The following is a 226,769-nucleotide window of genomic DNA, read 5'->3' as shown; positions in this document are numbered from 1 at the left end:
GGCATGACCACGCTTCCCGACAGGACCGAACGCAAGCTGGGGCTGGTGATCGACCTTGATACCTGCGTGGGCTGTCATGCCTGCGTGGTGTCCTGCAAGGGATGGAACACCCAGAACTACGGCGCGCCGCTGTCGGATCAGGACCCTTACGGGGCCGACCCGTCCGGCACCTTCCTGAACCGCGTGCACAGCTACGAGGTGCAGCCAGCAGCGGGCGCCGCGCAACTGGTGCATTTCCCGAAATCCTGCCTGCATTGCGACAACGCGCCCTGCGTCACCGTCTGCCCCACCGGGGCCAGCTACAAGCGGCGCGAGGACGGGATCGTCCTGGTGAACGAGGATGCCTGCATCGGCTGCGGCCTCTGCGCCTGGGCCTGCCCCTATGGCGCGCGCGAAATGGACATGGCCGCCAAGGTCATGAAGAAATGCACCCTCTGCGTGGACCGCATCTATAACGACAACCTGCCCGAGGTGGACCGCGTGCCCGCCTGCGTCCGCACCTGTCCCAGCAATGCGCGGCATTTCGGCGATCTGTCCGACCCTGACAGCGAGGTCAGCCAGCTTGTTGCGGCGCGCGGCGGCATGGACCTGATGCCCGAACAAGGCACGGCGCCCGTCAACAAATACCTGCCACCGCGCCCCAAGGACCGGTTGGACCAGGCCGGGGATATCGACGTTCTGGCGCCGTTTCTGGCGCCGGTGACGGATCAGCCCAAGGGTTTCCTGGGCTGGCTCGACAAGGCATTGGACAGGCTCTGAGATGCATCCGGCACCGTCCATCATCGCCTTCACAACGCTGTCGGGCCTTGGCTTTGGCCTGATGTTCTGGCTGGGCATCGGCATGCCCGGTTCAACCGGGCTGGTGGCCTTCGTGTTCTTCGCCATCGCCTATGCGCTGGCGGGGGGCGGATTGATCGCCTCGGCCTTCCACCTGGGCCACCCGGAACGCGGGTTGCTGGCCTTCACGCAGTGGCGCTCAAGCTGGCTGAGCCGCGAGGCCCTGTGTGCAGTAGCCACCCTTGCCGTGATGGCCGCCTATGCCATCGGGCGCGTGTTCCTTGCCGCCGACTGGGTGCCGCTGGGCTGGCTGGGTGCGATCCTGGCCCTGGGAACCGTATTCACGACCTCGATGATCTACACGCAGATGAGGACCGTGCCGCGCTGGCGCAGCCCGCTGACGCCCGCGCTGTTTGTGTCGTTGTCACTGGGTGGCGGGGCGCTGCTGGCCGGGCAGGTCACCTGGGCGCTGATCCTGCTGACGCTGGCCGGCATTCTGCAGCTGGCATGGTGGTGGCAGGGTGATCGCGCCTTTGCCGCATCCGGCACGACCATGGCCAGCGCCACGGGCCTTGGCGGGATCGGGTCGGTACGCGCCTTCGAGCCACCCCATACCGGCCCCAACTACCTGCTGCGCGAGATGGTGCATGTCGTGGGGCGCAAACATGCGGCCAAGCTGCGGGTGATTGCCTTTGTGCTGGGCTTCGCGCTGCCCATCGCGCTGCTGCTGGCGCCGTTCAGCCATATCCTGGGCCTTCTTGCGGTCTTCAGCCATATCGCAGGCATCCTTGCCTCACGCTGGCTGTTCTTCGCCGAGGCCGAGCATGTCGTCGGGCTTTATTACGGCAAACGCTGATCAGCGCGCGGGGGTCTTTCCCCGCACATTGTCCCACCAGCGCCTGACCTTGCCGCGCCGGTCAATGACATGGTCGGTTGCCGCTTCAAGACTATCGCCGATGTCTTCCAGCACCGGATCAATGCGGGCCTGCCGGAACCGCCGCCAGCGCACCCAGATCGCCCATGAGAACCCGGCCAGCAGCGTCAGGATGGTGATATTGATCCAGGGGATGATCGTCACATCGGGGCTGTCCACGCGCCAGATCTTGATCGCATTGGGATAGATCGACAGGAATTCGTTGCGCCATCCATAGTGGCGGATCACGACCCACTGGGCCTGCTGACCACTGGTCGAGCGGCTTTCCAGGTCGGCCGCCTGCGCCTGCAGGTTCGACGTGTTGAACTTGAAATAGGGCGGCCAGCCCCAGCCCGTATCCTCGTTGCGATAGATCATCGGACGATCATTGGTCCGGAAGGTCTGGATGAAGAACACGTCCCGGTTCTGTGGATTGACCGCATCCCCCGTCGGCGCATTGGCCCAGAAGATCGAGTTCTCGCCGAAGTCTATCCGCTCCAGATAGGTATCGGTGATCCGCGCCACGTCATGCTGCGGAAGGGTATAGTGCAGAAAGGACGCGACCAGCAGCCAGAAGCTTCCGATGAAGGTCCATTTCACGTAACGCATGATCCCGTTTTCCTTCGCGGTCAGTGGAAGTTTACCAGATAGATGACCACGGCGATGGTCACAACCGGCACGATGTAGACACCCCAGAGAAGTTTGCGCCGCAACGAGCGGTCATAGATCTTCAACCCCCGCCTGACGAATTCATCACGGTCGCCGCGCCGGATATCTTCGTCCCACTTGCGACCCAGCTTGCCCCGCCTGACAGATCGCGAGTAAAGCGACAGCGAGACATAGATCACCGTCAGGACGACAAATCCCACAACGATCAGTCGCGCCAATGCCAGTACCATGCACCTGTCTCCTTGCAACGGGGCCATCATGCCCCATGACGACCGGCAGTGCACCCTTCTTGTAGAACTGTGTGCGGCGCGTCCCGGTTTCAACCCTGGCGCTTGGCCCTTGCCTCTGGCGACCTGCCCGCATTAGCCTGCGGCCAGTTTTGCAAGGAAGTGACCCCATGTCAGACCTGTTCTTTCCCATCACCCCGACAGGCCCCGGCGAGGTGGAGCGCCCCGCCCCAGACCGCGTGGTCACAGGCGATCCCGTGTTCACCTCATGGACGCTCGAGGATCGGGAGGGGCTCTACTGCGGTATCTGGGAATCGACACCCGGTGCTTGGCGCGTCTCCTATGACGAATGGGAATATTGCCGGATCCTGTCGGGTGTCAGTATCCTGACCGAAGAGGGCGGCGCGCCCGTGACCCTGCGCGCAGGCGACAGTTTCGTGCTGCGGCCGGGGTTTCGCGGCACTTGGGACGTGGTGGAAACCACCCGCAAGGATTTCGTGATCCGCCTGTGATCCCTGAAGCAATGCACAGATCGGACAGACCCGCATGACCATGTCATCCCGCCCCGGCCCCCAGAACCTGATCACGGATGTGGCGGGCCTCAGGGTTGGAAACGCCACTGATCTTGCGATCAAGACCGGAGTTACAGTGCTGGTGGCCGATGCGCCATTCACAGCGGGTGTGCATGTGATGGGCGGCGCGCCCGGCACGCGCGAAACCGATCTTCTGGCACCGGACAAAACAGTCCAGCAGGTCGATGCGCTGGTGTTGTCGGGCGGGTCGGCCTTTGGCCTCGATGCCGCATCGGGTGTGGCGGACGCGCTGCGCGGCATGGGCCGGGGCTACCGTGTGGGGGCCCATACCGTGCCGATCGTGCCGGCGGCGATCCTGTTCGACCTGAACAATGGCGGCGCGAAGGATTGGGATCAGAACCCCTACCGCGTGCTGGGCCGCGACGCGCTGGCAAATGCCGCCACCAGCTTCGCGATTGGCAGTATCGGCGCGGGCACAGGCGCGATCACGGCCAACCTGCGCGGCGGGTTGGGATCGGCCTCGGTGATCCTGCCTTCGGGCCATTCTGTCGGTGCAGTGGTGGCGGTCAATGCGCTTGGATCGGCCACTGTCGGCGAGGGCGCGCATTTCTGGGCAGCCCCTTTCGAAATGGAGGCCGAGTTCGGCGGGCTGGGTGCGGCGCGGACCTATCCCGATCCGCATATCGCCGTCACCAAGATCGCCAGCCACGCCAATACGACTATCGGGATCGTGGCGACCGATGCGGATCTGACGCAGGCGCAATGCACGCGGATGGCCACAGCCGCCCATGACGGGTTTGCCAGGGCCCTGGTGCCGGCGCATACGCCGATGGACGGCGACCTGATCTTTGCCGTCGCGACCGGGGCGCGCCCCTTGGGCCATCCGGTCATCGACACGCTGGAGCTGGGTCACGCGGCGGCCACCTGCATGGCGCGTGCCATTGCGCGCGCGATGTTCGCCGCATCATCGCTACCGGGCGATGTCAAACCAAGCTGGCAGGATCTGCACGGATAGGGCGGCACAGACGCACCGCCCCTTTCATCGTTCTATAAATACTCGGACCACCAAGGCCCGATCAATCAAGCAGACGCCCGATCATCGCGCTGTCCGCATCCGCCAGCGCGTCTATCACGTCGAAATGGTGCAATCCCTCATCAACGACATGGGCGCAGCCCCAGGCCTCGGCCAACCAGCGTGCCTGATCCAGAAAGACCGGGCGCTCATCCGCGCCGACCCAGACGGTGACAGGCACGGGCAAACGCTCGACCATCAGGGCCGGGCTTTCGGCAATGGCGGCATCCTCATCCAGCTTGAAATCCGCGTTCATGCTGGTGCGGATCAAGGGCCGCAGATCGGACACGGGCGAGATCGACATGATACGGCGCAAGCGCGCGGCCACGCCATCGGGCAGAAGACCCGGTTCCAGCATCCGTGCCACAAGATGCCCCCCCGCCGAATGCCCGGCCAGCACGATCGGTCCATCGACCATCGCGGCGGCGGCTGTCACCGCCTTGGCCACCTGGCGCGTGATATCGGCGATCCGCACATGCGGGCACAGGTCATAGGACGGCATGGCCACGGCCCAGCCGCGTGACAGCGCACCCGCCGCCAGATGCGACCAGACGCTTTTGTCGAAACGCAACCAGTAGCCGCCATGGACAAAAACCATCAGCCCCACCGGATCAGGACCGGGATGGAACAGGTCGAAACGCTGGCGCGGACTGTCGCCATAGGGCTGATCAAGGTCAGCCAACCCCTGCTCCAGCAAGCCTTCACGCAACGCGGCCGCCGCACGTTCCCAGCGTGGCGGATAATCCGCAGCACCCGGGATATGGGCGGCATTGGCATAGGCATCGTCAAGCTCGGCCATTGCAATTCTCTCCTCATGCTCTGGACAAGCCTAGCGCCAGATGCTTTCCCTATGCCACTGGATAATTGGAGGATGCGCCATGCTGGACAGCAAGACAGACCTGAAATCACTGCTCAAGGACCCGTCGCTGCTGGCCGAAAAGGCCTATGTCGGTGGAAAATGGGTCGAGAGTGAAACCGGAACGACGTTCGAGGTCATCAACCCTGCACGCGGCGATGTCATCGCCAATGTCGCGGATCTGAGCCGCGCACAGGTGGCGCAGGCCATCGCGTCGGCCGAAGCGACACAGAAGGAATGGGCAAAACATACCGGCAAGGAACGCGCCGCGATCCTGCGTCGCTGGTTCGACCTGATGATCGAGAATACGGATGATCTGGCCACGATCCTGACCGCCGAACAGGGCAAGCCGCTGGCCGAAGCCAAGGGCGAGATCGCCTATGGCGCCGCCTTCATCGAGTTTTTCGCCGAAGAGGCCAAGCGCATCTACGGCGAGACGATCCCCGGCCATCAGCGCGACAAGCGCATCACGGTGATCAAGCAGCCTATCGGCGTCGCGGCGTCGATCACGCCCTGGAACTTCCCCACGGCGATGATCACACGCAAGGTGGCGCCCGCACTGGCCGCTGGCTGCGGTTTTGTCGCCCGTCCGTCCGAATTGACACCGCTTTCGGCGCTGGCGATGGGTGTGCTGGCCGAACGCGCGGGTATTCCCGCAGGTCTTCTGAACATCGTGACCACCACCAACGCGTCCGAAACCGGCAAGGAATTCTGCGAGAACGGCACCGTGCGAAAGCTCAGCTTCACGGGATCAACCAATGTGGGCCGCATCTTGTTGCGCCAGGCCGCCGATCAGGTGATGAAATGTTCGATGGAGCTGGGCGGCAATGCGCCTTTCATCGTGTTCGACGATGCTGATCTGGATGCCGCCGTCGAGGGCGCGATCATGTGCAAGTTCCGCAACAACGGTCAGACCTGCGTCTGCGCCAACCGGATCTATGTGCAGGCCGGGGTCTATGACGCCTTTGCCGCCAAGTTGAAAGAGGCCGTGGGCAAGCTGAAGGTCGGTGACGGTCTTGAGGCGGGCACCACGCTGGGGCCGCTGATCAACGCCAATGCGATCAAGAAGGTGCAGACCCATGTGGCGGATGCGACCGCCAAGGGCGGCACGGTGATCATGGGCGGCGAGCCGATGCAGGGGCCTGGCAACTTCCTGCCCCCCACCATCGTGACCGGTGCGACCCGCGACATGATCGTCGCGACCGAAGAAACCTTTGGCCCCTTCGCGCCGCTGTTCAAGTTCACGGATGTCGATGAGGTGATCGAGCTTGCCAATGACACGATCTTCGGTCTGGCAGCCTATTTCTATGCCCGCGACCTGAGCCGCGTCTACAAGGTGGCCGAGGCGTTGGAGTACGGGATCGTGGGTGTGAACACCGGCATCATCTCGACCGAGGTCGCGCCCTTCGGCGGCGTCAAGCAATCAGGCCTTGGCCGCGAGGGCAGCCACCACGGGATCGAGGATTACCTCGAGATGAAGTATATCTGCATGGCGGTATAAGTCGCCTTCTGTCACGGCGAAAGGGCGGGCCGCGCAAACGGTCCGCCCTTTTCATGTCAGACAACGATGATCCTCGCGTTATCCGTAAAGGATTGCCTTGCCACGGGGCCATGCCTATCTGCATGGCACCAGGGCTTGTCCATCAAGGGGCAGGGCCGGTCTCATAAAGGTTCTCATGACCCCGCTGTCCGCCTATGCCGCGATGTTCATCAGCGCATTCACATCGGCCACCCTGCTGCCCGGATCGTCCGAGGCCGTATTGCTGGGTTTTCTGGCGACGGGGATCGGCGACCCGGCAACACTTTTGACCATTGCGGTGATCGGCAATCTGCTGGGGTCCATGCTGAGTTATGCGATGGGCCGATACGCTGCGGAATTCAGGGAGCGGCGCTGGTTTCCCGTGTCGCCTGCCCAATATGAACGCGCGCAGGCGTGGTATGAGAAATACGGACGCTGGTCGCTGTTGATGGCGTGGGTTCCGATCGTCGGCGACCCGTTGACAGTGGTCGCGGGGGCGATGCGGACCAGAGTTGCCCTTGTGGTCGTTCTGGTCGGGCTGGGAAAGATGGCCCGCTATCTTGCCGTGGCTGGCAGCTATGCCCTCTGGGCCAGCGGATAAGAAAGGACCCGCAGGATTGCGCCTGCGGGTCCGACATCAGGGCAGAGGGCGTGCCCTTCAGTTGACGGCTTGCGCCTCGACCACGTCCTTGTCGGTCTGGTGCGTCGAGGCCGGGCTGGCAATCTGGATCCGACGGGGTTTCAGAACCTCGGGGATTTCGCGCACCAGGTCGATATGCAGCATCCCGTCGGCATGGGTGGCACCGGTCACGCGCACATGGTCGGCCAGTGTGAAACGCCGTTCAAACGCGCGGGTGGCGATGCCGCGATGCAGATAGGTCCGGCTCTCGTCCGCCTCGTCCGCTTTGCGGGCCGCGACGACAAGGGCGTTTTCCTTGACCTCAACGGTCAGGTCATCGGCGGCAAAGCCGGCCACGGCCAACGAAATGCGATACGCATTCTCGGCGGTTTTTTCGATGTTGTAGGGCGGATATGTCGGCTGCGGCAGATCGCTGGTGAACACGCGGTCCATCAGGCCTGCAATCTGGTCAAAGCCAACGGTTGCACGGTAAAGCGGTGCAAGGTCAAAGTTTCGCATGGGTCATCCTCCATCTGAGCGACAACTGAATGGGCCTTCCCGTATGGGACAGGCGTTCTGGTCGGGGCCCGCAATGGCACCCCGATGATCCTGATGTGGGAAACGGTTCGGACAGTTTCAAGAGAGGGCGCAGGCCAGATCAGGGTCTGACGAACTTGGCCCCGGTGTCGCGCTGTACGCCACCCGGCGTCACCCTGTTCTGATCGGGCGAGGCATGCAGGAAAACACCATCGCCTGCGGCAAGCTGTGCCTTCAATCGCACAAGGGGCTCTTGCAGCTGCATGCCCAGCGCAACCTTGGTTCCGCGAACTTCGGCTTTGGCGGACACGACAGAGACGATCCGCACACCATCTGGTCCGAAGGAAAAGATCGGCGCGCCGGATGATCCGAAATCGACCGAGCACGACATGATCAGCACGCCTTCCTGCTGGCCCATGACACCGCACATTTCCTGCAATGACGGCGCGTCGGCCCGGTCATAGGCATAGGACACGACACCGACCCTGTCCCCGGTACGCGGGCGCGAGTCGGTCGCAAACGGCACGACAGAGGTTGTGCGGATCGGCTGCTGCAATTCCAGCAGGGCCAAATCGTTACGCACACGCGTGGACACCACGATTTCATCGAATGTGTAGTCAGGATCGATCACCGCGCGCCGGACCCAGCGATAGGCTTCGGCACGGCCATTGCGCCAACCTGCCCGAAATTCGATCTTGCTGTGATCTATCCGCTGGCCTGTTGCGCGGTCGAAAAGACAATGCGCCGCTGTCAGAACCAGATCGGGCGCAATCAGGGCACCGGTGCAGAAACCGCGCCCGTCTATATCCAGACGGCCCACGGCCTCCCAGCCGCGGGTCTGATCGCCCGTGTCCAGGCGGGTCAGGCGGGCATCCTGTGCGGACACCGCACCGGACATCAGGAAAACGCCTGCGCATATCAGGCCCAAAGCCCGGAAAAACCTGCGGTGCATCATGGTCCCTCGGAAATCAGAACTGGGATAGGCGCAGATTAAGGCAAAAATGCGACAGAGGTCAGCGTAGAATCGGGATCTCGGGCTGTCTTTTTCCGGGTGCCGTCAGCGCTGGCGGCTGCGGCCCGCCGGTGGCCCAGTCCAGCAACTCAACCGTGTGGACGATCGGAAGCTGTGTTCCTGATCCGATCTGCATCATGCAGCCGATATTGCCGGCCGCGATCACATCGGGATTGCGCGCCTCAAGCGTGCGTACCTTTCGGTCCTTCAGCTGCTTCGAGATTTCGGGCTGCATCAGGTTGTAGGTTCCGGCGGACCCGCAGCACAGGTGGCTGTCGGCAGGTTCGACCACCGCAAAGCCCGCGCGCTTCAGCAAGTCCTTGGGATAGGTCTTGATCTTCTGCCCATGCTGCAAGGAACAGGCCGCGTGATAGGCCACGGTCATTCCCTTGTCATCGCCCTGGGGCAGATCAAGGGTCATCAGCACCTCGGATACGTCCTTGGCGATGGCAGACACCCGTGCCGCATCTTCCGCAAGGTCGGTGTTGCGGAACATATGCCCGTAATCCTTGACCGTCGTGCCGCACCCGCTGGTATTGATCACGATCGCATCCAGCCCGCCGCGATCCATCTCGGCCACCCAGGCCCGGATATTGCGTGCGGCGGTGGCGTGGCTTTCCTTTTCCTTGCCCATGTGATGGGTCAAGGCGCCACAGCACCCCTGCCCTTCGGCGATCACCACATCGCAGCCGTGGCGCTGCAACAGACGGATCGTTGCATCGTTGATATCTGTATTCAGCGCGCGCTGCGCACATCCCGTCATCAGCGCAACACGCTTGCGCCGCGTCCCCTCGGCCGCAAAGGTCTGCGGATCATCGTTGCGGCTGACCGGGGGGATCTCTTTCGGTGCCATCTCCAACATCGCGCGCAACCGGGCGTCCGGCATCAGGAAGGCGAAGGGGCGCCCGATCTTTGCCCCCAGCAGGGCGACCCGGAACCGCATCGGATAGGGAAGGATGCGCGCCAGCACCCAGCGCAGCAACCGATCCGAAAGCGGCCGCTTGTAGCGTTCTTCGATATAGGCGCGGGCATGATCGACCAGATGCATGTAATGCACGCCCGAGGGGCAGGTCGTCATGCAGGCCAGACAAGACAGGCAACGGTCGATATGCTTGACTGTTCTTTCGTCCGGCACCCGCTCGTTTTCCAGCATGTCCTTGATCAGGTAGATCCGCCCGCGCGGGCTGTCCAGCTCATCGCCCAACACCTGGTAGGTGGGGCAGGTGGCCGTGCAGAAACCGCAATGCACACAGGATCGCAGGATCTCGTTCGACCGCGCGATCGCGGGGTCTTTCATCTGTTCGGGTGTGAAAGTCGTCTGCATGTCAATTCCCTGCCAATGCGCGCAAGAGGGCCGAAAGACCGATGAGAAGAAGAACCCCCGCCACCGCATAGCCCCAGACCGGCAGGCGCGGGCCAAGAACCCGGTGGGTCAGATGCGCCAGACCGGCCAGGGCCACACCCGGCGCAGCCATCAGGGCATAGGTGCCGGCAAGACCTTCGCCCCGGTTGCCACCTGCGGCGAACCACAGCACGGCCAGAACGACGGCCACGATGCCGATCCCCACCGCGGCCTGGCGACCGGGCTGCAAAAGGCACAGCGACAGGGCCATGACCGCCGGAATCAGCAGCAGGATCATGACGCCACCGAATGCGGCGCATCCGTTTCAGCCGCAAGGATGCCGCGCGGATCGAAGCGCGCGCGAATGCCGGCTGACAGGGCCGCCAGCGCTGGCGGCTCGGGTTGCTCCATGGGAAGACGCGCGCATGTCTCAGCGCTGGCGCGGATCAGCGTTGCGTGACCGGCAAAGGCGCCAAGGCGAGCGCGCAGGTCCGTACCCGGCGCCATCCGCAACCAGACCAACCCGCCACCCCAGTCGTAAAGAACCTCATCCGCGCCTGTGCGCGCAACCAGCCCCGGCGCATCGCTTGGCTTGACCGACAGACGCCAGACATCGCCATCTGCATCATGGAATGGGGCCACATCACGAATGGCGGTCCAGCGATCCACGCTGTCCTCGATGTCGCCACCCAGCATGTCGCGCAGCTTGCCGGCGCGATAGGCCACCGACCCGGCAAATCCTTCGATCCGCATAAAGGTGCCCTGCCCCGGCCAATGCGCCGCGCCCGACACCTCATAGGGAGAGCCAAGCGCGCGGGCCATGGCCTGCACAGCAGCCGCGTCATCCAGATCCGGTAGAACCAGGGTCACGGCGACCTCGGGCATGGGAAGCACCTTGAAAGACACCTCGCTCAGCACACCCAGTCGCCCCCGCGATCCAGCCATCAGCTTGACCAGGTCATAGCCGGTGACGTTCTTCATCACCCGGCCGCCGTTCTTCAGGATACGGCCCATCCCGTCGACAAAGCGTACGCCCAGCAGGAAATCGCGCGCGGCGCCCACCTGGATGCGGCGCGGACCGCTGACATTGCCCCCCACGACGCCACCGATGGTCGGTGTGCCACTGGTCCCAAGCAATCCCCGATGATCCATCGGCTCGAAAGGCAGACGCTGACCTTCGGCGGCCAAGGTCGCCTCGATCTGCGCGACCGGGGTTCCCGCCTGCGCCACAAGTGTCAGCGAACCAGGCTCGTAGAGGGTGATGCCCGTCAGGCCCCGCGCCGTCAGCACCTCCGCGTCCTGCGCGGCCACGACACAGCGTGTGCCGCCACCGATGATCTGCAAGCGCCGGGTCGCGCCTGCGACCAATTCGGCCAGTTCGGCCTCTGTCCGGGGGGTCATCATTTTCATCTTTCCCTATATACTCCGGGGGTCCGGGGGCAGCGCCCCCGGCGGTGTCATGCTGCGCGCCGCGCCTCCGAGGCTTGCAGCGGAAACACCTTGGCCGGGTTCAGCAGCCAGAGCGGGTCGAACACATCCTTGACCGCCATCTGGATATCCAGATCGTCAGGGTCGAACTGATCCACCATGAGGTCACGCTTCTCGATGCCCACGCCATGCTCGCCGGTCAGGCAACCGCCCACCTCGACGCAGAGACGCAGGATATCGGCGCCAAAGGCTTCGCACAGCTCCAGATCGCCGGGCTTGTTGGCATCGAACAGGATCAGCGGGTGCATGTTGCCATCGCCGGCATGGAACACATTGCCCACATCCAGACCATATTGCTTGCTCATCTCGCCGATGCGGCGCAGCACGAAGGGAAGCTGGCTGACCGGGATCGTTCCATCAAGGCACATATAGTCATTGATCTGCCCCATCGCGCCGAAGGCCGATTTGCGCCCCAGCCAGATCCGCGCGCTTTCGTCAGCGGATTTGCTTTCGCGCAGCTCCACGGGATTGTGACGCCGGGCAATGGCGACGATCCGCTCCAGCTGTTCGTCGATCTCGGCATCCGATCCTTCGACCTCGACGATCAGCAGCGCCTCGCAATCGGGGTATCCCGCCTTTGCGAAGGCTTCGGTCGCGCGGATGCAGGGGCGGTCCATGAACTCGATCGCGACGGGCAGCACACCCGCCTTGATGATATCGGACACGCATTCGCCCGCCACCTCGTTGCTGTCAAAGCCCATCAGGACAGGGCGCGCGCCTTCGGGCTTGCGCAGGATACGCAGCGTCGCCTCGGTCACCACGCCAAGCTGGCCTTCCGATCCGCAGATCACGCCCAGCAGGTCCAGACCGCCGGAATCCAGATGCGCGCCGCCGATTTCGACCACGGTGCCATCCATCAGCACCATCGTCACACCCATCAGGTTGTTGGTGGTCACGCCGTATTTCAGGCAATGCGCCCCGCCGGAATTCATCGCGATATTGCCGGCAATCGCACAGGCCAGCTGGCTTGAAGGATCAGGCGCATAGAAAAAGTCATTTTCCTCGACCGCGCCGGTCACGCTCAGGTTGGTGCGGCCCGACTGCACACGCACGAAACGATTCTCGTAATCGGTTTCCAGCACGGCATTCATCCGCGCCACGCCCAGGATCACGCTATCTGCGGTGGGCAAGGCGCCACCGGCCAGCGATGTACCCGATCCGCGCGGCACCACGGGCACTCCCATCTCGTGACAGATCCGCAGCACATCCGAGACTTCCTGCGTGTTCGAGGGCAGCACCGCCACCATTGGCGGACAGCGATACGCCGTCAGCGCATCGCATTCATAGGCGCGGGTCTCGGCCTCGAGGTGAATTACAGCCTCCGCAGGCAGGACCTGCAACAGTCGCTCGACCAGGCGCGGTTTCTTCGCCAGTATCGCTGGGTTCGGGCTTGGCATGTCCATGGCTGGGCTCCTCCTCGTTATTGGTAAGAAAATATAACCAATTTATGCATCTGGCAAGTAAAGATATGTGGCATTAGGATTTTGGCATGACATGGACAGATCGCCTAGGATTGTTCGGCCCGCTGGATATCGCGGGGCTATCCCTGCTTTTTCTGGGCTGGATCGTGATCGGCTGGCGGATTGAGGCAAAGAACAGCGCGCACCCTTCGGTTTCGGTTCTGATGGCGGAATACCGGCGGGAATGGATGCGAATGATGGTGTCGCGTCAGACGCGCATGTTCGATGCACAGGTTCTCAGCGCCCTGCGGCAGGGCGCATCCTTCTTTGCTTCGGCCACGATGATTGCCATAGGCGGCGGGCTTGCCCTGATCGGCAATGCCGAGCGTCTTCAGGGTCTGGCCAGCGATCTGACCATGACGCAGGACCCGATCTTTGTCTGGGAAGTGAAATTGCTGGTCACGCTGGCCTTCCTGGCGAACGCCTTTCTGAAATTCGTATGGTCGCATCGGCTGTTTGGCTATTGTGCCGTGCTGATCGCCGCCGTGCCGAACGATCCCGAGGATGCGGCGGCAATCCCGCGCGCGGCCAAAGCCGCCGAGGTCAATATCACCGCAGCACGCAGCTTCAACCGCGGTCTGCGATCGGTCTATTTTGCCTTGGGCAGCGCCGCCTGGTTCCTGGGCACGATGCCGCTGATCGCTGCCACGCTGATCACCCTGTTCGTGCTCTGGCGGCGCGAGTTCGCGTCGCAATCGCGTGCGATCCTTGTCGCCCAGACGGATGGCATGGGCCACACGCAGACGTGAGCAGGCATCGCATCCCGGCCTGATAGGATAGACTGATGACATTCCGGCTTGCAGCATCAACCGCCATCACCCTGTGCCTGACCGGCCCGGTTGCAATGGCAGATCCGCCCCGGATCGTGGGTGCCACCGCTACCCATGCCAGCATGGGCTGGCGCTTCGATGTCAGCATCAGTCATCCTGACACGGGCTGGGATCACTATGCCAGCGGTTGGGAAGTGGTGGATGCCACGGGCAAGCGCCTGGGCTATCGCGAGTTGTTGCACCCCCATGTCGACGAACAACCCTTCACCCGCAGCCTGCGTAACGTGATGGTGCCCGACGGCACGACCGAAGTCTTCATCCGCGTCACCTGTTCCCGCGACGGGATGGGGGATGAAATGCTGCGTGTCGCGTTGCGGCGCTGACCCCTCAGCGCCGCCCCTCACGAAGCCAGGCCCCCACGATCAGACCGGACGCCAGCAACAGCACCAGCCAGGCCGGCAGAAGCGGCATCTGACGCAGGTCGCGCGTCTCAAACGCGTCCCTGGGGGTCAGACCGATCCAGCCGCGCCCAGCTGCCGGGCGGCCTGCACTAACCTCGCGGATCGCGGGCAGCCCGTCTGCAAGGGGCAGCACGCCACCGCGCAGCGCGTCGATTGCGGGCTGCATCACCTCTCCGGTGGCAATGGTCTGTTCGAATTCGCGCGGCGCTGCCGGGCCAAGGCCGATCACGGCGGACTGATCACCATCCGTCAGGCGATAGAGGCCGATGTCCGGCCCGTCATAGACGGCTTCGAACTGGCCGGGGCTGACTTCGGTCAGCGGCACTTCCACTTCTTCGCCGCTTGGCGTGGTGATCGTGACCGGGCCGGCGCTGTCTTCCAGTGTCCGGCGGATGATCCGCATCCGTTGCCCTGTGGGTTCGGCCCATATCGCCTCCTCCTCAAGCTCGGGCTCCTTCATCATCCAATGCGCCAGTCGGCGCAGCAATTCCAATTGCGGCCCGCCGCCTTCATAGCCGCGATCCCAGAGCCATGCCTGATCCGAGGCAAGCAGCGCAATCCGCCCTTCGTCCACCCGATCCAGGATCAACAGCGGGCGATCATCGACACCGGACATCACGACATTGCCGCGCTCGGTTTCAAGGTCGATCTGGCGTAGCCAGCGGCCCCAATCCTCACCCTCGGGCGGGGCAAGCCCCGCCGTGACAGGATGCCGTTGCCCGATGTCGGTGATCCGGGGCACGTACCCTTCCTCGATCACGCGCGCGGTCGGGCGCGCGGGCAGAACCGTGGACAGGGGCGAGCGGTAGAGCGATGCGGCGGTCGCGAAATCGGGCCCTGCCGCAACCAGAACGGCACCGCCCTTGCGGACATAATCGGCCACGTTCTCAAGGTAGAGCGTGGGCAGAATGCCCCGCCGCTTGTAGCGATCGAAGATGATCAGATCGAAATCCTCGATCTTTTCCATGAACAGCTCGCGCGTGGGAAAGGCGATCAGCGACAGTTCCGACACCGGCACGCCATCCTGCTTGTCAGGTGGGCGCAGGATGGTGAAATGCACCAGATCGACCGAGCTGTCGGATTTCAGCAGGTTGCGCCATGTGCGCCCCCCGGCATGGGGTTGGCCCGAGACCAGCAGCACGCGCAGACGGTCGCGCACACCGTTGATCTGCACCAGTGCGGTGTTGTTGCGATCAGTCAATTCCCCCTCGGCCTGGGGAACCGTGAACTGGATCACGTTGCGCCCGCCATGCGGCAGGGTCACGGGCAGGTCGAAGGTGCGGCCGATCTCGATCTCGTAGCGCTGCGGCTCTCCTCCATCGACCGAGATTTCAAGCGGTGCGCGCGTCGCCCCCTCGGGTGCGGCGCCCATGTCTTCGACCCGCAGCGACAGGGTCACAGGTTCACCGAGAATGGCAAAGGCCGGCGCATTTTCGACGATCAGGCGACGATCCCAGTCATCCGGCAGGCCGGTGTGCAGAAGATGCAGCGGCGCGGGCAGATCAGGCGCGCGGTCCATGTCGTGAATGCGGCCATCGCCCAGCGCCACGATCCCGGCGATCCGCCCGCGCGGCTCCTGTGCAAGGGCCTCGTTCAGGGCGGTCATCATCTGCGTGCCGCTGTCCCCTTCGCCGTCGGGCACCTCGATCCGGCGCACTTCGGTGTTGGGGCGGGCGGCCAGTTCGGCCTCAAGCTCATCCGCGGCCTCAAGGGTACGGGCGGCGCGGTCGCCCAGCGCCTGGCTGGATGAGCGGTCAACCAGCATCAGCACGATATCCGACAGCGTGGCGCGGTCTTCTTCCTGCCAGTTCGGCCCGCTGAGCGCGGCAAGCACAACAAGCCCGGCCAGCAGGCGCAACGCCCAGCCTGACAGGCCACGTATCAGCGCCAGACCAGCGGCAATCACGACAATCGCGCCCAGCACCGCCAGCACGGCCCAGGGCAGAAGCGGGTCAAAGATGATCTGTCCGGTCATTGGCCCAACCTGTCCAGAAGTGCAGGCACATGGACCTGATCGGATTTGTAGTTGCCCGTCAGCACATGCATCACAAGATTGACCCCAAAGCGGAAGGCCAGTTCGCGCTGCCGCTCGCCGCCAAAGCCGCGACCCACGGGAAACAGGGCGTTGCCCCTGTCATCCATGGCCCAGGCGGCGGCCCAGTCGTTGCCGCCGATCACAACCGGCGTCACACCATCGTTGAGGTTCCGAAACGGCATCCCCTCGATCTTTTCGGCATCTGCCGGGGCTGCCTCGACCCAGACATCGCGGGCGGTGTGACGGCCCGGGAAATCCTGCAAAAGATAGAATGTTCGGGTGATCACATGATCCTCGGGGATCGGCTCCAGCGCAGGAATATCCAGCGGCGCCGCCAGTTGCTGCAGCTTGCGGCCATTGGGGCTGGCCGTGCCGAACCCGGCCACATCGGCATCGCGCGTGTCGAACAGGATCATGCCGCCCGACCGCAGATAGCGGTTCAGCTCTTCATAAGCCTCTGCCGAGGGCGTGGGCTGATCTGGTGTGATCGGCCAGTACAGAAACGGGAACAGGCCGATCTCGTCGGTTTCAAGGTTCACCGCCATCGGCGCGCCCGGCTCGACCGAGGTTCTGAAAAACAGGGTCTCGGACAGGCCGCGCAGCCCAGCCTGCGCCGTGTCATCCAGCCGGGCATCGCCCGTGACGATATGGCCAAGCCGCAATTCGGATGTTGCCGCAATGGCAAAAGCGTCATCTGCCGCCGCATCACGCGGCAGCGCGGACAACGCCGCCAGCAGGATGACGGCGGCCCTGGCCCCCATCAACCGCCCCGACAGGGCAAGCGAGGCGATCACATCCGCCAGCAGAAGCGCGAGTGCAGCCGCCAACAGGTAGCCTGCAAGCGGTGTCTCGGCGGGACGCGACAAGCCTTCGACCGGAATGCGCGCGGGCCATGTCGCAGGCGTCAGGACCGTATCAGCGGCGATGGTATTGCGCGCGATGCGCCTGTCGTTCCCGTCATACAGACCGGGCCGCAAATCCGGCCCCAGCGCAGCGGACAGCAAGGCCGCCCCATCCACACCTGGCAGGGTTTGCGCGTCCTGCACGCGGCCGAATCCGTCCAGCACGATCACGGGTTGCCATGACGTGCCTTCCAGATCCTCGGCCATCAGGCCCTGGCCCGCGGACGATACCGCAAGCCGTTCCAGCATCCGCACGAACAGGCCCGACAGCGGCAGGCTGGACCATTCGGCGTTGGCCGTCACATGAACCAGCACGACCTGCCCCTGCCCGATGGGCTTGCGCGTGACCAGGGGCGTTCCATCCGTCAACTGCGCGATCACGCGATCTGCCAACGTCGGATCCGGCTGGGCCATGACCTGCGCCGTGACCGTCACGTCATCGGGGATCGGCAGACCAAAGAACGGGCTGTCTTCGGTAAAGGGCGCCAGCGTCTTGGGGTCGCCCCAGCTCATCGCACCGCCGACCGTCCGGCCACCGGCCCGCAGCCTGACCGGCATCAGCGGGTGTTCATCCGTCCGGCTGACCTCGCTTGCCGCCAGACGCGGCCCGGCAAAGCGCAGCAGAAGACCGCCATTCTCGGTCCACTCCAGAAGTGCCTCCTCGTCCGAGGGCGACAGCGTCGCGATATCGGCAAGGATCACGACATCGGGATTGGCGGGAAGCAGATCGACCAGTTCGCCCTCCAGCAGATCGGCATTGGGCGCAAGCGCCTGCCGCAGGTAATGCAGCGGCGACAGCAGCTCCAGCCCTTCGCGATCGTCGCGCCCGGCGATCAGCGCCACCTCGCGCCGGCTGAGACTGTCATCCGACAGGGCCACGGCGCCTGCGCTGCGGATGCCTTCGATCTCGAACCGCGTGATCCGCGCGCGCAATTCCGATGGCAGGCTTGCTTCGGTCATGGCCTCGGTTGCGCCCTGTTCGAATTGCAATGGCAGGTTCGCCAGCACACGCGGCGTTCCAGACGGGTCCAGCCCATGCGCGGCGACGGTCAGATCCAGCGCAGGCCCGGCACTGGCGCGGCGGGCGGCAAGTTGTAACACGCCGTCCTGATAGGTGGCAGGCACCATCGCGACAGGGCTGCGGCCCGATGCAAAGACGCGCACGGCACCCCGCGCCTCAAGCGCGGCAAGCAGATCGTCACGACCCTCGATCATCAGACCATCGGCGAACCAAAGCGTCTCGAATCCGCCCTGAGGCAGCGTTTCCGCGGCGCGCGCAATCATCTCTGGCGTCGGCATCCAGGGTTGCGGCACCATCCCGGCAATGCGGCTGCGCCACAGGTCAGCGGCCTGGAACGCAGCCTGCTCTGGCGCGGTCAACCGCAGGATGGCCGCCGTACGCCCCTCACGTCCGGCTTCGGCCAGCAGGCGGTCAACCAGTTCGGCGCGTCCGGTCCAATCCTGCGCCCCGGCCCAGCCCCCGTCCATCACGATGAGAACGGGGCCGTTACCCGGCTGGCGATCCGCCTGCGGGTTCAGCACAGGCCCCGCCAGACCGATGATGACGGCCGCAACGGCCAGCATCCGCAGCAGTAAAAGCCACCATGGCGTGCGATCCGTGACGCTTTCGTCATCCTTGAGGCCCAGCAACAAGGCGACGCCGGGAAACCTGCGCCGGATTGGCGCGGGCGGAACAGCGCGCAGAATGATCCACAGGATCGGCAGCGCCAGCAGACCCAGCAGCAACCAGGGGGCCGCGAAACCGATGGGGCCGATGATCATGTGCCAGCCCCCCGTTCCAGCGCACGCCAGACCCAAAGCAGTGCCGATTGTGCCGCCGCATCGGTGTGGTGGCACTGATACTGCCAGCCCGTCGCCATGCAAAGATCGGCCAGGGCGGCCTTGCGTTCGGCCAGTCGTTCCAGGTAGCGGCCGCGCAGATCACCCGCTTTCAGCGTCTCATGCGCAAGGGTGCCGCCCATGCTTTGAAAGATGGTGCGGCCCTGGAAGGGAAATGCTTCTTCGCTGGGATCAAGAATCTGGATCAGGATGCCGCGCACCCCGCGATCTGCGGCCTTGGTCAGCGCGGCCTGCACCGGTGCAAGGTCGGACAGAAAGTCAGACATGAAAATGGCGCGCGCCTGGGGGATCATCGCGCGGGCCTCGGGAATCCCGTAATCCATGGCCTCGTCGCGGCTGAACATCTCGGCCAGTCGCAGCAGTTGCGCGTTGCCCCGACGTGGCGGCAAGGCGGTGCCTGTCAGGCCCACACGCTCTCCGCCGCGGACCAGCAACACCGACACGGCAAGGGCCAAAAGACGGGCGCGATCGGCCTTTTCAGGCAGGTTAGGGTCTGATGTGAACCGCATCGACGCCGCCTGATCCACCCAGAGCATCACGCTTTGCGCGATCTGCCATTCGCGTTCACGCACGAATTGCATGTCGCCGCGCGCGGAGCGGCGCCAGTCGATCATCCTGACGGGATCGCCCTGCTGCACGGGGCGGTATTGCCAGAAATCATCCCCCTGTCCCGCACGGCGGCGGCCATGTTCGCCCAGCAGCACGGTGCCGGCCAGATGCTCGGCGCGGGCCAGCAGCGGCGGAAACCGCGCGGCTTCGGCCTCGGCCCTGGCGCGAAGGGTCAGGGGATGGGGTTGGGTCACGCCGCCGCCTCGATCCGCGTGATGCGCGCGGCGGTATCCTCGATCAGGCCGGTCAGCGTATCACCGCGCGCCCGTGCCGCGAAGTTCAGCGCCATCCGGTGCGTCAGAACGGGGCGCGCCATGGCGAAGACATCCTCGACCGAGGGGGCAAGCCGCCCCTGAAGCAGAGCGCGCGCGCGCACGGTCAGCATCAAAGCCTGCGCCGCGCGCGGGCCGGGGCCCCAAGCCACGGTCTGCCGCACCCGGTCATCTGCGCTGTCGTCCTCCGGGCGGAAGGCGCGCACCAAGTCAAGGATCGCCTCGACCACCGCATCGCCGACGGGCATCCGCCGCAGAAGGGTCTGCGCCGCAAGCAATTCGGTATCGGTAAAGACCTGATGCGCCTCATCCTCGGCCACGCCGGTCGTCGCCAGCAGAATGTCACGCTCTGTCGCGCGATCGGGATACTGGACATCGATCTGCACAAGGAAACGATCCAGCTGCGCTTCGGGCAGGGGATAGGTGCCTTCCTGCTCGATCGGGTTCTGCGTCGCCAGCACGTGGAACGGCTTGCCCAGCGGGCGATCTTTCCCGGCAACCGTCACCCGGCGTTCCTGCATCGCCTGAAGCAGCGCGGATTGGGTGCGCGGGCTGGCGCGGTTGATCTCATCAGCCATCAGCAGCTGGCAGAAAATGGGCCCTTCGACAAAGCGAAAGGCGCGGCGCCCGTCCGCATCGGTTTCCAGCACTTCCGAGCCAAGGATATCCGCCGGCATCAGGTCGGGCGTGAACTGCACCCGGTTGCCATGCAGGCCCATGACCGTGGACAGGGTTTCGACAAGCCGTGTCTTGCCAAGGCCGGGCAGGCCGATCAGCAGGCCATGGCCACCGCAAAGAAGCGCGGAGAGCGTCAGGTCGACGACCCGCTCCTGCCCGATGAAGCGGCGCGTGATCGAAGACCGCGCCTGCGCCAACTTGTCCTCAAGCGCCTCGATACCCGCAACCAGATCGGCGTGATCGGACATGGCAATCCCTCCTTTGAACCCTAGGTCATTGTGATGATAGTATCTCGGCAAAGTGAAATGGCAAAAGCAATGAGCGGACAAATGATCGTGACCCCCTCAGCAGAAGGCATTGCTGCCTCTGTCAGGGCAGCAAAGGGCAAGGGATTGCCACCGGTGCACCTGTGGAATCCGCCCTTCTGCGGCGATCTGGACATGCGGATCGCCAGGGACGGCACATGGTTCTACCAGGGCACGCCGATCGGCAGGCCGGGGCTTGTGCGGCTGTTTTCGACCATCCTGCGCAAGGACGGAGACCAGTATTTTCTTGTCACCCCGGTGGAAAAGGTGGGCATCACCGTGGATGACGCACCCTTCCTTGCCGTGGATTTCGACGCCGGGGGCGAAGGAAAGGCGCAAAAGCTGACATTTCACACGAATGTCGGCGACAGCGTGATCGCAGGGCCCGAGACACCGCTGCGATTCGTGCGTGATCCCGATACGGGCGAACCTTCGCCCTATGTCATGGTGCGCGCCGGGCTTGAGGCGCTGATCGACCGCAAAAGCTTTTACAGGCTGGTGGATCTGGGCACCGACCACGTTGTCGATGGCGTCACATGGTTTGGTGTCTGGTCGGATGGGGCGTTTTTCGGGATCATCCCTTCGGCCGAATTGCCCTGAATCAGAGACTGTTCAGGCCGATTGCGGTCTGGGTTGGATCAACAAAACCACGACCCCCGGCAAGACGCTGACAAGAAACATCAGGCCAAAGGCAAAGCTGGCTGCGAATCCTTCAGTGGCGGTGGCGCCGATCACCGGGAACAGCGCCGCGGCCGCGCCTTCCCGCAGGCCCCATCCGCTGATCGAAATCGGGATCAGCATGGTCAGCAGGATCAGGGGCACAATGATCATGATGGCCGCCAGCGGCAGGGTAGTGCCGGTCGCGCGGGCGCATATGGCAAACGCCAGCAGGTTCAACGCTGTCGTCCCCAGGCTGAGCATGATCTGGCGCGGCAATACGGCAGGGGCCAGGACAGAGGCCTCGAAGGCCGCGGACCAGTCGCGTATGTGCCGCCCCCAGCCCCGGGCGCTTCGGCTGATCACCCACAGGACCACCCCCGCAACAAACAGCGCGCCCCCGGTCAGCGCCACAAGGCGCAGCACCCAATCCGGCAAGGCCGTTCCACCGGGCCTGATCCAGACAAGAAACACGGCGGCGCCGGTCACGCCGAAAAGGGCCAGTTGACCCGCCAGACGCTCGAACACCACGGCTTGCCCTGCGCGTTTCAATCCGGCCTCATGCCTGGCGCGGACAGCCCGCCCGGCATCGCCCAGCACGCCACCGGGCAGCGACTGGTTCAAGATCTGGGACAGGTAGTATTCCCGAATGGCCCGGCCCAGGGTGATCGACTGGCCAAGACCACGCGCCGTCAATCGCCAGCGCAGGGCAGACAGGGCGGTCTGGCCGTTCAGCGCCAGAACCGCCGCAAGCAACCAGACAGGATCGGCGCCCAGCACCAGATCCAATGCGGCAGGACCATCAATGGCCCGCCACAGCAGCACCAGCAACGCCAGCGTCACCAACAGCCGCAGCGCCTTCAGGATCCATGTCTTCGGGCGCATCCCCTCAGCCCCCGTTTGCAGCGGGCGGCAAGGATGCCCCGGTGCCTGGCTGGGTGCTAAAACTGTTCAGAAGCAGATCGCGCATCGCCTCCATCGGCAGGACCGGCGCATCATCGGCGGGGATCAGACCCGGCGTCCACCCCCAGTCGGCAAGCTGCGTCAGCAGATCAGGGGGACCGATCACATGCACCGGCACATCCGGTCTTTCATCCAGCGCAATGAACCCAGCCGCCTGATGATCCCCCAGCACGATCATCAACGGCGGGTTGTCCGCATGGCGCATCGCATAGGCAAATACGGTTTCAAGCGCATATGTGATCGACTGACGGTACTGATCCCGGACCCGGTCATGATCGCGCCAGACAACTTCGGGCCGATCGCCGGAAAGGGCCATGTCGTCAAAAATCGTGCCATCCCCCAGTTCGTCCCAGGGGACCAGCCGCGGAATCGGGACCCATGGCGCATGCGACGAGATCAGGGCCACTTGTGCAAAAAGCCTGCGGTCAGAGTGTGTGTCGCGCAGCAGCCTGTCCAGCGCGGCAAGGGTAAACTGGTCCGGCATCGTGACCCAATTGAAGGGCTGGCCACGATATCCGAGGTCGGCTGCCGGCAGGACCGTTTCAAATCCCATGAAGGCCGCCTCGGGCCAGTCCAGCGTGATCGCGGGCATCACCGCTGCGGTGTGAAAGCCTGATCTGGCCGCGATGTGAAACAACGTCTCGCGCCCGCTGGCCAGTGCCGCCTGATACCGCGCCTGCCCGTCAACCCGCATTCCGTTGGCAAAGGTGGCATGGGCCAGCCAGCTTTGGCCCCCGCGCGTGGGCGAGGTCAGATAGGCCGATTGCACGGCAAGCCCCGCATCCTGCAAGTCCCGCGTCGCGCTTTCCAGCAGGGGGCGATGCTCTGTCGCGTAGAACGGCGTATCCATGCTGGTGCGCCCGTAGCTTTCGACGAAAACGACAAGCACATCCCGGTCGATCCGGTCCAGAAGCCCGCCGCGCATGGCGAAAGGATCGGCACGCGCCAGATCGTTGAAGGCCCGCAGATCGCTCAGCGTATCCCTTACCAGAAAGGCGCGTTCCAACCCGACGCGCGCGGTGAAAGCCGTGCCTGGCGCGTTGAAGGGAACCGGCCAGCGCGCCATGATCGACCCGACATCCGCAACCGCCAGACCAAGCGACGCGATCGCCGCGGTCCCGGCGACAAGCTGCACAGGTCGCGGCAGCGGAAGGCGCGCCCAGACACCCATCGCCCACCACAGGCAAGTGGCAAAGGCGACCACCAGGGCAATCAACCCGATCACGGCCGCAATCGCAGGCAGCAGCCCGATTGACCCCCAGGTCAGGCGAAAGGCCGCCGCGATCAGGGGCATATCACCGACCGGATTGAAGCCACGGGTAAAGGCGGTGAACATGCCAAAATCGGCCGCTTTGAGAACAACGATCACCGTCAAGGTCAGGGTCAGCACGGCGCGCACAACGCGCCCCGCGCGCCTGTCGCCGATCACCGGCAGGGCCAGAAGCAGAAGCGGCCATTCCAGTGCAAAGGCACCCAGCGCGGCCCAGGTCATGGCCGCAGGGTGATTGGGCTGGATCAGAACCAGATGCAGGAATGCCGCCGATACGGCAAGCGCACCATAACGGCGCCAGGGTGTCCGGGTCACGGCCGGTGCCTCCAGAGCCAGAGGGTATCACGCCCGAAGGACCACATCAGCGCCGCAACCGCAGCCCATGCAATGCCCAGCGCCAGGCCATTTCCCAGGATCGGCATCTGCAATGCGATCAGGGCCGCGATCTGGATCACGCAGACCACCTTGCGCCCGAACCTGTCCGGCAAAGGCGCCGCCATCCAGGGCAGACCCCATGAGGCCGCGACAAAGACATAGCGCATCATACCAAGGGACAGGACCAGTATGCCCGCCACGCCATCTGCCATCGCATGCAGGGCCAGCATCAGGGCGAGGGCAGCATCGACCTCCATGTCGAAGCGCGCCCCGAACGCCGAGGTCAGGCCGTGACGCCGCGCAAGCCAGCCGTCGACGCCATCCAGCGACAGGGCAAGCAGCGCCACGATGGCAACCGCCCAACCACCCAGCGCCGCCTGCCCCGCGTCAGCCGCCAGCAGCGGGGTCAGCAGGCTTGCACCAAGACCGGCCCGCAGCAACGTCACCCCGTTGCAAGCCCCGAACCGGGGATGCGGGTAGTGACCGGGCAGTTGCAGCCACAGGAACAGAACGCCCGTGCCAAAAACCAAAAGCGCCGCCAGCCCCGCTGACACAGAGGCGGCAAACACCGTCAGGGTCACCCCCTGCATCACAGCTATCGTGATCATGGCCCAGACCAATAACCCCAAGCGCGGCGGACGCACGCGTGAGCGGTCTGGCATCATGGCATCAGGCGACATGGGGATCATCCGTCAGAGATAGTGTCGAGGCAGCGCAGTCAAGAGATGCGGCCCTTCCAGATTGCCGGGGCGCGCTTGACCGGGCGCTGGTTCCGGCTACCTGTTATTGTGGTGATAAGCGAGGACGCCATGCAATCACAACAGGATCGTTACAAGGCGCCCGCACGCTGGCTGCATTGGCTGGTCGCGGTGCTTGTGCTGGCGATGGTGCCGGTCGGTTTTCTGATGGTGCAGCAAGGGATCGGCCGATCGCTTCAGAATGCCTTGTTCCTGTTTCACAAGAACATGGGCGTTGTCGTGGCGCTGCTGGTCCTGTTGCGCGTGCTTTATCGCTGGCGCAATCCGCCGCCACCGCTGCCCGCATCACTGCCCTCGTGGCAGCGGCGCGTATCTGCCGCCACCCATGGGCTGCTTTATGCGCTGATCGTGCTTATGCCGCTGTCCGGCTATGTGCGGGTCAGGGCCGGGGGCTTTCCGATCGAGGTGCTGGATAGGCTTGGCGTCGGCAGCCTTCTGCCCCGGTCCGAGGCGCTGGCCAATACCGCGAAGTCGCTGCATTACGCCGGCGCCCTTGCGCTGGTCGTGCTGCTGGCGCTGCATATCGGGGCCGCGCTGCAACACGGGCTGATCAAACGCGACGGGATCATGGGCCGGATGTGGCCGCCCCATCGCTGAACAGCCCGGATCCGAGACACCGCAACAAGGAACAGCCGCGCGCGTGACCTATCAGGCCAGACATATGGATATTCGGCGCGGGCGCACCGCGCCTGTCGCTGCAAGCCCGCGCAGAGGGGCCGATGCGGCGCGGCCTGTCTTTGTGGCGCTGACACTGGTCATCACCGCCACTTTGGCGGGCAGCGTCGCGGCCGGGATCGCGGTCTGGACAGGTTGGAGTCTTGCCGCCATGGCGCTGATGCTGCCGGGCTTCCTGTGGATTGCTGGCGGGGCCGCCACTTCCCTCACCGGGCTTGGCTATCCGGCACGGCCAGGGACCGCCCCACCGCAGGGCTGGCAGCCCGAGGGGCAAACGGCCGTCCTGATGCTGCTGTGCCGGGAGGATCCGCAAGCCGTCGCCACGCGTCTGGACAAGCTGTCGGCGCAGCTTGAGGCCGTAGGGCTGGCCCGACAGGCGCAACTGATCGTCCTGTCCGATACATTCGGGGCGGATGCCATCCTGGCAGAAGCCGCGGCGCTTGATCACCTGATCGCTGCAAACAGGATCACCTATCGCCGTCGCGTCGATAACGACGGGCGCAAGCCCGGAAATATTGCCGAATGGTTCGACCGGCAGGGGCAGGATTTCGACCATATGCTGGTACTGGATGCGGACAGCCAAATGAGCGGTCAGCGCATCCGCCGCATGATCTGGCGGATGGAAACCACCCCGGGGCTTGGCCTTTTGCAGGCCGGGATGTCGCTGGTTCCGGCACAAAGCCGCTTTGGGCAGGTGCAGCGCATCTCCTCGCGGGTTCTGGGACCACCCTATGCCGCCGGTCTTGCCGCATGGACGGGACGGACCGGCAATTACTGGGGTCACAACGCCCTGATCCGCACAGCGGCCTTTGCGGCAGCCGCGCGCCTGCCCCGGCTATCCGGTCCCGCCCCCTATGGCGGCGACATCCTCAGCCATGATTTCATCGAGGCCGCGTTGATCCGGCGGGCGGGCTGGGCCGTGGTTTTCGACCCTGATCCAGCAGGAAGTGCCGAAGACGGGCCTCAGACCCTGGCTGAATTCCACCGGCGCAACCGGCGCTGGTGCCAGGGCAACCTGCAGCATCTGCGGCTTGTCGGCATGCAGGGGTTGCACCCCCTCAGCCGTCTGCACCTGGCCTCGGGGGTTTTCGGGTTCCTGGCCGCACCGCTTTGGCTGGCGCTGGTAATCCTGATGGGAACGGGTCTTGTAACGCTGGAAAGCGGGCTTGCCTTCGCGTTGATCCTTCTGACGCTTCTGATACCGAAGCTTGCCGGCCTCTGGCGTCTGGCAGGACCCGGCGCTACGACCTGGCGGCGCCAGGTGGCATGCCGCGCCCTTGCCGCGGAACTGATGCTGTCCAGCCTGCTGGCGCCGATCGTCATGCTGCATCACACGGCGGCTGTGGTTTCGGTTCTCTGTGGTCGGGATTGCGGCTGGAAACGCCCCGGCGGAAATGGCCCCGTCCTGCCGCAAGGCCTGCTGGAAATGGCGACCGGGCTTGGCCTGACTGCGCTTGTGGTCACACTCAACCCGCAGGGCGCGGCCTGGATCGCGCCGCTGGTGGCCCCGATGATCGCGGCACCGCTGCTGATCGGCCGGATCGATGCGGTCAGGCCGGATCGTTGCCCGCCGCAGAACCCAGCGTGACACGTGCCGTGACCGGACGGTGATCAGAGGCGATGCGAATGCCGGGACCGTCCAGCGCGCGCATGTCCTCGACGCGGCCGGGCGCGGTGGTCAGGATGCGGTCCAACGGGAAGATCGGGCGCGCCACCGGAAAGCTGGCCTTTGCGGCCCCTTTCAGGGCCTGCCCCAGCAACCGCGGAGACATTGCCAAACCGCCCCAGGGGCGCCATTCGTTCAGATCACCGATCAGCAGGTTCTGCCGCAGAGTACGGCGGCGCAGGTGCTGACCGATCACCCGCATCTGCGCGATACGCAACGGCTGCCCCAATGACAGATGCGTACCGATCACGCGAAAGGCGTGCCCGTCGCGGTTCGCATCGACCACGACAGCCCCCCTGTGGCAATGCCCCGGCAGATCAACAAGCGTCACATCCTCGACCACGATATCCGGTGCAAGGAACACGATCACACCCAGAAATCCGTGACTGTCCTGGCCCCAGCGCGATGCAGGATCGCGGTGAACATGGCGCAGGCCGCCATGATCCTCGATCCGGCCGATATCCAGAAAGCCGCGATGTGGGCGGCTTTCTTCATCCGCCTCCTGCAGGACAAGAACGTCGGTTCGCGGGACAAGCACTTCGGACAGCAGCACATCCGCCGTCCGATCCGGGTCGACGCGCCCATCCTGACCGCGGCCACGGTGGATATTCCAACTGACGCATTCCAGCGCGCCGGGCGCGGGTGATCCCCCGAATCCGGCCATCAGGACAGGTAGGATGCGGTCTGGCACGGGCTGCTCTTGGCCCGGTCATGCAAGGGAAGCGCCGCGGCATTGGCCAGCGGCGTGAGGCCACAATCGAACACCACGTCCGATCCAAGCCCGAAAACGCGTGTGTCGGGACGGATGCATTCGGCAAGGGTCAGCCGTGCATTTGGCGTGGTCAGGGCCGCGCGCCCCGCGCCGATCAGCAAAGGTGCGACGGCAATCTGAAGCCGGGTCAGCAACTGTGCTTCGAGAAAGCCCGCAATGGTGATCCCGCCACCTTCGATCAACAGCGTGGACAACCCCGCCTCGTGCAGTGCGGCCAGTATCGCCTGGGGTGCAAAGAGGCCGTCGACCAGTGGCAGGCGGATCACCTCGACCCCGGCGGGGCGTTTGCGATCAACCGCCTGAATCACCAAGCGGCGGCAGCCATCGGCGCGCAGAACCAGCGCATCGTCGGGCAGACGGCCCTTTGGATCTATCACGATCCGCGCGGGGTTGGGGCCGCTGCACAGCCGCACGTCAAGGCGTGGTTTGTCGTGAAGGGCGGTGCCCACGCCGATCATCACCCCATCCACAAGCGCCCGGATCCGGTGCAGATGCGCCAGCCCGTCGGGACCGGACACATCGCGCGCATCACCCGACACGGTCGCAACGCGACCGTCCAGCGATTGTCCGATCTGTGCCACCGTGATCGGACCAAGATCGCGGCGCGCCAGCGGTCCATAAAGATCAAGTGCTGCGCTCTCGCCATCGGACCAGTTGCCGCAACAGGAACAGGCGCGGCCGGACCGGATTGCCAGGATACGCTCCCAAACTTCGGGGGTAACGGTCACATTGTGCATCGTTGTCCTCCTTTCCAGCCGATCATGGCGCATCTGGCGGCAAGGCCAAAAGATCAGTGTGCCCGATGTGGCAAAGGGCTGTCTGCGCCGCAGCAGCCCGGGTGCCACCCCATGCCTTGGCCAGTTCTTCACCCGCCTCTTCTGCTGCCGTCGCGATACCGCCCAGCAACTCAATCTGAAGCGCGGACTGCGCCGGACCCAGTTGCCACGGGCTGTCGGCGCGGCGCAGGGCATAGCCCCGGCGCTGCAGCGCTGCGGCCATGGCATCGGTGGCACCTGGCCCAAGCGCGGGACCAAAGCCCTTGTCGCCGACCTGATGGCGATTGAACGCCCTGGTGACCGCCGCGTCGGCAGGATCGGACGGGGTCCAGTGCATATCGCCATCATAGGTCAGTGCCGCGTAGAAGGGCAGACGGTGATCGGCCAATCGTGCCGCCAACCTTTCGACCCAGTCAAGCGAGCACAGGTCCAGAAGGGCCGAAGCCGTCACAAGGCTGGCCCCATCCAAGGGCAAACTCTCCAGATCGCGCAGGTCGATCCGGTGTGTCGTCACGACGCCCTGCGTTGCCGCGGCGGCGTGGCGCAGCAGTTCGGGGTCATTGTCCACCAGCCGCCATGTCGCACCGTCCGCCAGATGGCCGGCAAAAGCGCGGATCGTGGATCCCGTGCCGCAACCCAGGTCGACGATCACCGCAGGCTGGCCTGCTGCCTTCGCGGCGGCGGCCAATAGCGCCGCATCCCGTGCCGCGTGATCGGCCGGTTCACGCAGGGCAAGCCATGCGGCGCTGAATCCCATCTCTCAGATCTCCGCCTCGAACCAGCCACGCGCCATGTGGCTTTCGTGCAGGGTGATCCGCAACCGCTTGACCCGGCCTGCGTCCTTCAGCGCGCCAGACCGCACCTTGGCCGCCATCTCGCGGAAGATATGCCCCGAGAGGAATTCGGTGGTGGTGAAAATCCCCTTGAATTGCGGCACCTCATCCAGGTTCTTGTAGCGCAGGGGTTCCAGAACCGCGGCCAGTGCCTCGATCGCGAGGCCGATGTCGACGACCAGCCCGTGTTCGTCGATATCATCGGCAAAGAAGGCGGCATCGACGGTAAAGGTCGCGCCATGCACACCCTGTGCAGGGCCAAAGACCGGCGAGGGGAAGGAATGGGCGATCATGATATGGTCACGGACTTCGACGGCGTACATTTGGCCTCCTTGAGGGGTGTTCGAGCGTGGTTTCAGTAGCGGATACGGTGGCACAGTGTATCGGGTGCCGAAAGGATACGGGCATAATCTGCCGGCAGATCGGAAAAGGCGCTTTCACCCGAAATCAGAACATCCAGCCGCGGATCGCACAGCAGGTCCAGCGCCTTGCCCATCCGGCGCGCATAGGTCCAACGCGGCAGCCGTTCCGCAGGCAAATGGCCGACTTGCGAACTGACAAGACGCAGGCGGCGACTGTGAAACGCCCCGCCCAGCGGCAGCGACACCGGTGCGTCGCCGTGCCAGCTGGCCTCGACGACCGTCGCGTCCTGTGCCGCAAGGGACAGCGCCAGCGCCAGACCCGCCTCGGTCGCGCTGGTGTGAATGACCACGTCACAATCCTGCGGTGCCGCATCAGGCTGTGCAAAGGCGATCCCCAGGGCCTTGGCAAGTTGCGCGCGGTCAGGATTGATATCGACCAGTGTCACCTCTGCGCCGGGCAATCGCGCGGCCAGTGAGGCGACAAGCGCGCCGACCACACCGCCACCGATCACCGCGATCCGGTCACCCGCTCCGGCGGCGCTGTCCCACAGGATCGTCAATGCGGTTTCCATGTTCGCGGCCAGGATCGCACGTTCCGGCGGCAGCGCATCTGGCAGCGGCGTTAGCGCAGCTTCGGGCAGACGATAGGCGGTCTGATGCGGGAACAGCGCGAAAACATTGCGCCCGGCCAGCGCACCCTCGGTCACGCGCCCGACACTGCAGTAGCCGTACTTGACCGGAAAGGGAAAGGCCCCTTCCATGCCGGGTCCGCGCATCCGCTGATATTCCGACGCGGGAACGCGGCCTGCCGCGACAAGCCGTTCCGTCCCGCGACTGATGCCCGAGAACATTGCTTCGATGGCGACCCCATCTGCCGCGACATGACCGGGCCTGATCTCGGCCCGGTCCGGGGCCACGCACCAAAGGGCAAGCGCGGTCATTTGAACAGATGTCCGGATTTTGCGGCCTTGGTCGCAAGATAATCGGCGTTCTGCGGGGTCTTGCCCACGACAAGCGGCACACGCTCAGTGACTGCGACACCCTGTTTCTGCAGCATCGCCAGCTTGGCCGGGTTATTGGTCAGCAGGCGCACCCTGTCGATCCCCAGCCGCGACAGCAACGCGGCACCGATCCTGAAATCGCGTTCGTCATCCTGAAAACCCAGGTGATGATTTGCCTCGACCGTATCAAGGCCCTGATCCTGCAAGGCATAGGCCCGCATCTTGTTGGCAAGGCCGATTCCGCGCCCCTCCTGGTTGAGATAGAGCAGAAGACCGCCCCCGGCGGCGGCCATGGCCGCCGTTGCGGCGTGCAGTTGCGGACCGCAATCACATTTCAGACTGCCCAGAACATCACCCGTGAAACAGGCGGAATGCAGGCGCACAAGGACAGGCGCTGCGCGGTCGGGTGTGCCGATTTCGATCGCATAATGCTCGATGCTGCCATCATCGGGCCGAAATACATGCACGCGACCCGCGTCATGCACGGCCATCGGCAACCTGGCCGAAGATACCGGATGCTGCATCCGTTCCTTTGACAGCTCGTCCAGAATGTCCTGCGCCGCCATTGCCGACAGCCCATCTGCATCGTTACGGGTCAGCCGATCATGCATCGCGCCGGACGCAAGTGGCACGACCAGCACCGCTGGCAGCAATTGGGCGGCTTTCGCCAGCGCCACACCGGCCATATGCAACTGTGTGCCCGGCAAAGGTGCGCGCATCTGGTCTTCGCCCAAGGGCAGCGCCGCGCGCAGGGTCGTCCGCAAGGGATCGGCCATCGCCAACAGCCAGTTCAGCCCGGCCTGCCGTGGCACCGGCAGAACCAGCGTATCGGTCTGCATCGCAGGCATGGCCACTATTCCCGCGGCCGCTGCGCGTCTTGCCGTCAGCACCAGCGTTGCCTCGACGCCGCTGGCCGTCATCGCGTCATGCCGTTCCGGGCTCAGCGCCTCGACCGCGACGACCAGCCATGCTTCACCGGCATGTGTCACCACGACAGGAAGACCCATGCGCATGTCGCCCCTCAAGCGCATCACACGCTCAAGACGACTGGGCGCAAGAAATGGCAGGGCATGGTCTTGAGCGACGCGTGCAGAGGCAGGGGCCGGGCGGAGTAGGTTCATCTGACACTCAAAATTCCATTATATCACTTTCAAACTAGTATTGAACGGGCGCAGACAAGACCACGCATTCGTTTTGCGTGATGGATTGATGCACCTGGGCAATCTTCTGCCCATGCGGTCTGGATCATTGAGAAGATGCGCTATCTATCTGCTCCATGGGATTGTGCCTTGTTTCCCGAGGAGAGAGAGCTTGTCGCTGCGTGTCTGGATCGGCTTGTTGAGGTCGATCGCAATCTATCACAATCCAGTGAGAACCGTCCCGCTGCGGCGGTTCTATCGCGGTTTGCTGCGCCAGGACGATCTTGTCTTCGACGTCGGCGCGCATGTCGGGACGCGCGCGCGCGCAATGCGGGCCGCCGGGGCGCGAGTCGTGGCGCTGGAACCGCAAGCGCCCTTCACCACCTTTTTGCGAATGACCCTGCCCGATGACATCCGGCTTGTCGAAGCCGCGGCCGGGGGCGCCGAAACCCTGGCCGAGATGGCGGTATCATCGCTGCATCCCACCGTCTCGTCGTTGAAGGCCGGATTTGTCGAGGATGCGGGGGCCACGCATGGCTTCGATCATGTGCGCTGGGACCGCAAGCAGCAGGTTCAGGTCACGACCCTTGACCGGCTGATCGCCGAAGAGGGGCTGCCGCGCTATATCAAGATCGACGTGGAAGGTTTCGAGCTTGAGGTATTGTCCGGCCTCAGCCAACCCGTGGAAATGGTATCGGTGGAATATCTGCCCGGCCTGTCGGGGCTGACCCAGGCCGTGATTGACCGCCTGATGGAGCTGGGGCCCTATCGGTTCAATCCCGTGACCGGGGAAAACGGGGCGTTTCTGTGGGCCGAGTGGCGCGATGCGACAGCAACGCGGGCCTGGTTGGACAGCCTGCCCGCAACGGCCCGTTCCGGCGATCTTTACGCGCGGCTGACCGGGTCCGAACTGCCCGGCTGACCGCGCAGCAGGGCGGCGAAGGCATCGAACAGGGCCGGACATGCGGTGAGAACCGTCCCCTGGTCCTCGGGCCTCTCGGTCGGGTCGAGAGCCGCGACCACCGCACCCGCCTCACGCAGAAGTACCAGCCCGGCCGCGATATCCCAGGGGCGCAAACGACGCTCCCAGAAACCGTCCAGCCGGCCAGCGGCCACATAGGCCAGGTCAAGCGCTGCGGCCCCCATGCGACGCACACCCGCGCAACGTGGCATCAGCCGGGCAATGTCGGCCGCATGATCATCAATGTGATCCATTCCGCCGAAGGGAATGCCCGTGCCGAACAGGGCGGCGGGCATGCTTGCGGTCTCTGCCGCCTGTATCGGCGCACCGTTCAACCATGCGCCTGAACCGATGCCGGCGCAAAACGTCTCGCCCTTGACCGGGTCATGGACAACACCCACGCAGAGTTCACCATCAACCTCCAGCGCGATGGACACGGCCCAATGCGGGATGCCGCGCAGGAAATTGGTCGTGCCGTCCAGCGGGTCGACAATCCAGCGGCGCCCCTTGGCGCCCATGGCGCTGGCGCCTGTTTCCTCGCCCAACCAGCCGTCGCCCGGACAGGTGCCAAGCAATATGTCACGCAGGCAGGCCTCGGCCTCCAGATCGGCCTGGGACAGGAAGTCGCCGGCGCGCTTCTGCGTGACACGCAGGTTTTGTCTGTGCGACCAATGATCCATCAGGATTTCGCCTGCCGCGCGCGCCGCATGTTGCACAAGGACAAGATCATCTTTCAGCGGCCTGTCGCTCATGACCGGCCCGCCGCGGCGGCATCCAGCGCAAGACCGGCAATCCGCGCGGTCTCGGCCCATGAAGACAGGCGAGCCCCTGCCAGCCGCGCGGCTTCGGCCATGCGGTCGCGCCGGTCCTGATCGGTCAGCAGGCTGCGCAACGCCCCGGCAAAGGCCAGCGGATCATCCCGATCGACCAGCAGACCCGCCGCAGCGGGCACCGTATCGGGAACTGCCCCTGTTCGGCAGGATACGATCGGCAAACCATGCACCAGCGCTTCGTTGAAGACGATCCCGTAGCCTTCATAACGCGTCGCCAGCGCGAAAATCGACGCCCGTTGATAAAGCTGCGCCAGCACCCGGTCCGATACACGACCGGCCAGGGTGATCCGTTCTGACAGCCCTGCGTGCCGAATGCGGTCCTGCAGCGCGTCGGAATGACCCTTTTCCCATGGTGTGCCAACGATTTCGGCCCGCCAGTCCTGATCGGCCAGATGGGCCAGGGCATCGATCAGCACGTCATGGCCCTTGCGCGGATGCAGGATACCGACCGACAGGATCAAGGGGGGACTTTCAAGGGTCACAGGTGCAATGGGCGCGACGGGCGCAGGCCGGTCAATACCGGGCAAGGCGACATGGATGCGCTCTGCGGGAACATCGTAACGCTCTGTCAGGATTGCCCCGGTGTGCGGGCTGGGCACCAGCACCTGTGCGGCATGGCGCAGGTTTTCACGTTCAGTCCGCCAGAGGTGGTCCTGAATATCCTGCGGCAAGCCGCTTTCCAGCGCCAACGGGTGATGGACAAGCACCACGATCGGGGCCTTGATCAGCCGCACCCGCGCAGGGTCCAGCGCGCCAAAAGCCAAACCGTCGATGATCACCGGGCAGGACGCGGGGAGCGCCTGCAAGGCATTCATTGCCTGGTCCATCTCTTGCGGGGATGGAAACGGAAAACCGGAGGGCAGCGAAACAAGGCGCATGTCGCGCCCCGTAGCGCGCAACTCTTCCAGAAGCCTTCGGTCATAGATGTAGCCGCCGGTCACTGTGTCGATATCGCCGGGAACGGCCAGGGCGGCTGCAATCATGGACAATCCCTTGTCTGACAACCCGTTGCCGGGCAAACGGGAACCTTAGGTCCATCAGCGATAGAGACAAGCCCCGCAAGCGCCGCTGCTGCGGAAAAGCATGTCGTGGAAAAAAACCCCGGCCTGGAAAGGCCGGGGGCTGCCGATAGTTTCTTGTTGTCCCTTGATCGGGCGTCAAAGCGCCAGGCGGAAATATTCGGCCGTGAAGCTGTCTTCCATACCGTCTCCACAGAAGCCCATCGTCATGTTGGACGTCCCGCTGATCGTGCCACCCGCGATAATCGAGGCGCCTTCGATCCCGTTGGCATTCGCGGCAAAAGCCACATTTCCCTTGGCGATTATCTGGCCACCATACATCCGCAGGTCTGCTGCCGCATCAAGACCGCCCATGGTCAGGATCTGTGCGCCACCACCCTTGGCGCATTTGTCATTCTTGCCAAGCTGGAGCGTCGAGGGTGCCGATACCGATTTGTCGCCCGTGTTCGTCGTCGCCATCACGACGTTTTCAAGCGTCGTACCCTGGCCGAACTTGATCGGGCAATTGGTCACGATGGTCGTATCGCGGATGACCCCGCCGTTGTTGATGAACATGGTCGAATTGCCCGAGCAGGCGACATAGTAGGACTTGCCGGGCTGGAACTCGCTCCCCGTCACCTGCTTGCCATCCAGAACCTCCGGGACACCGCCGTAGGTAATGTAATCGGGCCGGGTTTCGGTGGAATTGCTGGACAGGTTCGTCACAATTTCCTGAAGGCGGTTCAGCACCATGATCTGATAACCGTTGTCACGCAGGGCTTCTTCCAGGCCGATGTTGGTTTCAAAGCCGGATCGGGGAAGTTGCAGGTGATCGGTATTCGGCATCGACACGATGGTGTTATCGCCGAAGAAGTTGTTCGAGCTGACCTTCACATGATCGTTGGAGTGAATGCAAAAGCCGTTCTGGAACGAGTTGTTGCTCTGCACATCGACCATTCCGTCGGCCACGAACCCCTCGCGGAAGCATGTGGGTTTATATGTGATGTAGACCGCCGTGCGGCGCAGATCGAACGTATCGAACCCCACTATCCCGAGCAGCAGGTTACGGATGGCGTTTTCCCGCTGAAGTATCCGGTAGGCGCTGACACGCACGGCCGACTTGGACGACGGATCCGGCGTGAAGACGCTGTTTTCCGCGTCCCAGACACCAAATTCGATATCTTCCGCAATCAGCGCATTTCCGTTTCTGGCGGCAGGCAGGTTGACGGCCGCGATTTCAAGGGCCTTGGCAATGGCCTCTTCCCTGGATTTTCGATCGCGGGTGTAAAGCGCCGCATGCGCCACGGCATCTACCGTCACCTGAAGATGCGTCCGCCGTGCCATCGCCTTGTTGAAATCAATTGCCAGACCACCGATCACGGCAGAAATCAAAAAGAAGAAAAGGGCCATCAGGGTTCCTGTGCCCTTTTCCTCTTTCAGAAAAGTCTGGATCCTGATCAGCATGTCAAAGGTTCGCATTTTCAGAACTCCACAATCTGCTGTGCGGACACAACGATGTTCGTATTCTGGAAAAACTTGTGCAGAATCGAGAATGGCATCAGTTCGGTCGCCGGTATGGACAGGTCGGTGTATATAATCCCGTCCACCAGCTGCGAGTTCACGACAGGCGTGACATCAAGATAGGCCAGGCGATCCCGCACATATTGCTCTGCGGCTTCAAGCGTATCGATGCGTCCCACGGAAAAAGACCTGTTTCCGTCTTGAACCACACGCAAAATCTGGGATTCGTTGAAGAAGACCATCGATACGTTGACCATGATTGCCAGAACGAAAACGTAGATCGGCAACCAGATGATGCTTTCGATCGTGTAGCTGCCGTCCTGATCGCTGACGAATCTGCCAAGTCTTCCAGGTTTTCTCACCCGATTCGCAGCAACGCGCGCAGCGCGCCCCGTCGCGCCGGAATACTGCTCGGTCATGCGTGTCTTGCAGGGGGTTTCCATGTTTTCCTCGTGGAGCGAATCAAAGGATTTGGAAAAAAATCACTCGCACGCGGAACTGAGGCCTGCATACACAAACGCAGGACTCGCCGTTGTTGATATGGGGTAATCTTGTCAAAGATTGGGCGCGATTGTGGAAATCGCGCCATCCCGCCCCTGTCCAGGGGCACCGTTTCCTGCCATCAGTCGGCCCGACACTGACCTCAGGCGCGCAAGCGCAGCCCTTCGGGGTCAAACGGGGGTTTCTCAAGCACGGTGGCGGGTGTGTCCTGCCCCAGGATCGACACCATGACCCTGTCACCCGGCTTGACCTGCTCCGCCTTGAGATAGGCAATGGCCAGCGATCTGCCCACAGAAAAGCCATAACCGCCCGATGACACCTGCCCAAGCGGGGTGCCGTCAGCCAGGAAAACCGGCTCTCCGCCCCAGGCGTCGGCGCCATCGGTGTGGATATCAAGCATGGTCATCACATCGCGCGGCGGCTTGGCGGCAATCGCGTCCCAGGCCGCTTTGTTCAGAAACGGCTTGTCGGCCTTCACCAGACGGTCCAGCCCTGATTCCTGGGGCCAGTATTCGGGGCTGTAATCACGCCCCCAGGAGCCATAGCCCTTTTCGATCCGCAGGCTGGCAAGGGCGCGACTGCCAACCGGACCGGCGCCAAGCTCGCGGCCGGCATCCAGAAGTGCCGCGTAAAGCTTCACCTGATCACCCTCGGCGCAATGCAACTCCCACCCCAGATCGCCGGTAAAGCTGACGCGCAGTGCGACGCAGGGCACACCCGCCACGTCGATGCGGGCCGATGACATGAAGGGAAAGGCGGCATTCGTCAGATCCGCATTTGTCAGCCGACCCAGAAGGTCGCGTGCCTTGGGGCCTGCCACGTTGAAGCCGCAGGTGCTTTCGGTCAGGCTTTCGAATGTCGTGCCTTCCGGCAGGGGGATGGCACGGAAGAAGCGCTGGTGGAACCTTTCGGCCATGCCCGATCCGATCACCCAGAACTCGTGCTCGCCCAGCCGTGTGACCGTGAAATCCCCGGCGATGCCGCCACGTGCGCCGATCAGGGGCGTCAGGCAGGACCGGCCGATACGCACCGGCATGCGGTTGGCGAACAGGGCGTTCAGCCATGCTTCGGCCCCAGGGCCGGCCACGCGGTATTTGGCGAAATTCGAGATGTCGATGATTCCGGCCCGCTCGCGCAACATCCGCGCCTCGCGGCCGACAGGGCCAAACCAGTTCTGCCGCGTGAAGCCGTAAGTTTCGGATTGCGGCTCGCCCGTCGCGGCGAACCACAGCGGATGTTCCCAGCCGTAGTTCAGGCCAAAGACCGCGCCCATGTCCTTTTGCATGGCATAGGCCGGTCGACACCGCACGGGGCGGCCCGCCGCGCGTTCTTCCGTCGGGAAATGGATCTTGAACCGATGCGCATACTGATCCTCGACCCGCGCGCGGGTGAATGCCTTGTCCGCCCAGTGACCAAAGCGGGCCATGTCCCAGTTGAACATGTCCAGCACCGGCTCGCCCTCGACGATCCATTCGGCGGCCAGCTTGCCCAGACCGCCCGACTGGGAAAAGCCGGGGATGATCCCGCAGCAGCAGAAATACCCCCGCATTTCAGGCACCGGCCCGAACAGGGCCGAACTGTCGGGCGACCAGATCATCGGGCCGTTGATGACCCGTTTGATCCCGGCCTGCCCCACGGCGGGAACGCGCGCGATGGCGCGCAGCATGTTCGGCTCGATCCGGTCAAGATCATCGGCGAAAAGCTCGTGACCGAAACCCTGCGGCGTGCCGTCCTCGGCCCAGAATCGCATGTCGCGCTCATAGGCGCCGACCAGCAGGCCCAGCCCTTCCTGACGCAGGTAATATTCACCGTCACGATCCGCGACCGATGGCAGCCGGCGGCCCAGTGCTGCCACCTCGGCGATGGTTTCGGTGACGAAATACTGATGCTCCGTCGGCACCAGCGGAAGGGTCAGCCCCGCCATCTGCGCCAACTCGCGCGCCCACAGGCCGGCCGCGTTGATCACCCAGGGCGTGCGGATATCCCCGCGTTCGGTCCGCACGATCCATGTGCCATCCGCTTGCGCCTCTGTCCCGGTCACAGGCGTGAAACGATGGATCGAAGCGCCCAGCGCCCGCGCACCGGCGGCATAGGCATGGGTGACGCCCGAGGGGTCCACGTTGCCGCCGTCGGGCTCGTACATGATGCAGCGGATGCCATCGAAATCGACCAGCGGATGCAACCGCTCGGCCTCGGTGCGCGACACCTCGTGGAAGTTCATGCCATAGCGGCGCGCGCGCGCCGCCTGGATGCGTAACTGATGTTCGCGCGCCTCGGTCTGCGCCAGATACAGCGATCCGGGCTGGAAAATGCCGCAACCCTGCCCGGTCTCGGTCTCCAGCGTCTTGTAAAGCTGCATCGTGTAATGCTGGATGCGGCTGATGTTGGTGATGTCATGCAGACCGTGGATATTGGCCGCCGCATGCCATGTCGACCCCGAGGTCAGCTCGGACCGTTCCAGCAGGACCGCATCGGTCCAGCCCTTCTGCGCCAGGTGATACAGGATCGAACAGCCGACAAGCCCGCCACCGATCACGACGGCAGGGGCATGGCTTGGCAGCGGTTTTGCCGTGGTGTTGGGCTGGGTCGTGCTCATGGTTCGTCCTGTCCGATGTCCTGCTTGCGGTTGGCGACATAGGCCTCCAGCTCTTCGCGGATGGCCGGGTCGATGGCGGGTTCTTCGTAGTCCTTCAGCGCCTGCTGCCAGATGCCCGTCGCCCGATAAAGCGCGTCATGCGATCCGGCCGCTTCCCAGGCGCCGTGGTTTGTCCAGTCCGACAGAAGCGGACGGTAGAATGCCGTCTCATAGCGTTCCATCGTGTGGGGGCTGCCAAAGAAATGCCCGCCCGTGGGAACCTCCGCGATGGCATCAAAGCCAAGCTCGGCGTCCGACGCATCGAAAGGCCGCAGGATTTCCATCATGTTCTGCAAGATCTCGACATCCAGAACCAGCTTTTCGAAACTGGCCGTCAGACCGCCCTCCAGCCAGCCGGCCGCGTGATAGATCAGGTTTGCGCCCCCCATCACCGCGCCCCATGTCGCCATCGAGGTTTCATAGGCGGCCTGCAGGTCGCAGGCGTTCGAGGCGTTGGAATTCGAACTGCGATACGGCAACCCGTAGCGCCGGGCCAATTGCCCCGCGATGATGTTGGCCCGCGTGTTTTCCGGCGTCCCAAAGGCAGGCGCGCCAGACCGCATGTCCACGTTCGAGGTGAAAGCCCCGTACATCACCGGCGCACCGGGGCGCACCAGCTGCGTGAGCGTGATGCCGAACAGCGCCTCGGCGTTCTGCTGGGCCAGTGCCGCGGCCAGGGTGACAGGTGTCATCGCCCCCATCAGCGTGAAAGGGGTGATCGTGACCGGCTGGCCGTGTGCGGCCATGGCGATCAGCCCCTCGCCCATCTCCTGATCGAACAGACGGGGCGAGTTCACGCTGATGATCGTGATGACGCCGGGATCGCTGGCGATCTGGTCCAGCGTGATCCCCCGCGATATCGCCATCATCCGAATGCCGTCCATCGCGCGGCCTCGCCCGATCGCCGTGCAGTGATAGGCCAGATCGGACAACATCAGGTTGGCCATGTAGCAATCAAGATGGCGGGTGTTCGCCGGCAACTCCTGCGGCGCGGCCACCTGGTTGCCGATCATGTGGATGGCGTTGAAATGCTGCGCGAGGCGGATGAAATCCTTGTAATCGGCCATGTTGCCCGGCCGCCGCCCCCGCAAGGCGTCATGCACATTGGGCGGCCCCGCCACCAGACCGAAGTTCAGCGCGCGCCCCCCGAATGTCAGCCGCCGGGCGGGATTGCGCGGGGTCAGCGTAAAGGCGCGCGGCACCGTGGCCAGGGCCGCCGCCACGATGCTTTCGTCGATCCGCACCATCCCGGTGTCACGATCGACCAGCGCACCCGCTTGTTCGAACAATGCGATGACCTTGTCGCCGACAACGCGAATGCCAAGCTCGGACAGGATACGGATCGAGGTTTCATGCAGCCTGTCCATCGCCTCGGGGTCGGCCATCGCGAGCGGGGCATTCGGATTTTCAACATTGCGCCATGGCAATTGGGACAGGCCGGTGCCCGTACGGGCCGCTTTTCCACGCCGCCCTCCGCTGCGCCGGTCATCGGTCATCGGGGGTCCTTTCGTTGACCTGCCATGCCCTTGAACGCGCTCATGCACCCAACAGGCAAGACCCAAGATAGACGGGGGCAGAAGGGGGCGCACATGGATGTTTCGGGGTCATGCCATAAATAAAACGTTGTCATGGGGGATATCGCGCGCGAAAGATGCGTGAACGGCCTGCAGAGCACGCGACGAGGGTTTCATGACCAGACCGCCACCGCCCCTGAACCTGATCCGCGCCTTCGAAGCCTCGGCCCGGCACCTCAGCTTCACGAAAGCCGCGGGCGAGCTGGGCTATACCCAGGCGGCCATCAGCGGTCAGGTCCGGGCGCTGGAGCAATATATCGGGCGTGATCTGTTCCTGCGCCATGCGCGCAGCCTGCAACTGACCGAGGTGGGTTCGGCCTTTCTGCCGACGCTGCGGCAATCGCTGGCCCAGATCGACGCGGCAACCGATGCCATCGCGTCTGGCGGACGGGACCGGACCGTCATGGTGGCCTGCCCCGTCAGCCTGGCTGAAAACTGGTTGCCGCAGGCCGTCGCCAGCTTCCATGCCGCGCATCCCGATATCGAAGTGACGATCCACGGCACGGTCTGGGAAACCGGCGAAGATCCGATTGCCGATCTGACCATCTCGGTCTGTCGCCATGACGAGGTGCCGCCCGGGGCACGGCGGCTATGGCCCGAAACCCTGTCCCTGGTCTGCGCGCCTGCGCTGGCCGATGGTTGCGCGCATCTGTCCGATCTTGCGGCGCTTCCGCGCATTCTGGTGTCAGGACGTCAGGAATACTGGTCCCTCATGGCCCAGGCGGGCAACGATCCGGCCTTGGGGCAGACCGATCTGGCAACGGGCGCGCAGTTCCGGTCCAACAGTTCCAACGTCGCACTTGAACTTGCGGTTCAGGGTCTGGGCGTCACCATCGCCGTGACATCGCTTGCCCGGCTCTACCTGGATCGGGGCCTTCTGGTCGAACCTTTTGCCCTGCGCCCCGAAAGCCCATGGGCTTACCATGTCGCACCGGGCAGCACGCGGCGCACAGGTGCTGTCAGCCGCATGATGGCGCATCTTCTGGAATGCGGTGCCGCCAACGTCCCCTAGGCGCGCAAGGCGGAGATCCTTGGATCAGCGGTACCCGCTGCTATCGCAATTGGGCGATGACCGCGATGGCGACCACCGCAAGCATGGACAGCGCCATGCCGATATTGATCAGGGAATGACTGCGCTCGGACAGATCAAGCCGGTGCAGCGTGACCCCCGCCATAAGCCACAGGAAATGGATGGGAATCCAGATCGCGTTCATGATCAGGAACTTGATCGCCACCTCCACGGCATAGCTGTCCGGCAGAAAGGCGAACCCGGTGAACAGGGCTGTGTTCACCGCATAGGCCTTGGGATTGACGATCTGAAGCAGAAGCCCGCCCCCGACACCCGGCGGGCGGGCGCGTTCGATGAAGGCCACGCGGTTGCCCGCAAAGGCGATGCGGAACGCAAGATAGGCCAGGTAGGAAAAGGACAGCGCGAACAGAATCGTGCGGATGCGCGGATCCGCAAGAACCAGGGCGGCAAGGCCGCTTACGACGGCGATCGCCACGAGGTTCGTGCCCAGAAACAACCCCAGGACATAACGCGACCCCGCCTTGAAGCCAAAGCCCGAGCCGACCCCGGCCGTGGACAGGACACCGGGACCGGGCGTGATGATCAGAAAGAAGACTGCGGCGACAAATGCGAACATGCCCGCACCCTAGGCCCTGTGACCGGGTATCGCAATTCAGCCGCGACCAGAAAACATGATGTCATCCGCCATCGCCTGAAAAACCGGCGCGCGCGGGGGGAATGCAGCGTGCCCCGGCAGCCGCGATCAGGGTCGCTTCAGCGCAGCGGCCACGCGGGCTTGCATGTCGTCCGGCAGCGTGTCAATCGCAAGCGCCATGGTCGCCAGATCCTGACGCGCGGCATGCAGCTGATCGAGAAGCAAGATCACGATGCCCAATGCCATCTCGTCCAGATCAAGATCGACGGACAAATCGCAAAGAAGCTCCAGCCGCGCGATATCGACCTGCCGGAAGACATGGCCACCGGCACCGGGTTGCGGCTTGACGAAATCAGCCGCGACAAAGCGTTCAAGCTGGCTGCGGGTCAGTCGTGTGACTTTTGCGACCACCTCGTCTTCGGAAAACCGGTCTGTCATCGTGCAGCCCTTTTCATCAGGTCGATCCGGGGATCAAAGGTCTGTGTCTTGCCCCATTCCGCAAGGAAATCCCGTAGTTTCCGATCCGGGTCCGCCGGAACGACGATCTTCAATTCAACGCGCTGATCGCCCTTTGACTTCTGGCCCGCGCGCGCGACCCCGCGCCCGCGCAACCGCAGAACCTGACCCGAACTTGCCCCTTTCGGAATGGTCAGCCCGACAGGGCCATCAATGGTCGGGGCCTCGACCTTGCCCCCCAGAACCGCCTCGTCGATGGTGATCGGCAGGGTCACGACGATGTCGTCGCCTTCCCGCCGGAAAACCGGATGCGGCCTGACCAGAACGGTGATCAGGGCATCACCCGCCGGCCCACCGCCATAGCCCGGCGCGCCTTTGCCGCGCAGGCGCAAGGTCTGGCCATCCTCGGTACCTTGCGGGATTCTGACGGCAAGGCTTTGACCGTCGGGCAGGGTGATGCGGGTCTCGGTGCCCCGGACCGCATCCAGAAACGGAAGATCCAGCGTATAGCGCATGTCCGGACCCGGCGCAGAGAACCCTCGCCCCGCGACATCATCCGCACCCGGCGCGCGCCTGCGGTTGCGCAGGATCTCGGCGAAAATATCCGCAGGATCGACATCCGGTCCGAATCCGCGCCCCTGATAATAGGTGTTTTCAGGCGATTCCGTGAAATCCCGGTAATACTGGCGCTGCGGGCGCTCTGCCCCCAGCCCGTCAATTTCGCCCGCATCATAACGCGCCCGGGTTTCGGGATCCTTCAGCAGGTCATAGGCCGCCGAGATCGCCTTGAAACGCGCCTCTGCCCCCGCATCGTCAGGATGCAGATCGGGATGACTGGCGCGGACCAGCCTGCGATAGGCTTTCTTTATGTCATCTGCCGTTGCTGCCTTGGTCAGGCCCAGGACTTCGTATGGATCGTCGAGCATCGGTGCCCCTTCTTGTCCGTCGTCAGCTCTTGGTGCGCGGTGAGACCGGGCAACCAGGCCATCACTGTTTGGATGTCATGGAAGGCGCGGTCGCGTCGCTGATCCAGGTCAAAGCAGCGTCTTTTCGACGGGCTGCATCATGTGCGAACCGCAGGTTCGATTGACAAGGCAGGCGCCACATGCCCACCTCAGCGCGCACCTAGGGAGGACAGCATGCAGGATTTCGACCTTGTCGTTATCGGCGCGGGGATCGTGGGGACCGCGTCAGCGCTATGGGCGCAAAAGCGCGGCTTGAAGGTTCTGCTTTGCGATCCGAATCCACCGGGATCAGGGACCAGTTTCGGCAATGCCTGCACGCTGGCTACCTATGCGGTGATGCCCGTGAACAGCCCCGCCGTGCTGCGCGCGCTGCCAAGACTGCTGTTGCGCGGTGACAGCCCGCTGTCGGTCGACCTGATGCATGCGCTACGTCATCCGCGATGGATGCTGTCTTTCCTGGCCAACTGCCGCCCGGCAAGGTCAGAATACATCGCGCGGCAACTGGCCGATCTCATGGGCCATGCGGATGCGGGCCTGAACCCGCTGATCGCCGAGGCCGGGGCCGAGGATCTGATCGTCAATCGGGGTCAGTTGACCGTCTGGTCCACAAAGGCCGGGGCAGAGGGTGACAAGCAGGGCCTGTCTTTCCGCAAGGCCCTTGGCATCCCCTTCGACGTTCTGGGGCCGCAAGAAACCCGTGCCCTGGAGCCGGGTCTGAACCTGCCGATCCACGCGGCGGTCCACTATCACGCGGCGCGATCCGTGCGTGACCCGCAAGAGCTGATCAACCGGATGCACCGCCGCTTTCTTGCGCTGGGCGGCCAGTGGCGGCAAGCGCGCGTCAGCGAAATCCGCGCCCATGCCACAGGGGTCGAGGTCGCCGTCGGCGACACCCGCATGGATGCCGGGCGGGCGGTCATCGCAGCGGGCGCCCATGCAGGATCCATCAAGGGATCCGGCGCCGAGAACCTGCCGCTGGGCACCGAAAGGGGCTATCATCTGATCTTTTCGCAGGACGGGCATCGGATCACACGCCCTGTGGGATGGGCCGAGGGCGGTTTTTATGCCGTACCGATGGCACAGGGGCTGCGGCTGGCGGGCACGGTGGAAATCGCGCGGCTGAGCGCGCCGGAAAACCAGGGCCGGCTGGACTATATCGCCCGGAAAGGTGCCGCGATGCTGGGTGCGCTGCCGGCCCCGGACAGCCACTGGCTTGGCTTTCGGCCGACCCTGCCCGACAGCATGCCCGTCATCGGATATGCCCCGCATTCCGACCGGATTATTCATGCCTTCGGGCATCAGCACGTCGGCCTGACACTTGGCGGGATCACCGGACGGATCGTGGCGGATCTGGCCGAAGGACGACTGCCCAACATGTCGATCGCGGCCTTTGCTTCGAACCGGCGCTTCGTCTGATCCCTGGCGCGTGGCCAGCGCGATGCGTTGACCAAATGGCATGCCTGGCAAGCTGTGCAGGGTCCGCATGTGCAAGGCAGTCAGCCCTTTCGGACAGAGGATACCCGTTGCGCGGGGGCGCGCATCGCGCCGCTGCGCCGCTGGCTGACACAGATCAAGGCATCCTTTCCCTTCATCACCTAGGGTCTTTTTGTCAGGCACGCACGTGTTCCCTGCTTGAAGGTCCGAAACATGCAACACCAACCAGATCCGTCAAGTATACCGGCTTCGCCCTATGGTGTCGTTCATGCAGTGCGTGGCGCGGTTGTCGATGTGGTCTTTGAAGGGACCGACCTGCCGCCGATCAATTCGGCGCTTGTGGTCGAATGGGACCGGCCTGCGCCGCTTGTTCTGGAGGTCCACAGCCATCTTGATCAGACCACGCTGCGCGCGGTCGCGTTTCAATCCACGGCCGGGCTTGCGCGTGGAGTTTCGGTTTATGCCACCGGCGCCCCTGTTACGGTGCCGGTCGGCAAGGCTGTTCTTGGCCGGCTTCTGGATGTTGTGGGCGAGCCTCAGGACAACGGAGAGGCGCTGCCCGATGACACGCCACGCCGTTCCATCCATGCGCCGCCGCCAGCCCTGCATGCCCAGACCCGCACTACGGATGTCTTTGAAACCGGGATCAAGGTGATCGACCTGCTGACACCCATGGCGCAGGGTGGCAAGGCCGCGATGTTCGGTGGCGCCGGTGTGGGCAAGACCGTTCTGGTGATGGAACTCATCCGCGCCATGGTCGAAAAATACCAGGGCATCTCGGTCTTTGCGGGGATCGGGGAAAGATCGCGCGAGGGCCACGAACTTTTGACGGAGATGCGCGGCTCTGGCGTGCTGGAGCGTACCGTTCTGGTCTATGGCCAGATGAACGAACCGCCGGGCGCACGCTGGCGCGCGGCGCTGACTGCGCTGACTGTCTCGGAATACTTCCGCGACCATCAGCATCGAAATGTCTTGTTGCTGATGGACAACGTCTTTCGCTTCGTTCAGGCCGGCGCCGAGGTTTCAAGCCTGCTGGGGCGCCTGCCGTCGCGCGTGGGCTATCAGCCGACACTCGCAACCGAAGTTGCCCGCCTGCAGGAACGCATCGCATCGGTCGCGGGGTCCGCGGTCACGGCAATTCAGGCGGTCTATGTGCCTGCGGACGATTTCACTGATCCGGCCGTCACGACGATTTCAAGCCATATGGATTGCGTGATCGTCCTCAGCCGCGCGCAGGCGGCCGAAGGGTTCTATCCGGCCATTGACCCGCTGGCCTCATCCTCGATCCTGCTGGACCCGCTGGTCGTGGGCAAGACGCATTACGAGATCGCCGAGGCGGTGCGTCAGGCCCTGGCCCGATTCCGTGAATTGACGGATATCATCTCGCTTCTCGGGGTCGAGGAGTTGAGCACGGCGGACCGGCTGCTGGTCAAACGCGCACGGCGATTGAAACGCTTTCTGACCCAGCCCTTCATGGTGACCGAAGCCTTCACTGGCACAAGGGGGGCCAGTGTTCCGCTGGCTGATACGCTGGCTGGCTGCCAGGCGATCCTGGACGGGGTGACAGACAGCTGGTCGGAAAGCGCGCTCTACATGGTTGGCACGCTTGAGGACGCAAGACGGAAGAACGCGGCCCAAGCGGCATCAAAGGCTGGAGACGCCGCATGAGGTTGAGGATCGTGACACCGCTGTCGGTCATTGTGGATAGTCAGATCGACAGTTTGCGCGCCGAAGATGCTAGCGGAAGTTTCGGTGTCCTGTCCGGCCATGCGCCATTTCTGACGGCGCTTGCCGTCTCGATCGTCAGTTGGCGGCAGGCCGACGCGGAGCGGTTCTGCGCGGTTCGTGGCGGGGTGATGACCGTAAGCCATGCGGATGACCACGCGACCATGGTCGATATTGCCACGCGCGAGGCCGTGGCCGGTGACGATCTTGCCATACTCGACCGGCAGGTGCTGGCGCGGTTCCAGTCGGACGAGGATCAGGAGCGGATGGATCATGTCGAAACCGTTCGCCTGCAACTGAATGCCATACGCCGGATGATCAGCCGCCTGAAACCTGGCGCAAACGCAGGTGAGTTCCAATGACGCAGACACCCAGGCCCAAACCGGACGAAGACCCGCTGGTGCGCGAAACCCGGCTGCGCCGTGACCGGCGCGCGCGGTGGCTGCAAGAAGGTGACATGTCCGTGGGCCGCAGGCTGGCGCAGATCGGCGTGCTGGGGTGGATCCTTGTCACACCCACGCTTGCCGGGCTTTTCCTGGGCCGATGGCTGGATGCCCGCCTGTCCAGCGGGATTTTCTGGACAGCGCCCTTGATGGTGCTGGGCCTTTGTCTTGGCGGCTGGACCGCCTGGAAATGGATGAATGCGCGATGACCATGACCCAGACACTGCCCCTTGTGCTGACCTTGCCGCTTTGCTTCGCGGGCGGGTTGCTTCTTGGGTTGGCCTATTTCCGCACCCTGCGCTGGACAACCGCGTTGATCGTCGATGGCGCAAGCCCGGTCCTGGCCCTTGCGCTGTCTCTTGCGCGGCTGGTCATGATCGGGGCCGGTTTCTACCTTGCGGTGCTGTTTGGCGGCCTTGCCCTTTTGGCGGCGCTGGCGGGCGTTCTGACGGTGAAGACCCTGATGCTGCGCCACAACAGGACGGATCGGACATGAATTCACCGCTCGATTCCACCATCCTTTTCCAGCTTGGGCCGGTTCCGATCGCGCAATCCGTTGTCACGACCTGGGTGATCATGGCGGCTCTGGTGCTGGGGGCGGGGCTGTTGACCCGCAGGCTGGCCTTGCTTCCGACAAAGCCCCAGGCGGCGCTGGAACTTTTTGTCGCCACGCTCGACACCCAGATCGTCGAGACGACCGGTGCCAGCCCCTCGCCCTATCGCGCGTTCATCGGCACACTGTTCCTGTTCATCCTAGTCGCGAACTGGTCATCCCTTGTGCCCGGGGTCGAACCCCCGACGGCGCAACTTGAAACCGATGCGGCCCTTGCGATCCTGGTCTTTCTTTCGGTGATCTGGTTCGGCGTGCGCGGCGGCGGCGTTGGCGGTTATCTCAGATCCTTTGCCTCGCCCAACCCGGTGATGATCCCGTTGAACATGCTGTCCAGCGTGACGCGGGTTTTTTCGATGTTCGTGCGCCTGTTCGGCAATGTGATGAGCGGCGTTTTCGTCATCGGAATCGTGGCTTCGCTGGCGGGGCTTCTTGTGCCGATCCCGCTGATGGCGCTCGATCTGCTGACCGGGCTGGTGCAGGCCTATATTTTCGCGGTTCTGGCGATGGTGTTCATCACGGCTGCCGTCGCGACAGGCACAGCCGGCGCGACAACCGCAGACCCGGCAACCTCTCCAAACGAAAAGGATATCTGATGGACTATCTCAGCCTTGTCAGCATTGTCTGTGCGGCCTTTACCGTGGCCTTTGGCGCGATCGGGCCCGCGCTGGCCGAAGGGCGCGCCGTCGCCGCCGCGATGGATGCCATCGCGCGTCAGCCAGAAGCGGCCAACACGATCTCGCGCACGCTTTTCGTCGGACTGGCGATGATCGAAACAACGGCGATCTACTGCCTTGTGATCGCGTTGCTGTTGCTTTTCGCCAACCCGCTGCTTGTGTGAACGCATGACGATCAACTGGTGGACCCTTGGATTGCAGGCCGTCAACGTCCTGATCCTTGTCTGGCTGCTGTCACGGGTTTTCTGGCGGCCGGTGGCAGAAGCTATCGCAAGACGACAGGGCACGGTCGAAGGCATCCTGAAAGACGCAAAGGCCGCGCAAGCCAAAGCCGATGATTTCCTGGCCGAGGTCATAGCAACCCGCGAGGGCATGGCCGCAGAGCGGAACACCCTGCTGACCGAGGCCGCCTTGCAGGCCGATGCCGCCGCCAAGGCAACCCTCAAGGACGCTGCCGCCAAGGCAGAGGCACTGCTGAGGACAGCGCAGTTGGAACGCGAGCATGTCCGCGATGCAAACCGTATGGCTGCTGCATCTGAATCGGCGCGATTGGCCGTGGATATTGCGCGGAAACTGCTTGAGAGAGCGGATGCCGGACAGCTCAAGACGCCGTTTCTGGATCAGCTGATCGAGACCATCGATGCAATGCCCCACAAGGACAAGGCCGCTTTGGCCGGCACGGTGGGCGGTATCGATCTGATCAGTGCGGTCGAACTGGATGACGAAACAACGGCGCAGATCGAAAAAGCGGTCGGGGCCGCGCTGGAGGGTCAGCCGCGTCTGAACTTCAGGACGGACCCTGCGCTGATCGCCGGTTTCGAAATACGCACGCGGCATTTCGTGCTGCACAGCAACTGGGCTGCGGACCTTGAAGCCATACTGAAGGATCTACAGGATGCAGCCTGACCCCCAGGACTGGCTGGCCGGCGCGCGCGCGGTTCTTGCGCGCGCGAAGCTTGGGCCGCGGACAGAACACAGGGGCCGGGTCGAAGAGATCGCCGACGGGGTCGCGATGATCTCGGGGTTGCGCGATGTCCGGCTGGACGAGGTTCTGCGGTTCGAAGGGGGCCAGTTCGGCTTTGCGCGGGTTCTGAACCCCGATCTGATCGGATGTGTGCTTCTGGATGCCGCAAGCAGGGTCGAAGCGGGCGACAAGGTCTTTGGCACGGGCGAGGTCGTCAGCGTCCCGGTCGGCAAGGCGCTGCTGGGCCGGATCGTCGATCCATTGGGCCGCCCGCTTGATCGCAAGGGCGCGGTGCTGTCCGACACGCGCTGGCCCATCGATCGCCCCGCCCCCGCAATCATCGAGCGTGACCTTGTAACCGAACCCGTGCAAACCGGCATCGCCGTGTTGGACACGCTGTTTCCGCTGGGCCGGGGCCAGCGCGAACTGATCGTGGGCGATCATTCGACCGGCAAGACAACACTGGCCATCGACACGCTGATCGCCCAGCGCGACAGCGACATGATCTGCATCTACGTGGCTGTCGGACAAAAGACATCCAGTGTGCGCCGGGCCGTTGACGCGTTGCAGGCCCAGGGCGCCTTTGATCGCTGTATCGTTCTGGTCGCAAGCGCGGCCTCTGCGCCGGGCCTGCAATGGATCGCCCCTTATGCCGGGATGACCATGGCCGAATACTTTCGCGATCAGGGGCAACATGCCCTTGTGGTGATCGACGATCTGTCCAAACATGCCGCCACCCATCGTGAAATCGCGCTGCTGACCCGGCAGTCTCCGGGGCGCGAGGCATATCCGGGCGATGTCTTCTACATCCATGCCCGCCTGCTGGAACGGGCGGCAAAACTGTCCCCGGCGCGCGGTGGCGGGTCCCTCACGGCCTTGCCGATTGCGGAAACCGTGGCGGGCAACCTGTCGGCCTTTATCCCGACCAACCTGATCTCGATCACCGATGGCCAGATCGTACTGGATGCGCCGTTGTTCCATCAGGGTCAGAAACCCGCCGTGGATGTGGGGCTGAGTGTCAGCCGGGTTGGCGGCAAGACCCAGACCCCGGTGCTGCGCGAGGCTGCGGGTTCTTTGCGCCTGGACTATGCCCAGTTTCTGGAACTTGAGGTCTTCAGCCGTTTTGGCGCGATGCCGGAAGCCCGCGTGCGCCAACAGCTGACGCGCGGCGAGCGGATCCGAAAGATCCTGCGCCAGCCCCAGCATCAGCCATATCGTCTGGCAGATGAGGTTGCACTGCTGCTGGCGGTGCAAACCGGCGCGCTGGATCCGCTGGCCCCCGCAGCCGTCGAGGCATTTCGGACAGGTCTGGCCGATGCCTTGGACAGGGAAGCCCCTGACATGGTTGAGGCCATCGCACAGACCGGGAGACTTGATACGAAGGCCCGCGAAACACTTGTCGCGGTGGTCACTCATCTTGCCGGCTCGTTTTCTGACAGCCCGCCGGAGCTTGATGATCCGGCCGAAGACGCGAAAGCCCCGGTGCCATGACCGCGCGGCTGGCTGAAATCAGTGCGCGGATCACCGGCATTCGCCAGCTTGGCGCGGTCGTGAACGCCATGAAGGGGATCGCTGCCGCCCGCGCACATGTGGCAAGGTCACAGGTCGAGGCGGTCGACAGCTATGCAACCACCATTGCGACAGCGATGGCGCGCGCCCTTGGGCCCGACATCACCACGTCGCAAGAGGCATCCGCGACCGGCTCCGGCAAGCTTGGGCTGCTGGTGTTTTGTGCCGAACAGGGATTTGCCGGCGCCTTCACCGAACATGTGATCGACAGTATCGGCGAGGACCTTGATCCCGATACACTGTTCCTGATCGGAACCCGTGGCATTGCCATCGCAGCCACGCGCGGTATCGTGCCCGCCTGGACCGCTGCCATACCGTCCCATAGTCCCGGCATTCCCAAGCTTGCCCACAGGATCACGAAAGCGATCTTTGACAAGGTGGGCAGTCATCAGATCGACCGGCTTGATGTCATCTTTACCGGATCAAACCTCGGGCGTCCTGCCATCGTGCGCCAGTCTCTGTTTCCTATCGACATGTCGCATCTCCCCGCAGCCAGGGGGGATCTTCCGCTGATGCAGATCCCGCTGGAGGGGCTGATCGATTCCCTTGGCCGCGAATACCTGCATGCGCTGATCTGCAAGGCGGCGCTTCATGCTTTTGCCGCCGAGAACGAGGCGCGGATGGAAGCCATGTCCGCCGCCGGCAGTCAGATCGGGCGCGAGCTTGAAACCTTTCAGGCGATGTTGCGCCAGGTGAGGCAGGAAGACATCACCGCCGAGATCATCGAGCTTGGCGCTGGCGCGAAAAATGCGCTTGATATGTGAAGGAACCACACCGCGCCGGGTGCGACCACGGGCCTGCATGATGGCCTATCCGGGGATCAGGTCATTATCCTGCGGCCATGCGTGGCACAGCAGACAGGCGTGATTCCCCACAACAGACATCACTTGCCTGCCTGGGGATGTCAGACCCCGAGGTTTCTTCAGCCAAGCAATGTTCAAGGTCATCCGCTGAAAACCCGGCGCCCGGTGCGGCCAGATGCAACCCGGCAGGATCCTGAAAAGACAAAAGGCCCGGGCATTTCTGCCCAAGCCTTTGAATGTAGTGGTGAGCCGTGCAGGATTCGAACCTGCGACCCACTGATTAAAAGTCAGTTGCTCTACCAACTGAGCTAACGGCCCACTAAGCCGCGCTTCTAGAAAGAGCGGGGCAGAGGGTCAACCCCGAAAATCGACCTTTCTTTCCAGCATACTGGAATAACCCTGCAGGCAAGAGTATATGCGCGCCATGAAAGCGGATCAGACAACGGGCTTGCCCTTCATGAAGATGCACGGGTTGGGCAACGACTTTGTTGTTCTCGACACGCGGATCGGCGCGCCTGACACAGCGCGGGTCGATGCTCATGTGATCTCGGAGGCGCTTGTTACAGCCATTGCAGATCGTCACCGCGGTATCGGTTTCGACCAACTGGCCGTGATCTCGGAAAGCGGAGCGGGCGATGCGCATCTAGTGTTCTACAATGCCGATGGATCGACTTCGGCCGCCTGCGGGAATGCCACGCGTTGCATCGCGCGCCTGCTCATGGAAGAGACCGGTCGCACGGCACTGACCCTGACCACGGATCGCGGAACGCTGCATGCAGTGGATGCGGGCGATGGCCTGACCTCGGTCAATATGGGACAGCCGCAACTTGATTGGTCCGAGATCCCTCTGGCCGGGCCGATGGATACGCTTGAATTGCCCATCACGGGGGCGCCAACGGCGACCGGAATGGGCAACCCGCATTGCACCTTCTTCGTTCCGGACGCCGAGGCCGTCGACCTCGCAACGCGCGGCGCGCAGATGGAACATCATCCGCTGTTTCCGCAACGGACAAATGTGCAGTTCGCTTCCCTGCTGGGGCCCGACCACCTGCGGATGCGGGTCTGGGAACGCGGCGTGGGGATCACACTGGCATCCGGGTCGTCGTCCTGCGCCACCGCCGTGGCCGCGGCACGGCGCGGCCTGACCGGGCGTCGCGTCAAGATCACCCTGGATGGCGGCCCGCTTCTGATAGAGTGGCGCGAAGATGGGGTCTGGATGACAGGGGCCACCATGCATGTGGCTTCCGGGCGTCTGACCCAGGCTTTCCTGGACAGCATCGGATGACCGTTCAGCCGCCGAAATTCGCCACCTTCGGGTGCCGCCTGAACGCCTATGAGACCGAGGCGATGAAGGATCTTGCCACCCAGGCCGGTCTGTCCGGCGCGGTGATCGTGAACACATGCGCCGTCACCTCCGAGGCCGTGCGCAAGGCACGTCAGGAAATCCGCCGCCTGCGCCGCGAGAACCCGGATGCCCGGCTGATCGTCACCGGATGCGCCGCCCAGACCGAGCCCGAGACCTTCGCGACCATGCCGGAGGTGGACCTGGTGATCGGGAATACCGAAAAGATGCAGCCTGAAACCTGGGCGCGTCTCTCGCCGGATTTCATCGGGCAGACCGAACGTGTGCAGGTCGACGACATCATGAGCGTGACCGAAACCGCCGGTCACCTGATCGACGGGTTCGGCACCCGTTCGCGCGCCTATGTGCAGGTTCAGAACGGGTGCGATCACCGCTGTACCTTCTGCATCATTCCCTATGGGCGCGGCAATTCCCGCTCGGTTCCTGCTGGTGTGGTCGTGGACCAGATCAAGCGTCTGGTGGATTCAGGCTATAACGAGGTGGTTCTGACAGGCGTCGATCTGACAAGCTGGGGTGCCGACCTGCCGGCCGCGCCAAAGCTGGGTGATCTGGTCATGCGGATCCTGCGCCTGGTCCCCGACCTGCCCCGCCTGCGCATCAGTTCCATCGATTCCATCGAAGTGGACGAGAACCTGATGCAGGCCATCGCGACCGAGCCGCGCCTCATGCCGCATCTGCACCTGTCCCTGCAGCATGGCGACGACCTGATTCTCAAACGGATGAAACGGCGGCATCTGCGGGACGATGCGATCCGCTTCACCGAAGAAGCCCTGTCCCTGCGCCCCGAGATGACATTCGGCGCCGATATCATCGCGGGGTTTCCCACCGAAACCGAAGCGCATTTCCGCAACTCGCTGCGTCTGGTCGAGGAATGCAGCCTGACATGGCTGCATGTCTTTCCCTATTCGCCCCGTCCCGGCACACCCGCCGCACGCATGCCGCAAGTCCGGGGTCCGGCGATCAAGGAACGCGCCGCAAGACTGCGGGCCGCCGGCGATGCACGGGTCATGGGCCATCTTCAGCGCCAGGTCGGCCTGACCCATCGCGTCCTGCTGGAAAACCCGCATATGGGCCGCACCGAACAATTCACCGAGGTCGCCTTCGACAGCCCGCAACCGGAGGGCCGGATCGTCAGCGCCATGATCACCGGGGTCCGTGACACGCAGCTTCTCGCGCGGGTCTGATCGGTTTTCTTCTTGCCTGAAATATCCTCGGGGGGAGTCCCGCAGGGACCGGGGGGCAGACAGCCCCCCGCCTGGTCCGGCTGGCCAGTTTACAGCCGTACCAAACTGGGCCTACTGTCGCGTCGAACACTCAGAAAGGACCCATCGCAATGAAACTCGTCTCTTCTCCAGCATCGCCCTTCGCGCGCAAGGTGCATGTCGTGCTGCATGAAACCGGCCAACTTGCCGATGTCGAGGTGATGGGGGTCAAGACCTCGCCCGTGGCAACAGCCGCGGAAGTCGCGGCTGCCAATCCGCTTGGCAAGATCCCGGCGCTGCTGCGCGAGGACGGCCCCGCAATCTATGACAGCCGGGTGATCACGCGTTTCCTGGATGCACGCGCCGGCGGCAAGCTTTACCCCGAGGCGCGCATCTGGGAAATCCTGACGCTTGAGGCGACAGCCGACGGGATCATGGATGCCGCCGTTTCAATGACCTACGAGCGGCGCATCCGCCCGGAAGACAAGGTATACGAGCCCTGGATCGAGGCGCAGTGGGCCAAGGTGTCACGTGCCCTCGACGCGCTGAACGAGCGCTGGATGAGCCATCTGGAAGGGCCGCTCTGCATGGGGCAACTGGCCGTCGGATGTGCGCTGGGCTATCTGGATTTCCGCCATGACGCGCGCCAGTGGCGCAAGGATCGCGGCGCTCTTGACGACTGGTACGCCGCCTTTTCGCAGCGCCCCTCGATGCAGGTGACGGCCCCCAGGGATTAAGGGATTAAGCCCGGCCCTGGAAAACCCGATGGCTTGCGCCCCATATGAAACGACCCCGCGGACGATCTGCGGGGTCGTGATCATTTCAGGGTGTTCGGGTCAGAAGCGGAACGACAATCCGACATTCAGCGCATTGCTGATCAGCCTGGTATCCAGCGTGCCGCCACCTTCCAGATCCGCCTCATTGTCCGAAATGGTGAACTGGTATTCACCAAAGGCGGCCCAGCGGGCGTTTAGCTCATAGGATGCTCCCGCCGTCAGGCGCAGCGCCGGCCCGGTATACTGATATTCGTAGGTTCGGTTTCCGTTTTCGGTGACATCGACATGCGGCACGGCAATGCCGATCCCCGCTCCCACATAGGGTGTGAACCGGTCAGCCCATTGGCCGGGCCAGCGTTTCATCACATTGGCCGTGACGATATTGTGCCCGTCCGTGAATTCCAGCCGGGAAAACCCTGCGGGCATCTCTCCGGCGGGGGCGTAGAACTTGGCATGGGTCACTTCGATACCGTAGCCGATATTGTTCGGCTGCCACCACATCGCGCGCAGACCGTAATAGGGCGGCATGGACAACGACTTTCCATCCCAGCCGATATTCTCGTCAAAGGTCGATCCATCGGCACGTTGCCCGCTGACCGAGCTGTGCGGCGCGGTCTGCCAGCCGCCGTAGACGCTGATCTCGGTTTCCGCCATCAGCGGCGTGGCCGTCAGGGCAAGGGCGGTGGCAGCGGCTGAGATCGTGTTTCGCATGGCATCATCTTTCGGGCGTCCGAGGGGATCTGTGGGGCTTACGATATTGTAACCGTCCGGCTGTTACCATAGTGGCACGCCGGCGACGCCACAATATCACAGGGTTGCGCCAAAAGTCGCAGTTTGTCACATGGGGCCATTGTCCGCTGGACGAGACGGGGTAGCCCCGCTACATACCGCGTCGGAAAGGCTGCGCTTGTCGCGGCCAGAACATGTATATGGCCTGTTCGGCCCTGGAATGGAGAAAACCTCGTGTCACACGCAGAAGATCACGAAGGCACCCGCAGAGATTTCCTTTATTATGCCACCGCTGGCGCCGGTGCCGTAACCGCAGGTGCAGCCATCTGGCCGCTGGTCAACCAGATGAACCCTTCGGCAGACGTTCAGGCCCTTTCATCGATTCGTGTCGATGTGTCCGGCGTAGAGCCCGGCACCCAGTTGACAGTGAAATGGCTGGGCAAGCCCGTGTTCATCCGTCGCCGCACGGAAGCGGAAATCGCAGAGGCCCGCGCAGTCGAGCTGAGCCAGCTTCCCGACCAGAACGCGCAGAACCGCAACGACATGTCGCTGGACGCATCCGACCAGAACCGCACGCTGGACGAAGCCGGCGAATGGCTGGTGATGATCGGCGTCTGCACGCACCTGGGCTGCGTGCCCATCGGTGACGGATCGGGCGATTTCGGCGGCTGGTTCTGCCCCTGCCACGGCTCTCACTACGATAGCGCCGGTCGAATCCGCCGCGGACCGGCACCACAGAACCTGTGGATTCCCGTTGCCGCCTTCGAAGACGAAACAACGATCAAGCTGGGTTAAAGGAAAAGCAACATGGCTGGAATTCCTCACGACCATTACGAACCCAAGACCGGTGGAGAAAAGTGGCTGCATTCGCGCCTGCCCATCGTGGGTCTTCTGTATGACACGATCATGATCCCCACGCCCAAGAACCTGAACTGGATGTGGATCTGGGGCATCGTGTTGACCTTCTGCCTTGCTATGCAGATCGTGACCGGCATCATCCTGGTGATGCACTATACCCCGCATGTCGACCTGGCATTCGCCTCGGTCGAGCACATCATGCGGAACGTGAACGGGGGCCACATGCTGCGCTACCTGCACCAGAACGGCGCATCGCTGTTCTTCGTTGCCGTTTACCTGCACATCTTCCGCGGTCTCTACTACGGCAGCTACAAGGCCCCGCGCGAGATCACCTGGATCATCGGCATGCTGATCTATCTGCTGATGATGGCGACCGCCTTCATGGGCTACGTTCTGCCCTGGGGCCAGATGTCGTTCTGGGGTGCAACTGTGATCACCGGCCTGTTCGGCGCGATTCCCTTCATCGGCGAGCCGATCCAGACCTGGCTTCTGGGCGGACCTGCCGTGGACAACGCCACGCTGAACCGCTTCTTCTCGCTGCACTATCTGCTGCCCTTCGTGATCGCGGCCCTGGTTGCCGTGCATATCTGGGCCTTCCACACGACCGGCAACAACAACCCGACCGGGGTTGAAGTGCGCCGCACCTCCAAGGAAGATGCCGCAAAAGACACGCTGCCGTTCTGGCCCTATTTCGTGATGAAGGACCTGTTCGCGCTGGCCTTCATCATGGTGGTCTTCTTCGCGATCGTCGGCTTCATGCCCAACTACCTGGGTCACCCCGACAACTACATCGAAGCAAACGCACTGGCGACGCCTGCACATATCGTTCCGGAATGGTACTTCCTGCCGTTCTACGCGATCCTGCGCGCCTTTACCGCCGATGTCTGGGTCGTGATGTTCGCGGACTGGATCACCGGTGGCATCATCGACGCCAAGTTCTTCGGCGTCCTGGCGATGTTCGGTGCAATCGCCGTGATGGCGCTGGCGCCCTGGCTGGACACCAGCCGCGTGCGTTCGGGCCGGTACCGTCCGATGTTCAAGTGGTGGTTTGCGCTGCTGTGCGTTGACTTCGTGGTGCTGACCTGGGTTGGCGCGATGCCGGCCGAGGAGCCCTATGCAACGATCTCGCTGATCGCTTCGGCCTACTGGTTCGCCTACTTCCTGGTGATCCTGCCGCTTCTGGGCGTCATCGAAAAGCCGCAGGCCGCGCCTGCGACAATCGAAGAAGACTTCAACGCGCATTACGGTGCGACGTCCGGCACCCCTGCCGAATAAGAAAGGAATAGGGATCATGATGAGAAAAATTGCGATTGCCGCAGTTGCTGCCCTGACCCTTTCGGGTGGGGCGGCGATGGCAGCCGGAGCCGCTGGCCATGTCGAAGATGTGGACTTCTCGTTTGAAGGGCCCTTCGGGTCCTTCGATCAGAACCAGCTTCAGCGCGGCCTGCAGGTCTATACCGAAGTGTGTGCAGCGTGCCACGGCCTGAAATTCGTGCCCCTGCGCACACTTGCAGACGAAGGTGGCCCCCAGCTGCCCGAAGATCAGGTGCGTGCCTATGCCGGCCAGTTCGAGATTTTCGATGCCGAACTGGACGATTTCCGTCCGCGCACCGAAACCGATCATTTCCCGGAATCGAACCTGTCGAACGCCCCTGACCTGTCTTTGATGGCGAAGGCACGCGCCGGTTTCCACGGCCCCTATGGCAGCGGTCTGAACCAGCTGTTCAAGGGCATGGGCGGCCCGGAGTATATCCATTCGCTGCTCATGGGTTACACGGGCGAGGAAAAGGTCGAGGCCGGAACCACACTCTATGAGAACACGGCATTCCCCGGTGGCTGGATCGGCATGGCGCCCCCGCTTTACGAGGATCAGCTGGAATTCGCAGATGGTCACAGCAACGCAATGGAATCGGTGGCGGAAGATGTCTCGGCTTTCCTGATGTGGACTGCGGAACCCAAGATGATGGCCCGCAAGCAGACCGGCTTCGTCGCCGTGCTGTTCCTGTCGGTGCTGACGGTCCTGCTGTATCTGACCAACAAGCGGATCTGGATGCCCGTGAAGCGCAAGGAAAAGAACACCTGATCTTTTTCGGATCGGTCGAACTGGAAAACCCCGCCTTGTGCGGGGTTTTTCTTTGGCGCGTAGCTTACTCGCCCAGATAGGCGACCAAAGCCGGAGGTGGGTTGTCCAGCAGCGCCGCGGTGGGCTGTGGCGGGAGGGCGATGCCATCCGCCACCAGAATCGTCTGGGGCGCAATCTTGCGGGCGTCGGATGGATCGTGACTGACCATCAGCAAGGTAGCGCCAGTTTCCAAGGCAAGGTGCGCCACAAGATCAAGCATCTCGGATTTCAGGGCCGGCCCCAGGGCCGCGAATGGTTCGTCCAGCAGGATCAAGGGGCGGCGCTGCACCAGTACGCGCGCAAGGGCCACGCGCCCCTGCTGCCCTCCGGACAAGGAACCGGGCTTGCGCGCGCCGTAGCCGTCAAGACCGACGCGCTGCAAGGCTTGCGACACACGCAGCTGATCCTTTTCGGACAATCGCAGGTCTGGCCGGATCCCCAAGCCGACGTTCTGCGCGACGGTCAGGTGCGGAAACAGGTTGTTGTCTTGAAACAGCATGGCCACCGGACGTTTTGCCGGCGGCAGGTTCGTGATGTCCTGCCCGTCCCACAGCACACGACCCAGCGCCGTCTGGAAGAACCCTGCGATGACATTCAAAAGCGTCGATTTTCCTGCGCCTGAAGGACCAATGATGGCCACGACCGCGCCTGCCGCAAGCGACAGATCGGCACGCAAGGCAAAGGCATCCTGCCGGATCTCAAGCCTTTCAAGTGTCAGCATCGCGGCGCCCTCCCTGGTCGAACAGCCAGAACAGCAACAAGCTGAACACCAGCAGAATCAATCCTGCCCCTGCAGCGGCGTCCATCCGGTAGGCCCCCATGAGCCGCAGGATCTGAAGTGGCAGCGTCGCGCGTTCCGGATCGGCAAAAAGCGCAATCACACCAAGATCACCCATCGAAAGTGCCGCCGCAAGCCCGGCTGAAAACCCCAGTGGGCGGCGCAGGCGGGGCAGGGTCAGACCGCGCAACCGGGAAAGACCTGTCATGCCAAGACTGTCGGCCAGCGGTCCGAAATCACGCTCGATATCCCGCAAGGCCGGCGCCATGACACGCAGGGCAAAAGGCAGCGCGGCCATCGCGTTGACCAGCACCGTCACGGCAAAGGCCCAGCGCGCCGGATCACCGAAAGGGTTGATCAGCAGAAACAGCCCCGTTCCGATCACCAATGGGGAGGCCGCAATGCCCAGCAGCCCCAATGCCTCGATCCTGCGGCGCTGCAGGGCAAGATGGGCCAGCGAAAGCGCCATGGTCACGGTCAGAAAAGTAGATGACAAGGCCATCACAAGGGACACCCCGGCAGCGCGCCAGACCTGTATCGGCAGCGCGTCCAGCCCGGACAGTCCGCGCCAGACTACAGCACCCAGAGGCAACAAGAGAAACAGCGCCGCCAGCATCAGCGCAAGGCTGTCCAGTATCCGCAACGGCCATTGCTCGGCCTCCCACCTGCGCGGGACCCGGTCCAGGCCGCGCCCGAAGCCATCCAGAAGGCTCAGGCGCAAGGCCAGACTTGCGGCCAGCATCACGATCGCCATCTGCAAGACAGACAGGACCGCCGCGCGCGCCAGATCGAAATCAAGCCGGAACGCCTGGTAGATCGCCAGTTCAACCGTTGTCGCACGCGGGCCACCGCCAAGGGTCAGAGCGACAGCAAAGCTGCTCAGACAGATTGCAAAGACAAGAAGTGCCGCACCGGGCAATGTCGCGCGCAGCATCGGCCATTCCAAAAGGCGAAACACATCCCGCGGCTGGCAGCCAAGGCTCGCCGCAAGACGGAACCTTTCTGCGGGAATGCCCTGCCAGCCCTGCAACAGGATACGGGTTGCCAATGGCAGGTTGAAGAAGACATGCGCCAGCACGACCCCGTGCAAGCCATAGATCTGTACCGGTGGCAGGCCGATCCAGGCCAGCGCCTGATTGATGATACCAGACCGTCCGAAAACCGCCAGCAACCCCAGCACCGCCACGATGACGGGCAGGATGAAGGGCGCACCCATCAGCGTGATCAAGATCCCCCGGCCCGGAAACTGGCGGCGCGCCAGGGCGCGGGCAACGGGAATTGCCAGGGTCACGCTGAAAAGGGCGGACAGAACCGCCTGAGACAGCGTGAAACGCACAGCGGCCCAGTCCGCGGGGCCGGGCAGGCTTGCTGCACTGGCACGCCAGAACACGGCCGCCAGCGGCAGCGCCACGAAGGCCACAAGCATGCAGGCCACGGCCCAACCGGCCCAGCGCCCGGCCGGGTTCCGGCCTAACGGGACAGGGCGCGCAGCCATTCGTCCAGCGCCAGATCACGCAGCGCATCGGCCTGGTCGATTGGCGCCAAGATCGCCTTTTCGGGCTGTATCAGTGTCGAAAAGCCATCAGGAAGACCTGCCTGTGGCAACACCACGGGATACATCCAATTGGTTGTCGGAATGATCGACTGGAACGTCTCGCCCAGCATGAAACGCAGAAATTGATCCGCCAGTTCAGGCTGGTCGGTTGCCGCCAGCTTGCCCGCAACCTCGATCTGCATGTAGTGACCTTCGGTGAAGGGAAGGGCCACCTTGCTGTCATCTTCCTCGGCAATCAGGTGATAGGCGGGCGAGGTGGTGTAGGACAGGACCAGATCGGCCTCACCTTCCAGGAACAGGCCGTAAGCCTCGGACCAGCCGGGAGTCACGGTCACGATATTGTCGGCCAGCCCCTCCCAGATCGCGGGGGCTTCATCGCCATAGGCGGATTTGACCCACATCAGCAAACCAAGACCGGGGGTCGAGGAACGCGGATCCTGGATCACGATCTTCAGGTCGCTGGCTGCCAGTTCGCGGAAATCGGCAGGCTGCGCGGCGCCACGATTGCCTACGAAGGCGAAGTAACCCCAGTCATAAGGCAGAAACAGCGGATCGGTCCATTCCAGGGGCAGGTCCAGATCGGTCTCGATCGTGTGGGCCATGAACAGGCCCGTCTGAAGTGCGGCGGCAATCAGCCCGGTGTCCAGCCCCAGCACGATATCGGCATCGCTGCGCGCCCCTTCCAGCTTGAGCCGCCCCAAAAGGGCCGCCCCGTCGCCCGCGCCCACCAGATTGATGATGCAGCCGCATTCGGCCTCGAAGGCTTGCTTCACGGCGGGTCCGGGCCCCCAATCGGAGACGAAACTGTCATAGGTATAGACGGTCAGTTCCGGGGTCTGGGCCAAGGCAGGCCCGGCAGCAAGAAAGGTGGCAATCACAAGATGCGGCTTCATTCGATCCTCCAACGATCCGGGCATCGGGCGAGTGTGGAGGGCGTCCATACCTTCCCTCCGCCGGGTCTAACCGGTTCAGGTTCAACGGGTTTGCCATGCGGCATCTCAGCGTGGCGTCTGGCCATGCACCCCGAGGTAAGCGCGACCCTAGTGCCGCAGCCCGGCCCCATCAAGGCAAAACCGCTTGAGACAGGTCAAGCGCCCCGCTAGACCTGCCGCAAAGGAGTGCTGCACATGAGCATGAACAGCTTCGGCCATCTGTTCCGCGTGACCACCTGGGGCGAAAGCCACGGGCCTGCGTTGGGTGCCACCGTGGACGGTTGCCCGCCGGGTGTCGCGATCACCGAAAGCCTGATCCAGCATTGGCTGGACAAGCGCAAGCCGGGGCAGAACAAATACACGACACAGCGGCGCGAAGCGGACGAGGTGCGCATCCTGTCCGGCGTGTTCGAAGGACAGACAACCGGCACACCCGTGCAGCTGATGATCGAGAATACCGACCAGCGATCCAAGGATTACGGCGATATCGCCGAGAAATTCCGCCCCGGCCATGCCGATATCACCTATTGGCAGAAATACGGTGTACGAGACTATCGCGGCGGGGGGCGATCGTCGGCGCGCGAAACGGCGGCGCGGGTGGCGGCAGGCGGCCTTGCGCGGGCGGCACTTGCGACACTTGCACCCGAAGTGCAGATCACCGGCTACATGACGCAGATCGGCCCGCATGGGATCGACCGCGATCGGTTCGACTGGGACCAGATCGACCAGAACCCGTTCTGGACGCCTGATGCCGTGGCCGCCGCTGAATGGGCCGATTACCTGGATGGTCTGCGCAAGTCCGGCAATTCGGTCGGCGCGATCATCGAGGTGGTTGCGCGGGGTGTGCCTGCGGGGCTTGGGGCGCCGGTTTATGGCAAGTTAGACACTGATCTGGCCGCTGCGATGATGTCGATCAATGCTGTCAAAGGCGTGGAAATCGGCGAAGGGATGGCCGCCGCGATGCTGACCGGCGAAGAAAACGCCGATGAGATCTTCCTCGGGAATGATGGCAAGCCGGTCTATTCGTCCAACCATGCAGGCGGCATCCTTGGCGGGATCTCGACCGGGCAGGACATTGTCGTTCGCTTTGCGGTCAAGCCGACATCGTCGATCCTCAAAGCCAGACAGACGATCACCAAGGGCGGTCAGGCGGCCGAAATCATCACCAAGGGACGGCACGACCCTTGCGTCGGCATCCGCGCCGTTCCTGTGGGCGAGGCGATGATGGCCTGCGTGATCCTGGATCACATCCTGCTGCATCGCGGCCAGATCGGCGGCGCCGTCGGCGAGACGCGTGGCCGTATCGGCTGAACCTTGGGCGCGATCCTGACCATCACCTTTCCGATCTTCGCGCTGATCGGCATAGGGTATGGCGCCGTGCGTGCAGGGCTTTTTGCCGCTTCGGACATGAAGACGCTGGGCAAGTATGTCCTGAACATCGCCTTGCCTGCGCTGCTGTTCAACACGGTGGCGACACGCGATCTGAACGAGGTGCTGAACCTTGGATATGTGGTTGTCTTCGCACTGGCCGGATTGCTGACGATTGGCGTCACTTACCTGTGGTTCACCCTGCAAGGCACCGGGCCGGCGCGGCGCGCCATAGCGGTCATGGGATCGACCTGCCCGAATTCAGGCTTTGTGGGTTATCCGGTGATGCTGCTGGTGTTCCCCGATCTGGCGGGTGTCGTGCTGGCGCTGAACATGGTGGTCGAGAATTTTCTGCTGATCCCGCTTTGCCTGATCTTCCTTGAGGCGTCACGCGACCGACATGGCAAATCGCTGCTGCGGATCGCGGGGGGAATCATCCTGGGCGTCCTGCGCCGGCCCATGGTGATCGGGCTGATGCTGGGGCTGCTGGTGATGCTTTCGGGCCTGCCCGTACCGCAGATGATCACACGGTTGATGGAGGTACTGGCCACCTCTTCTTCCGCCATCGCGCTGTTCGTCATCGGCGGCTCGCTCGTGGGGTTGCCTGTCGTCGGGCAGCGGTCACTGGCGGCGCAGATCGTGGCAGGCAAGCTGCTGGTCAGCCCGGCGATGGCCGGGCTTGTCCTGCTTACGCTGCCCTTGATCGGCCTGCCGCTGCTGTCAGGCGACATGGCCGTTGCGGTGGTCCTGTCCATGGCCATGCCGATGTTCGGGATCTACACGCTTCTGGCCCAGGATTACGGGCATGAGGGCATCGCATCCATCGCGCTGCTGGGCGCGACAGCGGGCGCGTTCTTTACCCTCAGCGCGCTGCTGGCCATCCTGACCTGATCAGGAATTCGCCGCCTGCAGGGCCGTATCCATCAGCGCCTTGATCTCGGCCCGGCCGGTCTGCGCCACGATGCGGCCCAGTTCCTGATCACCACGCAGAACCACAAGGGTCGAGCGGCGGGGGATCTTCAGCTCCTGCACGATGTCAGAGCGGCCATATTCATCCCAGTCGACGTCGATGAAGGTGATCTTTTTCTCGTAATCCGGCGTTTCAGCCTTGAGGGCTGCCAGAACGCGTTCCTGCGCCTTGCACGTGCTGCACCAGCTGGCCTTGAAATCCAGAAACACGGTATCGCCAGCCGCCAGCCGTTCTTCCAGCAGTGCGGGCGTGTAAGGCAGACCCGCGGCGCGCACGGCAACCGGCAAGGCCAGTGTCACGGCAGTCGTCGATGTCAGGGCAATGAAATCTCGGCGGTTCATGGGAACTCCTTCGGGTTGATCAGGACAAGGTCAAATGGACACGGATAGATCGACAAGCCAGGCGGGCAGCGTCTGGATCAGCCAGGCGTCGATGATGTGATGTATGCGGAACAAGAGGGCCAGACCCACGGCCACGAAGACCCCGCCCATCAGGGGGCGCGCCTTCGCAGCAATGGCGCGCATCATGGCCTGACGCCGTTGCAGCGCAGACCGCGCCCCATAGCCAAGGCCCAGGATCAGGGTCGATACGCCAAGGGCAAAGGTCGCCATGATCGCGGTCGCCCAAAGCAGGCTTTCGCCCTGCGCCGCCAGCGATATGGCACCGCCAAGGGTCGGACCGATGCAGGGCGACCAGACCGCCCCCAAAAGCATCCCGCCCGCAAACTGCCCCTGAAGGCCGGCGGAACTGATCCGGTCCATCCGGGTGTCCGCGCCGCTGGCAAGCCCGGCTGTCGCCGTGGAAAAGGCCATGCCGAAGCGCGGCACAAGAAGGATCAGGCCAAACCCGATCATCAGGATGGCGCCGGCCTGTGCGATGATTTCCTCGGTGAGGCCAAGGGCAAATCCGAAGGCCGACACCGTGACCCCCAGAACCACGAAAGACAGGCTCATGCCTGCGGCCAGCGCAACCGGCCCAAGCGGGCTTGCCTGCAATGCCCCGGCCAGCACGATGGGCAGCACCGGCAGAACGCAGGGGTTGATCAGGGTCAGAAGCCCGGCCAGATATCCAAGGATCAATTCCATACCCGCGATCTAGACGGCTGTTGCCGTGCCTGTCATCACACGTTGCCTTCAACCACCATCACGAGAGCGTGGGGGTTTATGTCAAACCACGGGTTTCTGGCGTGACAACTGCACGGCAAGGATGCCTGCGGCAATGATGACCACACCCACGATATCAAGGATCCCCAGCGCCTCGCCCAGAAGAACAGCGGCGATGGCCACGCCGAAGAACGGGTTGAGGAAATGGAAGGTCGCGGCCTTGACCGCCCCGATCTGGTTGACCAGCGTGAACCAGACCCAGGTGGCCGCAAGACCGGGAACCAGTGTTGTATAAAGGAAGGCCACGACAAGCTTCCAGTTCAAGGTGACTTCGATCGTCTCGAACATGGCCGAACCTACGGCAAGAATGGCCGCGCCCACGAACATCTGCAGCCCCACGATCATCATCACGTTCCCGCCCGAGGATGCGCCCCGCACGGATAGCGTGGCGACGGTCAGCGCCGCGGCACCCAGAATGCACAGCATCAGACCGTAAAGATCGACCCCCGCATCCAGCCGCGCGCCCATGATCAGCCCCACGCCCAGGAACCCCAGAACAAGACCGATCAGACCAAGACGCGGCAGCCTTTCGCGAAAGATCGCCCAGCCGGCAAAGGCGACCATCAGCGGCATGGAAGATGCGATGATCGAGGCGACAGAGGCTTCGACCGTCTGCATCGCAACAAAGTTCAACCCCAGGTAAAGCGCGTTCTGGCAGACGCCGAAGATGATTGTCGCGCGCCATTGCGCGGGCGTCAGGCGGAAGGTCTGGCCCAGCGCCAGGGCAATGCCGACACCGATAAGACCTGACAGGAAGAAGCGCAGCGACAAAGACGCCAAAGGCGGTGCATAGGCGACGATGATCCGCGCCGAGGTGAAGGCCGACGACCACATCAGGGCAAACATCAACCCCATGGCGATTGCGCGAATATTCAAATCTGTTTCTGCCTGTCTGCCGGGTTGCCATGACACCCAAAGCAAAAGGGCCGCCACGAGGGCGACCCTTTCGGAAATTCGTCAGGGATGCAAGATCAGCCGTTCACGCTGTCCTTGAGTGCCTTCGCGATCGTCATCTTGACGACCTTGTCGGCATCCTTCTGCATCTGCTCGCCGGTCGCGGGGTTGCGAACCATGCGCGAGGGGCGCTCGCGGCAGTAGATCTTGCCGATACCGGGCAGGGTCACTGCGCCGCCGGCACCCACTTCACGGGTAATGATCGCAACAACAGCATCCAGCGCGCTGCCTGCGGTTTTCTTGTCTGCGCCCATTTCATCGGCCAGAGCGGCAACAAGCTGGGTCTTGGTCATCGGTTTTGCCATTTCTTGGTCTCCTTCAACTGCCCGATCTGTTGGGGCTCATTTGTTAGATTTAACTGTATCTCGTGTCTAAACACAACGAATAGTGGGTCAACACAAGATGAAAACGTGCGAATACCTGCATTTTTCACCCTGATAGCATGAAATCTCCGGGTTCAAAGGAAGGCTGTTTCGTCAAAACTACGCAATTTCCGGCTGTGGATACGCGCAAGCGGCATTTCCCGCAAGCGTTCCATGGCCCGAATACCGATCATCAGATGGCGTGACACCTGCGTGCGGTAGAAATCCGAGGCCATGCCGGGCAGCTTCAACTCGCCATGAAGGGGTTTGTCAGAGACGCACAGAAGCGTCCCATAGGGCACGCGGAAGCGAAACCCGTTGGCAGCGATCGTCGCACTTTCCATATCCAGCGCGATGGCCCGGCTCTGACTGAGGCGTTGCACCGGACCCGTCTGGTCGCGCAATTCCCAGTTGCGGTTGTCCACCGATGCGACGGTTCCCGTACGCATGACCCGCTTGAGATCGTAATCCTGCAGCTGCGTTTCCTCTGCCACGGCCTGCTGGAGAGCGATCTGGATCTCGGCCAGTGCCGGGATCGGCACCCAGACAGGCAAATCATCGTCCAGAACCTTGTCCTCCCGCAGATAGGCATGGGCCAGGACGAAATCCCCCAAGGATTGCGAGTTCCTGAGGCCCGCGCAATGGCCGACCATGATCCAGGCATGCGGGCGCAGCACCGCGATATGATCGGTGGCCGTCTTTGCATTCGAGGGGCCCACGCCGATATTGACAAGGGTGACACCCGATCCGTCCTGTCGCTTCAGATGGTAGGCCGGCATCTGCGGGACTTTTTCGACGATGGGCAAAGGCGTCAGGGGATCCGTGATCTCGACATTGCCGGTACTGACAAAACTGACATAGCCGCTTTCCGGATCGGCCAGCACCTTTCGGGCATAGGCCTCGAACTCCGAGACGTAGAACTGGTAGTTGGTGAACAGGACATGGTTCTGGAAATGGGCGGGATCGGTCGCAGTGTAATGGGCCAGCCTTGCCAGGGAATAATCCACCCGTTGCGCCGTAAACGCGGCCAGCGGCTCGGTCCCGTCAGGCGGCAACTTGTAGGTCCCATTCACGATGTCATCGTTCATCGTGTTCAGGTCCGGCACATCAAAGACATCGCGCAGGATGAAATCTGCCGCGCCCTCCTGCGGCACGGTCATGCCAGGGTCGTTGGCCACGGCGAAATGCACAGGGATCGGCGTTTCCGACAAACCGATCTGCACGGGCACGTCATGGTTCATCAGCAAAAGACCGATCTGCTGTTCAAGGTAGTTGCGGAACAGGTCGGGCCTGGTGATGCTTGTCGCATGCGCGCCAGGACGCGCGACATGGCCAAAGCTCAGGCGGCTGTCAACCTTGGCATGGCTGGTCGTGATGATCCGGATTTCGGGATAGAAGGCGCGATAGCGGCATCCGGGATGACCAGACTGCATCGTCTCTGCGAAGCGGTCGCACAGAAACCCTGTGGCACCGTTGTAGAGCGCGATCAGATGCGCAACGGCCATCTGCGGATCGGTAAAGGCCTGCGGCCCTGGCTGATCCGGTGTGATCAACGGCAAATCATCCTGTTTACGCATTACGGCTCGCCTGGTTGTGATGGGCCGCATTTCCGCGCCCCTCCCCCCACGTTGACACCCCGCCGGACAAGGATCAAGCTGCGACCGGGCGTCAAGCGAAGTCGTCGAAAATGATCGGGGTCGGCCATGGATCTTGGCAGCGTGAATGCACCGGATTTCGGCCGCAGCCTGTCAGGGCTGGGATTGAACCTGCTGGTCCGCGACGTGCCGCGACACGCCCAATTCCTGGCAGATGTCTTCGGGATGCAGGTGCACCGCGTCAGCCAGGATTTTGCAATCATCGCCTATCACGGTCAGCTTCTGCAACTGCATGCCGACGGAACCTATCATGCCAACCCGATGCTGTCGCTGTTGCCTGACTCCGGTCCACGCGGAACCGGGGCAGAACTGCGCCTTTTTCAGACCGATCCCGATGACGCGGCAGCGCGGACCGAAGCGGCTGGCGGCATGATACTGCAAGCGCCGACCGACAAACCCCACGGTCTGCGAGAGACCTTCATCATGGATCCCGATGGCTATGTCTGGGTCGCGTCGCGCCCTTTGCCACGGTGATCAGGCCGCATCGAAATCCAGCACCAGCCTGTCACTGGTCGGGCGCGCCTGACAGGCAAGGGTAAAGCCCGCCTCAAGCTCCCACGGCTCCAGCGAATAGTTCACGGCCATCTCGGCGCTGCCTTCGGCCACCTTGCAGCGGCAGGTGCAGCACATCCCGCCCTTGCAGGAATAGGGCAGTTCAAGCCCCTGACGTTCGGCCGCATCCACGACATTGTCGTCGCCCGCCTCGACGGTGAATTGGCGACGGGTTCCATCCAGCACGACCTCGACGGTCACACCCTGTGCGGCGGCCGCCTCTGCCGCGGCCGAGCGCGGCGCGCGCGGTGCTTCACCGGCCTGGAAGAACCGTTCGAAATGCACCCGATCCTTCGGGATGCCCTGCCCCTCCAGCATGGTTGCCACGTCATCTATCATGTCACCGGGGCCACACAGAAACACACCGTCAGCACCTTGCAGATCGACCGCGCCGGCACGCGCCAGGGCCGCAACCTTTTCACCGGTGATGCGGCCGTTCAGCAGGGCGACATCCTGCGGTTCACGGCTGAGGATGTGGATCATCGTGAAACGGTCAACATAGCGGTCCTTGAGGCCATCCAGCGCCTCGCGGAACATGATGGAGCCCGTATTGCGATTGCCATAGATCAACGTGACCTCGGCCCCGCGCGCCAAGGCGTCGGCGGCCATCGCCACCATGGGCGTGACGCCCGATCCTGCGGCGATCAGCACCAGACGCGCCTCGTCCTTGCACACAAAGCGCCCCTCTGGCGGCATGACCTGCATGTGATCCCCGGCCTTCAACCCCTGTGCAAAACCTGAGAATGCCCCGCCATCGACATGCTTGATGCCAACGGTCAGCGGCTTGCCCGGCAGGCTGGCGATGGAATAGGAGCGGCGGATATCCTGCCCCTCCACCGTGGCCCGCAGCGTCAGATACTGCCCCGGCACCCATGCGAAGGCGTCTGCCACAGCTTGCGGCACGTCAAAGGAAATCGCCACGGAGTCCGGCGTTTCGCGGTGAACCGCGCGTATGGTCAGATCGTGGAACATGGGCGTGGTCCTTCCGTGGTCAGATGCATTTGAAATAGTCGAAGGGCTCGGCGCAGGCGCGGCAACGGTAATGCGCCTTGCAGGCGGTCGAGCCGAACTCGCTCAGCTTCTCGGTATCGGAGCTGCCACATTTGGGGCAGGCAACCGTCACCTCGCCGAACAGGGAACGGATCGAGCCGGATGATTTGACAGGCGGGGCGATGCCATAGACGCGCAGCTTTTCGCGGCCTTCTTCGGTAATCCAGTCGGTAGTCCAGGGCGGGCTGAGAACACGCTCGATCCGCGCCTCGAAACCGGCATCGCGCAAGGCGGCCTCAACTGCCAGCTCGATCGCCAGAACAGCCGGGCAACCGGAATAGGTCGGGGTCACCCCGGCCACGGCCACACCATCTTCGACCCTGACCCAGCGCAATATGCCCAGATCGGCAACTGTCACGCAGGGCACTTCGGGGTCGGGAACGGCGGCTGCCGCCTCCCAGGCCGCATCAGCGCCACCCTGCAGGCACACAGTCACCAGCGGGCCCCCGGATGCGCGCGGTGAACGACCTGCATCTCGGCCAGCAGATGCCCCAGCGCCTCGTTATGGATGCCTTCGCGGCCCCCGCGCTGCGGATAGGCGGCCTTGGGTTGATCAAGAAAGGCCTCGGCAAAGACTTCTGCAACAGTCCGATCCCAGGCATCTCGCAGATCGGCGCGCACCGGCAGGATGCCGTGCGCCTCTGCCTCGCGCGCCACGTCGGAACTGTCGAACAGTTCATCCACATAGATGTGCAACGCCTCGACCGCGTCGCGCATCCGCGCGGCACTTTCCTCGGTTCCGTCACCCAGGCGGATCACCCATTCGCCCGCATGGCGGATGTGATAGGCCATTTCCTTTTCCGCCTTGCCCGCGACACCGCGCACGGTCTCATCCGTGCTTTTCAGGGCTGCCAGCCAATAGGGGCGCATGAAGGCCGCGAAATAGAACTGTCGCAGCATGGTCAGGGCGAAATCCTCGTTCGGGCGCTCCACCAGCAAGCAGTTGCGATACTCGCGCTCGTCGCGCAGATAGGCCAGGTCATCTTCGGACCGGCCCTTGCCTTCCAGCTTGCCCGCATGATCGTACAGCGTGCGCGCGGTACCGATCAGGTCCAGCCCCATGTTCGGCATGGCCAGATCTTCTTCCAGCATCGGCGCGTGACCGCACCATTCGCTGATCCGATGCCCCAGCACCAGATGATCGTCAGCCAGTTCCAGCAGCGCTTCCCAGACAGCCATCACATATGCCCCACGTCTTCAGGAATTTCGTAAAACGTCGGGTGGCGGTAGATCTTGTCGGCCGTCGGCTCGAAGTTTTCGGCGGTCTGGTCGGGATCGGATGCCGTGATCGCCGCTGACGGCACGACCCAGATCGAATTGCCCTCGCCGCGGCGGGTATAGACATCGCGGGCCGATTGCAGGGCCATCACCTCGTCAGCCGCATGCAGGCTGCCGACATGCTTGTGCGCCAGACCATTGCGCGGACGAATGAACACTTCCCAAAGCGGTGTTGTCGCAGTCATCGCCTGCTCCTTCTTCTTGCATGAAATATCCCGGGGGGGTCCCGCAGGGACGGGGGCAGCGCCCCCCTTGTTTCTTACTCGGCCGCGATCTTGCGGGCGCGGCGTTTCTCGGCGTGGGCAAGTGCGGCCTCGCGCACCCATGCGCCATCGTCCCATGCCTTCCTGCGGGCCTTGATCCGGTCCTTGGCCATCGGGCCATGACCCTTGACCACACGCCAGAACTCGTCCCAGTCGATGGGACCGTGATCATAGCCGCCCTTGTCCTCGTTCCACTTCAGGTCCGGGTCGGGAATCGTCAGGCCCAGGTATTCGGCTTGCGGCACGGTTGCGTCGATGAATTTCTGGCGCAGCTCATCATTGGTGAAGCGCTTGATCTTCCAGGCCATCGACTGATCGGAATGCTGGCTGTCCGCGTCATGCGGCCCGAACATCATCAGCGACGGCCACCACCAGCGGTTCAGACTGTCCTGCGCCATGGCCTTCTGTTCCGGGGTCCCCTGAGCCAGAGTCATCACGATTTCGTAGCCCTGGCGCTGGTGAAAGCTTTCTTCCTTGCACACGCGGATCATCGCCCGGGCATAGGGGCCGAAAGAGCAACGGCAGAGCGGGATCTGGTTCATGATCGCCGCACCATCCACCAGCCAGCCGATCGTGCCCATATCGGCCCAGCTGAGCGTGGGGTAGTTGAAGATCGAGGAGTACTTGGCCTTGCCGGACAGAAGTTCTTCGGTCATGTCCTCGCGGCTGACGCCCAGCGTCTCTGCGGCGGAGTAGAGGTAGAGGCCATGCCCCCCTTCATCCTGCACCTTGGCCAGAAGGGCCGCCTTGCGGCGCAGGCTCGGCGCGCGGGTGATCCAGTTGCCTTCCGGCAGCATGCCGACGATTTCGGAATGCGCGTGCTGGCCGATCTGGCGGATCAGCGTCCGGCGATAACCTTCCGGCATCTCGTCCTTGGGTTCGATCTTTTCCTCGGCATCGATGCGGCGCTGAAAGCGGGCCAGAAATTCGGGCGTTTCGTCGGTCCGGTTATCGGCCCCGATCAATCCTTGTGAATACATGGAAGGTTCCTCCGTTCGCTTCACATGTTATAAGTTACAAAATTTAAATCTCAAAGCACTTTTTGTAACACTTGCTTTCCTATTGCTTTCCGCAAGAGACAGACACATCTAACGCGCATGGAAAAAACGCTTTTGTCCTTTGGTCACGGCTATTCGGCCCGCGCGCTGGCGCGGCGGCTGGTGCCACAGGGCTGGACAGTGCTGGGGACCACGCGCAACCCGGACAAGGCGCGGACACTGAAAGCCGAAGGTGTCACCCCGATTCTCTGGCCGGACGGCGATCTGCGCGGCGCCCTGTCCAAAGCCAGCCATATTCTTTGTTCTGCCGGCCCCGAAGCCGAGGGAGACCCGGTTCTGGCGCTTTTGCGCGATCAGATCGCGCGCGCGGCGCCGCGTATCCAATGGGTCGGCTACCTGTCCACAACAGGGGTCTACGGGGATCATGACGGCGGCTGGGTCGACGAGGATACGGCTCTGACCCCATCGACACGGCGCGGTCAGATGCGAGTTGAGGCCGAACAGGCCTGGCAATCGATTCCCGGACTGCCCTTGCACATCTTCCGTCTGGCCGGGATCTATGGCCCCGGCCGTGGTCCCTTCGAAAAGGTCCGCAACGGCACCGCCCGGCGCATCATCAAGGCCGGGCAGGTCTTCAGCCGTATCCATGTCGATGATATCGCGCAGACGCTTGAGGCGTCGATCCATCGGCCCCGCCCCGGGGCAATCTATAATCTTTGCGATGATGATCCTGCCCCGCCGCAGGATGTGATCGGTTATGCGGCTGAACTGCTGGGGCTGCCGCTGCCGGACGAAGTGCCCTTCGATCAGGCCGACCTGACACCGATGGCGCGCAGTTTCTACGCGGAAAGCAAGCGGGTCAGGAACGACTTGATCAAGACGGAACTGGGCGTGTCCCTGCTTCATCCCGATTATCGTCACGGGCTGAAAGCCCTGCTGGCAGGAGAAACGGCGTGACACTCAATGCGCGCTTTCGTGGTTTGATCCGGAAGCCAAAGCCGGAAACGCCTCCATCCCTGACGAAACTTCTTGCCGCCATCCGACCGTCAGATGGCGAGGATAGCGTGACCCTGCGCGATATCCTTGCACGTATCGGCACACGATCCTTCGCGGCGACGCTGCTGGTGCTTGGCTTGCTGATGGTGTCACCGCTTTCGGCCATTCCTTTCCTGCCGTCGCTGGTCGCGGTCGTGATCCTGTTGATCGCGGGGCAGGCCCTGATCGGGCGGCATCACCTTTGGCTACCCGATGTCATCATGCGCCGCAGCATTTCGGCATCCAAGTTGGCGCGGGCCCTCGACAGCCTGGAAAGGCCCGCGGCCTGGATCGATGCACATCGCAGCGGGCGCTGGACCGCGCTGACGCAGCAGCCGATCTCGTTGCTTGCCTATCTGGTCATCATTGCCGTGGCGCTGACCTGGCCACCGCTGTCGCTTGTGCCGTTCTCGACCACGCTCAGCGCGGTCGGCCTTTCGCTTCTGGCGGCGGGACAGACCCTGCGCGACGGGATCTTCGTGATGCTGGGCTATACCTATCTGGGCCTGCTGGTGACCGGTGTCAGTGTCGCGTTGATGCGGGTGTTCTGACCGGGCGATTATCCGCGCCGCGCCAAAACCTCGACCCCAAGAACCTCAAGCACCTTCGCCTCGATATCGGGAGCATTGAGGCCCGCGGTGGCATACATGTCTTCAGGGCTGGCGTGATCAATGAAGGTGTCGGGCAGAACCATCGACCGGAACCGCAATCCGCTGTCGAAGACGCCCTCGTCGGACAGAAGCTGCGCCACATGGCTGCCGAAGCCACCCACGGCGCCTTCCTCGATGGTGATCAGCGCCTCGTGCTCGGCGGCCAGCGTCAGGATCAGGTCACGGTCCAGCGGCTTTGCAAAGCGGGCATCGGCCACAGTCGGAGTAATGCCGCGCGCGGACAGCGCCTCGCAGGCGCTCATCACCTCGGACAGACGGGTGCCGAACGACAGGATCGCGACGCGCGCGCCCTGTCGGATCATGCGACCCTTGCCGATTTCCAGCGGCTCACCGCGCTCGGGCATGTCAACGCCTGTCCCCTCGCCACGCGGGAAACGGAAGGCGATTGGCCCGTCATCATGCGCGGCGGCCGTCGCGACCATGTGCACCAGCTCCGCCTCATCCGCTGCGGCCATGACGACGAAACCGGGCAAATTGGCAAGGAATGCCACGTCAAAAGCCCCGGCATGTGTTGCCCCGTCCGCCCCCACAAGGCCGGCGCGGTCTATGGCAAAACGCACCGGCAGGCGCTGGATCGCCACGTCATGAACCACCTGATCGTAACCGCGTTGCAGGAAGGTGGAATACATCGCACAGAACGGACGCATCCCGCCTGCCGCCAGCGCGGCCGAGAAGGTCACGCCGTGCTGTTCGGCAATTCCCACGTCAAAGCAGCGCGATGGGTGCCGCTCGGCGAACAGGTTCAACCCGGTTCCATCGGGCATGGCCGCCGTGACCGCACAGATCCGGCTGTCGCGCGCGGCCTGATCCAGCAGCGCATGCGCGAAAACGGAAGTATAGCTGGGCGCGTTGGACGGGGCCTTTTTCTGCACCCCTGTCAGCACGTCGAACTTCGCCGTTGCATGTCCCTTGTCGCGCGCAGATTCGGCAGGGGCATAGCCCTTGCCCTTCTTGGTGATCACATGGATCAGCATCGGCCCGGTCGCGCGCGCCTTGACCGTCCGCAGGACCGGCAAAAGCTGGTCCAGATCATGCCCGTCGATCGGCCCAAGGTAGGAAAAGCCCAGCGCCTCGAACAGGGTGCCGCCGACGGTGAAGCCTTTCAGAAGGTCCTTGGCGCGCTTGGCCCCTTCGCGGAAGGGTGGCGGCAACAGGCTGACCGCGCCCTTGGCGGCAGCCTTGAATTCCTGGAACGGCTCGCCTGCGTAAAGACGGCTAAGGTACGAGGACAGCGCACCAACCGGCGGGGCGATCGACATTTCGTTGTCGTTGAGGATCACGAACAACCGCTTCTTCAGATGGCCTGCGTTGTTCATCGCCTCGAAGGCCATGCCTGCCGACATCGACCCGTCGCCGATCACGGCAATCGCATCGCCCAGCCCGCTGTCGATGGTGCCACCCAGATCCCGGGCCACGGCAAACCCCAGTGCGGCACTGATCGAGGTAGAGCTGTGCGCCGCTCCGAACGGGTCGTAGGGCGATTCCGACCTTTTGGTAAAACCGCTCAACCCGTCCTTCTGGCGCAGCGTACGGATACGCTCGCGCCGTCCGGTCAGGATCTTGTGCGGGTAGCATTGATGCCCCACGTCCCAGATCAGCTTGTCGCGCGGCGTGTCGAAAACCGCATGCAGCGCGACGGTCAACTCCACAACACCCAGGCCCGCCCCGAGATGGCCACCAGTGACCGACACGGCCGAGATCGTCTCGGCGCGCAGCTCATCCGCCAGCCGGTGCAATTCATCGTCCGAAAACCGCTTGAGGTCGGATGGCAGGTGAACCTGGTCCAGCAAAGGGGTCTGGGGTCTGTCGGTCATGCGTGACCCCTCCGGGGGTTCTGTCGTCTCAATTCTGGCGCGAGATAACGAACCGCGCCGCATCCCGCAAGTTTTCCGCCGCAGCGCCGTAAACAGATAGCGCATCGCAGGCGTCTTGCACCAAGGCTTCAGCGCGGCGTTTCGCCCCGTCCAGACCAAGATGGCTGACGAATGTGGCCTTGCCGGCCCTTGCGTCTTTCTGAAGCCGCTTTCCCGCCGCGGCCTCGTCTCCGGTCACGTCAAGGATGTCGTCCGCGATCTGAAAGGCAAGGCCAAGGGATTGCGCGTAGGATTTCAGGGGGTCGGTATCGGCCCGCGCCATGACAGGCCCGGCCATGGCGGACCAGCGGATCAGGGCGCCAGTCTTTCCGTTCTGAAGCGCGATGATCTGATCGAGGCTCAGGGGCTGGTCCGCGGTTTCCGCGGCAATGTCCAGGGCCTGCCCCAACACCATGCCCCGCGCGCCCGCCGCCTGTGCCATTCCCAGCACCAGATCGGCGCGCACCGCTGCATCAGGATGGCAGTCCGGGTGCGCCAGGCATTCGAAAGCCTGGGTCTGAAGGGCATCGCCAGTCAGCACGGCGGTTCCCTCATCCCATTTGACGTGAACGGTGGGCCGACCCCGGCGCAGATCGTCATCATCCATGCAAGGCAGATCATCATGCACAAGGCTGTAGGCATGGATCATCTCGATTGCCGCTGCCGGCCAGATGGCATTGGCCTGGTCGATACCGTGAAGCCGGGCGCTTTCCATGACCAGAAACGCGCGCAGACGCTTGCCGCCCTGGCAGGTATACCGCATCGCGTCGGCAATCTGCCCTTCTAGCGGGGCCATGACGGTGTCAAGATGCGTCTGCACCTGCATCGCCACTTCATCCAGTCGGGATCGAAACACTTACAGCCCTTCGACAGGTTTCAGCCCTGCGGGCTGACCATCGCCATCAAGGGTGATCGCGGCCACTTTCTCTTCGGCTTCCTTCAGCTTGGCCTCGCAGCGTTTCTTCAACTCGGCCCCGCGCTCGTAGAGGCGGATGGAATCGTCCAATGCAACGTCGCCGCGCTCAAGCTGGCTGACAACGCCTTCCAGCTCCTTCATCGCTTCTTCAAAGCTCATTTCGGCTACGGGCCTGTCGGTCATGCGCCTCTCTCCATCAACACGTCCACATGCGCGGCAACCGAAGCCGCAAGCGCGTCCAGATCATAGCCACCCTCCAGCGCCGATACAACGCGGCCCTGGCACATCTCGTCGGCCAGGTCGCACAGGCGCGCGGTGATCCATGCGAAATCCTCGGTTCGCCAGCGCAATTGGGCAAGGGGATCCGCCAGATGCGCGTCAAAACCGGCTGAAATCAGGATAAGTTCAGGTTTGAGCGCGCGCAGAACCGGAAAGACGCGCCCCTCATATGCGGCACGCATGGTGGCGCCGCCGCTGTCCGGTTCCAGCGGGATATTGAAGATCGTGTCATGGGCGCCACGCTCATCCTCGGCGCCTGTGCCGGGCCAGAGCGGCGACTGATGCGAGGAAAAGAAGACCGCGCGCGGCTCGTCCCAGAGCAGATCCTGCGTGCCGTTACCGTGATGCACATCGAAATCGACCACAGCGACACGCGACAGGCCGTAATGATCCAGCGCATGTTTTGCGGCAATCGCCACGGTGCCGAACAGACAGAACCCCATGGGCGTTTCCCGTTCCGCATGATGTCCGGGCGGGCGCGCGGCAACAAAGGCATTGCCAAGGTCACCTGCCATGACGGCATCCACCGCCGCGATGACGCCGCCGACCGCACGGCGCGCCGCCTCGACCGATCCGGGTGACATATGGGTATCGGCATCTAGTTGCCGCCAGCCGGTTGCCGGCTCTGCAGCAACGATATGGTCGATGTAGGACTGTGGATGGCAGCGCAACAGCGCCGCGTCATCCGCAATCGGGGCCTGGAACCTGACCAGCCCTGCAAAGCGTTCGTCCGACAAGGCGCGCTCTGCATAGGTCAGCCGCGCCACCTGCTCGGGATGGCCGGGCGGGGTCACATGGCCTGAAAAGGCTTCGTGTGTCCAAAGACCGGTGGTCATGTTCCACGTCTCCCGTTCATCGTTCCAGAAATACTCAAAATCGCCGCCATGCCTGTTCAGTCGGGAGCAAGCATATAGCCTGCCCCGCGCACCGTCTGAAGATAGCGCGGCTGTTTCGGATCCGCCTCGATCTTGCGGCGCAGGCGCGTGATCTGCACATCGACCGCGCGCTCCTGCGCCTGGTCACGATCGCGGCCCAGATCCTCGACCAGTTGCATCCGGCTCAGCGGCTCGCCCGGACGGCCGGAAAAGATCCGCATCAATTGCGCCTCGGTCGCGGTCAACCGGATCAGGCTGTCGCCCTGCCACATCTCGCCGCGTTCGATGTCATACCTCACGGCCCCCATCTGCAGCACCTTGGGTGCGGTGTTGACCGGCGCGGCTTCAGGCATCCGGCGCAGGATCGCGTTGATCCTGAGCAAGAGTTCCTTGGGCTCGAAAGGCTTGGCCAGATAGTCATCAGCCCCGGCCTCAAGCCCGGCGATCCGGTCGGATGTCTCGCCCTTGGCGGTCAGCAACAATATGGGCGTCTGCCGGGTCTCTCGCAGGGCGCGGGTCAGGCTGACGCCGTCTTCGCCCGGCATCATGACGTCCAGTACGATCAGGTCGAAATCCAACCCCGAAAGAATGCGCCGGGCATGCGCGGCATCACGCGCGGCCGACACCATGAACCCGTGCCGCATCAGGAATTTCTGAAGCAGGCCGCGGATGCGTTCATCGTCATCGACGATCAGCAGATGGGAATCCTGTCGGCTCATGTCCCGCTATCCCGCAAAGCTTGATACTTGCGGCGCAGATCGCCATCCATCATCGCCTCCAGAACCTGCCGGAAACCCGCCACGGCCTGCGGACCCGCCGCACGATAGGCCGAACGCATGCGCGCCCGCTGTGCGTCGGACAGCTTGCGCTCCAGCGCCTCGCCGGCTTCGGTCAGGTAGAGGTGACGCTCGCGCTTGTCGGTTTTTCCGACCTTGCTTTCGACCAGCCCATCCTCGACCAATGTACGCAGGACCCGGTTCAGCGATTGCTTGGTCACTCCCAGAAGAACCAGAAGATTGTTCACCGTGGTGCCGGGCGCGCGATTGATGAAATGGATGGCGCGGTGATGGGCCCGGCCATAGGCCATGCCCGCCAGGATCCGGTCCGGATCCGCCGTGAAACCACGGTAGGCGAAGAACATCGCCTCGATCCCCTGGCGCAACTGTTCATCCGTGAGAAACAGCAGAGATTCACCGCCCGGTGCGTCCGACATCATGCCTCCCCCCTCCGGTTCAGTATGGTAATGTTCCGTGACGCGCGTCAGCCCGTATGGACAGACTGCCTCGGATAGGGGCAGTTTAAGTCAGTCTTGTTGACATTCCAAGATGTAACTGGTAGCGAATCGCAGTTTCCACGCAACTTTATGTCCGAACCGGACATTTTGAACGCAATATTCGCAAAGCACGCGACGCAGGGAGTGACCGATGGCTGCATATGATGACCGCGATGGCAAGATCTGGATGGATGGCAAACTGGTAGACTGGCGGTCCGCCAATGTGCACATCCTGACCCATGCGATGCATTACGCCAGCTCGGTCTTCGAGGGCGAGCGGTGCTACAACGGCAAGATCTTCAAGAGCCGTGAACATTCGGAACGCCTGCACTTTTCGGCAAGCTGCCTGGATTTCCAGATCCCTTTCTCCGTGGATGAAATCGAAGCCGCGAAGAAAGCGACGCTTGAGGCCAACGGCCTGACAGATGCCTATGTGCGCCCGGTGGCGTGGCGCGGTGCCGGTGAAGACATGGGCGTGTCTTCGGCCCGCAACCCTGTGCATCTGGCCATCGCGGTCTGGGGCTGGGGCAACTACTATGGGGATGCCAAGATGAAGGGCGCCAAGCTTGACATCTCAAAATGGAAACGCCCCTCGCCCGAGACCATTCCCGTCCATGCCAAGGCCGCCGGTCTTTACATGATCTGCACCACCTCCAAGCACACCGCCGAAGCCAAGGGCTGTTCGGACGCGCTGTTCATGGATTACCGCGGCTATGTTGCCGAAGCGACCGGCGCCAACATCTTCTTCGTCAAGGATGGTGAGGTGCATACGCCGCTTGCCGATTGTTTCCTGAACGGGCTGACGCGCCAGACCGTGATCGGGATGCTCAAGGACAAGGGCATCACCGTGCACGAGCGTCACATCATGCCCGAGGAAATGGAAGGCTTCCAGCAATGCTGGCTGACCGGCACCGCCGCCGAAGTGACCCCCGTGGGCCAGATCGGCAGCTACAATTTCGAAGTCGGCGCTCTCACCCGCGATATCGCGGAAAGCTACGAAAAGCTGGTTCGCAGCTGATCTTCGGATGTGATCAAACGCAGGGGGCCGCGACCGCGCGGCCCCTTTCGCATTTCAGAAATCAATGCCGCGCTGCGCCTTGATCCCGGCCTGATAGGGATGCTTGACCTCGCGCATCTCGCTGACCAGATCCGCATAGTCACAAAGGGCCTGGGGCGCATCCCGCCCTGTCAGGATCACCCCAGAACGGGGGTGGCGCGCGTCAAGCCCTGCAATGACGGCCTCGGGCGTCAGGTAGTCATAGCGCAGCGCGATATTGACCTCGTCCAGGACAACCAGATCGAAATCACCGCTTTCCATCATGGTACGGGCCTTGGCAAAAGCCGCCTCGGCAGCGGCGATATCACGGTCACGGTCCTGCGTATCCCAGGTGAAGCCCTCACCCATCGTAGCCCAGGTCACGCCGCCCAACTTGTCGAAGAACTGCTTCTCGCCGGTAACCCATGTGCCCTTGATGAACTGGACCACGCCCACGGATTGACCCCAGCCCAGCGCCCGTATCACCACCCCGAATGCAGAACTGGACTTGCCCTTGCCATCGCCAGTGTGCACCAGCACCAGCCCGCGGGCGGGATCGCCTGCCTCCGCGATCTTTTCGCGCTGTGCCTTTTGCAGCGCCTTCATCTCGGCATTATGCTTTTCCGCGTCGGACATGCGCGCCCCTTTCCTGCTTCTTCTTGCCAAAAATATCCAGATGCACCGTTGCAGCCGGCGCAGGTGTCAGCGAGGTTTCATGGCCCGCTGCAACTTGGCCATGCCACCGATCCAGCGGTCGTAATTCTCGACCTTGGCGCGCATATAATCCGCAACGGCGGGATGGGGAAGGATCACGAAACGCTCGGCCCGGATGCCTTCGATCGCGGCATTGGCGACGGTCTCGACGCTCAGCACCCCATCGCCCAGTTGCGGGCCTTCGGGGATACCTTCCAGCATCGGGGTCGCCACACCTTGCGGACACAGCATCGAGACGCGGATGCCATCATCGCGATGCCCGATGGCCAGGCTTTCCGCAAAGCCGACAGCGGCGTGTTTCGTGGTTGAATAAACGGCAGATCCGACTTGCGACAGCAGGCCTGCCGCCGAAATCGTATGCAGGAAATACCCGCCGCCCCGCGCCTTCATCCGCGGGATCAGAACCCGAGCGGCATGGACATGGGCCATGACATTGACCGCCCAGGCCCGGTCCCAGACCGCAGGATCGGCAAAAGCGATATTGTCGAATGTCGTATCCATCCCGGTGGCGATCCCGGCGTTGGAGCACATGATGTCGACGGGGCCATGCACTGCTTCGACGTGGTCGATCATGGTCGCGATCTGGATCGGGTCGGATACATCGCACAAAAGGGCCTCATCGACACCCGTCGGGGTATCACCCGGCAGGCGCAGGTCGGCGATCACAACCCGCGCCGCGCCGGCAGTTTTCAGCGCCCGCGCCAGTGCAAGGCCGATCCCCTGCGCGCCGCCGGTGACAAGCGCGACCTTGCCGGCAATGTCCATGCGATCAGCCCGGGCTCATACCGCGCAGGCGTTCGGACCGGCGCCGCAGCAATTCGACCGTGGTCAGAAGCGCGACCGAGATCACGACAAGGATCGTCGCCACGGCGAGGATCGTCGGGCTGATCTGTTCGCGCAGACCGATGAACATCTGCCAGGGCAGCGTCTTCTGGCCCGCAGAGCCGACCAGCAGCACCACCACGACCTCGTCGAACGAGGTGATGAAAGCAAAGAGGCCGCCGGAGATCACACCCGGCAGGATCAAGGGCATCTGAACCCGGAAAAAGGTCGTGACCGGATTTGCGCCCATATTGGCCGCAGCCCGCGTCAGCGAGGTATCAAAGCTGGACAGCGTCGCCGTCACGGTGATGATCACGAAGGGAATACCCAGGGCCGCATGTGCAAGGACGACACCGGCATAGGTGCCCTGCAGTCCGAATTCCGTGATTCCGAATGGGCGCGAGTAGAAAAAGAACATCCCGGCCGACGTGATGATCAGCGGCACGATCATCGGGGAAATCAGCAGCGCGGTGATCTGCTTGCGATAGGGCACATGCGGCTGGGTCAGACCAATGGCCGCAAGCGTGCCAAGGGACACCGCAAGCAGCGTCGCCAACGGTGCGATGATCAGCGAGTTGGTGAAAGCCTGAAGCCAGGAATAGTCACCATTCGCGCCCATGAAGTCCTGGTAATGCTTGAGCGAATAACCGTCCGGATCAAGGCGCAACATCGCGGGCGTGAAGGTAAAGAAGTTCTCGGCGTTGAACGACAACGGGATGATGATCAGGATCGGGAAGATCAGGTAAAAGAACACCAGGCCGCAGATCACGCGGAACGTGTAGTACCAGATCCGCTGTCCGGTCGTGGCATAGGTCGGAAGTTTGGATGCCATGTCTTTTATCCCAGCTTCACGTTGTCGACGCCGACAAGCTTGTCATAGACGTAGTAGAGGATCAGGACCACGACCAGCATCAGCGTACCAAGCGCGGCTGCAAGCCCCCAGTTGCCAGATACGGCAAACTGGAAATAGATCCGGTTCGAGATGAACGTACCATCGGCGCCGCCCACCAGTTCAGGGGTGATGAAATAGCCCACGGCCAGAATGAACACCAAAAGCGCCCCGGCCCCGATTCCGGCAGTCGTCTGCGGGAAATACACCCGCCAGAACGCGGTCCAGTTCGACGCGCCCAGCGATTTGGCGGCGCGCAGATAGGTGGGGGGGATCGTCTTCATCACGGAATAAAGCGGCAGGATCATGAACGGCAGCAGGATATGCGTCATCGCGATGATCACGCCCAACTGGTTGTTGATCAGGGACAGCCGTTCGGTAAAGCCAAGCGCGATCCAGAAATTGTTGATGACACCCTGTTCCTGCAGCAGGATCTTCCAGGCCGATGTCCGCACAAGCAGCGAGGTCCAGAAAGGCAAAAGCACCAGGATCAGCAACAGGTTCGATGTTCGCAAGGGCAAGTCGGCCAGCAACCAGGCGACAGGATAGCCCAGGGCAAGCGTGCAGAAGGTGATCAGCAGGCTCAGGCCAAGCGTCCGCAACATCAGCTTTTGATAGATGCGTTGATCGGGGTCTTTCATGCTGATGCCGTCAATGCCGCGCTGCGCGTCGAAAGCGGCCAGGAAGTAGCTGCTGGTGTAATAGCCAGAGTTGGACTTGATCGCGGCCCAGTATTCGACGTTGCCCCAGTCCTTGTCGATATCCAGGAACTTCTCCTTGAAGGGGCCATCCGTTTCGATGTCCCAGCGGGACGCGGGGCGACCCGACTTGCGGAACAGGGATGAAAACCCCGGCGCCTCATAGTTGAAGCGGCGCCCCAATTGCGTGTGGGTCTTGTTCTCGAACGCTGCGGCCATGTCGATGGCCATGGCCCTGTAGACGGCTTCCGGGGGGGCTTCGCCGCTCTTGGGGTCCCAGTCCTGAATTGCAGCCACGACATTGGGTATCAGATCCGGGATATAATCCGTGCCAGCAGTGTTCTGAACCGAGCGCATCAGCATGGATCCGATCGGCGCCACGAAGGTCACAAGTACGAAAAGCAGCAAGGGCGCGATCAACACCAGGGCACGGATCTTCTGCTTGCGGAGCGCCTTGTTCAGGCTCTGCTTCAGCGGTGTGCCGTCGGCTGCAAGAACCGGACCGTCAAGCGTGGTATCGGACATGTTTTTCCCTGTCGCTACGTCTGGCACCTACTCGCGGTGCATTTGCTGGCCTTGGCAAAACCGGCATGTGTCGGTTTGGCGAAGGCCCCGCGCGGTCATTCCGCGCGGGAAGGTGAAAGGGGCGGGTACGCCCCTTTCGTCATGTCACCGCATTACTGCAGCAGCCATGCCTGGAACTGTGCGTCCAGGTCATCGCGGTAGCTTGCCCACCATTCGAAGTTGAACAGGAAGGTGTTGACCGCATTGGCCGGATCGGTCGGCATATGGGGGGCCATATCGACACCCAGTTCAGCGTGCTTGCCAACCAGCGGTGCGGAGGACGCGCGCGCCGGACCGTAAGAGATATAGGCGGCCTGATCAGCCAGACGCTGGGTATCGGTCGCGAACTTCACGAAATCCAGGGCGCGTGCCAGACGATCTTCGGGCAGGCCGGCGGGAATGATCCAGCCGTCCAGATCGAACATCTGCCAATCCCAGAGCATGCCGATGGGCTGGTTCTGCTCGACGATCGCCGAGAACAGGCGACCGTTGTAGGTCGAACCCATCACCACTTCGCCATCCGCCAGAAGCTGCGGTGTTTCCGCACCAGCCGACCACCAGATGGTCTCATCCTTGATCGTACCCAGCTTTGCCAGGGCGCGATCGACGCCTTCCTGGGTTTCCAGGGTTTCGTAGACATCTTCGATTGCGACGCCGTCACAGATCAGCGCCCATTCCATGTTGCCGATCGGACGCTTTTCCAGCGAACGCTTGCCGGGGAATTTCGCGGTATCGAAGATATCGCAAATATTGCTCGGCGCTTCGGACAGCAGGTCGGTGCGATAGCCGAAAGTGGTCGAGAAGACGATCTGCGGAATGAAGCAGTCACCCACCAGCGTATTTCCGAAATCCTCGGAGGCCGGGGTCCCATCGGGGGCCGCCGCCAGCATCGTGTCGGGATCGATCTCCAGCGCGAGGCCTTCGTCGCACAGACGCAGGCCATCAGCGGCGGTCACATCGACAAGGTCCCACGTGATGTTGCCGGCTTCGGACATCGCACGCAGCTTTGTCACGGCTTCGGCAGAGCTTTCGTCAGTGATGACGTTCAGCCCGGGGTTATTGGCCACATAGGGTTCGATATAAGCTTTGACCTGGCTGTTCTGATAGGCACCGCCCCAGGATACAACCGTCATGCTGTCTGCCATGTTCCCCTGTGCCAGCGCAGCTGCGGCGACCAGGGTAGCCCCTGTGGCCAGAAGAGTTGTCTTGAGTTTCATTCTACACTCCTTGTTAAAACCCGTTTTTCTGTTCGCCGATGTCCACGGGCTGGACAAAGGCGCCTTTCCTGCGCTCAGGCGTCGAGCGCACGGCAATCTTCGGGCAACCAGCCGATGTCAATCTGCTGTCCCGGTTTCAAGCGCACCTGGTCGGGTGCGTTTCTCGTCTTGACGACGAATTCGTCATTCCCGGCGACGCGCAACCGCGTCCGGAAAATGTCACCCATATAGATGAACTCCAACACTTCGGCCTTGAGCGTATGCGCGCCGGGCTGAAGGCGTTCCTTGTTGAATTCCACCCGCTCGGGCCGAATGGACACGCGCGTCCGCTCACCCGGCTTCGTGACATTGACTGGCTTGGCGTCGATCACTTCGCCCCCGTCCAGCCTGACGATGCATGTATCGCCCTTGATCTCCTGAACGACGCCTTCCATCGTGTTGTTCTCGCCGATGAACTGCGCGACAAAACTGTTCTGCGGCTGTTCGTAAAGGACATCCGGCGGCGCAAGCTGCTGGATGCGCCCATCGTCGAAAACCGCCACGCGGTCGGACATGGTCAGCGCCTCGGTCTGGTCGTGGGTCACATAGACAGTGGTGATCCCCAGATCATGGGCCAGGCGCGTGATTTCGAATTGCAGTGTTTCGCGCAGCTGCTTGTCCAGCGCGCCCAGCGGCTCGTCCATCAGAACCAGTTCGGGTTCGAAGACAAGGGCGCGGGCCAGAGCGATACGCTGCTGCTGCCCACCCGACAATTGCGCCGGTCGGCGGCCGCCGAACTTGCCCATCTGCACCATGTCCAGCGCGCGGCGCACCTTTTCCTCGCGTTCGGATTTGCCGATGTTGCGGACCTCGAGCGGGAAGGCCAGGTTTTCGGCAACGGTCATATGCGGAAACAGGGCGTAGTTCTGAAAGACCATTCCGATGCCGCGCTTGTGCGGCGGGATGTTGTTGATCGGCTTGCCATCCAGAAGGATCTCGCCGTGGGTTGCCGTCTCGAACCCGGCCAGCATCATCAGGCATGTCGTCTTGCCCGACCCTGATGGCCCCAGCATGGTCAGGAACTCACCCTTGGGCATGGTCAGGTTCAGGTCTTTGACGACCAGTGTTTCACCATCGTAGCTTTTCTGAACGCGCTCAAAAGCTACGAACGCGTCGTTCGCACTTGATCCAGCCAATGTCGGCTCCCCGTTTGTTGTTCCTGCGCGATCTCCGCCACGCATTTACCCATGACTAAAACGCGCCGCCCTGTAGGTTGCAACCCTTTTGCTGTGTGAAACCGCCAAATCCCGAATTGACAGGCCAAACGGCCAGCATAAGGGAAAAATTCAGGACATATTCCCGACATTAGTGTCAGGACAGCGCCTCGGAAATAGACTTTGCCGTTTTTTCCACCACTTCGTCCGCCTGCGCACGGGTCAGGCAGAAAGGCGGTGCGAATCCCAGGATGTCACCTTGGGGCATCGCGCGCGCGATCACGCCATGGCCCAGAAGGGCGGATGCGATACGGGGTCCGACCTTCTCGGAAGGATCAAAGAATTTCCGTGTGTCACGATCCCGGACCAACTCGACCGCGCAGAGCATCCCTTCGCCACGAACCTCGCCGACATGCGGATGTTCGGCCAGCGCCGCACGCATCTGGGCGTTGAGGTAATTGCCGACATCGCCTGCGTTCTGCACCAGATTGAGGTCATCCAGCAGTTTCAGGTTGGCCACACCCGCTGCGGCACCGACCGGATGCGCGGAATAGGTCCAGCCATGGCCGATCGGGCCATTCTCATCCGTGCCCTGCTCCAGAACCTTCCACATACGATCCCCGACAATGGAACCCGACAGAGGCGCATAGGCCGAGGTCAGGCCCTTGGCGATGGTGATCAGATCCGGCTCGATCCCGTAGTGATCAGACCCGAACATGGTGCCAAGACGGCCGAAACCCGTCACGACCTCATCGGCAACCAGCAGGATGTCGTGCTTGCGCAGGACCTTCTGGATCGCTGGCCAGTAGCCTTCGGGCGGCGGCACGATCCCGCCAGTGCCAAGCACGGGCTCTCCGATGAAGGCGGCGATGGTATCGGCGCCTTCGCGTTCGATCAGAGCCTCAAGCTCCGCCACCAGATGGGCGGTGAACTGCGCCTCGGTCATGTCGTCCTTCGGCCTGCGGAAGTAGTAGGGCGCCTCGGTATGAATGACCTGCGCCAAGGGCAGGTCGAATTTCTTGTGGAACAGCTCCAGGCCGGTCAATGATCCTGTCACCAGGCCAGATCCGTGATAACCGCGCCACCGGCTGATGATCTTCTTCTTCCTGGGGCGTCCCAGGATGTTGTTGTAATACCAGATCAGCTTGACGTTGGTTTCATTGGCATCCGAACCGGAAAGTCCGAAATAGACCTTGGACATGCCCTTGGGCGCGCGATCCAGGATCATCTTGGACAGCGTGATGCTGGCCTCGGTCCCATGACCGACATAGGCGTGGTAATAGGCCAGCTCGCGCGCCTGATCGGCAATCGCCTCGGCGATTTCCTGGCGGCCATAGCCGACGTTCACGCAATAAAGCCCCGCGAAGGCATCCAGCAGGCGCGTGCCGTCACGGTCTGTGATGTGGCATCCCTCTGCGGTCTTGATGATCCGCTGCGCGACATTGCCGCGCGCGAACTCGGCCAGATGAGTCGAGGGATGAAAGAAATTATCGCGGTCCCATTGGGCCAGTTGATCATTCGTCAGCATCGGCGGCGTCCTTCGGCAGTCATTTCAAAATCCAAGTTGTGCACAACCTTTATGCGCCAACGTCCAAGGTCAACCATACATCCTATAAATTTAAGGGATTTCCTAAATGCGACAGATGAATTCGCTTTTGGAACGGAAAAGATGTGCACAAATTTGCTGAACTTGGTCAAACGCCAACAAGGAAGCCGCTCATGTCCGTTCCCCCGATTCCCTTTGCCGACCTGCCTTTCAGCAAGTCAGAATATGATCGCCGGCTGACGCTGACCCGCGCCGCAATGGCAGAGCGCGGGATAGATGTGCTTTTCGTCGAGGACCCGTCGAACATGGCCTGGCTGACCGGCTATGACGGCTGGTCCTTCTATGTTCATCAAGGCGTGATCGTGACCCATGACCGTGATCCGGTCTGGTGGGGGCGCAATATGGATGCGAACGGCGCCAAGCGGACCGCCTGGCTGTCGCATGATCACCTGCGGCCCTATGATGACACCTATGTGCAATCCAACGAACGCCACCCGATGCAGCATCTGTCGGCGCTGCTCTGCGAGATGGGGTTCGAGTCGGCATGTATCGGCGTCGAAATGGAGAACTACTATTTCTCGGCCAAGGCCTATGTCACGATGATGACCGAACTGCCACGCGCCACGCTGGTGGATGCCACTGCGCTGGTGAACTGGCAAAGAGCGATCAAATCGCATGAAGAAATTGCCTTCATGCGCCGCGCGGCCCGGATTGCCGAAAAGATGGTGGATACCGCGATCGAACGCGCGCGCCCCGGCGTGCGCAAGAATGACCTTGTGGCGGAGGTGATGCGTGAGGCGATCATCGGCGTGGGCGAGGATTGGGGCGACTACCCCGCCATCGTTCCGATGTGCCCATCGGGGGCCGATGCATCAGCCCCGCATATCACCTGGAACGGGGGCGAGTTCGAAAACGATCAATGCACCTTCTTCGAACTGGCCGGTGTCTATCGGCGCTATCACACACCCTTCTGCCGAACCGTCTATCTTGGCACCCCCCCGGATGAGGTGAAACGTGCCGAAGCCGCCCTGATCGAAGGGTTGGAGGCCGGGCTGCAAGCGGCCCGCGCCGGCAACCGGGCCTGTGATATCGCGGATGCGCTGGCCCGCCCGCTCGAGGCCGCGGGCATCCAGCGCGGTGCGCGCTGCGGCTATCCCATCGGGATCAGCTATCCGCCCGACTGGGGCGAGCGGACGATCAGTCTGCGCGCCGAGGATCAGACGGTTCTGCAACCCGGCATGACCTTTCATTTCATGCCGGGCCTCTGGATGGACACATGGGGGATCGAGATCACGGAATCGATCCTGATCACCGCCGACGGTCCGGCCGAAACCTTCTGTAACCGCCCGCGCCGGATCTTCGTGAAGTCATGACGGATGTGACCCTGACACAGGCCATTCTTGGTGATCTGATCGGCTTTCCGACAATCTCGGCTGACAGCAACCTGGACATGATCGACCACATGGCCAACATCTTGCTGGATGCGGGCGCGCGCGTCGATCTGTTCCATGACGAGACCGGCACGAAGGCCAATCTTTTCGCCACGATCGGTCCGGACCGGGAGGGCGGGATCGTCCTGTCCGGCCATTCCGATGTCGTCCCGGTCGCAGATCAGGATTGGTCAAGCGATCCGTTCCGGATGGTCGAACGGGATGGCCGGCTCTTTGGCCGCGGCACCTGCGACATGAAAGGGTTCATCGCGGCGGCCCTGGCGATGGCGCCCGACTATGCCGCACGCAACCTTTCGCGTCCGATCCATTTCGCCTTCACCTATGACGAAGAGGTGGGCTGCCTGGGCGCGCGTTCGCTTGTTCCGGCCCTGCAGGCCCGCGGTATCCGCCCTGCCATGGTGATCGTCGGAGAACCCACAGAGATGCGGATCATCGAAGGCCACAAGGGCTGTTGCGAATACACCGTCGAATTCCGGGGGCTGGAAGGCCACGGATCCAACCCGGACCGGGGCGTCAATGCTGTCGAATATGCGGTAAGCTATGTCGCGCGGCTCATGGAGTTGCGCCACCAGCTGCGTCACCGGGCGCCCGTGGGTGGCAGGTTCGAACCGCCCTGGACCACGATCAACGTGGGCCGCCTGTCAGGCGGTGTAGCGCATAACGTCATCGCCGGCCGGGCCGAGCTGGACTGGGAAATGCGCCCGGTGCAAGACAGCGACGCTGCATTCGTCCGCGAGGATCTGGCAGCCTATTGCAACGATGTGCTGCTGCCTCAGATGCAGGCGATCTGCCCGGATGCCGGGATCACGACCTATGTCATCGGCGAGGTTTGCGGGCTTGAACCGATGGAGGAGAATGCCGCCCGCCGTCTGGTGGCAGAGCTGACCGGGGCGAATGGCGCGGATGTCGTGGCTTTCGGCACAGAGGCGGGATTGTTCCAGCAAATGGGCATGTCCGCTGTCCTGTGCGGGCCCGGCAGCATCGAGCAAGCGCATAAGGCGGACGAATATGTGGCTCTGTCTCAGCTGGATCAGTGCTTGTCGATGCTGCAGGGCCTTGGCGAAAGGCTGACCCGTCATGTCTGACCAGCCCGATGCGCGCGCCCGTTTTCTGCGTTTGCATGACGCGCTGCGCACGCGGATCTGCCTGCTTGATCATCCCCCCGGAACGCGCCTGTCGGAAGAGGCCCTCGCGGCTGAATTCGGAACCTCCCGCACGCCGCTGCGCCGGGTTCTGGCCCGCCTCGAGGATGAGGGGTTGGTTATCTCGCAGCATGGTGTCGGCACGATCGTCACCGATGTCGACCCCGGTGAGATGGCGCGAACCTATGATCTGCGCCGCGAACTGGCAGGACTGGTGGGGCGGCTGTCCCCGGTGCCGATCACCAATGAGATCGTGGCCAAGGCCCATGACTTCCTGCTGCGCGGAGAGGCGCTTCTGACCAACCCCGAGGTGCGTTCTCTGGCGCGGCTGAACATGGAATATTTCCATTTCGGCACGTCGTTGACACTGAACGAGGCGCTGCGCGACACATCGGAACGACTTTATTACCGCACAGCCCGGATATGGCTCAAGACTACGTCGCATCTGGATCTGACCGAGGAAACCGCGATCTTCGTGTCCGAACTGCGCGACAGCCTGCAGGCGCTTCAGGCCCGTGATCCCCAGGCCGCCGCGGATGTGCGGCGCGCGCATATCTCGCTGTGCATCGCACGCGTGAATGCGGCGCTGACCTGACAGCACGTCAGGTTCTTCTTGCTTCAAATATCCAAATCCGGCCCGTGCACCGCGCAATCAGGCCGGATCAGTATCTAAATGGGTTCAGCTGGCCGCAACCAGCAGACCCTCATCCTTGATCTGGCGATAGGCCTCGTCCAGGGACTTGCGGGCACGCTCGATCAGGATATCGGCCTCGTCCCGGGTCATCACCAGCGGCGGGCTGATGATCATCCGGTCGCCCACATGGCGCATGACCAGATTGTTGGCAAAGCACCGCTCGCGGGTGATGTAGCCAATGGTGCCGGCTTCAGCCGCAAACCTGGCCCGGCTTTCCTTGTGCGGGGTCAGCGCGATGGACCCCATCATGCCGACGATCTTGGCCTCGCCCACCAGCGGGTGATCCATCAAGCCGGTCCAGAGTTCCTTCATGTAGGGTCCGATATCGGTCCTCACGTGTTCGATGATGCCTTCTTCCTCGATGATGTTGAGGTTCTCCAGCGCGACGGCCGCGGCCACGGGATGGGCGGCGTAGGTATAGCCGTGGTTGAACTCGCAGGCGCCGATCACTTCGGCAACCTCGTCACAGACGATCGAGCCGCCGATGGGCTGATAACCGGATGATAGCCCCTTGGCGATGGTCATGATATGGGGCCGGATGTTCAGGGTCTGGCTGCCGAACCAGTTGCCGGTACGCCCGAAACCGCAGATCACCTCATCCGCAATCAGCAGGATCTCGTACTTGTCGCAAATGCGCTGGATTTCCGGCCAATAGGTGTCTGGCGCCACGATCACGCCGCCGGCGCCCTGAACAGGCTCGGCGATGAAGGCGGCGACGCGGTCCTCGCCCAGATCATGGATCGCCTGCTCCAGCTGCCGCGCGCGTTCCAATCCGAATTCTTCGGGTGACATATCTCCGCCTTCGGCCCACCAGTTGGGTTGGTCGATATGGTGGATATCGGGGATCGGCAGGCCGCCCTGCGCGTGCATGCCCGACATGCCACCCAGCGATGCGCCTGCCATGGTCGATCCGTGATAGGCGTTCTTGCGGCTGATGATGACCTTCTTGTCAGGCTTGCCCTTCTGCGCCCAATAGGTCCGCACCATGCGAATGTTGGTATCATTCGCTTCAGACCCTGATCCGGCGTAAAACACATGATTGAGGTCGCCTGGCGCCACTTCGGCCAGTTTCTGGCTCAGTGCGATGGCAGGGACGTGGGTCGTCATGAAGAAGGTGTTGTAATAGGGCAGTTCCTTCATCTGGCGCGAGGCAACATCGGCCAGGCGATCGCGCCCGTAACCCACGTTCACACACCACAGCCCTGCCATGCCGTCGATGATGCGGTTGCCGTCACTATCGGTGATCCAGACGCCGTCGGCGCGGGTGATGACACGGGCCCCGCGTTTGGCCAGCGCATCCTGCGTCGAGAAAGGATGCATGTGATGCGCCGCGTCGAGGGCCTGCAATTCCTGCGTGGGCATATGATTGGTGATCACGGTCATGACGGGCCTCTTGCTGGTCTTGGAATGATTGGGGGAAGGCCGCTGAAAGGCGACTCCCCTGCCAGGCCAACAATATGATCAAATTTCAGAGTGTCAATCGAATCAGTCTTGCGGATGGTCAAGGTCAAGCATTTCGCGGATCTGCTCCATTCCCTGAAGCATATCCTCCCGCATGGCTCTTGCCGCCCCCTCGGAATCACCTGTCCGGATGCATTCCAGCATGTCCTTGTGTTTGTCAGGCAGGTTCTGGGTACCGATCCGGCCTATCACCACGCGTAGTGAGGGTCCGAAACGCAACCACAGCCTTTCGGCCATTTCCGCGAGAATGGGCGCCTCTGCCAGACCATAGAGCGTGGCATGAAAACGATAGTTGTTTTCCAGATAGGCGCGCAAATCACCCGCGGCTATGGCACGGTCAAGGTCGCTGTCGATCTCGGTCAGGTGCATCAGGTCCGCGGCGCCTGCACGCTCTGTGGCGCGCAGCCCAAGATGCGACTCAAGCCATTGTCTTGCATAAATAATTTCTGATATATTGGCAGCCGTCAATTGCGGCACACAAACCCTGCGATTGCCTTGGAAAACAAGCGCGCCTTCGGCTGTCAGGCGCCGGATCGCCTCGCGGACCGGGGTCATTCCCGCGTTCAACCGATCGGCCAGTCCCTGGATCGTCAACGCCTGCCCCGGCGCGATCTCTCCGAAAAGGATCTGCTCGCGCAGTTTGCGATAGATCACCTCATGCGCGGGGGGGTTCACGGACGCTTCCGCCAAGGTGTTCATTTTTCGGGCACCATCATCCATTTCGCCGCTTTCCCCGCGGTACTGCAAGACATCGTCTTGCGAGTTTAACGAGGTCATGAAAATATTACCATATTGCCATACGGCAGAAAGTTTGATCAAATTCCGTAAAAGGGACAGAAGATCCTCGTATCCACCATAGGGAGTTACCTGATGAGACATCAACTGCTGACCATGACTGCAACAATCGCGCTCATGGCAGGGGCTGCCGCGGCACAAGAAGTCCGTGTGTATAACTGGTCCGATTATATCGACGAAGAGCTGCTGGCCAAGTTCGAGACCGAAACCGGGCTCAAGCTGATCTATGACGTTTTCGACAGCAACGAAGTTCTGGAAACCAAGCTGCTGGCCGGCGGTTCGGGCTATGACGTTGTCGTGCCCTCGGGGACCTTCCTGCAGCGTCAGATCCAGGCGGGTGCGTTCCAGCAGCTGGACAAATCCAAGCTGCCGAACCTGTCGAACATGTGGGATGTCGTGTCATCGCGGACCGAACAGTACGACCCGGACAACGCCTATTCCATCAACTACATGTGGGGCACGACCGGCATCGGCGTGAACGTCGGCAAGGTCACCGAGATCCTGGGTGCGGATGCGCCGATCGACAGCCTGTCGCTGGTTTTCGACCCCGCCAACGCTGAAAAGCTGGCCGCATGCGGCATCATGATGCTGGACGCACCGGCAGAAATGATCCCGGCCGCGCTGAAGTTCCTGGGCGAAGACCCAAACAGCCATGACCCCGAGGTTATCGCGAAGACCGAGCCGGTCTTCATGGCGATCCGTCCCTATATCCAGAAGTTCCACAGCAGCGAATACATCAACGCGCTGGCCAATGGAGACATCTGCGTGGCGGTCGGCTGGTCAGGTGACATCCTGCAGGCCCGTGACCGTGCCGCAGAGGCCGAGAATGGCGTTGAAGTTGCGTATAACGCGCCCAAGGAAGGCGCGCAGATGTGGTTCGACCAGATGGCGATACCCGTCGACGCGCCCAATGTGGAAGGCGCGCACGCATTCCTGAACTTCATCATGGATGCGCAGAACATGGCCGCCGCATCGAACTATGTCTACTACGCCAACGGAAACCTTGCCTCGCAGGAATTCCTGGCTGAGGACGTGATTGGCGATCCGGCGATCTACCCCTCGGAAGAGGCTCTGAACAACCTGTTCACAACCACACCCTGGGATGCAGGCGTACAGCGTACCGTGACCCGTATGTGGACCAAGATCAAATCGGGCACCTGAGACCCGAAACCATGGACCCGCGCAACATCTGCGCGGGTCCGTTTATAATAAAGGACAGGGATCGGCATGGCACAGACCGTCTTCGCCCCATGGGATGATCCGCAGGCAAAGCCTCTCATCCAGTTCCGGAACGTCACCAAGCGGTTCGGAGATTTCACAGCCATCGAGAACCTGACCCAGGATATCTACGAGAAGGAATTCTTCTCGCTGTTGGGTCCGTCCGGCTGCGGCAAGACAACCCTGATGCGGATGCTGGCCGGTTTCGAGAACGTGACCGAAGGCCAGATCCTGATCGCCGGACAAGACATGGCGAATGTTCCGCCCAACAAGCGGGCCGTGAACATGATGTTCCAGTCATACGCCCTGTTTCCGCATCTGAGCGTCTGGGAAAACATCGCCTTCGGCCTGAAGCGTGAAGGCAAACCCAAGGCCGAGATAGAGGCGCGCGTAGACGAGATGCTGCGCCTGACCCGGTTGGTGAAATTCGCCAAGCGCAAGCCGCACCAGATTTCCGGTGGACAGCGGCAACGTGTGGCGCTGGCGCGCAGCCTAGCCAAGGCACCGAAGCTTCTTTTGCTGGATGAACCGCTGGGCGCGCTGGACAAGAAGTTGCGTCAGGACACTCAGTTCGAGCTGATGGATATCCAGGAAAAGACCGGCACCACCTTCGTGATCGTGACGCATGACCAGGAAGAGGCGATGACCGTGTCCAGCCGCGTTGCGGTGATGGACGAGGGGCGCATCATCCAGGTGGCGACCCCGGCACAGATCTACGAGGCGCCCAATTGCGTCTATGTCGCGGATTTCATCGGCGAGGTGAACATCATCGACGGTTCCGCCACCCGCGAGGGTGACGGATATCGCATTGCATGGGCCGAGGGTCAGGAACCCTTTGTCGCCAAGACGCCCAGCAGCTTTTCCGATGGGCAGCGTTGTCACATTGCGATCCGCCCCGAGAAGGTCGCGATTTCCGCCGACCGTCCCGATGACATGGCGAACGCGGTCGAAGGTCAGATCATCGACATCGCTTATCTGGGCAACATCTCGACCTATCACGTCAAGCTTGGCAACGGTCAGATGATCAAGGCGCAGGCCGCCAATACCCGTCGCCTGTCACGGCGCAGCTTCACCTGGGAAGACCGCGTCTGGCTGTCATGGACGGACACCGCCGCCGTCGTTCTGGAGAGCTGAGGCGATGCGGCGTTTCATCCTCATCGCGGTACCATATCTGTGGCTTCTGGCACTTTTCCTTGTGCCTTTCCTTATCGTGCTGAAGATCTCGCTGTCGGATATCGCGCTGTCGATTCCGCCCTATACGCCGCAACTGGACCTGTCTGCGGGGTGGGATGGGTTCAAGAGCTTCCTGTCCCAGCTTGATTTTGAAAACTTTACCTTCCTGACTCAGGACCCGCTTTACTGGAAGGCCTATGTGTCGTCGCTTCAGATCGCGGCGATTTCGACCGTTCTGACGCTTTTGGTGGGCTATCCGATTGCCTATGGCATGGCACAGGCCCCCGATGAATGGCGCGCGACGCTGCTGCTGTTGGTTATCCTGCCTTTCTGGACCAGCTTCCTGATCCGCGTCTATTCCTGGATCGGGATCCTGTCGAACGAAGGCTTTCTGAACCAGTTCCTGCTCTGGACCGGCATCATCTCGACCCCGCTGACCATCCTGAACACCAACACCGCCGTCTATATCGGGATCGTCTATACCTACCTTCCCTTCATGATCCTGCCGATCTACTCGGCCCTTGAAAAGATGGATGGGTCGCTTCTGGAAGCAGCGGAGGATCTGGGCTGTTCGCGGCTTTCGGCCTTCTGGCTGATCACCGTGCCGCTGTCGAAGTCGGGCATCATCGCCGGCTGTTTCCTTGTTTTCATCCCGGCGCTGGGTGAGTTCGTCATCCCCTCGCTGCTGGGCGGGTCTGACACGCTGATGATCGGCAAGGTTCTATGGGAGGAGTTCTTCTCGAACCGCGACTGGCCGGTGGCCTCGGCGGTGGCGGTGATCCTGCTGCTGATCCTGGTCGTTCCCATCGTGCTGTTCCAGCGCAACGAGCAAAAGCAGCGGGAGATGGACCAATGAGGCGGTTTTCCTGGTTCAACGCCACATCCCTGACCCTGGGCTTCGCGTTCCTTTATCTGCCGATGATCATCCTGATCATCTACAGCTTCAACGCATCGCGCCTGGTCACGGTCTGGGCGGGATTTTCGACCCAGTGGTACGGAACCCTGTTGCAGAACGAGTCCTTTCTTGATGCAGCCTGGGTCACGGTTCAGGTTGCAGTGGCCTCTTCCACGATTGCGACGGTGCTGGGCACGATGGGGGCCTATGTTCTTGTCCGCGGTGGTCGTTTCATGGGCCGCACCGTGTTTTCGGGCATGATCTATGCCCCACTTGTGATGCCCGAGGTGATAACCGGCCTTTCCCTTTTGCTGCTGTTCATCGGGATCGGGCTGGATCGCGGTATCTTCACCATCGTACTGGCGCATACCACCTTTTCGATGTGCTTCGTTTCGGTCGTGGTTTCATCGCGTCTTGTCAGTTTCGACAAGTCGCTGGAAGAAGCGGCACTTGATCTTGGCTGCACGCCATTCGATGCCTTCCGCCTCGTGACTCTGCCGATCATCGCGCCAGCGGTGATTTCCGGCTGGCTTCTGGCGTTCACGCTGTCCCTGGACGATCTGGTGATCGCATCCTTCACGGCGGGACCCTCGGCCACGACCTTGCCGATCAGGATTTTCTCGGCTGTGCGCCTGGGTGTTTCACCCGAGATCAACGCGCTGTCGACGATCATGATCGCGATCGTCACGATCGGGGTTGTCACCGCGTCGATCATCACCAAGCGCAACAGTCTGGCCCAGCAACGCGACGAACAGGCCGCAGCACGGACAGCATGACCCGCATCTTTCCGGCCTATGCCTATGGGGATGGTCCTGTCGCAGGATGCTATTGGGCCACAACAGTGCCTGATGAACCTGGGGCAACACCTGCCGCGACGGGCAAGATCACCGCGGATGTCGTGATCATCGGGGCGGGTTTCACCGGATTGTCCGCCGCCCTTCATCTTGCACAGGATGGCGTGGATGTCGTTGTCCTGGACAGCATGTATCCCGGCTGGGGCGCATCCGGGCGAAATGGCGGGTTCTGTTGTCTTGGCGGCGCCAAGGCCAGCAGCGCCGAGCTTGCCCATCGCTTCGGACAGGATGCGCTGTCCGGGTGGCGGCAGGCCGAACAGGATGCTGTCGCGCTTGTCGCAAGGTTGCTGCAAGAGAATGACATCGCCGCCGATACGCATTCACAGGGCGAAACGATCCTGGCGCATAATGACCGTGCAGCGCGGGAGTTGCGCAAGGATGCTGACCGGGTCAAAGCCGACTACGCGGTCGACGCCAAGTGGCACAGCCCTGACGCGTTGAGGGACATCGGCATGGCGGGGCCCTTCACCGCCGGGCTGACGATCCCGGTGGGGTTTGCACTGAACCCCCGCAAATATGTTGCGGGGCTTGTCCGCGCGGTTCTGGCGGCAGGGGCGCGGGTGCACGGGCATAGCGCGGTCACACAGATCGCGCGGAACAACAATGGTTTCACGCTGACAACGGATCAGGCCACGGTGCACGCCAGCCGTCTAATCGTGGCGACCAATGGCTATTCGTCCGAGGATCTGCCGCCCTGGATGGCGGGCCGATACCTGCCGGCCCAATCCAATGTACTGGTCACACGCCCGCTGACCCAGGCCGAATTGGACGCGGCGGGCTGGACCAGCCGCCAGATGGCCTATGACACACGTAACCTGCTGCATTACTTCCGCCTGATGCCGGATAACCGTTTCCTGTTCGGAATGCGCGGGGGTCTTCTTGCATCAGCCAAAGCCGAGGCGAATATCACCGCCCGCGCCCGTCACCATTTCGAACAGATGTTCCCAGCCTGGCGTAATGTTGAAACCCCCCATGGGTGGAGTGGAATGGTCTGCTTTTCTTCCAACCGCACCCCATATTGCGGGCCGATTCCAGACATGCCCGGTGCTTTCGCGGGCTTTGCCTTCCATGGCAATGGCGTTGCCATGGGCAGCTATGCGGGTGCGCTGCTGGCTGATCTGGTACAGGACAGACCCACCCGCCTGCCCTATCCAAAGGTGATGCGTGCAGCCGCACCGCGCTTTCCGCTTGGCCGGTTTCGCCGCGCGCTGCTTCCCGCGGGTTACGCGCTGGCCGGATTGCGCGACATCTGAAGGTCAGGGATGAACAAGCGGCGCCAGGCGCACCCGCCATGGCATTTGCCCGAAAAGGACAGACCAGGATCACGGTTGCCAGGGAAACGCAGGGATCAAGGCGCGGATCAGCCTTGCGGTGTCATACCCGATCGCGCCTTTTCACGCTTCAGGCCCAGCGCATGTTCGCGCCAGATGATCATGACACCGGCCAGCATCACCAGGCCCGCGCCGATCAGCATCTGGTAGGTTGGCACCTCGTTGAAGATGAAATAGCCGATCAGGATCGCAAACAACATCGACGCATAATCGAAAGGTGCCACGACACTGGCATCGGCAAAGCGATAGGCCGATGTCAGGAAGATCTGCCCAAGCCCCCCCAGAAGCCCCGCCAGCACCAGCAGACCCGCCTCGAAAGGTTGCGGCACCACCCAGCCGAAGGGCAACGTCAGCAGCGACAACCCGGTCGCCGTCAGCGAGAAGAAGAACACGATGGCCGAGGTCTGTTCGGTCTGGACAAGTTTGCGGACATATATCTGGGCCAAGGCCGCGCAAACCGCGCCCATCAGCACCAGCATCGCGCCAAAAGCGGCCGAGGTATCGACCGACGGCCCCGACAACAACGTCAGACGTGGGGCCAGAACAACCAGCACGCCCACCAATCCCAATGCGACGGCAAACAGGCGAAACGCGCGGACTTCCTCGTTCAGGAACATGGCCGCGAAAACAACCACCAGCAGAGGCGCGGCATAGCCGATGGCGGTTACCTCGGGCAATGGCAGAAGGCCCAGCCCCGCGAATCCCAACCCCATCGCCGCGGTTCCCACAAAACCGCGCCAAAAATGTCCCAGTGGTGATGCGACCTTGAGGCCAGTCCGCAGGTCACCGCGTATCCAAAGCCAGACAAGGATCACCGGCATTGCGAAAAACGACCGGAAGAAAACCGCCTGACCGGGAGGAACGTGGTCGGCTGTCGCCTTGATCAGAGACGCCATGGTGATGAACAGCAAAACCGAGCAGAGCTTGAGGATAATACCCTGTACTGGCTGCATAAATACGACCCCTCGATGGAAGATCGGATGCTCGTCTTTCAGGTGGAAAAGGTCAATGGCCCTCTCTAGCCCTGTGAAAAAACCGTCTTGGGGATTTTTCAACCTTTGCTCGATTATCCGGATAGGCGGACAACCCCATAGAAGTAGGCAATTTTTCGCCAATACTACTCACGTTTTATTGTTCATAAAAATGATGCTCTACTCTTGAGGTATTATGAACACAGGGCCATGTCAGCGGGGATCGTGATCGTGTTTGCCCTATGCGCATCCCGGTGACGACCCCGTAACGAAAGGATGGGACTATGAAAATTACTCGTACACTGATTGCTGCGCTGAGCGCCTCCGCCCTCGCAGCACCCGCATTCGCAGGCTCGGCTGCACCCGCAGCCATGGAGCCGATGATTGAAGCACCCGCACCCGCGCCGATGGCGATGGGTCGTGACTGGACTGGTGGCTATGCCGGTGTCCAGCTGGGCTATGCCGACGTCAGCACCAACATTGCCGGCGTTGAAGGCGATGACATGATCGGCGGTCTGACCGCTGGCTACGACTGGGATCTGGGCAACTATGTTCTGGGTGTCGGTCTGGACGCAGATATTGCTGATCTGGCTGTAGCACCCACGCTGACGCTGGAGCGTGTGTATCGCCTGAAAGTGCGCGGCGGCTATGATCTGGGCAATGGCCTGATCTACGCAACCGCTGGTGGCGTTGGCGCCGATGTGGACGGTCTGGGCTATGACACCGGTTATTTCATCGGTGCCGGCTACGAGCACATGCTGACCGACAGCATCTCGCTGGGTGGCGAAGTTCTGTACCACGAGTTCGACAACTTCCAGGACACGGCAGACGTCGAAGCGACCACCTTCCAGGTGCGTGCAAACTACCGCTTCTGATTTGCCAACCTATCGAAGCAAAGGAAAAGGGCGCCTGTTGGGCGCCCTTTTTCGTTCAACGTCCTGGATCAGGCCGCCGCAAGCGCAAGATCAAGCAATATCACCGACAAACAGACGCCATTGGCAAGGATCATCAGGAAAACCGCTGCGGATGCGATATCCTTGGCCTGCTTTGCAAAGACCGACCAATCCGGTGACAGGTGATCCACGATCGCTTCGATCGCGGTGTTCAACGCCTCGATCGCAAGAAGGGCAAGCAGCAGCACTGTCATCAAGCCGATCTGCCCGGCAGAGCCCCCCAGGGCCAGAAGCAACAGCAATACCGCCGCGCCGCCAATGACTTCTTGCCGGAACGCCGATTCCTGCCACATCCGGCGCAAACCGGCCACGGAATAGCCAGTAGCTGCGATCAGATGTGCGAAACCTGTCTTTCTTTGGGGTTTTTGCTGGGTCACCTTGCGCTGCCCCGGATTATCTCATGAAAGGTCATTTGCGTGGCAAAACCCAGTTGGGACGCGGGAAATGGCAGGTATAGCCGTTTGGAATACGCTCAAGGTAGTCCTGATGTTCCGGTTCCGCCTCCCAGAAATCGCCCACGGGTTCGACCTCGGTGACTACATTCCCCGGCCAGATCCCCGAAGCCTCGACATCAGCGATGGTTTGCAGCGCCTCGGCCTTCTGGGCCTCATCCACATAGTAGATGGCCGAACGGTAGGACAAGCCGATGTCGTTGCCTTGCCGGTTCAGCGTGGTCGGATCATGGATCTGGAAAAAGAACTCCAGCAGGCGACGATAGCTGATGCGCGCAGGATCAAAGACGATCTCGATGCCTTCCGCATGGGTTCCGTGGTTTCGATAGGTGGCGTTCGGCACATTGCCGCCCGTATAACCCACGCGAGTACGCAAAACCCCTGGCAGCCTGCGGATCAGATCCTGCATGCCCCAGAAACAGCCCCCCGCCAGAACCGCGCGTTCTTCGGTCATTGCGTATCCTCCACCTGATCCAAATAGGCGCCATAGCCTTCGGCTTCCATATCGTCACGGTGCACAAAGCGCAAAGAGGCCGAGTTGATGCAATAGCGCAATCCGCCCCGATCGCGCGGACCATCGGGAAACACGTGGCCGAGGTGACTATCGCCATGGGTGCTGCGCACTTCGACGCGGACCATGCCAAGGGTCGTATCGGTCAATTCCTGGATATGCGCGGGCTCGATCGGCTTGGTGAAGCTGGGCCAGCCACAACCGCTTTCATATTTGTCGGACGAGGCGAACAGCGGCTCACCAGAGACGATATCGACATAGATACCCGGCTCCTTGTTCCGCAAAAGCTTGCCTGAACCTGGCCGCTCTGTCCCGCTTTCCTGCGTGACCCAGAACTGCTCCGGTGTCAGGCTCGCCACTACATCGGGGTTTCTTTCATATTTGGCCATAACAGTCTCCATGCTTGCCTGATCTGGAATGAAAGCTGCACTTCAGGGGCTTACTTTCAAGGTGTTACAGGCTTTTCATCGTGCTTCACGTCGTCAAAAAACCGAGATCGCCCTAGATCGCCGGTTCCCAATCCATCACAACCTTGCCCGCATCACCCGAGATCATCGCCGCGAACCCTGTCGCATAGTCGTCGATTCCGATGCGATGCGTGATCAACCCCGACAGGTCCAGCCCGCTACGGACTAGCGCGATCATCTTGTACCAGGTCTCGAACATCTCGCGGCCATAGATGCCCTTGATGTGAAGCATCTTGAATATCACCTCGTTCCAGTCCACCGCGAAACCCTGCGGCGCGATGCCCAGAAGTGCGACTTTGCCGCCATTGTTCATGTAGTGGATCATGTCACGCATGGCCGGGGGGGCGCCCGACATTTCAAGGCCGACATCGAAACCTTCGGTCATCCCGATCCTGGCCATCACGGAATCCAGCCCCTCTTCGTCAGCCTTGACCACATGCTGCACACCAAGACGGCGGGCCAGATCCAGTCGATATTGGTTGATATCGGTGATCACCACCCGCTGCGCGCCCGCTTTTTGCGCGACAAGCGCGCCCATGATGCCGATAGGGCCGGCACCTGTCACCAGGACATCCTCGCCGACCAGATCAAAGCTGAGGGCGGTATGCACCGCATTGCCGAAGGGATCGAAGATAGCCGCCACCTCATCCGGGATTTCAGGCGGAATAGGGACGACATTGGCCTCTGGAATGCACAGGTATTCCGCGAAGCTTCCCGGCCGGTTCACGCCCACGCCCCTGGTGTTGCGGCACAGATGCCCGCGCCCCGCACGACAGTTGCGGCAAATGCCGCAGACGATATGTCCCTCGCCTGATACCCGCATTCCGACAGTGTATTTGGTGGCCGCGGTGCCGGTTTCCACGATCTCGCCCACGAACTCGTGTCCGACAACCATCGGGACAGGGATCGTCGCCTTTGCCCAGTCATCCCATTTCCAGATATGCACGTCCGTGCCGCAGATCGCAGATTTCTTCACCTTTATAAGCACGTCGGTCGGCCCCGGTTCGGGCACTGGCACCCGTTCCATCCACAGACCCGGTTCGGCGCGGGCCTTGACCAGTGCTTTCATCTGGTTGCTCATCTGATTACCCCCAAATCACGCCCCACCAGGGCAAAGGCATCGACCGCCCGGTCCAGCATATCGCGGCTGAGCGCGGCAGACATCTGTGTGCGGATACGATCCTGCCCGCGCGGAACGACGGGAAAGGAGAAAGCCGTCACGAACACGCCCTTTTCATGCAGCAGCGCAGCCATGTCGCGGGCCAGTTTGGGGTCACGCAACATCACGGGGATGATCGCATGCTCGCCTGGCAGCAGCTCGAACCCGAGGGCACCCATGCGGGCACGGAAATAGGCCGCATTTTCCCACAGGGCGGCCCGCAAGGCTGCACCGTTTTCCAGCATGTCGAACACCTTGAGGCTGGTCGCCGCGATAACCGGCGCCAGCGTGTTCGAGAACAGATAGGGGCGCGACCGTTGCCGCAACCAGTCCACAACGGGGGCACTGGACGCCGTATACCCACCAGAGGCGCCGCCCAACGCCTTGCCAAGAGTGCCGGTGACGATATCGACCCGGTCCATCACACCGCAGGCTTCAGCGGTGCCGCGCCCCGTCGGGCCGACAAAACCAACGGCATGGCTGTCATCGACCATCACCATGGCGTCGTAACGTTCGGCGAGGTCGCAGATCTGCTCCAGCCTGGCCATGTAGCCATCCATCGAGAATATCCCGTCCGTCGCGATCAGACGGTGCCGCGCGCCTGCGGCTGCCTGCAATTGCGCCTCAAGATCGGCCATGTCCGAATTGGCGTAGCGCAGGCGCTGCGCTTTGCACAGGCGCACCCCGTCGATGATGCTGGCGTGATTCAGCGCATCCGAGATAATCGCGTCCTCGGTTCCCAGAAGCGTCTCGAACAGACCTGTATTGGCGTCAAAACAGCTGGAATAGAGAATGGAATCCTCCATCCCAAGGAAACTTGCGATACGCGCCTCCAAGGCTTTGTGTTCTTCCTGGGTGCCACAGATGAACCGGACCGACGCCATCCCATATCCGTAGCGTTCAAGCGCCGCGCGACCTGCTTCGACAAGGTCCGGATGATCAGCCAGCCCAAGGTAATTGTTGGCGCACAGGTTGATGGACAGCCCGTCACCTTCCACCACAACTTCGCCTGCCTGCGGCGAGGCGATCACGCGTTCAACCTTGTAGAGACCCTCGTCACGCAGGCCGTCAAGCCGCTCTGAAATGTCTTCATCGAACCTGTCCGCCGCGCGCATCGCGTTCTTCCTCCTGATGGTTTGGGAAAGCATAGCACGCGCCGGCGCGATGCTCATCCCGCATTCCCCGCGTTCATCGACAGATCAGGTCGCCCCGGCTTCGGTCGCAACGCGCGGACGGCCATTCGCCTCTACCGTCAGCACGGCTTCGATGAAAACCGGCCGGCCTTCGATTTCGGCGCGCCGCACCTCGCGGGCGGTCTTCATCAGGATATCTGCTGCACCGGCCGCGCGGGCTTCCGCTTCGGCCTCCTGCCGCAACACCGCCTCAAGCCGGTCCATGGCAAGATCGGGGTCGCCGAAATCCTCTGGTCCGCTTTCAAGGTGAACGCGGTATTTGCCCTCGGATGGGGCCGTAACAGTGCCTGATTTCCGGAAACTGACCTGCCCCACCACCGCGCCGATCGCATTCGCGACCCCGGCATGTTCGGGCAGGATCATTCTGGTGTTCAGGCGCTGACCGACAGCGGGATAGTAGCTTGCGGCCGAGGCCCCAAGACCGATGACATCAACCGCAAGACCGGACTGGATCGACACCAGACCGCGATGACCTGCAAGACCGCGATGCATGAGCACATGTCGCGCCAGTTCTGCCGGTGGCAGACCAAAGCCCTGGTCTTCTTCTGCGAATGCCGTTTCGAGAACGGCAAGAACAGTCTGTTCGGTCAGGCGATCAATGATCATCCGGGCCATCGCGGCCGGGTCGCGTGCCAGCACCTCGCCCGCACCCGTGCGCCTGCGACCCATCAATATCAGAGCCTTTTCGGCTGCCGCGCGATCCCAGGCCCGCAACACGCCCAACGCATGGCTGGCATCCGAGGGGGTCAAGCCAGCCACCTGGACAAGGCCACGCGCCACAAGCCGCTGCAACGCCTGCCCGTCCAGCCGGGTACGCAGGATGGCCGACAATGGGTGGATCGTATCGCCAATGCGCTGCAACAGTGTCTGTTCACGCTCGGTCAGTCCCCCTGCGTCGATACCCGGCACAGCGCGCACGAAACGACCGTCATGTTCGCCGGGAACCGCGCTGCGCAACTGCGTATCAAGTGCTGCATGCACCAGGTCGGGGGCTTCATGACCGACAAGGCTGACCGGCAGCAAGCGCCTTGGGCCAAGGGTCACGCCACCATCAAGGCCGTCGGGGATCACGTGAACCTCGCTATCGCCACCCAGTCCATGGGTCCGCATGGCGACGGCTTCGACCATCGTTCTATAGGGGCCGACCTGCGCCCCATTAGGGTCTATTGCTGGCTTTCCATCACGCAAGACAGCAATGTCCGTGGTCGTGCCGCCAATGTCCGAAACGATGGCAATGTCCGATCCGGTCAACCAACGCGCCCCGACGATACTGGCTGCCGGGCCGCTCAGGATGGTTTCTATCGGGCGCGCCTTGGCTTGCGCCGCGGACATCAGGGCCCCATCCCCCCGCACCACCATCAGCGGCGCATGAATGCCGATCTCGGTCAGCACATCTTCAGCCCTGCCGATCAGACGATGGGTCATCCCGATCAGCCGCGCATTCAGAACAGCCGTCAAAGCACGCTTGGGCCCATTCAGCCGCGCTGACAGATGATGCGAGCAACTGACGGGGCGGCCGGTTCTTGTCATGATGATGTCGGCCGCGCGGTTCTCATGGGCCGGGTTCCGGGTGGCAAATTGCGACGCCACGGCAAAACCTGAAACACCGGAAACAGTCTCTAACCAGGCTTCAAGTCGTTCGATGTCCAAGGCTGCCACCTCGGTGCCAGCATGGCTATGACCGCCCTTGAGAACGATGAACGGGTCTCCGCGCAGGGCATCGGCAAGGCCGTGCGTGTCGAGATCTCTGGCCTCGAAGCCGATATAGACAAGTGCAACGCGGCCGCCCTGCCCTTCGACCAAAGCATTGGTGGCGAGGGTCGTCGACAAGGACGCCATGGCGATGGCGTCCGGCTCTACGCTGGCCTGATCAAGAACCGCGCGCACGGCGGCACCGATCCCAAGCGCCAGGTCGTGACGCGTGGTCAGGGACTTTGCGCTGGCAACAACGTCGCGCTCGTTCCGCACCAGGACGGCATCGGTATAGGTGCCGCCCGTATCCACACCCAGCAACAACGCCATGGGCCTCTCCTTCAAAATATCCTGTCAGGGTGTAGCGCAGTCTGCCGACTAAACCATTCCATTTGCGTCAGTTTGCAGTCGCTTCACAGCCCAGAGCGCGGCATCCGCGACCTCGGCTGCGGGATCGTTCACCAGGGAGCGGGCAGATTCAAGCAGCGCGGCATCGCCCGAATTCCCGATTGCATAAAGCACATTTCGCACGAACCGGTCGCGTCCGATCCGCTTGATCGGCGAGCCCGAAAAGAACGCCCTGAAGCCTGCATCATCCAGCGCGGCAAGTTCCGCCAAAGGTGGCGCTTGCAGATCAGGTCGGGCCTTGTATCCGATCTCGCGCGCGGCCACGGCGAATTTGTTCCAGGGGCAGACCGCCAGGCAATCATCGCAGCCATAGATCCGGTTGCCCATCAAGGGCCGCAGTTCAGGATCAACCGGCCCCTTATGTTCGATCGTCAGATAGGAAATGCACCGCCGCGCATCCAGCTTGTAAGGCGCCGGAAAGGCCCCTGTTGGGCAGATATCCAGACAATTCGAACAGGAACCGCAGTGATCGACCTCGGCCGGATCCGAGGGCAGATCAAGGGTGGTGAATATCGACCCGATGAAGAACCAGCTGCCTAACTGTCGGCTGACCAGGTTCGTATGCTTGCCCTGCCAACCCAACCCGGCCGCCTGCCCCAAGGGCTTTTCCGGCACCGGCGCGGTGTCGACAAAGACTTTGACCTCACCCCCGCCTTGCGAAATCAGCCAGCGCGCCAGGCGCTTGAGCCGCTTCTTGACCAGATCGTGATAGTCACGGTTCTGCGCGTAAACAGAGACTGTTCCTGCGGTTTTCTGCTCCAGGGCTGCCAGCGGATCACTGTCTGGCGTATAGCTTTCCCCCAGCATGATCACTGACCGCGCCGCCGGCCAGAGAGCCGCCGGATCACCGCGCCAATCGCTGCGTTCAGCCAGCCATGTCATCTGGCCATGATACCCTGCCTCCAGAAAGGCCGCCAACCGATCAGGCACCTGCGGCACATCCCATGGCCGACAGATGCGACAGGCATCGAAACCCTCGGCCAGGGCCTGTTCAACCAAGTGTTGCTTCAGCCTGTCCACGGCATGCCTGCGATTGCTTGCCCGCGAATGGCAGGGGATGACGGCAAAGGCGGGAGAACGGGCTGTGCCCGCCGTCCGTGGCCGCGATTATCAGAAATCGAGATCGGCATAATGCGCCGGCGGCGGAAACCCGGGGACCTGGTCCGCCAGAATCGAGCGGAATGCCGGCCTTGACTTGATCGTGGCGTACCAGTCCTTGACGGATTGCGACCGGTTCCAGTCCACATCGCTGATGTAGTCCAGTGAAGACAGATGCGCCGCAGCGGCAAAATCGGCCAGCGTGATCGTGTCACCGGCCAGCCAGCGGCGGTGATCCAGCAACCAAGACATGTAATCGAGGTGGAACTTGATCGCCTTTGCGCCGTCCTTGACGTTGCGGCTGTCTGGAAAGCCGCGGGCCATGATCTTTTTGTTCACGCGCTCGTACAGCAGTTTGGACGTTACTTCCTGATGGAATTTGTCATCAAACCAGGACACAAGACGGCGCACCTCGTAGCGTTCATCCCGTCCGCGCGGCATGAGAGAGGGGTCTGGATAAGCTTCTTCCAGGTATTCGCAGATCGCGGCGCTTTCCGACATCGTCTTGCCGTCGATCTTGAGAACCGGAACCTTTGCGGCAGGGTTGCGCCGCAGGAAATCCGGTGACGGCTCCCAATACCGTTCTTCGGCCAGCTCACACTCGATCCGTTTCTCCGCAAGGCTCAACCGCACTTTTCGGCAGAAAGGAGATAGAGGAACGTGAAATAGCCGCGCCATGTGACGATGTTGCCTTCAATTACGGGTTATGTCCTGCATGCCCTGCCCGGCGCGGTTTTTCAATCCTCGAAACAGGTTGCCCTGCCATCCTTGGCGATCAATTGCGCCCCATCGAGGATCAGAGCGATACGCTGTCGCTGTGACGCGCTGGGATTCGAAGCTGATCGCGCCTTTGGCGCAGGCAGCACCATTGCAAGACTTGCAGCCTGCTGCGCCGAAAGGCTTTCGGGGCCAATTCCGAAATAGTGCCATGCCGCGGCATGAACCCCGAAAATGCCTTCGTCGAATTCTGCAATGTTCAGATAGACTTCCAGAATCCGGCGCTTGGACCAGGTCAGTTCAACCACAGGGGTCAACAGAGCTTCAAGAACCTTGCGGCCCCAGTTGCGCCCATGCCAGAGGAATGCATTCTTCACGACCTGCTGCGTGATCGTCGATGCCCCCCTGTTCGCGCCAGCCTCGATGGCAGTCTTGATCGCGTCCAGGTCAAAGCCGGTGTGAAGGCAGAAATTGGCATCTTCAGCGGCCACCACAGACCGCAGCATCACGGGTGCGATCAGGTCGACGTCCACCCATTGGCGGTCAATTTCGCCAAGGTATCGCTTTTCGGACAGGATGTAGGCTGTCGTGGGCGGGTTGATCACCTTGTAAGACACCACCCAGACCGCAAGCAGCACAGCGACCCCGAGAATACCGACAACAAACCAACGCTTGACGCTCCGCAAAGGCGAAAACCGCCGGGCAGAGGAAGCAGGTTTGGACCTGGTTGTTTTTGTCTTGCGTGCCACATGCACAGCTATAGGCAAGCTGTAAGCATTCGGAAAGGCCACTCATGCTGCCAGAAGCCTTGCCTCGCGGGTTCTTGCAATACTGCGTGCGGATTTCCATCTGCGCCGACCGGATTCGGTGGCCAATTCCGGGAACAGTGCCAGGATCTCGGCAGCGGTTTCATCGGCTCCGGCCAGAAGGTAGTCGCCGGGATGCAGACTTTCGGTCGCCGCGCCTTCGGCAAAGATCACTTCATGACGGTCCAGCAGCAAGTGGACATAGGTCACCGTCTCGCAGGGGGCCGACATGATGGTGTCACCGTTGACCAGCGTCTTGGCGGGAACAAGGATCTCACGCTCGCCAAAGTACATCTCGGCTTTCCAGCCGGTGACCAGAATCCTGTGGTTTGGTGACACCAGCAACTGGTTCGTGTTTCCGCAGGTGCCAGGCATGAACCGGATCGGAGCAAACCGATCCTGGCCACTGACAGTCGTCTGACCGATCCAGCGCAACGGGCGCATGCCGCTGTCGCGGGTCAGGATCAAATCACCGGGTTTCAGGGTTTCGACAGGACGAGCGCCCTGCGCGGTGAAAATCAACGTGCCCGCAACAAAACAGGGCACCGGGGGCAAGGTGTACTGCGTGGACGTATTTACATATGTCGCCGAGCGGAATGTCGCATTGGTCAGGACAGTGCCATCTGTTGGCATGAAAACCGCAGAAGCGCCGGTCCGGTAGAAGGTTACACCCGTAATAGTAACGTTTTTCCCGTCGACTCTGACCGTGATGGTATCACCCACCCAAACGCTGGCGACGGTGAAACCGCCAATCGTGTCACCTTGCGATGTGCCGATGATCCCGTTGTCGTTCTGATCCGTGACGGTCAGCGTTGAAGGGGTGAGCGCGCTGTTGCGCGCCGGCGGATTTCCCGGATCGATCGAAAAGAAGCTGAAGCTGTACGTGCCGGGCATCATGCCTACCGCAAAAAGTTTAAACAACTTAAGCGGTTTTTCTTGTCTTAATTAAATCTGACAAATGGCAAAATTAAGAAAACCCGGCGCCTTAATTGCCGGGTTTCCTTGAATTTTAGTAATCGCCTACTGGTTGTTTTATTCGGCAGGCAATGCGCGCTCTTCCAAGGCCAGGGGGTGCGGAATATGGATCAGCATCTCTTTCGGGCAAACCTGCACGAAATGCCCGACCTCCTGCTCCCAGTGCTGAAGGATATCGGCAGCGCGACGGCTTCCGGTTTCGGCCAGATGGCGTTCGATCAGGCCCTTCAGTTGATCTTCCCAGTAAGCAACAGACACCGGGCAGGTCACCAGGGTTTCCATGTTCATCATCTTCGCGGCAATGCCGTTCGGATCATAAAGATAGGCCATGCCACCGGTCATCCCGGCACCGAAGTTGGCCCCGATTTCACCAAGGATGACAGCGACGCCACCGGTCATGTATTCGCAACCATTGCTGCCGCACCCTTCGATCACGACCTTGGCCCCCGAGTTGCGCACGGCAAAGCGTTCGCCCGCGCGACCGGCGGCAAACAGGTAGCCATCCGTCGCCCCGTACAGCACCGTGTTGCCGATGATCGTGTTCTCGGATGCGGTCAACGGGCTGGCCATCGGCGGGCGCACTACGATGGTGCCACCGGACAGGCCCTTGCCGACATAATCATTGGCGTCACCCGACACTTCCAGCTTCAGCCCAGGTGCCGCGAAAGCGCCAAGGCTCTGACCAGCCGACCCGGTCAATTTCACTGTCAGGTGGTTCGGCTGCAGCGCGTTGCGCATGCCAAAACGCTTGACGATATGGCTGGAAACGCGCGTGCCGACGGTGCGGTGCGTGTTCTGCACCGCGTAGGACAGTTGCATCTTTTCACCATCTTCCAGGAACCGTGCCGCATCGCGAACGATTTCCGCGTCCAGCGTGTCAGGCACCACGTTGCGCGGCTTGGCGCGATCGTAAACGATATCGCCGGCGCCATCGACGGTGATCAGCAGCGGGTTCAGGTCCAGATCGTCCAGATGTGCCGAGCCACGGCTGACCTGGCTGAGAAGATCGGCGCGGCCGATCACATCATCCAGACTGCGCGCCCCGATGCTTGCCAGGATCTCACGCACTTCCTGCGCGTAGAAGGTGATCAGGTTCACCACCTTGTCGGCAGTCCCGGTGAACTTGGCGCGCAGCGCCTCGTCCTGGGTGCAGACACCCACAGGGCAAGTGTTCGACTGGCACTGGCGCACCATGATGCAACCCATCGCGATCAGCGCTGCGGTGCCGATCCCGTATTCCTCGGCGCCCATCATAGCGGCCATCACGATATCACGCCCCGTCCGCAGGCCGCCATCGGTCCGCAGGGTGATCCGGTCACGCAGGTTGTTCATGGACAGAACCTGATGCGCTTCGGTCAGGCCCATTTCCCACGGCAGGCCCGCGTATTTGATCGAAGTTGCCGGGCTTGCCCCGGTGCCGCCATTGTGACCCGAAATCAGGATGATATCGGCCTTGGCCTTGGCCACGCCTGCCGCAATCGTGCCGACGCCGGACTGTGCCACCAGCTTGACGGTGACCTTGGCGCGCGGGTTGATCTGCTTGAGGTCATAGATCAGCTGCGCCAGATCCTCGATCGAATAGATGTCGTGATGCGGCGGCGGGCTGATCAGGGTCACGCCCTTTGTCGAATGGCGCAGACGGGCGATCAGGTCGGTGACCTTCATGCCGGGCAGCTGGCCACCTTCGCCGGGCTTGGCACCCTGGGCCACCTTGATCTCAAGCTCTTCGCACTGGTTCAGGTATTCAGCGGTCACGCCGAAACGACCCGATGCCACCTGCTTGATCTTGGCGCTGGGGTTGTCGCCATTGGGTTCCGGCACGAAATGCGCCGGGTCTTCGCCACCCTCGCCGCTATCCGACTTGGCGCCGATACGGTTCATGGCGACGTTCAGGGTCTTGTGCGCCTCAGGCGACAATGCCCCAAGCGACATGCCCGGCGTCACGAAACGTTTGCGGATAGAGGTGATGCTTTCCACCTCTTCGATCGGGATCGGCGCGCCCATCGGTTTGATCGCCAGCAGATCGCGCAGATGGATCGGCGGCATCGCCTGCATCTTTGCCGAATACTGCTTCCAGATTTCGAAGCTGGCCTTGTTGCAGGCCGTCTGCAGCAGATGCATCGAGGTCGCTTCCCAGGCATGGGTCTCGCCCGAGCGGCGCGCCTTGTAGAAACCGCCGATCGGCAGAACGTCCATGCCGCTCAGCCAGCCCTTGTTATGGACCTCCTCGGCCTTGCGCTGGATACCGGTCACGCCGATACCGCTGATCCGGCTGGTCATGCCGGGGAAATATTCGGCGCACATGGCGCGCGACAGGCCGACCGCTTCGAAGTTCAGGCCGCCACGATAGGACGACAGAACCGAGATCCCCATCTTCGCCATGATTTTCAGAAGACCCTGATCAATCGCTTCGCGGTAGCGGCGCATCGCCTGGGTCAGCGAGCCGTCGATCAACCCGCGCGAGATGCGGTCAGCGATGCTGTCCTCGGCCAGGTAGGGGTTCACGACAGTGGCGCCACAACCGATCAGCACGGCGAAGTAATGCGGATCAATACATTCCGCCGAGCGCACGTTGAGCGAGCAGAAAGTCCGCAGACCCTTGCGCGTCAGATGCGAATGCACGGCACTGGTTGCCAGGATCATCGGCATCGGCACCTTGTCCGTGCCTTGCTTGTGGTCGGTCAGAACAAGATGTCCGGCACCGGACCGCACCGCGTCTTCGGCTTCGGCGCGGATACGCTCCAGCCCTTTGCGGAGCGCATCATGATCATCGCCCACCGGGAAGGTGCAATCGATCTCGACCAGGGGCGCGTTGAAATTGCGCGTCACCTCATCCCACTGGGCATTGCCGACAAACGGGCTGTCCAGCACAAGGATCTCGGTCTGCGCGCTGCTTTCATCCAGAACGTTCTTGAGGTTGCCGAAACGGGTCTTCAGACTCATCACGCGGAATTCGCGCAAGGAGTCGATCGGCGGGTTGGTCACCTGGCTGAAGTTCTGGCGGAAGAAGTGCGACAGCGGGCGGTACTTGGTCGACAGCACCGCGGCGGGCGTATCATCACCCATGGAGGCCAGCGTTTCCTTGCCGTCCTCTGCCATGGGGGCAAGGATCTGTTCCAGTTCCTCGATCGTATAGCCAGCCGCGATCTGCCGCTTGCGCAGTTCTGCGCCGGTGAACATCGCCGCTTCGCTGACCCCGGCCAGGGCGTCATCCAGTTCGTTGATCTTGCCGACCCATTCACCGAAAGGCTGGGCCGCGGCAAGACGGTCCTTGATTTCGGAATCGTGGAACAGCTTGCCTTCCTTCATGTCGACGGCAATCAACTGTCCCGGCCCCAGGGCGCCCTTTTCGCGCACCGTGGCTTCCTTGATCGGGACCATCCCGGCCTCGGAACCAGCGATCAGCAGACCATCACCGGTCACGACATAGCGCATCGGACGCAGGCCGTTGCGGTCAAGACCCGCGCAAACCCAGCGGCCATCAGTCATCGCAAGGGCGGCCGGGCCATCCCAGGGTTCCATCACCGAGTTGCAGTAGGAATACATGTCGCGCCAGCTTTGCGGCAGTTCGACGGCCTGCTTGGACCAGGATTCCGGCACCAGCATGGTTTTCGCCATGGGGGCGGAACGGCCCGCGCGCACCAGAACCTCGAACACCGAGTCAAGGGCGGCGGAGTCGGACGATCCGGCCTGCACGATCGGCTTGATATCCTCGGCCAGGTCACCGAACGCGCTGGAGGCCATGCGGATTTCATGGCTTTTCATCCAGTTGACGTTGCCGCGCAGGGTGTTGATCTCGCCGTTGTGGGCCAGCATGCGGAAGGGCTGCGCCAGCCACCATTGCGGGAAAGTGTTGGTGGAATAGCGCTGGTGATAGATCGCGAATGCGCTTTCGAAACGGGGATCCTGAAGGTCGGGATAGAATTCCGCAACCTGTTCGGCCAGCATCATCCCCTTGTAGATGATCGACCGGCAGGACAGCGAACAGATATACATCCCCTGAATGCCGGCGGCGATTGCCGCCTTTTCGATCCGGCGGCGGATCACGTAAAGCTCGCGCTCGAAGGTTTCCTCGTCCACACCCTTGATGTTGGAAATCAGGATCTGCTCGATTTCCGGGCGGGTCGCGTTGGCCTTTTCACCAAGGCAGGAAATATCGACCGGCACGTGACGCCAGCCATAGATGTAATAGCCCATGCGCAGGACTTCGGTTTCCACGATGGTCCGGCAGGTTTCCTGAGCGCCGAAGTTGGTGCGCGGCAGGAAAACCTGACCCACGGCCATCAGGTGATCGGTCTTGGGCTCGTGTCCGGTGCGCCGGATCTGATCATAGAAAAACGGAACCGGGATCTGCACGTGAATGCCCGCGCCATCGCCGGTCTTGCCATCGGCATCCACGGCACCCCGGTGCCAGATCGCCTTCAGCGCGTTGATTCCGTTTTCGACAACCTTGCGCGACGGCTTGCCGTCGATGGACACCACAAGACCAACACCGCAGGAAGAATGCTCTTCTTCCTCGGCGTAAAGACCGTTCTCAGCCATCCACTTGCGCTTGGCTTCTTCGGCGGCGGCCCAGCTTTCATCATATTTGGTCATGGCGTCTGCCTTTCGCTATTCTGCCGGAACGGGCGTCCTGCCCTGTTCGGAGATCATCTGATTTGCGGCGCGGTGCCCCATGGCCCGCGCCGTCCTTTCACTCTGCCGCCACGGCGCGCGCGCCGTTGAGGTATTCCAGAACCGCCTGCGCCGAATCACGTCCGTCGCGGATCGCCCAGACAACAAGGCTGGCGCCGCGTACGATATCGCCGACGGCATAGACGCCATCGAGGCTGGTCTTGCCGGTTGTGTATTCCGCCCGGATCGTGCCCCAACGGGTCACATCCAGACCTTCAACACCCCACAGCTTGGGCAGATCCTCGGGCTCGAAGCCCAGCGCCTTGATCACGATATCCGCATCCTCGACATAGTCGGCGCCCTCGATCACCTCGGGCGACTGACGGCCGGAAGCATCCGGAGCACCAAGACGCATCTTCTGCACGATCACGCCGGTTACCGGTTCGCCGACAAAGCCCTTGGGCGCGCTCAGCCATTCCAAGACCACACCTTCTTCTTCGGCGTTCTGCACTTCGCGCTGGCTGCCGGGCATGTTTGCGCGGTCGCGGCGATAGAGACATTTCACCGAGGTCGCGCCCTGACGGATTGCGGTGCGGACGCAATCCATCGCGGTATCACCGCCGCCGATCACGACGACGCGCTTGCCGGCAGCGTTCAATTCGCCGTTGTCGTATTCGGGCACGTCGTCACCAAAGCTTTTCCGGTTGGACGCTGTCAGGTAATCAATTGCCCGCACGATGCCTTCGGCGTCTGCGCCGGGGCCTTCCAGATCGCGGGTCTTGTAGACGCCGGTGGCGATGACAACCGCGTCATGCTTGCCACGGATGGCATCAAAGCTGATGTCCTCGCCGACATTGCAGTTCAGCACGAATTCCACACCGCCCTGTTCCAGCTGTTCGTTGCGGCGCATCACCACGTCTTTTTCCAGCTTGAAGCCGGGAATGCCATAAGTCAGCAAGCCGCCGGCGCGGTCATAGCGGTCATAGATCGTCACCTGCACGCCGGCACGGCGCAGTACATCCGCCGCCGCAAGGCCACCGGGTCCGGCGCCGATGATGCCCACGGACTGGTCACGTTCCATTGCCGGCACGATCGGCTTGACCCAGCCATTTTCCCACGCCGTATCCGTGATGTATTTCTCGACCGCGCCGATTGTCACAGTTCCATGCCCGGACTGTTCAATGACGCAATTGCCTTCGCACAGACGATCCTGCGGGCAGATCCGCCCACAAATCTCGGGGAAGGTATTCGTGGCCTGGCTGATTTCATAGGCTTCCTGCAGACGTCCTTCGGCGGTCAGGCGCAACCAGTCAGGGATATTGTTGTGCAACGGGCAATGCGTCTGGCAGTAGGGAACACCGCACTGGCTGCACCGGCTGGCCTGTTCCTTAGCCTTCGCATCCGCGAATTCCGCATAGATTTCATTGAAATCATGCCTGCGCGATTCAGCGCCACGCTTTTCCGGCATGTCGCGTTCCACAGAGACGAATTTCAGCATAGGTTGCTTGGCCACGACAAAGCTCCGTTCAGGACTGTTTGGCGTCCTTCTAAACCAAGCGCTTTCGCATTAAAAGTCAGCAGTATTGACCTATAATACGATTTTATTTGCTGCCGCGCAGCAATTTGCGCCAAAGGGTGTCATTTTTGGGTCCGCATCGGTCCTAAATAGACTCTTTCCTAAACAGGACAATACCTTATAGGGTGCGCAGCACAGAGCCGAGGATAAGCCCGATGCCTCTCTTCCATCTTTTTCTGGTCGCCATCATTCAAGGCATAACCGAGTTTCTGCCGGTTTCCTCCTCAGGTCACCTGATTTTATTGCCCGCTCTGACCGGCATGCAGGATCAGGGACAGGTCATCGACGTGGCGGTACATGTCGGCACGCTGCTGGCCGTGATTCTTTATTTCTGGCCTGACGTGCGGATGGGGCTGGCAGGCATACCGCGCCTGTTGCGGGGTCGCATCGACACGCAGGGCGCTTGGCTGGCCTTGTGCCTTGTCATCGCGACCATCCCGGTTGTGATCGTCGGACTGATCCTGAATGTCACGGGGCTGGACGACATGATGCGCGGCCCTGTGGTGATCGGCTGGACGATGCTGATCTTCGGTCTGGTCCTCTATTGGGCGGACCAGCGCGGCCCCAATGCAAAGACGACCGACACATGGTCACTCCGCGATGCGTTGATCATGGGACTCTGGCAGGTCGTGGCCCTTATTCCCGGAACCTCCCGGTCCGGCATCACGATCACCGGCGGGCGGCTGCTGGGTTATGCGCGCCACGATGCCGCCAAACTGTCGATGCTGATGTCGATCCCGACAATCGCCGCTTCGGGCATTCTGCTGGGCGCAGAGGTCGCGATGAACGCGGATGCCGCTGCGGCGCGCGATGGCGCCATCGCGGCGGTCTTTGCGTTTTTCGCAGCCTTGCTGGCGCTTAGTCTGATGATGCGCCTGCTGCGCAGCGTCAGTTTCACACCCTACGTGATCTACCGGGTGGTGCTGGGCATCGCCCTGCTGGTCTATGCCTACAGCTGACGCCGATCAGCCCTGGCGCAGGTTGCGCGCCGAGGCCTTGATCGCGGCGTACTGACCAGACGGGCGATAGGGCCAAAGGTAATCCGGCAGCACCGCTTCCAGCGAAACAGGATCGATTCCCAGATCGGCAAAACCCTTCGCGCCCTCGGCAACCACGTTGTCGCGTGCCAGGTTGCGGACTTGGTCGCGGGTAATCTGTGCAGGCACCAGACCCAGCGTGACCTTGTTCAGCATGTCAAAGCCAAAGGCCATGAAGCGCGCGACTGGGAAGGGGATATTCACGATCATCCGGCGGCGCTGGATCACATCCAGCATCTGCCCCATCAGGTTACGGAACGTCGATACATCCGGTCCGCCCAGCTCATAGATGCCCGGTGCCGCCTTGCCGATCACACCCAGAACAGCGGCGCGGGCCACGTCATCCACATATACCGGCTGGAACCGCGTTTCGGCACCCACCACGGGCAGAATCGGACCCATTTGCGCCATGCGCGCAAAGCGGTTGAAGAATTGATCCTCGGCCCCGAAGACTATCGAGGGGCGCAGGATGATCGCGTCCGGCATGAATTGAAGAACCGACTGTTCGCCCAGCGCTTTGGTGCGCGCATAGTCGCTTTTCGACGATGCATCGGCACCGATCGCCGAAATATGCACCATGCGGGCGATCCCCATCTCGGACGCGATGCGCGCCACGCGACCCGGACCTTCGGCCTGCACGGCATCGAAGCGATTCTTGCCATCCTCGGCCAGAATGCCGACGCAGTTGACCACGGCATCGGCCCCCTGCATCACGGCGCGAACGCTGGCGTCATCGCGGATGTTGCACAGCACGGGTTCGACCTGACCGGGCGTGCCATAGGGTTTTACATGCATCGCTTCATTGGGACGACGCACGGCGACGCGGACGCGCCAGCCCTCCTTGGCGAGACGACGCGCGATATAGCGGCCCACAAAGCCCGATCCGCCGTAAATGGTGACGAGTTTCGACATGTTTCAGCCTCCGGCCAAGGAAATCCTGCCTGTTCCTAAACCCAGTCAGCCGCTGGGACAAGGCGTTACAGGGTCGCGCCACGCTGTCGCGCCCCAACAGATCCGCCTGCCGTGAAAAAATCCTGCGAATCCACGTTGACACCGATTTGCGGCACGGATAAACGCCGTCCTCACGACACCTGTGCCCAGGTGGCGGAATGGTAGACGCGCTAGCTTCAGGTGCTAGTGTTCGCAAGGACGTGGAGGTTCGAGTCCTCTCCTGGGCACCAATTCCCCCTCTAAGCTATTGTTATTGTTGAGGTGATGGAGCTTTGGCTCCCTTCTATCCCCCATCCTATCCCCCAGGCAGTGAAAACTAGCTTTTAGCGAAGCCGTCAAACGGCGCCTGAATCAACCAGAAACGCGATTCCATCTGGTTGGGCAGCCAAGAAAAGTCTTGAGAGACTGTCGACCTCAAAGCCTTCAGAGACGACGCACGGCAATCTCAGGGTCGACCTGCACCCTCGTCTGACGCCCCAAAAGCTCCAAGAGAACATGCAGACGGCGATCTGGATCGATTTTCTCGACAGATGTCACGAAGTCAGCAAAGGGGCCGCTCACAATCCTGATCTGGTCTCCGACATCAAAAGCATCGACCTGAGGCGTCAGGAGGCCTTCGTGATCGCATCGGCTCATCAGCCCAGCCACGATCCCTGCAGGAACGACAGCCGGGCCGACAGACCCAAACCCAACAAGGGTCGACACACCCGGCGCTGTTTTGGCTAGATGCAATTCCTGGCCTGACGCACCTTTGCTCAGGAAGATATATCCGCCAAAGACAGGGTGTAATTGCTGCCTGAGGCGCCCTTTCCATCTCCGCTCAGTCTTGTGGCGCGGCATGAAGACATCAAAGCCCAATCGCGTCAGATTACGAAAGGCAATCTGGTTCTGGTTCGGCTTGCAGAGCAGCAGATGCCACTGTTCGGCTGCGAACTCACGTGCTCCATAGGACATCATCTCGGCCGACCCCGCATTCGCATCACCGTTCACAAATGAACACAGTTTAGGCAGGTTTCAAGATCTGACCCCACAAACTCTCTCCAGATTGCCCCTTTCTCTGGCCTGCGCGTATTGGTTGCGTTAATTTGCCCCGTAATGACTGCATCATTCAGTTTAAAACTATGTATCGTCAGATACTTACGGGGTTCGAGTGATTCGAATGGCCGTGCGTGAGCCTGTCTGAACAATGAAGCATTGCTCACAGTGGCTAACGCACAGTCGCGCTAGCATTTGGCGCACAGCCTTCATCGGCAAAATATCGGCTTCTGGCCAAACATGACCAAGGTCGTGGAAGATGACATCCATTTTCGAATCCTGCGGATCCTGGAACAGCATCCCGAAATCAGCCAGCGTGAACTGGCCGGGGAGGTCGGGATTGCACTGGGCAAAGTGAACTACGTGCTGAACGCCCTGACGGATAAGGGCCTGGTCAAAATCCGCAACTTCCGTAATTCGCAGAACAAGCTCAGATATGCTTATGTGCTGACCCCGGCGGGATTGAGTAAAAGGGCTGAACTGACGTCGGTGTTTTTGCGCAGGAAAATGGCGGAGTACGACGCTTTGAAGGCCGAGATCGAGGATCTCAAACGCGAGACATCGAAGGCTAAAAGTACAGCAGGACGGAGATCCTGATGCGATCAGTTTGTCACATTCTCGGGCAATTGCGAAAATAGCATAGTCCGTTTCGGCTCAAGGATAAGGACCCTCCCAAGATCGACATGCTGATCGCAGTCGTGGTGCCGACCTTTATCCCAGCATAGAGGCGCTAGCCGTCAGAAATGTCGAAGCTCGGCACCGCGGAAACGAAATTCAACGAACCAGCGTATAACGAAGTACAACTCGATTACGCTTGGTGAACCATGAAAGAAAACGGCATGCGCGTTCTGGTAACAGGTGGGGCCGGGTATATCGGCAGCCATACAGTGTTGCGGCTTCTGCGCGCAAAGCACGAAGTGCTTGTTCTTGACAACTTCTCGAACAGCTCCCCGGAGGCCCTTCGTCGGGTGAAGGGGCTGGCGAATGCGGACTTCGACATCTGCGAAGGCGACGCTCGGGACAGAGGTGTCTTGAACCAGGCATTTGGCGATTTCTCACCCGAAGCGGTGATCCATTTTGCAGGCCTCAAGTCTGTCGGAGAGTCCCAGGAACAGCCCTTAGAGTATCACTCACAGAATGTAGCCGGTAGCATCGAGCTTCTGGCGGCTATGAAAAGGCATGATTGCAGTAGGCTTGTGTTTTCTTCGTCGGCTACTGTCTACGGGGAAGCGCAGTACCTTCCTTTTGATGAAGATCACCCCTTGCAGCCGACGAACCCTTACGGGCGCAGCAAGTTCTTCACGGAGGAGATCATCCGCGACTGGGCCGCGTCTTGGAGTGATGTGAGCGCTGTTTTGCTGAGGTACTTCAACCCGGTTGGGGCGGACACCTCTGGACGGATTGGTGAAGATCCAAGCGGCGTCCCCAATAACCTACTCCCCTACATTGCCCAGGTCGCGGTCGGTCGGTTGGCTCAGCTGACTGTGTTTGGAGGCGATTATAACACCCGCGATGGTACAGGTGAGCGTGACTTTATCCACGTCGAGGATCTGGCGCGCGCTCATTTGGCGGCGATCAACTACACGGTCAAAGCTAAAGGGTGTGTGGCGATCAACGTTGGCACCGGAGCTGGAGCTACTGTTCTCGAAATGGTGAAAGGTTTCAAGAAGGCTTCAGGCAGGGAGATCCCCTACAAGATTGCGGAAAGGCGCGAGGGAGATGTCGCGCGCAGCGTGGCGGCTGTATCAAAGGCAGAACGGTTGCTGAGATGGAGTGCCGAATTAGGTCTCTCCGACATGTGCGAGTCGACATGGCATTGGCAGTCAAGCAATCCAAATGGATATGCCGATCTGGATCAAGGGATCAGCGGTTGATCGTTTTAGTAGTACGTCAGAGTCTGATAAGCTGAATTTTAAAAGAAACTATCAAGTTGCGAACAGATGGCTCTGACCGAGAAACGAGATACCGACAGGTAGGCCTGTAGACTAAAAATGACTATCCTAGCACCTACAGTGCAGAACTGCGGATTCTCGCTAGACCGGCCGCGCACAAAAGGACCTCAATGACATTGCCGCTCCGAAAAGCCGTCCCTCCCGTAGCAGGTATCGGCACGCGGTTCCTTCCCGCCATTAAGGCGATGCAGAAGCAGCTTCTGCCCATAATCGACAAGCCGTTCATCCAATACGCGATGAATGAGGAGATCGAGGCTTGGGTCACAGATCTGGTCTTTATCCCCAGACCCTCAAAAATCCTCATTAAATTCCTTTTTGTCCCACCCCTTAGAGGAATACTTAAAAGCGACGAGGTAGCAATTTGATCATGCGCTCGAGAGGATTCGGACGCATATTCACGGGGCCTCTAGCCTTGGCGACAGGCTCGCAAGCGATTTCAAGCATAGCAAACTTTCTCTTCGTGCTGTCGTTGCTAGCCAACCTAACCCCGGCAGCCTTTGGTCTCTACAGCATTGCTTTTGCGGTGGTACTCGCTGGAACGGCGATCTTACAGGGTTTTTTCCAGCTGCAGATGGTCACTAATCTGCCGCATCTTGCCGAGGGTCGCAGGCACGAATTCGTCTCTGCACTGTTTCTGGCGCAACTAATCGCGATGCTGGTGGTTACAATCGCAACAATCGGCTTTGCGGGGGCTCTCCCCGGAAAGACTGATTATTTGCAGCTGGCAACGGCCTCTGCGCTGGCAATATTAGGCCTATCGGGAAAAGAGTTTCTGATCAGATACTTGTTCGCTGCGTCCCAGATCTCGCTCTGGATTGCAGCCCTGAATATCCTGGCGGCCGCAACTTTGGCGGTTCTGGCAATGAGCGGCCTGCCCTCGCGGGGACCGCAGCACGCCATGCTGGGTTATGCGCTCGCACAGATCGCAGCGATGCTGCTGGGACTTTTCGTGACCCGGGTCTGCCTGAGGCCGAAGGGCTGCTGGGATCTGCTCCGCGCTATCGCGACCAATGGCGCTTGGGGCGCCTTTTCCGCAGTGACCTACTCACTCCGATCCAGCGCGCACACTTTCATCGCCGGAGCCACGCTTTCCCTGGTCGACGTCGGACAGATGAACGCAGCACGCACTCTGTTGACGCCAGCGACGCTAATGATTCCAACACTGTCAGCAGTCATGTTGCCGCGGCTGAGCCAAGTGATGGCCTTTGGAAGCAGACAGGGGCTGGGCCGTTTGGCTTTGCGTATTGTAGTAGCGCTTTCGATAATGGTAGTGGTCTACGCAGGGCTGCTGGCTCTCGCCTGGCCTCTCTTAGTGAAATACCTGTTGGGAAGTGGCTTCATCGGACTTGGACCATATGTCGCACTCTGGTCTGCCTTTGCTCTCTCAATCGCCGTCCGCAACGTTGCCGAGTGGACGCTTCAAGCTATGCAACTATTCCAGTCCTTATCGCTCTACAATCTGCTTGCTGCGGCCGTGACGCTCTCGGCTGTAACCATCATGACGCTAGCGTGGGGTGTGACTGGCGCGATTTCAGGACTAATTATTGGTGAATTATTTATGATCGTTCTATGTACTTGCTTTGTGTTTAAACGGCTGGCAGAGCAGCCGGATATATGATGCTTGAGGCGCTCTTCTTTTCAAATCTCGCAACGGTCACCTTTGGACTTTTGATGTCCATTTCTAGGTCACGATTGGATACATTTATCTTGATCTCGCTGATTATGGTTACAGCTCAGAGTGTGATCATCGGCCTCAGAGATCCTAGAATGATGACAGATACTAGGGAGTATGCAGCGCTATTCACTGGTACTAGCGGATTTGAGGAAAATATTGAGCCAGCATTTATGCTTTTTGTGTACTTATTTAGACTAGTGACTGATCAGGTTGATCTTTTCCTCATCACCGCCTCTGCTTTATTGAATCTTGTGTATTTTTCTTTCTTATATCTTATTTTGAATCGATATTCTTTGTTAGCATTTGGTTTGTTTGGATCTACTTTTCCTTATTGGCTTGTCCATGTGCAGATATTACGGAGCGGCATAGCCAGTGCTTTTCTACTTTTAGGAATTTCCCTATTTCTTAGCCAAAAGTATAGGCGTGCTCTTATTCTTCTTGCGACATCCGTTGCTACTCACTTCTCGATGGCGGTTGTCAGCACTGGAGCATTTCTAGGATACGTCGCATCAGATTTGAGCGCCAAAAAGATCTTATCCGCGTCAGTTTTAATATTTTTTGTCTTTATTGCCTATGAATACGCGATTCCAAATGTAACTTTTCTTGCACCATGGAAGCAGCGTTTAGAAGCCTATTCCTATTACGCAGAAAATGTCTTCGTTGATTCCAGTTTTGGCTACCAATACGTATTTTTTCTTCTAATATTGATCAGTCTTTTTTTGTTCTGGAGGCGACAGCACGAAACTACGAAAATACTATTCTTTATATACTTTACGGTTACTGTGCTCTCCTTTGCATTTTGGTCCAATGTCTTATATCGTGATCGAATTTTTATCTTTGCCCAATTAATCGAGCCTGCTCTCTTGACGATACTGGCAATAAGCGTTGTTGGCAGAAAATATGGCGCGTTGCTTATTTCCGTCGTCAGCGTCTTGATGTCAATACTGGTCATATTTTACTGGGGGCCACGAACCGTGCTCATCTTTTGAATTTCCGCTCCATGCATCCGCGACAACGTTCTTGATCAAAATTATCTTACGCGAGACAACATTCGAAAGCGCAGAATAGAATCCATGCAGAATCTAAACGGAAAGATCGTTGCCTTTCTTGGTCCGGACGGCGCAGGCAAATCAACCATGATAGAGCTCGTGCAAGTTAGACTTGCCGAGAAAGGTATCGATTTCAGTTACCACTATTTCGCGCCAGGATTCCTGAAGCGCTACCGGCCGAAAGGTGACGGCGCCATTACCACCAAGCCGCACGAGGGTCGCCAGTATGGAGCGGTGTTGATACTGGCCAAGATCCTCTTGATGCTCTTTGAGTTCCGGATGGGCGTCGCCCGCCTTCGCAGGCAGCCGCGACTAGCCCTGTTCGACCGCTATGTCCTCGATATCCTGATTGATCCCAAGCGCTACCGGATGGGTCATGTCCGTTGGTGGATGCGGGTCCTGTTGCGGCTGGCGCCACCGCCAGATCTGCTCGTGATCGTAAGCGCGCCTGCTGATCTAATTCAGTCGCGCAAGCAGGAGGTTCCGGCCGAGGAGACTGTCAGACAAGTTATCGCTTACGAGGAACTCGCAGACATAGCGCCGAGGGGTCTGATCGTCCACAACACGACTACGCCCGATGCAGCCGTCTCAGCGGTTCTGGCCAAACTGGAGGCGCTATCGTGATCGATGTATCGCCCCTTTTCGGCCCCCAAGATGCTGCGAGGGCAGAAAATCTGGGCTTTCGTGTCTTTCCAAGGACCGGGACGGAACGCTGGATGCTTGAAGCGACGCAGCGACACCCTTGGCATCTCAAGACTTGGCCTCGCGCAAACTTCCGCGCCCGCCTTATCCATCATGCCGCCTGGACACTCGGTGCTTTCGGTCTGCATTTCCCGCACAGACTAGAAAGCTTAGCCGTATCCCCAAACTCGCCTTATGCACAGTTGCGCGCCGAGTTTGACCGGCTGGGCATATTTCTTGGTACATCTGGCCCCAACCGCAAGATCGTGGTTTATGCTGCTCGTCCGGATCGCTCCGTGTTCGTGAAAATACCGCTGGGACCAGAGAGCGCCGCCTTGGTCGCAAGGGAAGCCGATGCGCTTGAAGCGCTGGCAAGCGACCCGGATCTCGCCTCCCTAGTGCCGGCCGCAACTCGGATTGCTGGGCATCTCGCCGTCGAGGATCTCGAAACGGATGGCGTCATTTATGCTACTCTCGATGTTCACGAGCTTTCCCGCATCCATGATATGCTGGAACGGCGCTCGGCCATCACGCGACAGCTTCGCGCGTTGAGGGCAGAGTGGCCGGATGGTCTCAAGGGTCGGCAATCCACGCACGATGCAGAAACGACAGCAGCTTTGGAGAAGGCGTGCCATCAGGCAAAAGGTTTCCTGGATGGGTTGCCGCAAGATCTAGCGGTGCCTTGTTACATGGCACACGGCGACTTTACCCGATGGAACGTGTTGCGGGCGGCTGATGGGACTGCGCGGATTATCGATTGGGAATTTTTTGGCCTAAAGCCACGCTGGTTCGACCTAGTTCACTACATCGTTTCGCACGATATTCTTGTTGAGCGGAATTCGTCAGATGTCATGGTAAGGAAACTGCAAGAGGTTGCTCGGAAAATTGGTGCGCACCCGCCAGAGTATGGCTGGTGGCAGCACGTTGGCTTGTACGTCGCCTATCAGAGCCTCTACTATACTGAATTATACGACCGCCAAGTCAGCTTGCACCCACAGGCAGCATGGCAACTAAAAGCTTGGTCTCAGATACTTTCTATTATTCAGAATAGTTCGTAGGTAAGCCGGTGTCACCTTTTCTGAAGCATTCCACACAAATTCTCTTTCTGATCCGGCTGTATTTTCCTGGTGATCAATGCAGGCGATGTCTGACCACTGCATTTGGTAAGGAGCATCACCGCAAACTCGGAAGGTGGGATACCTTATGACCCTCAGAGCCACCTTCTTAGTTTCGTTTCTGGAACGCGTGCTCAAACGTCCTATCACGCTCGACCCCAATATCCCTCTGGCAGTGCTGGTCACGCGTATGCTGTCTTTGGCGACAGGGTTGGCACGCGGGTTAATAGTTGCCCGCCGTAGGTTGGTTCTTGAGCCGGGCGCTCGCATCAGTGATCTGGCGAACTTAAGAACCGGAGGTGGTCTGGTGCGGATCGGGGCCTACAGCCGTATCGAATGCACTTCTAGGGAGGGAATCAAAGTTGGGCGCAACTTCAAGCTTGGGGCATTTTCCCGGATGATCGCTAGCGGCACACTCAGCGACCTGGGTCGGGGGATCACCATTGGCGACAACGTTGGCATCAGCGAATTCGCCTATATCGGCGGCGCGGGTGGTGTGCACATAGGTTCCGACACCATCGTGGGACAGTATTTTAGCATCCATCCGGAAAACCATGTCTTCGCTGATTCAGATCGTACCATCCGGGAACAGGGTGTCACCCGGGCTGGCGTAGAGATAGGACCGGATTGCTGGATTGGAGCCAAGGTAACCATTCTCGACGGAGTCAGCCTAGGGCGCGGGTGCGTGGTCGCAGCAGGTAGCATCGTCAATAGCAGCTTCCCCGACTACGCTATCATCGGCGGGGTGCCTGCCCGACTGCTGCGAATGCGAAAAACGCCTGATGAACATACCTCCTCTCGGGAGAATTGAAATGAATGACATCGCCGAAGTAGTACGCACCGAGGAGGACGTTGCTAGAGACTCGCTTGGGTCGCGCTCGCAACTGGTTTCGGCATTCTTCGACCACATGAACGCGCAGGGGGTAGCATGGGTGGTAATGAACAATTACGAGGACCTGCCCCAGATTATTCCCTCGGATATTGATTTCTCGATCCCGCCCGACTTGTTCAAGCGCCTAGACTCCTTCGTGGTCGATTTTGCCGGGCAGACAGGGGCACACATTGTCCAGAAGCTTTGGCACGGTAACATGAAATGCGCCTACATCTTGGCCACCGGTCCCGAAGGCGCGCGGGAATTTGTCCAGCTGGATTTCTTCACAGCGTTTTCAACTAAAGGCTGCCCCGCGCTGATCCCGCACGAGGAACTGGTTGCCGGGCGGCAGGTGCTGCGCAATTTTTTCGTACCGAGACCTGAGGTCGAGCTGATCTTCACCGCCATGCGGCGCCTTTTCAAAGATGACTGGTCAGAACGCCACTGCTCGCGAATAGCCGAGCTGTGTGGGCGTATCACCGCAACCGATTGGTTGCCGGCGCATTACGGTTGGATGCGGACGACGCTGGAGGCTGCGGCCCGTGGCGAGGTCGACATAGTCGCGACCCGGCGAGCGCAGGATTGGGCGCAGCTGCGCGCCACCGCATCCGGCAACCTTTCCCTACCGGAACGGATCGCAAACTTGTCGCTGCAGATCCGGCGAATTGCCGTGCGATTGCGAGACGAGACCGGCCAGTTGGTCGTTTTGGCTGCGCCACGCGAAAGCATCGGCACCGCAGCGCTGGAAACGCTCGAGCTGGTATTTCACCGACGCCTGTTCCTGGAAAGCAGTACCTTGGCCGCGCTGCCCGTCAAGTTGGCCCTACTCAAACGGCGCAAGGGGTTGATCATTATCCTAGCCGGGGCCCATCACCCGAAGGGTCGGGTTCTGGCAAAATGGCTCGGCCGACTGGGACTGGTGGACCAGGTTCTCTGCCGTGACGGAGACTCAGCCCAGCCCGACCTCGGGATCCCGTCCACGTGCTTCGCCGATGACGCCGGGGCGATAGAGGCCATCGTGCGGGTGCAAGCCGCCAAGACCGCCCGCGCCATCGCCCGCAGCGGCACCCAGACCAGCGGCGGAGCCAAATGAGTGCCCGGCGCGCGAAGGTCTTGATCATCGCCTATGCCTGTCGTCCGGGCGAAAGTTCCGAACGACAGGTGGGGTGGCATTGGTCAAAGCTGATCCAAACCCGTCACGACGTAACGGTTCTGACCCGCGAAAGTCATCGTCCCTATATAGAGAATTGGATTGTCGAAGCGCGCGAAGAAGGCCCGTTTCCCGAGTTCATTTACTATGACCTCCCGGCCTGGCTCTCCTGGTACAAGAAAGGCGAGCGGGGCGTTTACCTGTACTACGCTCTCTGGACGCTACTGGCGACGCTCCGCTGTCGCCGGATGAACCGGGGTGGGCGCTGGCAGATTACGCATTTCCTGACTTTCGGTACCATGCTGTGGCCGCAGTTCGGATTTCTCATGAATACACCATACGCCCTTGGGCCGGTTGGTGGTGGCGAGCGTATTCCGGTTTCCCTGCGTCAGGCGTTCAGCGCGACCGGGCAGGCAAAAATTCTTTCCCGACGCCTTGTGCAGAAACTCATGCCGCTCAATCCAGTCTTTCTGGCCAACCTTTCGCGTGCTTCGCAGATATTTGCCCGTACTGGCGAAACGCTGGACATGATCCCGCGACGGTATCACCACAGGACATCGCTTTTACTAGAAACGGCTATCGGGCCGGAAATGCTACCGGAACGTCCTCCAACCAGATCTAACGAGGAATTGCAGATCGTGTCGGTCGGACGACTGATCACCAGCAAATTCAACCCGTTGTTTCTAGAAGCTTTGGACGCGTTTAAGTCGACCTGGCAGCGACCGTTTCGTGTGACCGTTATTGGGGACGGGCCCGAACGCGCAAGACTTGAAGCAATGCGCGATCGACTGGGTCTCGAAGAAGTCGAGTTCGTAGGCAAGAAATCATCGGAAGAGGTTTATGAAGCCCTGCGTGGTGCCGACATCTACTTTTCGACCACGATGAAAGAAGGCGGCACTTGGGCGTTTTTCGAGGCAATCGCCAACCACCTGCCTATTGTCTGTCTCAAGGTAAACGGTCCGGACATGATCGTCGGCGACGAATGTGGCATCAAGATTCAGCCCGATGGCCATGCGAACGCTCGCGATGGACTTGCGCTTGGGTTAGTTGATCTTGCTGAAAGCCCATCCCTGCGCGCGGACTTGGCGGCCAAGGCGCTCGCGCATGTCGAAGCAAAATTCACATGGGAGCGCGTGTCAGAAACGATCGACACCTGCTACAAAGATCTGCTCATGAGCGGAGAAAAGCCTTCCTCATGATCATTTTTTGCCACCTGTTAAACGATCGCTCGGGTAGTCCCACGGTTCTGCGCTCGACCTTGGATGCCCTGGATGCACGTAAGCAAGGGCTGCTCTTCGTAGGTTCACAGGGGCGCGGCGTACTTGAAGACGCCGGGGTGCCAACCCGGCGCTACTGGTATCGCCGCGGTCGGCACCGCATCGTCACCCTCTTCACCTATTTCGCCAGCCAAGTCGCGCTTTACCGGGCACTGTCACGAGCAGAAGACATATCAGACGATGCAATCGTTTTTGTTAACACACTCCTGCCGTTTGGAGCCATGCTCTGGGGCAAGCGCACCAGTCGGCCGGTGGTCGTCCATGTACATGAAGTCTCCGTCACTCCCAGCCCGCTGCGGGGCTTCCTGAAGAACTGCGCGGCGCGCTGCGCAAGCCAGCTGATCTACGTCTCCCGCGACCATAGGGCGCGACTGCCGATTCATGGACCGCCGACAGAGATCATTCTGAACCCTGTGAGCCCCTCCATCGCCAGTCGCGCTACGGAATATGCTCCACGCCGGTCCGGGGCGTTCAACGTACTGATGCTGGCATCCCCGCGCGGCTACAAGGGGGTCGAAGAATTCATGATGTTGGCCCGAGACTTATCAGACCGCCAGGACATCACCTTCACCCTTGTTTTGAATGCCGACCAATCAGAATCTGAAATCTTTACCGCGCAGCACTCTGACGCCAGAAACATTACGGTGCATCCACGCACGGATGACCCAGCTCAGTTCTATGAGACGGCAGATGTGGTCCTGAACCTGTCCCGGGTTGATCAATGGATCGAGACCTTCGGCCTTACATTGGCAGAGGCGATGACATTCGGCATTCCAGTCATAGCGCCACCGGTAGGCGGGCCGACCGAAATCATTACCCATGGGCAAGAGGGATACTGCATCGATTCTCGTGATGGTGCAGCGCTGAAGGAGGCCGTACTCTCTATTGCTGATGACGCGAGCAACGCCTTGCGCTTATCCCAAGCCGCCCGCAAACGTGCAGCTGATTTCAGTTTTAACACCTATGCTGATCTCCTGCGTGCCGTCATCGACAGGGTTCGGAAAGAGAGCACTGAGTGATGAAGGTCGCGATTTTGGGCACAGTTGGCGTTCCCGGTCGCTATGGCGGCTTCGAAACGCTTGCTGAGAACCTTGTCCGTTACCACACCCGCACCGGCTGCCAGAGGGGTCTTACGGTCTGGTGTTCAGGCAAGGACAATGCGAGCCACCCGCCTCGCTTCGAAAGCGCCGAGCTGCGCTATGTCGGGCTGCGCGCAAACGGCGTACAGAGCATCCCTTACGACGCGGTCAGTCTTTGGCAGGCAGTGCGCAGTGGGCATGATCGCATCGTACTGTTAGGTGTCTCGGGTGCGCTGGCGTTGCCGCTGATCCGGCTGGTCGGGCGGCGGGCGCGAATTGTGACCAACATAGACGGCATCGAGTGGAAGCGCGAAAAGTGGAAGGGCCTCGCTCGGATCATTCTGCGCGCCTCCGAATGGGCGGCGGTGCGCTTCTCGCATGAGGTCATCGCTGACAACCAAGCCATCGCCGACCACGTGCGCGGTACATATGGCGCCGATTGCCATGTCATCGCGTATGGGGGCGATCACGCATTAGCCCATACTGGCGAAGGTACGACTCCGAAGGGACTACCGGAAACCTACGCTCTCGCGTTGTGCCGGATTGAACCAGAAAACAATGTTCATACCATTCTGGAGGCTTTCTCCGGCCTCGAGATCCCCCTGGTCTTCGTCGGAAACTGGTCCAACAGCGCCTACGGGCGTGAGATGAAGGCGCGCTATGCGGCGACGCCTAATCTGTACCTTTTGGACCCACTCTACGATCCCGATACGCTTTACGCGCTGCGTCGCCGCGCCTCGATCTATATCCATGGACATTCCGCTGGGGGAACGAACCCCTCGCTTGTTGAAATGATGCACTTTGGCGTCCCCGTGCTAGCGCACGGCTGCGCCTTCAACAGGTATAGCACCGAAGAAAAAGCCCTCTTCTTTGACACCCCCGAGGAGTTAAAAGCATTGGTCCGAGCCCTCACTCCTACAGCGGCCGCGCGCATAGGAAACGACATGCAGGAGATTGCGCGCCGCCGCTATACTTGGGATCGAATCGGAGAGGCCTATTTCGCGCTTCTCGAGCGGGCCTGAGCCTTCGAGCGAAAGGCACGGGAAGTGACCTAAACGCTCTCCACAAAAGCCGGGCCAGTCCAAAGGAACGCGGCTTGATCGCGATCTTTGCGCGCTTTTGCTTGATCAGGTCCACCACGACGACGATCCGCGACGATAAGCTTGTGGATCGCAAAGCGCTCTGGCCTTGGAATATGTATGCAGCAAATTTATTTTTGATGCACACCTGTGTGTCAAATCAAACAGGATTGGCTATCTCGGTCATGGGTCGCGTGCTCGGCAGCGCCGCTCGACTTTGACTCCTCATGCTTCCATTCCGGTTCTAATATTCTTGAATTGCCCGGCGTTAAGGGCAACATAAAAGAATGGGCAAACTCGTAACACTGCTGCTTGGTTTCGTTATTCTGGTCGTATCCGGCTATGTCGTGGTCGGGCCGCCAGCGGGCCTCGGGGAGGGTACTCGCGATTGGGCCAAGTCTTGGCTTGTCTCAGAACAGAGCGAGGCAGGGCAGTCAGGCATACAGTTTATTTCAGAGCGCGTTGAACGTGGCTCGATACGTCAGGTCGTGACTGCGACAGGAACCTTGCAGGCTCTTGTAACAGTGCAAGTTGGGACTCAGCTTTCCGGGCAGATTGCTGAACTTTTTGCAGATTTCAATGACGAGGTTAGCAAGAACCAGCCGCTCGCGCAGCTCGATACCAAATCATATGAAGCGCGTCTTGCGGAAGCTGTGGCGGCAACGGCGATGGCGCAGGCTAACGTCGATATTCAACGCGCGCGACTGGAGCGCGCGCAGGTTGACGAACAAAACGCCAAGTCGCAGCGCCATGTTCTCCAAGCGCGAGTTGATAACGCTCGAGCTCGTGCGGATGCAGCACACAAAGCCTTACAGCGTGTTCGAACCCTACTTGATCGTGGATCCGGGTCTACGCAGCAGCAAGAAGAGGCCACGTCGGCATGGGAACAAGCTTCTGCCAGCCTGCGCGAAGCAGAAGCGATCGCGGCCGCACATGAACACTTGGTCGCGGGCGCGATGATCGATATTCAACGCGCAGAGGCGGAACTTGACAATGCACTCACCAGTGTTCCCCAGAGACAGGCAGTGCAAAAATCCGTTGAGATCGACTTGGCGCGAACAACGATCCGATCGCCAGTAGACGGTGTCATCGTCGGCCGTAATATCAACGAAGGTCAGACGGTGGCCGCAAGCCTTGAAGCTCCCACTCTCTTTACGATTGCCGGGAACCTGCAAAATATGGAAATCCACGCGAGGATCGACGAAGCCGACATTGGCAAGATCGTCGTCGGTCAGCGTGCGAGTTTCAGCGTTGATGCCCATCCGGCGCAGCATTTCGAGGCGACCGTAACTGGATTACGCAAGGCCCCGCAGGTGATTCAGAACGTGGTCACTTACACAGTCGTACTGGCCACCGAGAACCAGAGGGCGCTTTTGCTTCCTGGTATGACGGCAACTGTCCGCATTACAGTGCAGGAAATCGAAGATGTTCTTAAGCTTCCCATGGCTGGCTTGCGTTTCACACCTCCTGCAGAGCTAGCGCGACAGCTTTCTAAGACTGCATTGGAAGCCGGTGACTATACAGATGGAGGTCCGACGCTGGTCTGGGTTTTAGGCGACAGAGGGGCCCTGCTGCCCGCTGCTGTGGAGTTGGGCGAGAACGATGGCGCCTACGCCGCGGTTTTGGGAGGAGCACTATCGGAAGGCGATGAGGTCATCGTGGGAGAAGTTCCCGTATCCAAACCGAGAGAACTCTTCGGAATCCGATTTGGATTTTGATGCAATGCTGATTGAAGCAAATGCAATAACAAGACGCTACGGCCAGGGAGACATTGCCGTCACCGCTCTCGATCAGGTCTCATTTGAGATTGACGCGGGTGAGTTCGTCGCGATCATGGGTCCATCAGGGTCCGGTAAGTCCACACTGATGAATTTGCTGGGGCTTCTAGATCGCCCCACATCGGGACAATTGATCTTCAACGGTCGGGACGTTGGTAGCCTCTCTCACGACCAGCTGGCCGCGAGCCGCAACCGTGATATCGGCTTCGTTTTTCAGGGGTACAATTTGTTACCACGACATTCCGCTTTGGAGAATGTCGAGATACCACTCATATATAGTGGGGTTGGTCGAAAGCACCGATTGCAGCGGTCTCGGGCTGCGCTGCAGGCTGTTGGGCTCTCACATCGCTGCGATCACGGGCCGACCGAACTCTCCGGCGGCGAGCAACAACGTGTTGCGATTGCGCGCGCGCTGGTGTCCAACCCGGCTCTGATTCTCGCCGACGAACCGACCGGAGCACTCGACAGCCGAACCGGAACTGAGATCCTCGATCTTTTTAAGCGGCTGCACATCGCAGGTCGCACCGTGATCATGATTACACATGACGAAAATATCGCCCGACACGCCGCAAGGATCATCAAACTGAAGGATGGAAAGGTTCTCAGTGATACGCGCGCCGCGCCGCAATGCACCGATGACGCGAAGCCTGCGCCCGCCGACAAGCTGTCTGGTGCCATGCCTCACGCTTTATCAAAGACGCAGCAATGAACTGGATCGAGAGCTTCCGCACAGCTTGGCGTGCACTGCGCGCCAACAAGCTGAGAAGCTTTCTAACGATGCTGGGCATCATCGTCGGCGTGGCATCGGTCATCACGATGGTGGCAGTTGGCTCCGGCGCGCAGACGCAGATTGCCGAACAGATCCGTACGCTGGGGGCGAATGTCCTCATGGTCCAACCCTACACGACGCGCGAAGGTGGAGCACGTTCGGCCGCAGGGTCACGGCACACGTTGACAGAAAGCGACGCCGATGCAATCGCGCAGCTGCAGTCTGTCCGGGCCAGTGCGCCGTCCGTAAGGGGATCGGTCCAGATCGTCAGCGGTAACCGGAACTGGAACACGACGGTGAATGGAACCACAGCCCAGATGTTCATGATCCGCGAATGGCCGCTGGCGGCGGGGCGATACTTCAGCCCTGGCGAAGAAGAGCGGGCGGGGCGCGCTGCGTTAATTGGAGCGACGGTTGCAAGGGAACTCTTTGGCGAAAAAGATCCGGTGGGGCAGGAGATACGGGTTCTGAACACGCCGTTCGAAGTGGTTGGCGTGCTTGCTGCTAAAGGCGTTTCTGGTGCGGGGCGCGATCAAGACGACATCGTTTTCGTGCCAATCTCGACGGCCAAACAGCGCCTGATCGGCAGTGCCAGCAATGTGAATCGTGATGCGGTAGGATATATCCTTGTCACAGCGATTTCCGACGGTGCGATGGAGCATGCCCGCGACGAGATTGAAGCCCTGCTGCGCCAGCGCCATCGGCTGAGCATGGGTCAAGAAAACGATTTCACGGTTACGATCCCATCAGAGACTATGGCACTGCAGCATGCTTCGACGCGCACTTTCGCCTGGCTGCTTGCCGCCGTGGCCTCTGTTTCGTTGATCGTCGGGGGCATATCGATCATGAACATCATGCTGGTTTCGGTCACCGAACGCACACGCGAAATCGGCCTGCGCCTTGCGCTTGGTGCACGGCGGCGTGACGTGCGCAATCAATTTCTGATGGAGGCGATCACCCTGTGTCTGCTGGGCGGCATCATCGGGCTGGCACTCGGCGTCGGCGCGGCAATCCTGATCGCGGATCTTGCAGGCTGGCCGATCTTTGTCGGGTTGGATGCGGTGCTGTTAGCTATGTTCTTTGCAGGGGGGATCGGGATGTTTTTCGGTTGGTATCCCGCTCGAAAGGCGGCGCGGCTGGAGCCTGTGGAGGCACTGAGAACCGAATAATCAATGCGAGCCCGACCCTACTGCGCGGCTCAAGACAGGCCTCATACGCGTTTCGCAACACGGGTATTGGCATTGTGGTGAAACAGAGTGGGACTGTCTTGCCACGCTACCCTCAGGTAAAGTCGCCTCACAAACTGGACGGGTCGGTCCATCTGCTGACAGACAAGTCGTCAAGAGATAAGTAGGGGCGACTTCTGCAGCCGCCCCGTCATCAGCGCTGAGCGACTGTCAGTCGGGAGCGAAAGGGCCTTTGCCTGCGACAGCGGGGGGGAAGTTGGTGGCAGAGCCGCTGTTGTTCTCAGCGTTGTTGTTTGGAAACGATCCGCCCGGAGCGGGTTGGTCGCCGTTGCCCCATCCATTGTTACCCTTGACCGGACCCTCGTCATTGGGAGGGCAATCCGTTGTTATAAAAATACATACCGGATCACCGCCGTCTTCCGCCAAAGCGGGCGTCGCAACTGTCAATGTCATTGCTGCCAGTGCGACAAAAGAAATTTCATGTAGAGTCTTCATGTTTCCCCCTAATAATAAATTAGCGCATCGCTACAGTGCGAGGCTCGATAACGATACCACGAAAATGCCACAATTTTATTTCATAATTCAAAACAATACGAAGTTTTTGTTCACCTAAGCGAAACAGTGGTCGGTTTCCATCAGTTGGGCGTTACGCTTTGTCGGCCATAAATTGATGTAGTTGTTGCGGGTGTGTGAACTCATTAGTCAATTCCCAAGTAGAGCGCATGTGATGGCAGTTGTAGAGGCAGCGTACTGTCGCTCCTTGATACAGCACCTGATCCTGTCGCCAAAAGGCTGGATCAAAGGATAATGCGGCGCCACGCTCTGACCCGCTGTCCTTCTCGATCTAAGACGCTGTTTTTTGCGTGTTCTTCCGAGCCCTGCCATATTCCTGCCCTGTCGCGACTCGGATGCAGGATAAGATCCCTCAGGGCCTTCGCCTCTTTCGGGCGGAAGGGATTGCGGAAAAAATGCCGACGAGAGCCGTTCAAGTAAGGTCGTTCAGACTTCTGCCGTGAGAGGCATTCGGGCCAGGCTCGCTTGCATGCTCGCACGCCAACGTGGTCCCAGCGCCAGAGCATCGTCATAGGCTTCATGCAGTTCCTCCGGTCGATCCTTGGCAAGAATTTCAATAAGGAACGCGGCCTGCCGCGCCATTGACTGCATGTTAAGCCGGAGAAAGAGATGACCAAGCGACCGCAGGATGAACTACTCTCCCGGTTCTTCACTCTGAACCCACAGATGTGCTGAGCAGGGTATCGGTGGTGTTTCAGCGAGGGGCCGCGCAAACGGAACCTGGGGCACAAGAGGCCTAAACCAGACTGACTTCGATCGGATCCAATGGCAGGCCATCAAAGCTGGCATGCCAGGTTTCACCCGGCCCGACGGGTAATGCGCGTGTCAGGGTGCCCGTTGTGATGATGTCTCCCTCAAGAAGAGGCGCTATCTGTGGCTCGCGCGTAATGAGGTCTACCAAATAACCCAAAGCAACAAGCGGACCCCCACCAAGAACGTTGCTGGCGTGCCCTTCGTCAACAACCTCCCCATTTCGGTGAAGTGTTGTGCGGAACTCGGCCAATCGCGCGACCCACTCCTTTCGGTCCGCCGCTGCCACTGGATGCAGCGGCCCGTGCAGTAACGCTCCGTGCAGGCCGAAGGCAGCAACTGTGTCGGCCGCTTGGAACGCCCAGTTGGCAAAAAAGGATTGCACCATTTCGAAACCGGCACAGACGTCAGAGACGCACGCGATAAGCTCTTTGGGCGACATGCCTGGTTGAGGCACCGCTGAAAGGCGAAAGGCGATTTCAGGCTCGATGCGCGGCTCGAGACGTGCGGCCACCTGGTAAGATCCATCCAACGGCCTGACGGTACTGTCGTACATCGTCCCACACATTGGGGCAGAGACATTGAAATCGGTCCAGATTGTTTTGTTCGTGAAACCGATCTTGCGACCAACGGGCTTCTCGCCTCGCCGCGTGCGGGCGTCAGTGATCTGTGCACTGAGGCGATAGGCCTCCGACATCGACAATCCACCTGGACGGGACGTCAGAAGAGGGATCTGATGACCCTGCGATAATGAGCGAAGCATATCCTCAACAAGATCAGTATCTTCTGACACGGTGATTTCCTCTTCCCATTGCGCTCACCAGATGAATCCTATCATGGATTTCACGGTCATTGCAGGATCAACACCACCTGCAACTGAGAGGCCTGAGTTGACCGGCCTCGGTTCACAACATTCAGTCACTGCTCCGAGCTTGAATGAGCGAATTCCGGAAGCGGCGATCTTAGTCATGGGACCCTGATTGAAACCGACATTTGGGTCGCTGTGTGACGGGAGGAATCTCCTGAAACGGGCAAGCTACGCTCATGACTGTCTCAACACATTCAGGTGAACCGCTGCTGTCCCGCACGCTTCAGGGGATTGCATGCGTGATTGCCGGCATGGTCCTGTTTGTCGGGCAGGACATTCTGATGAAAGGCATGTTGCCAATCTACCCGGTGTGGATGCTTATCTTCGTCCGCTCCATCGTCGCCTTGATAACGCTGCTACCGCTTGTCCTCTGGTTGGGCGCACCGCATCGTATTCTAACCCCGCTCTGGCCCTGGTATCTGGCACGGGCGCTGCTCTTCGCTTCCGGATTCGCGATGTTCTATGCAGCCTTTCCTTTCATGGGTCTGGCTGAAGTCACGACGCTGTTCTTCGCCGCCCCCCTGATGACCGCGACACTTGCATCGGTGTTCCTGCAGGAAAAGATTGGGCTGCACCGCATCGCTGCGCTGCTGGTGGGGTTTGCAGGAGTTGTCATCGCAATGAACCCGACAGGCGGAAATTTTGGCTGGATTTCAATTCTTCCGCTCTTATGCGCCCTCACTTATGCAATCAGCCAGATTATCGTCCGCAAGATCGGAGAGCAGGACACATCGCTGGTCATAGGTCTCTACACGATTTCATTTTCGGGTTTGCTGATCGTTCCGTTGGGGTTTGCCGTGACGCAGGTGATTGTGATCACTCCGGAGCTGAACCACTTGCGCATGAACTGGCCAGTACCAAATGCCGATGGCCTTGCAATGCTAGCCTTGCTGGGAACGATTGGAACGGTTGCCTATACCCTTGTCTCCCGTGCTTATCAGATCGCCAGTGCGAGCGTGATTGCGCCCTTCGACTATAGCTACCTTCCTCTGGCGGCTATCCTAGGTTACCTGCTTTGGGGCGAAATACCCCCCTACACCACTTTTATGGGCATGGTGCTGATCGTAACGAGCGGCATGTACACAGCCTATCGCGAGTTGCGGGTGGAACGCAGCGCAGAAGATACCCCTCCTACTGCCCAGACTGTTTTCACCCCCGGCGCGCCTGCTGTGGTTTTGGTGGAAGCGCTGGATGCTGAGGCAGTGGAGCTGAATGAATTTGACGAGAAACTGCATTAATCGAATCGTAGTCTCGGCACCGAGTGGTTGCGATTGAAGGCTTTTCGCTAGGAAGTTTTCTTGATCCTCTGATCCTTTCGGTCCGATACCTGCGAATACGGCACCCTGACTCAATGCTCCCAACAATAGCCTCAAGTCGGTGGCTCGCCTCAAAATTGCCTCAATCATCCTGAAAAACGGCCTCAAGAATGTCTGGTGGACGGTCGCATAAAGGCTTCGCGCATAGTGCGAAACTTGCGACTGGAGCGATCGGAAGGGGACCAAGAAGCCCCGGAAGCTTGAGAGAGGTAAAGGCAATGAGCTTGGGCGTAGCAGCACTGATGGTGTACTTTCTGTTATCACTTTTTATCATCGTTGCCTTTTGCCGCGCCGCGGCCAGGGGCGATGAACTCTGACAACGGACACAGCTATGCTCGACACCTTCAAAGCAAGCTGCGCGTGAGACTTTTGATTACCATCCTTGATTTGCGTCCGCCGTCCAAAGCGCAAAGCTCCAGGTGAAAGCTGCAGCGGTTACCGTCAGGCGTCAGAACCGTGAGGTCATCGATGTCCGATGCGGACTCCATCTTGTGCCTGGCATAGTTCACACCATACATCCGTGGCGGTAAGGTGAAGTTGATGAACGCCTCGATTTCTTCAATACCTTTGATCTCGCCAAACGCAGAAGCGGTGGACCAAACGCCGCCCGGATGAAAGAGCCTCGCGGCGGCAGCGCCGTCCCGCCTATCCACGGAGTCAAGAAATCGCATCAGAATTGATCGCTCAGAGTGCCTGGCAGCGTAATGGGTGTGGAGCAATTCTTCTGCCGCGGGAGAATTCGGCGCGGCCAGCTCTGATGCGTATAATGCCTGAACATCCTCATTCTCGTAGGAGCGGCGGCGTGGCGCCTGCGCGTCTATACTGTAAATCGCCTCTGCCCGTTTTTGGAGAATGTCGGGATCCATGGACTTCGGTTCGCCACCTCCCCCCAGACAGCCGCCGACGCAGGCCATGACTTCAATGGCGACGAAATCATCTCGCCACTCTTCCTCCTCCAGCATGCGCTGAGCCGCAGCAATGCCGTTACACACGGCAACAGTGCCGATGCCTGGGATGGTTGCTGTTTTTATTCCCTCACGGACGCCTCGCAGTACCTCCCACTCCAGAGAGGGCGCGTCTTCTGTCCCTTTGAGGTGCGAAGCTGTGCGCACCATGGCTTCCATGACGCCTCCAGACGCACCGAAGATCTGGGCCGCACCCGTGCTTTCTCCAAGCGGACTGTCAAACTGGCCATCTTCGGAGAGCGCGCCAAACGCAATCCCCCTGGATCGGATCATTCTGGCTAGCTCCCGTGTCGTGAGCACGTGATCCACATCGCCCGCCATGCCGGGGCGTACGGCCTCGTCCTTCTTGGCAGTGCAGGGCATGACGCTGACGACGTAAGGCTCCGCTCTACCCTCGGCAAATTCAGGTCCCAGAGACTGCGCGAAGGCGCTTCGCTTGGCGATTGCGCCGTGCATTTGTTGGGGTGACTTTGTCGTACTCAAATTCGGCAGAAGATCGGGTCGGTTCAGCTCAACCCAATTTACCCAGCCTGGACAGCAGGATGTGAACAGCGGGAGTCTTGTCGCGGCCTCAACACGTGCCAGCAGTTCGGAGCCTTCCTCCATGATCGTGAGATCGGCAGCAAAGTTCGTGTCGAAGACATAGTCGAAACCAAGCTGCCGCAGCGCATTGATCAATCGGCCTGTGCTAACGGTTCCGGGCTTCAAGCCGAACTCTTCGCTTATGGCCACACGGGTCGCGGGGGCAACTTGGACAACAGAAACCCGTCGGCGCGAGTCAAGCGTGTGCAGCACGTCATGCCAGTGCGGGGTTTCGATCAGAGCACCAACCGGACAGACCAGCGTGCATTGACCGCAGGAAATACAATTGGTCTCACTCAAGGGCTCGTCAAAGACGGTCACGGGGCGGCGATCGAACCCCCTCTCGCCAAAGCCGATAACATGTAGATGCTGGCGGGCGTCTCCACAAACTTCCGCGCAAAGGCCACACTCGATACATTTCGACAGATCGCGCCAGATACTGGGCGAGGTATGGTCGGTCGACAGCTCTTGTGGATAGTCTGCGGGGCCCAAAGGTACCTTGGGCCACCGTTCCTCCCACTGGTTTTCATTCACCAGTCGCTGGAACTGGCAGGTACCATTCACCTCACAGCGCATGCAGTCATTTGGATGGCGCGCAAGCAGCCATTCCGCATTGGATCGCCTGAATGTTTGCAAGGCCTCCGTGTCTGTTTGAACGACATCGCCATCTTTCGCCAAGGTTCTGCAAGCCGGTTGAGGGTTTTGATTGCCCTCAACCTCCACCAGGCACATGCGGCATACAGCTTGCGCCGGCAGACCGGGATAATAACAAAGGGTGGGGACATGGACGCCTGCTGCCTTGGCCGCATCCAGCAAGCTGGAGCCTTCATCGAGTTCGACTTGCCGTCCATTGACCGAAAGCATGATCATGCAGTGACACCTCCCCGTAACCTTAGCATATATGGTTTCGAATGCGATGGCAGGAGATGGGTATCCGTGGGGAGTTTAATGCAGTCCCGATGGCACTGATCGAGGTCCAGACAAGCATCTAACTGGGAGAAGATGACATCATCCGCTATGAGGATATCTACGCGCGCGGATAGGATCGGAGAACAGTGCCGACGAGAGCCATTCAGGCAAGTTTGTTCAGGCGCTCTGCGGTGAAGGGCATACGGGCCAAGCTCGCCTCGATGCGCGAATGCACAGCCACGCAACGCAAGAAATGCGGCCCAAGCGTGGTGCTAGATTTTCCAAGCACCTACAAGCATCAACACCAGCGCGACAAAAGGCGTGGAGCGGCGGTTCAGGAGCGATGTGCGCTCCCAACAGAAACTGCATACCCTCGCACCGTACCTCAACTTGTGGTGACATTGAGAGCACCGGAACAGTCGCATCGAAAGCCTCTTGCTGTTGGAATGTATCATGAAAAATCTTGGACAATATTCTGCCACAATATCACTTTTCCGAGCCACGCAGAGTCTTCGAATGGAACATGTCCCGGAAACTCAGTGTTTCGTGGACCGGGCAGGGCATTCTTGACGGTCGTGCACAAAATCTAGGCCAGCGTTCCGAGTGCATAGCTGACGCCTCACCGCATTCCTGTTAGTCTGACCTAGATGAGAAAACAGATCGGGGTTGATTATCAGGTTGACGCTGAACCCTGCTCACATCCTTGCAGCGGTTGCAGTTACCTTTTCGCTGATGTCGGCAAGCTCTTCTGCAAGCTCCGGCCCGCGGCCTCCCTGCGGGACCTCTGGCGCTGTCCCTCATATCGACTATGGCCCACTGAACGGTCCGCCAAAGGTCGAGGTCTGGCAGAATGCGACCTTGTCACTGGGTGCGACCTGTCCGAGCAATCTGAACGGATCCGCTGAACTGGTAATCGTTTTGGCGAGCCGCTTTGTTCACGCCGGCACGGTGCAGGATCTCGCGACACGCGTTGGTGCGGTTTCTGTGCTGAAGGGTTTGAAATACTGGTCAGTGACAGATCAAAGGTGGCGTGTCTTGATCTCAGAGGCATTTGCTGTGGACGACACCAAAACCCTTCAGCGACGGCCTGATTTCACCGCCTCTGAAATATTGAGTGGTAAAACACTTTTGATGGCGCAAAGAGACACGCGCTCCACGGGACTGAACTATTACGCACTGCAAACAACGTCACACAACATCGACCAGTTGTCCGTGTCGATCGTGAACCTAACGGACATCCGGTTCCTTTTTGCCACTTTGTTCAAGCAGCGCAGTCTGATTTCAGCACATTTTCTGACGCACCTGGGCGGACACGAGTGGGGGTACTATAGTCTCACCGTGGTTAAGGACGCGCCTATGAAAGGGCAGGAAAAGTCCTTCATCAATCGGGAAGCCGCATATCTGCGTTTCGTCACAGGACAAAGGCCTGAGAAGGAGCCGCCGGTCGCTCGTTAAGCTTCAGAGTTTGGTTCTCAACGCATCCCAGATTGATGTTAGGGTTCGAGGATGTCGCAAGCGATCACATTATTTATAGAGCACCCGCTCGGTTGCGCAGAAGGTGGTATTGGTGTCGGTGCTCTCATTCAAAGTTAAAGAGGGCGGTCACTCCGCGGCTATGTTCGCCCCCTTCAAAGCTCAATGCGAGTGAAACTTTGATCAGGGAAAACCGAGGAAGGGACGCCGATACTTGAACCAGAGTTTTGGCAAGCTGACCGTCCACGACGAAACTGGCAACCTATTTCGCTAGAACTAAGCATGGCGCCTGTGAGACGACGAACAGTAGGGAAATGGGCTTCTGTGTCTAATCCTTAAACCTTAGAAGCCATAAGGTTGTGATCAACAGAATTACGCTGTCCTTCCTTTGCCAATCGGATCAGCAAGCCAGCAACCCCAAGGAAAAATATTCCGCCAACTGACGGCACCACCCCGACCTGTGTCCAGGTTTCAAGGCTCGCAATAGTCTTCTTAGGTAGAGCGTAAACAATCATTCCCGACCCCGTAGCAAGCCATGATGCACAAGCAAGCGCAATCATCTCGCTGCGACTTGCAAAACGCGCAATATCCGGCATCAGAAGCGCAAGCGCAATTGCGAGGCTGCACAGGTCATAGTCATATTTGTATGGGCTTATCGAAAGCGACGCCAGAACGGCTAAACCGAGTATACGGCGAGTTTCCCAACCGTTGAAATGTACCCAAACAACTCCACCAATCGCAACCACAGCTGTTACAATTTGCGCAGCAAATGCGACGTTTGCCTCAAAACCCCAACTGCGTATCCAAGCATACACCGAAGTCATCCGAAACAATGGATACTGGGCTTCTCTTAGAAATGTGCTTGAATCTGCAGCGCTCTTTAAAAAGGCGAGCCAAATTTCTTCGCCGAGTACAATGCTTGAAGATACAGCAGCCAAGCTTGTAACAACCACTGCTATAGCGAGTACGCCGACTTTTTTCCTTAATAGGACAAGAATAGCAATTCCAAATACCAAATGCGGCTTGATGGCCATTAACCCAAGGGGAAGCCCGGCCGAGTCCTTATTTTTAAGCAACAGCAAGCAGAATATTCCGATCAGCGACGCAGTCAAAAAGCCATTCTGACCGCAGCGAATTGTGACAAAAATAACTGGAAGCACGAAAATCAGTAGCAAGAAGAAATTATCTTCATCCAGCTTGCGCAGAACAAACAAGAAAACTCCCAAACTTAATGACGTGAACAGAAGATAAGCGAGCCAAAGCGGCAATGGAGCCAGTACTGCCATCAAAAGATTGAACTGCGGTGGATAGGTCCAAGGCATGAAGCCTTCTTCGCCGGGATTCAAAATATTTTGATGCGATTGGAAAGCATCGAAGTTATAGGCTTGCACTGCAATTCCCTGACTGACGTAATCACCTACTAAATGGAATACATGGAAATCTACGAACGCTACTGGTTTTCCCAATAGTTCTGGAGCAGCGAATTCAACCGCGGTAAAAGATATAAGAAGAATCATTGAGATAATCAGAAACCATTTCGTAGGAAGTCTGATGTCAAAAGTATATGTTTTGCCTTGAATCATGATGCTAAATATTGAATTGATATTGAAATTGTTTGTTTCAAAGGAGAGAGTGCCTACTAGGAATTCTCTATCAAGGATTCCTCTGGGTTGTATATGAAAAGATTTTTAATCTTTAGGTTGTTGCAAAAATGCCCAACGGCCTAGAGTCCGGCCTCCAAACCAAAGCGTGACCGCTAAGGTAAGAGCGACAGCGGACAGGAAGACTTCCAGACAAGTGTCGTAAAGGGTAGCCACCCACCGCCAATCCTTTGGCCGGCCGAACATGGTATCGATCCGGTCGCAACGTTTTTGGCGGGACGTGTCTTACTTGACGGGCTTGCCGGGGGGGCTACTGGCCCGGGATGCAGAACCTGAGGCTCTTGTTTTCAAGACATCGCGGAAGCGATCCACATCATAGCCTAGGTCAACTGGCGCACAGTCGGCCTCGGGCAGGCTACTTAGCAGCGCGGCTGCACCAGTATAGTTGCTGACCTGGATGGCTTTCTGTATGGTGTCATCTGCTCCACGGTGACCATCCCATCCGAAGAATGGATGCCCTTGGCAATCGGTGGAGACCCAGAGTCTGTCCCTCGCTTAGTTCTGAGCAACATAGCTGACCTCCACATGGGAATTGCTCAAGACTTGGTGGCTGATCCCACAATAGTCGAACCCATCTTCTGGCAGGCCCATGAAGGCCATGTGATTGCGATGGATTGGTGTGAGGGCGTTATGCAGGCTGTTGCCCTACGTCTCAAATAATGGCTGAGACTTACGGAGACCGGCACTGATGTGTATCTGGTAAACCAGATTGTTGCGCGCATCTGATGGACGACAATGGCAACTCTCTGATGGGGATGACGCAGCAGAGATTGCAAGAGGCTCTGGCCGAAGCTGCTGACGCCATAGCGACAATTGTGGCTAGTATTTTCCAGTTCTGGAAAAGACAGTAAGCTGAACTCGTTCTTCACTCGCAGTCATCGCGGCGCTCATGCCGCAGGGAGAGGCAAATGCCTGATACAGAGTCTGCTCAGATCATACGGAAAGACCTGGGAGAGGGCTTGGTTGAGGTTGTTTTGAACCGCGCGCCAGTTAATGCGCTGACCGCATCGTTCCTGATGCAATTTGCATCCGCGCTAGAAGAACTAGCCGCCGATCAGACCGTGCGCGCTGTAGTCCTCAGCAGCGCGTTCAAGGTCTACTCTGCCGGTCTTGACCTCAGAGAGGCCCAGGCATTCGACCGTGCGGCCGAAAATGCCATCGTCGATGCTCTCAATATCGGGTTTCTCACCCAATTCGCTTTTCCCAAGCCCTTGGTGGCGGCTATCACCGGATCGGCTATCGCAGGTGGATTTTTCTTCGTTCTGGCCGCGGATTGGAGGGTGTCAGGATCCAATGCGAAATTCGGCCTGGCCGAAGTGCGGGTGGGCGCCGATTTCCCGGTGGGCCCCCTCGAGATCGCGCGGGCCACGCTTGACCCGAACAGCCTGCGCCGGCTGATGCTAACCGGGCAGCCCATGTCTGCCACCGATGCCGCTGCAGAGGGCATTATCGATTACGTCTGCGAAGCCAAGGAAGTGAAGGACGCCGCCGTCGCCAAGGCCCGCGAACTGGCCGAGATCCCGGGGGCCACATATGCCCGGGTCAAAGCCCAGATGCGCGGGCCAGCCATCGCGGTGATCAAGGCTGGCATGGAACATCTCAAGCAAGACAGCGACCGGCGCTGGTTCGGGCCCGAGACAAAGAGCGCAATGCGCAAGATGCTCTGAATTTCAATTCCCGCCACATTCGCGCAATTCTTTGATGGCCCTTAAGTCTGTGGATCTGGATGCGTGGTCCCGTAAAAGACTTGCGGTCGAATTGGTCCGAGTCCTCTGTACACGATTAGATTTTGGTCGGTGTACTCGTTTTTCCTCCTGACATGCACGATAAAGTTGTGCATTTCCGGAAGTCGCATATACTTTCGGGTAAGATTTGCGCAGTTTGAGTGCTTGCCGTTTTATTCGACAGACTTTGAAAAAATGATTTTTTAACATGAGGTTAGTAAATGCTCGGATTTCGCAGCATCACCGGAACCGGTGCTTGCGTCTATACTTTGATGGCCTTTACCAAGTCCGACCCGTTGTGGGTCCGCTATACCAGCCTCCAAACCTTGCACGAGGTCTTTATCATCTGGATGTTGGCAGCTGTATTCGTCGGGGTGATCAACTGGATTTTTCAGTAATCAAGCCTGTCATCGCGAACCAAGCATCATGACAAGGGGAAGGCTGCGCCCAAAGTTTCGGGGTAGGGAGATTTAACCCGGCCTCGAAAATGGCATCCGCATAGCTGCCTTCTACATGCAGACTATGCGCTTTTCACGTCGATGGTGCTTCAATGTCAGAAATCAGTATCACGGTGACATGCGGGAACTTGATGGAAAATATGCGTAGCGCTCAAATCCGCTTTCGATTGGCCTTGGTTTCAACCGTGATCATCGCGCTCGCGATTGCAGGACTGACACTGACGCCTATGACCGGACCCGAGATTATCGGCAAGGATAGCGACAAACTCTATCATCTGATCGCCTTTGCCGCCCTGACCTTTCCCAGTGCTCTTCTTCATATTCGTCTTTCAGGACAGGTGCTGGTCTTCGCCATTCTGTTTGGAGGCGTCATCGAAGTCATCCAACCAAGTGTGGGCCGTTCCGCAACCTGGGGTGATTTGATTGCAGATATTATCGGCGCTTTGTTTGGACTGGTTGTCGGACGTGTTCTTGCCAAACTTCTACTTCGGCCACAGAAAGGCCATCGGGACGAGATACGCTAGTTGGGGGATGCCGGCCAATACAGGCTCACACTGCAACCTTAACGGTCGGATCAAAGCGATCACGCTGACCTTGAGCAAATGTCCAACCTCCTAGAATGCAAAGGTCGCCGCAAGCCTGCTCGTTTTACGATCTGTCAGAGCCGACTGTTCGAATCGATTAAAGGGTAGCCTAGGGAACACATTTTCAGAACGTTTCGCTTTTAGGTTGACTAAGTTGGTTGATTTTTTGACCGACAGAGTGCCACTGTATTCTCAAATAACGCGGCACTTCAAATGCCCATGACAACGAGCAGAAAGACATAGGTGTAGATAATGATCGTATTCAAAAAACTGTATGCAAGTACTGCGATTACCGCAGCTTTTCTCGCGTGTTCCGCCCAGGCGCAGACAGAGGCAGAGCTTGAGCCACTTGTGATGGAGCTGGAGGCTGCACTCGCTGGAGAGACGTTTTCGAGCGACGTTCGCAGGCGGGCTGGTATCGCCGCGGTTCCCTCGGGCTTCGGACTTTCGAACGGTACCGCCTCTTTATCCTTCTCGGGAAGTTATGGTCCTGAGCGCGGTGACCCAGATAGCACACGCTTCGATGCTTCCACAGCCTTTTCGGTGGGCTTTGGCGACCCTGTCAATGCGGTAGCCCTCGAGTTCGGCGTCGTGAACACATCGTTTCGCAACTTCGGTGAGTCAGGTTTCTTTACCGTGGGCGCAAACCGTCAATTTTCTTTCGCTGGAGGTACTGGTTCGGTTGCCGTGACTGTTTCCGACATCGAAGGATGGGGTGACTCAAAAGACAACGACGTGTCCGGGACTGCCACTGCCAGTTTTGTTTATAGCATCAACGGTCGGCCGGTCATGGCGACAATTGGCGCAGGCTCAAGCCTGACGCGTGATGGCGACACCGGGCTCATCGCGGGCTTCGGCCTGAGCTTGGCACCTGACTGGGCCGTGAGCGCAGGCGTCGTAGGCGAGTCGCCAATTATTGGGGCCAGCTATTTCCCTTCCGCGCTTCAAGGAGCTTCCGTTAACTTCTCGCTGCGTGACCTCGACGAGGGCGATGATGCAGTGTTTGGCATCGACCTTGGCTATTCCTTCAACCTGTTTGGACGCTGACATGACCCAAAAAAGCATCTTCCACATCGTGGCTTTTGCCGCTGCAATTTCGCTGGGCGCGACAGGCGCATTTGCTGGCTCCAAGCCAGCCTCGCCCACACCTGTCGTTCCTGCCCCCCCACCGGCACCGCCGCCTGTCACGATTATCAATACGGTGACGCCGACACAGGCGCGGGCAGCACAGGCCTTGGCCTCGGTCGTCATCAACAATCCACCGTCGACAATGACCGGACCGTTCAAGGCCCGTACGGTGGATACACTGACGCAGGTACTCGGCCGGCCGGACCTACATGCACCACTCGGTCTAACGCCATCGCAGATACGGGCTATGATTGCACAGGTTCAAGCAACCCCGACGAATTAAGGCAATGGCTGATTGAGGTAGATGACCCTGCACAGCAGCGGCTCTGCCTAGATACCAATAGATCTGACCCGAGGCAGCTTCATACGAGCACGGTGACGGATCATCTTTGAAAGACCGGTGGGTGCCATTTCCATCTGTCTTTCGTTTTTTGATCTAAAGTTCTCTCTGGGAACATCGGCTCCAGGCCGGCTTAATTCGCCAGCCAGAAGCGGCCCGAAAAGACAATCATGCAGCATCTGCGCGGCCCAAAAACAGTAGGCAATTCGTCTGCTGCTCGTTTTCGCGCGTCTTCTCGGCTCCTTCAGACCTAGTCGATTGAATAATTATAGACGATCAGCCTGGCCTTGAAATCTGCATATGAAATTCTGCGGGTTTCCTTGGCTAAAGCAATCAGCCTGAAGAAATCCACGCAAAGGTGAGCACCAGCAGGACGAAACAAAGGAAGAAGAGGGCTCTCATCCAGATCCAACTCATTTTTTCTGCCGAAAAGGCTTTGGGCCGCAGAGGCAACACCTTTGAACAACCTGACGAACCGCCCGCCCGGACAACCCGCAGAGTAGCATTCCTCGATTACCATTCAATCTAAAGGTGAGCCAGGCTGCCGAGGAGTTTTTTATGTGGTGCAATCCCCTCAATACATCATGCCAAGGACCGGGTGCAGACCTGGCGCTGAGAACAGCATCCCCGGCCCGATGGTATAGCCCGCACGGCCCTCAGCAATGACGCTCAGGGCGTTGTCCGAGACCGGCGAGCCCACATCCACCCTTGGGATCTGGGGCACCAGCGGTGAGCCAGCAGAGGCTATGAGGGCACGCAGAGGGTGATCCCTGAGCATACGCTGGGCCACCTTGATCGACCGCAGCTTGTAAGCCCACCTAAACCCGGCCTAAGGCCTATCAGGCTCTTCATCGTGAACAGTCCCAAGTTCCCCGCAATTTCAAAGTCTTGTTTTCTCTGGGTTTTCGATGAACTTGGAGCAACTTGAGATCAAGTTGGCCTTGGGTTCAGACCTAAAACTTAAAAAGCTGATTCAGGCCAAAATCGGAGGGGAGCACCTAAAGGCTAACCCCCCAAAACAGGCCAAAATGGAAGTTTGACTATAACCCAAATTTCCAACTTCCAAGAGCGGTTCGGGAACTTGCTGGACTGGTTCACAAAGTTACCATCAGGATTTAGCAAGTTACGCGGACTGATAGCCCGGCCGTCAGTCGAGTTGTTCAAGTATATGAATTACGTCAGAAAATTTGACCGCTGCGATCGTCGATCTCGCGAAGAGATCAGTCAGGTTTTAGGCTGGTTCAGCAGGCTAAGCTGAATTTTTTGCCGTTTCATAAGCTTGTCTGCCCATGTCGAAGCAAGTTCATCTGAACTTCGAGCCTAGCAACTGAGAGAGGAAATCGAGTTAGGGTTTAGTCAACAGAATGGGTTGGAACTTTATTCAACAAACGTTTGTTTTATTGTTGACGTATCAGAAAACAGGTGTATAAGTGGGCTTGCCCCACCCGGGGCTCATAGCTGCAACCTCCTGATGGGGTGGGTTTTCTCCCTGAGTGGGCAGAGACGTAGAGGGAGCCAGTCCTGAAGCCGACTTGGCCCTCTTACATTCTCGAAATGTAGGGGAGAGCGTTGCTACCGCGTGGCGTCATAAGTAGAGGCGCGGGAAAACCGTTTCTGGACAAGACTTGGTTCCAAACCAAAACGGCATAGCACCGGATTAAAGCACGGTTGATCTCCGTGATCCTGAGAGCGTTGTTTTGATGTTAGATGTCGACCGCTGGCAAGGAACCTCAATAGAGGTATTCCCTACAGATGCGGATCAGGCATACGAAAGAAATATCCTTTTTGGCGTGCTTGATCCAGCGGCTTTGTAGGCGCAGTTCGATAAATCTGCATTTGTTCAATGGTTTGGTATGGCGGTCCCTGACGGAGACCTCGTTGTGATCAATCGGTAAGCGTCAAGGATAGTTAGAGACTGGCACGCCCCATGCCAGATCCCAGGCTGGAACCTTCGCCCAGTGCATGACTGTCACGCAGAGCCTGGCACATGGTTTCAGCCTCGCGCTTCGTTAGACTGGGCCGCACCATGTCTCCATATCCTGTTTCAGGGCTTTCACGCAGCTTTGGAAACAGACGGAATAACTCAGCCTTCTGGCGCCAGCTCAGCATGCTTAAAGCCGAGCGACCGGGGTAGAAGCTTTCACAATATGCCCCGTTGGCCAAAATGATGGCGTGACGCGGGAGCAGCACGTGAAAATAGGTCACTGACTTCACGCCTGCTTTTTGTCGGACTTTTGGGAGTTTGGTAAGGCCAATGGCGGGAGCCAGAACTTGTGTCGTGCCAAATCGTTCCAAAGCCTCCGTGCAGTCGAAGTAGATCTTGTGCTGTGGCGACACGGTAAGATCAGCTATTGGCACACCGCCACCAAGAGCCCCTCTGGCAATCAAAACCGGTTTGTGCTTGTCGTCTGAACCCGGCCATTGGTGAGAGCTGTTGCTGACCCATATGATAGGCTGGAAGTCGCTATCCAAAGTTTGCAGCAAATCGCCTCGGCGCAAATCCTCGACGGCTATAGCTCCGCGCGGGGTCAAGAGTCTTGTACCTTCCGCAAAGCAGACGGGGATAGACTCAAAATCAAAGCTCAGGTTCTGTACAGATATCCGACCATTGCCGAAGGCATCCATCTCTGCCTGCGTGGCCTGCAGTGACGGCATGAAAGAGAGATGGGTCGTCGCCCCTGGGGCTGGATAATCCTGAACTGTAATCCTCAGGACATCTTCGCCCCGAAACTGCTCAGGGACCTGATTTGCACCATCATTGCTTCGAATTGGCAAAGTTCCAAAAAAATCGACAGTGAAACTGTAGCTAACCCCGTTGATCGATACTTGTGTATCGGCGTCGGCACCGCCGGTTGGATCTTGCTCCAGCAACAGGTCACCTAGCCCACCCGCCGGAGTTTCCGCCAGAAACGTAATTGCAACGGCCGGTTCTCCAGTGAGGTTCAGTGCCGGGTTATTTGCCGACGTACTGTCCACACGTGCAAAGAAATCTGTCACCATATTTCAGCTTGCGCCTTGCCTCGTAGATCCAGCAGCAGCAAGCACATCCATGTTGTCTTGCCGCCCCTCGGAATTGATCTTCATTTTCTACGAGAGTGCCTATGAAATATGGCAAATCTGATGACAATCTGTGACCATTCCATGCTGGTGACAGACCTTCCGGATTCACATTGTCCAAGGTGTATTTTGAAAAGGCTGATGAGTTCAGACGCTGCGCCGAGCTCGTCTGAAACAAACACCTATCAGCTTCTGGGCAGTTAAGACGCCGCTTAACGAAAGCCTTCTCTCCGCGCGGCGAAAAAGCGATCGTAGCTTGATAGCCGTGGGTATCGCAGGCTGTTTAAGGCAGTCAAACTCAGACGCCTCAGGCGGTTCGACTCATCCTCGCCCGGTGTTTTTGACAAAAGGAAACGCCTGGCTTGAGGAAACTCGGGCGTCTTCATTAAGCACAAGTGGTGCTGAAGCCTCCTCTTCAGAAGCTTGCGGTACGGATCCTGACGCCGAACGCAGGAAAACCGTTCTTTGAGGCATCTCTGGCTCAAGCGAAACTGGCTCTTCACTGCGCTGATATTCATACCGGTAGCTATATCCGTAAGAGTATCCTGCTTGTACGCGACGGGGATCAAAACCGTTCAGGATAGCCCCCGACAATTTTGCCCCGCCTTGTTCAAGCTGGAGCTGAACGGCCTCGATCTCATTGGCCGTTGTCTTGTCGAAGCGGATCACGGCGATGGTCGCGCCTGTCGCGTTACCGATGATAATGGGATCCGTTACCGCGAGTGCCGGCGGTGAGTCAAAGATCGACACATCAAAGAGGCTATCGAGTTCTGTCACCAAATCCCTGAATCGCCCGCGCATCAGAAGCTCGGAGGGGTTTGGCGGGAACCGGCCTGTCGAAATGAAGCATAGGCCGGGGACAGCTGTTTGAATGATAATGTCGTCGAGTGTCGCCCGACCTGCCAGGTAATCCCCCAGTCCGAGATGCGCCTTGGGAACATCGAAATATCGCCGCAGGTGACCGCGCCGCAGGTCTGCATCGACGAGACAGACACTTTGTCCGGCCTGCGCCGCAACCACTGCCAAGTTGACCGAAGTGAAGGATTTTCCTGCCTCAGGCGCCGCGCTAGTCAGGGTGATCGAGCGGGACGAAGCATCCAGCATAGCGAAATGAAGGCTGGTGCGTAGCGATCTGAAACCTTCAACCGTCAAGTCATTCGGATCCGTCAAAGAGAGGATTGGAAGCTTTCCGGTTCTCTTGGTGTTCTTGGCGGATTTGTCATTCAGATTGATCGTTGCGAAAACCGGCAGGCCAAGACTGGTGATTTCTTCGGCACTCTGGATCCCTCTGCGCAGAGCATTCTGGATCAGAACGAAGCCTATTCCTGCAAAGGCCCCCAGCACGAGACTGAGCGCCAGAATACGGGCCCGCCGTGGAGCGACCGGTCTGTCGTCGGTTGTCGCGGTATCCACGATCCGAACGTTTCCGATCGTGCTGGCCCGCATGACACGCAGTTCTTGCGCCCGGTTCAGAAGCTCCAGATAAACTTCCTGCGCCAATTCGAAATCACGGGTGAGGTTGAGGACTTCTCTCTGCGTTTCGGGCAGATTTGCAACGTCACTCCTGAGCCGCTCAAGCCGCTCCTCAAGCCGCGCTCTTTCGCTGAGAAGCTGCTGATAGGCCGGGTGATTGGGCGTGTACCTCTCAGCAAGCGTTTCTTCTTCGCCGACCAACTGCTGTAGCTGATCCTCGAGGCCACTGATCTGGGTCAGAAGGCTTTGTCCTTCAAACCCCAAATCGATTGCCTGCTGTTGTTGGCGATAATCATTAAGAGCGCGCTCAGCCGTCTGGATCATTGCCTCCGCTGCCGGGATTTGACTTTCGACAAAGGCAAGGCTGCTTTCTGCCTCCGCAGCCGAGCGCGAGATATTCTGGCGCAAATAGGCTTGTGTGATCGCATTGAGTGTCCGCTCGGTACCCTCAAGATCAGGACCCGTCAGGCTCAACTCTAGGATACCGGACTGCCGGCCACGTTCGGCAACAGCCAGGCGCCCTCTGAGGTTGCGTATAGCGGCATTCTCACTGAGGTGGCGGATAATGAACTCACGCCCTGGGACAGCCTCCATGACCCCAATTCTCAGGGCAAAACCAAGCTCAGACTCGGTCAGGGTTTCGTCGATCTGACTCTCTCTGGCACTCCCATCCGGCAACTGTAGCGTGAAACGTCCATCCGGCCCGACTTTCAGAAGAATGTCCCTACCAATCCAGCGAGCTGGTACTTCAAGGAGATCAAGACGTATCTGCTCACCTTCGCGCACGTAGGCAGCTAGGAGATCATTTTCGGGGATCGGCGCACCAACCTTGGCCAGCGCGGTAAGAACCATGGGAAGACGGCGTGGTGTCACGTTCCAGTCGACATGGGCATCCGCAACTGCCTGACCGAGGACCATACGGGAGTTCAGGATCTCGATCTCGGTCACGCTGCGCGGATCGCTGCTGGTCAATTCTGTCAGCGCCGCAGGCAAAGCCAGCTGTCCTGTCTTTTCCTCGAGCTGCAACATCGCATCAGCCCGATATGTCGGGGGCGTCCCGAGAGCGAAAATCAGGCCAGCAGTGGCTGCGAGTGTGGTGAAAAGGACAATCCACAGTTTACCCGCCCAGAGACGCGCAAGAAGTACACCGATGTCGATCTCGTCATCATCAAGTTTCGAGGTCGAGACGGGGGTCTTCATGGCCATCTGCTTCTCCTTCAAACCCATCCGCCTGCCTCGGCAAAGAGTTGGTTTTGCGCCTGTTTGTTTGTGGCATACGTATTTCTCGCGCCCACATCTAGACCTTGATGGTTCTGCCACATGTTCAAGGGCATAAACATCCTGTGATTGATTTTCGATTACCAGAGCGACCTTTTGTACTCACCTAAGTAAAGGATCAAGGCAAATGACCGTCCGCACGGTCGGTTCGTAGCGAGCGTACAAAGGCGGGTGTCATTGGGAGTTTTCTGCTTTGCTGCAAGGCTGAGAAACCGAGACCATTGAAACTACTGCCAGGATATGGAGTCAAAGAACTCTGTCAAAAACCTGATCTAGGACAAGGCGCAACCACCGGGTTTTTGTGAGTAACAAACTGCCGCCCGAAAAAGTCTACCCGTTCCTGAAAAAGTGCGGCGTACATGCGCTCAACTGTCACTTGCAGAAAGCAAAATGTTTGCGTTACATAGGTTGAAAATACCCGGCCTGAAATTACCGTTCAAGTCAGTCTAGCGGCGACCTTAGGCTGCATCTAACACAACTGTTAATAAACCCAGCTTCAGGACACCACCGGCGTTCGGTGACTCCGCTTGAGGTTAGTGAGATTAATGATTTTGATTTCCAAATTTTGATTTTTGTATGAGATGACATGTACTTACAGAACCTTAGCCTAGATCTACTGATCGTCTTTGCAACCTCTGTAGCTGTCTGCGCGTTGATCATTTTCACGCGTGATTACTACATGCCCCTTATTGAGCGACGTGCCGATTCTGGCGCCGTGCAGGCAGCGCATAAACGCCCTACCCCGAGAATCGGAGGGATCACGCTCGTTGTATGTCTTTTGCCGATTGCGGCCTTCGTTCCTCCAGATATCAACTCCAGATTCTGGCTCTTTACCCTTTCAGTTCTGCCCGTGGTGATAGCCGGACTTGCGGAAGATCTTGGCTATCATATCCGGCCAGTTTGGCGGCTGCTTGCTGCGGCTCTGTCTTCCATAGTTGCCATCATTCTGCTGGGAGTCTGGTTGCCACGAACGGATATGCCTGGTCTGGATTACTTGATGGTCTGGGCACCATTTGCCTGGTTTTTCACCATTTTCGCTTGTGCCGGTATCTGCAACGCATTCAACCTGATTGATGGCCTGAACGGCCTGGCTTCAGGAGTAGGCGTAATCACAGCCCTCGGCCTGGCGGCGATTGCATCGCAGACAGGTCATGGTTCACTCGTCGAAATGAAGCTGATGCTTGTGGCGGCCCTTCTAGGGTTCATGATTTTCAACTTTCCACTGGGCAAAATATTTTTGGGGGATGTTGGAGCCTATGCCTTGGGGCACCTGCTGGCGTGGTTCTCGATCGCCCTACTCATCCGCGTGCCTGATTTGACTACCTGGGCCGTACTTCTGATCTTTTTCTGGCCCATCGCGGACACCTTCTTTGCAATCTATCGCAGACGTCGGGCCGGACGGCCTACAGACATGCCAGACCGTTTGCATTACCACCAACTTGTGATGCGCGCCCTGGAGATCACTTTGGTTGGACGAGATAAACGCCACATCGCAAACCCGCTTGCTACGCTGGTTATACTTCCGATGGCATCCTTGCCTGTCGTGGCTGGCGTCATGCTCTGGGATGAACCGTTGAAAGCCTTTTTCGCACTCTGTGCCTTCTCAGCCCTTTTCGCTCTCAGCTATATTCTGGGCATCAAGAACGTGCCTGCCAGACGCCGTCCGTACATGCTTAAATTGCAATCTCTGGTGGGTTCAGCGGACAATGTCCCGATGCGGAAAAGCCAAGTGGATCAGTGATTCCTCAAGGCGGCTTCTTGCTAACGCCAGCTAGACTGCGACTAGCATGCTAAATGGCCAGCTCCGGACCCTTCATTAAACGCGTCCAAGCGCCGATACCTCATCGGAAAGTACGTTTAGTGTTCTGGATTACTAATAAGCTCGGGTCCCTTTGTGACAAAGCGCGTCCATGCTTCCATGACCTTTCTACGCTTGTCCAAGAGGTCTGACCTAGCGTAGCTACGCTCGACAATTCCACCAACCCTGTGCCCAAGAACCATTTCCGCTACGTCATACGAACAAGCATCGGTTTCCTGAACCCAGGTGCGGAAAGATGTCCTGAATCCATGCGCGCTTCCGGGTGCTTGCACCGTTGCTAGAGCCTTTCCGATGGCCGTGTTACTGACTGAGCCTGTGAAATTGATATTTGGGAAAATCTGATCGACCCCCATCTCCTTTCGCGCGAGCGCCAAATCGATGAGAGGTTGGGTAAGAGGAACTCTGAAATCCTGAGTTTTGCCCAGTTGGCCCTTGATGCGTTCAGCAGGGACCGTCCAGATGCGGTTCTCGAAATCGACTTCCGAGACCAGCGCACAACGGGCAGCCTCTAGACGAACCAGAGTGAGTATAATCCAGCGGTTGCACTCTCCACCAAGTGAAGAAGGAAGACTGCTGTAGAGCTCCGGGACCTCCTGCCATGGTACAGAGCGCACGTGCTGCGTGTTGTGGTGAACCACTCCCAATATCTCTCTTGCAGATCTTGTTATATCTGGATCCACCGGGAACCCCATCAGCTTGGCGGACCTGAGAACAATACCTGTTCTTCTAATCGCCTTCTGGGCCGTGGGGTTCTTTGTCTTCCAGATCGGTCGAAGCGCCTCAACCAGATGTCGCTGAGTGATTTTAGATCCTGCTTTGCTTCCAAATACAGGGATCATGTGAAGGGCCAAGGGGCTGCGCCATCTGCCTCTGGTTCCATCCCCACGCAGGGAAGCCTTCTTGGCTTCGAATACAAGGTCGACCAATTCAGCGAATGTCGGATCGTCGCGTTCGAACTTCTCCTTCTTCGCCTGGTTCTCGGCGTCTCTGACATCGATTGGATCCTCGCCAGAAGCGAGAATAGTAGCCCACTTGTCTCTCTGCTTGCGGGCGTCTCCCAGTGTGACAACAGGCCATGAACCTAAACCCATCTCACGGCGCCGACCGAGATGGGAGTATCGGAAAACCCAGCGGCCTGTCTCTCCTGTCTTGACGAGGATCAAACCTCTGCCATCCTGCAACTTGCCATCAGCAGCTGCCTTGATCGAGGCATTGAAGAGTTTTGCCATGTAGTCTATCCCCCAATCTGTCCCCCAAGGCAGCTTGAGATCGCTTGGGTTAAGATGGGATACCCTTGGACAACACTGATTGCAAGTTATTGATAGAAAACGAAAAAAAGATACGCCATGGGACGAGATGGGATGAAGTGGAACACTCTGGAACGGTTTCTCCTGGGCACCATTCCCTCCGCGAAGGGAATGACATGACAAACTATCTGTACAAGAACGATCTGCCATCCGACCTGGACCTGGGTCCGGTCGTCGCAATTGATTGTGAAACCATGGGCCTGAATCCTCACCGGGACCGGCTGTGCGTGGTGCAGCTGTCGGGTGGTGACGGCCATTGCCATATTGTCCAGATCGAACAGGGCCAGAGACAGGCGCCCAATCTGGCCGCGCTGCTGGAAAATCCCGACGTGCTCAAGCTGTTCCATTTCGGACGGTTCGACATCGCGGCGATGTACAATGCCTTTGGTGCGCTGGCGCAGCCGGTCTATTGCACCAAGATCGCCAGCAAGCTGGTACGCACCTTCACGGATCGGCACGGGTTGAAGTACCTGTTGCAGGATCTGGTGGGGGTGGATGTGTCAAAGCAGCAGCAGCAAAGCGACTGGGGCGCCGCCAATCTGACCGCGGCGCAGATGGATTATGCTGCGTCAGACGTGCTTTATCTGCACCGCCTCAAGGATGCGCTTGATGCGATGCTGGTCCGCGAAGGTCGGGACGGGATGGCGAAGGCCTGCTTCGATTTCCTGCCGATGCGCGCGAAACTTGATCTGGCCGGTTGGCCGGAAATGGACATCTTTGCACATTGATGGACAAGCATCAGACATTCCTGGAGACCGCCCGCCGGGTGATCCGCACCGAAGCCGAAGGGCTGGCGCAACTGGCTGATGGGCTTGGGGGCGAGTTTGCCCAGGCCGTCGAGATGATGCTGGGCGCGCGCGGTCGGGTGATCGTGTCCGGTATGGGCAAGTCAGGGCATGTCGCGCGCAAGATCGCGGCAACACTGGCCAGTACCGGAACCCCTGCCCAATTTGTCCATCCTGCCGAAGCCAGCCATGGCGACCTGGGGATGCTGACACCGGATGACGTGTTGCTGATGTTGTCCAATTCGGGCGAAACACCCGAGCTGGCCGACATGATCGCATATTCGCGCCGCTTCAATATACCGATGATCGGGGTGGCCAGCAGAGCAGATTCGACCCTGCTCAAGCAATCGGATGTGGCCATCACCCTGCCCCGCGCGACCGAGGCTTGCGGCACCGGGGTCGTGCCCACGACATCCACGACGATGACGCTGGCGCTTGGCGACGCGCTGGCCGTCGCCTTGATGGAACACAGGCAGTTCCAGCCAGAGGATTTCCGCAACTTTCACCCTGGTGGAAAGCTGGGGGCGCAACTGTCCAGGGTGCGCGATCTGATGCATGTGGAAGACGCCTTGCCATTGGTCAGTGACGCGGCCCCTATGGGCGACACGCTTCTCGAGATCAGCCGAAAGGGATTTGGCGTGGTCGGCGTGACCGACGCCACCGGGCGGCTGACGGGCATCATCACTGACGGTGACCTGCGGCGCCACATGGACGGGCTGTTGTCCCTGACCGCCGGTGATGTGATGACCCGCAATCCACGCACAATCGGGCCGGATGCCCTGGCCGAGGCAGCCGTCGGGGTGATGAACGAACGCAAGATCACCTGCCTTTTCGTGGTGGATCCCGCAGAACCGGGGCCAGCCATAGGTCTTTTGCATATCCACGATTGCCTGCGCGTAGGTCTGGGTTAGGCCATGGATCCGCGCGACGGTCTGCGATCCCGCGTCATCACAGGGCTGAAGATAATTCTGCCACTGACCGCTCTTGCCCTGTTGTCGACCTTGTTCCTGCTGTCGCGCACCGTCGATCCGACCAAGTCCATCCCGATCAGTCGCGCCGATCTGGAAAGCCGTACCGGCAGCCAGCAGATCACCGAGCCATCCTTTGCGGGCGCCACCGAGGAAGGGCACCTGGTGGCTTTCATCGCGGCAAATGCGCGGGTTGACCCCAACCAATCCGAGCGTGTGATCGCCCAGACGATGTCGGCGCGGATCGACCTATCGCATGGCGCACAGATCAACATCACGTCGCTGATCGGAACGGTGGACGATGTGCAGGGAATTGCGATTCTCGAAGGTGATGTGGTGCTGACCAGTTCGACCGGTTACCGGGTCACGACCGATATGCTGACGACAAGCATGCGAGAGGTGGCGGCGGAATCCAGCGGGCCAATCAGCGGAATCGGTCCGCCCGGCAAGCTGGATGCCGGTAAAATGACACTCTCCTCCGATCCGCAGACAGGTGACGTCCATTTGCTTTTCACAAACGGCGTCAAGCTGATATATGATCCGCGAAACTGAGAAAGACCAACCTGTGCCGTTCCGCCGCCATTCCCTGATCGTCGCCGCCCTGGTGTGTGCCGTTGCCGTCCCCGGACTGGCCGGGTTTGCGCGGGCGCAAAGCACCAACCTGGCATTCGGAGTGATCCAGCAGGATACCTCGTTGCCGGTTGAGGTGACGGCTGACAGCCTGTCCGTCAGCCAGCAGGACGGAACTGCGATCTTTACCGGCAATGTCGTGATCATCCAGGGCGAGATGCGGCTGGCGGCCCCGCGCGTTCTTGTCGTCTATGCAGAGGCCACGGAAGGCCAGCAGGGCAGAATAGCCCGGCTGGAAGCAACCGGCGGTGTAACCCTGGTCAGCGGGCCGGACGCGGCCGAGGCAGAGCGCGCCGATTACAATGTGGATGGCGGTCAGGTCGTGATGCAGGGGAATGTTCTGCTGACCCAAGGCGGCAGTGCCCTGACTTCCGAGCGGATGACCGTGGATCTCGAAGGGGGCACGGCGCAGATGGATGGGCGCGTAAGGACCATCCTGCGCGGATCGGATTGAGAATGGCGAAACCCCAATTGACCGTCACCGAGGGGCAATCGGGCCTGCGTGTCAGACATCTTTTGAAAAGCTACAAGAAGCGTGTCGTGATCCGCGATTTCAGCATGGAGCTGAACCGCGGCGAGGTGGTGGCCCTTCTGGGTCCCAACGGTTCCGGTAAATCAACCACGTTCTATGCCATCGCGGGGCTGGTCTATCCCGAAGGCGGGCAGGTCACCATCGACGGGCGCGACGTGACCAACCTGCCGATGTATCGCCGCGCCAAGCTGGGCATCGGCTATCTGCCGCAGGAAATGTCGATCTTTCGCGGCCTTTCGGTCGAGGACAACATCGGCGCCATTCTGGATATCTCGGTCAAGGACCGGCACAAGCGTCGCGAGCGCCTGGAAGAACTGCTGTCGGAATTCTCGATCGAGCATCTGCGCCGGGCGCCGGCACTGGCCTTGTCGGGTGGTGAAAGGCGGCGGGTCGAAATCGCCCGCTGCCTGGCAGCAGACCCGAAATACCTGCTGCTGGACGAACCCTTTGCCGGGGTTGACCCGATCAGCGTGGGCGATATCCGGCATCTGGTCGCTGATCTGAAGAAACGCGGGATCGGCGTGCTGATCACCGATCACAATGTCCGCGAGACGCTCGAGATCGTGGATCGCGCCTATATCCTGCATGACGGAAAGGTGTTGATGTCAGGCACGCCCGACGAAGTCGTCCAGAACGAGAATGTGCGCCGCGTCTACCTTGGCGAAGGCTTTCGCATCTCGTGATGATGCGGACTTTCCGGAAACGGTATTGTGCCGCAGCAAAGCGCCTGAACCGCTTGTTCTGATTGACAGACCCCCATGCATTCGCCTCCAATGGAGTTATGACAGTCAAGCCGAGTCCTTCTTGTTCAGTTGGTGCCTTATCATCGTGGCAAGGCCGGAAGCACGCTGCACGACCGTCCAAATCCAGCAATCGGGTGTGAGGAGGACATGGCTGGACAGCCATGCAAGGCGCCCCCGAATTGTCATGCAAAGGAGACATGATGCGCTATCAGATCAGTGGCAAGCAAATCGACATTGGCGAAGCCCTTCAAACCCATGTGAAGAACGAAATGGGTATCGTGATGGCAAAATATGCGCAGCGTCCCACAGATGCGACAGTCGTATTTTCCAAGTCGGCCCATGAGTTTGTCTGCGAAGCGACAGTGCACCTGTCCAGTGGGCTGACTGCGGCGGCCAAAGCCCATGCCAATGAGATCTACGCTGCTTTTGATGCCTGCAACGAGAAAATGGACAAGCAGTTGCGCCGCTACAAGCGCCGCCTGAAGGACCACCACCGGGAGTGGACCGAGCCGGTTGAACTCATGGGCGCGTCCTCGTATATCCTCGCGGCTGAGGGGAATAACGAGGATTCGGAGCCTGCTTCGCTGCAACCGATGATCATCGCCGAGATGGAGACGAAGATACCTTCTCTGTCGGTGGGTGAAGCGGTCATGCAAATGGAGCTTGCAGGCGCGCCGGTTCTGGTTTTCCGAAACGAAGGTAAGGCCGGAGTGAACGTGGTATATCGCCGCGAAGACGGCAATATCGGCTGGATAGACCCGCGATAACGGCAGCGGGCGCCGGAAACCGGAGCACTGAGCGCGCATGAAGATTTCGACGATCCTCAGACCCGAGGCTGTAAAGGTCATCACCTCGGCAACGAGCAAGAAGCGGCTTCTTCATGATCTGGGAGAGCTGGCGGCATCGGTCTACAAGATCAATGCCGCCACTGCCGTCGAAGCCCTGATCGAACGCGAGACCCTGGGGCCGACAGGCGTCGGCCATGGCGTTGCCCTGCCACATGCGCGCATTCCGGGGCTTGATGCCGTGCAAGGCGCTTTCATCCTGCTGGAAAAACCGATCGACTTCGACGCGGTTGACCGTGCGCCGGTCGACATCATCTTTGCCCTGTTCGCGCCCGAGAACGCCGGGGTCGAACATCTCAAGGCGCTGGCGCTGGTGTCACGCACCCTGCGCGAACCTTCGGTCTGCACCAAGCTGCGTGCAAACACCGATCCCGTGACGCTCTATACCATTCTGACAGAGGCGCAGACCGTGCAGGCCGCCTGATCAACCGATCTGTTGCCAGTCTGAAAACCCGAAGGTCGTGTAGTCGCGCTGATAGATCCCGCTCACGCAGTCTTCGATGTCCTCATCGTATATGTCTGACAAGGCAAAGGGGCGGTCGGTGGGCGCGTCTTGCGGGATGGGCGGATCATCATGCCCCATCTGCTGCGCGAGCGCCGGCAAATATACCTCGATCTCATCCTCGCGCAGGATCATGTCCGGCAATGCGAACTGCGCATAGCCCTGTAGAACCTGCAACTGGCTGGCCCAGGAGGCATCCACGCGCACCATGGTCTGCCCTGCAAGATTAGCCTTGAGGAAATCCAGGAACACCTTGAAGGCCGCGCGATGCGCGTCTTTGTCATAACCGGGATCAGGTAGTGTCTCAGGGATCTGCAAACCATGCGACTTTCGCAGGATCTTGCGTATTTCCGTGAAATTGCCAGGGCCGGGGATCAGGATCTTTTCGCAGAAGGCCGCATGTGCACGGGCAACCGGATGACGCAGAACGGTAAAGCTGCGATGAACAGAATGGGCGCGCATCCACTGTCGCAGGGTCTTCTGGGTGAACTTTGTCTGCAAACCATCACTGTCGACCCCATCCAGCGCGGCCATCCATTCCATAACCTGGGTTTCCGGACCGGACCTTATGGGCAAATACAAAAGCGGGGAACGCGCAGCCGCCACGTAACCCGGCACGGCAGCACCCCGGCGCGGTTCAAAGTTCGGCGTGCGCGTCAGGTTGAAGCGATCAAGCCTGGCCAGGGCATCGGCCATCTGGTCGAAATTCCGCACCTTCTCGGAAATCGCCTCGGGGTTTTGTTTTTTCAGGCTCTCGTCCAGGCTGTCCAGCTGCTGTTCGATCCCCAGGAAACGCGCCAGCCCGTTCATCACCGCCACATCCTGCAGGTCTTCATAGGCCACGTAGAAGGCAGTTTGGCCGGTGACTTGCAGCGCGTGCAGCAAGGTGATCTGAAACTCCTGCAAGGCGGTCAAATGCGCCTCGAACTCGGCGCGGTCGAAGACGGCCCTCGCCTCTTTCCGCTTGGCGACATTGGTCAGCTTCCACTGCCCGGTGGCCTGCGCGATTTTCCAGGACACGTAGCTGTCGACCGGATTGCGCGTCAGTATGATCTTGGCGCATCGCGGATCGGACAACGCAATGTCCAGCACTCGCTGATCATGATCGTGAAAGAACCTGAACCCACCCAGACCCGCCGTGCCGTGCTTGACCGCTTCGATCAATCGCTGCGGATCCGCATCACGCATCGGCTGCGTGATACCCAGGATATCGGTACGGTTGGGATAGCCGATGAAATGCGGGTTGAAGGCTTCGCCAAGGCAGGTCAGCCCGTCATAGGCATTCAGATTGGTTTCCAGGAAATTCGATCCTGTCCGCATTTCGGCAAAAACGATGAAATAATCGAACCGTCCTGATTTCATCAGCGCACCAGATACGGTTTGCGCGGCGATTGGGGCATCGACGGCAGGTCACGCGCCACGGGGAAATCGCCCATCAGATAGGGGTGCATGCCCTGGTTCTTGAGGTTCTGCAGGAATTGGCCGAAACCATCCAGCTCGACCATCTTGGGAACCTCGGCCAGACGTCGCAGAGCCCGATTGCCGATCTCGTCCAGGATCGTCTGCAGGGGCTCCATCGGCGCTTCGATGAATTCGGCCATGGTCCATATCCGGACCTTGGCCTTGACGTAGGGTGAACGCAAGATGTTCAGATGTTCGCTTTCGATCCGTTGCAACAAGGCTGCTTCCTTCCGGATATCAGCGAAATTCCGGTTGGACCGAAACAAAGGAACCGCCCAGGCACCCGAGATCACGGAAACCTGTGCATTCGGGTCCTTGGCGAATTCCCACCCGATGTCCTGGTTATCTGCCGGGCCGAACTGAAAGCACTGCCTTTCGCCGCGCGTGTTCCAGATCAGGTTACACAAGAAGGATCGGGGGTTGTAGTCACGCAGCACCGCACTGTCAGACAGCGCGCCGTTCATCAGGCTTTGTCCACCTGCGAATTCGACACGATCAGGCGCGAACAGATGCCCATGCACACGCGCGCTGGTTGCCTTGGCCAGCCAGCCTTCGAAATCCTCGAATAGATCGGAGAACCCCTCGAACACGGAATAGGGGCTGGATGTGATACCGTTTTCCCAGCCTGGGTTCGGAAAGCGGCTTTGCATGTAAAGCCCGGCACGCCCGCGCGTCCGGCGTTCGACCGCCTTGGCGAAGATACGGTCGATCTTTCCCGGGTTCGGCTCTGTCTTCTTCATGGCGCCAGCGGCATCGGTCAGGAAGACTTCGTAAAGCCGGTTCGCATGAGGCCATATCTTGCGCGCCACGAAACAGTCAGACCGCCGCAGCAATTGCAGGTGGTCATCGTAGAAAATATGCGGCTTGCCCTGAAAATCGAACTTGCTGAGTGTCAGCGAACGGCTTTCGATATGGCTGGAATAGAGCCTTGCAAGCGACTGGAAATAGCTTTCATCGGGGATCCAGACGCGTTTGAAAAAGCTGTCATAGGTGGATCGTTCCGGATCCTGAAGGATCGCGGACAGGGTCTGACGGGTCAGACACCACCACTGGCTTCCCATATGCGGCACCAGCCCGTTCGGCATCTTGCGTTTCAGACCGATCTTGCGCTGCAGCTTGACGAAAGCATCGAACAGGTACCTTTGACGCTTCCATGAAAAGGGAAAACGCAGCGTGAACCTTTCCTGATCAAGGCCACCGACAGTCCAGGGGACATCGGCAGTCGTGGCGCTTTCGATGAAATCGGTTCTCGGGCGCGCGGCAAGATAGTCGATCAACTCCTGCACCGGGCGAAGCGGCAGACAAGAGCCGGAGGCAAGGTAGACATGTCGCACATCAGGGAACCGGGCCAGCATCATCTCGGCCCCGGCTTGCGATGCGGCGACAATGCCCCATGTGCCCCATTCGCAGCGATGCCGCTTGCAGAACTGCACCTGGTCAAGGTCTGACAGCGCGTCGACAAAGGCCGTATAGGTCTTTTTCGGAACGGACCTGTCCACATGGATGACGACAGAACAGCCCCCCGCCGCCCAATGGCGTGCGACCTGCTCGGCCCGGCCCAGGGCCGTATGGACAAGCATCACGATCCCGACGCTCATGCCCAGTTACCCTTGGACATGAGGCCCAGAATCTCCAGCTGGCGCCAGTTGATGTATCTCTCGGACCACTTGCACCAAAGATCCGGGTCGTCCTGCAGGGTTTCGGCATAGGCCTTGTATTCCACCGAGGCCGCGTAATGCTGCTTGCGCGTCAATTCTTCCTGGGCCTTGGCCGGAAAGGTGTTCATGAACTTGGCATGCAGCAGAACGCCACTGGCCTTTTCCCCGCCCCACTCGTCGTAGACCAGGTTCAGACCGCGCGGCAACAGCATATGGGTCGAGCTGACATAGGTGTAGCGCTTGTCCCATTTGACCAATGGTATCTTGTTCAACGCCGGCGCCTTTTCAGGCTGGTTCGCAAAGAACACGCGGCTGCGGGGCCCGCCCTGTATCCAGAGATTGCCGAACCGCTTGTTGCGCTTGATGCTGTAGTTGCCCGCATCGAACCAATTGGCAATCTCGATCGGGTCCTGGCCTTGCCGATAGGTCTGCGCGCTGATCGGACCCTTGGGATACATATCCAGCAGCATGGCCGCGAAGGACTTGATCGACGACGCATCCAGCCAGTCGGTCAACGCCCTGAGCGATCGGGTATCGCAGAAAGGATAGATCAGGAATTCATCCGGATCGACGACAAGCGACCAATGCCCATGGGCATGTTGCATCTGCAGCCAGTTCAACCAGTCCACGCCGAAACGCGCCCGTTTGTATCCGTGCCTTGTATGCCACAAGGACACATCGGGCTGGTCCGCAAGATATTCCAGGGACCCATCCGTGCTGTCGTTATCCACCAGAAGGAAGTGGTTCACGCCCATGTCACGGTAGTATTGCAGGAAATAGGGAAGCCGCAGCTGTTCATTGCGAAGCGTCGAGAACAACAGGATATCGCCCGGCTTGATCTTGTCCGTCCTGCTGGTCACGGGTCGCAATTCGCGCCGCTTACGCCAGGCGCGCAGCAGCCAGCGCTTGCGCTGAAGTCTCAGACGATATGACTGCCAGACGCCCAATCCTTGCCTTCCATACCTCGCCAAGCGCCTTGCGGGTGCCTGACAAACAATCACAAACAGCTTAACACGGCGTTGAAGTGGTCCTGCCAAAGGGGCGGTTTGAACCTGTTGCCTGCATTCTGCCTGTCGTGCTGATCCGAAGCCAGCATCATTATTTTATCGCGCCAAAGATACCTGTCCTTGACGTTTGCGTAAATGGGATAATCGCCAAGGGTTTCACGATATATTCCCAGATTGTTGCAGATGACGGGCACGCCCAGCGCAAGCGCCTCGGCGGGGGGCAGGCCGAACCCTTCCGCCACGCTGGGAAAGAGCGCCCCGCAAGATCGCACCAGCAGCGCCGCGATCTGTTCGTCCGACAGGCCCGGCATTTCGAACACATGTTGCCTGAGCAGCGGATCATGATCCAGGCGGGCAAAAACCTCGTTGTTTTTCCAGCCACGCGCCCCGCAGATCAGCAGTTGCGGCACCTGGTCTGCGGGCAATGTCGCTGCCATCTCTGCCCATAGGTCGAGCAGAAAGATGTGGTTCTTGCGCGGTTCGATCGTGCCAACCGTGGTGAAACAGGGTCTGTTCTTGTCAAATCCGACTGGAAAGGGCGCGTCATCCTCCGGCCAAGGAACATCCACGCCCAGATGCGCGACCCTGATGTCCGGGACTGGCCCAAGCGGTTGCATGTGACGGATGACATCATCGCGGGTCTGGGCCGAATTGCACAGAATGACGCTGGCGTGGCGCTGCACCCGCCGCACCATGTTCCGAAACGCCTCGGGCGATCCGTCCCGCTGATACTGAGGGAAATCAAGCGGGATCGTGTCGTGGATCATCACGACGATCCGTGCGTCCAGACCGGGTCGCATCGCCTGCAGGACCTGATTGGAAAGATTGGTGTGGCCCACATTCACATAGGCAGTGCCCGCCGGAAGGTGCTTGGCCAGCATCTTGCCCAGACGCGATGGCAATGATCGTGCAAGGGCAATGCGGCGCATGTCGGATTCCGCGCGCTGGCGGTTCTCGCTCAGTCCACGCCGCAAGCGGGACAGCAGATCAGGGCGGCCCCACGGGTCCTGCCCCGACAACTTGCGGCGGCAAACCGTCAAGCCTTGACGATCCAGCAGCAGACAGCCCCATGCGGTTCTGATCAGCCCGAAAACAGAGACTGAATCGGCCAGAAAGGCATCCAGATAGGCCAGCTCCACCCTGTCGATGCCGGTGGGCAAACGGGCTGCACGCCTGACCAGTCGCGTGAGGTCAAGCAACCGCGCCGCAGTGGGTTCAGTCACTGTAATGCCCGGTTTGATGCCAACGCCAGGCATCCGCGATCATGGTGCGCATCGTCGAGCGTGCAGGCGTCCACCCCAGCTCTTGAGCGGCGCGGGAAGACCCTGACACAAGCTTGGTGCAGTCGCCCGCCCGTCTCGGCCCTTCAACGACCGGGACAGGCTGATTGGTGACGGCACGGGCCTCTTCGATCACCTCGCGCACCGAAAACCCCGTTCCTGTACCAAGATTGAACACACGCGATCCCTGCCCCTGCTCCAACCAGCGCAAACCCAGCACATGCGCGTCCACCAGGTCGCAGACATGGACATAATCCCGGATGCATGTCCCGTCGGGAGAGGGGTAATCGACACCGTGTATCGTCAACGCGTCGCGTTGCCCGTCGATGGCCTGAAGCAGCAAGGGGATCAGATGGGTTTCAGGTTGATGGAACTCACCAATCTCGGCCTCTGGATCCGCGCCGGCCACGTTGAAGTATCGGAAAATCACGTGATTCAAGCCATAGGCCACGCTGAAGTCGCGCAGAATCTCTTCGATTGCGCGCTTGCTGGCACCGTAGGGATTGATCGGATGTTGCTGGCTATCCTCGTTCAATACGACGTTGTCCTGATCGCCATAGGTTGCACAGGTCGACGAAAAGACAACATTCATGCAGCCGGCCGAAACCGCGGCTTCGATCAGGCGAAGCGACCCTGTTACGTTGTTATCCCAATATTTCCCGGGGTCAGCCACGCTTTCGCCTACCAGGCTGAGCGCTGCAAAATGCATGACGGCAACGGGCCGATAGGTCTGGAATACCTGATCCAGTCGGTCGCGATCACGCAGGTCGCCATGTTCGTAAGGGCCGAACTTGACCGCGTTGCGCCAGCCGGTGCTCAGGTTGTCAAAGGTGACAGGGATGTACCCGGCCTGATGAAGCGCTTTGCAAGCGTGCGACCCTATGTATCCCGCACCGCCCGTCACCAGAACCGTTTTCAATAGTCAGCTCCCGCAGCGTTCACTCGGCTGCCAGATCCTGCGAGATGATCTCTCGCAGGTAGCGTGCCAGATCGTCCCTCAGATCAGCCCGAGACAGCCCGAAAGAAACGGTTGCCTGAAGGAAACCGGCCTTTGACCCGCAATCGAAGCGCTGTCCACGGAAACGATACCCGTAGACTTTCCGCCCCTCTTCGATTTCTTGCGCGATGGCATCGGTCAACTGGATTTCGCCGCCGGCACCTGTTTTCATCTTGTTGAGATTGTTCAAAATATGCGGGGTCAGGATATAGCGTCCGATCACGGCAAGGTTCGAAGGCTGCGTACCGGCCGCCGGCTTTTCAACCATGCCCTTGACTGAAACAACGGTCCCCATGTCCTCTTGGATGTCGAGAATACCGTAGGACGAGGCCCGCTCGGGTGAAACCTCCATCGCGGCGACGATGTTGCCGCCCGTCTCGTTATAGGCTTCGACCATCTGCTGCAGACAGGGCTTTTCAGCGGCGATCACGTCATCAGGCAGAATCACGGCGAAAGGCTCGTCCGCGATCAGTCTGCGGGCGCACCAGACGGCATGCCCAAGCCCCAAGGCCTTGTGCTGCCGGATATAGGCGATCGCGCCGCTGTCCATATTGGTGGTCTTGAGGATCTCAAGAAGTTCGGTCTTGCCCTTTTTACGCAGTTCCGACTCAAGCTGCGGCGCATGGTCGAAGTAGTCTTCAAGCGCGCCCTTGCCCCGCGAAGTCACGAAAATGAACTCCTTGATACCGGCCGCGCGCGCCTCGTCGATCGCGTATTGGATCAACGGCCGGTCAACCAGGGTCATGATCTCCTTCGGCACAGATTTCGTCGCGGGCAGGAATCGTGTTCCCAGGCCGGCGACCGGAAAAATGGCTTTCGTGAGTTTCTTCCGCATTCCTCGAATCCTTGGCAAACAACCGCAAAAGGCGGCACATAACAGATAAGTTCATTATCACTCTTTTGAATGGATAGGCACGTCAAAAGGTGAGGAATCGGCCGTTTTTCACCGATCCTGCAGGAGATCTGTCAATGGCACCTCAGAACCGGGCCGCGCCGATCCTTTCGATCTCTCTTGCAACGCGGCTGGACAGTCGGCTGAAACGAAAAAGCGCCCCGCTGCGATCGCTGCGCCCGAAAAGGCCACCTGTCTGTTCCCAGTAACCGGCCGGGTGAAACCTTACCCTGTGATAGAGCGCGGTGCGCGACAGCAGGAAAAGCGAGACTGTCTTGCCCTGTTCTGCTGAACGGATTGCTTGCTCGCGCAACGCGCGGGCCTGGGTCAGATACCCTTGAATGATATGGTGACCGGATGAAAACAGGCTCGGAAACGGCAGGAAACCGGTTTGCGCCTCTGGCATTGCCATGGGTACGGTCAATTCCCGGGTTCGCCCTTCCACAAGACCGTCGGACCATCCCCGCAGCAGGCGGCGAATATCGCCAGGTTCTTGCTGTCCGGTCATCATCTGGGACAACAGGCGCTTGCGCTGCTCGGACAGCGCGGCGGCAAGTGTCACATCATGTTGCGCGGAAGGGCAGTGCTTTCTGAGGAAAACAACGGTCGATGCCGCGATCTGGCGCAGATCCCGCACGGTCCTGTCCTGTCGACGCCTGGGGCTTGCGGCATATCCGTGATGAACCTGCGCCAAGGGCACGATGGCCGTCGCATGGCCAGCTGCGGCAAGGCGCATGTTCACATCGGTTTCGTCCATGTAGAAATGGAATGCCGGATCGAAACCGCCCATCTGCGCCAGCACATCGCGGCGAATGGCCATGTTCGTGCCCTCGGTCTTTACGGCCCACCCGGTCGGCGGCGTCAGAATTGTCGGATTGCGGGGGTTCAGTGCCACATCACGGGTGGTTCCCGCGTGATCCACCACACGTCCCCGCCATTGGTAGGATATGCCGTTCCGCCCAAGAACAAATCCCCCTGCCGCCGCCACCGAAGGATCGACAAATGGCATGACCAGATGATCCAGCCACCTGGGTTCGGGCACTGCGTCATCGTCGATGAAGGCAACAACCTGCCCTGCCGCCTGGGCAATACCGCGATTGCGGGCCGCCGCGATATTCGGCTCCTCGAAGGCTACGGATTTGATCGATTCGGCGAATGGGAGGTCCTTCACGGCCCGCAGACCGGATTGATCGGCGACCACGATGACCTCGTAGACCGGATAGGTCAGGCGCGCGACAGCTGCCAGGCATAGCGACAAGGCCGCCGGTCTTTGCCGACTGACGATGACGATACTGACCCGGGGTTCTGTCATTCCATGCCCATTTCCGCCATCATGGTTTCAAGTCGTGCCACATCCTCGGGGTTGTTCAATTCCCAGAACTGACGTCCGCGCGCATCCACCTCGACGCAGAGAAGCCTGCGGCCATTCTCAAGGAACCTGAGTTGTTCAAGGCCCTCAAGGCTTTCCAGGGGGCCGGTTGGCCAACCCATGTAATCGGCAAGTGCGGCCGGTCGGTAGGCATATACGCCGACATGGTGAAAAACAGGGGTGTCTTCGTCCTGTGCATAACGGCGCGAGGTATAGGGAATAACCTCTTTCGAGAAGTATAATGCGTGTCTGTTATGGCTGAAAACGGCCGTTGTCCCGCCGACGCGGCCATTCTTGCGATCGTCGAGAAAGCCGTTCAACGCGCGACCGTCGCAGCGCAGAACCGGCGTGGCCACCTGTGCGGCGGAATCGGCATCCAGCCCTGCGATCAGGTCCTCTACGAACCAGGGGGGCGTCAGCGGAGCGTCGCCCTGAAGGTTCACGACCATGTCGAACCCAAGGCCCAGGGCGGCATGTGCCTCGGCGCAGCGCTCGGTTCCGTTCTGACAATCGCTTGAGGTCATGACGACCTCTGCGCCAAAGGCTTCCGCCGCCACCCGGATGCGATCGTCATCGGTGGCAACCACAACCCTGTCAACGCCGCGCACCTGCATCGCGGCCCGCCAGGAGCGTTCAATCAGGCTCTGTTTCAGCCCGGTTGCCCCGGTCAAGGCCACAAGTGGTTTGCCGGGATAGCGGGTCGAGGCATAGCGGGCGGGAATGACGATAAGGACAGACATCAGGGTTTCTTCAACTCGACTCCGGGGGCATAGGCAATGAAAAACGGATTGGCATAGCCTTCCTTGCCATACGTCAGGGGGCTGTGATCATCGAAGCGCACGACATCTCCGCCCGCGCCGCGCAACACGGCATGGCCGGCTGCCGTATCCCATTCCATCGTCCGTCCGACCCTGGGATAGAGATCCGCCTCGCCGGTCGCGACAAGACAGAACTTGAGCGATGACCCGGCGCTTGTCATGTCTCTGACCGCATATTTCGAGATGTAGTCATCAGTCGCCTGATCACGATGCGACTTGGACGCCACGACCATCAGCGCTGCATTATCGGGTGTCCCGACACGGATCGGGGTTACGTCGCCCATCATCGCCGGGTCCAGCGCGCCGGTTTCCTCGACAGCGGTGCCGTCGGCGAGGGTGAAGAACATCCGCCCGCGCGCTGGCGCATAGACGACGCCACGCGTCGGCACACCAGTCTCTACATAGGCGATATTCACGGTGAAGTCGCCGCGCCGGTTCACGAATTCCTTGGTGCCGTCCAGCGGATCTACAATCAGAAACCTGTCGGCCATCTGCAAATGTGACGCGGCCTGTTCTTCCGTGACCAGGGTGATTTCCGGAAAGGCAGCCCGCAACCCCGCCGAGATCAGGGCATCAGCCGCCTCGTCCGCCTCGGTCACGGGGCTCGAGTCGGACTTCACCTTGACTTCAAAATCGTCAGCCTCGTAGATCTTCATGATGACCGCACCAGCCTCGATGGACAGGCGGCGCATGACTTCGGTCAGTTTCTGGTAATCCAATCACATACTCCCACAATCTTCGTGCCTCGCGGGCAGGATTGTTGTTCTCTTTACGCCCTACCCTTATGATGAAGGGATTGCAGGTCGGCAAGTGTCCCGGAGTGGACAGACAGATCGCGCAGGCACCAGGCAGGCAGTTGACGGTAATGTTTCAGACTTCCAATTTCAGGCAATCAGGTCTTGGCGCGGCGCTTACGATTGCCGAACTGATCTACCACAGCGTCGTACGCAGCATCCGCAAGTCGCATGGCAATGCCGTGCTGTCGATTCTTGTGAACATGTTGCAGACCGCCCTTTTTGTGCTGGCTTTCTACGTGATGTTCACCCTGCTGGGATTGCGCGGTGCCGCGCTGCGCGGGGATTTCCTGCTCTACATCATGTCCGGCATTTTTCTGTACATGACCCATACAAAAACCCTTGGCGCCGTCGTCGGATCCGAAGGGCCGGCATCCCCCATGATGCAACATGCGCCCCTGAACACGATCATCGTGATTGCCGCAGCAGCGCTTGGCACGCTTTACATTCAGGTGTTGTCGCTTGTGGTGATCCTGTTCGGCTACCACACGCTTTTCACACCCATCACGATAGATCAGCCAGTTGCGGCTTTCGGGATGCTGCTGATCGCCTGGTACACGGGTCTGTCGCTGGGTGTTCTGCTGTTGTCGATAAAACCGTGGTTTCCCACATTCGTCAGCATTTTCACGACGGTCTATCAGCGGGCCAACATGATCGCCTCTGGCAAGATGTTCGTGGCCAATACGCTGCCATCCTTCATGCTGGCGATGTTCGACTGGAACCCCCTGTTCCATGCGATCGACCAGGCAAGGGGCTTCGTCTTCATCAACTACACGCCGCGCTACAGCTCGTATGAATATGCCATCATCGTGGGCACGGTCCTTTTGACGATCGGCCTTATGGGCGAGTTCTACACCCGCCGCCATGCCTCGGTCAGCTGGAGTGCCCGACGCTGATCACCCGACGACCCGCAAGGTCAGGTTGATACGCCCCCCTTTCGGCAGAAGGCGTGAGGATCGGAAGCGGATTCTGTCAACGCCATGGAAGGCCAGCCGTGCGTCGCCGCCCATTCGCAGGACATCACCCGATTTCAACCAGACAGAGGCTCTCGAGCCGCCTTTCTGGCTGCCCCCAACGCGGAAAAGCCCATCATCGCCAAGTGACAATGACAGAACCGGCCATGAGAAATCACGCTCGTCCCTGTCCTGATGCAGGCCCATACGCGCTCCTTCGCTGTAAAAGTTGACCAAACAGCAATCAGGCGCACGCAGCGGATCGACCAGATCGTGCCACAGGTCAAGAACGCGCGCGGGGATGGCTGGCCAGGGCGTGCCCTGGGGGTGGCGATCCTGGTATCTGTAGCCGTTCCTGTCAGACACCCACCCCAGCCGTCCAGCCGAGGTCATGCGGACTGACATCGGCTTTCCACTGGCTGTGACAGGTGAAAACAAGGGGGCCACACGGATCACATCGCGCAGGTCTTCAAGCAGTGACACCTGCATGTCCCGATCCAAATGACCCTGAAAGATGTCGATGCCCTTCAGGGTCGTCGTGGGTTCCGTCATCCTCTTGCCCTTGATGATTGGCGTCCAGCTTGGGTGCGTCCGGATCAAATTTACCGCGGAATCCCTAAAAGGCCACAGGTACGGTGCTTGCAGGCCCTTGGACCCCTCCTTATATACGCTCGGAAGCGTGATGATCGGCCCTGTGGAAAAGCGGGCAGACATCACAAACAGGATCGGGGTGCGGATGCCGGAACGGGTCTGATCCTCGTGTCATCGCCTTGAAGTCAGAAGGGATCGAAAACATGGCCAAAGTCATTGGTATTGACCTGGGAACCACCAACAGCTGTATCGCCATCATGGATGGCAGCCAGCCTCGCGTGATCGAAAACTCGGAAGGTGCGCGCACCACGCCATCGATCGTCGCTTTCACCGAAAACGAGCGCCTTGTCGGCCAGCCGGCCAAGCGTCAGGCCGTCACCAACCCGGACAACACGATCTTTGGCGTGAAGCGCCTGATCGGCCGCCGGTTCGATGACGCGGACCTTGCAAAGGACAAGAAGAACCTGCCGTTTACCGTGATCGACGGCGGCAATGGCGACGCCTGGGTGAAGGCCCGCGGCGAGAAGTATAGCCCCTCGCAGATTTCCGCCTTCATTCTGGGCAAGATGAAGGAAACCGCCGAGTCCTATCTTGGCGAAGAGGTGACGCAAGCCGTCATCACCGTGCCCGCCTATTTCAACGACGCCCAGCGTCAGGCCACAAAGGATGCCGGCAAGATCGCCGGCCTGGAAGTGCTGCGGATCATCAACGAGCCGACAGCCGCCGCCCTGGCGTATGGCCTGGACAAGAAAGACAGCCAGATCATCGCGGTCTATGACCTTGGCGGCGGTACCTTCGACGTCACCATCCTCGAAATCGACGATGGTTTGTTCGAAGTGAAATCCACCAATGGCGATACCTTCCTGGGTGGTGAAGACTTTGACATGCGTATCGTCAACTACCTGGCGGACGAGTTCAAGAAAGAGCATGGCGTCGACCTGACCCTGGACAAGATGGCGCTGCAGCGCCTCAAGGAAGCAGCCGAGAAGGCCAAGATCGAGCTATCCTCCTCCAGTCAGACGGAAATCAACCAGCCGTTCATCTCGATGAACAGCGCAACCGGCCAGCCGCTTCACCTGGTGATGAAGCTGACCCGCGCCAAGCTGGAAAGTCTGGTCAATGACCTGATCAAGGCCTCGATGAAGCCCTGCCAGGCCGCCCTCAAGGATGCGGGCCTGACCACGGCCGATATCGACGAGGTCGTGCTGGTCGGCGGTATGACCCGCATGCCCAAGGTCGTGGAAGAAGTGACCAAATTCTTCGGGAAAGAGCCCCACAAGGGCGTAAACCCCGACGAGGTCGTGGCGCTGGGCGCGGCCATCCAGGCCGGTGTTCTTCAGGGCGACGTGAAAGATGTGGTCCTGCTGGACGTGACGCCGCTGTCGCTGGGTATCGAAACGCTGGGCGGGGTTTTCACCCGTCTGATCGACCGCAACACAACCATTCCGACCAAGAAAAGCCAGGTCTTCTCGACCGCCGAGGACAATCAGAACGCGGTGACCATCCGCGTGTTCCAGGGCGAGCGTGAAATGGCGGCGGACAACAAGATGCTGGGCCAGTTCAACCTGGAAAACATCCCGCCCGCCCCGCGCGGCATGCCGCAGATCGAGGTGACGTTTGATATCGACGCCAACGGCATCGTGTCGGTCAGCGCCAGGGACAAAGGCACCGGCAAGGAACAGAAGATCACGATTCAGGCGTCGGGCGGCCTCAGCGATGAGGATATCGAAAAGATGGTCAAGGATGCCGAGGAGAACGCCGAGGCGGATAAGAAACGCCGGGGCCTGGTGGAAGCCAGGAACCAGGCTGAAAGCCTGATCCATTCGACCGAAAAGTCGATGGAAGAACATGGCGACAAGGTTGATCCGACGACCATCGAGGCTATCGAATTGGCGATTGCCGCGCTGAAGGACGAACTGGAAACCGACAATGCCGACAAGATCAAGTCGGGCATCCAGAACGTGACCGAGGCGGCGATGAAACTGGGCGAGGCGATCTACAAGGCCAGCCAGGATGCTGACGAAGATGAGCCGACGTCCTCTCAGGGTCAGCGCGGTAACGATGATGACGACATCGTCGATGCCGATTTCGAAGACCTGGGCGACAACAAGCGCTCGTAAGCGTTTCGCGGAACACGGGGGCCGGTCCGGACCGGGCCGGCCCTTACCGTTCCACATGAGGGGGATCCCCAATGGCAAAACGTGACTATTACGACGTGCTCGGTATTGCGCGCGGGGCCTCGGCGGACGAGATCAAGAAGGCCTATCGCACCAAGGCGAAAGAACTGCATCCGGATCGCAACGCCGACAATCCCGATGCAGAGGCTCAGTTCAAGGAAGCCAACGAAGCCTATGAGGTTCTGAAGGACGCCGAGAAGAAGGCGGCCTATGACCGTTTCGGCCATGCGGCCTTCGAGGGGGGCATGGGCGGCGGCGGCGGGCGTCCCGGCGGCTTTGGCGGCAACCAGGGTGACTTTGCCAGTGCGTTTTCCGATGTGTTCGACGACCTGTTCGGCGATTTCATGGGTGGGCGCGGCGGCGGACGCGGGCGCGCGGCGCGCGGTGCCGATCTGCGCTACAATCTGCGGGTTTCACTGGAAGAAGCCTATTCAGGGCTTCAGAAGACGATCAATGTTCCCACCTCTGTATCGTGCTCGTCGTGCAGCGGATCAGGTGCGGAAGGCGGCGCCGAGCCGCAAACCTGCCCCACCTGTTCGGGCATGGGAAAGGTGCGCGCGCAACAAGGTTTCTTTACGGTTGAACGCACCTGTCCGACCTGTGGCGGCCTGGGTCAGATCATCAAGAACCCCTGCAAGGCTTGCGCCGGTCAGGGTCGCGTTCACAAGGATCGCGCGCTTTCGGTGAATATCCCGGCCGGTGTCGAAACCGGCACGCGCATTCGCCTTGCCGGTGAAGGTGAAGCCGGGATGCGCGGCGGCCCCTCGGGTGATCTGTACATTTTCATCGAGGTGACGAAACACGATCTGTTCGAGCGCGAGAATACCAACCTTTTCTGCCGCGTTCCGGTTTCGATGACCACCGCAGCGCTTGGTGGCGATATCGAGGTGCCCACGATCGATGGCGGACGCAGCCGCGTGAAAATTCCCGCCGGAAGTCAGTCGGGACGGCAAATGCGCCTGCGTTCGAAAGGTATGCCTGCGCTGCGCGGGGGTCCCGCCGGTGACATGTTCATCGAACTTGCCGTTGAAACGCCCGTCAATCTGACAAGCCGTCAGAAAGACCTGCTGCGCGAGTTCGAAGCCTTGTCAGAGGATAACAACCCCGAAAGCAAAAGCTTCTTTTCTTCGGTCAAGACATTCTGGGACAGCATGAAGGGTTAAGATCCTTCTTTCATCACATGGGACGGGCGTATGGCATGCAGCCATGCGCCCGTTTTCGTCTGGCGCCGTTGCGTTTTTCGCCGGTATCTTTCCGTTTTAACAGTTGCTCAATCATTTCAGGCGAGGCTGGCGGGATGAAACATCTGCCAGCCTTTTCCGAATCTCGCATGCCGCTCTTCGACTGTGACGAGGTGCGGGTGGCAGAAGCTCTGCCCTCGGGCAAGCTGCCCTCCTACATTGGCGAACACCGCAGGCGATTGCGTGAGCGTTTTCTATCCGGCGGTGCGGCAGCGATGCCGGATTATGAAATGCTTGAACTGGTCCTGTTTCGCGCCATTCCGCGTCAGGATGTCAAACCTCTGGCGCGTCTGCTTCTTGATGTGTTCGGCGATTTCAACCGGGTTCTTTCAGCCCCCGTTGCACGTCTGGGCGAGGTGAAGGGCGTGGGCGATGCCGTCATCACCGAACTCAAGATCGTCGAAGCCGCGGCCCAGCGCCTTGCGCGGTCACGCATCCTGCAACGCCATGTCATTTCAAGTTGGGATGCCGTGCTGGATTACTGTCACACGACGATGGCGCATAGGGATACCGAACAGTTTCGCGTTCTCTACCTGGATCGCAAGAATGTTCTCGTGGCCGATGAGGCGCAGGCCCAGGGCACGGTGGATCACGTTCCGGTCTACCCCCGTGAAGTGGTCAAGCGCGCCCTAGAACTGAACGCCTCGGCGCTGATCCTGGTGCATAATCATCCCTCGGGTGATCCAACGCCATCAGAGGCGGACATCCAGATGACACAGCAAATCAAGATCGCTTCAGAGGCGCTTGGACTGACCCTGCACGATCACCTGGTAATCGGTCGCTCCCGCGAGTTGAGTTTCCGGTCAGAGGGGCTTTTGTAGGAACAGCGTCAGCGCAGCCAGACTTCGACCCTGCGATTGACCTGCCGCCCCCAGGCGCTGTCATCGCAGGCCATTGGCAAAGCCTCGCCAAAGGTTTCTGTTGATAGCTCCACTTGTGAGAAATCCGCGATTTCAGCGGCGCTTGTCACGGCCTGGCGCACAGTCTCGGCCCGGCGCAGGGCAATAGACCGGTTGGCCTCGGCCCCGCCGTCACCATCGCTGAAACCCACGAACATAAGATGACGACCGTCATAGGTGCCATCTTCCAGTCGGCTTGCCAGTTGTTCGACATTCGATCGCGATTGCGCATCCAGCCGGATGGACCCTGCTTCGAACCGGAAGGTCGTTGTCAGGCGCTGCATCTTTCCAAGCGTGGCAACCATGCGTTTCAACTCGTCCAGACCCACTTCGGAACCTGCCTGGGCGATAGCATTTGCAAACCGCTCGCCCTGGGCGGCGAGTGGAATTGCCTCGGGGGCAAGATCGACAAAACCGGCCCGGCGGATCACCAGCTGTGCAGGCATGCTTTGGGTGTAGAACAGGAACTCGCGCGCCAGCTTTGGCAGTCGGCGCGGCGGCAAGTAAAGAAACATCGGGGCTGTCAGCGGGTAGTCCTCGGTCTTGACGTTCTGGCGCGACGCGCGCAGGGCAAATCCGCAATCGCCTGATAAGGCAAGGCGGCGCGCCAGGCCGGTTTCCGCAGCACTGGCAAGACCGATCCCAAAGGGATCAGCGACCACGGCAAGCGCAAGGGCAGCATCGCTGTCATGGCGTTCGACAGAGGACGCAAGTTCAAGGTCAACAGCGCCCAGCAGCTTATCTACCGCCGCCTGCATGAGACCCGAGTCGGCATTTCTGAGGTGCAGGCTTATGGGCGCGTCGGGTCCGCCAATGTCGGACCAATTGGTGATCTGGCCTGAAAAGACACGCGCCAGATCGGCTGTCAAAATCCGGTCGAAAGGCAGTGAACCGGGGATGACGGGCACAACGGCATCAAGCGCGAGAACCCGAAAACGACCCCTTGCCCGAAGGTCACCAAACCCGGCCTCGCGGGCCATGGCCAGTTCTTCCCCCCGGATTTCACGCAAGGACAAGGCGATATCGGCTTCATTCGCCAGAAGGTCCGCGAAACCCTCGTCCGAATTGGTCGACCGAAACCGAAACCGCCCCAAGTCCCGTCCTGTTTGCCGGTCAAAGATCAGGTATTCGAAATGGCTGCCGTCCAGCGGTTCGCGACGCACACCGTACCCTTCGCGCAAGGTAAAGCCTTCGACAAGGGCCGGCATCAGCAGGTCGATCATGCTGGCTGCGCCTGAAAAGGAAAGGCGTGCGACATAATCCTCGAGGCTGGGACAAGCCGGGCCTTCGCACAGAACCCCGCTGCCATCGACGGTAAGTTCGCCATAGACTGTTTCGATGCGGTAATATTCCCCGTCAAATCCAAGGAAAGTACCGCTCAACTGCACGGCACCGTCTCTGGACGTGAGGGTGATGTCCTGCGCGGCCGCAGGCACGGCCAGCCACATCACGAAAATAGAAAGTGCGGCCTTCCAAGCCGCACATATCCTGAACATCAATATACCCTGTAACTTGCGACTAATTCTGAGCGATCTTCAGGTCTTGAAGCAGGTTTTTCAACACAAGAAAATCACCAATCGCATCACAGGCGGGCATATCAAGTGTCAGATCCGTCACACTGAGGGCCCCGCCACCGGACACTTGCAAGGTCTGCGCCTCTATGCGGCGGCTACAGGTTTCGGCCGTCACTTCGGTTTCTATGGTCAAGACAACGTCACCGGTGCGCGACACGGTGGCTGAGGGGAAGGTGTAGACCTGCGCCCGCAGATCCTGATCCGGCAGGGGCTTTCCATGCTTGGTCAGGAAACCACCACGCCCCAGCGCGGCGTCCTCCATATTCCTTGGCGCGGCTTCCCAGACGTGACCCTCATCGGCGTAATCGGCACCGAATTCGAAAGCATGAATCTGGATATTGCCGGGGCCTTCCCACTGCACGACAACACGATCGTATATATCAAGCGATGTGATCTCGGCCCTCGCCATCACGCTCTTGCCGCTTTCAAAATCTGCCAGGAACACTGCCATGCGGGACAAGGCAGGCATCTGCAGCGTCAAGTTGCCTTTGCTGTCCGTGATCTGGCTGATCATCATTCCGTTGTGATGCAGCGTCACAGGCGTGTCAGGTTCGCATTCAGCTGTCAGATCCAGCTGAACCATTGCGGCCGCCAGGGGTCGGGCCGTCATCGATACATTACAAGGCGCATCCGCAGGTGAACCGGTCGAGGCGAAACGCGCCTCTACACGATGCTCATCTGCGCTGCTCAGAAGGTTGTCGCGCGCACCTGCCGTGAAAGCGCGCCTGGACACGATTGTGTCCTGATCCGGCCCGGGACTGACCACGCTTTTCACGCTCGCCGAGGTAAAGGCAACAGAGGTCAGTTCCATATCGGTGATGCCTGAATCCAGGTCGCCGGTCGCGGAAGTCGCTGCGGGGACCTGATTGACATCCCTGGCTTCACCCTGCGCTTTCGCTGGATAACGCAATTCTGCCACCGGGGAGGACCGCATCAGATGGCCCGTCAACAAAGCCGCGAACAACGTAGCGCCACAGAAGGTCGCGTTCTTCAAGCCAATCATTACCACACTCCGCCATCACAAAGACACGAAGCATTCATCACAAATCAAACTGGCATCACTGTGACTGGGATCAGACCAGTTTCGGGCGAAACTGGTCTGAAACTTTTCGAAGCAGACGTTCAAGGTACTGAACCCGATGTCTTCGGGGCCGAAATGTGGCAGGTCAGGCCAGACGCCCATGGCAATGCTTGAATTTCTTTCCCGATCCGCAGGGGCACTGATCGTTCCGGCCCGGGTTGCCCCATGTCGCCGGATCGTTTTCGTCAAATCCTGCGACCGCGCCTTCTGCAGGGGTGCTATCACCTTGCTGGCCTGATGCTGCGTCCTGGGCCGCCTTCATCTGGGCGGCAAGCGCCGCTTGCTGCGCCGCGTACTGGCGCACCATTTCCTGCTGTTCTTCTTCGGTCAGCGGTCGGATCTGGGCCAGTTTGCGGGTCACGTCCTCACGCAGACTGTCGAGCATCGATTCGAATAGCTGGAAAGCCTCGTTCTTGTATTCGTTCAGCGGATCGCGCTGGGCGTAACCACGGAAACTCACGACCGATCGCAGGTGTTCCAGCATCAGCAGATGTTCGCGCCACTTCGCATCAATGGTCTGCAAGAGAAGCTGCTTTTCGATCTGGCGCATGTTGTCCGCACCGAAAGCCGCAACCTTCTCGTCCATGTAATTGGACGCGGCCTCTTCCAGACGTTCGGTGATCTGTTCGTCGTCCACACCCTCTTCCGCAGCCCAATCGACCACGGGCACATCGATACCCAGTTTCTCGATGCAGTCACGATGCAGACCTTCGGTATCCCACTGGTCAGCGTATGTCTTGGGCGGCATGTACTGCTCGACCAGATCGTCAATCACCTGGCTGCGCATGTCCGAGATCGTGTCCGACAGATCCTGCGCTTCCATGATCTCGCGGCGCTGGGCAAAGATCACCTTGCGCTGCTCGTTCATCACATCGTCGAATTTCAGCAATTGCTTGCGGATGTCAAAGTTGCGTCCTTCGACCTTGGCTTGCGCCCGCTCAAGCGACTTGTTCACCCAAGGGTGCACGATCGCCTCGCCTTCCTTCATGCCGAGGCTGGACAGAACCTTGTCCAGACGCTCCGATCCGAAGATCCGCATCAGGTCATCCTCGAGGCTGAGGAAGAACGAAGAACGGCCCGGGTCACCCTGACGGCCCGAACGGCCCCGCAACTGGTTGTCGATCCGGCGGCTTTCGTGACGCTCGGTCGCCAGAACGAACAGGCCGCCGGCCTCTTTCACGCGGGCTTCCTCTGCGGCGTGTTCCGCTTCGATGCGGGCGCGCAATTCGTCGGGATGTGCATCGGGGTTCGCGGCAAGGGCTTCCATCACCTTGAAGTCGACGTTGCCACCCAGCTTGATGTCAGTACCCCGGCCGGCCATGTTGGTCGCGATTGTCACCGCACCGAACTTGCCTGCGTCGGCAACGATCTGCGCTTCCTTTTCATGCTGGCGTGCGTTCAGGACGTTATGCGGAATTTCGGCCTGCGTCAGAAGCCCGGACAGGAATTCGGATTTCTCGATCGAGGTAGTCCCCACCAGTACCGGTTGCCCCTTGGCATGCGCCTCGCGAATGGTTTCGACAATGGCATCGTATTTCTCGCGGGCAGTACGGTAGACGGCATCGTCCTCATCGACACGGGCGATCGGACGGTTGGTCGGCACTTCGACAACGCCAAGGCCGTAAATCTCGGAAAATTCTTCTGCCTCGGTCACCGCCGTGCCGGTCATGCCGGCCAGCTTGTCATAAAGGCGGAAGTAGTTCTGGAAGGTCACCTGTGCCAGGGTCACGTTCTCAGGCTGGATATTGCACCCTTCCTTGGCCTCGATCGCCTGGTGCAGACCATCGGACAGGCGGCGCCCGGTCATCATGCGACCGGTGAATTCGTCGATCAGGACCACCTCGTTATCGCGAACGATGTAGTCCTTGTCCTTGGCGAACAGCTTGTGCGCGCGCAGACCCTGGTTCACATGGTGAACGATGGTCGTGCTTTCGGGATCATAAAGCGACTGATCCGCCGGCAGGATACCACGGGCATGCAACATCTGCTCAAGCGCTTCGTTGCCTTCGTCCGTGAAGGTCACGTTGCGGGTCTTTTCATCAAGCGTGAAGTCTTCTTCGTTCAGTTCCGGGATCAACTTGTCGATCGCCAGGTAAAGCTCCGAGCGGTCCTGCGACGGCCCCGAGATGATCAGAGGCGTGCGCGCCTCATCGATCAGAATACTGTCCACCTCGTCGACGATGGCAAAGAAATGGTCCCGCTGGTTCATCTGATCCAGGCTGGATTTCATGTTGTCGCGAAGATAATCGAAGCCAAGCTCGTTATTGGTGGCATAGGTGATGTCTGCGCCGTAAGCGATCTTCTTCTCGCTTTCGGGCTGTTGCGGATAGACGACGCCCGTGGTCATCCCAAGAGCGGCATAGACCTTGCCCATCCATTCCGCATCGCGCCGCGCCAGGTAGTCGTTGACGGTCACGATATGCACGCCCTTGCCCATCAGCGCGTTCAGATAGGCGGGAAAGGTCGCCACAAGCGTCTTGCCTTCGCCGGTCTTCATCTCGGCGATATTGCCCTGATGCAGGAAGATGCCGCCCATCAGCTGCGTGTCGAATGCGCGAAGACCCAAGGCGCGGCGCGCGCCTTCGCGGCAGTTGGCGAAAGCTTCGGGCAAGATGGCTTCAAGGCTTTCGCCATTTTGCACACGCGCCTTGAATTCCGCGGTCTTGTCCTTCAGGCCCTCATCCGACAGGGCCTGAAATTCAGGTTCCAGCGCGTTGATCTTCTCGACAAGCGGACGCACCGATTTGATCTTGCGGTCGTTGGGGGTGCCGAACACCTTCTTGGCAAGAGTTCCGAGTCCCAGCATATCCGTTCCGTTCCGCTCGTTGACAGAGTTGTGCAAGCCATCTGCTTGCCGGCTCTTTCCGCAGCACATATGAAGAGGCGGGAAAAGACAGCCAAACCTGGCCTCAGGGCGATGTAAGGGGCGGCTTCATGACTGTCAACGCCGGGGGCCGGATGCGCCCGATACAAAGGACGAATCCATGCAGAAACTTCATCGAAATGCCATCACTTCCCTGTCAGCAGCAGTTTTCGCGGTTTGGGCTGCCGGGCCCGTGCTGGCGCAGGACACCCCCGATGCAGACAGCGTGATCGCGACGGTCAATGGGGTCAATATCACCCTGGGCCAGATGATCATGGCCCGCACCACCCTGCCCGAGCAATATCTGACGCTGCCGGACGAGGTGCTGTTCAACGGCATTCTGGATCAGCTCATCCAGCAATCCGTTCTGGCGCAGACGATCGGCGACAACACGCCCCGCAGCGTGCAGATCGCGCTTGAGAATGAACGCCGCGCCCTTCTTGCGGCAGCGGTCGTCGATGACATCCTGAAGGATGCCGTGACCGACGAAGCACTTCAGAAGGCCTATGACGAAGCCTTCGCCAATGCCCAGCCGACCCGCGAATGGAATGCTTCGCATATCCTGGTTGAAACCCAGGAAGAAGCGGCAGCCCTGATCGCGCGGCTGAACGCAGGTGAAGAATTCGCGGCCCTGGCGCAAGAAGCATCCAGCGATTCATCCGCGGCCAGCGGCGGGCAACTGGGATGGTTCGAATCGGGCATGATGGTGCCTGATTTCGAAGCAGCCGTAGTCGCGCTTGAGGTCGGAGCCGTCTCGGAGCCGGTACAGACGCAGTTTGGTTGGCACGTGGTCAAACTGAACGAGACCCGCCTGCGTGAAGTCCCTTCGCTGGATCAGGTATCGGATGAGCTGCGCCCGCAGGTCGAGCGCGCGGCGGTCCAGGCCCGTCTGGATGCGCTGACTGCAGCCGCGGCAGTAGAGCGTCCGGGCGCAGGGATCGACCCCGCCCTGATCAAGAACCTCGATCTTCTGGAGAACTGAGACATGGGAAAGATCACCAAGGTTTCACCGCTTGCACCCGACGCTTTTCCTGACCTTCCGGTGATCGAAGGTGTCGCATTTTCCGCGGCCCAGGCCGGTGTTCGGTATCAGGGTCGAACCGATGTTATGATGGCGCGGTTGGCGCCGGGCACGACCATGGCAGGCGTGTTCACACGCTCTGCCACGCGGTCGGCGCCCGTGCTGGATTGCCAGGCGAAGATCGGCCTCGACAGCGCAGACGGCGCCGCGATCATCGTCAACTCGGGCAATTCCAATGCGTTCACAGGCAAGAACGGGGTTGTTTCGACCCGCGCGGTCACCACGGCTGCCGCCCAGACCCTCGGCCTGCCCGAAACGCGGGTGTTTTCATCCTCGACCGGGGTAATCGGAGAGCCGTTGCCGCATGAGCGGATCACGGCAAAGCTGAAGGAACTGGCGGAGACGCTGGACAAGGGCGCGATTGCCGCCGCCGCGCGGGCGATCATGACGACCGATACCTTCCCCAAGGGCGCCGCCGCCGAGATCAGCATCGACGGCAAGCCGGTGAAGATCGCAGGTATCGCGAAAGGGTCAGGCATGATCGCGCCCGACATGGCGACGATGCTGGTCTATATCTTCACGGATGCAGCGGCCGAACGGGCCGCGCTTCAGGCGATGCTGTCAGAGTTGACCGATGTGACCTTCAATTGCATCACCGTGGACAGCGATACATCGACTTCGGACACGCTGTTGTTGGCCGCGACCGGGGCATCGGGCGTCAAGGTTGATGGCGCCACGACAGCATTCCGCGATGCACTTCATGGCGTCATGCTGGATCTTGCGCATCAGGTCGTCCGCGATGGCGAGGGTGCCACGAAATTCGTCGAAGTGGCGGTGACCGGTGCCGCAAGCGATGCCGACGCCAAGACACATGCGATGGCCATTGCCAATTCACCGCTGATCAAGACCGCCATTGCAGGCGAGGATCCCAATTGGGGCCGCGTGGTGATGGCGATCGGCAAATCCGGTGCTGCGGCAGATCGTGACCTGTTGACCATCCGCTTCGGGGATCTTCTGGTGGCTGAAAACGGATGGGTCTCTCCCGCCTACAAGGAAGCCGACGCGGCAGCCTATATGAAGGGTGAATACCTGCGGATCAGTGTCGATCTTGGCCTTGGACATGGCAAGTGCACGGTGTGGACCTGCGACCTCACGCATGGCTATATCGAGATCAACGCCGATTACAGGTCCTGACGCGTGAACAGTGTGAAAGTCGTTCTGGTTTCGGCCGTGGCCTTGATCGACGCCGATGGGCGGGTGCTGCTGGCGCAGCGCCCCGAAGGGAAATCCATGGCAGGCCTTTGGGAATTTCCGGGCGGCAAGGTGGAACCGGGTGAAACCCCCGAAGCCGCGCTGATCCGCGAGCTGCATGAGGAGCTGGGGATCGATACCTGGGCCAGTTGCCTTGCCCCGCTGACGTTTGCCAGCCACAGCTATGATACCTTCCACCTGCTGATGCCAGTGTTCGCCTGCCGCAAATGGCAAGGTATTGTCACCCCTCGGGAAGGTCAGGCGCTGAAATGGGTTCGTGCTGCTGACCTCAAGTCCTATCCGATGCCGCCTGCGGATATTCCACTGATTCCGATTCTTCGCGACTGGCTCTGATCTGGCTCTGGATCAGGGGTTTTTCACGAAAAGAACGGCAGATCAGGCAAATCGGGCTGTTTTTAGCAGTTTTATGACCAGTTTCCGCGAACAATCCTAAAATTTTTAGTCTAATTGTCGATCAAACTGATCTAGTATCGGCCTGTGCATTCTTGGGAGGATGTGGATGCTACGGACAATCATATTGGGAAGTTGCGTATCTGTTCAGGGAACCTACGTCCGCACCCTGTCAGATGGCCGCGTTCTGGTGCGTGTGGGATCGCGCGAATTCATCGGTCTTCCGGTGATACAGGAAGCAGCCTGACGGCTGAACGAAAAAAGGGGCAGCATTCGCTGCCCCTTTTTCAATGTCTGGCTGAACGGATCACGCCAGCTTACGCTCGACTTCTTCACGCTCGAAGATCTCGATCACGTCGCCGGGGCGAATATCGTCGTAGTTTTCGAAGGCCATGCCGCATTCCTGGCCCGAGGTGACTTCCTTGACCTCGTCCTTGAAACGCTTGAGCGTCTTCAGATTGCCTTCGTGAACCACCACGTCGTCGCGCAGCAGGCGAACCCCTGCGGACCGGCGCGCCACGCCTTCGGTGACAAGACACCCGGCGACCTTGCCGACGCCGGACACTTTGAAGACTTCCTTGATCAGCGCATAGCCGATGAACTTTTCACGGATCTCGGCGCTCAGAAGTCCGCTTGCGGCCTTTTTCACGTCGTCCACCAGGTCATAGATCACCGAGTAGTAGCGGATCTCCACGCCTTTCTGGTTTGCGGTATTCCGTGCCGAGGCATTTGCCCGGACGTTGAAACCCATGATCGGGGCGCCGGATGCTTCGGCAAGGCCGACATCCGTTTCGGTAATCGCACCGACACCCGAATGCAGGACACGCACGCGCACCTCGTCGTTGCCGATCTTTTCCATGGCTTGAACGATCGCTTCGGCGGAACCCTGCACATCGGCTTTCACCAGGATCGGCAGTTCAGCCACCGTTTCATCTGCCTTGGCCTTGGCCATCAACTGGTCCAGCGTTGTCGCAGCACCGACAGCGGCCCGCTTGGCCTTGGAGGCGTTTTCACGGTATTCCGCGATCTCGCGCGCCTGGGCTTCGGTTTCGACCACGTTCAGAACATCACCGGCTTCGGGCGTGCCATTCAGGCCAAGCACCTCTACCGGAACCGAAGGACCGGCTTCGGTGATACGCTCTCCCTTGTCATCGATCAGGGCGCGAACCTTGCCCCACTGTTCGCCGACCACGAAGATATCACCCTGCTTCAGCGTGCCCTTCTGAACCAGAACGGTGGCCACGGGGCCACGGCCTACGTCCAGCTTGGCTTCGATCACGGCGCCTTCGGCAAAGCGGTTCGGGTTGGCCTTGAGTTCCAGGATCTCTGCCTGCAGCGCGATGGCTTCCAGCAGTTCGTCCAGACCCTCGCCCGTCAGGGCCGAAACCTCGACGTCCTGTACTTCGCCGGACATCGCCTCGACCACAACTTCGTGCTGCAGAAGATCGGTCCGCACCTTGGTGGGGTTCGCCTGCGGCTTGTCGATCTTGTTGATCGCCACGATCATCGGCACCTTGGCGGCCTTGGCGTGGTTGATCGCCTCGACGGTCTGGGGCATCACGGCATCGTCAGCCGCCACAACCAGGACCACGATATCGGTCACATGCGCGCCACGGGCACGCATCGAGGTAAAGGCAGCGTGACCCGGAGTATCGAGGAATGTCAGGACCGAGCCGTTGTCGGTGGTCACCTGGTAGGCGCCGATATGCTGGGTGATTCCACCTGCCTCGGATGCGACGACCTTGGCATTCCGGATCGCGTCAAGCAGACTGGTCTTGCCGTGATCGACGTGACCCATGATGGTCACGACCGGCGGACGCGGCTGCAGGTCTTCGTCACGGTCTTCGACCGATGCGATGACGTCTTCGACATCGGAATCGGACACGCGGATCGCGCGGTGGCCAAATTCCTCGATGATCAGTTCGGCGGTATCGGCGTCGATGGTCTGGTTTTGTGTGACCATCATCCCGTTCTGCATCAGCGCCTTGACCACGGCGCCGACACGTTCGGCCATGCGGTTGGCCAGTTCCGACACCATGATGGCTTCGGGCAACTGCACGTCACGCACGATCTTTTCACGTTCGACAGTACCGCCCATCGCCTTCTGGCGCGCACGCTCCTGCTTGCGCTTCATGGCGGCCATGGATTTCGTGCGGCCACCCTCGCCACCGGCCAGGGCCTGGTTCAGCGTCAGCTTGCCGGAACGGCGATTGTCCTCACGAACCTTCGCGGCGCGTGCGTCACGCTCCTGCGTATCGGCTTCGCGCTCTTTCTTGCGGGGCGCAGGTGCTGCGGCCTTTGACGTGGATCGGCCAGCAGGTGCTTCGTCTTCTGGCACAGCGGCGGCGGCCGCAGCGGCGCGTTTTGCAGCCTCTTCGGTCTCGCGGGCCTTGCGCTGCTCTTCTTCGGCCTTGGCTTTCAGCGCCTCTTCGCGCTCACGCTCTTCGCGTTCCTTGGCTTCGGCTTCCTCGCGGCGGCGCTGACGATCTTCCTCGCGGGATTTTTCGTCGGCTTCGCGCTGCGCGGCTTCCTCGCCTTCACGGGCCTTGGCAGCCTGAAGCGCCTTCAGGCGGCGCTCCATCTCGGCGTCGGAGATACCTGCGGGACGTTTTGCCGGATCGCCCAGCGCCGGGTTCGGTGCCGCGCCGCCAGCCGCTGCTTTTCCAGCAGCAGGCTTCGGCACCACAACGCGCTTGCGCTTGGTTTCCACGACGACATTCTTGGTGCGTCCATGGCTGAAGCTTTGCTTCACATTTCCCGGACGCGCGCCGGGGCCACGTACGCCCAGTGTCTTCTTACCGTCGTTGTCGTTCATATGGCTCTTCTATCCTTTTTGACGGTCTTGCCGCCTTCCGGGGCGCGCAAACCTTTCAGTCTTGCCGCCTCCTCTACAACACGCGGGGCCAAACCTCCAGCGGCAAGCACAACGTGTATTACAGTTTGTCGTCCAAAGGCCAAACCCAGCTCGTCCGCCGTGAGCCATCCGATGAAAGTTCCATCCGATGGGGTGCTCAGCTTGGACTTGCCACGCTCGGACCCGTCACTGGCCTGGATCAGCACCTCTGCATAATCCTTGACCAGCCAGTCCTTGACCTTTTCATATCCACTGACAGCCTCTCCGCCCTTGCGGGCCAGGCTGATCAGATCGACCACACGGCGGACCAGTTGCGTCTCGACCTGAGCGATCAGGTCTTCCGGCACGGTCACGGCCTGTTTCGCAGCGCGGGCGAAAAGGCCCTTCTTGACCGCCTTTTCAAGCGCTGAACGCTCAGCCGACACCCATATGCCACGACCGGGCAACTTGCCCATGATGTCAGGAACAACCTGACCTTCCGGACCGATCACGAAACGGATCAGTCCGAACTTCGGCTGCACCTCGCCCGTGGCGATACATTTCCGCTCGGGTCCGTCCTGCCGGTCCCTTGTTTGCCCGCCACGTGTCATACAGTCAACCAGAGGCCTGAAATCAGGCCTCTGCCTCCTCTTCGTCGAGATCACCCTCGTCACCGGCCAGATCGGCAGGATCAACCCAGCCCAACATGACGCGTGCGGTCATGATGAGGTTTTGCGCCTCATCGAGGGAGACATCGAACTTCTCCAGCAGGCCTTCATCCTTGACGCGCTCGCCTTTGACCGTGGTCCAGCCGCCGGCCAGTTCCCAATCCGCGCATGTCGCGAAGTCTTCCAGCGTTTTCACGCCGTCTTCGGCCAGGGCTTCGATCATCTGGGGTGTCAGGCCCTCGAATTCAACCAGGCTGTCTTCGACGCCCAGTTCGCGCGCATGCGCCAACGCGGCCTTTGCAGCGGCTTCAATGTATTCGCGGGCGCGCATCTGCAGTTCTTCGGCGGTGCTTTCATCAACACCGTCGATGACCAGAAGTTCGTCACGATCGACATAGGCCACTTCTTCCAGATTGGTGAAGCCTTCGGCCACCAGCAGCTGGGCAAAGAATTCGTCAAGGTCCAGCGTGTCCATGAACAGGCGTGTGCGCTCCTCGAATTCCTTCTGACGCCGCGAGGATTCCTCGGCTTCCGTCAGGATGTCGATGTCCAGGCCGGTCAGCTGGCTTGCCAGGCGCACGTTCTGACCGCGACGGCCGATGGCCAGCGACAGCTGTTCATCAGGCACCACGACTTCGATCTTGCCGGCTTCCTCGTCGATCACGACCTTGGTCACTTCGGCGGGCTGCAGCGCGTTGACCAGGAAGGTCGCCTGATCCTCGTTCCACGGGATGATGTCGATCTTTTCGCCCTGCAGTTCGTTCACGACGGCCTGCACGCGGCTGCCGCGCATACCGACGCAAGCGCCCACGGGGTCGATCGAGTTGTCATAGGAAATGACGGCGATCTTCGCACGCGAACCGGGGTCACGGGCCACGGCCTTGATCTCGATGATGCCATCATAGATTTCGGGCACTTCCATCTTGAACAGTTCCGCCATGAACTGCGGGTCGGTCCGGCTGAGGAAAATCTGCGGGCCACGCTGTTCGCGGCGCACATCCTTGATGTAGCAACGGATCCGATCATTCGGGCGGTAGGATTCGCGGCCGATCTTTTCGTTCCGGCGCAGGATCGCCTCGCCACGGCCCACATCGACGATGACGTTGCCGTATTCCTCGCGCTTGACCACACCGTTGATGATAGTGCCCTTGCGATCCTTGAATTCTTCGAACTGGCGATCGCGTTCTGCTTCGCGGACCTTTTGCAGGATGACCTGCTTGGCCGATTGCGCCGCGATACGGCCCATGTCCACGGGCGGCACTTCTTCAACGAAAGTATCACCGATCTGCGGGTTCTCGAGGTACTGCTTGGCTTGTTCAACCGTCATTTCAGCCTGGTAGTTTTCCAGCTCATCGTCGGCCACGACCGTCCGTACACGGGTGAATGTCGCGCGACCGGTCTTGCGATCGATCTTGACGCGGATGTCCATCTCCGAGCCGTAGCGGGACTTTGCCGCGCGGGCGAGGGATTCCTCCATCGCCTCGACCACCAGGCCGGGGTCGATCATCTTTTCACGGGCGACGGCCTCTGCGGTCTGCAAAAGCTCCAGCTGGTTGGCGGAAGTGATTGCCATGGTCTCAGTCCTCCTCGGAACCGGTGTCGTTATCTGTTTCTATGTCGTCAAATTGGTCTTCATCGATGATGCCGGCCGCCTTGCGCTGGCGCAGCATCTCTCGGATCAGTTCGTCGGTCAGGATCAGCTTGGCATCGGATAGCCAGTCGAATTTCAGCCCGACCGTGCCTTCCTCGATGTTGATCAGAACCTCATCGCCCTCAACGCCGGCCAGCACGCCCTTGAAGCGGCGGCGGCCGTCGATCAGCTCATCGGTTTCGATCCGCGCCTCGTAGCCTTCGAAAGTCTCAAAATCCTTGAGACGGGTCAGGGGGCGGTCGATACCGGGGCTGGACACCTCGAGCGTGTATTCATCCACGATCGGGTCTTCCACATCCATCACGGCGCTGACCGCGGTGCTGATCTCGGCGCATTCGTCGACCGAAATGCCACCTTCCGGGCGCTCCGCCATGATCTGCAGGGTCGAGGTCTTGCCGCCCATCAACCGGATACGCACCAGTTCAAACCCGAGATCCTCGATCACGGGGGTGACGATCTCGGCCAGGCGTCGGTCGATGGCTGCTTTGGCGATCAGGTCGTTGGTCATAAGTCAGGCTTGCCTTTCAGGCACAAAAAAACGGGCGCGCGGCCCGTTGATCTTTCCCGGTGGAGCGGTGGGAGTGGACCCCAACGCGCCGCTGTTGAAGGCCATATACGCCCCCGGACCCGAGTCTGCAAGGGGTGATCGGGCGCGCCGTGCGACCTAGCCTTCGCCGATGCGGTCCATCACCCGGACAAGTTCCGCGCTGATGCCGGGTTCTGACAGGGCGTGCCCTGCGTTACGCACCATGTGCAGTTCGACGTTGGGCCAGCGCGCGGCAAGATTCCACGCCGCCTGCGGCGGGCAGATCATGTCGTAGCGGCCCTGCACGATGGCGCCGGGGATATGGGCGATCCGGTCCACCTGGTCCAGGATCTGGCCGTCATAGTCCAGAAAGGCGCCATTCATGAAATAGTGGTTTTCCAGTCGGGCAAAGGCACGGGCGTATTCACCGGGACTTTCGCCACCGATCCCGTTCGAATGGAACGAGGCCAGAGCATTTTCCCAAGCCGACCAGGCCCGGCCATATCTCGTCTCGACCATCAGATCGCCGGAAAACAGCCGCTTGTGATAGGCCGCGATCAGGTCGCCACGTTCATCTTCCGGAATCAGATCGACAAAGCGCGCCCATGTCTCGGGCCAGAAGCGTCCGGCCCCGCCACCATAGAACCAGTCAAGCTCGGCCCTGGTGGCCAGGAACACGCCCCGCAGCACCAGACCCGAGACGCGGTCAGGATGGGTCTGGGCATAAATGAGGGCCAGCGTCGCCCCCCAGCTTCCGCCGAAAACGATCCACCGGTCGATATCCAGATCATCCCTGATCCTTTCGATATCGCGCACAAGGTGCCAGGTGGTGTTGTCCTTGACAGACGCATGGGGGCGCGACCGCCCACAGCCACGTTGATCGAACAGGATCACCCGGAAAATCCTGGGATCGAAATAGCGCCGCATCGCGGGGCTGCATCCGCCCCCCGGCCCACCATGCAAAACAACGACCGGCATTCCTTGAGGATTGCCCGACTGCTCCATATAGACGGTATGGCCATCGCCCACGTCGATCATCCGCTGATCGAAAGGATCGACCGGCGGATGCAGATAGTGGACTGCGCTTTTTTGGCCCGAGAATTTGTCCATGGTCGTCCTATATAACGCCTGAGAGTAAAAGAGCACATGGAGAGCAGAATGCAAGCCGGACAGACCACAGTTGATCCCGCCGAAGTCGCGAAATTCGAAGCGATGGCGGCGGAATGGTGGGACCCGAAGGGCAAGTTCAAGCCGCTGCACATGCTGAACCCCTGCCGTCTGGACTATATCACGCGACAGATCGCGGGTGAATTCGCGCGTGACCTGAATGCGCCCGAACCATTCAAGGGGCTGCGCCTTCTGGATATCGGCTGTGGCGGGGGATTGCTGGCCGAACCGATGGCGCGGCTTGGCGCCGAGGTCGTGGGCGCGGATGCGGCGCCGCGCAACATTCCCGTGGCGCAGATCCATGCGGAACAGTCTGGCCTGACGATCGACTATCGCCATACCACCGCGGAAGATATGGCCGCGGCCGGTGAACAGTTCGATGTGGTGCTGAACATGGAAGTGGTCGAACATGTATCCGACCCGCTGGCCTATCTGACGGCCTGCCAGCAATTACTGAAACCGAGCGGCCTGCACATCTGTTCGACCATCAACCGCAATCCCAAAAGCTTTGCGATGGCGATTGTCGGCGCGGAATACGTGATGCGCTGGCTGCCCAAGGGAACGCATGAATGGAACAAGTTCATCACGCCCGATGAATTGTTCGATTTGCTGGGCAAGGCAGGGCTTGATCCGGTTGATCGCAAGGGCTTTGTCTTCAATCCGATCACCTGGGGTTGGTCGATCTCGGACCGGGATCTGAGCGTCAACTACGTCACCGCCAGCCTCAAACCCGCCAGCCCCAAACCCGCCTGAAGCGATCAGTCGCCTTCCAGCTTCAGGCGCAATTCGCGCAGGATCGGGATTGCTGCACGCACCTTTTCATCGCCGAGCTCCGAGATCAGTTCGGCGATCATGGGAGATATCGCATCCAGCGCCGCGTCGCGGGCACGCCGTCCCGCAGGGCTGATGGCGACCATCTTGCGGCGTGCGTCGTCCCAATCGGGCCGGATATGGATGTAGCCGGCCCACTCCAGCTTGCCCAGGGTGTTGGTCATCGCCCCACGCGTGACATGAAAGCTTTTGGCCAGCTGCGCGGGGGTACGTTCTGACCCGGCGCGCGCCAGATGGTTCAGCACCGAGAAATGCGAAATCTCCATCCCCTTGGGCAGCACTTTGGACAGGCGGTTTCTGACCAACTGATCGGCCGTCAGAATTTCACTGAACAAGGCGACGGCAAGGGAGTTGCTGCTGTCAGACATCGGGCGGTGCGAACTTTCGATCATGGGTCAGCGCGGGCACGCGCGCCCTTGCTTGTGCCACGTCGCCCATCGCCAGATCAACAATCGTGATCCCGGGATCTGTCCCCGCATCGGCCAGAACCTCGCCCCAGGGTGAAATCGCCATGCTGTGCCCATAAGTGCGGCGCGTGCCACCCGTGGATGACGGATGAAGCCCGGTCTGTGCCGGGGCAAGCACATAGCAACCCGTCTCGATGGCGCGCGCGCGCAACAGCGGCTCCCAATGAGCAGCACCCGTCACCGGCGAAAAGGCTGCCGGCACGGTCAGAATCTGTGCCCCGGCCTGTGCAAGCATCCGGTGCAACTGGGCAAATCGGATGTCATAGCAGATTGTCATTCCGATCTTCGCAAAACCCGTATCGGCCAACACCGCGCGGTCACCCGGACGGAAACCCGCGGATTCGCGATATGTCTCAACCTCGGACACCTGCACATCGAACATGTGGATCTTGTCATACCAGGCACGGATCGACCCATCCGGGGCAATCAGGAAAGATCGGTTGGCAAAACGACCGTCCTGATCCTGCGTCTTGAGGGCCAGCGACCCGATCAACAACCACACACCCAGTTCCGCCGCTTCCGCGCGCAGGGCTTTCAGGGTCGGATCATGATCCTGATCCATCAGCACAGCCGCCTGATGCGCCCTGCTGGAGGATACGCAATTGGTAACTTCGGGGGTCAGCACGAAACCCGCGCCCTGATCCGCCGCCTGTCGCATCATGCGCTGGACCATGGCGATGTTTGCCACCGGGTCATCGCTTGACGTCAGTTGCAGCAGCGCGGCTTTCATCCGGGGTCAGCCTTTCAGGAGAGCGTCAAGCTTGCCCGCGCTTTCCAGCGCGAACAGGTCGTCGCAGCCCCCCACATGAGTCGCGCCCACGAAGATCTGCGGCACGGTGCGCCCGCCGCTGGCACGCTGGATCATCTCGGGCTTGCGATCGGGATTGGCCAACACGTCAATCTCGGAAAAATTGACACCCTTCTGGGTCAGCAGGCGCTTGGCCGCGTGGCAATACCCGCAGAGCGGCGAAGTGTAGATTTCAACGGTTTGCATGTCGAAGACTGTCCTTTGATCACGTCCAACTTGTCAGTGATTTAAGCGTCCTTTGCAACGCGCGCCAGTGTCAGCACGAAAACTTGCGCGGCGCCGGCGGCAAGACAGGCCTCGGTGCAGGCGGCAAGTGTGGCGCCGGATGTCATCACATCATCGACCAGCACAACCGTGCGTCCCACGATCCTGTGCCGCCGCCCCCCAGCAATCGAAATGGCCGAGGCGAGGGTCTTGAAACGGATATCGCGGCTGGACTTGTCCAGCGATGGGGTCCGCCGATGCCGCGTCAACAGGTCCGGGCAATGGGACTGACCCAGCCTTGCAGCAATCGCCGTGGACAGAAGTGCGGCCTGATTGTACCGGCGCCGCAACATGCGGGTCCAGTGCAGCGGGACCGGGGCAAACAGCATGTCAGGCAGAAGAATGGGTTGGGCCGCTTGCACCATCCATCCCGCCGCCGGGTTCACGATGTCCTGCCTGTCGCCATGCTTCAGCGCCAGAACCAGCCTGCGGGCGGTATCGCGGTAAAGAAACGCGGACCTGCCGCGCGTCCAGGGGCGGGCAATGGACATGCAGTCATCACAATGCACCAGATCCGCGGCCTCGGCGGCACCCGGAAGCGGAACACCGCAAAGATCGCAAACCAATCCGCCGATGAAGGCCGCATCCCGCCAGCAACCCGTACAAAGCCCGAAATCACTTTCGACCATGCCCCCGCAACAGAGGCACCGGGGCGGGTAGACAAGGCGCAACGCCGTTTGAAACTTTCCCGCCATCCGCCTATATCCCGCTGATGATCCAGACACCCAGACTGACCGATCGCAGGGCCCTGACCCGCAACCGCAACCGCGCGGCGCGGAACCCGGCCCTGTTCCTGCAGCAAGACGCCGCCGCAGAGATCAAGGATCGCCTGGAACTGGTTAACAGGTCATTTACGAACCCCGCAGTGGTGACAGGTCTTCCCCAGGTCTGGCAGCCCCTCATGCCGGATGCGCGAATCGTCGCGGATGAAGACCTGCTTGATTTGCCGGAAGCCGCACATGACCTTGTGATACACGCCCTGTCCCTGCACTGGGCCAGCGATCCGGTGGGGCAACTGATCCAGGCGCGGCGCGCATTGCGCCCGGATGGTCTTTGCCTGGTGTCGCTGTTTGGCGGACTGACCCTGCATGAATTGCGAAGCGCCCTGGCCGAGGCCGAGGCGCGCGTCACGGGCGGGTTGTCCCCGCGAATCCTGCCCATGGCCGAGATCCGCGATCTGGGCGGATTGTTGCAGCGCGCCGGGCTTGCCCTTCCGGTTGCGGACAGCGTCAGCCTGACGGTCAGTTATTCCGATCCCTTCGCGTTGATGCGGGATCTGCGCGCCATGGGCGAGGGCAACGCACTAGAGGCGCGTCTGCGCCACCCCACCCGCCGCGCGGTTCTGAACGAGGCGGCAAGGATCTATGTCGAGCAACATGCCGATGCCGAGGGGCGGATTCCCGCGACCTTTGAAATGATATTCCTCAGCGGTTGGGCGCCTGATGAAAACCAACCCAAGCCTTTGCGCCCGGGAAGTGCGCAGACACGGCTTGCGGATGCCCTTGGAAGCATCGAATCGAAGCTGCAAGATTGACGATCCGCCAAGAACCTTTATGTCCCCTGCTGACCCATTCAAAATTCAAGATGAACGAGGGCCCAGATGCTGGACGCCACTTCGACCGAAACGAACCAGACAAACGCCGTAAGGCCGCCGATGTCGCCTGCTGACCACCCGAAGGTGGCCATGGGAAAGGTGGGCATATTGCTGGCCAATCTCGGGACACCTGACAACTACGATTACTGGTCCATGCGACGCTATCTGAACGAGTTCCTGTCGGACCGGCGCGTGATCGACTACAGCCCATGGCTGTGGCAGCCGCTCTTGCAGCTGATCATCCTCAGCAAGCGGCCCTTCAGCAGCGGCAAGAACTACGAATCCATCTGGAATCACGACAAGGGGGAAAGCCCCTTGATGACGATCACCAAGGATCAGACAGCCAAGATCACCGAAACGATGAAAGCGCGCTATGGCGATCAGGTGATGGTGGATTTCTGCATGCGCTATGGCAATCCCTCGACCAAGTCGAAGGTCCGCGCAATGGTTGATGCGGGTTGCCGCAAAATCCTGTTCTTCCCGCTTTATCCGCATTACGCGGGGGCCACATCGGCCACGGCGAACGATCAGTTCTTCCGGTGCCTGATGGAAGAAAAATGGCAGCCGACAGCGCGAATCGTGGATCCCTACTATGAGCATCCGCTGTATATCGAGGCGCTGGCCCAATCGGTGGAGCGCGCCTATGCCCAGGAAGAGCACAAGCCCGAAGTGCTTGTCTGCTCATACCACGGCGTTCCGAAGCGCTACCTGATGGAGGGTGATCCCTATCATTGCCAGTGCCAGAAGACGACGCGGCTGTTGATGGAACGGCTGGGCTGGGACAAGACGCAAATCGTGACGACGTTCCAGTCACGATTCGGTCCTGAAGAATGGCTGAAGCCCTATACTGTCGAAGAAGTGGCGCGCCTTGCCAAAGAAGACGGCAAAAAGAGAATTGCGGTTATTGCACCCGCATTTTCGGCCGATTGCATCGAAACGCTTGAAGAGATCAACGAAGAGATCAAGGAAAGCTTCGAAGAAGCGGGCGGCGATCACTTCACCTATATTCCCTGCCTCAACGATGATGACGCGCATATCGCGGCATTGAGCGCAGTCATCGAAGACAATCTGAAGGGCTGGCTGGATTGATATAGTCCAGCCCTTGCTGCATTCCGCGGCTATTCCGAGACAAATAAAAAAGGCGGTGTGAAAACACCGCCTTTTTCTTTGTTAGTCTTCAGCTGAAATCAGCTTGCGACTGCTGCTGCGACCACTGCCAGGATCAGCAGGGGAACCAGAACGCCGCCACCCGAGGAGCCAGCGGTTTCTTCGACAACAACCGGAGCTTCCATAACGGGCTCAGCCATGTTGCCTGCGTAGGCGGTGGAAGCGGCAGCGGTTACAGCGGCAGCGAGAACGAGTTTCTTCATGTTAACCTCCAGATAATAGGCTGGCGTGCAAAGCACACCAAGCACCCAAGACGTACCTCGTACTATTGTCTTAAGCAGTAATCCAACGCAATTGCAAATCTGCACGCACCTGTTTTCAGAGCTGTCCGAGAATGTCGTCAAATTAGCAACACTTGCGTCCCAACTTTGGTCATTTCATACAATTCGGCTATGTGCTCATTGTAAAGACCGATGCATCCATTGGAGGATCGCCGCCCTATTTTCCGGGTATCGTGGGTTCCATGGATACGGTAGTAGGTCCAGCTCAGATACAGCGCATGCGTACCCAGGGGATTATCGGGGCCGGGGGGCACGAAATCGGGCCACTCGGGATTGCGCTCTTTCATGGAAGGGGTCGGCGCCCAGCTGGGACCTTCGACCTTGCGAATGACAGAGGTACGGCCGCGCCGGGTCAGATCTTCGGACAGCGGCACGCTGGACGGGTAAAGTTTGTAGGTCGCGCCATCATCGGTCCAGAAGTGCAGCGCGCGCGAATCGATATCCACAAGCACCGCACCGTTGCGCAGATCCGAGAAATAGGGCCGCCAATCGAGTGTACGGAAGCTCGACGCATTTCGACGCACGACCTGCGACAGATCACGCTCCACCTCGACTGTATCGGCGCCGTTCACGTTCTGGGCCAGAGCCGGTGCTGCAAGAAGCGACGCGCTTCCGGCAAGAAAGACGCGCCTGTTGAAGGCATTTCCACGGTTATCAGTCATCAAAAAACTCCAAGACAGAAAGACTGTCGACGGCGCGATCTTATTGCGTGAAAGACGCAGTCGCAAATCAAACCGGCGTCATTTGGCGCAGTCACGCCGAAGTGGGTTTAATATGCGGTTTCGGCGGGATAAAGCAGGCAAGTCAGACCGGGAAAACTTCACATGTTCAGACTTGCCGTCATTTTTGCAACGACTTCGCTGTTTCTGGCCGCTTGCGCTGCTCCGCCGGCCCCGAGCCTTGGGCCTGACGGACGCCCCTTGCCGCGCGTTTACCGGATCTCGGCAGGAGACGCGGCCGAAATACAGTTTCGCATGCTTGATTCCGTGAACGCGCTGCGGCAAGCGGCAGGCGCGCCCCCGGTCGAATTGAACGCACCGTTGACGGCCGCAGCCGCCACCCATGCCCGCGACATGTCTGTCCAGAACAGACCCTGGCATTTCGGTTCCGATGGATCGTCGCCAATCGACCGGGTCAAGCGGGCAGGCTATGCGGGCCAATTGCTGGGCGAGACCATATCGGAAACCTATGAGACCGAGCTTGAGACCCTTGCAGCCTGGATGGACGCGCCGGACACCCGTCGCGTGATCCTGGAACCGGCCGCGCGCAATATGGGTTTTGCCTGGTATCAGGAAGCGAATGGCAAGATCTGGTGGACCATGGTGATGGGCAACTGACGCCGGTTCCCGCCAACCTGTTCGTCACTTCTTGAGAAAACCCCGGACCGTGTCCGGGGTTTCTTTACGAAAAAGCACGCGGTTTCACGGAAAGATCGAGATTGGCGTGCCGTCCCGGACCATGGAATAGATAATCTCCATTTCCTCGTCAGTGACGGCAATACAGCCCCAGGTCCAATCGTTCTTGCCGTTCTGCCAGCGTTTCGGGCGGCCATGAATGAAGATGTCGCCCCCGGGATCACGCCCGGCCGCCTTCGCGCGGGCAATATCGGCTTCGTTCGGATAGGAAACACCCAAGGACAGATGAAAACGGCTGTCAGGGTTGCGTCTGTCGATGATGTATTCGCCTTCGGGCGTACGCCCGTCTCCTTCGAATTCCTTGTGCCCGACAGGCGCGAATCCAAGGTGGATGTCATAGGACGCAAGAGGCCGGTCGAAATGCATCAGATGCATGCGGCGGGCCTGCTTGAAGACAAGGATACGGGTCACGGGTGGACCCTTGTATACCTTGAACTTCGACGGGCCGCCCGCACAGGCGGACAGCACGAAGGGTAGCGCCAAAAGAAAGAAACGCCTGTCTAACATATCTGCTCGATCTTCTTTTTTAGGCAAATAGATACACGCAAACACGGCCCGCAGATAGGCTTAATCGGCTTGATGGCGAAAGCGTTACACCTTGTCGCGGGCGTTCATCCTGTCCTCGATCGCCCTCAGCCGGGTCAGGACTTCATCGCGATAGGCGTCGGTTTTCTCGTTGCTTTCTTCCTGGTGCGCGTCCTGCATCGAGTTCACAACAAGGCCGACCAGTAGGTTTACGACCGCAAAGGTCGTGACAAGGATGAACGGCACGAAGAAAGCCCAGGCGTAGGGATAAACATCCATCACGGGGCGGACGATGCCCATGGACCAGCTTTCCAGCGTCATGATCTGGAACAGTGAATAGGCGCTGCGGCCCAGGGTGCCGAACCATTCGGGAAAACTGGCGCCAAACAGCTTTGTCGCCATGACCGAGCCGATGTAGAAAATGATCGCCATCAGCAGAAACACGCTGCCCATGCCCGGCAGCGCGGTAATGAACCCCTCGACCACGCGGCGCAGGCGCGGCGCGACCGAGATGACACGCAGGACCCGCAGAATTCGCAGCGCCCGCAGAACCGACATGCCCTGTGCATTCGGCACAAGCGCGATACCCACGATCACGAAGTCGAACAGGTTCCAGGCCGACCGGAAAAAGTGACGCCCGTGCGCGATCAGCTTGAGAACGATCTCGATCACGAAAATCGACAGGCAGATTCGGTCAATCGCAAGGATCAGCGGTCCGGCCATTTCCATTGCCGGCTGGGATGTTTCAAGGCCAAGCGTCACCGCGTTCACCAGGATGACCGCGATCACGAAATTGGTCACCAGGGGTTTGGCCAGCCATTCGGCCAGTTTCGTCCGAAAAATCATCACTCGCTCCGGTTGGAAGTGGGTCTGCGCGGCGTCAGATATGTGGGGCCTTGAAGGCCGCCGCAAGCTCTACATGAGTGGACCAGCGGAATTGATCCACGACTTGCACCCATTCCAGGCGATACCCTTCCGACAGCAGGATTTTTGCATCACGCGCAAAGGTTACGGGGTTGCAGGACACGAAGGCGATCTGCCCGATGCGGGACTGCGCCAGTTCATGTACTTGCGCCTCGGCGCCGGCGCGGGGCGGGTCGATCACGGCGGCATCGTAACGCTTCAACTCGTCCGGCAGCAAAGGGCGGCGGAACAGATCGCGCGCCTCGGCGGTCACGCGTTTCAGCCCCTCGGCCTGCCGCCAGCCCTGATCCAGCGCCTTCACCATCGCTGCATCCCCTTCGACCGCGTGAACTTCGGCACTGGCGGCCAGGGGGAGGCTGAAGGTGCCGCAACCGGCGAACAGATCGACGATCCGCGCGGCGCCGCCCACTGCTTCGGTCACGGCCGCAAGCAGCGCCGCCTCGCCCTCGGCCGTCGCCTGCAGGAACGCGCCCGGCGGCGGTGTAACCCGTGCAGGGCCAAAGCGCTGCACTGGAGGCAGGCGCATGCCCACCAATTCGTCTTCCCAGACCAGCCGGGCCAGTCTGAAACGCTCCACCTCGGCTGCCAATGCGACGCGCAGCGGACCATCAAGGGGTTTGCCACCCGTGACCATCACATCCAGGCCGCCCTCGCTCTGCGTGACCTGAACGGTCAGCTCGCCCTTGCGGCTGCCACCGATGATCGCCAGCGCCTCGGACAGGGGCAACGCCTCCAGAAGCTCGGGCAGCAGCAACTGGCAATCGGGGATTTCGATCAGCGTGTCGGACGCCCGGGCATGGAAACCTGCCAGCGCGCCTTTCTTCGTGCGCCGCGCCGAAAGGGACGCGCGCCGCCGTGACCGGGGCGGAGACGTCAGGATCGGGCGAAACTCGGTTTCGATCCCTTGGGCGAACAAGGCCGCACGCACCACATCGGTTTTCCAGTTAGCCACAAAGTCATCAGACGCATGCATGACCTGACAGCCGCCACAGGACCTGTAGTGCCGGCAGGGTGCGGCCACACGATTCGACGATGGCGTGATGATCTTCACATCCGTCAGGCTGTCGCCGGTCAATGTGCCGGTGACGACCTCGCCGGGCAGGGTCATGGAGGCGAAAACAGGACCCAGGGCGATCCCGTCGCCCTGATGCCCCAAGCGGATGATGCGATATTCTGTCATGGGGCGCGGGATACCCCGGCGCGCGACTTGCATAAAGCCCTATTCCGCGGCGTCCCTTAGTCCGATGAAGCCGCCGGACTGACGATTCCAGTAGCGTGCATAAAGCCCGCCCCCCGCCAGCAGATCATCATGTGTACCCTGTTCCGCGATCCGGCCTGCATCCAGCACGACGATCCTGTCCATCTGGCTGATCGTCGACAGCCGATGCGCCACCGCCAGCACGGTCTTGCCGATCATCACACGCTCCAGCGCGGTCTGGATCGAGGCTTCGACTTCACTGTCCAGGGCGCTGGTCGCCTCGTCCAGCACAAGGATCGGCGCATCCTTGAGAATGGCGCGGGCCAGCGCGATGCGCTGACGCTGCCCGCCGGACAGTTTCACGCCACGTTCGCCCAGGTGGGCATCATAGCCGCGCCGTCCCTTGTGATCCTGCAGATCCTTGATGAATTCATGCGCCTCGGCCTTTTGGGCTGCGGCGATCACTTCCGCCTCGGTGGCGTCCGGGCGGCCATAAAGGATGTTGTCGCGGGCAGACCGGTTGAACATCGCGGTTTCCTGCGTCACCATCCCGATCTTGCGACGCAGGCTTTCCTGCGTCACGTCGCGAATATCCTGCCCGTCGATCAGGATGCGCCCTTGCTCGGGGTCGTAAAGCCGCAAAAGCAGGGCCACCAGTGTCGATTTGCCCGCGCCAGAGGCGCCGACGATCCCCAGCTTTTCGCCTGGACTCACCTCAAGGTCGATGTCGCTGATACCGCCGGCATCCCGCCCATAGGCAAAGCCAAGATCCTGGAAGCTGATACGCCCTTCGGGCACCTGCAATTCACTTGCGGCGGCATCGTCATCCAGCCGGGTGCGAGGTGTCAGCGTATGAATGCCGTCTTCGATCTCGCCGATGTTGGAATAGATCGCCATCAAGGTGAAACTGACCCAGCCAGTCATCTGGGCAATGCGGATTGAAACCGCGCCCGCAGCGACGATATCGCCCTCGGTTGCGGTGCCCTGCGACCAGAACAAGAGCGTGCCGCCGATCAGCAGGACAGGCAGGATCCCCGCCAGAGTCATGAGGGCGACCCGAAACACCGCAGAAAGCTTGCCGAAATGCAGCGACGTGTCGCGGAACCGCTGCATCGCGCCCAGCGCGGCGCGATCCTCGTGATCGGCATGGGCGAACAGCTTGACCGTCTTGATGTTGGTGATCGTGTCCACCACCTGGCCCGACACCATCGCACGCGCGCCCGCCCGCTTTCCGGCACGTTCGCGGATGCGCGGCAAGAACCAGCGGATCAGCATGAAATAGGCCACCAGCCAGATGACAAAGACCAGCGCGACGCGCGCATCGATTGCCAGCAGCAGGAATACCGATCCGATCAACGAGGCCAGGGCGAAGGCGACAACGTTGATCATCTCAACCGCGACATCCGTGATTGCGCGCGCGGTCTGCATCTGTTTCTGCGCGATGCGGCCCGCAAAGTCATCGTCGAAGAACTTGACCGATTGCCCCAGCGTCCAGCGGTGTAACCGGCTGAGGACAAGGGGATTCACATTCGGCTGCACGATGATCGAATTGGCTGCCGATGACAGGCCAAAGGCCAACGGTCGCAGGATCAGGAAGAACCCGACAGCGCCCAGGATCATGGCCATGTTGGACGCGCTGAAAAACATGTCCGGCCCGCTGGCAACCGTGCCGTCGATCACCATGCCAAGGATCAGCGCAGTCCCGGCTTCAAGCGCGCCCGCAATCGCCGATAGTGCTGCGGCGACCCATAGCGCAGGCCACGACCCGGCCAGCGCCCAGCGAAAGAACGCGCCCAGCGCCTGTGGCGGTGGTCCTTCGGCAGGCTGGAAAGGATCGATACGGGTTGCGGATTGCATCTTGGGTCTTTCAGTCATTGAGGTCAGGCAAGAACCTAGCCCGATGGATCAGCGGTCAAGAAACCCGCAATCGCGGCAGGCCGCAAGGCTTGAGGGGGATCAGCCGCGTTCCAGCAGATCCTTGCGTGTCAGACTGAAACCCGATTCGATCCAGCGCAGCTTCAGCCGTTCCAGTTCGCGGCCCAAGGCGGGACCATTGAATGCTGGCATCAGATCAGCCGCGCGCAGGGGAAATACGGCCGCCGCCCCTTCTTCCACGCGGCTGAGGCTTGCAGGGTCAAGCGGTTGACCCATCACGGCAGCGCGCAACACCAAAATGGCGCGGGCATCATCGACACCATGGCGAAACCCCAACTCTGCCGCACCGCGCGCCGATCCCATCCCGTCACGCAACAGGCACAACCTGATTTCTTCGGCGCGGCTCAATCGCAGGCGCGCGGCGGCTTCGGCGCCGGTCATGGCGGCAAGGCGTGCCAGCCAGTCAGGCGCCATGCCTGCTGACTGTTCAAGATGCACAAGCGGGGCCAGGGCGCGATCCTCCGCACCAGGCAGGATACGTGTCAGCACACCACAGGACCGCATGGCCGCAACCGACGGGGCAGGATCAGGTGCAGACAGCAGTTTTCGCATCTCGCCGCCGACACGTTCGCGCGACAGTTGCCCCAATCCGTCAGTGGCTTCGGCTATTGCCGACAAGGCGTGCTGATCCAGACCTTCGGTGTCGTCGCCATACCAGGCATGAAACCGGAAAAAGCGCAGGATCCGCAGATAATCCTCTGCGATCCGGGCTGCCGCATCCTCGATGAAGCGCACCCTTCTGGCCATCAGGTCGGTGAGGCCGCCAAGCGGATCAAGCACCATACCTGAAGGATCGGCGTAAAGCGCATTCATGGTGAAATCCCGACGGCGCGCATCATCCTCGACCCGGCTGGAGTAAGCCACGACAGCGCGGCGGCCGTCGGTTTCGACATCACGTCGAAAGGTCGTGACCTCATGCGGTATTCCGCCTGCGATCACCGTAATCGTTCCATGATCAATCCCGGTTGGCACCGGGCGCAGACCAGCATCCTTGGCCAGCTCCATCACCACTTCGGGACGAGCATCGGTCGCGATATCGATATCGGTGACAGGGGCGCCGATAATCGCATTTCGCACGCATCCGCCCACGAAAAGCGCCCGGTGACCGGCCTGCGTCAGCATCGCGCAGACGGCCTGCGTGTGATCTGCCGTGATCCAGTCCGCCGCGATCCGCATCAGCCCTGCATCCTGTCCGCAAGCGAGCGCAGAATACGGGCGGTCGCGCCCCATATGTAATAGGGACCATAGGGCACGGTAAAATAATGCCGCCTTTGCCCGCGCCAGCGCCGCGACTGGATGATGAAGCGCGCAGGATCCGTCACATGGGCCAGGGGTGCTTCGAATACTTCGGCCACTTCGCCGGGTTCGGGGCGCGGGTCGAAAGGCGCAAGCACACGCGCCAGAACCGGCGTCACGATGAAGCCCGTCACGGTTTCATGCGCGGGCATGGTGCCAAGAACTTCGACATTGGCGCGGTCCAGCGCAATTTCTTCCTCGGCCTCGCGCAGGGCTGCGGCGATGACATCCGCATCGCCCTCGTCCTGCTTGCCGCCTGGAAAGGCAATCTGTCCCGGATGATGCTTGAGGGCGGATGATCGTTTGGTCAGGATGACCTGCATGCCGAACGGCCGCTCGATCAGCGGAACAAGAACGCCGGCCGCACGCAGCGGCCGGCCCTCTGGCAGGATCACATCCGGATTGAGGTCAAAATCGGAAGACGGACGCCCCTCGCGGCGCAATGCGTCGATAACCCGATCAAGAGGATCAGTCCGCATCCCCGTCCGTCCCTCCGGCCTCGAAGCCCAGTGTTTTCGGGTCCAGATCGTAATGGGCGCCGCAGAACTGGCAATCGGCTGTCACGCGCCCATCCTCCGTGGTCATCGTTTTGATATCTTTGGACGAATAGATCGACAGACTTTGCCGCACACGATCTTCGGAACAGGTACAGCCGAAACGCACGGGCTGCGCGTCGAACACACGCGGCGATTCTTCGTGGAAAAGGCGGATCAGCAAATCGGTCGGAGAGATGCGCGGGCCCACCAGCTCCAGATCTTCGACCGTATCGAGAAGCAGATTTGCGCGGTTCCAGTTCTCGCCATCCTCACCATCCACCAGGTCACGGGCATGCAGCAGGCCGTCATCGCCAGTCGCCTCGGACCCCTTGGCGAAGGGTGATGCCTTGGGCATATGCTGCAACATCACCCCGCCGGCGCGCCAGTATTCCTTGACGCCGCGCTCGGTCGATTTGCCAAAGCTCAGGGCGAAGCGGGTCGGCAGCTGCTCTGACTGGGCAAAATAGGCCTCGGCACAACTGGCCAGTGAACCGCCCGCCAGGGGCGTGATACCCTGGTAAGGGGTCATGCCATGGCCCTGGTCAATCATGATGGCGAAGTAACCGTTGCCAATCTGATCGAAAGGTGCGCCATCGGTCAGCCGGTCCGCGTCATAGCTGGCATAGGCGCGAATACGGGCGGATTCACCTTCTTCGGTGGGTCCGTAGTAATCCGTGGCGATCATCCGCACAGGCCCCTTGGATTGAACCTGAAGCTGCAATTTCCAGCGCAGCTTGACGGTCTGGCCAATCAATGCGGTCAGCAGGGCCATTTCAGCGACAAGCGCCTCGACCACCGGCGGGTAGTCATGCTGTTTCAGGATACCATCAAGCACCCCGTCCAGCCGCGCGACACGGCCCCTGATATCCGAGTTGTCCAACTGGAACGGCAATACCGTATCGTCCCAGGCGATTTTTGATCCAAGTGTCATGGGGTTTCCTTACGAGCCGTCTCTTGGCATACCCCGTGTATATAGGCGGGGCAAGGCGGGCACCAAGGGAATGGCTGCCACCCGCTGCGCGCAGGGCTTGTGCAAAAGGTGACATGATGATCAGACGGTTCGGTGAAACGCCCCGCACGGGGCAAAGCTACAAGCGCAGACCGGGCGCCTACGCGATCCTGTTGCGCGGCGCGCACCTTTTACTGACGCATCAGGCGGACCCCTTGCCGGAATTCCAACTACCCGGCGGCGGGATCGATCCCGGAGAGTCGCCTGTGGCCGCCCTGCATCGCGAGGTTTTCGAGGAAACCGGCTGGAGCATCGCGACCCCGCGCCGTATCGGCACGTTCCGCCGTTTCACCTATATGCCCGAATACGATCTGTGGGCTGAAAAGCTCTGCATGATCTATCTGGCCCGTCCCGTGCGCCGGATCGGGCCACCCAGCGAGGCGGGCCATACCGCGCTGTGGATGCCGCCAGATATCGCTGCCAGCAAGCTGGGGAATGCCGGAGACCGGCATTTCGTCAGCCGCCTGCTATCAGGCCATTTACGCAACTGACAGCGTTCCACCTTTGAATTCGAACAGCAAAGCCGAGATGTCATCGGGGAAGTCGCGACCGCCCGCATATTCCGTCAGGTGCCAGATCATGGCCTCAAGCAGGGCGGTTCCAGCCATGTGGCGCAGCTCTTCCAGCATCCGCGACGCACCTTCGTTGCCGAATAGCCGATCCTGCAGGTCGGGACATTCGACGACCCCGTCGGACAGCACGATCAATCGATCACCGGGTGCAAGAATGCAGTCGAATTGCTGATAAAGGGCGCTTTCGAACAAACCGACGGGCAGGCCGCCCGCGCCAAGAATCTCCAGCGTTCCGTCCCGGCGTTGAATCATCGGATTCGGATGGCCCGCCTGCACCATGACGACCCGACCGGTTTGCAGATCCGCATCTGCCAGAAAAAGGGTCAGGTAGTGATCGGTCTGCACCTCTTCCAGAACAAGGCGGTTCAACGATCCGACAACCTGCTCGGGTGGCAAATGGGACAGCGCACCGTCGCTGCTGCGGTTCAGGGCTATGTTATGTTCCGGCGCCGAGGATGACATGTAGCTGGCCAGTCGCGCTGTCATCATCGCAGAGCTGATCCCGTGGCCGGACACATCCAGGGCAAACAGGCCCGCATGCGTTTCACCAGCGGGGTAGAACCCGACAAGATCGCCCCCCACATGACCGGAGGATCGCAAGAGAAGAGAGACCTGAGCCGTGCCGAAATCATGCGATCTTTCCCGCACCAGCGACTGCTGCAGCTTTTTCGCTTCGGCAAGATCAGTGTCCAGCGCGTCGTAAAGCGCCTGAAGTTCGGCAAGCGTACTGGTGATCAGGCGGTTCTTGTCCGACAGTTGCCGCTGCATGTCGATGATCCGCGTACCGGCGCTGATGCGGGCGCGCAGTTCCGCCGGGTTGACCGGCTTTGTCAGGAAATCATCAGCCCCGCAATCAAGACCAAGCGCCACGTCTTCCTTGCCGCTTTTCGATGTCAGCAGGATGAAATAGCCATAGTCGTCCCGCGGCAGGGCGCGAAACGCCCTGCAAAAGGCAAGCCCATCCATACCGGGCATCATCCAGTCACTCAGCACCAGATCGGGCGGTTCGGCTGCACACAGGGCAAGCGCATCGTGCCCGCTGGCCGCTTGGGATACCTGGAAACCCCAGCGTGTCAGCAGGGGCACCAGGATAAGCCTTTGCAGATCGCTGTCATCCACAACAAGCACGCGCAGGGGGTTTTCACGCGACCGGGTCGCGTTGCTGTCTGGGGTCTGGGAACGCTGCGCTTGGGCGGACACGTCTGGCTGCCTTCTTGCTGAAAGTAGCCCGTGTAAAACGCAAATCCTAACGCTTGTTGAATGTTAAAATAAATAATATTTACATGATGTTAAGGTCTTCTGCCTACACCTTTTCGACACATCCCGGCGGGACAGGCGACAGGAGAGGGCGATGATCGACTGGACACGCGCACAAGACCTGAGTGACGAGATTGGACAAGACTGCTTTGGCGAAGTGATCGACCTGTTTCTGACCGAAGCAGGGGGTGTCGTGATCCGTTTGCGTGACAATCCTGATATGTCGCGTCTGGCGGATGATCTTCACTTTCTGAAGGGTGGCATGCTCAATCTGGAATTTGTCACAGTATCGACGCTGTGCGAACGGGGTGAACTGCTGGCCTCCGCAGGGCAGGCCGACAGGTTCGACATCATGGCACTTGTCGATGAATATGAACGCGCAAGGCGCGCATTCCTCGCGGAATACCAGTCGCGACTGTCCGGTCAGACCTCAGCGGGGTGACCGCTTGGCCAGGATGCGCTGAAGGGTGCGGCGGTGCATGTTCAGGCGGCGCGCGGTCTCGGATACGTTGCGGTCGCAGAGTTCGTAAACACGCTGAATATGCTCCCATCGCACGCGATCCGCGCTCATGGGGTTTTCGGGGGGCGGTGGCAGATCTGCCCCGGTCGCCAGCAGGGCATGGGTGATGTCGGTGGCATCTGCCGGCTTGCTCAGATAGTCCGTCGCACCGATCTTCACCGCCGCGACCGCGGTTGCAATCGCACCATATCCGGTAAGCACAACGATACGGCAATCGGGACGCTTCACGCGCAGCACCTCGACGACATCAAGCCCGTTGCCGTCCTCAAGCCGCAGGTCGCAGACAGCGTAAGCGGGTGGTCGTGCCGTGGCTATGGCCTTGCCTGCGGCAACGGATCCTGCCGTTTCCACATCAAAGCCGCGTTTTTCCATGGCCTTGGCAAGACGCTTCAGAAACGCCTCGTCGTCGTCGAGCAGAAGAAGTGTTCTGTCTTCCCCGATGTCGTGCAGGTCTTCCGCCACGCCCGTGCCTCCTGATCCAGCCAACGCTACTCAAATCTATTATAGCGCGCCCTGTCAGGCGTCAAACCAAGCTGTCATTCCCGTGATGTCAGGACAAACTGTCAGCGGGCTTCAAGAAAGCACTGGATGCGGTCGGCAACATCGTCCGGGCGCAGCGCGCGCTGAAAAACCTCGACGAACCCCTCTTCGGGGAAAACGAGGTAGCTCATCGTGGAATGGTCCACGAGATAATATTGATCGTTGCCTTCCTGTTTCTGATAGAAGGTACGGTAGGCCCGGCTGGCGGCGCGCACCTGTTCGGGCGAACCCGTCAGGCCAAGCATGCGCTCATGCAGGTTGGCCGTGAACGCTTCGACGACCTCGGGCGTATCGCGCTCGGGGTCGATCGAGATGAAGACAGGCTTCACCATCAAGCCGCGCTCTTGCAGGATGTCTATCGCATCTGCGTTGCGGACGGTATCCAGCGGGCAGACATCAGGGCAGAAGGTGTAGCCGAAATAGATCAGGGTCGGCATGTCGATCACATCGGCATCGGTCACTGTCTTGCCGGTCTCGTCCACAAGGGTGAAGGGCCCCCCGATCTGCGAGGTTCCGCCGGCAATGGTCGTCGTGCGGCATTGCGCGAACTTGTCAGGCGTTCCCGCAAGCCTCGTATAGACAAAAACGCCTGCGGTCATCGCAATGACAAGACAAACCGCGGCGATGGCATAAATACGAGACATCACGTTCTCCTTTTTCCGGCAGCACTGGTTATTGGGTCAGCCGGGGTGCATATTTACCACTTGAGCCGGACATGCAACGGGACGAATAGGCACATATGAGTGATATGCAGCTTGGCGTGCTCAAGGGGCGCGAACGCGGAAACTGGGTCCGACTGCGCACCATCATCCTGTTGCGCTGGGCGGCTGTCGTCGGGCAGCTGATCGCGCTTTTCGTCGCACAGGAGGCATACAAGCTTCAGATCGAGTTGGGGCTTTGCCTTCTGGTGGTCAGCGTGTCGGTCATGGGCAACCTGATCGCGATGATCATTTTTCCCGAGAACAAACGTCTCTCCGAGACCGAGAACCTTTTGATGGTTCTGTTCGACCTGCTGCAACTGGCGCTGCTCTTGTACCTGACGGGCGGTCTGCATAACCCGTTCTATATCCTGATCCTGGGGCCGGTGACGGTATCGGCATTGGTTCTGACGCTTCGCTCGACCGTGTTCCTGGGCATTACCGCCATTCTGGCCGTGACCCTTCTGGCCGAATTTCACATACCACTGCGGACCGAGCAGGACCTTCTGCTGGAAGTGCCGGACATCTTCGTTTTCGGGAACTGGGTGGCCATCACCATCGCGGTGGTTTTCCTGAGTTTCTATTCCCGGCGCGTTACCCAGGAAATGCATTCCATGTCCGATGCCTTGCAGGCCACGCAAATGGCGCTGGCGCGCGAGCAGAAGCTGACCGATCTGGGCGGCGTGGTGGCGGCGGCCGCACATGAACTGGGAACCCCGCTGGCAACGATCAAGCTGACAAGCGCCGAGTTGATCGAGGAGCTGGATGCCTTCCCCGAACTTCAGGACGATGCCCGCCTGATCCGTGAACAGGCGGACAGGTGCAGGGACATCCTGCGCTCGATGGGGCGGGCGGGGAAGGATGACCTCATGCTGCGCCAGGCGCCCCTTGGGACGGTCGTGCGCGAAGCCGCGGCACCGCATATGAACCGCGGCAAGGACATCCATTTTCAGGATGGCATGACGCATGAGGACAGCCAGAGCCAGCCAATGGTTCTGCGGCGCCCCGATCTGGTCCACGGGCTTCGCAACCTGATTCAGAACGGGGTCGATTTCGCCAGGGCCAATGTCTGGGTTGAAACCCGCTGGGACGATGAGACCGTTTCGGTGCGTATCATGGATGACGGCATGGGCTATCCGGCCAATATCATGGGCCGGATCGGCGACCCGTTCATGCGGCTGCGCAGAAGCGAGCCAGAGCGCGCCAGTCGCCCGGAATACGAAGGCATGGGGCTGGGGCTGTTCATCGCCAAGACCCTGTTGGAGCGGTCGGGTGCCGAGCTGAGCTTTGCCAATGGCCGCGACCCCTATCTTGCCAGCACGGAACAGCCGCAGAAATGCGGCGCCATTGTCGAGGTTGTCTGGCCGCGCGCCAAGATCGACGCGCGCCATGCCGCCAACGCGACGCCAATGGGGCAGAACCGCCTGCTTGATATCTGACCATCTGATCCGGCAATGCGGTCTCTAAGGGTATGATCGTGTTTCCATTAACGATCTGTTAAGGATTTCGCGTTAAAGCTGTGTCTCAAACTTCCAGACGGGGGAGTCGGGGATGGCTCTGCTCAATCTGTACCAATCCATTTTGCCGGTGACGACAGGGCTGCTTCTGGGTGGCGCCATTCTTGTCTTGCTGGCAAGGTTTGACAGGCTCGGCCGCAAATCACATGGCGCAGCACATGCGCCACGCCAGGCCGACGGTGCCGCAATCGCCTTTCTTTTCGACGGTCGAATGCTCTTGCAGGCAAGCGAACGCGCCATGCAACTGTTGCAAATGGTTCCGGCGGATGGGCTGGCAGACGGCAGGCGCGGCACGGATGACTGGGGGCTTGTGCTTTGCATGTTGAAGCCGCGATTTCCAGGGCTTCCCGATGAGCCCGCGCATTACCGATCGCTATCTGGCGAAACCGGACAGATCACGCTGCAATCGTCTGCGGACATGGGCGCGACAGACAGCATCACCCTGGAATGGTGGGGCGATCAGGTGCGCCTGCAACTTGATGAAAATGGGCTTGATCAAGATCCTGCATCGCAGGCAGACGACACCTCGGCGGAGGCCGGATGGCTTCGTATGGCGGTGACAGCCGCACCCTATCCGATCTGGCAAACCGCAAGGGACGGGCGGGTTCTCTGGGCCAACACTGCTTACGCGGATCTTGTGACCCGGTTCGCCAGGATCTGCCCAGACGACATGCCGCAAGCAGATGGCTTTCCAACCCTGTTCGATGTGCCGCTGCAGACGGATTGCGACAGCGCGTCCTACCGCATGTCGATTGTCCCGTCCGGGTCCGTGCAACCTTACTGGTTCGATGTAAGATGCCTTCAGATACCATCGGGATGGATGAACTATGCCACCGATGTGAATGCTGTCGTCAACGCCGAGATCGCGCAACGCAACTTCGTACAGACGCTGACCAAGACATTCGCCCAGCTATCGATCGGGCTGGCGATCTTTGACCGCCAGCGGCAGCTGGCACTGTTCAATCCCGCCCTGATCGACCTTACCTCGCTTCCTGCCGAATTCCTTAGCGCAAGGCCGAACCTTCTGTCTTTCTTCGACCGCCTTCGCGATCGCCAGATGATGCCGGAACCCAAGAATTACAGATCGTGGCGGGACCAGATCACCGATCTGGTCGCAGCCGCGGATAACGGCCTTTACCTGGAAACATGGTCCTTGCCGTCGGGGCTGACCTACCGCATCAGCGGTCGGCCACACCCTGATGGCGCGGTGGCTTTTCTGTTCGAGGATATCAGCGCCGAAATCTCGCTGACGCGGCAGTTTCGTTCTCAGCTTGAATTGGGGCAGTCCTCGCTCAACGCGATGGAGCAGTCGATCGCCGTGTTTTCCGCGACGGGCGTTCTGGCCTTTTCCAACACCGCGTATCGCAAGATGTGGCATATCGATCCTGACAGCGGCTTTTCGGAAATCACCGTGATCGACGCATCGCGGCACTGGCAATCCCACAGCCTGCCGACACCCGTATGGGGCGATCTGCGCGATTTCGTGAACCAGTTCGGAGAGAGGTCGGACTGGCAGGCAGATGTCACGCTGCGCGACGGACGCATGGTTTCCTGCCATGTCGTCCCGATGCCCGGAGGTGCGACAATGGTGCAATTCCTGCCCTTCGAAAAATGCATCGCGCCAACCACAAGAGAGCTTTTGCCCAGCGCGTCCTGATCCATCTGCCGATCACGCTTGCAGGCAGTTTCAAGCGCGCTACTCTGCGTGAATGTCGCCATATACCGCCCGGATCACGCTTTCCTCACCCGACCAGACCGCCGCTTTCGCGGCCCGCCTTGGCGCGCATTTGCAACCTGGTGACGTTCTGCTGCTGGATGGTCCCATCGGCGCCGGCAAGACGCATTTCGCACGCAGCCTGATCCAATCCAGGATGGATATTCCCGAAGATGTGCCCTCGCCGACCTTCACGCTGGTGCAGACATATGAAACCGCCACATGCGAGATCTGGCATGCCGATCTCTATCGTCTTTCCCTGCCGGACGAGGTGGTCGAGCTTGGCCTGACAGAGGCATTCGACACCGCGATCTGTCTTGTCGAATGGCCTGATCGCCTTGGCGGACTGTCACCCGCCGATGCCTTGCGGATGGAATTCACACAAGGCAAGGACGAGAACCAGAGAGAGGTTGCATTGACATGGACCTGCGAAAAATGGGCAGAGCGCCTGAAGGGAACTTTCGATGAGTAACCGCAGCGATCTGGCGGATGCCTTTGTTGCCGGCACCAATTGGGCCGGGGCCAGCAGGAAACCGCTGGCCGGAGACGCCTCGAACAGGCGCTACGAGCGTTTGCATCTGAACGGGCAAAGCGCCGTATTGATGGATGCGCCAACCGAAAAGGGCGAGGATATTCGCCCCTTTGTTCGGATCGCGCGCTATCTGTCCGATCTGGGATTGAGCGCGCCAAAAATCCTTGCGGTGGATGAAATCAACGGGTTTCTTTTGCTGGAGGACCTTGGCGACGATCTGTTCGCCCGGGTCATTCCCCGGGATCCGGCGCTTGAGCAACTCCTTTACGAAGCCGCAACCGATGTTCTGGTGCATCTGCATCACGCGACCCCGCCCGCCGGGCTGCGCGCCTATGATCCGCAGATCATGCTGGACATGGCGGCACTTGCCTGGCGCTGGTATCTGGGTGGCGCGCTGACAGAGGATCCGGACTCCGAGAGCGCATTTCGCGATGCGTTTGCACCGATCCTCGCGCGCCATGCCAGCGAGACGCCCGTACTGATCCAGCGTGACTATCACGCCGAGAACCTGATCTGGTTGCCTGACAGAACCGGACCGGCACGGGTGGGTCTGCTGGATTTTCAGGATGCGATGCGGGGCCACAGGGCCTATGATCTGGTGTCGGTACTGCAGGATGCCCGCCGCGATGTGCCCCCTGCAATCGAAGACCGGATGGTCGCAAGATATGTTGCCGCCACGGGGCAGGATGATATCGCGTTCCGTGCCGCCTATGCAGTTCTGGGGGCGCAGCGCAATCTTCGCATTCTTGGCGTTTTTGGCAGGCTTTGCATGCTGAATGGCAAATCGCATTACGTGGACCTTATCCCAAGGGTCTGGGATCTGCTGATGCGGGACCTGGACCATCCTGCCCTTGTCCCTGTGGCCAAGCTGATCAAGGGGGAGCTACCGACCCCGACTGCAGACATCCTTGGAAGGATAAAGGAAAGATGCGCGACCATCCCCAAGCCGTGATGCTGTTTGCCGCAGGTTTCGGCACGCGCATGGGTGCGTTGACCGCGGACCGGCCCAAACCACTGGTCAATGTCGCCGGGCGCGCGCTGATCGATCATGCGCTGGACCTTGTCGCTGATGCAGGCATTCCACGAAAGGTTGCCAATCTGCATTACCGTGCGGATATGCTGGAAAGGCACCTGAGCGGAACAGACGTCCTTTTGTCGGTCGAGCAGCCCGAGATCCTTGAAACCGGCGGCGGCCTGCGCCAGGCCGTGCCTTTGCTGGGCGACGGCCCTGTCTTTACCCTGAATACGGACGCAATCTGGAAAGGGCCGAATCCCCTGACCCTTGCCTTGCAGGCCTGGGACCCTGGGCGGATGGATGCGCTTTTGGTCTGCGTCAGCCCGGATATGGCCGTGGGCCACACCGGAACCGGCGATTTTGTCCTTGATGACACCGGGTGCCTGTCACGTGGACCGGGCTGGATCTATGGCGGCGCCCAGATCATCAGGACCGAAGGTCTGAACGAAATCCGCGACAGCGCCTTTTCGCTGAACCTTCTGTGGGACCGGATGCTGGAACGGGGGCGTCTGTTCGGGTTTCGCTATCCCGGACAGTGGTGTGACGTGGGCCGACCAGAGGGGATTGCCCTTGCCGAAAGGCTGATTGGACAAGGCGATGTTTGATCCCTCTGACAAGCCACGCATGTTCGGCCTGCCACCGGGGGCCGACTTTCCCGCGGCGCTGGTTCGGGGTCTTCTGGTCCGGTTCGCCGGCAAGCCGCCCGAGGCGCTGGCGCAGGTGCAGCTGATCGTGAACACACGGCGCATGGCCCGTCGGATACGCGATCTGTTCGATACAGGGCCGGCTCTTCTGCTTCCGGCGATCCGGTTGGTGACGGACATGGGCGACCATGCCGACCTAGCCACGATGGATCCGCCGGTTTCCCCGCTGCGGCGCAGGCTGGAAATATCGCAGTTGGTTGCAAAGCTACTGGACAGTCAGCCTGATCTGGCGCCACGCGCCTCTCTCTATGATTTGTCCGACAGTCTGGCGAGCCTGCTGGACGAGATGCAGGGCGAAGGTGTCGGGCCGGATGCAATCAGGCAACTGGATGTATCGGACCAATCGGGGCATTGGGCGCGCGCACAGCAATTCCTTGGGATCGTGCAACACTTCTTTGACGGAGCGGGCGATGCCCCGGATCGCGAGGCACGGCAAAGACGCGTGATCGAAAGCCTTGTCGCGGGTTGGCGGGCAGAGCCGCCCGCGCATCCCGTGATCGTGGCGGGATCGACCGGGTCGCGCGGCACCACACGCTTTCTGATGGACGCAGTCGCGCGCCTGCCCCAGGGTGCGATCGTTGTGCCGGGGTTCGACTTTGACATGCGCCCGCGCGCCTGGGCCGATCTGAACGATGCACTTCTGGCCGAGGATCATCCCCAGTTCCGGTTTCGCCTTCTGATGCGCGATCTTGGGCTGGAGCCTGACGACATTCTTCCGTGGTCCGACAGCCCCGCACCCTGTCCGGCGCGCAACGCGCTGGTGTCGCTGGCCCTGCGCCCCGCACCTGTCACGGATCAATGGCTGTCGGAAGGGCCACAACTCAGGCAGCTTGATGACGCCATGGCCAATGTGACCCTGGTCGAGGCGCCATCGCTGCGGGCCGAGGCGATGGCAATCGCAATGCGGCTGCGGCAGGCCGCAGAGGATGGCATCACCGCTGCCCTGATCACACCTGACCGGATGCTGACGCGGCAGGTAACCGCTGCGCTGGACCGGTGGAACATCCTGCCGGACGACAGCGCGGGCCAGCCGCTCAACCTGTCACCGCCAGGCCGGTTTCTGCGACATGTTGCGGCACTATTTCAGCGTAAACTGACATCCGAGGCGCTGATCACGCTGCTGTCGCACCCGCTGACGCATTCGGGTGCGGACCGCGGCCTGCATTTGCGCCTGAGCCGCGAACTGGAGTTGCATATCAGGCAAAATGGCCCGCCCTTTCCCACAGGTCCGGACCTGCTGTCCTGGGCCGACAGGCAAAAGCAGACCGAAGCGCGGGATTGGGCTGAATGGGTGACGGCCTGCTTCACCGACAAGCCCATGCCGGGCGAGGTCCCGCTGTCCGAGCGGCTGACCGCGCATCTGGATCTGGCCGCCAGGATCGCGCAGGGCAGCAAGGGTGAAGGAAGCGGGATTCTCTGGCAGGAAAAGGCAGGACGCGAGGCGCTGGCGCTGGTCGAGATGCTGACCCGCGAAGCCGGATATGGCGGCGCCATGGATGCCAGCGACTATGCCGATCTGTTCGGTGCGATCCTTTCGGGCGTCGAGGTGCGTGATCGGGATGCGCCCCATCCGCACATCCTGATCTGGGGCACGCTGGAAGCGCGGGTGCAAGGCGCCGATCTGGTCATTCTTGGCGGGCTGAACGAGGGTAGCTGGCCGGAAATGCCGGGCCCCGATCCCTGGCTGAACCGCAAGATGCGCCACGATGCGGGTCTGCTGCTGCCCGAACGCCGCATCGGGCTGTCAGCCCATGACTTCCAGCAGGCCATTGCCGCACAAGAGGTCTGGCTGACGCGCTCGATCCGGTCCGATGATGCCCAGACGGTGGCCTCGCGCTGGGTGAACCGGATGGTCAATCTGCTGGACGGTCTGCCCGACCAGGGCGGGCCGGAGGTTCTCAAGGCCATGCGGGCCAGGGGCGATTCATGGCTGGAAAAGGTCGTGCAGCTTGAAACGCCCGCGCGCGTGCCGCCCGCCTTGCGACCCTCGCCGCGCCCACCGGTCGCCGCACGGCCAATGCAGCTGTCGGTGACCGAGATCAAGCGGCTGATCCGTGATCCTTATGCAATCTATGCCCGTCACGTTCTGGGGCTGCGCCCGATCAACAGCCTGATGCAGGCGCCTGATGCCCTGCTGCGCGGGATCGTGACGCATGACATCCTCGAAGCTTTCGTCAAGAGTTTGACAGATGCCCCCGAAAAGCTGACGCAGGACGATCTGATGCAGCTTACAGAGACTGTTCTGGCTGAAAATGTACCTTGGCCCGATATCCGCGTCCTGTGGAAAGCGCGGATTGCGCGGGCGGCGGATTGGATCGTCACCAGCGAGAAAGCCCGTCGCGCGCAGGCGCTGCCCATCGCCTTCGAACGCAAGGGCGCGGCCGAACTGTCCGGTCTGGGGTTCACCCTGACCGTCAAGGCCGACCGGATCGACCGCGATGCGACCGGCGCGTTGCATATTTACGATTACAAGACCGGCGCGCTGCCTTCCCAGGATGAGCAGAAATTTTTCGACAAGCAGCTTCTGCTTGAGGCCGCGCTGGCGACGCGCGGTGCGTTCAAGGATATCGCGCCTGCACCCGTGGCCAAGGCCGCCTATATCGGTGTGGGCAGCATCCGCAAGGAACAGCCTGCCCCGCTGGGTGACGAACCGCCCGAAAAAGTCTGGAAGGAACTGGTGGCCCTGATCTCGGCCTATCTGCAAGCGGATCAAGGCTATACGGCCCGACGCGCGATGCTGAAGGAAAGCGATACCGGCGACTATGACCTGCTGGCCCGTTTTGGTGAATGGGATGCCACACAGGACGCCACGCCCGAGGATCTGTCATGAGGCGCGACGACGCAACGGAACGGCAGGTTCAGGCCGCCCGCCCCGACGGATCGACATGGCTTTCAGCAAATGCCGGATCAGGAAAAACACGCGTTCTGACTGATCGTGTTGCGCGTCTGCTTTTGTCCGGGGTAGAGCCGCAGCACATTCTCTGCCTGACCTATACCAAGGCGGCCGCCAGCGAGATGCAGAACCGCCTTTTCAAACGGTTGGGCGGCTGGGCGATGCGGACCGACAGTTCACTGCGGGATGCGCTGCGCGAACTTGGCATCGACGGGGAAATCCATGGTGACGCGCTGCGCCAGGCGCGGACCTTGTTTGCCCGCGCCATCGAAACGCCCGGTGGCCTCAAGATCCAGACGATCCATTCCTTCTGCGCCTCCTTGCTGCGACGCTTTCCGCTGGAAGCACGGGTTACCCCGCAATTCACCGAGATGGATGACCACTCGGCGCGGCAATTGCGGGCAGAGATCCTTCAGTCCCTGGCCGAAGGAAAGACGGCACGCCTGGTCGAGGATATGGCGACCATTTATTCAGGCAGCGACTTTGATGATCTGACCCGCGTCCTGACTGCCCAGCGCGATGCGTTCCAAGGCGATGTCACGCGCGATACGGTTCTGGGCTGGTTCGGTCTTGCGCCGGGATATGATGCCAAAGCGCTGCGCGCGGCGGTATTCAACGGGGATGAGCCAGAGATTCTGCGCCAACTGGTTCCGGCAATGCTGGCCGGCGGACCGAATGACTGCAAACAGGCTGCGCGGCTGGCCTTGCTGACAGGGCAGGATTTGTCCGAGCTGCCCGAGCTTGAGAATATCTTTCTCTATGGCGGATCCGCAAAAAACCCGTTTGGGGCCAAGATAGAGGCTTTTCCATCAAGGGACTGCCGCAAGACGATCCCGGATATCCTGGACGCGCTCAACGACTGGATGACCCGCGTGGAACAGGCCCGCGAATCGCGCCTTGCCCTTGCGGCTGCGGAAAAGACACTGGTTCTGCACCGCTTTGCGCGCGCCTTTCTGCCTGCCTATGAGCGTCAGAAAACGCTTCGGGGCTGGCTTGATTTCGACGATCTCATCGTCAAGGCGCGGGATCTGCTGACCGATCCGGCAGTGGCGGCCTGGGTTCTGTACCGGCTGGATGGCGGGATCGACCATATCCTTGTGGATGAGGCGCAGGATACCAGCCCGGTGCAATGGCAAGTGATCGAAAGGCTGGCGCAGGAATTCACCAGCGGGGCAGGGGCGCGCGCTGACGTTCCACGGACAATCTTCGTTGTTGGTGACAAGAAACAGTCGATCTATTCCTTTCAGGGTGCCGATCCACGGGAATTCGACAGAATGCAGGCCGAATTCGCACAGCGGCTTGTGTCGACCAACCGCCCCTTGTCCGCGATGGAGCTTGAATATTCCTTCCGCTCGGCTGAGGCGGTTCTGCGCCTGGTCGATCAGACTTTCGTGGATCGCGACAGCGCGGGGTTTGCAGGGTCGCTGCACCGGGCTTTCAAGGCGGATATGCCTGGTCGCGTCGATCTTTGGCCAGCGATAGAAAAACCGGCCGCGCCTGAAAAACTGGACTGGCACGATCCGGTCGACCGACGTGGCGAAAGCGACCACATGGTTCTTCTGGCCGATCGGATCGCGTCAGAGATCCGGCGCATGGTGGACCAGCGGGTGCTGATCCCGGTCGAGATCGAAAACAGCGGAACCTACCGGATGCGTCCTGTCCGTGAAGGCGATGTGCTGATCCTTGTTCAGCGACGGTCATCCCTGTTCCGCGAGGTGATCCGCGCGTGCAAGGACAAAGGGCTTGAGGTCGCGGGCGCGGATCGGCTCAAGGTTGGTGCGGAACTGGCGGTGCGCGATCTGGCGGCACTTCTGTCTTTCCTGGCCACGCCGGAAGACGATCTTTCGCTGGCCGTGGCGTTGAAATCACCCCTGTTCGGTTGGACGGAACAGCAGCTTTTCACGCTGGCACAGGGTCGAAAGGGTTACCTGTGGGAGGCATTGCGCAACCAGACCGAAACCCATCCAGACACACTTTCCATTCTGAACGATCTCAGAGATCAGACAGATTTCCTGCGGCCCTACGAATTGATCGAAACTATCCTGACGCGTCATGACGGGCGGCGGCGGATCCTTGGGCGGCTCGGACAAGAGGCCGAGGATGGGATTGACGCTTTTCTGGCGCAGGCGCTGGCCTATGAGCGGGGCAATATCCCCAGCCTGACAGGTTTTCTGACCTGGATGGAGACGGATGAGCTGGAAATCAAACGTCAGATGGATGCGGCGGGCAACCGGATCCGGGTCATGACGGTTCATGGCGCCAAGGGTCTTGAGGCGCCGATCGTCATACTGCCGGATGCCGGACGCCGGGATAACAACATCCGCGACATGATGCTGGTTCATGAGGGCAAGGCGCTTTGGAAGACCCCCGGCGATGACGCGCCCGCCACCGTGGCCGCCGCATTGCAGGCCCAGCTTGAAGCACAGGAGGCTGAGCGCGACCGGCTGCTTTATGTCGCGATGACCCGCGCCGAAAAATGGCTGATCGTTGCTGCGGCCGGCGATCTCGGGAAGGATGGCGGCAGCTGGTTCCACCGGGTCGAAGCCGCGATGCAGGCTTCTGGCGCAGTTCAGCACGACTTCGGCTTTGGGCAGGGCGTGCGCCTTGAAAGCGGAGACTGGTTCCTGCCAGAAACAGACACTGATGCTGCGGAAACAACGCCTCGGTCAGCGCTGGACAGGCTGTTTTCCCAGCCCGCGCCGGCCGTGGCGCCTTTGCCCGAAACTCTCAGCCCATCAGACCTTGGGGGTGCAAAGGCGCTACCGGGAGAGGGCGGAACGACCGAGGAGGAGGCAATGCTGCGCGGGTCGCAGATCCATCTGCTTCTTGAGGTTCTGCCCTCGGTGCCGCCATCGGAATGGGCCTCGCGGGCGCGGGCGATCTTGTCGGGCGGTGAACTTGAGGCGGATGCCGCGGATATCCCCGCATTGCTGGACGAGGCGACGGCCGTCTTGTCCAAGCCAGACCTCGCATTTCTGTTCGCCGGGGGAACGCTGGCTGAGATCCCGGTTTCAGCAACCCTGGAAGAACTTGGCGGCAAGCGCATTCACGGCCTGATCGACCGGCTGATCATCCAGCACGACCGCGTTCTGGCGGTAGATTTCAAAACGAACGTCATTGTTCCTGACAGACCGGAAGCATGCCCCGAAGGGATTTTACGCCAGATGGGCGCCTACGCAGCCGCTTTGCGCTTGATCTATCCCGATCGAAACATTGAAACGGCAGTCCTTTGGACGCGCGGCGCGCAGTTGATGCCGTTGTCGAACGATCTTGTGATGGGGGCGCTGCGACGCAGCAGCCTCCCTTGACGCTGGCGCATGAGGTCCATAGGTTTGCCGCCAATCATTCCCACAGGAGAAAGCCAATGGCGACTGTTGCTGTCACAGACGAGACGTTCGACGCCGAAGTCAAGAATTCCGATATCCCCGTTGTCGTGGACTTCTGGGCAGAGTGGTGCGGCCCCTGCAAGCAGATCGGCCCCGCCCTGGAAGAACTGTCGGCGGAATTCGCAGGCCGCGTGAAGATTGCAAAGGTCGATGTGGACAGCAATCCGAATGCAGCCGCCGCCATGGGCGTGCGCGGCATTCCGGCGCTGTTCATCTTCAAGAACGGCCAGATCGTATCGAACCGCGCAGGCGCCGCACCGAAGGCCGCGCTGCAAAGCTGGATCGAAAGCTCTATCTGATCGGTCGCTGATCAGACTGCGGAAAGGGCGCCCATCTGTGGCGCCCTTTTCATTTCTGAAGGCCGGTGCATCAGATTGGCCACCCCCCGCGCGCAAGGGCTGCGGCAATCTTGTCCTCAGCCCCCTCGCGGCCTGCGTTGATCGACATCTGCTGCCAGAACCACCACAGATAGACCGCATTATCCGGGGCCATGCCCATTACGGTGCGAAACGCCTCTGGCACCCCCAGAGCTGAAACATTGGCCGCGATATGGTGAAAGTCGGATTTCCCGAACAGGATGAAAGGTTTTTCGAACAGGATGCCGTTGAACGCGGCTGATGAATTCTGGGTCACCACATAATCACAACCCGGCAGAAGCCTGTCCATCGACCCTGTCTTCACACTCAGCCTGGGATGGCGTTCCGCCAGCGAATAGATCGCTTGCCGCTCTTTATCGCTATAGCTTTCACCGGGGTGGAATGTTGCGATCACAAGGCGGTCGGGATCGTTCTGCAGCACGGCCTCGACCATCTGGACGGGGCTTGCCGTCTGGAAGGAACGGCACTCGGTCAGCCGACCCTGCAACGGCACGTAAACGAAACCTTCACGGCTGGCGGGCGGGGCATCGGGGAACAGGCGTCTGCGCCAAAACCCGTGAAAGCGCTGCGCCTCTTGCGGATCGATGCTTGCGGGATCGAAATCGGCTTTCGCCACATGCCAATCCCATCGCTCAGTCGTGGTTTCGATCTGCCAGAAAGGATAGTGATAAACCCGACGCATCGTGAGGGCGCGCGCATGGGTCGGCTGGTCCATGTGCAACATCGCGTATCCGGGCCGCAGGGCAGATGATAGCCGCGCCGCCTGCGAATTGGGGCGAAAGGCCACCTCGAAACCGGCCGATCGCAGGACCGAGACAACCTTTCCGATGAAATTATGCTCGCCTGCCTCGGCGCTCTCGCGCAAGCCGTCATCAAGGAAAAAGGTTACGTTCCGCGCACTCGTCATGCGGTCAAGGCTATGTGCTGGCGTGCCGCGCGGCAAGAGCCGCCCTTGTGCCCCATGGCGTCACGTTCCATATATCCTCGTAAGAACGGAGGGCCCAATGGCAGACAAAGATTTTCCCGGCTGGCACGGCACCACGATCATCGGCGTCAAGAAAGATGGCAAAGTGGTCATCGCCGGGGATGGGCAGGTCAGCCTTGGCCAGACCGTCATCAAGGGAAGTGCCCGCAAAGTGCGCCGCCTGTCACCCGGTGGTTTTGATGTGGTTGCGGGCTTTGCCGGATCGACAGCTGACGCCTTTACCCTGCTGGAGCGGCTCGAGGCCAAACTTGAGGCAACACCAGGACAGCTGGCCCGCGCCTCGGTCGAGCTGGCCAAGGATTGGCGCACGGACAAGTACCTGCAAAAGCTCGAGGCGATGCTGATCGTCAGCGATGGTCGCGATATCTTCGTCATCACGGGCGCAGGCGATGTGCTGGAACCCGAACATGATGTCACAGCCATCGGATCCGGTGGCAACTATGCACTAGCCGCCGCACGGGCGCTGATGGACAGCGCCCTTGACGCCGAGGCGATTGCCCGCAAAGCCATGTCCATTGCAGCGGATATCTGCGTCTACACCAATGGGAACCTGACGGTCGAGACGATCGGGAAATAACGGGCCCTCCCTGGAGAAGCGAACATGACAGACCTGACCCCCCGCGAGATCGTGTCCGAACTGGACCGTTTCATCATCGGCCAAAAGGATGCAAAGCGCGCCGTCGCAGTCGCCTTGCGGAACCGCTGGCGGCGCAAGCAACTGGGCGACGACCTGCGTGACGAGGTCTATCCGAAGAATATCCTGATGATCGGGCCGACTGGCGTCGGCAAGACCGAGATCAGCCGCCGCCTGGCGAAACTGGCCCGCGCGCCTTTCATCAAGGTCGAGGCGACGAAATTCACCGAAGTCGGCTATGTCGGCCGCGATGTCGAACAGATCATCCGGGATCTGGTGGATATCGCGATTGCGATGACACGCGAACACATGCGCGACGATGTGCGCGCCAAGGCCCATCTGGCCGCCGAAGAGCGGGTCATTACTGCCATTGCCGGCGAAGATGCCCGCGAAGGCACGCGCGAGATGTTTCGAAAAAAGCTCAAG

At 60.4% G+C, this 226,769-nt stretch carries 218 protein-coding genes, 2 tRNA genes, 2 pseudogenes and 1 riboswitch (2 of these 223 running past the window's edge); of the genes and pseudogenes, 100 read left to right on the top strand and 122 right to left on the bottom strand.

Annotation, left to right across the window (positions count from 1 at the left end; translation table 11 throughout):
• The 3 genes in view from ACFQ3C_RS11865 to ACFQ3C_RS11855 are tightly spaced (at most 1 nt apart) and all read left to right on the top strand, a layout consistent with a single transcriptional unit that may run on beyond the window.
• Positions 1-7, top strand: the 3' portion of a protein-coding gene (locus tag ACFQ3C_RS11865) for a hypothetical protein (protein WP_380791975.1). The gene continues 146 nt to the left of window position 1, outside the view; only the last 7 of its 153 coding nucleotides appear in the window; its start codon lies beyond the left edge, outside the window; it ends in the stop codon at positions 5-7.
• Entirely contained in the window at positions 4-759 is a 756-nt protein-coding gene (locus ACFQ3C_RS11860; protein ID WP_380791973.1) for a 4Fe-4S dicluster domain-containing protein, read from the top strand. Before ACFQ3C_RS11865 ends, ACFQ3C_RS11860 begins: the two co-directional genes overlap by 4 nt.
• 1 nt (position 760) lies before the next feature.
• Positions 761-1,633: a dimethyl sulfoxide reductase anchor subunit family protein gene (locus ACFQ3C_RS11855; RefSeq protein WP_380791971.1), complete on the top strand. Its 873-nt coding sequence runs from the start codon at positions 761-763 to the stop codon at positions 1,631-1,633.
• On the opposite strand, the gene ACFQ3C_RS11850 is transcribed toward ACFQ3C_RS11855, so the two are convergent.
• Positions 1,634-2,299, bottom strand: coding sequence for a DUF1523 family protein (locus tag ACFQ3C_RS11850; protein ID WP_380791969.1), 666 nt, complete (start codon positions 2,297-2,299; stop codon positions 1,634-1,636).
• Between the two features lie 20 nt (positions 2,300-2,319).
• Positions 2,320-2,589 (bottom strand): hypothetical protein, encoded by a 270-nt coding sequence (locus tag ACFQ3C_RS11845; protein ID WP_380791967.1) that lies wholly within the window; start codon positions 2,587-2,589, stop codon positions 2,320-2,322.
• A gap of 167 nt (positions 2,590-2,756) precedes the next feature.
• Here ACFQ3C_RS11845 and ACFQ3C_RS11840 point away from each other — a divergent pair, with 167 nt between their 5' ends.
• Both ACFQ3C_RS11840 and ACFQ3C_RS11835 read left to right on the top strand, forming a co-directional pair.
• Positions 2,757-3,098, top strand: a complete 342-nt coding sequence (locus ACFQ3C_RS11840) for a cupin domain-containing protein (RefSeq protein WP_380791965.1) — start codon at positions 2,757-2,759, stop codon at positions 3,096-3,098.
• A 34-nt stretch (positions 3,099-3,132) separates the two neighbouring features.
• Positions 3,133-4,134, top strand: a complete 1,002-nt coding sequence (locus ACFQ3C_RS11835; protein ID WP_380791963.1) for a P1 family peptidase — start codon at positions 3,133-3,135, stop codon at positions 4,132-4,134.
• 61 nt (positions 4,135-4,195) lie between these two features.
• Here ACFQ3C_RS11835 and ACFQ3C_RS11830 read toward each other — a convergent pair whose 3' ends face one another.
• Positions 4,196-4,990, bottom strand: a complete 795-nt coding sequence (locus ACFQ3C_RS11830) for an alpha/beta hydrolase (protein ID WP_380791961.1) — start codon at positions 4,988-4,990, stop codon at positions 4,196-4,198.
• A gap of 79 nt (positions 4,991-5,069) precedes the next feature.
• Here ACFQ3C_RS11830 and ACFQ3C_RS11825 point away from each other — a divergent pair, with 79 nt between their 5' ends.
• Positions 5,070-6,548, top strand: coding sequence for an NAD-dependent succinate-semialdehyde dehydrogenase (locus tag ACFQ3C_RS11825; protein ID WP_380791959.1), 1,479 nt, complete (start codon positions 5,070-5,072; stop codon positions 6,546-6,548).
• A 175-nt stretch (positions 6,549-6,723) separates the two neighbouring features.
• Positions 6,724-7,167: a YqaA family protein gene (locus ACFQ3C_RS11820; RefSeq protein WP_380791957.1), complete on the top strand. Its 444-nt coding sequence runs from the start codon at positions 6,724-6,726 to the stop codon at positions 7,165-7,167.
• 57 nt (positions 7,168-7,224) lie between these two features.
• Here the strand turns inward: ACFQ3C_RS11820 and ACFQ3C_RS11815 are convergent, their stop codons facing one another.
• From ACFQ3C_RS11815 to ACFQ3C_RS11790, 6 genes are all read right to left on the bottom strand, one after another.
• On the bottom strand, positions 7,225-7,704 hold the full coding sequence (locus ACFQ3C_RS11815) for an Hsp20 family protein (RefSeq protein ID WP_380791955.1): 480 nt from the start codon (positions 7,702-7,704) through the stop codon (positions 7,225-7,227).
• Positions 7,705-7,843: 139 nt separating this feature from the next.
• Entirely contained in the window at positions 7,844-8,620 is a 777-nt protein-coding gene (locus ACFQ3C_RS11810) for a trypsin-like serine peptidase (RefSeq protein ID WP_380791953.1), read from the bottom strand.
• Between the two features lie 115 nt (positions 8,621-8,735).
• The gene (glcF, locus tag ACFQ3C_RS11805) at positions 8,736-10,058 is read right to left on the bottom strand and encodes a glycolate oxidase subunit GlcF (protein WP_380791951.1); all 1,323 of its coding nucleotides are present in this window, start codon (positions 10,056-10,058) and stop codon (positions 8,736-8,738) included.
• A 1-nt stretch (position 10,059) separates the two neighbouring features.
• The gene (locus tag ACFQ3C_RS11800; protein ID WP_380791949.1) at positions 10,060-10,374 is read right to left on the bottom strand and encodes a hypothetical protein; all 315 of its coding nucleotides are present in this window, start codon (positions 10,372-10,374) and stop codon (positions 10,060-10,062) included.
• Positions 10,371-11,477 carry an FAD-binding protein gene (locus ACFQ3C_RS11795; protein ID WP_380791947.1) on the bottom strand — a complete coding sequence of 369 codons (1,107 nt, stop codon included), beginning with the start codon at positions 11,475-11,477 and terminating at the stop codon, positions 10,371-10,373. The genes ACFQ3C_RS11800 and ACFQ3C_RS11795 overlap by 4 nt, the downstream gene beginning before the upstream one ends.
• Positions 11,478-11,533: 56 nt before the next feature.
• Positions 11,534-12,967 carry an FAD-linked oxidase C-terminal domain-containing protein gene (locus ACFQ3C_RS11790; protein WP_380791945.1) on the bottom strand — a complete coding sequence of 478 codons (1,434 nt, stop codon included), beginning with the start codon at positions 12,965-12,967 and terminating at the stop codon, positions 11,534-11,536.
• Between the two features lie 86 nt (positions 12,968-13,053).
• Here ACFQ3C_RS11790 and ACFQ3C_RS11785 point away from each other — a divergent pair, with 86 nt between their 5' ends.
• Together ACFQ3C_RS11785 and ACFQ3C_RS11780 are read left to right on the top strand one after the other, a co-directional pair.
• Positions 13,054-13,773 (top strand): DUF599 domain-containing protein, encoded by a 720-nt coding sequence (locus ACFQ3C_RS11785; protein WP_380791943.1) that lies wholly within the window; start codon positions 13,054-13,056, stop codon positions 13,771-13,773.
• 35 nt (positions 13,774-13,808) lie between these two features.
• A complete protein-coding gene (locus ACFQ3C_RS11780) occupies positions 13,809-14,177 on the top strand; it encodes a hypothetical protein (protein ID WP_380791941.1) in 369 nt (122 codons plus the stop codon).
• A 4-nt stretch (positions 14,178-14,181) separates the two neighbouring features.
• On the opposite strand, the gene ACFQ3C_RS11775 is transcribed toward ACFQ3C_RS11780, so the two are convergent.
• The 4 genes from ACFQ3C_RS11775 to ACFQ3C_RS11760 are packed head-to-tail and all read right to left on the bottom strand — an operon-like array spanning position 14,182 to position 20,859.
• Entirely contained in the window at positions 14,182-16,230 is a 2,049-nt protein-coding gene (locus tag ACFQ3C_RS11775) for a hypothetical protein (RefSeq protein ID WP_380791939.1), read from the bottom strand.
• A complete protein-coding gene (locus tag ACFQ3C_RS11770; RefSeq protein WP_380791937.1) occupies positions 16,227-18,974 on the bottom strand; it encodes a DUF4159 domain-containing protein in 2,748 nt (915 codons plus the stop codon). Before ACFQ3C_RS11770 ends, ACFQ3C_RS11775 begins: the two co-directional genes overlap by 4 nt.
• On the bottom strand, positions 18,971-19,855 hold the full coding sequence (locus ACFQ3C_RS11765) for a DUF58 domain-containing protein (protein ID WP_380791935.1): 885 nt from the start codon (positions 19,853-19,855) through the stop codon (positions 18,971-18,973). The genes ACFQ3C_RS11770 and ACFQ3C_RS11765 overlap by 4 nt, the downstream gene beginning before the upstream one ends.
• On the bottom strand, positions 19,852-20,859 hold the full coding sequence (locus ACFQ3C_RS11760) for an AAA family ATPase (protein ID WP_380791933.1): 1,008 nt from the start codon (positions 20,857-20,859) through the stop codon (positions 19,852-19,854). The genes ACFQ3C_RS11765 and ACFQ3C_RS11760 overlap by 4 nt, the downstream gene beginning before the upstream one ends.
• Positions 20,860-20,928: 69 nt before the next feature.
• Between ACFQ3C_RS11760 and ACFQ3C_RS11755 the strand changes: the two genes are divergently transcribed.
• On the top strand, positions 20,929-21,516 hold the full coding sequence (locus ACFQ3C_RS11755) for a DUF1285 domain-containing protein (protein ID WP_380791931.1): 588 nt from the start codon (positions 20,929-20,931) through the stop codon (positions 21,514-21,516).
• Positions 21,517-21,528: 12 nt separating this feature from the next.
• Here ACFQ3C_RS11755 and ACFQ3C_RS11750 read toward each other — a convergent pair whose 3' ends face one another.
• The 3 genes from ACFQ3C_RS11750 to ACFQ3C_RS11740 are packed head-to-tail and all read right to left on the bottom strand — an operon-like array spanning position 21,529 to position 24,789.
• Positions 21,529-22,458: a lysylphosphatidylglycerol synthase transmembrane domain-containing protein gene (locus tag ACFQ3C_RS11750; RefSeq protein WP_380791929.1), complete on the bottom strand. Its 930-nt coding sequence runs from the start codon at positions 22,456-22,458 to the stop codon at positions 21,529-21,531.
• A 4-nt stretch (positions 22,459-22,462) separates the two neighbouring features.
• Positions 22,463-24,121 carry a sulfatase-like hydrolase/transferase gene (locus tag ACFQ3C_RS11745; RefSeq protein ID WP_380791927.1) on the bottom strand — a complete coding sequence of 553 codons (1,659 nt, stop codon included), beginning with the start codon at positions 24,119-24,121 and terminating at the stop codon, positions 22,463-22,465.
• Positions 24,118-24,789, bottom strand: a complete 672-nt coding sequence (locus ACFQ3C_RS11740; RefSeq protein ID WP_380791925.1) for a CDP-alcohol phosphatidyltransferase family protein — start codon at positions 24,787-24,789, stop codon at positions 24,118-24,120. The genes ACFQ3C_RS11745 and ACFQ3C_RS11740 overlap by 4 nt, the downstream gene beginning before the upstream one ends.
• A 201-nt stretch (positions 24,790-24,990) precedes the next feature.
• On the opposite strand from ACFQ3C_RS11740, the gene ACFQ3C_RS11735 reads away from it, so the two are divergent.
• A complete protein-coding gene (locus ACFQ3C_RS11735; RefSeq protein WP_380791923.1) occupies positions 24,991-25,536 on the top strand; it encodes a cytochrome b in 546 nt (181 codons plus the stop codon).
• A gap of 43 nt (positions 25,537-25,579) precedes the next feature.
• On the top strand, positions 25,580-27,202 hold the full coding sequence (gene mdoH / locus ACFQ3C_RS11730) for a glucans biosynthesis glucosyltransferase MdoH (protein WP_380791921.1): 1,623 nt from the start codon (positions 25,580-25,582) through the stop codon (positions 27,200-27,202).
• Here the strand turns inward: mdoH and ACFQ3C_RS11725 are convergent.
• The 6 genes from ACFQ3C_RS11725 to ribA are packed head-to-tail and all read right to left on the bottom strand — an operon-like array spanning position 27,165 to position 32,031.
• Entirely contained in the window at positions 27,165-27,944 is a 780-nt protein-coding gene (locus tag ACFQ3C_RS11725) for an endonuclease/exonuclease/phosphatase family protein (RefSeq protein ID WP_380791919.1), read from the bottom strand. The two genes, mdoH and ACFQ3C_RS11725, sit on opposite strands and share 38 nt — an antisense overlap.
• Positions 27,944-28,789: a RibD family protein gene (locus tag ACFQ3C_RS11720; protein ID WP_380791917.1), complete on the bottom strand. Its 846-nt coding sequence runs from the start codon at positions 28,787-28,789 to the stop codon at positions 27,944-27,946. Before ACFQ3C_RS11720 ends, ACFQ3C_RS11725 begins: the two co-directional genes overlap by 1 nt.
• A gap of 22 nt (positions 28,790-28,811) precedes the next feature.
• Complete coding sequence (locus ACFQ3C_RS11715) at positions 28,812-29,585, bottom strand: class I SAM-dependent methyltransferase (RefSeq protein WP_380791915.1); 774 nt, start codon at positions 29,583-29,585, stop codon at positions 28,812-28,814.
• Positions 29,586-29,588: 3 nt separating this feature from the next.
• A complete protein-coding gene (locus ACFQ3C_RS11710) occupies positions 29,589-29,984 on the bottom strand; it encodes a 6-pyruvoyl trahydropterin synthase family protein (protein ID WP_380791913.1) in 396 nt (131 codons plus the stop codon).
• Positions 29,985-30,016: 32 nt separating this feature from the next.
• On the bottom strand, positions 30,017-30,964 hold the full coding sequence (locus ACFQ3C_RS11705; protein ID WP_380791911.1) for a zinc-dependent alcohol dehydrogenase: 948 nt from the start codon (positions 30,962-30,964) through the stop codon (positions 30,017-30,019).
• Positions 30,961-32,031 carry a GTP cyclohydrolase II gene (gene ribA, locus ACFQ3C_RS11700; RefSeq protein WP_380791909.1) on the bottom strand — a complete coding sequence of 357 codons (1,071 nt, stop codon included), beginning with the start codon at positions 32,029-32,031 and terminating at the stop codon, positions 30,961-30,963. Before ribA ends, ACFQ3C_RS11705 begins: the two co-directional genes overlap by 4 nt.
• 361 nt (positions 32,032-32,392) lie before the next feature.
• Here ribA and ACFQ3C_RS11695 point away from each other — a divergent pair, with 361 nt between their 5' ends.
• Positions 32,393-33,085, top strand: coding sequence for an FkbM family methyltransferase (locus ACFQ3C_RS11695; protein ID WP_380791907.1), 693 nt, complete (start codon positions 32,393-32,395; stop codon positions 33,083-33,085).
• On the opposite strand, the gene ACFQ3C_RS11690 is transcribed toward ACFQ3C_RS11695, so the two are convergent.
• From ACFQ3C_RS11690 to ACFQ3C_RS11665, 6 genes are all read right to left on the bottom strand, one after another.
• Positions 33,049-33,876, bottom strand: coding sequence for an inositol monophosphatase family protein (locus ACFQ3C_RS11690; RefSeq protein WP_380791905.1), 828 nt, complete (start codon positions 33,874-33,876; stop codon positions 33,049-33,051). The two genes, ACFQ3C_RS11695 and ACFQ3C_RS11690, sit on opposite strands and share 37 nt — an antisense overlap.
• Positions 33,873-34,940 carry a glycosyltransferase family 4 protein gene (locus tag ACFQ3C_RS11685; RefSeq protein ID WP_380791903.1) on the bottom strand — a complete coding sequence of 356 codons (1,068 nt, stop codon included), beginning with the start codon at positions 34,938-34,940 and terminating at the stop codon, positions 33,873-33,875. The genes ACFQ3C_RS11690 and ACFQ3C_RS11685 overlap by 4 nt, the downstream gene beginning before the upstream one ends.
• Positions 34,941-35,114: 174 nt before the next feature.
• Positions 35,115-36,419 carry a TadE/TadG family type IV pilus assembly protein gene (locus tag ACFQ3C_RS11680; protein ID WP_380791901.1) on the bottom strand — a complete coding sequence of 435 codons (1,305 nt, stop codon included), beginning with the start codon at positions 36,417-36,419 and terminating at the stop codon, positions 35,115-35,117.
• A 17-nt stretch (positions 36,420-36,436) separates the two neighbouring features.
• Positions 36,437-36,895, bottom strand: a complete 459-nt coding sequence (locus ACFQ3C_RS11675; RefSeq protein WP_380791899.1) for a TadE/TadG family type IV pilus assembly protein — start codon at positions 36,893-36,895, stop codon at positions 36,437-36,439.
• 224 nt (positions 36,896-37,119) lie between these two features.
• Positions 37,120-39,537: a GcvT family protein gene (locus ACFQ3C_RS11670; RefSeq protein WP_380792139.1), complete on the bottom strand. Its 2,418-nt coding sequence runs from the start codon at positions 39,535-39,537 to the stop codon at positions 37,120-37,122.
• Between the two features lie 32 nt (positions 39,538-39,569).
• Complete coding sequence (locus tag ACFQ3C_RS11665; protein WP_380791897.1) at positions 39,570-41,108, bottom strand: trimethylamine methyltransferase family protein; 1,539 nt, start codon at positions 41,106-41,108, stop codon at positions 39,570-39,572.
• 193 nt (positions 41,109-41,301) lie between these two features.
• Here ACFQ3C_RS11665 and ACFQ3C_RS11660 point away from each other — a divergent pair, with 193 nt between their 5' ends.
• Positions 41,302-42,198, top strand: a complete 897-nt coding sequence (locus ACFQ3C_RS11660) for a LysR substrate-binding domain-containing protein (protein WP_380791895.1) — start codon at positions 41,302-41,304, stop codon at positions 42,196-42,198.
• Positions 42,199-42,238: 40 nt separating this feature from the next.
• On the opposite strand, the gene ACFQ3C_RS11655 is transcribed toward ACFQ3C_RS11660, so the two are convergent.
• From ACFQ3C_RS11655 to ACFQ3C_RS11645, 3 genes are all read right to left on the bottom strand, one after another.
• Positions 42,239-42,832: a LysE family translocator gene (locus tag ACFQ3C_RS11655; protein ID WP_380791893.1), complete on the bottom strand. Its 594-nt coding sequence runs from the start codon at positions 42,830-42,832 to the stop codon at positions 42,239-42,241.
• Positions 42,833-42,958: 126 nt separating this feature from the next.
• Positions 42,959-43,288 carry a hypothetical protein gene (locus ACFQ3C_RS11650; protein WP_380791891.1) on the bottom strand — a complete coding sequence of 110 codons (330 nt, stop codon included), beginning with the start codon at positions 43,286-43,288 and terminating at the stop codon, positions 42,959-42,961.
• Entirely contained in the window at positions 43,285-44,232 is a 948-nt protein-coding gene (locus tag ACFQ3C_RS11645) for a DnaJ C-terminal domain-containing protein (RefSeq protein ID WP_380791889.1), read from the bottom strand. Before ACFQ3C_RS11645 ends, ACFQ3C_RS11650 begins: the two co-directional genes overlap by 4 nt.
• A 213-nt stretch (positions 44,233-44,445) precedes the next feature.
• Between ACFQ3C_RS11645 and ACFQ3C_RS11640 the strand changes: the two genes are divergently transcribed.
• The 10 genes from ACFQ3C_RS11640 to ACFQ3C_RS11595 all read left to right on the top strand — a co-directional run bounded on the left by ACFQ3C_RS11640 (position 44,446) and on the right by ACFQ3C_RS11595 (position 52,457).
• Positions 44,446-45,687 (top strand): NAD(P)/FAD-dependent oxidoreductase, encoded by a 1,242-nt coding sequence (locus ACFQ3C_RS11640; RefSeq protein WP_380791887.1) that lies wholly within the window; start codon positions 44,446-44,448, stop codon positions 45,685-45,687.
• 231 nt (positions 45,688-45,918) lie between these two features.
• Positions 45,919-47,373, top strand: coding sequence for a F0F1 ATP synthase subunit beta (gene atpD / locus ACFQ3C_RS11635; protein WP_380791885.1), 1,455 nt, complete (start codon positions 45,919-45,921; stop codon positions 47,371-47,373).
• Complete coding sequence (locus ACFQ3C_RS11630) at positions 47,370-47,792, top strand: F0F1 ATP synthase subunit epsilon (RefSeq protein ID WP_380791883.1); 423 nt, start codon at positions 47,370-47,372, stop codon at positions 47,790-47,792. Before atpD ends, ACFQ3C_RS11630 begins: the two co-directional genes overlap by 4 nt.
• Positions 47,789-48,082, top strand: a complete 294-nt coding sequence (locus tag ACFQ3C_RS11625) for an AtpZ/AtpI family protein (RefSeq protein ID WP_380791881.1) — start codon at positions 47,789-47,791, stop codon at positions 48,080-48,082. The genes ACFQ3C_RS11630 and ACFQ3C_RS11625 overlap by 4 nt, the downstream gene beginning before the upstream one ends.
• Positions 48,083-48,084: 2 nt before the next feature.
• Complete coding sequence (locus ACFQ3C_RS11620) at positions 48,085-48,369, top strand: N-ATPase subunit AtpR (RefSeq protein WP_380791879.1); 285 nt, start codon at positions 48,085-48,087, stop codon at positions 48,367-48,369.
• Entirely contained in the window at positions 48,366-49,079 is a 714-nt protein-coding gene (locus ACFQ3C_RS11615) for a F0F1 ATP synthase subunit A (RefSeq protein WP_380791877.1), read from the top strand. Before ACFQ3C_RS11620 ends, ACFQ3C_RS11615 begins: the two co-directional genes overlap by 4 nt.
• The gene (locus ACFQ3C_RS11610) at positions 49,079-49,324 is read left to right on the top strand and encodes a F0F1 ATP synthase subunit C (protein ID WP_380791875.1); all 246 of its coding nucleotides are present in this window, start codon (positions 49,079-49,081) and stop codon (positions 49,322-49,324) included. Before ACFQ3C_RS11615 ends, ACFQ3C_RS11610 begins: the two co-directional genes overlap by 1 nt.
• Before the next feature lie 4 nt (positions 49,325-49,328).
• A complete protein-coding gene (locus ACFQ3C_RS11605; protein WP_380791873.1) occupies positions 49,329-50,066 on the top strand; it encodes a F0F1 ATP synthase subunit delta in 738 nt (245 codons plus the stop codon).
• On the top strand, positions 50,056-51,615 hold the full coding sequence (locus tag ACFQ3C_RS11600) for a F0F1 ATP synthase subunit alpha (protein WP_380791871.1): 1,560 nt from the start codon (positions 50,056-50,058) through the stop codon (positions 51,613-51,615). Before ACFQ3C_RS11605 ends, ACFQ3C_RS11600 begins: the two co-directional genes overlap by 11 nt.
• Positions 51,612-52,457, top strand: a complete 846-nt coding sequence (locus ACFQ3C_RS11595; RefSeq protein WP_380791869.1) for a F0F1 ATP synthase subunit gamma — start codon at positions 51,612-51,614, stop codon at positions 52,455-52,457. The genes ACFQ3C_RS11600 and ACFQ3C_RS11595 overlap by 4 nt, the downstream gene beginning before the upstream one ends.
• Before the next feature lie 281 nt (positions 52,458-52,738).
• Here ACFQ3C_RS11595 and ACFQ3C_RS11590 read toward each other — a convergent pair.
• A tRNA-Lys gene (locus ACFQ3C_RS11590) sits at positions 52,739-52,814 on the bottom strand.
• A 106-nt stretch (positions 52,815-52,920) separates the two neighbouring features.
• Here ACFQ3C_RS11590 and dapF point away from each other — a divergent pair.
• From dapF to ACFQ3C_RS11575, 3 genes are all read left to right on the top strand, one after another.
• A complete protein-coding gene (dapF, locus tag ACFQ3C_RS11585) occupies positions 52,921-53,781 on the top strand; it encodes a diaminopimelate epimerase (RefSeq protein WP_380791867.1) in 861 nt (286 codons plus the stop codon).
• Positions 53,778-55,043 (top strand): tRNA (N(6)-L-threonylcarbamoyladenosine(37)-C(2))-methylthiotransferase MtaB, encoded by a 1,266-nt coding sequence (gene mtaB, locus ACFQ3C_RS11580; protein ID WP_380791865.1) that lies wholly within the window; start codon positions 53,778-53,780, stop codon positions 55,041-55,043. Before dapF ends, mtaB begins: the two co-directional genes overlap by 4 nt.
• A gap of 149 nt (positions 55,044-55,192) precedes the next feature.
• Complete coding sequence (locus tag ACFQ3C_RS11575; protein WP_380791863.1) at positions 55,193-55,798, top strand: glutathione S-transferase; 606 nt, start codon at positions 55,193-55,195, stop codon at positions 55,796-55,798.
• 99 nt (positions 55,799-55,897) lie between these two features.
• Here ACFQ3C_RS11575 and ACFQ3C_RS11570 read toward each other — a convergent pair whose 3' ends face one another.
• Positions 55,898-56,548 carry an outer membrane protein gene (locus ACFQ3C_RS11570; RefSeq protein ID WP_380791861.1) on the bottom strand — a complete coding sequence of 217 codons (651 nt, stop codon included), beginning with the start codon at positions 56,546-56,548 and terminating at the stop codon, positions 55,898-55,900.
• A gap of 252 nt (positions 56,549-56,800) precedes the next feature.
• On the opposite strand from ACFQ3C_RS11570, the gene petA reads away from it, so the two are divergent.
• Genes petA through ACFQ3C_RS11555 form a run of 3 tightly spaced genes read left to right on the top strand, consistent with a single transcriptional unit; the run spans position 56,801 to position 59,507 of the window.
• Positions 56,801-57,361, top strand: a complete 561-nt coding sequence (petA, locus tag ACFQ3C_RS11565; RefSeq protein WP_380791859.1) for a ubiquinol-cytochrome c reductase iron-sulfur subunit — start codon at positions 56,801-56,803, stop codon at positions 57,359-57,361.
• A 12-nt stretch (positions 57,362-57,373) separates the two neighbouring features.
• Positions 57,374-58,699 (top strand): cytochrome b, encoded by a 1,326-nt coding sequence (gene petB, locus ACFQ3C_RS11560; protein WP_380791857.1) that lies wholly within the window; start codon positions 57,374-57,376, stop codon positions 58,697-58,699.
• A gap of 16 nt (positions 58,700-58,715) precedes the next feature.
• The gene (locus tag ACFQ3C_RS11555; RefSeq protein ID WP_380791855.1) at positions 58,716-59,507 is read left to right on the top strand and encodes a cytochrome c1; all 792 of its coding nucleotides are present in this window, start codon (positions 58,716-58,718) and stop codon (positions 59,505-59,507) included.
• 64 nt (positions 59,508-59,571) lie between these two features.
• Here ACFQ3C_RS11555 and thiQ read toward each other — a convergent pair whose 3' ends face one another.
• The 3 genes from thiQ to thiB are packed head-to-tail and all read right to left on the bottom strand — an operon-like array spanning position 59,572 to position 62,772.
• Positions 59,572-60,267 carry a thiamine ABC transporter ATP-binding protein gene (gene thiQ, locus ACFQ3C_RS11550; RefSeq protein ID WP_380791853.1) on the bottom strand — a complete coding sequence of 232 codons (696 nt, stop codon included), beginning with the start codon at positions 60,265-60,267 and terminating at the stop codon, positions 59,572-59,574.
• Complete coding sequence (locus tag ACFQ3C_RS11545; protein ID WP_380791851.1) at positions 60,254-61,819, bottom strand: thiamine/thiamine pyrophosphate ABC transporter permease ThiP; 1,566 nt, start codon at positions 61,817-61,819, stop codon at positions 60,254-60,256. The genes thiQ and ACFQ3C_RS11545 overlap by 14 nt, the downstream gene beginning before the upstream one ends.
• Positions 61,795-62,772: a thiamine ABC transporter substrate binding subunit gene (gene thiB, locus ACFQ3C_RS11540; protein WP_380791849.1), complete on the bottom strand. Its 978-nt coding sequence runs from the start codon at positions 62,770-62,772 to the stop codon at positions 61,795-61,797. Before thiB ends, ACFQ3C_RS11545 begins: the two co-directional genes overlap by 25 nt.
• A gap of 35 nt (positions 62,773-62,807) precedes the next feature.
• Positions 62,808-62,915: riboswitch (TPP riboswitch) on the bottom strand.
• Between the two features lie 91 nt (positions 62,916-63,006).
• Between thiB and aroC the strand changes: the two genes are divergently transcribed.
• Together aroC and ACFQ3C_RS11530 are read left to right on the top strand one after the other, a co-directional pair.
• A complete protein-coding gene (gene aroC, locus ACFQ3C_RS11535; protein ID WP_380791847.1) occupies positions 63,007-64,122 on the top strand; it encodes a chorismate synthase in 1,116 nt (371 codons plus the stop codon).
• Between the two features lie 3 nt (positions 64,123-64,125).
• Positions 64,126-65,070 carry an AEC family transporter gene (locus ACFQ3C_RS11530; RefSeq protein WP_380791845.1) on the top strand — a complete coding sequence of 315 codons (945 nt, stop codon included), beginning with the start codon at positions 64,126-64,128 and terminating at the stop codon, positions 65,068-65,070.
• On the opposite strand, the gene ACFQ3C_RS11525 is transcribed toward ACFQ3C_RS11530, so the two are convergent.
• The 5 genes from ACFQ3C_RS11525 to ACFQ3C_RS11505 form a co-directional block, all read right to left on the bottom strand.
• Entirely contained in the window at positions 65,071-65,490 is a 420-nt protein-coding gene (locus ACFQ3C_RS11525) for a thioredoxin family protein (RefSeq protein WP_380791843.1), read from the bottom strand.
• Between the two features lie 30 nt (positions 65,491-65,520).
• A complete protein-coding gene (locus ACFQ3C_RS11520; protein WP_380791841.1) occupies positions 65,521-66,234 on the bottom strand; it encodes a cytochrome c biogenesis CcdA family protein in 714 nt (237 codons plus the stop codon).
• An 81-nt stretch (positions 66,235-66,315) separates the two neighbouring features.
• Positions 66,316-67,188, bottom strand: a complete 873-nt coding sequence (locus tag ACFQ3C_RS11515; RefSeq protein WP_380791839.1) for a DMT family transporter — start codon at positions 67,186-67,188, stop codon at positions 66,316-66,318.
• Between the two features lie 95 nt (positions 67,189-67,283).
• On the bottom strand, positions 67,284-67,571 hold the full coding sequence (locus ACFQ3C_RS11510; protein ID WP_068288221.1) for an HU family DNA-binding protein: 288 nt from the start codon (positions 67,569-67,571) through the stop codon (positions 67,284-67,286).
• A gap of 152 nt (positions 67,572-67,723) precedes the next feature.
• The gene (locus ACFQ3C_RS11505; protein WP_380791837.1) at positions 67,724-69,205 is read right to left on the bottom strand and encodes an AMP nucleosidase; all 1,482 of its coding nucleotides are present in this window, start codon (positions 69,203-69,205) and stop codon (positions 67,724-67,726) included.
• Positions 69,206-69,331: 126 nt separating this feature from the next.
• On the opposite strand from ACFQ3C_RS11505, the gene ACFQ3C_RS11500 reads away from it, so the two are divergent.
• On the top strand, positions 69,332-69,757 hold the full coding sequence (locus ACFQ3C_RS11500; protein WP_380791835.1) for a VOC family protein: 426 nt from the start codon (positions 69,332-69,334) through the stop codon (positions 69,755-69,757).
• On the opposite strand, the gene ACFQ3C_RS11495 is transcribed toward ACFQ3C_RS11500, so the two are convergent.
• The 5 genes from ACFQ3C_RS11495 to paaA all read right to left on the bottom strand — a co-directional run bounded on the left by ACFQ3C_RS11495 (position 69,758) and on the right by paaA (position 73,406).
• Positions 69,758-70,807: a 2Fe-2S iron-sulfur cluster-binding protein gene (locus ACFQ3C_RS11495; RefSeq protein WP_380791833.1), complete on the bottom strand. Its 1,050-nt coding sequence runs from the start codon at positions 70,805-70,807 to the stop codon at positions 69,758-69,760. It abuts the gene before it with no gap.
• 19 nt (positions 70,808-70,826) lie between these two features.
• Positions 70,827-71,321, bottom strand: a complete 495-nt coding sequence (paaD, locus tag ACFQ3C_RS11490; RefSeq protein WP_380791831.1) for a 1,2-phenylacetyl-CoA epoxidase subunit PaaD — start codon at positions 71,319-71,321, stop codon at positions 70,827-70,829.
• Positions 71,318-72,064 (bottom strand): 1,2-phenylacetyl-CoA epoxidase subunit PaaC, encoded by a 747-nt coding sequence (gene paaC, locus ACFQ3C_RS11485; RefSeq protein WP_380791829.1) that lies wholly within the window; start codon positions 72,062-72,064, stop codon positions 71,318-71,320. The genes paaD and paaC overlap by 4 nt, the downstream gene beginning before the upstream one ends.
• Positions 72,064-72,348 carry a 1,2-phenylacetyl-CoA epoxidase subunit PaaB gene (gene paaB, locus ACFQ3C_RS11480; protein WP_380791827.1) on the bottom strand — a complete coding sequence of 95 codons (285 nt, stop codon included), beginning with the start codon at positions 72,346-72,348 and terminating at the stop codon, positions 72,064-72,066. The genes paaC and paaB overlap by 1 nt, the downstream gene beginning before the upstream one ends.
• A 74-nt stretch (positions 72,349-72,422) precedes the next feature.
• Positions 72,423-73,406 (bottom strand): 1,2-phenylacetyl-CoA epoxidase subunit PaaA, encoded by a 984-nt coding sequence (gene paaA, locus ACFQ3C_RS11475; protein WP_380791825.1) that lies wholly within the window; start codon positions 73,404-73,406, stop codon positions 72,423-72,425.
• A 117-nt stretch (positions 73,407-73,523) separates the two neighbouring features.
• Between paaA and ACFQ3C_RS11470 the strand changes: the two genes are divergently transcribed.
• Entirely contained in the window at positions 73,524-74,381 is an 858-nt protein-coding gene (locus ACFQ3C_RS11470; RefSeq protein ID WP_380791823.1) for an SDR family oxidoreductase, read from the top strand.
• Positions 74,378-75,010, top strand: a complete 633-nt coding sequence (locus tag ACFQ3C_RS11465; protein ID WP_380791821.1) for an exopolysaccharide biosynthesis protein — start codon at positions 74,378-74,380, stop codon at positions 75,008-75,010. The genes ACFQ3C_RS11470 and ACFQ3C_RS11465 overlap by 4 nt, the downstream gene beginning before the upstream one ends.
• Before the next feature lie 8 nt (positions 75,011-75,018).
• Here the strand turns inward: ACFQ3C_RS11465 and dxs are convergent, their stop codons facing one another.
• The 6 genes from dxs to ACFQ3C_RS11435 are packed head-to-tail and all read right to left on the bottom strand — an operon-like array spanning position 75,019 to position 80,266.
• Positions 75,019-76,944 (bottom strand): 1-deoxy-D-xylulose-5-phosphate synthase, encoded by a 1,926-nt coding sequence (gene dxs / locus ACFQ3C_RS11460; RefSeq protein ID WP_380791819.1) that lies wholly within the window; start codon positions 76,942-76,944, stop codon positions 75,019-75,021.
• A 28-nt stretch (positions 76,945-76,972) separates the two neighbouring features.
• Entirely contained in the window at positions 76,973-77,839 is an 867-nt protein-coding gene (locus ACFQ3C_RS11455) for a polyprenyl synthetase family protein (RefSeq protein ID WP_380791817.1), read from the bottom strand.
• Positions 77,840-78,082: an exodeoxyribonuclease VII small subunit gene (locus tag ACFQ3C_RS11450; RefSeq protein WP_068288251.1), complete on the bottom strand. Its 243-nt coding sequence runs from the start codon at positions 78,080-78,082 to the stop codon at positions 77,840-77,842.
• Positions 78,079-79,014: a histone deacetylase family protein gene (locus ACFQ3C_RS11445; RefSeq protein ID WP_380791812.1), complete on the bottom strand. Its 936-nt coding sequence runs from the start codon at positions 79,012-79,014 to the stop codon at positions 78,079-78,081. The genes ACFQ3C_RS11450 and ACFQ3C_RS11445 overlap by 4 nt, the downstream gene beginning before the upstream one ends.
• A gap of 56 nt (positions 79,015-79,070) precedes the next feature.
• Entirely contained in the window at positions 79,071-79,772 is a 702-nt protein-coding gene (locus ACFQ3C_RS11440) for a response regulator (protein ID WP_380791807.1), read from the bottom strand.
• Positions 79,769-80,266, bottom strand: coding sequence for a MarR family winged helix-turn-helix transcriptional regulator (locus tag ACFQ3C_RS11435; protein WP_380791805.1), 498 nt, complete (start codon positions 80,264-80,266; stop codon positions 79,769-79,771). Before ACFQ3C_RS11435 ends, ACFQ3C_RS11440 begins: the two co-directional genes overlap by 4 nt.
• Positions 80,267-80,477: 211 nt before the next feature.
• Here ACFQ3C_RS11435 and ACFQ3C_RS11430 point away from each other — a divergent pair, with 211 nt between their 5' ends.
• Positions 80,478-81,344, top strand: coding sequence for a branched-chain amino acid aminotransferase (locus ACFQ3C_RS11430; RefSeq protein WP_380791803.1), 867 nt, complete (start codon positions 80,478-80,480; stop codon positions 81,342-81,344).
• Between the two features lie 54 nt (positions 81,345-81,398).
• Here ACFQ3C_RS11430 and cobO read toward each other — a convergent pair whose 3' ends face one another.
• From cobO to ACFQ3C_RS11395, 7 genes and pseudogenes are all read right to left on the bottom strand, one after another.
• Positions 81,399-81,998 (bottom strand): cob(I)yrinic acid a,c-diamide adenosyltransferase, encoded by a 600-nt coding sequence (cobO, locus tag ACFQ3C_RS11425; protein WP_380791801.1) that lies wholly within the window; start codon positions 81,996-81,998, stop codon positions 81,399-81,401.
• 66 nt (positions 81,999-82,064) lie between these two features.
• Positions 82,065-82,841, bottom strand: coding sequence for an SDR family oxidoreductase (locus ACFQ3C_RS11420; protein WP_380791799.1), 777 nt, complete (start codon positions 82,839-82,841; stop codon positions 82,065-82,067).
• A gap of 4 nt (positions 82,842-82,845) precedes the next feature.
• A pseudogene (locus ACFQ3C_RS11415) lies at positions 82,846-83,718 on the bottom strand (ABC transporter permease); the annotation flags it as partial.
• Positions 83,719-83,735: 17 nt separating this feature from the next.
• Positions 83,736-85,010, bottom strand: a complete 1,275-nt coding sequence (locus ACFQ3C_RS11410; protein WP_380791797.1) for an ABC transporter permease — start codon at positions 85,008-85,010, stop codon at positions 83,736-83,738.
• Positions 85,011-85,162: 152 nt separating this feature from the next.
• A complete protein-coding gene (locus tag ACFQ3C_RS11405) occupies positions 85,163-86,266 on the bottom strand; it encodes an extracellular solute-binding protein (protein WP_380791795.1) in 1,104 nt (367 codons plus the stop codon).
• Between the two features lie 74 nt (positions 86,267-86,340).
• Positions 86,341-87,486 carry an ABC transporter ATP-binding protein gene (locus ACFQ3C_RS11400; protein WP_380791793.1) on the bottom strand — a complete coding sequence of 382 codons (1,146 nt, stop codon included), beginning with the start codon at positions 87,484-87,486 and terminating at the stop codon, positions 86,341-86,343.
• Positions 87,487-87,616: 130 nt separating this feature from the next.
• The gene (locus tag ACFQ3C_RS11395) at positions 87,617-88,987 is read right to left on the bottom strand and encodes an aspartate aminotransferase family protein (RefSeq protein ID WP_380791791.1); all 1,371 of its coding nucleotides are present in this window, start codon (positions 88,985-88,987) and stop codon (positions 87,617-87,619) included.
• A gap of 191 nt (positions 88,988-89,178) precedes the next feature.
• On the opposite strand from ACFQ3C_RS11395, the gene ACFQ3C_RS11390 reads away from it, so the two are divergent.
• The 3 genes from ACFQ3C_RS11390 to ACFQ3C_RS11380 are packed head-to-tail and all read left to right on the top strand — an operon-like array spanning position 89,179 to position 92,193.
• The gene (locus ACFQ3C_RS11390) at positions 89,179-90,378 is read left to right on the top strand and encodes a M24 family metallopeptidase (protein ID WP_380791789.1); all 1,200 of its coding nucleotides are present in this window, start codon (positions 89,179-89,181) and stop codon (positions 90,376-90,378) included.
• Positions 90,375-91,541 (top strand): acetylornithine deacetylase, encoded by a 1,167-nt coding sequence (gene argE / locus ACFQ3C_RS11385; protein WP_380791787.1) that lies wholly within the window; start codon positions 90,375-90,377, stop codon positions 91,539-91,541. Before ACFQ3C_RS11390 ends, argE begins: the two co-directional genes overlap by 4 nt.
• Complete coding sequence (locus ACFQ3C_RS11380; protein WP_380791785.1) at positions 91,534-92,193, top strand: GntR family transcriptional regulator; 660 nt, start codon at positions 91,534-91,536, stop codon at positions 92,191-92,193. The genes argE and ACFQ3C_RS11380 overlap by 8 nt, the downstream gene beginning before the upstream one ends.
• An 84-nt stretch (positions 92,194-92,277) precedes the next feature.
• On the opposite strand, the gene ACFQ3C_RS11375 is transcribed toward ACFQ3C_RS11380, so the two are convergent.
• Together ACFQ3C_RS11375 and ACFQ3C_RS11370 are read right to left on the bottom strand one after the other, a co-directional pair.
• Positions 92,278-93,675, bottom strand: coding sequence for an aspartate aminotransferase family protein (locus ACFQ3C_RS11375; protein WP_380791783.1), 1,398 nt, complete (start codon positions 93,673-93,675; stop codon positions 92,278-92,280).
• A gap of 102 nt (positions 93,676-93,777) precedes the next feature.
• Complete coding sequence (locus ACFQ3C_RS11370; RefSeq protein ID WP_380791781.1) at positions 93,778-94,689, bottom strand: GntR family transcriptional regulator; 912 nt, start codon at positions 94,687-94,689, stop codon at positions 93,778-93,780.
• Between ACFQ3C_RS11370 and ACFQ3C_RS11365 the strand changes: the two genes are divergently transcribed.
• The 5 genes from ACFQ3C_RS11365 to ACFQ3C_RS11345 all read left to right on the top strand — a co-directional run bounded on the left by ACFQ3C_RS11365 (position 94,624) and on the right by ACFQ3C_RS11345 (position 99,941).
• The gene (locus ACFQ3C_RS11365) at positions 94,624-95,709 is read left to right on the top strand and encodes a polyamine ABC transporter substrate-binding protein (protein WP_380791779.1); all 1,086 of its coding nucleotides are present in this window, start codon (positions 94,624-94,626) and stop codon (positions 95,707-95,709) included. The genes ACFQ3C_RS11370 and ACFQ3C_RS11365 overlap by 66 nt on opposite strands.
• Positions 95,710-95,775: 66 nt before the next feature.
• Positions 95,776-96,900, top strand: coding sequence for an ABC transporter ATP-binding protein (locus ACFQ3C_RS11360; RefSeq protein WP_380791777.1), 1,125 nt, complete (start codon positions 95,776-95,778; stop codon positions 96,898-96,900).
• Positions 96,901-96,904: 4 nt separating this feature from the next.
• Positions 96,905-97,795, top strand: a complete 891-nt coding sequence (locus tag ACFQ3C_RS11355) for an ABC transporter permease subunit (protein WP_380791775.1) — start codon at positions 96,905-96,907, stop codon at positions 97,793-97,795.
• Complete coding sequence (locus ACFQ3C_RS11350) at positions 97,792-98,610, top strand: ABC transporter permease (protein WP_380791773.1); 819 nt, start codon at positions 97,792-97,794, stop codon at positions 98,608-98,610. The genes ACFQ3C_RS11355 and ACFQ3C_RS11350 overlap by 4 nt, the downstream gene beginning before the upstream one ends.
• Entirely contained in the window at positions 98,607-99,941 is a 1,335-nt protein-coding gene (locus ACFQ3C_RS11345; RefSeq protein ID WP_380791771.1) for an NAD(P)/FAD-dependent oxidoreductase, read from the top strand. Before ACFQ3C_RS11350 ends, ACFQ3C_RS11345 begins: the two co-directional genes overlap by 4 nt.
• Positions 99,942-100,048: 107 nt before the next feature.
• On the opposite strand, the gene ACFQ3C_RS11340 is transcribed toward ACFQ3C_RS11345, so the two are convergent.
• Positions 100,049-100,972: a DMT family transporter gene (locus tag ACFQ3C_RS11340; RefSeq protein WP_380791769.1), complete on the bottom strand. Its 924-nt coding sequence runs from the start codon at positions 100,970-100,972 to the stop codon at positions 100,049-100,051.
• A gap of 302 nt (positions 100,973-101,274) precedes the next feature.
• Between ACFQ3C_RS11340 and ACFQ3C_RS11335 the strand changes: the two genes are divergently transcribed.
• On the top strand, positions 101,275-101,865 hold the full coding sequence (locus ACFQ3C_RS11335; RefSeq protein ID WP_380791767.1) for an outer membrane protein: 591 nt from the start codon (positions 101,275-101,277) through the stop codon (positions 101,863-101,865).
• 68 nt (positions 101,866-101,933) lie between these two features.
• Here the strand turns inward: ACFQ3C_RS11335 and ACFQ3C_RS11330 are convergent, their stop codons facing one another.
• The 12 genes from ACFQ3C_RS11330 to ACFQ3C_RS11275 form a co-directional block, all read right to left on the bottom strand.
• Positions 101,934-102,320, bottom strand: coding sequence for a diacylglycerol kinase (locus ACFQ3C_RS11330; RefSeq protein WP_380791765.1), 387 nt, complete (start codon positions 102,318-102,320; stop codon positions 101,934-101,936).
• A gap of 31 nt (positions 102,321-102,351) precedes the next feature.
• Positions 102,352-102,849 (bottom strand): peptide-methionine (S)-S-oxide reductase MsrA, encoded by a 498-nt coding sequence (msrA, locus tag ACFQ3C_RS11325; RefSeq protein WP_380791763.1) that lies wholly within the window; start codon positions 102,847-102,849, stop codon positions 102,352-102,354.
• Entirely contained in the window at positions 102,846-103,295 is a 450-nt protein-coding gene (gene msrB, locus ACFQ3C_RS11320; protein WP_380791761.1) for a peptide-methionine (R)-S-oxide reductase MsrB, read from the bottom strand. Before msrB ends, msrA begins: the two co-directional genes overlap by 4 nt.
• A 112-nt stretch (positions 103,296-103,407) precedes the next feature.
• A complete protein-coding gene (tdh, locus tag ACFQ3C_RS11315; RefSeq protein WP_380792137.1) occupies positions 103,408-104,442 on the bottom strand; it encodes an L-threonine 3-dehydrogenase in 1,035 nt (344 codons plus the stop codon).
• Positions 104,443-104,450: 8 nt separating this feature from the next.
• Positions 104,451-105,647: a glycine C-acetyltransferase gene (locus ACFQ3C_RS11310; RefSeq protein ID WP_380791759.1), complete on the bottom strand. Its 1,197-nt coding sequence runs from the start codon at positions 105,645-105,647 to the stop codon at positions 104,451-104,453.
• 84 nt (positions 105,648-105,731) lie between these two features.
• Positions 105,732-107,747, bottom strand: a complete 2,016-nt coding sequence (locus ACFQ3C_RS11305) for a hydantoinase/oxoprolinase N-terminal domain-containing protein (protein WP_380791757.1) — start codon at positions 107,745-107,747, stop codon at positions 105,732-105,734.
• A 48-nt stretch (positions 107,748-107,795) separates the two neighbouring features.
• Positions 107,796-108,845 (bottom strand): tRNA epoxyqueuosine(34) reductase QueG, encoded by a 1,050-nt coding sequence (gene queG, locus ACFQ3C_RS11300; RefSeq protein WP_380791755.1) that lies wholly within the window; start codon positions 108,843-108,845, stop codon positions 107,796-107,798.
• Between the two features lie 90 nt (positions 108,846-108,935).
• The gene (gene fzlA / locus ACFQ3C_RS11295; RefSeq protein WP_380791753.1) at positions 108,936-109,601 is read right to left on the bottom strand and encodes an FtsZ-binding protein FzlA; all 666 of its coding nucleotides are present in this window, start codon (positions 109,599-109,601) and stop codon (positions 108,936-108,938) included.
• Positions 109,602-109,660: 59 nt separating this feature from the next.
• Positions 109,661-110,401: a monofunctional biosynthetic peptidoglycan transglycosylase gene (gene mtgA, locus ACFQ3C_RS11290; RefSeq protein ID WP_380792135.1), complete on the bottom strand. Its 741-nt coding sequence runs from the start codon at positions 110,399-110,401 to the stop codon at positions 109,661-109,663.
• A 30-nt stretch (positions 110,402-110,431) separates the two neighbouring features.
• On the bottom strand, positions 110,432-111,367 hold the full coding sequence (locus ACFQ3C_RS11285) for a Hint domain-containing protein (protein WP_380791751.1): 936 nt from the start codon (positions 111,365-111,367) through the stop codon (positions 110,432-110,434).
• A gap of 111 nt (positions 111,368-111,478) precedes the next feature.
• Positions 111,479-116,017 carry a glutamate synthase large subunit gene (gene gltB / locus ACFQ3C_RS11280; RefSeq protein WP_380791749.1) on the bottom strand — a complete coding sequence of 1,513 codons (4,539 nt, stop codon included), beginning with the start codon at positions 116,015-116,017 and terminating at the stop codon, positions 111,479-111,481.
• A 97-nt stretch (positions 116,018-116,114) separates the two neighbouring features.
• Entirely contained in the window at positions 116,115-117,548 is a 1,434-nt protein-coding gene (locus tag ACFQ3C_RS11275; RefSeq protein ID WP_380791747.1) for an NAD(P)-dependent oxidoreductase, read from the bottom strand.
• A 218-nt stretch (positions 117,549-117,766) separates the two neighbouring features.
• Between ACFQ3C_RS11275 and ACFQ3C_RS11270 the strand changes: the two genes are divergently transcribed.
• The gene (locus ACFQ3C_RS11270) at positions 117,767-118,570 is read left to right on the top strand and encodes an undecaprenyl-diphosphate phosphatase (RefSeq protein WP_380791745.1); all 804 of its coding nucleotides are present in this window, start codon (positions 117,767-117,769) and stop codon (positions 118,568-118,570) included.
• Between the two features lie 6 nt (positions 118,571-118,576).
• Here ACFQ3C_RS11270 and ACFQ3C_RS11265 read toward each other — a convergent pair whose 3' ends face one another.
• On the bottom strand, positions 118,577-119,560 hold the full coding sequence (locus ACFQ3C_RS11265; protein WP_380791743.1) for a complex I NDUFA9 subunit family protein: 984 nt from the start codon (positions 119,558-119,560) through the stop codon (positions 118,577-118,579).
• 183 nt (positions 119,561-119,743) lie between these two features.
• Between ACFQ3C_RS11265 and ACFQ3C_RS11260 the strand changes: the two genes are divergently transcribed.
• Positions 119,744-119,829, top strand: a tRNA-Leu gene (locus tag ACFQ3C_RS11260).
• Between the two features lie 193 nt (positions 119,830-120,022).
• Here ACFQ3C_RS11260 and nusG read toward each other — a convergent pair.
• On the bottom strand, positions 120,023-120,589 hold the full coding sequence (nusG, locus tag ACFQ3C_RS11255; RefSeq protein ID WP_380791741.1) for a transcription termination/antitermination protein NusG: 567 nt from the start codon (positions 120,587-120,589) through the stop codon (positions 120,023-120,025).
• Between the two features lie 285 nt (positions 120,590-120,874).
• On the opposite strand from nusG, the gene ACFQ3C_RS11250 reads away from it, so the two are divergent.
• The 12 genes from ACFQ3C_RS11250 to ACFQ3C_RS11195 all read left to right on the top strand — a co-directional run bounded on the left by ACFQ3C_RS11250 (position 120,875) and on the right by ACFQ3C_RS11195 (position 132,505).
• Positions 120,875-121,231 carry a MarR family EPS-associated transcriptional regulator gene (locus tag ACFQ3C_RS11250; RefSeq protein WP_380791739.1) on the top strand — a complete coding sequence of 119 codons (357 nt, stop codon included), beginning with the start codon at positions 120,875-120,877 and terminating at the stop codon, positions 121,229-121,231.
• Positions 121,232-121,473: 242 nt separating this feature from the next.
• A complete protein-coding gene (galE, locus tag ACFQ3C_RS11245; protein ID WP_380791737.1) occupies positions 121,474-122,508 on the top strand; it encodes a UDP-glucose 4-epimerase GalE in 1,035 nt (344 codons plus the stop codon).
• A gap of 188 nt (positions 122,509-122,696) precedes the next feature.
• Complete coding sequence (locus ACFQ3C_RS11240) at positions 122,697-122,951, top strand: sugar phosphate nucleotidyltransferase (protein ID WP_380791735.1); 255 nt, start codon at positions 122,697-122,699, stop codon at positions 122,949-122,951.
• Positions 122,952-122,998: 47 nt separating this feature from the next.
• Positions 122,999-124,204: a lipopolysaccharide biosynthesis protein gene (locus ACFQ3C_RS11235; RefSeq protein ID WP_380791733.1), complete on the top strand. Its 1,206-nt coding sequence runs from the start codon at positions 122,999-123,001 to the stop codon at positions 124,202-124,204.
• Entirely contained in the window at positions 124,204-125,250 is a 1,047-nt protein-coding gene (locus tag ACFQ3C_RS11230) for an EpsG family protein (protein WP_380791731.1), read from the top strand. The genes ACFQ3C_RS11235 and ACFQ3C_RS11230 overlap by 1 nt, the downstream gene beginning before the upstream one ends.
• 84 nt (positions 125,251-125,334) lie before the next feature.
• Positions 125,335-125,934 (top strand): hypothetical protein, encoded by a 600-nt coding sequence (locus tag ACFQ3C_RS11225; RefSeq protein WP_380791729.1) that lies wholly within the window; start codon positions 125,335-125,337, stop codon positions 125,932-125,934.
• Positions 125,935-126,026: 92 nt separating this feature from the next.
• Positions 126,027-127,049 carry a phosphotransferase gene (locus tag ACFQ3C_RS11220; RefSeq protein WP_380791727.1) on the top strand — a complete coding sequence of 341 codons (1,023 nt, stop codon included), beginning with the start codon at positions 126,027-126,029 and terminating at the stop codon, positions 127,047-127,049.
• A gap of 145 nt (positions 127,050-127,194) precedes the next feature.
• Positions 127,195-127,917, top strand: coding sequence for an acyltransferase (locus tag ACFQ3C_RS11215; RefSeq protein ID WP_380791725.1), 723 nt, complete (start codon positions 127,195-127,197; stop codon positions 127,915-127,917).
• Between the two features lies 1 nt (position 127,918).
• Positions 127,919-129,070, top strand: coding sequence for a hypothetical protein (locus ACFQ3C_RS11210; RefSeq protein ID WP_380791723.1), 1,152 nt, complete (start codon positions 127,919-127,921; stop codon positions 129,068-129,070).
• Positions 129,071-129,090: 20 nt separating this feature from the next.
• Entirely contained in the window at positions 129,091-130,326 is a 1,236-nt protein-coding gene (locus tag ACFQ3C_RS11205) for a glycosyltransferase family 4 protein (protein WP_380791721.1), read from the top strand.
• Positions 130,323-131,423 (top strand): glycosyltransferase family 4 protein, encoded by a 1,101-nt coding sequence (locus ACFQ3C_RS11200; protein WP_380791719.1) that lies wholly within the window; start codon positions 130,323-130,325, stop codon positions 131,421-131,423. Before ACFQ3C_RS11205 ends, ACFQ3C_RS11200 begins: the two co-directional genes overlap by 4 nt.
• A complete protein-coding gene (locus ACFQ3C_RS11195; protein WP_380791717.1) occupies positions 131,423-132,505 on the top strand; it encodes a DUF1972 domain-containing protein in 1,083 nt (360 codons plus the stop codon). Before ACFQ3C_RS11200 ends, ACFQ3C_RS11195 begins: the two co-directional genes overlap by 1 nt.
• Positions 132,506-132,567: 62 nt before the next feature.
• Here the strand turns inward: ACFQ3C_RS11195 and ACFQ3C_RS11190 are convergent.
• Positions 132,568-132,684 (bottom strand): annotated as a pseudogene (locus tag ACFQ3C_RS11190) (GSU2403 family nucleotidyltransferase fold protein); the annotation flags it as partial.
• A 165-nt stretch (positions 132,685-132,849) separates the two neighbouring features.
• Here ACFQ3C_RS11190 and ACFQ3C_RS11185 point away from each other — a divergent pair.
• The 3 genes from ACFQ3C_RS11185 to ACFQ3C_RS11175 are packed head-to-tail and all read left to right on the top strand — an operon-like array spanning position 132,850 to position 136,278.
• Positions 132,850-134,280: an efflux RND transporter periplasmic adaptor subunit gene (locus ACFQ3C_RS11185; RefSeq protein WP_380791715.1), complete on the top strand. Its 1,431-nt coding sequence runs from the start codon at positions 132,850-132,852 to the stop codon at positions 134,278-134,280.
• 4 nt (positions 134,281-134,284) lie between these two features.
• Complete coding sequence (locus ACFQ3C_RS11180; RefSeq protein ID WP_380791713.1) at positions 134,285-135,049, top strand: ABC transporter ATP-binding protein; 765 nt, start codon at positions 134,285-134,287, stop codon at positions 135,047-135,049.
• Positions 135,046-136,278: an ABC transporter permease gene (locus ACFQ3C_RS11175; RefSeq protein ID WP_380791711.1), complete on the top strand. Its 1,233-nt coding sequence runs from the start codon at positions 135,046-135,048 to the stop codon at positions 136,276-136,278. Before ACFQ3C_RS11180 ends, ACFQ3C_RS11175 begins: the two co-directional genes overlap by 4 nt.
• A gap of 228 nt (positions 136,279-136,506) precedes the next feature.
• On the opposite strand, the gene ACFQ3C_RS11170 is transcribed toward ACFQ3C_RS11175, so the two are convergent.
• The 3 genes from ACFQ3C_RS11170 to ACFQ3C_RS11160 form a co-directional block, all read right to left on the bottom strand.
• Complete coding sequence (locus ACFQ3C_RS11170; protein ID WP_380791709.1) at positions 136,507-136,791, bottom strand: hypothetical protein; 285 nt, start codon at positions 136,789-136,791, stop codon at positions 136,507-136,509.
• Between the two features lie 504 nt (positions 136,792-137,295).
• Positions 137,296-137,451, bottom strand: coding sequence for a hypothetical protein (locus tag ACFQ3C_RS11165; protein ID WP_380791707.1), 156 nt, complete (start codon positions 137,449-137,451; stop codon positions 137,296-137,298).
• A 154-nt stretch (positions 137,452-137,605) separates the two neighbouring features.
• Positions 137,606-138,412 carry a 2-keto-4-pentenoate hydratase gene (locus tag ACFQ3C_RS11160; protein WP_380791705.1) on the bottom strand — a complete coding sequence of 269 codons (807 nt, stop codon included), beginning with the start codon at positions 138,410-138,412 and terminating at the stop codon, positions 137,606-137,608.
• A 251-nt stretch (positions 138,413-138,663) separates the two neighbouring features.
• Here ACFQ3C_RS11160 and ACFQ3C_RS11155 point away from each other — a divergent pair, with 251 nt between their 5' ends.
• Positions 138,664-139,725, top strand: coding sequence for a DMT family transporter (locus ACFQ3C_RS11155; protein WP_380791703.1), 1,062 nt, complete (start codon positions 138,664-138,666; stop codon positions 139,723-139,725).
• Positions 139,726-140,147: 422 nt separating this feature from the next.
• Here the strand turns inward: ACFQ3C_RS11155 and ACFQ3C_RS11150 are convergent, their stop codons facing one another.
• Complete coding sequence (locus ACFQ3C_RS11150) at positions 140,148-142,220, bottom strand: [FeFe] hydrogenase, group A (protein WP_380791701.1); 2,073 nt, start codon at positions 142,218-142,220, stop codon at positions 140,148-140,150.
• Between the two features lie 717 nt (positions 142,221-142,937).
• Here ACFQ3C_RS11150 and ACFQ3C_RS11145 point away from each other — a divergent pair.
• Positions 142,938-143,714, top strand: a complete 777-nt coding sequence (locus ACFQ3C_RS11145) for a DUF6675 family protein (protein ID WP_380791699.1) — start codon at positions 142,938-142,940, stop codon at positions 143,712-143,714.
• Between the two features lie 353 nt (positions 143,715-144,067).
• Here ACFQ3C_RS11145 and ACFQ3C_RS11140 read toward each other — a convergent pair whose 3' ends face one another.
• Positions 144,068-145,315: a glycosyltransferase family 87 protein gene (locus ACFQ3C_RS11140; protein WP_380791697.1), complete on the bottom strand. Its 1,248-nt coding sequence runs from the start codon at positions 145,313-145,315 to the stop codon at positions 144,068-144,070.
• 459 nt (positions 145,316-145,774) lie between these two features.
• Here ACFQ3C_RS11140 and ACFQ3C_RS11135 point away from each other — a divergent pair, with 459 nt between their 5' ends.
• The 5 genes from ACFQ3C_RS11135 to ACFQ3C_RS11115 all read left to right on the top strand — a co-directional run bounded on the left by ACFQ3C_RS11135 (position 145,775) and on the right by ACFQ3C_RS11115 (position 149,206).
• The gene (locus tag ACFQ3C_RS11135) at positions 145,775-146,053 is read left to right on the top strand and encodes a UPF0149 family protein (protein ID WP_380792133.1); all 279 of its coding nucleotides are present in this window, start codon (positions 145,775-145,777) and stop codon (positions 146,051-146,053) included.
• Positions 146,054-146,301: 248 nt separating this feature from the next.
• Complete coding sequence (locus tag ACFQ3C_RS11130) at positions 146,302-147,060, top strand: enoyl-CoA hydratase/isomerase family protein (protein WP_380791695.1); 759 nt, start codon at positions 146,302-146,304, stop codon at positions 147,058-147,060.
• A 278-nt stretch (positions 147,061-147,338) separates the two neighbouring features.
• The gene (locus tag ACFQ3C_RS11125) at positions 147,339-147,515 is read left to right on the top strand and encodes a hypothetical protein (RefSeq protein ID WP_380791693.1); all 177 of its coding nucleotides are present in this window, start codon (positions 147,339-147,341) and stop codon (positions 147,513-147,515) included.
• A 191-nt stretch (positions 147,516-147,706) separates the two neighbouring features.
• Complete coding sequence (locus ACFQ3C_RS11120; protein ID WP_380791691.1) at positions 147,707-148,099, top strand: VanZ family protein; 393 nt, start codon at positions 147,707-147,709, stop codon at positions 148,097-148,099.
• A 312-nt stretch (positions 148,100-148,411) separates the two neighbouring features.
• Positions 148,412-149,206, top strand: coding sequence for a hypothetical protein (locus ACFQ3C_RS11115; protein WP_380791689.1), 795 nt, complete (start codon positions 148,412-148,414; stop codon positions 149,204-149,206).
• A gap of 671 nt (positions 149,207-149,877) precedes the next feature.
• On the opposite strand, the gene ACFQ3C_RS11110 is transcribed toward ACFQ3C_RS11115, so the two are convergent.
• The 4 genes from ACFQ3C_RS11110 to ACFQ3C_RS11095 form a co-directional block, all read right to left on the bottom strand.
• Entirely contained in the window at positions 149,878-150,147 is a 270-nt protein-coding gene (locus ACFQ3C_RS11110; protein ID WP_380791687.1) for a hypothetical protein, read from the bottom strand.
• A 54-nt stretch (positions 150,148-150,201) separates the two neighbouring features.
• On the bottom strand, positions 150,202-150,351 hold the full coding sequence (locus ACFQ3C_RS11105; protein WP_380791685.1) for a hypothetical protein: 150 nt from the start codon (positions 150,349-150,351) through the stop codon (positions 150,202-150,204).
• A gap of 1,184 nt (positions 150,352-151,535) precedes the next feature.
• Complete coding sequence (locus ACFQ3C_RS11100; protein ID WP_380791683.1) at positions 151,536-152,624, bottom strand: Hint domain-containing protein; 1,089 nt, start codon at positions 152,622-152,624, stop codon at positions 151,536-151,538.
• Positions 152,625-153,005: 381 nt separating this feature from the next.
• Positions 153,006-155,363, bottom strand: coding sequence for a polysaccharide biosynthesis tyrosine autokinase (locus ACFQ3C_RS11095; protein ID WP_380791681.1), 2,358 nt, complete (start codon positions 155,361-155,363; stop codon positions 153,006-153,008).
• Positions 155,364-156,021: 658 nt separating this feature from the next.
• On the opposite strand from ACFQ3C_RS11095, the gene ACFQ3C_RS11090 reads away from it, so the two are divergent.
• A complete protein-coding gene (locus ACFQ3C_RS11090) occupies positions 156,022-157,176 on the top strand; it encodes an MraY family glycosyltransferase (protein WP_380791679.1) in 1,155 nt (384 codons plus the stop codon).
• Positions 157,177-157,292: 116 nt separating this feature from the next.
• Here ACFQ3C_RS11090 and ACFQ3C_RS11085 read toward each other — a convergent pair whose 3' ends face one another.
• Complete coding sequence (locus ACFQ3C_RS11085; RefSeq protein ID WP_380791677.1) at positions 157,293-158,483, bottom strand: tyrosine-type recombinase/integrase; 1,191 nt, start codon at positions 158,481-158,483, stop codon at positions 157,293-157,295.
• Positions 158,484-158,677: 194 nt separating this feature from the next.
• Between ACFQ3C_RS11085 and ACFQ3C_RS11080 the strand changes: the two genes are divergently transcribed.
• From ACFQ3C_RS11080 to ACFQ3C_RS11050, 7 genes are all read left to right on the top strand, one after another.
• A complete protein-coding gene (locus tag ACFQ3C_RS11080; RefSeq protein ID WP_380791675.1) occupies positions 158,678-159,289 on the top strand; it encodes a ribonuclease D in 612 nt (203 codons plus the stop codon).
• The gene (locus ACFQ3C_RS11075; protein WP_380791673.1) at positions 159,289-160,257 is read left to right on the top strand and encodes a KpsF/GutQ family sugar-phosphate isomerase; all 969 of its coding nucleotides are present in this window, start codon (positions 159,289-159,291) and stop codon (positions 160,255-160,257) included. The genes ACFQ3C_RS11080 and ACFQ3C_RS11075 overlap by 1 nt, the downstream gene beginning before the upstream one ends.
• A gap of 3 nt (positions 160,258-160,260) precedes the next feature.
• Complete coding sequence (gene lptC / locus ACFQ3C_RS11070; RefSeq protein ID WP_380791671.1) at positions 160,261-160,866, top strand: LPS export ABC transporter periplasmic protein LptC; 606 nt, start codon at positions 160,261-160,263, stop codon at positions 160,864-160,866.
• Positions 160,850-161,398 carry an LptA/OstA family protein gene (locus ACFQ3C_RS11065; RefSeq protein WP_380791669.1) on the top strand — a complete coding sequence of 183 codons (549 nt, stop codon included), beginning with the start codon at positions 160,850-160,852 and terminating at the stop codon, positions 161,396-161,398. Before lptC ends, ACFQ3C_RS11065 begins: the two co-directional genes overlap by 17 nt.
• 2 nt (positions 161,399-161,400) lie before the next feature.
• Positions 161,401-162,159, top strand: a complete 759-nt coding sequence (gene lptB, locus ACFQ3C_RS11060; protein ID WP_380791667.1) for an LPS export ABC transporter ATP-binding protein — start codon at positions 161,401-161,403, stop codon at positions 162,157-162,159.
• Between the two features lie 260 nt (positions 162,160-162,419).
• Positions 162,420-162,986 (top strand): ribosome hibernation-promoting factor, HPF/YfiA family, encoded by a 567-nt coding sequence (gene hpf / locus ACFQ3C_RS11055; RefSeq protein WP_380791665.1) that lies wholly within the window; start codon positions 162,420-162,422, stop codon positions 162,984-162,986.
• Positions 162,987-163,023: 37 nt separating this feature from the next.
• Positions 163,024-163,488: a PTS sugar transporter subunit IIA gene (locus ACFQ3C_RS11050; RefSeq protein ID WP_380791663.1), complete on the top strand. Its 465-nt coding sequence runs from the start codon at positions 163,024-163,026 to the stop codon at positions 163,486-163,488.
• On the opposite strand, the gene ACFQ3C_RS11045 is transcribed toward ACFQ3C_RS11050, so the two are convergent.
• From ACFQ3C_RS11045 to cysQ, 9 genes are all read right to left on the bottom strand, one after another.
• Positions 163,489-164,928, bottom strand: a complete 1,440-nt coding sequence (locus tag ACFQ3C_RS11045; RefSeq protein WP_380791661.1) for a sulfotransferase family 2 domain-containing protein — start codon at positions 164,926-164,928, stop codon at positions 163,489-163,491.
• On the bottom strand, positions 164,928-166,625 hold the full coding sequence (locus ACFQ3C_RS11040) for a DUF5927 domain-containing protein (protein WP_380791659.1): 1,698 nt from the start codon (positions 166,623-166,625) through the stop codon (positions 164,928-164,930). The genes ACFQ3C_RS11045 and ACFQ3C_RS11040 overlap by 1 nt, the downstream gene beginning before the upstream one ends.
• Positions 166,622-167,608 (bottom strand): glycosyltransferase family 2 protein, encoded by a 987-nt coding sequence (locus ACFQ3C_RS11035; RefSeq protein WP_380792131.1) that lies wholly within the window; start codon positions 167,606-167,608, stop codon positions 166,622-166,624. Before ACFQ3C_RS11035 ends, ACFQ3C_RS11040 begins: the two co-directional genes overlap by 4 nt.
• A gap of 74 nt (positions 167,609-167,682) precedes the next feature.
• Entirely contained in the window at positions 167,683-168,915 is a 1,233-nt protein-coding gene (locus tag ACFQ3C_RS11030) for a glycosyltransferase family 4 protein (RefSeq protein WP_380791657.1), read from the bottom strand.
• Positions 168,908-169,891, bottom strand: a complete 984-nt coding sequence (gene galE / locus ACFQ3C_RS11025) for a UDP-glucose 4-epimerase GalE (RefSeq protein ID WP_380791655.1) — start codon at positions 169,889-169,891, stop codon at positions 168,908-168,910. Before galE (ACFQ3C_RS11025) ends, ACFQ3C_RS11030 begins: the two co-directional genes overlap by 8 nt.
• A 19-nt stretch (positions 169,892-169,910) precedes the next feature.
• Positions 169,911-170,804: a UTP--glucose-1-phosphate uridylyltransferase GalU gene (galU, locus tag ACFQ3C_RS11020; RefSeq protein WP_380791653.1), complete on the bottom strand. Its 894-nt coding sequence runs from the start codon at positions 170,802-170,804 to the stop codon at positions 169,911-169,913.
• Positions 170,805-170,946: 142 nt separating this feature from the next.
• Positions 170,947-172,173 (bottom strand): glycosyltransferase family 2 protein, encoded by a 1,227-nt coding sequence (locus tag ACFQ3C_RS11015; RefSeq protein ID WP_380791651.1) that lies wholly within the window; start codon positions 172,171-172,173, stop codon positions 170,947-170,949.
• On the bottom strand, positions 172,170-172,970 hold the full coding sequence (locus ACFQ3C_RS11010; protein WP_380791649.1) for a 3-deoxy-manno-octulosonate cytidylyltransferase: 801 nt from the start codon (positions 172,968-172,970) through the stop codon (positions 172,170-172,172). The genes ACFQ3C_RS11015 and ACFQ3C_RS11010 overlap by 4 nt, the downstream gene beginning before the upstream one ends.
• Entirely contained in the window at positions 172,970-173,767 is a 798-nt protein-coding gene (gene cysQ, locus ACFQ3C_RS11005; RefSeq protein WP_380791647.1) for a 3'(2'),5'-bisphosphate nucleotidase CysQ, read from the bottom strand. Before cysQ ends, ACFQ3C_RS11010 begins: the two co-directional genes overlap by 1 nt.
• A 146-nt stretch (positions 173,768-173,913) precedes the next feature.
• Between cysQ and ACFQ3C_RS11000 the strand changes: the two genes are divergently transcribed.
• On the top strand, positions 173,914-174,738 hold the full coding sequence (locus tag ACFQ3C_RS11000) for an ABC transporter permease (protein ID WP_380791645.1): 825 nt from the start codon (positions 173,914-173,916) through the stop codon (positions 174,736-174,738).
• Here the strand turns inward: ACFQ3C_RS11000 and ACFQ3C_RS10995 are convergent, their stop codons facing one another.
• Entirely contained in the window at positions 174,739-175,347 is a 609-nt protein-coding gene (locus ACFQ3C_RS10995; protein ID WP_380791643.1) for an alpha-ketoglutarate-dependent dioxygenase AlkB family protein, read from the bottom strand.
• 242 nt (positions 175,348-175,589) lie between these two features.
• On the opposite strand from ACFQ3C_RS10995, the gene dnaK reads away from it, so the two are divergent.
• The 3 genes from dnaK to radC all read left to right on the top strand — a co-directional run bounded on the left by dnaK (position 175,590) and on the right by radC (position 179,625).
• Positions 175,590-177,506, top strand: coding sequence for a molecular chaperone DnaK (gene dnaK, locus ACFQ3C_RS10990; RefSeq protein ID WP_380791641.1), 1,917 nt, complete (start codon positions 175,590-175,592; stop codon positions 177,504-177,506).
• A gap of 71 nt (positions 177,507-177,577) precedes the next feature.
• The gene (gene dnaJ, locus ACFQ3C_RS10985; RefSeq protein WP_380791639.1) at positions 177,578-178,726 is read left to right on the top strand and encodes a molecular chaperone DnaJ; all 1,149 of its coding nucleotides are present in this window, start codon (positions 177,578-177,580) and stop codon (positions 178,724-178,726) included.
• A gap of 134 nt (positions 178,727-178,860) precedes the next feature.
• The gene (gene radC / locus ACFQ3C_RS10980; protein WP_449329185.1) at positions 178,861-179,625 is read left to right on the top strand and encodes a RadC family protein; all 765 of its coding nucleotides are present in this window, start codon (positions 178,861-178,863) and stop codon (positions 179,623-179,625) included.
• Positions 179,626-179,633: 8 nt separating this feature from the next.
• On the opposite strand, the gene ACFQ3C_RS10975 is transcribed toward radC, so the two are convergent.
• The 3 genes from ACFQ3C_RS10975 to secA all read right to left on the bottom strand — a co-directional run bounded on the left by ACFQ3C_RS10975 (position 179,634) and on the right by secA (position 185,164).
• Complete coding sequence (locus ACFQ3C_RS10975; protein WP_380791635.1) at positions 179,634-181,199, bottom strand: phosphate ABC transporter substrate-binding/OmpA family protein; 1,566 nt, start codon at positions 181,197-181,199, stop codon at positions 179,634-179,636.
• Positions 181,200-181,221: 22 nt separating this feature from the next.
• A complete protein-coding gene (locus tag ACFQ3C_RS10970) occupies positions 181,222-182,280 on the bottom strand; it encodes a hypothetical protein (RefSeq protein WP_380791633.1) in 1,059 nt (352 codons plus the stop codon).
• Positions 182,281-182,443: 163 nt separating this feature from the next.
• Positions 182,444-185,164, bottom strand: a complete 2,721-nt coding sequence (secA, locus tag ACFQ3C_RS10965; RefSeq protein ID WP_380791631.1) for a preprotein translocase subunit SecA — start codon at positions 185,162-185,164, stop codon at positions 182,444-182,446.
• 178 nt (positions 185,165-185,342) lie between these two features.
• On the opposite strand from secA, the gene ACFQ3C_RS10960 reads away from it, so the two are divergent.
• From ACFQ3C_RS10960 to mutT, 3 genes are read left to right on the top strand one after another with little or no spacing between them, the layout of a single operon-like run.
• A complete protein-coding gene (locus tag ACFQ3C_RS10960) occupies positions 185,343-186,203 on the top strand; it encodes a peptidylprolyl isomerase (RefSeq protein WP_380791629.1) in 861 nt (286 codons plus the stop codon).
• A gap of 3 nt (positions 186,204-186,206) precedes the next feature.
• The gene (gene argJ, locus ACFQ3C_RS10955) at positions 186,207-187,436 is read left to right on the top strand and encodes a bifunctional glutamate N-acetyltransferase/amino-acid acetyltransferase ArgJ (protein WP_380791627.1); all 1,230 of its coding nucleotides are present in this window, start codon (positions 186,207-186,209) and stop codon (positions 187,434-187,436) included.
• 12 nt (positions 187,437-187,448) lie between these two features.
• Complete coding sequence (gene mutT / locus ACFQ3C_RS10950; protein ID WP_380792129.1) at positions 187,449-187,847, top strand: 8-oxo-dGTP diphosphatase MutT; 399 nt, start codon at positions 187,449-187,451, stop codon at positions 187,845-187,847.
• A gap of 364 nt (positions 187,848-188,211) precedes the next feature.
• On the opposite strand, the gene infB is transcribed toward mutT, so the two are convergent.
• From infB to pip, 5 genes are all read right to left on the bottom strand, one after another.
• Positions 188,212-190,719 carry a translation initiation factor IF-2 gene (gene infB, locus ACFQ3C_RS10945; RefSeq protein ID WP_380791625.1) on the bottom strand — a complete coding sequence of 836 codons (2,508 nt, stop codon included), beginning with the start codon at positions 190,717-190,719 and terminating at the stop codon, positions 188,212-188,214.
• Positions 190,716-191,348: an RNA-binding protein gene (locus ACFQ3C_RS10940; protein WP_380791623.1), complete on the bottom strand. Its 633-nt coding sequence runs from the start codon at positions 191,346-191,348 to the stop codon at positions 190,716-190,718. The genes infB and ACFQ3C_RS10940 overlap by 4 nt, the downstream gene beginning before the upstream one ends.
• Before the next feature lie 22 nt (positions 191,349-191,370).
• Entirely contained in the window at positions 191,371-192,978 is a 1,608-nt protein-coding gene (gene nusA, locus ACFQ3C_RS10935) for a transcription termination factor NusA (protein ID WP_380791621.1), read from the bottom strand.
• A 4-nt stretch (positions 192,979-192,982) separates the two neighbouring features.
• Positions 192,983-193,564 (bottom strand): ribosome maturation factor RimP, encoded by a 582-nt coding sequence (rimP, locus tag ACFQ3C_RS10930; protein WP_380791619.1) that lies wholly within the window; start codon positions 193,562-193,564, stop codon positions 192,983-192,985.
• Positions 193,565-193,720: 156 nt separating this feature from the next.
• Entirely contained in the window at positions 193,721-194,692 is a 972-nt protein-coding gene (gene pip / locus ACFQ3C_RS10925) for a prolyl aminopeptidase (protein WP_380791617.1), read from the bottom strand.
• Between the two features lie 48 nt (positions 194,693-194,740).
• Between pip and ubiG the strand changes: the two genes are divergently transcribed.
• Positions 194,741-195,502 (top strand): bifunctional 2-polyprenyl-6-hydroxyphenol methylase/3-demethylubiquinol 3-O-methyltransferase UbiG, encoded by a 762-nt coding sequence (gene ubiG, locus ACFQ3C_RS10920; protein ID WP_380791615.1) that lies wholly within the window; start codon positions 194,741-194,743, stop codon positions 195,500-195,502.
• 5 nt (positions 195,503-195,507) lie between these two features.
• Here the strand turns inward: ubiG and ACFQ3C_RS10915 are convergent, their stop codons facing one another.
• Genes ACFQ3C_RS10915 through ACFQ3C_RS10900 form a run of 4 tightly spaced genes read right to left on the bottom strand, consistent with a single transcriptional unit; the run spans position 195,508 to position 197,748 of the window.
• Complete coding sequence (locus ACFQ3C_RS10915; RefSeq protein ID WP_380791613.1) at positions 195,508-195,948, bottom strand: MarR family winged helix-turn-helix transcriptional regulator; 441 nt, start codon at positions 195,946-195,948, stop codon at positions 195,508-195,510.
• Entirely contained in the window at positions 195,941-196,777 is an 837-nt protein-coding gene (locus ACFQ3C_RS10910; protein ID WP_380791611.1) for a carbon-nitrogen hydrolase family protein, read from the bottom strand. Before ACFQ3C_RS10910 ends, ACFQ3C_RS10915 begins: the two co-directional genes overlap by 8 nt.
• Positions 196,778-196,783: 6 nt before the next feature.
• On the bottom strand, positions 196,784-197,041 hold the full coding sequence (gene grxC / locus ACFQ3C_RS10905; protein WP_380791609.1) for a glutaredoxin 3: 258 nt from the start codon (positions 197,039-197,041) through the stop codon (positions 196,784-196,786).
• Between the two features lie 41 nt (positions 197,042-197,082).
• The gene (locus tag ACFQ3C_RS10900; protein WP_380791607.1) at positions 197,083-197,748 is read right to left on the bottom strand and encodes a ComF family protein; all 666 of its coding nucleotides are present in this window, start codon (positions 197,746-197,748) and stop codon (positions 197,083-197,085) included.
• Between the two features lie 83 nt (positions 197,749-197,831).
• On the opposite strand from ACFQ3C_RS10900, the gene ACFQ3C_RS10895 reads away from it, so the two are divergent.
• Both ACFQ3C_RS10895 and hemH read left to right on the top strand, forming a co-directional pair.
• Entirely contained in the window at positions 197,832-198,653 is an 822-nt protein-coding gene (locus ACFQ3C_RS10895; protein ID WP_380791605.1) for a methyltransferase domain-containing protein, read from the top strand.
• Between the two features lie 66 nt (positions 198,654-198,719).
• Positions 198,720-199,802, top strand: coding sequence for a ferrochelatase (gene hemH, locus ACFQ3C_RS10890; RefSeq protein WP_380791603.1), 1,083 nt, complete (start codon positions 198,720-198,722; stop codon positions 199,800-199,802).
• Between the two features lie 98 nt (positions 199,803-199,900).
• On the opposite strand, the gene ACFQ3C_RS10885 is transcribed toward hemH, so the two are convergent.
• Both ACFQ3C_RS10885 and ACFQ3C_RS10880 read right to left on the bottom strand, forming a co-directional pair.
• The gene (locus ACFQ3C_RS10885; protein WP_068288458.1) at positions 199,901-200,083 is read right to left on the bottom strand and encodes a hypothetical protein; all 183 of its coding nucleotides are present in this window, start codon (positions 200,081-200,083) and stop codon (positions 199,901-199,903) included.
• A 137-nt stretch (positions 200,084-200,220) separates the two neighbouring features.
• Positions 200,221-200,823: a L,D-transpeptidase gene (locus tag ACFQ3C_RS10880; RefSeq protein ID WP_380791600.1), complete on the bottom strand. Its 603-nt coding sequence runs from the start codon at positions 200,821-200,823 to the stop codon at positions 200,221-200,223.
• A gap of 162 nt (positions 200,824-200,985) precedes the next feature.
• On the opposite strand from ACFQ3C_RS10880, the gene ACFQ3C_RS10875 reads away from it, so the two are divergent.
• Positions 200,986-201,498, top strand: a complete 513-nt coding sequence (locus ACFQ3C_RS10875; RefSeq protein ID WP_380791598.1) for a CAP domain-containing protein — start codon at positions 200,986-200,988, stop codon at positions 201,496-201,498.
• Between the two features lie 84 nt (positions 201,499-201,582).
• Here the strand turns inward: ACFQ3C_RS10875 and ACFQ3C_RS10870 are convergent, their stop codons facing one another.
• From ACFQ3C_RS10870 to hslO, 7 genes are all read right to left on the bottom strand, one after another.
• Positions 201,583-202,083 (bottom strand): L,D-transpeptidase family protein, encoded by a 501-nt coding sequence (locus ACFQ3C_RS10870; RefSeq protein ID WP_380791596.1) that lies wholly within the window; start codon positions 202,081-202,083, stop codon positions 201,583-201,585.
• An 84-nt stretch (positions 202,084-202,167) separates the two neighbouring features.
• Entirely contained in the window at positions 202,168-202,947 is a 780-nt protein-coding gene (locus tag ACFQ3C_RS10865; RefSeq protein WP_380791594.1) for an ion transporter, read from the bottom strand.
• A gap of 34 nt (positions 202,948-202,981) precedes the next feature.
• Positions 202,982-204,205 carry a class I SAM-dependent RNA methyltransferase gene (locus tag ACFQ3C_RS10860; RefSeq protein WP_380791592.1) on the bottom strand — a complete coding sequence of 408 codons (1,224 nt, stop codon included), beginning with the start codon at positions 204,203-204,205 and terminating at the stop codon, positions 202,982-202,984.
• 39 nt (positions 204,206-204,244) lie between these two features.
• Complete coding sequence (locus tag ACFQ3C_RS10855; protein ID WP_380791590.1) at positions 204,245-206,080, bottom strand: ABC transporter ATP-binding protein; 1,836 nt, start codon at positions 206,078-206,080, stop codon at positions 204,245-204,247.
• A gap of 99 nt (positions 206,081-206,179) precedes the next feature.
• A complete protein-coding gene (locus tag ACFQ3C_RS10850; protein ID WP_380791588.1) occupies positions 206,180-207,334 on the bottom strand; it encodes a CCA tRNA nucleotidyltransferase in 1,155 nt (384 codons plus the stop codon).
• Positions 207,334-207,933 carry a CoA pyrophosphatase gene (locus tag ACFQ3C_RS10845; protein ID WP_380791586.1) on the bottom strand — a complete coding sequence of 200 codons (600 nt, stop codon included), beginning with the start codon at positions 207,931-207,933 and terminating at the stop codon, positions 207,334-207,336. The genes ACFQ3C_RS10850 and ACFQ3C_RS10845 overlap by 1 nt, the downstream gene beginning before the upstream one ends.
• Positions 207,923-208,921: an Hsp33 family molecular chaperone HslO gene (hslO, locus tag ACFQ3C_RS10840; protein WP_380791584.1), complete on the bottom strand. Its 999-nt coding sequence runs from the start codon at positions 208,919-208,921 to the stop codon at positions 207,923-207,925. Before hslO ends, ACFQ3C_RS10845 begins: the two co-directional genes overlap by 11 nt.
• A gap of 116 nt (positions 208,922-209,037) precedes the next feature.
• Between hslO and ACFQ3C_RS10835 the strand changes: the two genes are divergently transcribed.
• A complete protein-coding gene (locus ACFQ3C_RS10835; protein ID WP_380791582.1) occupies positions 209,038-209,490 on the top strand; it encodes an NUDIX hydrolase in 453 nt (150 codons plus the stop codon).
• Here ACFQ3C_RS10835 and ACFQ3C_RS10830 read toward each other — a convergent pair.
• Positions 209,479-210,771, bottom strand: a complete 1,293-nt coding sequence (locus tag ACFQ3C_RS10830; RefSeq protein WP_380791580.1) for a PP2C family protein-serine/threonine phosphatase — start codon at positions 210,769-210,771, stop codon at positions 209,479-209,481. The genes ACFQ3C_RS10835 and ACFQ3C_RS10830 overlap by 12 nt on opposite strands.
• A gap of 151 nt (positions 210,772-210,922) precedes the next feature.
• Between ACFQ3C_RS10830 and ACFQ3C_RS10825 the strand changes: the two genes are divergently transcribed.
• Positions 210,923-211,270 carry an Hpt domain-containing protein gene (locus ACFQ3C_RS10825; protein ID WP_380791578.1) on the top strand — a complete coding sequence of 116 codons (348 nt, stop codon included), beginning with the start codon at positions 210,923-210,925 and terminating at the stop codon, positions 211,268-211,270.
• Here the strand turns inward: ACFQ3C_RS10825 and ACFQ3C_RS10820 are convergent.
• On the bottom strand, positions 211,259-211,810 hold the full coding sequence (locus tag ACFQ3C_RS10820; RefSeq protein ID WP_380792127.1) for an ActR/PrrA/RegA family redox response regulator transcription factor: 552 nt from the start codon (positions 211,808-211,810) through the stop codon (positions 211,259-211,261). The two genes, ACFQ3C_RS10825 and ACFQ3C_RS10820, sit on opposite strands and share 12 nt — an antisense overlap.
• 101 nt (positions 211,811-211,911) lie before the next feature.
• Positions 211,912-212,532, bottom strand: coding sequence for an SCO family protein (locus ACFQ3C_RS10815; RefSeq protein WP_380791576.1), 621 nt, complete (start codon positions 212,530-212,532; stop codon positions 211,912-211,914).
• A 95-nt stretch (positions 212,533-212,627) separates the two neighbouring features.
• On the opposite strand from ACFQ3C_RS10815, the gene regB reads away from it, so the two are divergent.
• The 8 genes from regB to trxA all read left to right on the top strand — a co-directional run bounded on the left by regB (position 212,628) and on the right by trxA (position 224,646).
• A complete protein-coding gene (gene regB / locus ACFQ3C_RS10810) occupies positions 212,628-214,025 on the top strand; it encodes a sensor histidine kinase RegB (RefSeq protein WP_380791574.1) in 1,398 nt (465 codons plus the stop codon).
• 112 nt (positions 214,026-214,137) lie between these two features.
• On the top strand, positions 214,138-215,760 hold the full coding sequence (locus tag ACFQ3C_RS10805; RefSeq protein ID WP_380791572.1) for a PAS-domain containing protein: 1,623 nt from the start codon (positions 214,138-214,140) through the stop codon (positions 215,758-215,760).
• Positions 215,761-215,812: 52 nt separating this feature from the next.
• Entirely contained in the window at positions 215,813-216,289 is a 477-nt protein-coding gene (gene tsaE / locus ACFQ3C_RS10800) for a tRNA (adenosine(37)-N6)-threonylcarbamoyltransferase complex ATPase subunit type 1 TsaE (RefSeq protein WP_380791570.1), read from the top strand.
• Entirely contained in the window at positions 216,282-217,301 is a 1,020-nt protein-coding gene (locus ACFQ3C_RS10795; RefSeq protein WP_380791568.1) for an aminoglycoside phosphotransferase family protein, read from the top strand. The genes tsaE and ACFQ3C_RS10795 overlap by 8 nt, the downstream gene beginning before the upstream one ends.
• A complete protein-coding gene (locus ACFQ3C_RS10790) occupies positions 217,277-217,969 on the top strand; it encodes a nucleotidyltransferase family protein (protein WP_380791566.1) in 693 nt (230 codons plus the stop codon). The genes ACFQ3C_RS10795 and ACFQ3C_RS10790 overlap by 25 nt, the downstream gene beginning before the upstream one ends.
• Positions 217,962-220,898 carry a double-strand break repair protein AddB gene (gene addB, locus ACFQ3C_RS10785; RefSeq protein WP_380791564.1) on the top strand — a complete coding sequence of 979 codons (2,937 nt, stop codon included), beginning with the start codon at positions 217,962-217,964 and terminating at the stop codon, positions 220,896-220,898. The genes ACFQ3C_RS10790 and addB overlap by 8 nt, the downstream gene beginning before the upstream one ends.
• Positions 220,895-224,269, top strand: coding sequence for a double-strand break repair helicase AddA (gene addA / locus ACFQ3C_RS10780; protein WP_380791562.1), 3,375 nt, complete (start codon positions 220,895-220,897; stop codon positions 224,267-224,269). The genes addB and addA overlap by 4 nt, the downstream gene beginning before the upstream one ends.
• Positions 224,270-224,325: 56 nt before the next feature.
• Positions 224,326-224,646: a thioredoxin gene (trxA, locus tag ACFQ3C_RS10775; RefSeq protein ID WP_380791560.1), complete on the top strand. Its 321-nt coding sequence runs from the start codon at positions 224,326-224,328 to the stop codon at positions 224,644-224,646.
• 70 nt (positions 224,647-224,716) lie between these two features.
• Here the strand turns inward: trxA and ACFQ3C_RS10770 are convergent, their stop codons facing one another.
• Entirely contained in the window at positions 224,717-225,631 is a 915-nt protein-coding gene (locus ACFQ3C_RS10770) for a capsular polysaccharide export protein, LipB/KpsS family (protein WP_380791558.1), read from the bottom strand.
• 97 nt (positions 225,632-225,728) lie between these two features.
• On the opposite strand from ACFQ3C_RS10770, the gene hslV reads away from it, so the two are divergent.
• On the top strand, positions 225,729-226,286 hold the full coding sequence (gene hslV / locus ACFQ3C_RS10765; protein ID WP_380791556.1) for an ATP-dependent protease subunit HslV: 558 nt from the start codon (positions 225,729-225,731) through the stop codon (positions 226,284-226,286).
• A gap of 24 nt (positions 226,287-226,310) precedes the next feature.
• Positions 226,311-226,769: the start of an ATP-dependent protease ATPase subunit HslU gene (gene hslU, locus ACFQ3C_RS10760; RefSeq protein WP_380791554.1), read on the top strand. Its footprint extends 849 nt past the window's final position; only the first 459 of its 1,308 coding nucleotides appear in the window; it begins with the start codon at positions 226,311-226,313; the stop codon falls past the right edge of the window.

The organism is Seohaeicola saemankumensis (assembly GCF_042678485.1).
GTDB classification, from domain to species: domain Bacteria; phylum Pseudomonadota; class Alphaproteobacteria; order Rhodobacterales; family Rhodobacteraceae; genus Seohaeicola; species Seohaeicola saemankumensis.
The sequence above is the reverse complement of the archived record's forward strand: the minus strand, read 5'-3'. Positions and strand labels throughout refer to the sequence as shown.

Excerpts from the sequence above, each read along its gene's own strand:
- ACFQ3C_RS11860 (WP_380791973.1), top strand. The coding sequence starts at position 4 with ATGACCACGCTTCCCGACAGGACCGAACGCAAGCTGGGGCTGGTGATC.
- ACFQ3C_RS11855 (WP_380791971.1), top strand. The coding sequence starts at position 761 with ATGCATCCGGCACCGTCCATCATCGCCTTCACAACGCTGTCGGGCCTT.
- ACFQ3C_RS11850 (WP_380791969.1), bottom strand. The coding sequence starts at position 2,299 with ATGCGTTACGTGAAATGGACCTTCATCGGAAGCTTCTGGCTGCTGGTC.
- ACFQ3C_RS11845 (WP_380791967.1), bottom strand. The coding sequence starts at position 2,589 with ATGGTACTGGCATTGGCGCGACTGATCGTTGTGGGATTTGTCGTCCTG.
- ACFQ3C_RS11840 (WP_380791965.1), top strand. The coding sequence starts at position 2,757 with ATGTCAGACCTGTTCTTTCCCATCACCCCGACAGGCCCCGGCGAGGTG.
- ACFQ3C_RS11835 (WP_380791963.1), top strand. The coding sequence starts at position 3,133 with ATGACCATGTCATCCCGCCCCGGCCCCCAGAACCTGATCACGGATGTG.
- ACFQ3C_RS11830 (WP_380791961.1), bottom strand. The coding sequence starts at position 4,990 with ATGGCCGAGCTTGACGATGCCTATGCCAATGCCGCCCATATCCCGGGT.
- ACFQ3C_RS11825 (WP_380791959.1), top strand. The coding sequence starts at position 5,070 with ATGCTGGACAGCAAGACAGACCTGAAATCACTGCTCAAGGACCCGTCG.
- ACFQ3C_RS11820 (WP_380791957.1), top strand. The coding sequence starts at position 6,724 with ATGACCCCGCTGTCCGCCTATGCCGCGATGTTCATCAGCGCATTCACA.
- ACFQ3C_RS11815 (WP_380791955.1), bottom strand. The coding sequence starts at position 7,704 with ATGCGAAACTTTGACCTTGCACCGCTTTACCGTGCAACCGTTGGCTTT.
- ACFQ3C_RS11810 (WP_380791953.1), bottom strand. The coding sequence starts at position 8,620 with ATGTCCGGTGCGGTGTCCGCACAGGATGCCCGCCTGACCCGCCTGGAC.
- glcF (WP_380791951.1), bottom strand. The coding sequence starts at position 10,058 with ATGCAGACGACTTTCACACCCGAACAGATGAAAGACCCCGCGATCGCG.
- ACFQ3C_RS11800 (WP_380791949.1), bottom strand. The coding sequence starts at position 10,374 with ATGATCCTGCTGCTGATTCCGGCGGTCATGGCCCTGTCGCTGTGCCTT.
- ACFQ3C_RS11795 (WP_380791947.1), bottom strand. The coding sequence starts at position 11,477 with ATGACCCCCCGGACAGAGGCCGAACTGGCCGAATTGGTCGCAGGCGCG.
- ACFQ3C_RS11790 (WP_380791945.1), bottom strand. The coding sequence starts at position 12,967 with ATGGACATGCCAAGCCCGAACCCAGCGATACTGGCGAAGAAACCGCGC.
- ACFQ3C_RS11785 (WP_380791943.1), top strand. The coding sequence starts at position 13,054 with ATGACATGGACAGATCGCCTAGGATTGTTCGGCCCGCTGGATATCGCG.
- ACFQ3C_RS11780 (WP_380791941.1), top strand. The coding sequence starts at position 13,809 with ATGACATTCCGGCTTGCAGCATCAACCGCCATCACCCTGTGCCTGACC.
- ACFQ3C_RS11775 (WP_380791939.1), bottom strand. The coding sequence starts at position 16,230 with ATGACCGGACAGATCATCTTTGACCCGCTTCTGCCCTGGGCCGTGCTG.
- ACFQ3C_RS11770 (WP_380791937.1), bottom strand. The coding sequence starts at position 18,974 with ATGATCATCGGCCCCATCGGTTTCGCGGCCCCCTGGTTGCTGCTGGGT.
- ACFQ3C_RS11760 (WP_380791933.1), bottom strand. The coding sequence starts at position 20,859 with ATGTCCGATCACGCCGATCTGGTTGCGGGTATCGAGGCGCTTGAGGAC.
- ACFQ3C_RS11755 (WP_380791931.1), top strand. The coding sequence starts at position 20,929 with ATGAGCGGACAAATGATCGTGACCCCCTCAGCAGAAGGCATTGCTGCC.
- ACFQ3C_RS11750 (WP_380791929.1), bottom strand. The coding sequence starts at position 22,458 with ATGCGCCCGAAGACATGGATCCTGAAGGCGCTGCGGCTGTTGGTGACG.
- ACFQ3C_RS11740 (WP_380791925.1), bottom strand. The coding sequence starts at position 24,789 with ATGATCACGATAGCTGTGATGCAGGGGGTGACCCTGACGGTGTTTGCC.
- ACFQ3C_RS11735 (WP_380791923.1), top strand. The coding sequence starts at position 24,991 with ATGCAATCACAACAGGATCGTTACAAGGCGCCCGCACGCTGGCTGCAT.
- ACFQ3C_RS11725 (WP_380791919.1), bottom strand. The coding sequence starts at position 27,944 with ATGGCCGGATTCGGGGGATCACCCGCGCCCGGCGCGCTGGAATGCGTC.
- ACFQ3C_RS11720 (WP_380791917.1), bottom strand. The coding sequence starts at position 28,789 with ATGCACAATGTGACCGTTACCCCCGAAGTTTGGGAGCGTATCCTGGCA.
- ACFQ3C_RS11715 (WP_380791915.1), bottom strand. The coding sequence starts at position 29,585 with ATGGGATTCAGCGCCGCATGGCTTGCCCTGCGTGAACCGGCCGATCAC.
- ACFQ3C_RS11710 (WP_380791913.1), bottom strand. The coding sequence starts at position 29,984 with ATGTACGCCGTCGAAGTCCGTGACCATATCATGATCGCCCATTCCTTC.
- ACFQ3C_RS11705 (WP_380791911.1), bottom strand. The coding sequence starts at position 30,964 with ATGACCGCGCTTGCCCTTTGGTGCGTGGCCCCGGACCGGGCCGAGATC.
- ribA (WP_380791909.1), bottom strand. The coding sequence starts at position 32,031 with ATGGGTCTTCCTGTCGTGGTGACACATGCCGGTGAAGCATGGCTGGTC.
- ACFQ3C_RS11690 (WP_380791905.1), bottom strand. The coding sequence starts at position 33,876 with ATGAGCGACAGGCCGCTGAAAGATGATCTTGTCCTTGTGCAACATGCG.
- ACFQ3C_RS11685 (WP_380791903.1), bottom strand. The coding sequence starts at position 34,940 with ATGATTGCAGCCGCCCTGGCCGTTCCCGGCGATATCGACACAGTGACC.
- ACFQ3C_RS11680 (WP_380791901.1), bottom strand. The coding sequence starts at position 36,419 with ATGCTGATCAGGATCCAGACTTTTCTGAAAGAGGAAAAGGGCACAGGA.
- ACFQ3C_RS11675 (WP_380791899.1), bottom strand. The coding sequence starts at position 36,895 with ATGACCGAGCAGTATTCCGGCGCGACGGGGCGCGCTGCGCGCGTTGCT.
- ACFQ3C_RS11665 (WP_380791897.1), bottom strand. The coding sequence starts at position 41,108 with ATGACCGATGACCGGCGCAGCGGAGGGCGGCGTGGAAAAGCGGCCCGT.
- ACFQ3C_RS11660 (WP_380791895.1), top strand. The coding sequence starts at position 41,302 with ATGACCAGACCGCCACCGCCCCTGAACCTGATCCGCGCCTTCGAAGCC.
- ACFQ3C_RS11655 (WP_380791893.1), bottom strand. The coding sequence starts at position 42,832 with ATGTTCGCATTTGTCGCCGCAGTCTTCTTTCTGATCATCACGCCCGGT.
- ACFQ3C_RS11650 (WP_380791891.1), bottom strand. The coding sequence starts at position 43,288 with ATGACAGACCGGTTTTCCGAAGACGAGGTGGTCGCAAAAGTCACACGA.
- ACFQ3C_RS11645 (WP_380791889.1), bottom strand. The coding sequence starts at position 44,232 with ATGCTCGACGATCCATACGAAGTCCTGGGCCTGACCAAGGCAGCAACG.
- ACFQ3C_RS11640 (WP_380791887.1), top strand. The coding sequence starts at position 44,446 with ATGCAGGATTTCGACCTTGTCGTTATCGGCGCGGGGATCGTGGGGACC.
- atpD (WP_380791885.1), top strand. The coding sequence starts at position 45,919 with ATGCAACACCAACCAGATCCGTCAAGTATACCGGCTTCGCCCTATGGT.
- ACFQ3C_RS11630 (WP_380791883.1), top strand. The coding sequence starts at position 47,370 with ATGAGGTTGAGGATCGTGACACCGCTGTCGGTCATTGTGGATAGTCAG.
- ACFQ3C_RS11625 (WP_380791881.1), top strand. The coding sequence starts at position 47,789 with ATGACGCAGACACCCAGGCCCAAACCGGACGAAGACCCGCTGGTGCGC.
- ACFQ3C_RS11620 (WP_380791879.1), top strand. The coding sequence starts at position 48,085 with ATGACCCAGACACTGCCCCTTGTGCTGACCTTGCCGCTTTGCTTCGCG.
- ACFQ3C_RS11615 (WP_380791877.1), top strand. The coding sequence starts at position 48,366 with ATGAATTCACCGCTCGATTCCACCATCCTTTTCCAGCTTGGGCCGGTT.
- ACFQ3C_RS11610 (WP_380791875.1), top strand. The coding sequence starts at position 49,079 with ATGGACTATCTCAGCCTTGTCAGCATTGTCTGTGCGGCCTTTACCGTG.
- ACFQ3C_RS11605 (WP_380791873.1), top strand. The coding sequence starts at position 49,329 with ATGACGATCAACTGGTGGACCCTTGGATTGCAGGCCGTCAACGTCCTG.
- ACFQ3C_RS11600 (WP_380791871.1), top strand. The coding sequence starts at position 50,056 with ATGCAGCCTGACCCCCAGGACTGGCTGGCCGGCGCGCGCGCGGTTCTT.
- ACFQ3C_RS11595 (WP_380791869.1), top strand. The coding sequence starts at position 51,612 with ATGACCGCGCGGCTGGCTGAAATCAGTGCGCGGATCACCGGCATTCGC.
- dapF (WP_380791867.1), top strand. The coding sequence starts at position 52,921 with ATGAAAGCGGATCAGACAACGGGCTTGCCCTTCATGAAGATGCACGGG.
- mtaB (WP_380791865.1), top strand. The coding sequence starts at position 53,778 with ATGACCGTTCAGCCGCCGAAATTCGCCACCTTCGGGTGCCGCCTGAAC.
- ACFQ3C_RS11575 (WP_380791863.1), top strand. The coding sequence starts at position 55,193 with ATGAAACTCGTCTCTTCTCCAGCATCGCCCTTCGCGCGCAAGGTGCAT.
- ACFQ3C_RS11570 (WP_380791861.1), bottom strand. The coding sequence starts at position 56,548 with ATGCGAAACACGATCTCAGCCGCTGCCACCGCCCTTGCCCTGACGGCC.
- petB (WP_380791857.1), top strand. The coding sequence starts at position 57,374 with ATGGCTGGAATTCCTCACGACCATTACGAACCCAAGACCGGTGGAGAA.
- ACFQ3C_RS11555 (WP_380791855.1), top strand. The coding sequence starts at position 58,716 with ATGATGAGAAAAATTGCGATTGCCGCAGTTGCTGCCCTGACCCTTTCG.
- thiQ (WP_380791853.1), bottom strand. The coding sequence starts at position 60,267 with ATGCTGACACTTGAAAGGCTTGAGATCCGGCAGGATGCCTTTGCCTTG.
- ACFQ3C_RS11545 (WP_380791851.1), bottom strand. The coding sequence starts at position 61,819 with ATGGCTGCGCGCCCTGTCCCGTTAGGCCGGAACCCGGCCGGGCGCTGG.
- thiB (WP_380791849.1), bottom strand. The coding sequence starts at position 62,772 with ATGAAGCCGCATCTTGTGATTGCCACCTTTCTTGCTGCCGGGCCTGCC.
- aroC (WP_380791847.1), top strand. The coding sequence starts at position 63,007 with ATGAGCATGAACAGCTTCGGCCATCTGTTCCGCGTGACCACCTGGGGC.
- ACFQ3C_RS11525 (WP_380791843.1), bottom strand. The coding sequence starts at position 65,490 with ATGAACCGCCGAGATTTCATTGCCCTGACATCGACGACTGCCGTGACA.
- ACFQ3C_RS11520 (WP_380791841.1), bottom strand. The coding sequence starts at position 66,234 with ATGGAATTGATCCTTGGATATCTGGCCGGGCTTCTGACCCTGATCAAC.
- ACFQ3C_RS11510 (WP_068288221.1), bottom strand. The coding sequence starts at position 67,571 with ATGGCAAAACCGATGACCAAGACCCAGCTTGTTGCCGCTCTGGCCGAT.
- ACFQ3C_RS11505 (WP_380791837.1), bottom strand. The coding sequence starts at position 69,205 with ATGCGTAAACAGGATGATTTGCCGTTGATCACACCGGATCAGCCAGGG.
- ACFQ3C_RS11500 (WP_380791835.1), top strand. The coding sequence starts at position 69,332 with ATGGATCTTGGCAGCGTGAATGCACCGGATTTCGGCCGCAGCCTGTCA.
- ACFQ3C_RS11495 (WP_380791833.1), bottom strand. The coding sequence starts at position 70,807 with ATGTTCCACGATCTGACCATACGCGCGGTTCACCGCGAAACGCCGGAC.
- paaC (WP_380791829.1), bottom strand. The coding sequence starts at position 72,064 with ATGGCTGTCTGGGAAGCGCTGCTGGAACTGGCTGACGATCATCTGGTG.
- paaB (WP_380791827.1), bottom strand. The coding sequence starts at position 72,348 with ATGACTGCGACAACACCGCTTTGGGAAGTGTTCATTCGTCCGCGCAAT.
- paaA (WP_380791825.1), bottom strand. The coding sequence starts at position 73,406 with ATGTATTCACAAGGATTGATCGGGGCCGATAACCGGACCGACGAAACG.
- ACFQ3C_RS11470 (WP_380791823.1), top strand. The coding sequence starts at position 73,524 with ATGGAAAAAACGCTTTTGTCCTTTGGTCACGGCTATTCGGCCCGCGCG.
- dxs (WP_380791819.1), bottom strand. The coding sequence starts at position 76,944 with ATGACCGACAGACCCCAGACCCCTTTGCTGGACCAGGTTCACCTGCCA.
- ACFQ3C_RS11450 (WP_068288251.1), bottom strand. The coding sequence starts at position 78,082 with ATGACCGACAGGCCCGTAGCCGAAATGAGCTTTGAAGAAGCGATGAAG.
- ACFQ3C_RS11445 (WP_380791812.1), bottom strand. The coding sequence starts at position 79,014 with ATGACCACCGGTCTTTGGACACACGAAGCCTTTTCAGGCCATGTGACC.
- ACFQ3C_RS11440 (WP_380791807.1), bottom strand. The coding sequence starts at position 79,772 with ATGAGCCGACAGGATTCCCATCTGCTGATCGTCGATGACGATGAACGC.
- ACFQ3C_RS11435 (WP_380791805.1), bottom strand. The coding sequence starts at position 80,266 with ATGTCGGACGCACCGGGCGGTGAATCTCTGCTGTTTCTCACGGATGAA.
- ACFQ3C_RS11430 (WP_380791803.1), top strand. The coding sequence starts at position 80,478 with ATGGCTGCATATGATGACCGCGATGGCAAGATCTGGATGGATGGCAAA.
- cobO (WP_380791801.1), bottom strand. The coding sequence starts at position 81,998 with ATGTCCGACGCGGAAAAGCATAATGCCGAGATGAAGGCGCTGCAAAAG.
- ACFQ3C_RS11420 (WP_380791799.1), bottom strand. The coding sequence starts at position 82,841 with ATGGACATTGCCGGCAAGGTCGCGCTTGTCACCGGCGGCGCGCAGGGG.
- ACFQ3C_RS11410 (WP_380791797.1), bottom strand. The coding sequence starts at position 85,010 with ATGTCCGATACCACGCTTGACGGTCCGGTTCTTGCAGCCGACGGCACA.
- ACFQ3C_RS11405 (WP_380791795.1), bottom strand. The coding sequence starts at position 86,266 with ATGAAACTCAAGACAACTCTTCTGGCCACAGGGGCTACCCTGGTCGCC.
- ACFQ3C_RS11400 (WP_380791793.1), bottom strand. The coding sequence starts at position 87,486 with ATGCGTGGCGGAGATCGCGCAGGAACAACAAACGGGGAGCCGACATTG.
- ACFQ3C_RS11395 (WP_380791791.1), bottom strand. The coding sequence starts at position 88,987 with ATGCTGACGAATGATCAACTGGCCCAATGGGACCGCGATAATTTCTTT.
- ACFQ3C_RS11390 (WP_380791789.1), top strand. The coding sequence starts at position 89,179 with ATGTCCGTTCCCCCGATTCCCTTTGCCGACCTGCCTTTCAGCAAGTCA.
- argE (WP_380791787.1), top strand. The coding sequence starts at position 90,375 with ATGACGGATGTGACCCTGACACAGGCCATTCTTGGTGATCTGATCGGC.
- ACFQ3C_RS11380 (WP_380791785.1), top strand. The coding sequence starts at position 91,534 with ATGTCTGACCAGCCCGATGCGCGCGCCCGTTTTCTGCGTTTGCATGAC.
- ACFQ3C_RS11375 (WP_380791783.1), bottom strand. The coding sequence starts at position 93,675 with ATGACCGTGATCACCAATCATATGCCCACGCAGGAATTGCAGGCCCTC.
- ACFQ3C_RS11365 (WP_380791779.1), top strand. The coding sequence starts at position 94,624 with ATGAGACATCAACTGCTGACCATGACTGCAACAATCGCGCTCATGGCA.
- ACFQ3C_RS11360 (WP_380791777.1), top strand. The coding sequence starts at position 95,776 with ATGGCACAGACCGTCTTCGCCCCATGGGATGATCCGCAGGCAAAGCCT.
- ACFQ3C_RS11355 (WP_380791775.1), top strand. The coding sequence starts at position 96,905 with ATGCGGCGTTTCATCCTCATCGCGGTACCATATCTGTGGCTTCTGGCA.
- ACFQ3C_RS11350 (WP_380791773.1), top strand. The coding sequence starts at position 97,792 with ATGAGGCGGTTTTCCTGGTTCAACGCCACATCCCTGACCCTGGGCTTC.
- ACFQ3C_RS11345 (WP_380791771.1), top strand. The coding sequence starts at position 98,607 with ATGACCCGCATCTTTCCGGCCTATGCCTATGGGGATGGTCCTGTCGCA.
- ACFQ3C_RS11340 (WP_380791769.1), bottom strand. The coding sequence starts at position 100,972 with ATGCAGCCAGTACAGGGTATTATCCTCAAGCTCTGCTCGGTTTTGCTG.
- ACFQ3C_RS11335 (WP_380791767.1), top strand. The coding sequence starts at position 101,275 with ATGAAAATTACTCGTACACTGATTGCTGCGCTGAGCGCCTCCGCCCTC.
- msrA (WP_380791763.1), bottom strand. The coding sequence starts at position 102,849 with ATGACCGAAGAACGCGCGGTTCTGGCGGGGGGCTGTTTCTGGGGCATG.
- msrB (WP_380791761.1), bottom strand. The coding sequence starts at position 103,295 with ATGGCCAAATATGAAAGAAACCCCGATGTAGTGGCGAGCCTGACACCG.
- tdh (WP_380792137.1), bottom strand. The coding sequence starts at position 104,442 with ATGAAAGCACTGGTCAAGGCCCGCGCCGAACCGGGTCTGTGGATGGAA.
- ACFQ3C_RS11310 (WP_380791759.1), bottom strand. The coding sequence starts at position 105,647 with ATGCGCGCGGCGGACAGGTTCGATGAAGACATTTCAGAGCGGCTTGAC.
- ACFQ3C_RS11305 (WP_380791757.1), bottom strand. The coding sequence starts at position 107,747 with ATGGCGTTGTTGCTGGGTGTGGATACGGGCGGCACCTATACCGATGCC.
- fzlA (WP_380791753.1), bottom strand. The coding sequence starts at position 109,601 with ATGGCGCGGCTATTTCACGTTCCTCTATCTCCTTTCTGCCGAAAAGTG.
- gltB (WP_380791749.1), bottom strand. The coding sequence starts at position 116,017 with ATGACCAAATATGATGAAAGCTGGGCCGCCGCCGAAGAAGCCAAGCGC.
- ACFQ3C_RS11270 (WP_380791745.1), top strand. The coding sequence starts at position 117,767 with ATGCCTCTCTTCCATCTTTTTCTGGTCGCCATCATTCAAGGCATAACC.
- ACFQ3C_RS11265 (WP_380791743.1), bottom strand. The coding sequence starts at position 119,560 with ATGTCGAAACTCGTCACCATTTACGGCGGATCGGGCTTTGTGGGCCGC.
- ACFQ3C_RS11250 (WP_380791739.1), top strand. The coding sequence starts at position 120,875 with ATGACCAAGGTCGTGGAAGATGACATCCATTTTCGAATCCTGCGGATC.
- galE (WP_380791737.1), top strand. The coding sequence starts at position 121,474 with ATGCGCGTTCTGGTAACAGGTGGGGCCGGGTATATCGGCAGCCATACA.
- ACFQ3C_RS11240 (WP_380791735.1), top strand. The coding sequence starts at position 122,697 with ATGACATTGCCGCTCCGAAAAGCCGTCCCTCCCGTAGCAGGTATCGGC.
- ACFQ3C_RS11230 (WP_380791731.1), top strand. The coding sequence starts at position 124,204 with ATGCTTGAGGCGCTCTTCTTTTCAAATCTCGCAACGGTCACCTTTGGA.
- ACFQ3C_RS11225 (WP_380791729.1), top strand. The coding sequence starts at position 125,335 with ATGCAGAATCTAAACGGAAAGATCGTTGCCTTTCTTGGTCCGGACGGC.
- ACFQ3C_RS11220 (WP_380791727.1), top strand. The coding sequence starts at position 126,027 with ATGCTTGAAGCGACGCAGCGACACCCTTGGCATCTCAAGACTTGGCCT.
- ACFQ3C_RS11215 (WP_380791725.1), top strand. The coding sequence starts at position 127,195 with ATGACCCTCAGAGCCACCTTCTTAGTTTCGTTTCTGGAACGCGTGCTC.
- ACFQ3C_RS11210 (WP_380791723.1), top strand. The coding sequence starts at position 127,919 with ATGAATGACATCGCCGAAGTAGTACGCACCGAGGAGGACGTTGCTAGA.
- ACFQ3C_RS11200 (WP_380791719.1), top strand. The coding sequence starts at position 130,323 with ATGATCATTTTTTGCCACCTGTTAAACGATCGCTCGGGTAGTCCCACG.
- ACFQ3C_RS11195 (WP_380791717.1), top strand. The coding sequence starts at position 131,423 with ATGAAGGTCGCGATTTTGGGCACAGTTGGCGTTCCCGGTCGCTATGGC.
- ACFQ3C_RS11185 (WP_380791715.1), top strand. The coding sequence starts at position 132,850 with ATGGGCAAACTCGTAACACTGCTGCTTGGTTTCGTTATTCTGGTCGTA.
- ACFQ3C_RS11180 (WP_380791713.1), top strand. The coding sequence starts at position 134,285 with ATGCTGATTGAAGCAAATGCAATAACAAGACGCTACGGCCAGGGAGAC.
- ACFQ3C_RS11175 (WP_380791711.1), top strand. The coding sequence starts at position 135,046 with ATGAACTGGATCGAGAGCTTCCGCACAGCTTGGCGTGCACTGCGCGCC.
- ACFQ3C_RS11170 (WP_380791709.1), bottom strand. The coding sequence starts at position 136,791 with ATGAAGACTCTACATGAAATTTCTTTTGTCGCACTGGCAGCAATGACA.
- ACFQ3C_RS11165 (WP_380791707.1), bottom strand. The coding sequence starts at position 137,451 with ATGGCGCGGCAGGCCGCGTTCCTTATTGAAATTCTTGCCAAGGATCGA.
- ACFQ3C_RS11155 (WP_380791703.1), top strand. The coding sequence starts at position 138,664 with ATGACTGTCTCAACACATTCAGGTGAACCGCTGCTGTCCCGCACGCTT.
- ACFQ3C_RS11150 (WP_380791701.1), bottom strand. The coding sequence starts at position 142,220 with ATGATCATGCTTTCGGTCAATGGACGGCAAGTCGAACTCGATGAAGGC.
- ACFQ3C_RS11140 (WP_380791697.1), bottom strand. The coding sequence starts at position 145,315 with ATGATTCAAGGCAAAACATATACTTTTGACATCAGACTTCCTACGAAA.
- ACFQ3C_RS11130 (WP_380791695.1), top strand. The coding sequence starts at position 146,302 with ATGCCTGATACAGAGTCTGCTCAGATCATACGGAAAGACCTGGGAGAG.
- ACFQ3C_RS11125 (WP_380791693.1), top strand. The coding sequence starts at position 147,339 with ATGCTCGGATTTCGCAGCATCACCGGAACCGGTGCTTGCGTCTATACT.
- ACFQ3C_RS11120 (WP_380791691.1), top strand. The coding sequence starts at position 147,707 with ATGGAAAATATGCGTAGCGCTCAAATCCGCTTTCGATTGGCCTTGGTT.
- ACFQ3C_RS11115 (WP_380791689.1), top strand. The coding sequence starts at position 148,412 with ATGATCGTATTCAAAAAACTGTATGCAAGTACTGCGATTACCGCAGCT.
- ACFQ3C_RS11110 (WP_380791687.1), bottom strand. The coding sequence starts at position 150,147 with ATGGTAATCGAGGAATGCTACTCTGCGGGTTGTCCGGGCGGGCGGTTC.
- ACFQ3C_RS11095 (WP_380791681.1), bottom strand. The coding sequence starts at position 155,363 with ATGGCCATGAAGACCCCCGTCTCGACCTCGAAACTTGATGATGACGAG.
- ACFQ3C_RS11090 (WP_380791679.1), top strand. The coding sequence starts at position 156,022 with ATGTACTTACAGAACCTTAGCCTAGATCTACTGATCGTCTTTGCAACC.
- ACFQ3C_RS11085 (WP_380791677.1), bottom strand. The coding sequence starts at position 158,483 with ATGGCAAAACTCTTCAATGCCTCGATCAAGGCAGCTGCTGATGGCAAG.
- ACFQ3C_RS11080 (WP_380791675.1), top strand. The coding sequence starts at position 158,678 with ATGACAAACTATCTGTACAAGAACGATCTGCCATCCGACCTGGACCTG.
- ACFQ3C_RS11075 (WP_380791673.1), top strand. The coding sequence starts at position 159,289 with ATGGACAAGCATCAGACATTCCTGGAGACCGCCCGCCGGGTGATCCGC.
- lptC (WP_380791671.1), top strand. The coding sequence starts at position 160,261 with ATGGATCCGCGCGACGGTCTGCGATCCCGCGTCATCACAGGGCTGAAG.
- ACFQ3C_RS11065 (WP_380791669.1), top strand. The coding sequence starts at position 160,850 with ATGATCCGCGAAACTGAGAAAGACCAACCTGTGCCGTTCCGCCGCCAT.
- lptB (WP_380791667.1), top strand. The coding sequence starts at position 161,401 with ATGGCGAAACCCCAATTGACCGTCACCGAGGGGCAATCGGGCCTGCGT.
- hpf (WP_380791665.1), top strand. The coding sequence starts at position 162,420 with ATGCGCTATCAGATCAGTGGCAAGCAAATCGACATTGGCGAAGCCCTT.
- ACFQ3C_RS11050 (WP_380791663.1), top strand. The coding sequence starts at position 163,024 with ATGAAGATTTCGACGATCCTCAGACCCGAGGCTGTAAAGGTCATCACC.
- ACFQ3C_RS11045 (WP_380791661.1), bottom strand. The coding sequence starts at position 164,928 with ATGAAATCAGGACGGTTCGATTATTTCATCGTTTTTGCCGAAATGCGG.
- ACFQ3C_RS11040 (WP_380791659.1), bottom strand. The coding sequence starts at position 166,625 with ATGAGCGTCGGGATCGTGATGCTTGTCCATACGGCCCTGGGCCGGGCC.
- galU (WP_380791653.1), bottom strand. The coding sequence starts at position 170,804 with ATGCGGAAGAAACTCACGAAAGCCATTTTTCCGGTCGCCGGCCTGGGA.
- ACFQ3C_RS11015 (WP_380791651.1), bottom strand. The coding sequence starts at position 172,173 with ATGACAGAACCCCGGGTCAGTATCGTCATCGTCAGTCGGCAAAGACCG.
- ACFQ3C_RS11010 (WP_380791649.1), bottom strand. The coding sequence starts at position 172,970 with ATGTCTGTCCTTATCGTCATTCCCGCCCGCTATGCCTCGACCCGCTAT.
- ACFQ3C_RS11000 (WP_380791645.1), top strand. The coding sequence starts at position 173,914 with ATGTTTCAGACTTCCAATTTCAGGCAATCAGGTCTTGGCGCGGCGCTT.
- ACFQ3C_RS10995 (WP_380791643.1), bottom strand. The coding sequence starts at position 175,347 with ATGACGGAACCCACGACGACCCTGAAGGGCATCGACATCTTTCAGGGT.
- dnaK (WP_380791641.1), top strand. The coding sequence starts at position 175,590 with ATGGCCAAAGTCATTGGTATTGACCTGGGAACCACCAACAGCTGTATC.
- dnaJ (WP_380791639.1), top strand. The coding sequence starts at position 177,578 with ATGGCAAAACGTGACTATTACGACGTGCTCGGTATTGCGCGCGGGGCC.
- radC (WP_449329185.1), top strand. The coding sequence starts at position 178,861 with ATGAAACATCTGCCAGCCTTTTCCGAATCTCGCATGCCGCTCTTCGAC.
- ACFQ3C_RS10975 (WP_380791635.1), bottom strand. The coding sequence starts at position 181,199 with ATGTTCAGGATATGTGCGGCTTGGAAGGCCGCACTTTCTATTTTCGTG.
- ACFQ3C_RS10970 (WP_380791633.1), bottom strand. The coding sequence starts at position 182,280 with ATGATTGGCTTGAAGAACGCGACCTTCTGTGGCGCTACGTTGTTCGCG.
- secA (WP_380791631.1), bottom strand. The coding sequence starts at position 185,164 with ATGCTGGGACTCGGAACTCTTGCCAAGAAGGTGTTCGGCACCCCCAAC.
- ACFQ3C_RS10960 (WP_380791629.1), top strand. The coding sequence starts at position 185,343 with ATGCAGAAACTTCATCGAAATGCCATCACTTCCCTGTCAGCAGCAGTT.
- argJ (WP_380791627.1), top strand. The coding sequence starts at position 186,207 with ATGGGAAAGATCACCAAGGTTTCACCGCTTGCACCCGACGCTTTTCCT.
- infB (WP_380791625.1), bottom strand. The coding sequence starts at position 190,719 with ATGAACGACAACGACGGTAAGAAGACACTGGGCGTACGTGGCCCCGGC.
- ACFQ3C_RS10940 (WP_380791623.1), bottom strand. The coding sequence starts at position 191,348 with ATGACACGTGGCGGGCAAACAAGGGACCGGCAGGACGGACCCGAGCGG.
- nusA (WP_380791621.1), bottom strand. The coding sequence starts at position 192,978 with ATGGCAATCACTTCCGCCAACCAGCTGGAGCTTTTGCAGACCGCAGAG.
- rimP (WP_380791619.1), bottom strand. The coding sequence starts at position 193,564 with ATGACCAACGACCTGATCGCCAAAGCAGCCATCGACCGACGCCTGGCC.
- pip (WP_380791617.1), bottom strand. The coding sequence starts at position 194,692 with ATGGACAAATTCTCGGGCCAAAAAAGCGCAGTCCACTATCTGCATCCG.
- ubiG (WP_380791615.1), top strand. The coding sequence starts at position 194,741 with ATGCAAGCCGGACAGACCACAGTTGATCCCGCCGAAGTCGCGAAATTC.
- ACFQ3C_RS10915 (WP_380791613.1), bottom strand. The coding sequence starts at position 195,948 with ATGTCTGACAGCAGCAACTCCCTTGCCGTCGCCTTGTTCAGTGAAATT.
- ACFQ3C_RS10910 (WP_380791611.1), bottom strand. The coding sequence starts at position 196,777 with ATGAAAGCCGCGCTGCTGCAACTGACGTCAAGCGATGACCCGGTGGCA.
- grxC (WP_380791609.1), bottom strand. The coding sequence starts at position 197,041 with ATGCAAACCGTTGAAATCTACACTTCGCCGCTCTGCGGGTATTGCCAC.
- ACFQ3C_RS10900 (WP_380791607.1), bottom strand. The coding sequence starts at position 197,748 with ATGGTCGAAAGTGATTTCGGGCTTTGTACGGGTTGCTGGCGGGATGCG.
- ACFQ3C_RS10895 (WP_380791605.1), top strand. The coding sequence starts at position 197,832 with ATGATCCAGACACCCAGACTGACCGATCGCAGGGCCCTGACCCGCAAC.
- hemH (WP_380791603.1), top strand. The coding sequence starts at position 198,720 with ATGCTGGACGCCACTTCGACCGAAACGAACCAGACAAACGCCGTAAGG.
- ACFQ3C_RS10885 (WP_068288458.1), bottom strand. The coding sequence starts at position 200,083 with ATGAAGAAACTCGTTCTCGCTGCCGCTGTAACCGCTGCCGCTTCCACC.
- ACFQ3C_RS10880 (WP_380791600.1), bottom strand. The coding sequence starts at position 200,823 with ATGACTGATAACCGTGGAAATGCCTTCAACAGGCGCGTCTTTCTTGCC.
- ACFQ3C_RS10875 (WP_380791598.1), top strand. The coding sequence starts at position 200,986 with ATGTTCAGACTTGCCGTCATTTTTGCAACGACTTCGCTGTTTCTGGCC.
- ACFQ3C_RS10870 (WP_380791596.1), bottom strand. The coding sequence starts at position 202,083 with ATGTTAGACAGGCGTTTCTTTCTTTTGGCGCTACCCTTCGTGCTGTCC.
- ACFQ3C_RS10865 (WP_380791594.1), bottom strand. The coding sequence starts at position 202,947 with ATGATTTTTCGGACGAAACTGGCCGAATGGCTGGCCAAACCCCTGGTG.
- ACFQ3C_RS10860 (WP_380791592.1), bottom strand. The coding sequence starts at position 204,205 with ATGACAGAATATCGCATCATCCGCTTGGGGCATCAGGGCGACGGGATC.
- ACFQ3C_RS10855 (WP_380791590.1), bottom strand. The coding sequence starts at position 206,080 with ATGCAATCCGCAACCCGTATCGATCCTTTCCAGCCTGCCGAAGGACCA.
- ACFQ3C_RS10850 (WP_380791588.1), bottom strand. The coding sequence starts at position 207,334 with ATGCGGATCGCGGCGGACTGGATCACGGCAGATCACACGCAGGCCGTC.
- ACFQ3C_RS10845 (WP_380791586.1), bottom strand. The coding sequence starts at position 207,933 with ATGCGGACTGATCCTCTTGATCGGGTTATCGACGCATTGCGCCGCGAG.
- hslO (WP_380791584.1), bottom strand. The coding sequence starts at position 208,921 with ATGACACTTGGATCAAAAATCGCCTGGGACGATACGGTATTGCCGTTC.
- ACFQ3C_RS10835 (WP_380791582.1), top strand. The coding sequence starts at position 209,038 with ATGATCAGACGGTTCGGTGAAACGCCCCGCACGGGGCAAAGCTACAAG.
- ACFQ3C_RS10825 (WP_380791578.1), top strand. The coding sequence starts at position 210,923 with ATGATCGACTGGACACGCGCACAAGACCTGAGTGACGAGATTGGACAA.
- ACFQ3C_RS10815 (WP_380791576.1), bottom strand. The coding sequence starts at position 212,532 with ATGTCTCGTATTTATGCCATCGCCGCGGTTTGTCTTGTCATTGCGATG.
- regB (WP_380791574.1), top strand. The coding sequence starts at position 212,628 with ATGAGTGATATGCAGCTTGGCGTGCTCAAGGGGCGCGAACGCGGAAAC.
- ACFQ3C_RS10805 (WP_380791572.1), top strand. The coding sequence starts at position 214,138 with ATGGCTCTGCTCAATCTGTACCAATCCATTTTGCCGGTGACGACAGGG.
- tsaE (WP_380791570.1), top strand. The coding sequence starts at position 215,813 with ATGTCGCCATATACCGCCCGGATCACGCTTTCCTCACCCGACCAGACC.
- ACFQ3C_RS10795 (WP_380791568.1), top strand. The coding sequence starts at position 216,282 with ATGAGTAACCGCAGCGATCTGGCGGATGCCTTTGTTGCCGGCACCAAT.
- ACFQ3C_RS10790 (WP_380791566.1), top strand. The coding sequence starts at position 217,277 with ATGCGCGACCATCCCCAAGCCGTGATGCTGTTTGCCGCAGGTTTCGGC.
- addB (WP_380791564.1), top strand. The coding sequence starts at position 217,962 with ATGTTTGATCCCTCTGACAAGCCACGCATGTTCGGCCTGCCACCGGGG.
- addA (WP_380791562.1), top strand. The coding sequence starts at position 220,895 with ATGAGGCGCGACGACGCAACGGAACGGCAGGTTCAGGCCGCCCGCCCC.
- trxA (WP_380791560.1), top strand. The coding sequence starts at position 224,326 with ATGGCGACTGTTGCTGTCACAGACGAGACGTTCGACGCCGAAGTCAAG.
- ACFQ3C_RS10770 (WP_380791558.1), bottom strand. The coding sequence starts at position 225,631 with ATGACGAGTGCGCGGAACGTAACCTTTTTCCTTGATGACGGCTTGCGC.
- hslV (WP_380791556.1), top strand. The coding sequence starts at position 225,729 with ATGGCAGACAAAGATTTTCCCGGCTGGCACGGCACCACGATCATCGGC.